Annotated in this window: 207 protein-coding genes, 4 tRNA genes and 2 pseudogenes (1 of these 213 running past the window's edge); 94 read left to right on the forward strand and 119 right to left on the reverse strand. The window is 69.0% G+C overall.

Annotated elements, in window-relative coordinates; genetic code table 11:
- A partial coding sequence (locus tag AC1DB1_RS13620) for a P-loop nucleotide/nucleoside kinase family protein (RefSeq protein WP_477201165.1) occupies positions 1 to 308 on the forward strand: 308 nt, incomplete at its 5' end.
- A gap of 70 nt (positions 309 to 378) precedes the next feature.
- On the opposite strand, the gene AC1DB1_RS13625 is transcribed toward AC1DB1_RS13620, so the two are convergent.
- Entirely contained in the window at positions 379 to 678 is a 300-nt protein-coding gene (locus tag AC1DB1_RS13625; protein WP_477201166.1) for a Dabb family protein, read from the reverse strand.
- Positions 679 to 850: 172 nt separating this feature from the next.
- Here AC1DB1_RS13625 and AC1DB1_RS13630 point away from each other — a divergent pair, with 172 nt between their 5' ends.
- A complete protein-coding gene (locus AC1DB1_RS13630) occupies positions 851 to 1,318 on the forward strand; it encodes a hypothetical protein (protein WP_477201167.1) in 468 nt (155 codons plus the stop codon).
- 163 nt (positions 1,319 to 1,481) lie between these two features.
- On the opposite strand, the gene AC1DB1_RS13635 is transcribed toward AC1DB1_RS13630, so the two are convergent.
- The gene (locus tag AC1DB1_RS13635; RefSeq protein ID WP_477201168.1) at positions 1,482 to 2,021 is read right to left on the reverse strand and encodes a TetR/AcrR family transcriptional regulator; all 540 of its coding nucleotides are present in this window, start codon (positions 2,019 to 2,021) and stop codon (positions 1,482 to 1,484) included.
- A gap of 156 nt (positions 2,022 to 2,177) precedes the next feature.
- Between AC1DB1_RS13635 and AC1DB1_RS13640 the strand changes: the two genes are divergently transcribed.
- The 3 genes from AC1DB1_RS13640 (at position 2,178) to AC1DB1_RS13650 (ending at position 3,728) form a co-directional block, all read left to right on the forward strand.
- Complete coding sequence (locus AC1DB1_RS13640; RefSeq protein WP_477201169.1) at positions 2,178 to 2,621, forward strand: DUF1048 domain-containing protein; 444 nt, start codon at positions 2,178 to 2,180, stop codon at positions 2,619 to 2,621.
- 132 nt (positions 2,622 to 2,753) lie between these two features.
- Complete coding sequence (gene aqpZ / locus AC1DB1_RS13645; RefSeq protein WP_477201170.1) at positions 2,754 to 3,563, forward strand: aquaporin Z; 810 nt, start codon at positions 2,754 to 2,756, stop codon at positions 3,561 to 3,563.
- 9 nt (positions 3,564 to 3,572) lie between these two features.
- The gene (locus AC1DB1_RS13650; RefSeq protein ID WP_477201171.1) at positions 3,573 to 3,728 is read left to right on the forward strand and encodes a hypothetical protein; all 156 of its coding nucleotides are present in this window, start codon (positions 3,573 to 3,575) and stop codon (positions 3,726 to 3,728) included.
- A gap of 37 nt (positions 3,729 to 3,765) precedes the next feature.
- On the opposite strand, the gene AC1DB1_RS13655 is transcribed toward AC1DB1_RS13650, so the two are convergent.
- The 5 genes and pseudogenes from AC1DB1_RS13655 to AC1DB1_RS13675 all read right to left on the reverse strand — a co-directional run bounded on the left by AC1DB1_RS13655 (position 3,766) and on the right by AC1DB1_RS13675 (position 6,262).
- Positions 3,766 to 3,867 carry an aldehyde dehydrogenase family protein gene (locus AC1DB1_RS13655; protein WP_477201172.1) on the reverse strand — a complete coding sequence of 34 codons (102 nt, stop codon included), beginning with the start codon at positions 3,865 to 3,867 and terminating at the stop codon, positions 3,766 to 3,768.
- A gap of 20 nt (positions 3,868 to 3,887) precedes the next feature.
- Positions 3,888 to 4,145: pseudogene (locus tag AC1DB1_RS13660) on the reverse strand (aldehyde dehydrogenase family protein); the annotation flags it as partial.
- On the reverse strand, positions 4,040 to 4,597 hold the full coding sequence (locus tag AC1DB1_RS13665) for an RNA 2'-phosphotransferase (RefSeq protein WP_477201173.1): 558 nt from the start codon (positions 4,595 to 4,597) through the stop codon (positions 4,040 to 4,042). The pseudogene AC1DB1_RS13660 and the gene AC1DB1_RS13665, both read right to left, overlap by 106 nt.
- Positions 4,587 to 4,994, reverse strand: coding sequence for a hypothetical protein (locus AC1DB1_RS13670; RefSeq protein WP_477201174.1), 408 nt, complete (start codon positions 4,992 to 4,994; stop codon positions 4,587 to 4,589). Before AC1DB1_RS13670 ends, AC1DB1_RS13665 begins: the two co-directional genes overlap by 11 nt.
- 8 nt (positions 4,995 to 5,002) lie before the next feature.
- On the reverse strand, positions 5,003 to 6,262 hold the full coding sequence (locus tag AC1DB1_RS13675; RefSeq protein WP_477201175.1) for a glycoside hydrolase family 76 protein: 1,260 nt from the start codon (positions 6,260 to 6,262) through the stop codon (positions 5,003 to 5,005).
- Between the two features lie 210 nt (positions 6,263 to 6,472).
- On the opposite strand from AC1DB1_RS13675, the gene AC1DB1_RS13680 reads away from it, so the two are divergent.
- The 6 genes from AC1DB1_RS13680 to AC1DB1_RS13705 are packed head-to-tail and all read left to right on the forward strand — an operon-like array spanning position 6,473 to position 13,288.
- Positions 6,473 to 7,780, forward strand: coding sequence for a glycoside hydrolase family 125 protein (locus tag AC1DB1_RS13680; protein WP_477201176.1), 1,308 nt, complete (start codon positions 6,473 to 6,475; stop codon positions 7,778 to 7,780).
- On the forward strand, positions 7,777 to 8,772 hold the full coding sequence (locus tag AC1DB1_RS13685) for a carbohydrate ABC transporter permease (RefSeq protein ID WP_477201177.1): 996 nt from the start codon (positions 7,777 to 7,779) through the stop codon (positions 8,770 to 8,772). Before AC1DB1_RS13680 ends, AC1DB1_RS13685 begins: the two co-directional genes overlap by 4 nt.
- Entirely contained in the window at positions 8,769 to 9,704 is a 936-nt protein-coding gene (locus AC1DB1_RS13690; RefSeq protein WP_477201178.1) for a carbohydrate ABC transporter permease, read from the forward strand. Before AC1DB1_RS13685 ends, AC1DB1_RS13690 begins: the two co-directional genes overlap by 4 nt.
- 55 nt (positions 9,705 to 9,759) lie before the next feature.
- Positions 9,760 to 11,016, forward strand: coding sequence for an ABC transporter substrate-binding protein (locus tag AC1DB1_RS13695; RefSeq protein ID WP_477201179.1), 1,257 nt, complete (start codon positions 9,760 to 9,762; stop codon positions 11,014 to 11,016).
- A gap of 43 nt (positions 11,017 to 11,059) precedes the next feature.
- On the forward strand, positions 11,060 to 12,127 hold the full coding sequence (locus AC1DB1_RS13700; protein ID WP_477201180.1) for a glycoside hydrolase family 76 protein: 1,068 nt from the start codon (positions 11,060 to 11,062) through the stop codon (positions 12,125 to 12,127).
- Between the two features lie 27 nt (positions 12,128 to 12,154).
- Complete coding sequence (locus AC1DB1_RS13705; protein ID WP_477201181.1) at positions 12,155 to 13,288, forward strand: GntR family transcriptional regulator; 1,134 nt, start codon at positions 12,155 to 12,157, stop codon at positions 13,286 to 13,288.
- A gap of 117 nt (positions 13,289 to 13,405) precedes the next feature.
- Here the strand turns inward: AC1DB1_RS13705 and AC1DB1_RS13710 are convergent, their stop codons facing one another.
- Positions 13,406 to 13,894, reverse strand: a complete 489-nt coding sequence (locus tag AC1DB1_RS13710; RefSeq protein ID WP_477201182.1) for a winged helix-turn-helix transcriptional regulator — start codon at positions 13,892 to 13,894, stop codon at positions 13,406 to 13,408.
- Between the two features lie 109 nt (positions 13,895 to 14,003).
- Between AC1DB1_RS13710 and AC1DB1_RS13715 the strand changes: the two genes are divergently transcribed.
- Together AC1DB1_RS13715 and AC1DB1_RS13720 are read left to right on the forward strand one after the other, a co-directional pair.
- Entirely contained in the window at positions 14,004 to 14,603 is a 600-nt protein-coding gene (locus AC1DB1_RS13715) for a dihydrofolate reductase family protein (RefSeq protein ID WP_477201183.1), read from the forward strand.
- 68 nt (positions 14,604 to 14,671) lie between these two features.
- A complete protein-coding gene (locus tag AC1DB1_RS13720) occupies positions 14,672 to 15,085 on the forward strand; it encodes a 2Fe-2S iron-sulfur cluster-binding protein (protein ID WP_477201184.1) in 414 nt (137 codons plus the stop codon).
- A 515-nt stretch (positions 15,086 to 15,600) separates the two neighbouring features.
- On the opposite strand, the gene AC1DB1_RS13725 is transcribed toward AC1DB1_RS13720, so the two are convergent.
- On the reverse strand, positions 15,601 to 16,149 hold the full coding sequence (locus AC1DB1_RS13725; RefSeq protein ID WP_477201185.1) for a hypothetical protein: 549 nt from the start codon (positions 16,147 to 16,149) through the stop codon (positions 15,601 to 15,603).
- Positions 16,150 to 16,223: 74 nt separating this feature from the next.
- On the reverse strand, positions 16,224 to 17,132 hold the full coding sequence (locus AC1DB1_RS13730; protein WP_477201186.1) for a helix-turn-helix transcriptional regulator: 909 nt from the start codon (positions 17,130 to 17,132) through the stop codon (positions 16,224 to 16,226).
- A gap of 188 nt (positions 17,133 to 17,320) precedes the next feature.
- Here AC1DB1_RS13730 and AC1DB1_RS13735 point away from each other — a divergent pair, with 188 nt between their 5' ends.
- Positions 17,321 to 18,700, forward strand: coding sequence for an MFS transporter (locus AC1DB1_RS13735; RefSeq protein WP_477201380.1), 1,380 nt, complete (start codon positions 17,321 to 17,323; stop codon positions 18,698 to 18,700).
- Between the two features lie 243 nt (positions 18,701 to 18,943).
- On the opposite strand, the gene AC1DB1_RS13740 is transcribed toward AC1DB1_RS13735, so the two are convergent.
- The gene (locus AC1DB1_RS13740; RefSeq protein WP_477201187.1) at positions 18,944 to 19,393 is read right to left on the reverse strand and encodes a MarR family winged helix-turn-helix transcriptional regulator; all 450 of its coding nucleotides are present in this window, start codon (positions 19,391 to 19,393) and stop codon (positions 18,944 to 18,946) included.
- Between the two features lie 76 nt (positions 19,394 to 19,469).
- Between AC1DB1_RS13740 and AC1DB1_RS13745 the strand changes: the two genes are divergently transcribed.
- Both AC1DB1_RS13745 and AC1DB1_RS13750 read left to right on the forward strand, forming a co-directional pair.
- Positions 19,470 to 20,354, forward strand: a complete 885-nt coding sequence (locus tag AC1DB1_RS13745; RefSeq protein WP_477201188.1) for an NAD(P)H-binding protein — start codon at positions 19,470 to 19,472, stop codon at positions 20,352 to 20,354.
- Between the two features lie 193 nt (positions 20,355 to 20,547).
- Positions 20,548 to 21,129 (forward strand): GNAT family N-acetyltransferase, encoded by a 582-nt coding sequence (locus tag AC1DB1_RS13750; RefSeq protein ID WP_477201189.1) that lies wholly within the window; start codon positions 20,548 to 20,550, stop codon positions 21,127 to 21,129.
- Between the two features lie 170 nt (positions 21,130 to 21,299).
- Here AC1DB1_RS13750 and AC1DB1_RS13755 read toward each other — a convergent pair.
- Positions 21,300 to 21,389, reverse strand: a tRNA-Ser gene (locus AC1DB1_RS13755).
- Positions 21,390 to 21,494: 105 nt separating this feature from the next.
- Here AC1DB1_RS13755 and AC1DB1_RS13760 point away from each other — a divergent pair.
- The gene (locus AC1DB1_RS13760; protein WP_477201190.1) at positions 21,495 to 22,358 is read left to right on the forward strand and encodes an SGNH/GDSL hydrolase family protein; all 864 of its coding nucleotides are present in this window, start codon (positions 21,495 to 21,497) and stop codon (positions 22,356 to 22,358) included.
- Here the strand turns inward: AC1DB1_RS13760 and AC1DB1_RS13765 are convergent.
- On the reverse strand, positions 22,348 to 23,274 hold the full coding sequence (locus AC1DB1_RS13765; protein WP_477201191.1) for an alpha/beta fold hydrolase: 927 nt from the start codon (positions 23,272 to 23,274) through the stop codon (positions 22,348 to 22,350). The genes AC1DB1_RS13760 and AC1DB1_RS13765 overlap by 11 nt on opposite strands.
- Before the next feature lie 141 nt (positions 23,275 to 23,415).
- Between AC1DB1_RS13765 and radA the strand changes: the two genes are divergently transcribed.
- Positions 23,416 to 24,783 (forward strand): DNA repair protein RadA, encoded by a 1,368-nt coding sequence (radA, locus tag AC1DB1_RS13770; protein ID WP_477201192.1) that lies wholly within the window; start codon positions 23,416 to 23,418, stop codon positions 24,781 to 24,783.
- A gap of 150 nt (positions 24,784 to 24,933) precedes the next feature.
- Here radA and AC1DB1_RS13775 read toward each other — a convergent pair whose 3' ends face one another.
- From AC1DB1_RS13775 to AC1DB1_RS13790, 4 genes are all read right to left on the reverse strand, one after another.
- Positions 24,934 to 25,566, reverse strand: coding sequence for a hypothetical protein (locus AC1DB1_RS13775; RefSeq protein ID WP_477201193.1), 633 nt, complete (start codon positions 25,564 to 25,566; stop codon positions 24,934 to 24,936).
- Positions 25,567 to 25,612: 46 nt separating this feature from the next.
- Complete coding sequence (locus AC1DB1_RS13780; RefSeq protein ID WP_477201381.1) at positions 25,613 to 26,119, reverse strand: amino-acid N-acetyltransferase; 507 nt, start codon at positions 26,117 to 26,119, stop codon at positions 25,613 to 25,615.
- Between the two features lie 254 nt (positions 26,120 to 26,373).
- Entirely contained in the window at positions 26,374 to 28,899 is a 2,526-nt protein-coding gene (locus AC1DB1_RS13785) for an ATP-dependent Clp protease ATP-binding subunit (RefSeq protein WP_271176008.1), read from the reverse strand.
- Between the two features lie 117 nt (positions 28,900 to 29,016).
- Positions 29,017 to 29,466, reverse strand: a complete 450-nt coding sequence (locus AC1DB1_RS13790; protein ID WP_477201194.1) for a hypothetical protein — start codon at positions 29,464 to 29,466, stop codon at positions 29,017 to 29,019.
- A 58-nt stretch (positions 29,467 to 29,524) separates the two neighbouring features.
- Between AC1DB1_RS13790 and AC1DB1_RS13795 the strand changes: the two genes are divergently transcribed.
- Positions 29,525 to 30,505: a pirin family protein gene (locus AC1DB1_RS13795; protein WP_477201195.1), complete on the forward strand. Its 981-nt coding sequence runs from the start codon at positions 29,525 to 29,527 to the stop codon at positions 30,503 to 30,505.
- Positions 30,506 to 30,529: 24 nt separating this feature from the next.
- On the opposite strand, the gene cls is transcribed toward AC1DB1_RS13795, so the two are convergent.
- A complete protein-coding gene (cls, locus tag AC1DB1_RS13800; protein ID WP_477201196.1) occupies positions 30,530 to 31,993 on the reverse strand; it encodes a cardiolipin synthase in 1,464 nt (487 codons plus the stop codon).
- 102 nt (positions 31,994 to 32,095) lie between these two features.
- Positions 32,096 to 32,269 carry a hypothetical protein gene (locus tag AC1DB1_RS13805; protein ID WP_271176012.1) on the reverse strand — a complete coding sequence of 58 codons (174 nt, stop codon included), beginning with the start codon at positions 32,267 to 32,269 and terminating at the stop codon, positions 32,096 to 32,098.
- 109 nt (positions 32,270 to 32,378) lie between these two features.
- On the opposite strand from AC1DB1_RS13805, the gene AC1DB1_RS13810 reads away from it, so the two are divergent.
- On the forward strand, positions 32,379 to 33,194 hold the full coding sequence (locus AC1DB1_RS13810; protein WP_477201197.1) for a cytochrome c oxidase assembly protein: 816 nt from the start codon (positions 32,379 to 32,381) through the stop codon (positions 33,192 to 33,194).
- Positions 33,195 to 33,242: 48 nt separating this feature from the next.
- On the opposite strand, the gene lysS is transcribed toward AC1DB1_RS13810, so the two are convergent.
- The 13 genes from lysS to tilS all read right to left on the reverse strand — a co-directional run bounded on the left by lysS (position 33,243) and on the right by tilS (position 45,419).
- Entirely contained in the window at positions 33,243 to 34,757 is a 1,515-nt protein-coding gene (gene lysS / locus AC1DB1_RS13815) for a lysine--tRNA ligase (RefSeq protein ID WP_477201198.1), read from the reverse strand.
- A 33-nt stretch (positions 34,758 to 34,790) separates the two neighbouring features.
- Positions 34,791 to 35,666 (reverse strand): pantoate--beta-alanine ligase, encoded by an 876-nt coding sequence (gene panC / locus AC1DB1_RS13820; RefSeq protein ID WP_271176015.1) that lies wholly within the window; start codon positions 35,664 to 35,666, stop codon positions 34,791 to 34,793.
- Positions 35,667 to 35,727: 61 nt separating this feature from the next.
- Positions 35,728 to 36,582: a DUF2520 domain-containing protein gene (locus AC1DB1_RS13825; RefSeq protein WP_271176016.1), complete on the reverse strand. Its 855-nt coding sequence runs from the start codon at positions 36,580 to 36,582 to the stop codon at positions 35,728 to 35,730.
- Positions 36,582 to 38,405, reverse strand: coding sequence for a PH domain-containing protein (locus AC1DB1_RS13830; protein ID WP_477201199.1), 1,824 nt, complete (start codon positions 38,403 to 38,405; stop codon positions 36,582 to 36,584). Before AC1DB1_RS13830 ends, AC1DB1_RS13825 begins: the two co-directional genes overlap by 1 nt.
- Complete coding sequence (locus AC1DB1_RS13835; RefSeq protein WP_271176018.1) at positions 38,402 to 38,887, reverse strand: PH domain-containing protein; 486 nt, start codon at positions 38,885 to 38,887, stop codon at positions 38,402 to 38,404. The genes AC1DB1_RS13830 and AC1DB1_RS13835 overlap by 4 nt, the downstream gene beginning before the upstream one ends.
- Complete coding sequence (locus AC1DB1_RS13840) at positions 38,871 to 39,350, reverse strand: DUF3180 domain-containing protein (RefSeq protein WP_477201200.1); 480 nt, start codon at positions 39,348 to 39,350, stop codon at positions 38,871 to 38,873. The genes AC1DB1_RS13835 and AC1DB1_RS13840 overlap by 17 nt, the downstream gene beginning before the upstream one ends.
- Complete coding sequence (gene folK / locus AC1DB1_RS13845) at positions 39,347 to 39,895, reverse strand: 2-amino-4-hydroxy-6-hydroxymethyldihydropteridine diphosphokinase (RefSeq protein WP_477201201.1); 549 nt, start codon at positions 39,893 to 39,895, stop codon at positions 39,347 to 39,349. The genes AC1DB1_RS13840 and folK overlap by 4 nt, the downstream gene beginning before the upstream one ends.
- A complete protein-coding gene (gene folB / locus AC1DB1_RS13850; RefSeq protein ID WP_477201202.1) occupies positions 39,892 to 40,278 on the reverse strand; it encodes a dihydroneopterin aldolase in 387 nt (128 codons plus the stop codon). The genes folK and folB overlap by 4 nt, the downstream gene beginning before the upstream one ends.
- On the reverse strand, positions 40,271 to 41,074 hold the full coding sequence (gene folP, locus AC1DB1_RS13855; protein WP_271176022.1) for a dihydropteroate synthase: 804 nt from the start codon (positions 41,072 to 41,074) through the stop codon (positions 40,271 to 40,273). The genes folB and folP overlap by 8 nt, the downstream gene beginning before the upstream one ends.
- Positions 41,071 to 41,646, reverse strand: coding sequence for a GTP cyclohydrolase I FolE (gene folE / locus AC1DB1_RS13860; protein ID WP_271176023.1), 576 nt, complete (start codon positions 41,644 to 41,646; stop codon positions 41,071 to 41,073). The genes folP and folE overlap by 4 nt, the downstream gene beginning before the upstream one ends.
- Positions 41,647 to 41,659: 13 nt before the next feature.
- Positions 41,660 to 43,666, reverse strand: coding sequence for an ATP-dependent zinc metalloprotease FtsH (ftsH, locus tag AC1DB1_RS13865; protein WP_271176024.1), 2,007 nt, complete (start codon positions 43,664 to 43,666; stop codon positions 41,660 to 41,662).
- Positions 43,667 to 43,774: 108 nt separating this feature from the next.
- Entirely contained in the window at positions 43,775 to 44,326 is a 552-nt protein-coding gene (hpt, locus tag AC1DB1_RS13870) for a hypoxanthine phosphoribosyltransferase (protein ID WP_271176025.1), read from the reverse strand.
- A gap of 16 nt (positions 44,327 to 44,342) precedes the next feature.
- Positions 44,343 to 45,419: a tRNA lysidine(34) synthetase TilS gene (tilS, locus tag AC1DB1_RS13875; RefSeq protein WP_477201203.1), complete on the reverse strand. Its 1,077-nt coding sequence runs from the start codon at positions 45,417 to 45,419 to the stop codon at positions 44,343 to 44,345.
- Positions 45,420 to 45,524: 105 nt separating this feature from the next.
- Here tilS and ppa point away from each other — a divergent pair, with 105 nt between their 5' ends.
- A complete protein-coding gene (gene ppa / locus AC1DB1_RS13880) occupies positions 45,525 to 46,016 on the forward strand; it encodes an inorganic diphosphatase (protein ID WP_271176027.1) in 492 nt (163 codons plus the stop codon).
- 76 nt (positions 46,017 to 46,092) lie between these two features.
- Here ppa and AC1DB1_RS13885 read toward each other — a convergent pair whose 3' ends face one another.
- Positions 46,093 to 47,448 carry a C40 family peptidase gene (locus AC1DB1_RS13885; protein ID WP_477201204.1) on the reverse strand — a complete coding sequence of 452 codons (1,356 nt, stop codon included), beginning with the start codon at positions 47,446 to 47,448 and terminating at the stop codon, positions 46,093 to 46,095.
- The gene (locus tag AC1DB1_RS13890) at positions 47,441 to 48,724 is read right to left on the reverse strand and encodes a peptidoglycan DD-metalloendopeptidase family protein (protein WP_477201205.1); all 1,284 of its coding nucleotides are present in this window, start codon (positions 48,722 to 48,724) and stop codon (positions 47,441 to 47,443) included. The genes AC1DB1_RS13885 and AC1DB1_RS13890 overlap by 8 nt, the downstream gene beginning before the upstream one ends.
- Before the next feature lie 372 nt (positions 48,725 to 49,096).
- On the opposite strand from AC1DB1_RS13890, the gene AC1DB1_RS13895 reads away from it, so the two are divergent.
- The 5 genes from AC1DB1_RS13895 (at position 49,097) to AC1DB1_RS13915 (ending at position 50,583) form a co-directional block, all read left to right on the forward strand.
- Positions 49,097 to 49,169: transfer RNA gene (locus tag AC1DB1_RS13895), tRNA-Glu, on the forward strand.
- 35 nt (positions 49,170 to 49,204) lie between these two features.
- Positions 49,205 to 49,281, forward strand: a tRNA-Asp gene (locus tag AC1DB1_RS13900).
- A gap of 92 nt (positions 49,282 to 49,373) precedes the next feature.
- Positions 49,374 to 49,446, forward strand: a tRNA-Phe gene (locus tag AC1DB1_RS13905).
- A gap of 164 nt (positions 49,447 to 49,610) precedes the next feature.
- Complete coding sequence (locus AC1DB1_RS13910; protein ID WP_477201206.1) at positions 49,611 to 50,135, forward strand: hypothetical protein; 525 nt, start codon at positions 49,611 to 49,613, stop codon at positions 50,133 to 50,135.
- An 85-nt stretch (positions 50,136 to 50,220) separates the two neighbouring features.
- Complete coding sequence (locus AC1DB1_RS13915; RefSeq protein ID WP_477201207.1) at positions 50,221 to 50,583, forward strand: cupin domain-containing protein; 363 nt, start codon at positions 50,221 to 50,223, stop codon at positions 50,581 to 50,583.
- Between the two features lie 55 nt (positions 50,584 to 50,638).
- Here AC1DB1_RS13915 and AC1DB1_RS13920 read toward each other — a convergent pair whose 3' ends face one another.
- The 3 genes from AC1DB1_RS13920 to AC1DB1_RS13930 form a co-directional block, all read right to left on the reverse strand.
- Positions 50,639 to 51,082, reverse strand: a complete 444-nt coding sequence (locus AC1DB1_RS13920; protein WP_477201208.1) for a YdeI/OmpD-associated family protein — start codon at positions 51,080 to 51,082, stop codon at positions 50,639 to 50,641.
- Between the two features lie 26 nt (positions 51,083 to 51,108).
- Positions 51,109 to 51,345: a hypothetical protein gene (locus AC1DB1_RS13925; RefSeq protein ID WP_477201209.1), complete on the reverse strand. Its 237-nt coding sequence runs from the start codon at positions 51,343 to 51,345 to the stop codon at positions 51,109 to 51,111.
- 117 nt (positions 51,346 to 51,462) lie between these two features.
- On the reverse strand, positions 51,463 to 51,927 hold the full coding sequence (locus AC1DB1_RS13930) for a carboxymuconolactone decarboxylase family protein (RefSeq protein ID WP_477201210.1): 465 nt from the start codon (positions 51,925 to 51,927) through the stop codon (positions 51,463 to 51,465).
- Between the two features lie 140 nt (positions 51,928 to 52,067).
- On the opposite strand from AC1DB1_RS13930, the gene AC1DB1_RS13935 reads away from it, so the two are divergent.
- Positions 52,068 to 53,000 carry a LysR family transcriptional regulator gene (locus AC1DB1_RS13935; RefSeq protein WP_477201211.1) on the forward strand — a complete coding sequence of 311 codons (933 nt, stop codon included), beginning with the start codon at positions 52,068 to 52,070 and terminating at the stop codon, positions 52,998 to 53,000.
- 93 nt (positions 53,001 to 53,093) lie between these two features.
- Here the strand turns inward: AC1DB1_RS13935 and AC1DB1_RS13940 are convergent, their stop codons facing one another.
- The 4 genes from AC1DB1_RS13940 to AC1DB1_RS13955 form a co-directional block, all read right to left on the reverse strand.
- Positions 53,094 to 53,435, reverse strand: a complete 342-nt coding sequence (locus AC1DB1_RS13940) for a hypothetical protein (RefSeq protein WP_477201212.1) — start codon at positions 53,433 to 53,435, stop codon at positions 53,094 to 53,096.
- 128 nt (positions 53,436 to 53,563) lie between these two features.
- The gene (locus AC1DB1_RS13945) at positions 53,564 to 53,875 is read right to left on the reverse strand and encodes a putative quinol monooxygenase (RefSeq protein WP_271176052.1); all 312 of its coding nucleotides are present in this window, start codon (positions 53,873 to 53,875) and stop codon (positions 53,564 to 53,566) included.
- 132 nt (positions 53,876 to 54,007) lie between these two features.
- The gene (locus AC1DB1_RS13950; RefSeq protein WP_477201213.1) at positions 54,008 to 54,673 is read right to left on the reverse strand and encodes a TMEM175 family protein; all 666 of its coding nucleotides are present in this window, start codon (positions 54,671 to 54,673) and stop codon (positions 54,008 to 54,010) included.
- 62 nt (positions 54,674 to 54,735) lie between these two features.
- The gene (locus tag AC1DB1_RS13955) at positions 54,736 to 55,224 is read right to left on the reverse strand and encodes a hypothetical protein (RefSeq protein WP_477201214.1); all 489 of its coding nucleotides are present in this window, start codon (positions 55,222 to 55,224) and stop codon (positions 54,736 to 54,738) included.
- 252 nt (positions 55,225 to 55,476) lie between these two features.
- On the opposite strand from AC1DB1_RS13955, the gene AC1DB1_RS13960 reads away from it, so the two are divergent.
- A complete protein-coding gene (locus AC1DB1_RS13960; RefSeq protein WP_271176055.1) occupies positions 55,477 to 56,208 on the forward strand; it encodes an alpha/beta hydrolase in 732 nt (243 codons plus the stop codon).
- 26 nt (positions 56,209 to 56,234) lie between these two features.
- Here the strand turns inward: AC1DB1_RS13960 and AC1DB1_RS13965 are convergent, their stop codons facing one another.
- Entirely contained in the window at positions 56,235 to 56,651 is a 417-nt protein-coding gene (locus tag AC1DB1_RS13965) for a GNAT family N-acetyltransferase (protein ID WP_271176056.1), read from the reverse strand.
- A 334-nt stretch (positions 56,652 to 56,985) separates the two neighbouring features.
- On the opposite strand from AC1DB1_RS13965, the gene AC1DB1_RS13970 reads away from it, so the two are divergent.
- The 3 genes from AC1DB1_RS13970 to AC1DB1_RS13980 all read left to right on the forward strand — a co-directional run bounded on the left by AC1DB1_RS13970 (position 56,986) and on the right by AC1DB1_RS13980 (position 59,059).
- On the forward strand, positions 56,986 to 57,678 hold the full coding sequence (locus AC1DB1_RS13970; protein ID WP_477201215.1) for a hypothetical protein: 693 nt from the start codon (positions 56,986 to 56,988) through the stop codon (positions 57,676 to 57,678).
- A 101-nt stretch (positions 57,679 to 57,779) separates the two neighbouring features.
- Entirely contained in the window at positions 57,780 to 58,430 is a 651-nt protein-coding gene (locus AC1DB1_RS13975) for a VOC family protein (protein ID WP_477201216.1), read from the forward strand.
- A gap of 197 nt (positions 58,431 to 58,627) precedes the next feature.
- Entirely contained in the window at positions 58,628 to 59,059 is a 432-nt protein-coding gene (locus tag AC1DB1_RS13980; protein ID WP_477201217.1) for an alpha/beta fold hydrolase, read from the forward strand.
- Here the strand turns inward: AC1DB1_RS13980 and AC1DB1_RS13985 are convergent.
- Complete coding sequence (locus AC1DB1_RS13985) at positions 59,046 to 59,501, reverse strand: VOC family protein (RefSeq protein ID WP_477201218.1); 456 nt, start codon at positions 59,499 to 59,501, stop codon at positions 59,046 to 59,048. The genes AC1DB1_RS13980 and AC1DB1_RS13985 overlap by 14 nt on opposite strands.
- 58 nt (positions 59,502 to 59,559) lie before the next feature.
- Positions 59,560 to 59,955: a nuclear transport factor 2 family protein gene (locus AC1DB1_RS13990; protein ID WP_271176061.1), complete on the reverse strand. Its 396-nt coding sequence runs from the start codon at positions 59,953 to 59,955 to the stop codon at positions 59,560 to 59,562.
- A gap of 318 nt (positions 59,956 to 60,273) precedes the next feature.
- On the opposite strand from AC1DB1_RS13990, the gene AC1DB1_RS13995 reads away from it, so the two are divergent.
- The 3 genes from AC1DB1_RS13995 to AC1DB1_RS14005 all read left to right on the forward strand — a co-directional run bounded on the left by AC1DB1_RS13995 (position 60,274) and on the right by AC1DB1_RS14005 (position 62,556).
- Complete coding sequence (locus AC1DB1_RS13995) at positions 60,274 to 61,347, forward strand: acyltransferase family protein (protein ID WP_477201219.1); 1,074 nt, start codon at positions 60,274 to 60,276, stop codon at positions 61,345 to 61,347.
- An 85-nt stretch (positions 61,348 to 61,432) separates the two neighbouring features.
- On the forward strand, positions 61,433 to 61,693 hold the full coding sequence (locus AC1DB1_RS14000; RefSeq protein ID WP_271176063.1) for a LapA family protein: 261 nt from the start codon (positions 61,433 to 61,435) through the stop codon (positions 61,691 to 61,693).
- A 62-nt stretch (positions 61,694 to 61,755) separates the two neighbouring features.
- On the forward strand, positions 61,756 to 62,556 hold the full coding sequence (locus tag AC1DB1_RS14005; protein ID WP_271176064.1) for a PP2C family protein-serine/threonine phosphatase: 801 nt from the start codon (positions 61,756 to 61,758) through the stop codon (positions 62,554 to 62,556).
- 21 nt (positions 62,557 to 62,577) lie between these two features.
- On the opposite strand, the gene AC1DB1_RS14010 is transcribed toward AC1DB1_RS14005, so the two are convergent.
- Positions 62,578 to 62,730 carry a hypothetical protein gene (locus AC1DB1_RS14010; protein WP_271176065.1) on the reverse strand — a complete coding sequence of 51 codons (153 nt, stop codon included), beginning with the start codon at positions 62,728 to 62,730 and terminating at the stop codon, positions 62,578 to 62,580.
- 138 nt (positions 62,731 to 62,868) lie between these two features.
- Between AC1DB1_RS14010 and mgrA the strand changes: the two genes are divergently transcribed.
- Positions 62,869 to 63,906: an L-glyceraldehyde 3-phosphate reductase gene (mgrA, locus tag AC1DB1_RS14015; RefSeq protein WP_477201220.1), complete on the forward strand. Its 1,038-nt coding sequence runs from the start codon at positions 62,869 to 62,871 to the stop codon at positions 63,904 to 63,906.
- 242 nt (positions 63,907 to 64,148) lie between these two features.
- Here the strand turns inward: mgrA and AC1DB1_RS14020 are convergent, their stop codons facing one another.
- A complete protein-coding gene (locus tag AC1DB1_RS14020) occupies positions 64,149 to 64,895 on the reverse strand; it encodes an SOS response-associated peptidase (RefSeq protein WP_477201221.1) in 747 nt (248 codons plus the stop codon).
- A 456-nt stretch (positions 64,896 to 65,351) separates the two neighbouring features.
- On the opposite strand from AC1DB1_RS14020, the gene AC1DB1_RS14025 reads away from it, so the two are divergent.
- The 4 genes from AC1DB1_RS14025 (at position 65,352) to AC1DB1_RS14040 (ending at position 75,719) form a co-directional block, all read left to right on the forward strand.
- Positions 65,352 to 67,910 (forward strand): helix-turn-helix transcriptional regulator, encoded by a 2,559-nt coding sequence (locus AC1DB1_RS14025; RefSeq protein WP_477201222.1) that lies wholly within the window; start codon positions 65,352 to 65,354, stop codon positions 67,908 to 67,910.
- 489 nt (positions 67,911 to 68,399) lie between these two features.
- A complete protein-coding gene (locus tag AC1DB1_RS14030) occupies positions 68,400 to 69,941 on the forward strand; it encodes a sugar transferase (protein WP_477201223.1) in 1,542 nt (513 codons plus the stop codon).
- Between the two features lie 122 nt (positions 69,942 to 70,063).
- Positions 70,064 to 74,548 carry a PKD domain-containing protein gene (locus tag AC1DB1_RS14035; protein WP_477201224.1) on the forward strand — a complete coding sequence of 1,495 codons (4,485 nt, stop codon included), beginning with the start codon at positions 70,064 to 70,066 and terminating at the stop codon, positions 74,546 to 74,548.
- Positions 74,549 to 74,558: 10 nt separating this feature from the next.
- Positions 74,559 to 75,719, forward strand: coding sequence for a glycosyltransferase family 4 protein (locus AC1DB1_RS14040; RefSeq protein ID WP_477201225.1), 1,161 nt, complete (start codon positions 74,559 to 74,561; stop codon positions 75,717 to 75,719).
- Positions 75,720 to 75,827: 108 nt separating this feature from the next.
- Here AC1DB1_RS14040 and AC1DB1_RS14045 read toward each other — a convergent pair whose 3' ends face one another.
- The 7 genes from AC1DB1_RS14045 to AC1DB1_RS14075 all read right to left on the reverse strand — a co-directional run bounded on the left by AC1DB1_RS14045 (position 75,828) and on the right by AC1DB1_RS14075 (position 83,415).
- A complete protein-coding gene (locus AC1DB1_RS14045) occupies positions 75,828 to 77,540 on the reverse strand; it encodes a tyrosine-protein kinase domain-containing protein (protein ID WP_477201226.1) in 1,713 nt (570 codons plus the stop codon).
- A 70-nt stretch (positions 77,541 to 77,610) separates the two neighbouring features.
- A complete protein-coding gene (locus tag AC1DB1_RS14050; RefSeq protein ID WP_477201227.1) occupies positions 77,611 to 78,960 on the reverse strand; it encodes a hypothetical protein in 1,350 nt (449 codons plus the stop codon).
- A gap of 33 nt (positions 78,961 to 78,993) precedes the next feature.
- Positions 78,994 to 79,686 carry a hypothetical protein gene (locus AC1DB1_RS14055; RefSeq protein ID WP_477201228.1) on the reverse strand — a complete coding sequence of 231 codons (693 nt, stop codon included), beginning with the start codon at positions 79,684 to 79,686 and terminating at the stop codon, positions 78,994 to 78,996.
- Positions 79,686 to 80,489, reverse strand: coding sequence for a CDP-alcohol phosphatidyltransferase family protein (locus tag AC1DB1_RS14060; protein ID WP_477201229.1), 804 nt, complete (start codon positions 80,487 to 80,489; stop codon positions 79,686 to 79,688). The genes AC1DB1_RS14055 and AC1DB1_RS14060 overlap by 1 nt, the downstream gene beginning before the upstream one ends.
- Positions 80,486 to 81,739: a DUF1972 domain-containing protein gene (locus tag AC1DB1_RS14065; RefSeq protein ID WP_477201230.1), complete on the reverse strand. Its 1,254-nt coding sequence runs from the start codon at positions 81,737 to 81,739 to the stop codon at positions 80,486 to 80,488. Before AC1DB1_RS14065 ends, AC1DB1_RS14060 begins: the two co-directional genes overlap by 4 nt.
- Positions 81,740 to 81,916: 177 nt before the next feature.
- Positions 81,917 to 82,438 (reverse strand): acyltransferase, encoded by a 522-nt coding sequence (locus AC1DB1_RS14070; RefSeq protein ID WP_477201231.1) that lies wholly within the window; start codon positions 82,436 to 82,438, stop codon positions 81,917 to 81,919.
- Positions 82,435 to 83,415 carry a glycosyltransferase family 2 protein gene (locus AC1DB1_RS14075; protein WP_477201232.1) on the reverse strand — a complete coding sequence of 327 codons (981 nt, stop codon included), beginning with the start codon at positions 83,413 to 83,415 and terminating at the stop codon, positions 82,435 to 82,437. Before AC1DB1_RS14075 ends, AC1DB1_RS14070 begins: the two co-directional genes overlap by 4 nt.
- Before the next feature lie 51 nt (positions 83,416 to 83,466).
- Here AC1DB1_RS14075 and AC1DB1_RS14080 point away from each other — a divergent pair, with 51 nt between their 5' ends.
- Positions 83,467 to 84,414 (forward strand): glycosyltransferase family 2 protein, encoded by a 948-nt coding sequence (locus AC1DB1_RS14080; RefSeq protein WP_477201233.1) that lies wholly within the window; start codon positions 83,467 to 83,469, stop codon positions 84,412 to 84,414.
- Positions 84,411 to 85,133 carry a polysaccharide deacetylase family protein gene (locus AC1DB1_RS14085; protein WP_477201234.1) on the forward strand — a complete coding sequence of 241 codons (723 nt, stop codon included), beginning with the start codon at positions 84,411 to 84,413 and terminating at the stop codon, positions 85,131 to 85,133. Before AC1DB1_RS14080 ends, AC1DB1_RS14085 begins: the two co-directional genes overlap by 4 nt.
- Before the next feature lie 55 nt (positions 85,134 to 85,188).
- On the opposite strand, the gene AC1DB1_RS14090 is transcribed toward AC1DB1_RS14085, so the two are convergent.
- The gene (locus AC1DB1_RS14090; protein ID WP_477201235.1) at positions 85,189 to 86,226 is read right to left on the reverse strand and encodes a glycosyltransferase; all 1,038 of its coding nucleotides are present in this window, start codon (positions 86,224 to 86,226) and stop codon (positions 85,189 to 85,191) included.
- Between the two features lie 194 nt (positions 86,227 to 86,420).
- Here AC1DB1_RS14090 and AC1DB1_RS14095 point away from each other — a divergent pair, with 194 nt between their 5' ends.
- From AC1DB1_RS14095 to AC1DB1_RS14105, 3 genes are read left to right on the forward strand one after another with little or no spacing between them, the layout of a single operon-like run.
- Complete coding sequence (locus AC1DB1_RS14095; protein WP_477201236.1) at positions 86,421 to 87,497, forward strand: polysaccharide pyruvyl transferase family protein; 1,077 nt, start codon at positions 86,421 to 86,423, stop codon at positions 87,495 to 87,497.
- Positions 87,494 to 88,831: a Coenzyme F420 hydrogenase/dehydrogenase, beta subunit C-terminal domain gene (locus tag AC1DB1_RS14100; RefSeq protein WP_477201237.1), complete on the forward strand. Its 1,338-nt coding sequence runs from the start codon at positions 87,494 to 87,496 to the stop codon at positions 88,829 to 88,831. The genes AC1DB1_RS14095 and AC1DB1_RS14100 overlap by 4 nt, the downstream gene beginning before the upstream one ends.
- Complete coding sequence (locus AC1DB1_RS14105) at positions 88,828 to 90,543, forward strand: lipopolysaccharide biosynthesis protein (RefSeq protein ID WP_477201238.1); 1,716 nt, start codon at positions 88,828 to 88,830, stop codon at positions 90,541 to 90,543. Before AC1DB1_RS14100 ends, AC1DB1_RS14105 begins: the two co-directional genes overlap by 4 nt.
- A gap of 107 nt (positions 90,544 to 90,650) precedes the next feature.
- On the opposite strand, the gene AC1DB1_RS14110 is transcribed toward AC1DB1_RS14105, so the two are convergent.
- Positions 90,651 to 93,314 carry a right-handed parallel beta-helix repeat-containing protein gene (locus tag AC1DB1_RS14110; RefSeq protein ID WP_477201239.1) on the reverse strand — a complete coding sequence of 888 codons (2,664 nt, stop codon included), beginning with the start codon at positions 93,312 to 93,314 and terminating at the stop codon, positions 90,651 to 90,653.
- Between the two features lie 347 nt (positions 93,315 to 93,661).
- Here AC1DB1_RS14110 and AC1DB1_RS14115 point away from each other — a divergent pair, with 347 nt between their 5' ends.
- The gene (locus AC1DB1_RS14115; RefSeq protein ID WP_477201240.1) at positions 93,662 to 94,252 is read left to right on the forward strand and encodes an arsenate reductase/protein-tyrosine-phosphatase family protein; all 591 of its coding nucleotides are present in this window, start codon (positions 93,662 to 93,664) and stop codon (positions 94,250 to 94,252) included.
- Between the two features lie 94 nt (positions 94,253 to 94,346).
- Positions 94,347 to 94,805, forward strand: a complete 459-nt coding sequence (locus AC1DB1_RS14120; protein WP_271176087.1) for an FAD synthase family protein — start codon at positions 94,347 to 94,349, stop codon at positions 94,803 to 94,805.
- Between the two features lie 97 nt (positions 94,806 to 94,902).
- Here the strand turns inward: AC1DB1_RS14120 and AC1DB1_RS14125 are convergent, their stop codons facing one another.
- From AC1DB1_RS14125 to ypfJ, 3 genes are read right to left on the reverse strand one after another with little or no spacing between them, the layout of a single operon-like run.
- Positions 94,903 to 96,096, reverse strand: coding sequence for an amidohydrolase (locus AC1DB1_RS14125; protein WP_477201241.1), 1,194 nt, complete (start codon positions 96,094 to 96,096; stop codon positions 94,903 to 94,905).
- Between the two features lie 9 nt (positions 96,097 to 96,105).
- Positions 96,106 to 97,059, reverse strand: a complete 954-nt coding sequence (gene pip, locus AC1DB1_RS14130) for a prolyl aminopeptidase (protein WP_477201242.1) — start codon at positions 97,057 to 97,059, stop codon at positions 96,106 to 96,108.
- Positions 97,060 to 97,092: 33 nt separating this feature from the next.
- Positions 97,093 to 97,980, reverse strand: coding sequence for a KPN_02809 family neutral zinc metallopeptidase (ypfJ, locus tag AC1DB1_RS14135; RefSeq protein ID WP_271176090.1), 888 nt, complete (start codon positions 97,978 to 97,980; stop codon positions 97,093 to 97,095).
- A gap of 108 nt (positions 97,981 to 98,088) precedes the next feature.
- On the opposite strand from ypfJ, the gene AC1DB1_RS14140 reads away from it, so the two are divergent.
- The gene (locus AC1DB1_RS14140) at positions 98,089 to 99,090 is read left to right on the forward strand and encodes a malate dehydrogenase (RefSeq protein WP_477201243.1); all 1,002 of its coding nucleotides are present in this window, start codon (positions 98,089 to 98,091) and stop codon (positions 99,088 to 99,090) included.
- 74 nt (positions 99,091 to 99,164) lie between these two features.
- Here the strand turns inward: AC1DB1_RS14140 and AC1DB1_RS14145 are convergent, their stop codons facing one another.
- Positions 99,165 to 101,288 (reverse strand): acyl-CoA dehydrogenase family protein, encoded by a 2,124-nt coding sequence (locus AC1DB1_RS14145; protein WP_477201244.1) that lies wholly within the window; start codon positions 101,286 to 101,288, stop codon positions 99,165 to 99,167.
- 180 nt (positions 101,289 to 101,468) lie between these two features.
- On the opposite strand from AC1DB1_RS14145, the gene AC1DB1_RS14150 reads away from it, so the two are divergent.
- From AC1DB1_RS14150 to AC1DB1_RS14165, 4 genes are read left to right on the forward strand one after another with little or no spacing between them, the layout of a single operon-like run.
- A complete protein-coding gene (locus AC1DB1_RS14150; protein WP_271176093.1) occupies positions 101,469 to 101,798 on the forward strand; it encodes an ArsR/SmtB family transcription factor in 330 nt (109 codons plus the stop codon).
- On the forward strand, positions 101,795 to 102,208 hold the full coding sequence (locus AC1DB1_RS14155; RefSeq protein WP_477201245.1) for an SRPBCC family protein: 414 nt from the start codon (positions 101,795 to 101,797) through the stop codon (positions 102,206 to 102,208). The genes AC1DB1_RS14150 and AC1DB1_RS14155 overlap by 4 nt, the downstream gene beginning before the upstream one ends.
- A gap of 31 nt (positions 102,209 to 102,239) precedes the next feature.
- Positions 102,240 to 102,779: a helix-turn-helix domain-containing protein gene (locus AC1DB1_RS14160; protein WP_477201246.1), complete on the forward strand. Its 540-nt coding sequence runs from the start codon at positions 102,240 to 102,242 to the stop codon at positions 102,777 to 102,779.
- Entirely contained in the window at positions 102,776 to 104,005 is a 1,230-nt protein-coding gene (locus AC1DB1_RS14165; RefSeq protein WP_477201247.1) for an MFS transporter, read from the forward strand. Before AC1DB1_RS14160 ends, AC1DB1_RS14165 begins: the two co-directional genes overlap by 4 nt.
- Before the next feature lie 103 nt (positions 104,006 to 104,108).
- Here the strand turns inward: AC1DB1_RS14165 and AC1DB1_RS14170 are convergent, their stop codons facing one another.
- The gene (locus tag AC1DB1_RS14170) at positions 104,109 to 104,576 is read right to left on the reverse strand and encodes a DapH/DapD/GlmU-related protein (protein WP_477201248.1); all 468 of its coding nucleotides are present in this window, start codon (positions 104,574 to 104,576) and stop codon (positions 104,109 to 104,111) included.
- Between the two features lie 149 nt (positions 104,577 to 104,725).
- On the opposite strand from AC1DB1_RS14170, the gene AC1DB1_RS14175 reads away from it, so the two are divergent.
- A complete protein-coding gene (locus AC1DB1_RS14175) occupies positions 104,726 to 105,328 on the forward strand; it encodes a YdeI/OmpD-associated family protein (protein WP_477201249.1) in 603 nt (200 codons plus the stop codon).
- Between the two features lie 64 nt (positions 105,329 to 105,392).
- On the opposite strand, the gene AC1DB1_RS14180 is transcribed toward AC1DB1_RS14175, so the two are convergent.
- Both AC1DB1_RS14180 and AC1DB1_RS14185 read right to left on the reverse strand, forming a co-directional pair.
- Positions 105,393 to 107,216, reverse strand: a complete 1,824-nt coding sequence (locus tag AC1DB1_RS14180; RefSeq protein WP_477201250.1) for a glycoside hydrolase family 3 protein — start codon at positions 107,214 to 107,216, stop codon at positions 105,393 to 105,395.
- Between the two features lie 2 nt (positions 107,217 to 107,218).
- Positions 107,219 to 108,517 carry an MFS transporter gene (locus AC1DB1_RS14185; protein WP_477201251.1) on the reverse strand — a complete coding sequence of 433 codons (1,299 nt, stop codon included), beginning with the start codon at positions 108,515 to 108,517 and terminating at the stop codon, positions 107,219 to 107,221.
- 106 nt (positions 108,518 to 108,623) lie between these two features.
- On the opposite strand from AC1DB1_RS14185, the gene AC1DB1_RS14190 reads away from it, so the two are divergent.
- Positions 108,624 to 109,955 carry a TetR/AcrR family transcriptional regulator gene (locus tag AC1DB1_RS14190; RefSeq protein WP_477201252.1) on the forward strand — a complete coding sequence of 444 codons (1,332 nt, stop codon included), beginning with the start codon at positions 108,624 to 108,626 and terminating at the stop codon, positions 109,953 to 109,955.
- Positions 109,956 to 110,051: 96 nt separating this feature from the next.
- Here AC1DB1_RS14190 and recQ read toward each other — a convergent pair whose 3' ends face one another.
- The 3 genes from recQ to AC1DB1_RS14205 form a co-directional block, all read right to left on the reverse strand.
- Positions 110,052 to 112,073, reverse strand: coding sequence for a DNA helicase RecQ (recQ, locus tag AC1DB1_RS14195; RefSeq protein ID WP_271176102.1), 2,022 nt, complete (start codon positions 112,071 to 112,073; stop codon positions 110,052 to 110,054).
- 197 nt (positions 112,074 to 112,270) lie between these two features.
- Complete coding sequence (locus AC1DB1_RS14200) at positions 112,271 to 112,858, reverse strand: PIN domain-containing protein (RefSeq protein ID WP_477201253.1); 588 nt, start codon at positions 112,856 to 112,858, stop codon at positions 112,271 to 112,273.
- Between the two features lie 302 nt (positions 112,859 to 113,160).
- Positions 113,161 to 117,159, reverse strand: coding sequence for an ExeM/NucH family extracellular endonuclease (locus AC1DB1_RS14205; RefSeq protein WP_477201254.1), 3,999 nt, complete (start codon positions 117,157 to 117,159; stop codon positions 113,161 to 113,163).
- Between the two features lie 258 nt (positions 117,160 to 117,417).
- Here AC1DB1_RS14205 and AC1DB1_RS14210 point away from each other — a divergent pair, with 258 nt between their 5' ends.
- The 8 genes and pseudogenes from AC1DB1_RS14210 to AC1DB1_RS14245 all read left to right on the forward strand — a co-directional run bounded on the left by AC1DB1_RS14210 (position 117,418) and on the right by AC1DB1_RS14245 (position 125,104).
- Complete coding sequence (locus AC1DB1_RS14210) at positions 117,418 to 118,560, forward strand: threonine aldolase family protein (protein WP_477201382.1); 1,143 nt, start codon at positions 117,418 to 117,420, stop codon at positions 118,558 to 118,560.
- Between the two features lie 73 nt (positions 118,561 to 118,633).
- Entirely contained in the window at positions 118,634 to 119,200 is a 567-nt protein-coding gene (locus AC1DB1_RS14215; protein ID WP_477201255.1) for a dihydrofolate reductase family protein, read from the forward strand.
- Complete coding sequence (locus AC1DB1_RS14220) at positions 119,197 to 120,060, forward strand: EamA family transporter (RefSeq protein ID WP_477201256.1); 864 nt, start codon at positions 119,197 to 119,199, stop codon at positions 120,058 to 120,060. The genes AC1DB1_RS14215 and AC1DB1_RS14220 overlap by 4 nt, the downstream gene beginning before the upstream one ends.
- Positions 120,061 to 120,193: 133 nt before the next feature.
- Positions 120,194 to 120,817 carry an ECF transporter S component gene (locus AC1DB1_RS14225; RefSeq protein ID WP_271176108.1) on the forward strand — a complete coding sequence of 208 codons (624 nt, stop codon included), beginning with the start codon at positions 120,194 to 120,196 and terminating at the stop codon, positions 120,815 to 120,817.
- Positions 120,814 to 122,556 carry an ABC transporter ATP-binding protein gene (locus AC1DB1_RS14230; RefSeq protein ID WP_477201257.1) on the forward strand — a complete coding sequence of 581 codons (1,743 nt, stop codon included), beginning with the start codon at positions 120,814 to 120,816 and terminating at the stop codon, positions 122,554 to 122,556. The genes AC1DB1_RS14225 and AC1DB1_RS14230 overlap by 4 nt, the downstream gene beginning before the upstream one ends.
- Complete coding sequence (locus AC1DB1_RS14235) at positions 122,553 to 123,365, forward strand: energy-coupling factor transporter transmembrane component T family protein (protein WP_477201258.1); 813 nt, start codon at positions 122,553 to 122,555, stop codon at positions 123,363 to 123,365. The genes AC1DB1_RS14230 and AC1DB1_RS14235 overlap by 4 nt, the downstream gene beginning before the upstream one ends.
- Positions 123,362 to 124,179: pseudogene (locus AC1DB1_RS14240) on the forward strand (siderophore-interacting protein). Before AC1DB1_RS14235 ends, AC1DB1_RS14240 begins: the two are co-directional and overlap by 4 nt.
- 82 nt (positions 124,180 to 124,261) lie before the next feature.
- Positions 124,262 to 125,104 (forward strand): helix-turn-helix transcriptional regulator, encoded by an 843-nt coding sequence (locus AC1DB1_RS14245; protein ID WP_477201259.1) that lies wholly within the window; start codon positions 124,262 to 124,264, stop codon positions 125,102 to 125,104.
- A gap of 113 nt (positions 125,105 to 125,217) precedes the next feature.
- Here the strand turns inward: AC1DB1_RS14245 and AC1DB1_RS14250 are convergent, their stop codons facing one another.
- From AC1DB1_RS14250 to AC1DB1_RS14300, 11 genes are all read right to left on the reverse strand, one after another.
- The gene (locus AC1DB1_RS14250) at positions 125,218 to 125,979 is read right to left on the reverse strand and encodes an SDR family NAD(P)-dependent oxidoreductase (protein WP_477201260.1); all 762 of its coding nucleotides are present in this window, start codon (positions 125,977 to 125,979) and stop codon (positions 125,218 to 125,220) included.
- A gap of 238 nt (positions 125,980 to 126,217) precedes the next feature.
- Entirely contained in the window at positions 126,218 to 126,688 is a 471-nt protein-coding gene (locus AC1DB1_RS14255; RefSeq protein WP_271176117.1) for a MarR family winged helix-turn-helix transcriptional regulator, read from the reverse strand.
- A 15-nt stretch (positions 126,689 to 126,703) separates the two neighbouring features.
- Positions 126,704 to 128,455, reverse strand: coding sequence for an MFS transporter (locus AC1DB1_RS14260; RefSeq protein WP_477201261.1), 1,752 nt, complete (start codon positions 128,453 to 128,455; stop codon positions 126,704 to 126,706).
- A gap of 124 nt (positions 128,456 to 128,579) precedes the next feature.
- Entirely contained in the window at positions 128,580 to 130,013 is a 1,434-nt protein-coding gene (locus AC1DB1_RS14265) for a GAF domain-containing serine/threonine-protein kinase (protein ID WP_271176119.1), read from the reverse strand.
- Positions 130,014 to 130,179: 166 nt separating this feature from the next.
- A complete protein-coding gene (locus AC1DB1_RS14270) occupies positions 130,180 to 130,548 on the reverse strand; it encodes a VOC family protein (RefSeq protein WP_477201262.1) in 369 nt (122 codons plus the stop codon).
- Positions 130,549 to 130,685: 137 nt separating this feature from the next.
- Positions 130,686 to 131,480 (reverse strand): thioesterase family protein, encoded by a 795-nt coding sequence (locus AC1DB1_RS14275; protein WP_477201263.1) that lies wholly within the window; start codon positions 131,478 to 131,480, stop codon positions 130,686 to 130,688.
- A gap of 134 nt (positions 131,481 to 131,614) precedes the next feature.
- Positions 131,615 to 132,373, reverse strand: a complete 759-nt coding sequence (locus AC1DB1_RS14280) for an SDR family NAD(P)-dependent oxidoreductase (RefSeq protein ID WP_271176122.1) — start codon at positions 132,371 to 132,373, stop codon at positions 131,615 to 131,617.
- Entirely contained in the window at positions 132,364 to 133,542 is a 1,179-nt protein-coding gene (locus AC1DB1_RS14285; protein WP_477201264.1) for an ATP-NAD kinase family protein, read from the reverse strand. The genes AC1DB1_RS14280 and AC1DB1_RS14285 overlap by 10 nt, the downstream gene beginning before the upstream one ends.
- The gene (gene gcvPB / locus AC1DB1_RS14290; protein WP_477201265.1) at positions 133,543 to 135,198 is read right to left on the reverse strand and encodes an aminomethyl-transferring glycine dehydrogenase subunit GcvPB; all 1,656 of its coding nucleotides are present in this window, start codon (positions 135,196 to 135,198) and stop codon (positions 133,543 to 133,545) included. It abuts the gene before it with no gap.
- Positions 135,195 to 136,607: an aminomethyl-transferring glycine dehydrogenase subunit GcvPA gene (gcvPA, locus tag AC1DB1_RS14295; protein ID WP_477201266.1), complete on the reverse strand. Its 1,413-nt coding sequence runs from the start codon at positions 136,605 to 136,607 to the stop codon at positions 135,195 to 135,197. The genes gcvPB and gcvPA overlap by 4 nt, the downstream gene beginning before the upstream one ends.
- A 54-nt stretch (positions 136,608 to 136,661) precedes the next feature.
- On the reverse strand, positions 136,662 to 138,716 hold the full coding sequence (locus AC1DB1_RS14300) for a beta-galactosidase (RefSeq protein ID WP_477201267.1): 2,055 nt from the start codon (positions 138,714 to 138,716) through the stop codon (positions 136,662 to 136,664).
- A 176-nt stretch (positions 138,717 to 138,892) separates the two neighbouring features.
- On the opposite strand from AC1DB1_RS14300, the gene AC1DB1_RS14305 reads away from it, so the two are divergent.
- Entirely contained in the window at positions 138,893 to 139,570 is a 678-nt protein-coding gene (locus AC1DB1_RS14305) for a GntR family transcriptional regulator (protein ID WP_271176127.1), read from the forward strand.
- A 349-nt stretch (positions 139,571 to 139,919) separates the two neighbouring features.
- Here AC1DB1_RS14305 and AC1DB1_RS14310 read toward each other — a convergent pair whose 3' ends face one another.
- The 9 genes from AC1DB1_RS14310 to AC1DB1_RS14350 form a co-directional block, all read right to left on the reverse strand.
- Complete coding sequence (locus AC1DB1_RS14310) at positions 139,920 to 141,674, reverse strand: amylo-alpha-1,6-glucosidase (RefSeq protein WP_477201268.1); 1,755 nt, start codon at positions 141,672 to 141,674, stop codon at positions 139,920 to 139,922.
- A gap of 17 nt (positions 141,675 to 141,691) precedes the next feature.
- Entirely contained in the window at positions 141,692 to 142,603 is a 912-nt protein-coding gene (locus AC1DB1_RS14315; RefSeq protein WP_271176129.1) for a carbohydrate ABC transporter permease, read from the reverse strand.
- The gene (locus tag AC1DB1_RS14320; RefSeq protein WP_271176130.1) at positions 142,600 to 143,580 is read right to left on the reverse strand and encodes a carbohydrate ABC transporter permease; all 981 of its coding nucleotides are present in this window, start codon (positions 143,578 to 143,580) and stop codon (positions 142,600 to 142,602) included. Before AC1DB1_RS14320 ends, AC1DB1_RS14315 begins: the two co-directional genes overlap by 4 nt.
- Positions 143,581 to 143,593: 13 nt before the next feature.
- Positions 143,594 to 144,892: an ABC transporter substrate-binding protein gene (locus AC1DB1_RS14325; RefSeq protein ID WP_271176131.1), complete on the reverse strand. Its 1,299-nt coding sequence runs from the start codon at positions 144,890 to 144,892 to the stop codon at positions 143,594 to 143,596.
- A 218-nt stretch (positions 144,893 to 145,110) separates the two neighbouring features.
- Positions 145,111 to 146,262 carry a Gfo/Idh/MocA family protein gene (locus AC1DB1_RS14330; RefSeq protein WP_477201269.1) on the reverse strand — a complete coding sequence of 384 codons (1,152 nt, stop codon included), beginning with the start codon at positions 146,260 to 146,262 and terminating at the stop codon, positions 145,111 to 145,113.
- 105 nt (positions 146,263 to 146,367) lie between these two features.
- Entirely contained in the window at positions 146,368 to 148,005 is a 1,638-nt protein-coding gene (locus tag AC1DB1_RS14335) for a fucose isomerase (protein WP_477201270.1), read from the reverse strand.
- Positions 148,006 to 148,037: 32 nt separating this feature from the next.
- Positions 148,038 to 150,578, reverse strand: coding sequence for a GH116 family glycosyl hydrolase (locus AC1DB1_RS14340; protein WP_477201271.1), 2,541 nt, complete (start codon positions 150,576 to 150,578; stop codon positions 148,038 to 148,040).
- Positions 150,579 to 150,727: 149 nt separating this feature from the next.
- Complete coding sequence (locus AC1DB1_RS14345) at positions 150,728 to 152,236, reverse strand: FGGY-family carbohydrate kinase (protein ID WP_477201272.1); 1,509 nt, start codon at positions 152,234 to 152,236, stop codon at positions 150,728 to 150,730.
- Between the two features lie 66 nt (positions 152,237 to 152,302).
- Positions 152,303 to 153,283, reverse strand: coding sequence for a LacI family DNA-binding transcriptional regulator (locus tag AC1DB1_RS14350; protein ID WP_477201273.1), 981 nt, complete (start codon positions 153,281 to 153,283; stop codon positions 152,303 to 152,305).
- A gap of 183 nt (positions 153,284 to 153,466) precedes the next feature.
- Here AC1DB1_RS14350 and AC1DB1_RS14355 point away from each other — a divergent pair, with 183 nt between their 5' ends.
- Positions 153,467 to 154,588: a glycoside hydrolase family 172 protein gene (locus AC1DB1_RS14355; RefSeq protein WP_477201274.1), complete on the forward strand. Its 1,122-nt coding sequence runs from the start codon at positions 153,467 to 153,469 to the stop codon at positions 154,586 to 154,588.
- A 58-nt stretch (positions 154,589 to 154,646) separates the two neighbouring features.
- A complete protein-coding gene (locus AC1DB1_RS14360) occupies positions 154,647 to 155,114 on the forward strand; it encodes a hypothetical protein (protein WP_477201275.1) in 468 nt (155 codons plus the stop codon).
- A gap of 25 nt (positions 155,115 to 155,139) precedes the next feature.
- Here AC1DB1_RS14360 and AC1DB1_RS14365 read toward each other — a convergent pair whose 3' ends face one another.
- The 5 genes from AC1DB1_RS14365 to AC1DB1_RS14385 all read right to left on the reverse strand — a co-directional run bounded on the left by AC1DB1_RS14365 (position 155,140) and on the right by AC1DB1_RS14385 (position 161,014).
- Entirely contained in the window at positions 155,140 to 156,579 is a 1,440-nt protein-coding gene (locus AC1DB1_RS14365) for a mannitol dehydrogenase family protein (RefSeq protein WP_477201276.1), read from the reverse strand.
- Positions 156,576 to 157,397 (reverse strand): carbohydrate ABC transporter permease, encoded by an 822-nt coding sequence (locus AC1DB1_RS14370; protein ID WP_271176140.1) that lies wholly within the window; start codon positions 157,395 to 157,397, stop codon positions 156,576 to 156,578. The genes AC1DB1_RS14365 and AC1DB1_RS14370 overlap by 4 nt, the downstream gene beginning before the upstream one ends.
- A gap of 13 nt (positions 157,398 to 157,410) precedes the next feature.
- Positions 157,411 to 158,406: a carbohydrate ABC transporter permease gene (locus tag AC1DB1_RS14375; RefSeq protein ID WP_271176141.1), complete on the reverse strand. Its 996-nt coding sequence runs from the start codon at positions 158,404 to 158,406 to the stop codon at positions 157,411 to 157,413.
- Between the two features lie 70 nt (positions 158,407 to 158,476).
- On the reverse strand, positions 158,477 to 159,817 hold the full coding sequence (locus AC1DB1_RS14380; RefSeq protein WP_477201277.1) for an ABC transporter substrate-binding protein: 1,341 nt from the start codon (positions 159,815 to 159,817) through the stop codon (positions 158,477 to 158,479).
- A gap of 48 nt (positions 159,818 to 159,865) precedes the next feature.
- Positions 159,866 to 161,014, reverse strand: a complete 1,149-nt coding sequence (locus AC1DB1_RS14385; RefSeq protein WP_477201278.1) for a DUF4185 domain-containing protein — start codon at positions 161,012 to 161,014, stop codon at positions 159,866 to 159,868.
- A gap of 193 nt (positions 161,015 to 161,207) precedes the next feature.
- On the opposite strand from AC1DB1_RS14385, the gene AC1DB1_RS14390 reads away from it, so the two are divergent.
- Entirely contained in the window at positions 161,208 to 162,182 is a 975-nt protein-coding gene (locus AC1DB1_RS14390; RefSeq protein WP_477201279.1) for a hypothetical protein, read from the forward strand.
- Positions 162,183 to 162,289: 107 nt separating this feature from the next.
- On the opposite strand, the gene AC1DB1_RS14395 is transcribed toward AC1DB1_RS14390, so the two are convergent.
- Positions 162,290 to 162,787, reverse strand: a complete 498-nt coding sequence (locus AC1DB1_RS14395; protein ID WP_477201280.1) for a hypothetical protein — start codon at positions 162,785 to 162,787, stop codon at positions 162,290 to 162,292.
- 108 nt (positions 162,788 to 162,895) lie between these two features.
- The gene (locus AC1DB1_RS14400) at positions 162,896 to 163,381 is read right to left on the reverse strand and encodes a MarR family winged helix-turn-helix transcriptional regulator (protein ID WP_477201281.1); all 486 of its coding nucleotides are present in this window, start codon (positions 163,379 to 163,381) and stop codon (positions 162,896 to 162,898) included.
- Positions 163,382 to 163,461: 80 nt separating this feature from the next.
- On the opposite strand from AC1DB1_RS14400, the gene AC1DB1_RS14405 reads away from it, so the two are divergent.
- The 5 genes from AC1DB1_RS14405 to AC1DB1_RS14425 are packed head-to-tail and all read left to right on the forward strand — an operon-like array spanning position 163,462 to position 166,223.
- Positions 163,462 to 164,097, forward strand: a complete 636-nt coding sequence (locus AC1DB1_RS14405; RefSeq protein ID WP_477201282.1) for an NAD(P)-dependent oxidoreductase — start codon at positions 163,462 to 163,464, stop codon at positions 164,095 to 164,097.
- 22 nt (positions 164,098 to 164,119) lie between these two features.
- Positions 164,120 to 164,479: a DoxX family protein gene (locus AC1DB1_RS14410; RefSeq protein WP_477201283.1), complete on the forward strand. Its 360-nt coding sequence runs from the start codon at positions 164,120 to 164,122 to the stop codon at positions 164,477 to 164,479.
- 44 nt (positions 164,480 to 164,523) lie between these two features.
- The gene (locus AC1DB1_RS14415; RefSeq protein ID WP_271176149.1) at positions 164,524 to 164,736 is read left to right on the forward strand and encodes a three-helix bundle dimerization domain-containing protein; all 213 of its coding nucleotides are present in this window, start codon (positions 164,524 to 164,526) and stop codon (positions 164,734 to 164,736) included.
- Positions 164,733 to 165,272 (forward strand): AAA family ATPase, encoded by a 540-nt coding sequence (locus tag AC1DB1_RS14420; protein ID WP_477201284.1) that lies wholly within the window; start codon positions 164,733 to 164,735, stop codon positions 165,270 to 165,272. Before AC1DB1_RS14415 ends, AC1DB1_RS14420 begins: the two co-directional genes overlap by 4 nt.
- Before the next feature lie 39 nt (positions 165,273 to 165,311).
- Entirely contained in the window at positions 165,312 to 166,223 is a 912-nt protein-coding gene (locus AC1DB1_RS14425; protein WP_477201285.1) for an alpha/beta hydrolase family protein, read from the forward strand.
- Positions 166,224 to 166,286: 63 nt separating this feature from the next.
- Here AC1DB1_RS14425 and AC1DB1_RS14430 read toward each other — a convergent pair whose 3' ends face one another.
- Positions 166,287 to 166,484 (reverse strand): multidrug transporter, encoded by a 198-nt coding sequence (locus AC1DB1_RS14430; RefSeq protein ID WP_271176152.1) that lies wholly within the window; start codon positions 166,482 to 166,484, stop codon positions 166,287 to 166,289.
- 165 nt (positions 166,485 to 166,649) lie between these two features.
- Here AC1DB1_RS14430 and AC1DB1_RS14435 point away from each other — a divergent pair, with 165 nt between their 5' ends.
- From AC1DB1_RS14435 to AC1DB1_RS14450, 4 genes are all read left to right on the forward strand, one after another.
- The gene (locus AC1DB1_RS14435) at positions 166,650 to 166,997 is read left to right on the forward strand and encodes a hypothetical protein (protein ID WP_477201286.1); all 348 of its coding nucleotides are present in this window, start codon (positions 166,650 to 166,652) and stop codon (positions 166,995 to 166,997) included.
- Positions 166,994 to 169,351, forward strand: a complete 2,358-nt coding sequence (treY, locus tag AC1DB1_RS14440) for a malto-oligosyltrehalose synthase (protein ID WP_477201287.1) — start codon at positions 166,994 to 166,996, stop codon at positions 169,349 to 169,351. The genes AC1DB1_RS14435 and treY overlap by 4 nt, the downstream gene beginning before the upstream one ends.
- The gene (treZ, locus tag AC1DB1_RS14445) at positions 169,348 to 171,087 is read left to right on the forward strand and encodes a malto-oligosyltrehalose trehalohydrolase (RefSeq protein ID WP_477201288.1); all 1,740 of its coding nucleotides are present in this window, start codon (positions 169,348 to 169,350) and stop codon (positions 171,085 to 171,087) included. Before treY ends, treZ begins: the two co-directional genes overlap by 4 nt.
- Positions 171,088 to 171,304: 217 nt before the next feature.
- Complete coding sequence (locus AC1DB1_RS14450; RefSeq protein ID WP_477201289.1) at positions 171,305 to 172,186, forward strand: hypothetical protein; 882 nt, start codon at positions 171,305 to 171,307, stop codon at positions 172,184 to 172,186.
- A 64-nt stretch (positions 172,187 to 172,250) separates the two neighbouring features.
- On the opposite strand, the gene AC1DB1_RS14455 is transcribed toward AC1DB1_RS14450, so the two are convergent.
- Positions 172,251 to 172,703 carry a hypothetical protein gene (locus AC1DB1_RS14455; RefSeq protein WP_477201290.1) on the reverse strand — a complete coding sequence of 151 codons (453 nt, stop codon included), beginning with the start codon at positions 172,701 to 172,703 and terminating at the stop codon, positions 172,251 to 172,253.
- Between the two features lie 131 nt (positions 172,704 to 172,834).
- Between AC1DB1_RS14455 and AC1DB1_RS14460 the strand changes: the two genes are divergently transcribed.
- The 3 genes from AC1DB1_RS14460 to AC1DB1_RS14470 all read left to right on the forward strand — a co-directional run bounded on the left by AC1DB1_RS14460 (position 172,835) and on the right by AC1DB1_RS14470 (position 176,082).
- On the forward strand, positions 172,835 to 173,056 hold the full coding sequence (locus AC1DB1_RS14460) for a hypothetical protein (protein WP_271176158.1): 222 nt from the start codon (positions 172,835 to 172,837) through the stop codon (positions 173,054 to 173,056).
- Positions 173,050 to 175,089 carry a glycogen debranching protein GlgX gene (gene glgX, locus AC1DB1_RS14465; protein ID WP_477201291.1) on the forward strand — a complete coding sequence of 680 codons (2,040 nt, stop codon included), beginning with the start codon at positions 173,050 to 173,052 and terminating at the stop codon, positions 175,087 to 175,089. Before AC1DB1_RS14460 ends, glgX begins: the two co-directional genes overlap by 7 nt.
- Before the next feature lie 69 nt (positions 175,090 to 175,158).
- A complete protein-coding gene (locus AC1DB1_RS14470; protein WP_477201292.1) occupies positions 175,159 to 176,082 on the forward strand; it encodes an aminoglycoside phosphotransferase family protein in 924 nt (307 codons plus the stop codon).
- A gap of 98 nt (positions 176,083 to 176,180) precedes the next feature.
- On the opposite strand, the gene AC1DB1_RS14475 is transcribed toward AC1DB1_RS14470, so the two are convergent.
- From AC1DB1_RS14475 to AC1DB1_RS14490, 4 genes are all read right to left on the reverse strand, one after another.
- On the reverse strand, positions 176,181 to 177,038 hold the full coding sequence (locus AC1DB1_RS14475; protein ID WP_477201293.1) for a patatin-like phospholipase family protein: 858 nt from the start codon (positions 177,036 to 177,038) through the stop codon (positions 176,181 to 176,183).
- Between the two features lie 69 nt (positions 177,039 to 177,107).
- Entirely contained in the window at positions 177,108 to 177,629 is a 522-nt protein-coding gene (locus AC1DB1_RS14480) for a hypothetical protein (protein ID WP_477201294.1), read from the reverse strand.
- Between the two features lie 164 nt (positions 177,630 to 177,793).
- The gene (locus AC1DB1_RS14485) at positions 177,794 to 180,001 is read right to left on the reverse strand and encodes a DEAD/DEAH box helicase (protein ID WP_477201295.1); all 2,208 of its coding nucleotides are present in this window, start codon (positions 179,999 to 180,001) and stop codon (positions 177,794 to 177,796) included.
- A gap of 200 nt (positions 180,002 to 180,201) precedes the next feature.
- Positions 180,202 to 181,341, reverse strand: coding sequence for a low temperature requirement protein A (locus tag AC1DB1_RS14490; RefSeq protein ID WP_477201296.1), 1,140 nt, complete (start codon positions 181,339 to 181,341; stop codon positions 180,202 to 180,204).
- An 86-nt stretch (positions 181,342 to 181,427) separates the two neighbouring features.
- Here AC1DB1_RS14490 and AC1DB1_RS14495 point away from each other — a divergent pair, with 86 nt between their 5' ends.
- The 5 genes from AC1DB1_RS14495 (at position 181,428) to AC1DB1_RS14515 (ending at position 185,555) form a co-directional block, all read left to right on the forward strand.
- Complete coding sequence (locus tag AC1DB1_RS14495; protein WP_477201297.1) at positions 181,428 to 182,975, forward strand: phytoene desaturase family protein; 1,548 nt, start codon at positions 181,428 to 181,430, stop codon at positions 182,973 to 182,975.
- Between the two features lie 2 nt (positions 182,976 to 182,977).
- Complete coding sequence (locus tag AC1DB1_RS14500; RefSeq protein WP_271176166.1) at positions 182,978 to 183,418, forward strand: SRPBCC family protein; 441 nt, start codon at positions 182,978 to 182,980, stop codon at positions 183,416 to 183,418.
- A gap of 32 nt (positions 183,419 to 183,450) precedes the next feature.
- A complete protein-coding gene (locus tag AC1DB1_RS14505; RefSeq protein WP_477201298.1) occupies positions 183,451 to 183,723 on the forward strand; it encodes a DUF2277 domain-containing protein in 273 nt (90 codons plus the stop codon).
- A gap of 177 nt (positions 183,724 to 183,900) precedes the next feature.
- Complete coding sequence (locus tag AC1DB1_RS14510; protein ID WP_477201299.1) at positions 183,901 to 184,374, forward strand: GNAT family N-acetyltransferase; 474 nt, start codon at positions 183,901 to 183,903, stop codon at positions 184,372 to 184,374.
- Positions 184,375 to 184,430: 56 nt separating this feature from the next.
- Positions 184,431 to 185,555: a S1C family serine protease gene (locus AC1DB1_RS14515; protein ID WP_477201300.1), complete on the forward strand. Its 1,125-nt coding sequence runs from the start codon at positions 184,431 to 184,433 to the stop codon at positions 185,553 to 185,555.
- Between the two features lie 24 nt (positions 185,556 to 185,579).
- Here AC1DB1_RS14515 and AC1DB1_RS14520 read toward each other — a convergent pair whose 3' ends face one another.
- Complete coding sequence (locus AC1DB1_RS14520; RefSeq protein ID WP_477201301.1) at positions 185,580 to 186,338, reverse strand: IclR family transcriptional regulator; 759 nt, start codon at positions 186,336 to 186,338, stop codon at positions 185,580 to 185,582.
- Positions 186,339 to 186,519: 181 nt separating this feature from the next.
- Here AC1DB1_RS14520 and hutH point away from each other — a divergent pair, with 181 nt between their 5' ends.
- The 3 genes from hutH to hutI all read left to right on the forward strand — a co-directional run bounded on the left by hutH (position 186,520) and on the right by hutI (position 191,091).
- A complete protein-coding gene (hutH, locus tag AC1DB1_RS14525) occupies positions 186,520 to 188,085 on the forward strand; it encodes a histidine ammonia-lyase (RefSeq protein ID WP_477201302.1) in 1,566 nt (521 codons plus the stop codon).
- A 142-nt stretch (positions 188,086 to 188,227) separates the two neighbouring features.
- A complete protein-coding gene (gene hutU / locus AC1DB1_RS14530; RefSeq protein ID WP_477201303.1) occupies positions 188,228 to 189,883 on the forward strand; it encodes a urocanate hydratase in 1,656 nt (551 codons plus the stop codon).
- A 2-nt stretch (positions 189,884 to 189,885) separates the two neighbouring features.
- On the forward strand, positions 189,886 to 191,091 hold the full coding sequence (gene hutI, locus AC1DB1_RS14535; RefSeq protein ID WP_477201304.1) for an imidazolonepropionase: 1,206 nt from the start codon (positions 189,886 to 189,888) through the stop codon (positions 191,089 to 191,091).
- 6 nt (positions 191,092 to 191,097) lie between these two features.
- On the opposite strand, the gene AC1DB1_RS14540 is transcribed toward hutI, so the two are convergent.
- Complete coding sequence (locus tag AC1DB1_RS14540; RefSeq protein ID WP_477201305.1) at positions 191,098 to 192,033, reverse strand: arginase family protein; 936 nt, start codon at positions 192,031 to 192,033, stop codon at positions 191,098 to 191,100.
- A 164-nt stretch (positions 192,034 to 192,197) separates the two neighbouring features.
- Between AC1DB1_RS14540 and AC1DB1_RS14545 the strand changes: the two genes are divergently transcribed.
- On the forward strand, positions 192,198 to 192,587 hold the full coding sequence (locus tag AC1DB1_RS14545) for a hypothetical protein (protein ID WP_477201306.1): 390 nt from the start codon (positions 192,198 to 192,200) through the stop codon (positions 192,585 to 192,587).
- A gap of 35 nt (positions 192,588 to 192,622) precedes the next feature.
- Here the strand turns inward: AC1DB1_RS14545 and AC1DB1_RS14550 are convergent, their stop codons facing one another.
- The 3 genes from AC1DB1_RS14550 to yczR form a co-directional block, all read right to left on the reverse strand.
- Complete coding sequence (locus AC1DB1_RS14550) at positions 192,623 to 195,934, reverse strand: efflux RND transporter permease subunit (RefSeq protein ID WP_477201307.1); 3,312 nt, start codon at positions 195,932 to 195,934, stop codon at positions 192,623 to 192,625.
- 185 nt (positions 195,935 to 196,119) lie between these two features.
- Positions 196,120 to 197,031: a hypothetical protein gene (locus AC1DB1_RS14555; RefSeq protein WP_477201308.1), complete on the reverse strand. Its 912-nt coding sequence runs from the start codon at positions 197,029 to 197,031 to the stop codon at positions 196,120 to 196,122.
- Between the two features lie 168 nt (positions 197,032 to 197,199).
- Positions 197,200 to 198,726, reverse strand: coding sequence for a MocR-like transcription factor YczR (gene yczR, locus AC1DB1_RS14560; RefSeq protein ID WP_477201309.1), 1,527 nt, complete (start codon positions 198,724 to 198,726; stop codon positions 197,200 to 197,202).
- Positions 198,727 to 198,787: 61 nt separating this feature from the next.
- Between yczR and yczE the strand changes: the two genes are divergently transcribed.
- Positions 198,788 to 199,714, forward strand: coding sequence for a membrane protein YczE (gene yczE / locus AC1DB1_RS14565; protein ID WP_477201310.1), 927 nt, complete (start codon positions 198,788 to 198,790; stop codon positions 199,712 to 199,714).
- Positions 199,715 to 199,879: 165 nt separating this feature from the next.
- Here yczE and AC1DB1_RS14570 read toward each other — a convergent pair whose 3' ends face one another.
- The 7 genes from AC1DB1_RS14570 to AC1DB1_RS14600 all read right to left on the reverse strand — a co-directional run bounded on the left by AC1DB1_RS14570 (position 199,880) and on the right by AC1DB1_RS14600 (position 207,538).
- Positions 199,880 to 200,638, reverse strand: coding sequence for a MerR family transcriptional regulator (locus AC1DB1_RS14570; RefSeq protein WP_477201311.1), 759 nt, complete (start codon positions 200,636 to 200,638; stop codon positions 199,880 to 199,882).
- Between the two features lie 96 nt (positions 200,639 to 200,734).
- Positions 200,735 to 201,535, reverse strand: a complete 801-nt coding sequence (locus AC1DB1_RS14575) for an SDR family NAD(P)-dependent oxidoreductase (protein ID WP_477201312.1) — start codon at positions 201,533 to 201,535, stop codon at positions 200,735 to 200,737.
- Positions 201,536 to 201,570: 35 nt separating this feature from the next.
- Positions 201,571 to 203,754, reverse strand: coding sequence for an APC family permease (locus AC1DB1_RS14580; protein ID WP_271175861.1), 2,184 nt, complete (start codon positions 203,752 to 203,754; stop codon positions 201,571 to 201,573).
- A 259-nt stretch (positions 203,755 to 204,013) separates the two neighbouring features.
- On the reverse strand, positions 204,014 to 204,646 hold the full coding sequence (locus tag AC1DB1_RS14585; RefSeq protein ID WP_477201313.1) for a PadR family transcriptional regulator: 633 nt from the start codon (positions 204,644 to 204,646) through the stop codon (positions 204,014 to 204,016).
- Entirely contained in the window at positions 204,643 to 205,509 is an 867-nt protein-coding gene (locus AC1DB1_RS14590) for a DUF4097 family beta strand repeat-containing protein (RefSeq protein ID WP_477201314.1), read from the reverse strand. Before AC1DB1_RS14590 ends, AC1DB1_RS14585 begins: the two co-directional genes overlap by 4 nt.
- Before the next feature lie 328 nt (positions 205,510 to 205,837).
- Positions 205,838 to 206,434 carry an antibiotic biosynthesis monooxygenase gene (locus tag AC1DB1_RS14595; RefSeq protein ID WP_271175776.1) on the reverse strand — a complete coding sequence of 199 codons (597 nt, stop codon included), beginning with the start codon at positions 206,432 to 206,434 and terminating at the stop codon, positions 205,838 to 205,840.
- Positions 206,435 to 206,488: 54 nt separating this feature from the next.
- Positions 206,489 to 207,538: a LacI family DNA-binding transcriptional regulator gene (locus tag AC1DB1_RS14600; protein ID WP_477201315.1), complete on the reverse strand. Its 1,050-nt coding sequence runs from the start codon at positions 207,536 to 207,538 to the stop codon at positions 206,489 to 206,491.
- Between the two features lie 484 nt (positions 207,539 to 208,022).
- Here AC1DB1_RS14600 and AC1DB1_RS14605 point away from each other — a divergent pair, with 484 nt between their 5' ends.
- The 6 genes from AC1DB1_RS14605 to AC1DB1_RS14630 all read left to right on the forward strand — a co-directional run bounded on the left by AC1DB1_RS14605 (position 208,023) and on the right by AC1DB1_RS14630 (position 215,125).
- Positions 208,023 to 209,273: a sugar ABC transporter substrate-binding protein gene (locus AC1DB1_RS14605; RefSeq protein WP_271175862.1), complete on the forward strand. Its 1,251-nt coding sequence runs from the start codon at positions 208,023 to 208,025 to the stop codon at positions 209,271 to 209,273.
- A gap of 18 nt (positions 209,274 to 209,291) precedes the next feature.
- Positions 209,292 to 210,470: a carbohydrate ABC transporter permease gene (locus AC1DB1_RS14610; RefSeq protein ID WP_271175778.1), complete on the forward strand. Its 1,179-nt coding sequence runs from the start codon at positions 209,292 to 209,294 to the stop codon at positions 210,468 to 210,470.
- Complete coding sequence (locus AC1DB1_RS14615) at positions 210,467 to 211,384, forward strand: carbohydrate ABC transporter permease (protein WP_477201316.1); 918 nt, start codon at positions 210,467 to 210,469, stop codon at positions 211,382 to 211,384. The genes AC1DB1_RS14610 and AC1DB1_RS14615 overlap by 4 nt, the downstream gene beginning before the upstream one ends.
- On the forward strand, positions 211,381 to 212,160 hold the full coding sequence (locus AC1DB1_RS14620; RefSeq protein ID WP_477201317.1) for a Type 1 glutamine amidotransferase-like domain-containing protein: 780 nt from the start codon (positions 211,381 to 211,383) through the stop codon (positions 212,158 to 212,160). Before AC1DB1_RS14615 ends, AC1DB1_RS14620 begins: the two co-directional genes overlap by 4 nt.
- Before the next feature lie 8 nt (positions 212,161 to 212,168).
- On the forward strand, positions 212,169 to 214,190 hold the full coding sequence (locus tag AC1DB1_RS14625) for a glycogen debranching N-terminal domain-containing protein (protein ID WP_477201318.1): 2,022 nt from the start codon (positions 212,169 to 212,171) through the stop codon (positions 214,188 to 214,190).
- A 74-nt stretch (positions 214,191 to 214,264) separates the two neighbouring features.
- Positions 214,265 to 215,125 (forward strand): alpha/beta fold hydrolase, encoded by an 861-nt coding sequence (locus AC1DB1_RS14630; protein ID WP_477201319.1) that lies wholly within the window; start codon positions 214,265 to 214,267, stop codon positions 215,123 to 215,125.
- Positions 215,126 to 215,155: 30 nt separating this feature from the next.
- Here AC1DB1_RS14630 and AC1DB1_RS14635 read toward each other — a convergent pair whose 3' ends face one another.
- Positions 215,156 to 216,229 carry an NAD(P)-binding domain-containing protein gene (locus AC1DB1_RS14635; RefSeq protein ID WP_477201320.1) on the reverse strand — a complete coding sequence of 358 codons (1,074 nt, stop codon included), beginning with the start codon at positions 216,227 to 216,229 and terminating at the stop codon, positions 215,156 to 215,158.
- Between the two features lie 146 nt (positions 216,230 to 216,375).
- Here AC1DB1_RS14635 and AC1DB1_RS14640 point away from each other — a divergent pair, with 146 nt between their 5' ends.
- Positions 216,376 to 216,582 (forward strand): DUF3073 domain-containing protein, encoded by a 207-nt coding sequence (locus AC1DB1_RS14640; RefSeq protein ID WP_271175784.1) that lies wholly within the window; start codon positions 216,376 to 216,378, stop codon positions 216,580 to 216,582.
- A gap of 10 nt (positions 216,583 to 216,592) precedes the next feature.
- Here the strand turns inward: AC1DB1_RS14640 and AC1DB1_RS14645 are convergent, their stop codons facing one another.
- From AC1DB1_RS14645 to purF, 8 genes are all read right to left on the reverse strand, one after another.
- The gene (locus AC1DB1_RS14645) at positions 216,593 to 217,207 is read right to left on the reverse strand and encodes a response regulator transcription factor (RefSeq protein ID WP_271175785.1); all 615 of its coding nucleotides are present in this window, start codon (positions 217,205 to 217,207) and stop codon (positions 216,593 to 216,595) included.
- Positions 217,204 to 218,391, reverse strand: a complete 1,188-nt coding sequence (locus AC1DB1_RS14650) for a sensor histidine kinase (protein WP_477201321.1) — start codon at positions 218,389 to 218,391, stop codon at positions 217,204 to 217,206. Before AC1DB1_RS14650 ends, AC1DB1_RS14645 begins: the two co-directional genes overlap by 4 nt.
- Positions 218,392 to 218,450: 59 nt before the next feature.
- Positions 218,451 to 219,194: an ABC transporter permease gene (locus AC1DB1_RS14655; RefSeq protein WP_271175787.1), complete on the reverse strand. Its 744-nt coding sequence runs from the start codon at positions 219,192 to 219,194 to the stop codon at positions 218,451 to 218,453.
- Positions 219,191 to 220,210, reverse strand: coding sequence for an ABC transporter ATP-binding protein (locus tag AC1DB1_RS14660; RefSeq protein WP_477201322.1), 1,020 nt, complete (start codon positions 220,208 to 220,210; stop codon positions 219,191 to 219,193). The genes AC1DB1_RS14655 and AC1DB1_RS14660 overlap by 4 nt, the downstream gene beginning before the upstream one ends.
- A gap of 155 nt (positions 220,211 to 220,365) precedes the next feature.
- Positions 220,366 to 221,724, reverse strand: coding sequence for a Calx-beta domain-containing protein (locus tag AC1DB1_RS14665; RefSeq protein ID WP_477201323.1), 1,359 nt, complete (start codon positions 221,722 to 221,724; stop codon positions 220,366 to 220,368).
- 75 nt (positions 221,725 to 221,799) lie between these two features.
- Positions 221,800 to 224,004 (reverse strand): TPM domain-containing protein, encoded by a 2,205-nt coding sequence (locus AC1DB1_RS14670; protein WP_477201324.1) that lies wholly within the window; start codon positions 224,002 to 224,004, stop codon positions 221,800 to 221,802.
- A gap of 111 nt (positions 224,005 to 224,115) precedes the next feature.
- Positions 224,116 to 225,237 (reverse strand): phosphoribosylformylglycinamidine cyclo-ligase, encoded by a 1,122-nt coding sequence (gene purM, locus AC1DB1_RS14675; RefSeq protein ID WP_271175791.1) that lies wholly within the window; start codon positions 225,235 to 225,237, stop codon positions 224,116 to 224,118.
- Between the two features lie 30 nt (positions 225,238 to 225,267).
- Positions 225,268 to 225,425 carry the 3' end of an amidophosphoribosyltransferase gene (gene purF / locus AC1DB1_RS14680; RefSeq protein WP_271175792.1) on the reverse strand. 1,426 nt of this gene lie beyond the right edge of the window, so 158 of the gene's 1,584 nt are visible here — the last part of the coding sequence; the start codon falls outside the window, past its right edge; the stop codon is at positions 225,268 to 225,270.

Below are 225,425 nucleotides of genomic sequence, written 5' to 3' on the forward strand. Positions count from 1 at the left end.
GCCTGGACCGTCTCTGGGCACAGCTTGTCGAGCGCGGACTGAGCGTCATCCTCGAAGACGGGACGTGGCAGCGCGACGAGCGCGATGAGATCCGCCGCATCGCCGAGCGGCTCGGCGCCGGCACCGAGCTGCACTACTTCGATGTCCCGCTCGAGGAACTCTGGCGTCGCCTCGAAACCCGCAACGCCAATCCGCCCTACGGCACTGTTCCGATCACGCGGGAACTACTCGAGGATTCCCGGCTGCGGTTCCAACGACCCGATCAGGCCGAGTTCTCGCTCTTCGACCAGTTTGTCGTGCACCACTGAGGGCGTTTGACGGCCGGCCCGAGCTCGCCATCTAGGGTTTCCGGCAGCCTGACGATCGCATGGGTTGCTGTCAGTCCTCGATGTCGAACACGGCTATGCGTGACGAGGTCCGTTGCAGGGCCTCGGCCAGTGGCATGTGGGCGGGGTGGGTCAGGTACACGTCTCGCGAAAGGGCATCTGCGAAGACGATGACCAGCCCGTAGTCGTACCCGGCCTCGAGGTTCTCCGGACTCATGCTCGGGCCGTCGACGACGCTGCGGATGCCCGGAATGCTGCTCTCCAGCGTTTGAGTGTAGGTGCGGATCCAGTCGATCTCGGCTGGATCCACCTGGTCGTTCCACTGCACCAGTACAACGTGGGTGACGGTCACACCTGGGTCCTCTCGTCCGGCTGAATGGGCGACGCTCGAGTCCCCTTCAGTCTGGTGAGCCATGTTAGCGGCACGCGTGACGCATCGGCTCGTCGTGGCGCGACCCATGATTGCGGGGGTTGGGTCCATCGAATCGCGCCTTTAGCCTGTGATCAGGGCGCAAGGGGGAAGCATGCGACGGCAGCGGCGATCGGCTGGCCTCGTTGCGGCCTGCGCGGCACTCGTGGTGCTGACCGCGTGTTCGGCCGGGCCACAGATCGAACGCGAGCGGCGCGGCAACCTCAACTCTGCGATCAAAGAGTTCGACCCGGCGTCGATCTCGACGATGTCCTGCAACGTGGCGGGCGGATCGATCGAGTTTCAGAGAGGATTCACGCGGCTCATCGTCCTCAATGGCGCGGATTCCTGGGATGTTGTCGTCGATCGTTTCAGCAAGCTCAGCTACGAGGGACCGGTGAACCCGCCTGGCCTGTCGCTCGCACGGAAGGACGGCATCATCGTCGACGGCCGGCGCATTGACGCGCCCGACGATCAGCCGGATCTCGTTCCGTGGCTCATTGCGAAAGGCTGCACGATTCCTGCCGAGGGCGCTGTCATGCTGAGCTTTGAAGAACGCGCTGTTCCTATCGGCGGCAACTAGCGCGGGGACGTTCCAAGGACTCCTCGAACTGGCGATTGAATGGGCGACGCTCGACACCCTTTCAGTGCGAATGCTGATGGTGCATCACGCGTGACGCGTCGCTTCTACGTGTTGCGACCCACGTTAAATCAGCGGTCCCGCGGGTGGCACCAGTGCGGCCTTCTCAGCGGGCAGGACCGGCGGTGCGGAGGGCGGCGATCACATGGTCGACCCGGACGCGGATCTCTTCCTCGTCCGGCATACCGAAATGGAACGCTAGGCGGTGGTAGATGGGGCCGTAAAAGAGGTCCAAGGCAACGCCGAGGTCGGCGTGCGCGGGCAGATCTCCCGCGTGTTGAGCGCGGCGCAATCGTTCCTCGAATCCCTCGATCCGTGGGCGCATCTGATCGCGCAGGGCCCGTGCAAGCGCGGGCTCGCGCTGCGCCTCTGCGATGACCGCGGCGAGAGGAGAGGTCTCCTGCGGGGTGAGCATTGCGACGACAGAGTTGAGCTGGGCGCACATGTCGCGGGCCAGGTCTCCGGTGTCTTCGTACGTCACGAGCGTTGTCGCCGAGTCGGCCACGGCGTCCAAGAGCACAGCGCCCTTCGACGGCCACCAGCGGTAGATGGTCTTCTTACTGACCCCGGCGCGCTCAGCGATCGCCTCAATGGTGAGCTGAGCGAAACCGTTGTCGCGGCACACGGCCAACGCGGCATCGAGCACCGCAAGGCGCGCGCGTTCGCTCCGCCGGGCCGGATCAGGTGTACTCGCCATCCTCGCAATCTACACGCTACGTGTCGTGTTGCGTCTCCAGGACACGAACTGCTACCTTACAACAACACGACACGTTCCGTGTCGTCTGCTCGATTGCAACGACTCGTGCGCGAGGAACTCACAGGAGGATCAGCAATGAGATTGGCGACATTGAAGGGCGCCTCGGTGTCCGACCCATCGCAGGAGACGCGCCCGAACGACGGGTACGTGATTCGCAAGCTTCGGCTGAGCCCGGATCACCGCGCGGCAGTCGACGCGGTTGAGCGCTACCTCGTCCACCGCGGGGCGTTCACTGTTGCGGAGCCCCTCGAGCGACTGCTGAACGACCTCGTCGACCTCTTCGAGCAGAGTGCGTGGAACAACGTTCCGATCCGGGAGATCGTAGGCGAGGATCCCGTCGAATTCGCCGAGCAACTTCTCGCCAACTATGCCGACGGGCAGTCGATCGCGGAGGAGCGAAACAGACTGTCGGCGACCATCGACGAGATCATTGCCGGGGTCCTGGTCCGATCGCGACACGATCTCCGTAGCCCGGATGCCCTGCCTTAGGTCCGTCGACTGAGCCAGCCCACAGCATAAGGGCGAGCTCACTTTCTCGCGCTGTGCGGCCCGCGAGGTGAAGCCTCTTCGGTATATTGACACCAACCTTCGCTGTCTATCTCGTCAGTTCAGGAGTGGAAAATGTCTGAATCAGTTTCCGATGCCACAGTTTCGCCCCAACCGGTCGCGCCGGTCGCACCCTCGTTGTTCTCCCGGCTCGCTGCAGAAGTGGCGGGCACCTTCGTCCTGGTCTTCGGAGTGGTCGGCACGGCGCTTTACGCAGCCGGCTTCGCCGACGGCGAAGGCGGCCTCAACGTGGGTTTCTTGGGGGTCGCACTAGCGCTCGGATTGAGTGTCGTCGTCGGCGCTTACGCGTTCGGCCCGGTGTCGGGTGGACATTTCAACCCGGCGGTGACGCTCGGTCTGGCCGTTGGCGGACGGTTCGCGTGGCGCGACGTGATCGGTTACATTCTTGCCCAGATCGTCGGCGGGGCCCTGGCGACGACCCTGCTGGTCGCGATCGCCGCCGGAGGTCCGGATGGGTTCCTCGACAAGGCGATGAGCGGCGGGTTCGCTTCTACCGGCTGGGGGGAGCTTTCGCCGGGCGGCTTCCCACTGTTGTCCGCGCTGTTGGTCGAGATCATCACCACGGCCGTTTTCGTCTACGTGATCCTCGGCGTGACGAGCACCCGCGCCGCTGACGGATTCGCGCCGCTCGCCATCGGTTTGACTCTGACCATGCTCGCCTTGATCGCGATCCCTGTGTCCAACGCGTCGTTCAATCCGGCGCGCTCGATCGCGACCGCAATCTATGGTGGCCCGACCGCACTCGCCCAAGTATGGCTGTCGATTGTGGCGCCGATCGTCGGGGCATTGATCGCCGGCTCCACGTTCAAGCTCCTGTTCGATCGCTCGCGTCCTCAGCGGGATCTGTCCTCCGCCGCACGGTAGGGAGCGCACATGCGGACGTCGACTTTCATATTCGAGGCAAAGGCGTACGACGACGACTTCCATCATTTGAACGACGAGATCGCCCAGCGCGCGCGTGCCATTCCAGGATTCCTGGGCGAAGAGGGCTGGACCAATGAGGCGACGGGCTTACATTCCGAGGTCTAGAGTCCTCGACGGATTAAACGTTGGCGTTCATGCGGATCTAACTTGAATTGAAGAAGGCCCCGAAGGCAGCGGCCTCCGCGGCGTAGTCGAGATCAGCGTCGTCCAGAACGGCCATGCGCGCGCTGCCGCCCAGTTCCATGATGCCGGCGTCTCTGAGGTCTTTATACCTACTTCGGTTGAGCCCGTGGACGAAACCAACCGAAGTGTCGCGTGCGCCGCCATTGCCGTTCCGATGAGCTCGCCGCTGCCGACGGTCACGCTCATCACCCCAGCGGGCAGTCCCGCTTCCTCGAGGTCTGTCGACCAGCTATTCAGACCCGCCCACTCCCGGAGGCTCTTTGGATGTACGCGGCTGGTACGGGATCCGATATCCACACATGTGCTTCCCGCCGCTGAAAGCGAATTCCGTGCGCCCACGCGGCCTTTGCCTCAACCACTAACAACACGGGCTCCCCGCCGTGTCTGGCTGCAACTGTGGTAGCAGTGTCGCGGTCGTCCGAATGATGGACGAATTGGCGCCGCATGGGCTTCAAACCGTCTCGAAGGATGCCTTCGACGCTCGAGCTGGCGGTGCCGTGAAACAGAAAAGCCGGGGGTTCCTCCGGTGTCAGCCGAACGTGAAAAGTCGCCGAGTGACCGTACGCGGCTCTGATGCGGCTACCGTCGATTTCATGGCGCTTCTTCGACGCCTGTTCGACCACCCGGCGAAGTCGAATTTCGTCGACATCCTGATAACCCATGGATTCGAGAGCGCGCACGAGAGCATCCACGTCGACCCACCCATCGACTCCCATCTCAAGGGCGTAATCGTTCGGGGCATGACGCAACGCGCGCGAGATCTCCCGACTTATCTCAGCGTCAGTCGCCAAAGGTGCGTTCCTCGTACGACCACGACTCCGCGGCGAACTCATAGCACCCATCGTCCGGAATATAGATTAAGAAGTGATTGAGGTCGAGGTGGCTCGCGAGCTTCCCGTCCAGTAGCCCGGCGATCCAATCCGAATTCTCGACCTCCGTGAGGAGGCCATAGCTCTCATTTACTTGAAACGCCTTCGCGACGGGTTCTGCCGTGAACTGAATACCTCGCGCCCACTCGAAACGGAAAACCCCGAGGTACTCGCCACCTGCTCGCCGATATGTCACACGGAGCTCCACGTCGGGCCCCGTTCTCACGAGACTTGGCACACCGGCCGTGTCATCAAAGTCGCCGGGCACGTCAAACAGAAAACGCTTCCTTATGCCACGCGCGCTTTCAGGCGAGGACATTCACTCTCCTACCGCTCCACGCACATTTCCAAAGAGACTCCTCGAATATACATCGCGTTCGAGCTCTCGTTCCCGACTCCCGACTGGTCGACGTTCTCCGCCTCGTAGACCCCCGATCCTTCGACGATCGCCGACGAGCCGTCCGGGACCGCCTGCTGGGCGATGGCCGCCGTCGCTCCCGCGGCGAGGCTCTGCACGGCGGCTGTTCCGAGCGCGGGAGTCGGCGCCGTCCAGTCGCCGCCGCCGATGCCGGACGCGTTCACGTGCTGCACGGCCTGAGAGGCGTTCGCCGTGAGGACAGACTCGTACTCCGTCTGCCCGGCCTCGTCGATGAGGGCCCGGATGTTTCGGGTCAGGATCGCCTTGAACCCGGCCGTGTCGTCCGAGCCCTCGTTGCGGAAGGTACCGGAATCGGTGAGGTTGGCGATCGCCCAGTCGACCGCCGCTGTCGCCTTGCTCAGGTATGCGGCGTCGTGGGTGACGAGATACATCTGGAGCGCGGCACCGGCATAGTCGCCCTGGTTGTACGTCCAGTCGTAGTCGGTGTACGTCCCCGTGCCCGACACGTGGTCGCGGAGGTGCCCGTTGCGGTCGAAGTTCGTGTCCAGCCAGGTGAACAGCCGGTTAGCGGTGTCGAGGTAGCTCTGCGTGCCCGTCGCCGCGTAGAGCCGCAGCGCCGTGTAGATCGCCGTCCCGTTCGTGGCGACGTTCTTCTCATTCTTCGACCCGTCGCCGACGTCGACGTTCTTCCACCAGATGCCGCCGCCGTATTTCGTGTCCTCGTAGCCGGAGACATACGAGAACAACGTCTCGGCCTCGGTGAGGTAACGGCTCTCGCCGGTGAGCTCGTAGGCGCGGATGCTTCCCCGTGCCCACCATCCGATGTCGTCGTTCCAGTCGTTGTCGGTCGGGGTCGGATACGCGGCCTGGAACCCGTCGAAGACGTCGTCGATCATCGCGCGGGATGCGGAGTCGTGGGTCCGCTCGTAGCGGTCCATCACCATCTCCCAGAGCTGGGCTTCCCACCAGTAGTCCGTGTATACGCCGCCGTCGGGTCCGACGGCATGCTCGCTGTGCGCGACGTGATCGCTATATGTGTAGAAGTAGTTCTTCGACGCGTCCCAGTACTGGCTGACGAAGGACTGGTACGCGTCATCGGCCTGGGACGTGGTGAGTGCGGCCGCGGGTTGGGCCACCACCGCAGTCGCCAGGGTGGCGACTGCGGCGACGGCCGCCAGTCCGCCTCGGATGCGTGTGCGCGTGGTCATGCGAACTCCTGTCGGATGGGCCGAGCGCGGAGTCGGGTTGCTCGACGGTGAGTCGGATCGGAACCGATCCATGTGGACTCTACGAAGGCTTTGGCAGCCCCGTCAACCATTAATTCGAGATTAGTTCTATTAACCATATTGATTCGGTTTCGAACATGTGAATATGATGACTACCGCACTCGAATCACCCCCAGAGCAATGGAGCCCCACATGCGACACGTCCGTGCCGAGACCGTCGACCGCGTCACCCGCGAGGTGCGCGAGCGCATCGGCCCCGCCGTGGCGGAGGTCTTCGAGCGGTGCTTCGTCGACACGCTGGAGTCGGCCGTCGGGACGGCGCCCGACGGGACCGCGTTCGTGGTCACGGGAGACATCCCCGCAATGTGGCTGCGTGACTCGACGGCTCAGCTGGCCCCGTATCTGCACTTCCTGGCCGACGACGACCTGCTCGCCGACACCGTCGCTGCCGTGTCGCGCCGGCAGTTGGCGTGCATCCTGCTCGACCCGTACGCCAATGCATTCAACCGATTCGACAACGGCAACGGCCACAGCGACGACCTCACCGAGCAGAGCGGCTGGGTCTGGGAGCGCAAGTACGAGATCGACTCGCTCTGCTACCCCCTGCAGCTCGCGCACGACCTCTGGCGCGCCACGGGCCGCACCGACCACCTCGGTGAATTCGCGGCCGCTCTCACGGCGGCGATCCGCGTGATCCGCACCGAGCAGGACCACGAGGCCGCGTCCCCGTACCGGTTTCAGCGCACCGACTGCCCGCCCTCCGACACTCTCGTGCGCGACGGTCGCGGTTCCCTCGTCGCCCCCAACGGCCTCAGCTGGAGCGCGTTCCGTCCGAGCGACGACGCGTGCGAGCTCGGCTACAACATCCCCGGAAACGCTTTCGCGGTCGTCGCGCTGACGATGGCCGCCGAGCTCGCGCGTGACGTGCTCGACGAGCCCGGCCTCGCGGCCGAGGCCGAGGATCTCGCCGAGCGCATCGACGACACGATCCGTTCGGAGGCGATCGTCACCGACGCCACCGGCAGAGCGATACTCGCGTACGAGATCGATGGTCTCGGCGCGGATGTGCGCATGGACGACTCGAACGTGCCGAGCCTGCTCTCCCTCCCGATCGTCGGATGGTGCGCCGCAGACGATCCGCTGTACCTTGCGACCCGCGCGTTCGTGCTGAGCGACCAGAATCCGTACTTCGCGCGGGGCACCGCGGCGACCGGTCTCGGCAGCCCGCACACGCCGCCGGACACGATCTGGCCGATCGGCCTGGCTATCCAGGGCCTCACGGCGCTGACCACAGACGAGAAGCGGGACGTGCTCGACACCCTGCTGCGCACGGATGCCGGAACCGGCTTCATGCACGAGTCGTTCCACAAGGACGATCCGACGGTCTTCACCCGAGAGTGGTTCTCCTGGGCGAACGCGATGTTCTGCGAACTGGTGCTCGACGTCGCCGGGCTGCGCACCCTCATCCGTCAACCGCAGCCGGTCGGAGCGGACCGGTGAGCGCCCTGCTGCACGCGCCGGAGGCAGCGGTGGTCTCACAACCGGAACGGGTCGGCGGGGGCATACCCGGCGGCGGTCCGGCCCGGCGGGGCAAGCGCCGCAGCGGGCGGGGCGTATCCGGAACGGCCCGGCAGCAGACCATCAACGCGTGGGTCTTCCTCGCGATCCCGATCGTGCTGTTCGTGGCGTTCCTCGCGATCCCGATCGTGACCGCCCTGGTGCTGAGCTTCAGCGACTACTCCGTGCTCGGTTCGCTCTCGTGGACCGGGATCGACAACTACGTGCAACTCGTCAACGACCCTTTCTTCTGGATCGCGCTGCGGAACACGGCCTTCTACACCGTGCTCTACGTGCCGCTCGGTCTCGTGGTCGCTCTCGCCACCGCACTGCTGCTCAACCGCAGCACACGAGCCGCCCGAATCTTCCGCACCCTGTTCTACATCCCCGTGGTGTCGTCCACCGTCGCGACGGCGTCGATCTGGTTCTGGCTTCTGAACCCGCAGTACGGAATCTTCAACGTCGTCCTCTCCTGGTTCGGAATCGACGGCCCGGCCTGGCTCTACGACTCGAAGTGGGCGATGCTCGCCATCGTCATGATGAGCGTGTGGGCCGGGTTCGGCGCGAACATGATCATCTTCCTCGGCGGGCTGCAGGGTGTATCGCCCGATCTGCACGAGGCCGCGCGGCTCGACGGCGCCAACGCCTGGCAGGCGTTCTGGCACGTCACCCTCCCCGGCATCTCCCGCACCACGCTGCTGGTGACGACGCTGCTCATCATCGGGGCGTTCCAGGTGTTCGACCAGGCGTACGTGCTCACCAAGGGCGGTCCGGGCAACTCGACGCTGACCCTCGTCTACCTGATCTACAACGAGGGCTTCGGCGCGCTGAAGATGGGCTACGCGTCCGCGATCTCGTTCGTGCTGTTCCTGATCATCCTCGTGTTCTCCATCGTCAATGCGCGGATCTCGAATCCGAAGGGAGCCCGCGCATGAGCGCATCCGTCTCGACCGCCGCCTCCTCCGGCTCGCGGGTCGCCGCCACTGCTGCCCGGCGCAAGCGGTCGCCGCGGCGGATCGCCGGCCGCATCGTCTGGTACATCGCCGTCGTGCTCGTCAGCATCGTCACGGTGATGCCGCTGATCTGGACCATCTCGACCTCGCTGAAGCCCGCGGGGGAGATCCTGTCGGGGTACCTCAACCTCATCCCCAGCGCTCCGACGATCGGCAACTACGTCGCCGTCTTCTCGCAGACGCCGTTCGCCCGCTACATGTTCAACTCGTTCCTGCTCGCGTTCATCGGAACGGCGACGAACCTGTTCTTCGGCGGCCTCGCCGGATACGCGCTCGCCAAGTTCCGCTTCCGCGGCCGTCGGGTGGTGTTCAGCATGTTCCTCGGGTCGATGATGATCCCCACGATCGTCACGATGATCCCGACGTTCCTGGTGCTGCGCTACTTCCCGCTCGCGGGAGGCAACGACCTCTTCGGGCAGGGCGGCGTCGGCTTCATCAACACGTACTGGGCGATCATCATCCCGTTCGCCGCCGGTCCGTTCGCCGTGTTCTTCATGAAGCAGGTGTTCGAGGCGCTGCCGGACGAGCTCGGGGAGGCCGCCCGCATCGACGGCGCGAGCGAGTTCCGCATCTTCCGCCAGGTCTACCTGCCGATGGCGACGGCGGGGCTCGCGGTCCTGGGCGTGCTGACGTTCCAGGCGGGCTGGAACAGCTTTCTCTGGCCGCTCATCGTCCTCAGCGATCCGAGCCTCCTCACGGTCCAGGTGGGACTGTCGTCGTTCGTCAGCGACCACCAGACCGACTACGGACCCCTCATGGCCGGGACCATCGTCTCCACCGTTCCCGTGCTCATCGTCTTCGTCTTCGCCCAACGCTGGATCGTGCAGGGCGTCGCACACACGGCGAGCAAATGATCTCCACCCACACCACTGTTATCCGCATCGCAACCACCCAACGAAAGAGAAATCGATGAAGATCTCCCGTCGCGGCGCCGCAGCCGCAACCCTGGCGCTCGTCGCCGCCCTGGGCTTGAGCGCCTGCTCGGCCGGAGCCGGTTCATCCGCATCCGGCGGCACCAAGGACGTCACCTTCTGGGGCTCCTGGAGCTCCGCCGAGCAGGTCGCCCAGATCAACAAGCAGGTCGCAGCGTTCAACAACGACCAGAGCCAGTACAAGGTCACCTACGCGGCTCAGAACCTGGTGGAGCAGAAGCTCCTCACCGGTGAGGCGAGCGGCCAGGTTCCGGATGTCGTGCTCTGGGATCGCGGTCAGACATCGCTCTACGTGTCGAAGGGCGCGCTGCAGAGCATCGACGACCTCGTGGAGAAGGACAGCGTCGACCTCGACCAGTTCTACTCCGAGCCGACCGCGGAGATGACAGTCGACAAGAAGGTCTACGGCCTCCCGATCCTGGTCGACAACCGTTCGCTGTTCTACAACAAGAAGATCCTCGACAAGGCCGGCGTGAGCGTGCCGACCACCTGGGACGAGCTCAAGAACGTCGCTCAGAAGGTCACCACGGTCGAGGGCGGGAAGACCACCGTCGCCGGGTTCATGCTCGACGACCCCGGACTGTTCAACATGTGGCTGCAGCAGGCGGGCGGCACGATGCTGAACAAGGACGAGTCGAAGACGAACTTCAACAACGAGAAGGGTCTCGAGGTGCTCGACTTCTGGAAGTCGCTGCAGCAGGAGAAGGTCTTCCAGCAGGGCTTCGGCGCCGGCACCGACCCGTTCGCAGCGAACAAGGCGGCGATGAAGTACGACGGACCGTGGGACATCTCCACCTACAACGGAGTCGACGGGCTCGACTACGGGGTCGCCGAGCCTCTCGCCGGTCCCGACGGCGACAAGGGTGCCGTCACCGGCGGCTTCGGTCTCGTGGTGCCGAAGGGCGCCAAGAACGTCGACGGTGCCTGGGCGTTCATGAAGTGGTGGGCGACGCAGCCCGCCAACGGGGTGTCGTTCGGCAAGATCGCCGGATGGGTCCCCGCGAACAAGGAGGCCGCGAGCAACGAGTTCTTCACCGCCGACCCGCACTACGCCGCCATCGTCAAGGCGCTCTCCTACGCGAAGATCCGTCCGACCGTCGCCGGCTACTCGGATGTGGAGGGCAAGGCGCTCATCCCCGCGCTCCAGAAGTTCATGTCCGGCGAGCTGAGCGCGAAGGACGCACTCGCTCAGGCGCAGGAGCAGGGCGACCAGATCCTCGCCCAGAACCGCTGACGCCCGGCGCACCGCCGACGACAACCCATCGAGAACGGACACCATGACCACCGACAGCCTCTGGTCCGCCCGGGCGGACATCGCCCAGCACAGCCTCACCCACTTCTACGGAACGGCGGAACCGCAGTTCTTGAACAACTCGTACCCCGACGCCCCCGGAGGGAACGAGACGTTCAACTACTGGTGGCTCGCGCACGTGATCGAGGCGAGGCTCGACGCGTACGAACGCACGGGCGACCAGGGCTGGCTCGATGCGGCGGTCGCCGCGTACCGGAACATCATCGACCGCAACGGGTCGCTCTTCAACGACTACTTCGACGACATGCTCTGGTACGCGATCGCCATCGTTCGCCTCGCGGATGCGACGGGCGACTCGGGGTACCTCGCCGACGCCGTCGCGATCTGGGAGCACGTGCGCGCGTTCGGCTGGAACGACACGTTGGGGCAGAGCCTTGCCTGGCGCAAGCAACAGCTCTACTACAAGAACACCCCTGCCAACGGCCCGTTCGCCATCGTCTCCTGCCGGCTCGCGGAGCGCGCCGGCGACGCCCGCTACCTCCCCGTGGCGCTTGCCGCGTTCGACTGGATCGAACGCACCCTCGTCGACCCGTCGAACGGGTTCGTCGAAGACGGCATCAACCGCGAGGAGAACGGGCGCATCGACACCCAGTGGCGGTTCACCTACAACCAGGGCCTCTACATCGGTGCGGCGGTCGAGCTCTACCACCGCACCGGGGACTCCTCCTACCTGGACCGCGCGGCGCGCACGGCGGTGACCGCGATCGACGAGCTCAGCACCGACGGCGTGTTCCGTGCCGAGGGTGATGGCGGCGACGAGGGGCTGTTCAAGGGGATCTTCTACCGGTATGCGGAGCTGCTCCTCCGAGAGCTGCCGGACGACTCCGACCAGGCGGCGCGCATCCGCGGGCTCATCGAGACGAGCACGGATGCGCTCGTCGCAACGAGCCTGGACGGCGACCTCCTCCTCGCCGGGAACGACTGGAGCGTCGCACCGAGCGGGCCGATCGCGTACTCGACCGAGCTCAGCGCGATCCTGGCGCTCGAGGTGCGCGCGCGGGTCGAGACGCGGGTTCCGGCGGCCCGGTCCTGATTCCATATATTCATATAGCCTGAGCGTATGCGTGACTCCCTCTACCAGCAGGTCTACGACCGGATCCGGGAGCAGATACGCAACCACGACTACCCGGTCGGCGAGCGGCTCCCCTCCGAGGCGGAGCTGCTCGCCGAGCACGAGGTCAGCACGATCACGCTCAAGCGCGCGCTCGACCTGCTGCGGGACGAGGGCTACATCGACCGCAAGCCTCGGCGCGGGACCTTCGTCGTCAGCGACGTTCCCACCACGGGGGCGAGCGAGACCCCCAAGCCGCTGATCGGCTGCATCGTCACCAACTTCGACGATACGTTCGGGTCGCACATCATCGGCGCCCTACTCGACACCGAGACGCCGGCGAACGTGGTGCTCAAACGCAGCCTCGGCGATCCCGTCGTGGAGGAGCGGCTGATCCGGGAACTCGTGGCGAGCGGTGTGCAGGGGCTCATCCTGGAGCCGAGCTCATCGGAGTTCGCGCCGCCGGCGATCTTCGAACTGATCATGCGGGCCTTCCCGCTCGCGATCCTCGACCGGGTGTTCGAAGGCGTGCCGGTGTCCAGCGTCTGCTCCGACAACGTCGGCGCGGCCAAGACGGCCGCCGAGTACCTGATCACCCTCGGGCACACCAGGCTCGGCCTGGTGACCTCGTCGAGCAAGGTCTCCGCGGCAGAGGACCGCCGAGAGGGGTTCGTACACGCCCACGCCGCCGCGCACATCCCCCACCGCCCCGAGGCCGAGTACCGGCTCATGGAGTCGACGGTGCCCGGCAGCGACGTGCCGGCGGAACAGGACGTGGCCGCCCTGCGGGTGTTCCTCTCCGAGCACCCGGAGCTCACCGCATTCGTGGCGACCGAGCACAACATCGCCGTGCTGCTGCGGGCAGCGCTGGAGCAGGAGGGGCGAACGGTGCCCGGGGATGCGTCGATCGTGTCCTTCGATCAGCCCGACACCTTCTACGCGCCCGCCTCGTTCCACTTCAGCAGCATCCGTCAGCAGCAGGCGGCGATGGGCGCGGAGGCCCTGCGACTCGTTGTCGATCAGCTCGCCGGGCCCGTCCCCGTGCAGAAGGTGTCATTGACCACCGAGCTGGTGCTCGGGGAGTCGACCGCCCCCCGGCGGGATCGGACGACCGCTTTTGTGAAAGCGCGAGCCACTGGTTGATTTGTTCTCGTGGGCTTGGCGCCGAGCTCCAGCTCGAGCTCGTACCGGAGGTAGCGGCTGCGTCGTGACGGCGCTTCGACTTCTCGACGTTCCCTGATCGGCGTGAGGCTCCGCTCGTCAGGAGTGGGCGAGCTCTGCCTCGAACGCGGCACGGAGTTCGTCGAAGGCCGAGGGCACCCCGGCCGGCCGGGGGATGCCCAGGTGCTGCTCGCGCAGCTCATCCATGAACCTGTCCCAAAACTCGGGGCCGCCCTGCTCGAGCAACTCAGCACGCACGGACAGCTCCCGACTGGCAGGCAGATGGCGCACGCCCCAAGCGCCGAGGTGCGCCAGCACCGGGACGAGCTGAATCGCCGGCTCGGTGAGACTGTAGATGACCTTCTGCTTGTGGCTGGGATCGGGTGCCCTGGAGATCATGCCGAGGTCGACGAGCCGCTGCAGCCGGTCGGCGAGAATGTTGGATGCGATGCCCTCGTCGGAGTTCGCGAGCAGCTCGTTGAAGTGCCGCCGGTTCCCGAACATCATGTCCCGGATGACGATGAGCGACCACTTGTCGCCGAACACCTCCAGTGAAAGGTTGATCGGACAGCCGGATCGGTGCTCCATGCCTGCCTCCCAGTCGTGTGAACCGCGCGTAGAAACCACTTGCAGTCTACAACTGGTTGAGCTACTTTGAGAACCAATTGCAGATCACAACTAGTTAGGGAGTCACATCATGGGCAAGGTGTACAGCGATCTCGGGGTCACGGCCGACGGCTTCGCGACGGGGTTGAATCAGACGGAGGAGAAGCCCTTCGGCGATATCGATGAGAACTGGCTGCACGGCTGGATGTTCCAAGAGGACGGCGAGAACAAGGCGGAGGTCGACGCGATCGCCGACGCCGGCGCGTTCATCATGGGCCGCAACATGTTCGGCCCGGTCCGGGGGGAATGGGATCGCGAGTGGCGTGGCTGGTGGGGTCCGAACCCGCCGTTCCACGGCCCGGTGTTCGTGCTCACCCACTACGCTCACGACCCCATCGAGATGGAGGGCGGGACGACGTTCCACTTCGTCACCGACGGCATCCATCCGGCCCTGGAGCTGGCGCGCGCCGCGGCGGGCGCCAGGGACATCGAGGTTGTCGGAGGCCCGAGCACGGTCAACGCCCACCTGACCGCAGGGCTCGTCGATGAGCTGCGGCTCCACGTGACGCCGTTTATCCTCGGCGCCGGCGTGCGCGTGTTCGACGGCGTACCTCCGCAGCAGCTCGAGCTGATCTCGGTGCGACAGGCGTCACGCGTGACGCACATGACCTACGGGCCGGCTCGCCGCTAGATCTACGCGGCACTGGCCTGGGATTCGAAGATGTCCACGTTCTCCGCATCGACATCGACGACGTGTGGATGCATCTGCCCGCCGGTGGACGCGTCTACGCCTGCGGTCCGGAGGAGCTCCTCCTGGCGGTCGAGGAGTCGGCGCGCCGGGCCGGCCGTTCGGACAGCGTGGTGGTCGAGCGGTTCGCGCCCCGTGCGGTCTCGACGCTCCCGGATCGACCGTTCGACGTCGAACTCCGCCGCAGCGGGACCACGGTGCGTGTGGCCGCGGGAGAGTCCACGCTGGACGCGGTCAACCGCGCGGGCGCCAATGTGTTGTCGACGTGCCGCGAGGGCACGTGCGGCACCTGCGAGGTGCGCGTGCTGGCGGGAATCCCGGAACATCGCGACTCCGTGCTCGGGCTGGAGGAGCGGTTGGCCGGAGACACCATGATGACCTGCGTGTCGCGGTGCGTCGGGGAGCGACTGGTGCTCGACCTCTAGTCCGAGCGTTGAGAACGGGCAAAGACACAGCGGAATGTCTGTCAGCTTGTGTGAAGTCCTGAATCACCTTGACACTGGCGAGCGCGATAGCCTCCGCAATCGGCCCGGCGCGACCGACAGCACGAAATTCCACACCAACGCCAACAATGCGCCGGCGGCCGCGACCACGCACATCGTGGCGGGGCCCGCGAAGAGAAGTGCCCCGCCGAGGGCGTTGCCGCTGGCGATGCCGCTGTACAGGGCTGATGCGTTTGCGCCGATGGGCATAGGGCCTCGCCGTCGGGGCGTCGCTGGGTGCAGCGCTCGGCAACATGGGTGTCGGCCTTGCCCTGGGGACAGGCGTGGGCGCCGTCTCCGCGGCGGTGTCGCCGTCCTTGCGGTCCGACGGACATTCACTGGCAACTCCTCACAGGAACCTCCGTCCGGCGACGCGTAGCTTACGAAGGGATCTACTCGGCCTCATCGACGCTCAGGGTCGTCGTCTCGGCACGTGATCTCGCAGCCGGGTAGTCGGTTCAGGTCCGATCGGTCGCGTTCTCCAATGCCTTCCGTGGCCAGACCGTGTAGCTGACCGCCCAGAGGATGTCGATTCCGAGCACGAGGCCGAGGATCGGAATGAATGCCTGGAGGGCCTGCGAACGATGCGGGTCATCGACCAGGAGGGTGAGCCCGCCGAGTATCGCCACCGCGATAGCCGCGGCGATGGCGGTCCTGACCACGTCCAGCCAGCACTTCGCGGTGTACTCGCTGCCGTCGAGCCGGACCGGCGCGGGCCCTCCAGCGAAGCGATGGGTGAAGCGAACGTCCGCCCATGCGACCATGCTCTTTCCATACGCGATCGACACTCCGATATAGATGGCTGCCAGCCCGTGGTGCCACGACGCCACGCCGCCCCCTACCAGATCCGTGGCTACAAGTCCCAGGAGTACCACGTCGATCAGCGGCGCGGCGATGAGCAGCCCTGCCCCGACGCGCGGGCGTCGCAACAGGTACCGGGCGGTCAATCCCGCAAGGATCGCCACCCAGAACGCGATCTCGCACGCGATGATGGCGATCAGAATCACGTTGGGCTCCTTCAGTGTGTCAGTCGGTACTCGACGACCGATGCGAGTCCCACTCGCATAATGCCGGCCGACCGCTAGAAGCTCGAGGGCACCGCAGCAGACCCGCGCTGGTCCCTGCCGGCGGGCGTGGCCGGCTCGTCGAGCCCTCGAGCCAGGAGCTGTACGGCCTGTTCGGCAGCCGATCCGGGCTCGGCGGTGAACATGAGCAGGCGGTGCATCGAGTCGTCGGGCGAGGTGAGGACCTCGAAGGCGAGTTCGAAGTCGCCGACATCGGGGTGGTGGAAGAGCTTGACGCCCGAGACGCAGGCCGCGACGGGATGCTTGGCCCACAGCTTGCCGAACTCCGGGCTCTTCAGGCTCAACTCACCTACCAGCGCGGTGAGTTCCGCGTCATCCGGATTCTTGGCAGCGAGAACACGCAACGACGACACCGCCCTTTCCGCTTCCTCTTGCCAGCGCCCGTAGAGCTCACGTGTGTGGCCGTCGAGGAAGATCATTCGGGTCGTGTTGGGCCGGTCCTGCTGACGCGTCGGACTGTCGATGTCGAGATGCCCGGCGACGAGGCGGTGACCCAGCGTGTTCCAGCCGAGAACCTCACTGCGTCTGCCGATGATCACGGCAGGCGTGTTCGGCAGGGACTGGATCAGCCGCAACGTGCCCGGCCTGGCATGATCCGGCCTCACCGCCGGCTTGCGCCGCCCCGCCGGTTGCGGTCGTGCCAGATCGAAAAGGTGCGCGCGCTCATCCGCCGTCAGGTTCAGCGCCCGGGCGATGGAGTCGATCACCGACTCGGAGGCGTTGACGCTCAGCCCTTGCTCGAGACGCGTGTAGTAGGTGGAGCTCACTCCGGCGAGCATCGCGAGTTCCTCCCGACGCAGCCCCGGCACCCGACGGATGCCGTAGCCCACCAACCCGACGTCCTCGGGCTGCAGTGCACCACGTCGCAGGCGGAGAAATTCTCCCAGCTCACTCAGGCTCGTCATCCCACCATTCTGCTGTCTCTCGCCTCATGGTGCCTGTCCCTGTCAGTGCTAGGCACGAGCGGGTGTGGTTGGGAAGTCCGCGCAGCGGCATCGTTGCCCACGTCATCACAGAAAGAAGGCACCGCATGACCACCACCGGAACCTCAGCCGCCGTCTCCGAAAGGCAGAAGGGAGGCAACCCGCCTGCCATGACCGGACGACAGCGGGTCGCTCTGACCGTGCTGCTCACCGCGAGCTTCACGCTCGCGGTCGACTTCTCGATCCTGAACGTCGCCCTCCCGACCATCGGCGCCGACGTCGGCTTCGCGATCGAGAATCTTCAGTGGATCGCCACCGCGTTCGCTCTCTGCTCCGCCGGGTTCACCCTCTTGATGGGCCGCGTCGCCGACCTCGCCGGGCGACGCCGGATGTTCGTGATCGGCATGGCCCTGCTCGGCATCGGTTCACTCGCCGGCGGCTTGGCCACGACGCCGGAACTGCTCCTGATCGCCCGCGTGGCACAGGGTTTCGCCACGGCCATCGTCGTGCCCTCAGCGCTCGCGCTTCTCCTGGGCGCCTTCCCGGAGGGGCGAGCACGGGACAAAGCACTGGGACTGAACGGCTCGCTCATGGCCGCCGGCTTCACGACTGGAGCCATCCTCGGCGGACTGCTCACCGACCTGCTCTCGTGGCGCTGGGCCTTTCTCATCAACGTGCCCATCGCCATAGGAGTGCTGATCGTCGCGCCCATCGTGCTCCGAGAAAGTCGTACGGCTGAGCGCACGAAGCTCGACGTTCCGGGGGCGATCACCGTGACACTAGGGCTGCTCGCCCTCGTCTTCGGGCTCACCTCAGCGGCGGAAGGCTCGTGGACCGACCCGAGCACACTGCTGTCCTTCGCGGCAGCGATCGTACTGTTCGCCTCGTTCGTGCTGGTCGAACGCAAAGCGACATTCCCCCTCGTGCCGCTGGGAATCCTCGCTCGCTCGAACGTCTCCTGGGGCAACGTGTCCGGGCTTCTCGCCTTCGCGACGGAGACCTCGCTCGTCTTCCTGCTCACCCTGTACCTGCAGAAAGTGCTCGGCTACTCACCGCTCGCGGCAGGCCTCACCTTCGCGGTGCTCGGCGCCGGGACCGTGATCGGCGGTCTGCTCGGTCCCAAGGTGATCGCGCGGGTTGGCAGCAAGGCAGCGATCGTCGGCGGCTTCCTCGTGCAGGGCCTCGCGACGCTGCCGCTCGTGCTGTTGTCAGAGCAGCCGGGATCCATCTGGCTGCTGCTCGCAGCGACCTTCGTCGGCGGCATTGCGAACCTGGTGGTCATCGTCGGGTTCATGGTCACCGCCACCTCCGGCCTGGGCAGGAATGAGCAAGGGCTCGTCACCGGACTCACCACGATGAGCCAGCAGGTAGGCATCACCCTGGGAACTCCCATCATGAGCGCGGTCATCACCGCCGTCGTCGTGGGCAGCAGCGCGCCGCTCACGGAATCGGTCCTCGCGGGAGTATCGGCCGCCATCTGGGTCAATGGCGGGCTCTGCATCGCCGCGGCTATCGCTGTGGCGTTGTTCCTCCGTCGACGCTCCCAGTAGCCACAACCCGTCCCGCGAGCGAGTGCATCGGAATGTCCGGTGCACTCGCGCACGAGTCGGAGACGGATCACAGGCCCTGCGTGCGACGCACTCCTTCTTCTCCTCCGCGGACGGAGTGCCGGGGCCGTTGCCGGAACCCTTCTCGATCGAGCCGAACGATATCGAGCCGAGCGCGAAGCATCGACATGATGGCAAGCTTCGGTTTCCGGACGTCCAAGCACAGGTCAGCGAGTCCGCCCACATTTAGACCGAGCGGTCCGCCTCGTCCGCGTGCATCCGCAGTGCGGTCGCGGAGTCATAGACCTTCCGCAACAGGGCCAGCAGTTGCGCCCTTTCGGTATTGGTAAGGCGCGCCAAGAGTTCGGCTTCGAGCGCCCCGCGTCCGAGTTCAACCGGCTGTTGCAGTTCTCTGCCGGCGTCAGTGAGCCACAGTCGCACAAGTCGACTGTCATGGTCGTCGCGAACACGCACGATCAGGCCCGCGGCGACCATCCGGTTCGCCATCTTCACGATCGCTGGGGTGCTGACGTGGGCGCCGCGGGCAAGCTCGCGCGGCGTTTGACCATCCGTTTCCCAGAGCGCGGCCAGCAGATGATCCTGACCGAGATAAAGCCCGTGACGCTGGAGCATGGCGTCAGCCAGTGCGCGCACTGATTTATTAGTCGCACCGTGCAGGTCCAAAAAGTCGGTCATGCTCCCATCCTTCCAAGAAGATTGACCTCGTATCGTTTACCGGTTAGTTTAATGCCATTGACCGGTTAACGATTGGATGCCCATGCTACTCATAACTGGTGCCACCGGAAACGTCGGCACCGCGCTTATCCGGGAACTCGAGAGCAAGTCGATTCCCTCGCGCGTCCTGGTCCGAGACCCACGCCGAGCAGAGCACCTTCCCGCATCGGTCGAGCGCGTCGCCGGCGACCTGGACGACGCTGAGTCTCTCGCCGATGCGTTCGACGGGATCGACGCGGTCTTCCTCCTGACGCCGGGGATCGGCGTCTCCATGGCCCGAAACGCCCTGAGCGCGGCCTCCCGAGCTGGGGTCCGGCACGTCGTATTGCTGTCCTCCACGAATGTGGTCGGGGACCCTGTGCCGGCGATGGGCAGGTGGCATCACGAGCGGGAGGTCCTGGTGCGCGAGTCGAGGATCCCCTGGACGATTCTTCGCCCCAACGGCTTCATGAGCAACGCGCTCGAATGGGTGCCGACTATCGCAGCAGACCGTTATGTGCTCGACGCGACCGGCCCGGGACGGCATGCCGTCATCGACCCGGCAGACGTCGCCGCCGTTGCCGCGGCGACGCTGACCAGCCCCGGTCACGAGGGTGCCACCTACACGCTGACCGGACCAGAATCCCTCACCACCGCAGACCAGGTCCGCATCCTCAGCGGCACGTTGGGGATGCCCATTGCTCTTCGGGAAGTGAGAACCGCCGACGAGGCCGTGCGCTCACGCTTCCCGAACGGCGCGCCCGAGCCGCTTGCGGCTGCGGTTGTCGAAGCGTGGCAGCTCATGCGTGCAGACACCGTTGGCCAACGAACTGACACGGTGGAACGCTTGGTGAAGCGACCACCGCGCTCGTTCCGCCAATGGTGCGAATCGAACGCTGCCACTATCTCGGCAGCACTGACCGCCAAGCCCTCGCGGGTCTGAATGCTGCAGCGCGCGGGGAGCACGGCGTCCGTGTGGTTCGAGGCGTCGGTGTTGGTCGAGGCGTCGGTGTTGGTCGACCGTGAGCTGTTGATGAATGTCGCCTACAGGCTGCCCCGCTCCGTCTCTGAGGCCGACCGCTGACGGATCGGTACCGGACGGACTGAGACCACCGGACACGTGACAGCATTGCGGAATGAACGAGGCACCCCTGATCCTTCCTGCTCTTGACGGCAAGCGGGTCCACCTTCGAGACTGGCGACCCTCAGACGCCTCAGTTGTTCAAGAGGCATCGCGCGACCCCCTCATCCCCTTCATCACCACTGTTCCTCAAACCGCCGACGAGGCAGAAGCCCTCGCCTTCATCGACCGACAGAACAATCGGATGCGAACACGAGCGGGCTACGCTTTCGCCGTCACAGACGACGACGATCACGCGGTAGGCCACATCGGCCTCTTCTTCACCAAAGGGTTCAGCGGACGTGCCAGCGTCGGCTACTGGATCGAGGCCTCTCAGCGGCGACAGGGATACGCCATCGATGCATTGACCACCCTGACCGCCTGGGCAGTTCACCTCGACACCCTCGACCGGATCGAGCTTTATGTCGAGCCATGGAATCGCGGCTCATGGCGGACAGCCGAAGAGGCCGGATATGAACGCGAAGGACTCCTGCGCGCGTGGCAGCGAGTGAAAAATCAACCGCGCGACATGTACATGTACTCCCAGCTCACAGCCCAAGGAACTGCCGCACGAAGGGACGCCCTCGTTTCTCATTAGCCGACGCCACGGCGACACGCACGCAGCGCAACGGCAGGGACTCTGACGAAGCCAACGAGACCCACCTGAGGGGCGTTTCAGATGTAGTCAAAATGCAGGCAAACCGCCCAGCGGCGACATGCAAAACGCCCCGGATCCCAGTGTTTACAAGGGATCGCGGGGCGTTTTCGTGGCGGTACCGGTGGGATTTGAACCCACGGTGGGCTTTCACCCACACAACTTTTCGAGAGTTGCACCTTCGGCCGCTCGGACACGGTACCGCCGACTACTGTACGCGATCCGGGCATCCGGGCGCCAATCGAGCGGGGCGCCGGAGGCTGCGAATCCCCTCGGAACGGTGCGCGCGCAAGAGTACAGTTTCGAGGATGGTGACGAAGAAGACGGTGGTGCTCGCGGGCACCGGGATCTCGTCGGTCGCAGTCGGTCTCGCCGCCTGGGCTCGGGTGCGCAAGGCGCAGGCGAAGCTGGCCGCGAACAAGACACGGCTCAACGAGACGCTGCCGGTCCACTCCGCGTGGTGGCGCGACTACGCGAAGACAGAGGGCGACCTCCTCTACGTCGCGATCGGCGACAGCGCTGCTCAGGGCATCGGCGCATCCGCCCCCAAGAACAGCTACGTGGGCGTCATCGCCGATCACGTGCACGCCGTCACCGGGCGCTCCGTGCAGGTCGCCAATCTGAGCGTGTCCGGCGCGACGGTTGCGCTCGCGGTCGCCGACCAGCTGCCGCGGTTCTCGCCGTACTCCCCCGACCTCGTGACGGTCGCGATCGGCGCGAACGACATCGCCGCGTTCGATCCCGAACTCTTCTCGACCGGCATCCGCACGGTGTTCGCCGCGCTGCCGGATGACGCGATCGTCGCCGACCTGCCCTACTTCTTCTTCCCGTGGAACGAGAAGAAGGTCGCCGTCGCCAACCGGATCCTGCGGGAGGCCGCCGCGGAGCGCGGGCTCACCGTCGTCCCGCTGCACGAGTCGATGCGCCGTCAGGGACTGCGCGGGATCTTCACCCAGTTCGCCGAAGACCTGTTCCACCCCAACGACCACGGCTACCGCGTGTGGGCGTCGGCGTTCCTCCCCGCGGCGACGACGCTCGTCAAGAAGCGGTTCCCGCGGCAGTCGACGGGCGCCACCACGCAGGCGACGGTTCCCGAGACGCAAAGCGATGCGCAGTCCGGCTCACAGGCCGACTCGCAGCCGGACGCCGCCTCCGATCCCGCTAGCGTCTGACCGTGCCCGGCGCAACGTGCGCCAGCACGTCGCCCCACGCCGGGAACACCACCATGTGGCCCACGCCCGGCGTCATCTGCACCCGGGCATCCGGCAGCGCGCGCTGATACCAGGTCGCGTGCGCGTTGCCGGCCAGCGGGTCGCCCTGACCGTTGACGATCAGTGTCTTCGCCGCGACATCCGAGAACTCGAACCCCCACGGACGCGCCGTGTAGCTCAGGATGTCGGCCGCGACGCCGCCCGCCCCCTGCCGGAAGGCGTCCCTCAGCATCATCCCGAGCCGATCGCGCGCACCGGGGCGCGCCAGCGCGGCCGCGTCGACCGGCGACTCGCCCAGCATCTCCAACGGGACGTCGCCCACCTCGTCGGGGGAGGCGACCGCCTCCGCCTGGCTCGCGAGCATCTCGGTGAGCTGGCTCAGTGCCGCATCCGGTGTCAGCGTCGCGAGGTGATCGGACAGCTGCTGCAGCGGCGGATCGATCCACGGCACCTCCTCGTTCGGCGCCGGGGTCGCGATGATGGCGACGCGATCGACGACATCCGGATGCCGCGCAGCGAGCGCGAGCGCGACCCGTCCACCGGCCGACCAGCCCACCACCCCGACGGTCTTCGGGCGGTTGACGCCGATCTCGGATTCGTCCCGGTTCATCTCGCGCAGATACTCGGCGATGTCGTCGGCCGACTGCGCGATGCTCGGCCAGTGCCCAGGCGGCAGTGGGTCGCTGGACCCGTAGCCGGGCCGGTCGAAGGCCAGCATGTGCACGTTGCGGGTCGCCGTCACCGTCGGGTCGGGGTCGAAGACCGACGAGCCGGGCGCCGGGTGGCAGAACACCACGATCTTCTCGGCGATGGGATCGCCCTTGGTGGTGACGCCGATGGTGCGGCCGGACGGCAGGGTGAAGGTCAGATTCGCCATGCCGCCCATTGTGCTCCTCCGCGCTCGTCTCGCCCAGGTGTCTCCCCAAAGGCGCGAACGCGTGCGACTTCGCACAGGCCGGTCGGCCTCGGGCCGGATGACGGTGGTCCGCCGTACAGTTGACCCGATCGAGGAGGTAGCGTGGCGCGAGCCCAACTCAACTACCGCTGCACGGAGTGCGGCTGGACCACCGCGAAGTGGGTGGGGCGTTGCGGCGAATGCCAGGAGTGGGGCACCGTCACCGAGACGGCGGCTCCGACCGGAGTGCTCCGGGCGTTGAAGCCCGTCTCGATCGATGCCGCGCGAGCCGCCCGGTCGATCACCGCCATCGACGCCGACAACGACACCGCGACCCACTGGCCGAGCGGCATCGCCGAGTTCGACCGCGTGCTTGGTGGCGGCATCGTCCCCGGTGCGGCCATCCTGTTGAGCGGCGAGCCGGGGGTCGGCAAGTCCACGCTGCTGCTCGAGGTCGCCTCGCGCGCGGCCCGCGCCCGCTCGCGCGTGCTCTACGTGAGCGCCGAGGAGTCGGTGAGCCAGGTCCGGATGCGCGCCCAGCGCACCGGCGCCCTCCACGACCACCTCTACCTCGCCTCCGAGACCGACCTGGCGACGATCGTCGGCCAGATCGACGCGGTCGACCCGCAGCTGGTCATCGTCGACTCGGTGCAGACCGTTTCGAGCTCCAACGGCGAGGGTCTCGCCGGCGGCCCCAGCCAGGTGCGCGAGGTCGCGAGCACTCTCATCCGGGTCGCCAAAGACCGCAACCTTCCGCTCGTGCTGGTCGGGCACGTCACGAAAGACGGCTCGATCGCCGGTCCCCGCCTCCTCGAGCACCTCGTCGACGTCGTCTGCCAGTTCGAAGGTGACCGCCAGACCGCGCTCCGCTTCGTGCGTGCGCTCAAGAACCGCTTCGGGCCGACGGATGAGGTGGGCTGCTTCGAGATGACCGGTGACGGCATCGCCGAGGTCGCCGATCCGAGCGGACTCTTCCTCAGCCGCAGCACGACGCCGGTCTCGGGCACGTGCGTGACGGTCGCGATGGAGGGCCGCCGGCCGCTCCCGGTCGAGGTGCAGGCGCTGATCGTCAAGAGCTCGGCGCCCAACCCGCGCCGCGTGACCAACGGCGTCGACGCATCCCGGGTGGCCATGCTGCTTGCGGTGCTCGAACGGCGCGCGAACTTCACCTTCGGCGACAAAGACGTGTACGTCTCGACGGTGGGTGGCGTGCGGCTCACCGAGCCCGGCGCCGACCTGGCCATCGCGCTCGCGATCGCGTCGGCTTCGAACGAGAAGCCGATCCCGCACACGCTCGTCGCCTTCGGCGAGATCAGCCTGGCCGGGGAGATCCGCCCCGTCAGCAGCGGCAAGCAGCGCACGGCCGAGGCCGCGCGCCTCGGATTCGTCACGCGCGTCGACGCCGAGAGCCAGAGCATCCGGGAGGCGCTGCGCGTCGCCTTCACCGTCGGCGCGACGACTCGTGAGCGGGAGCTCGACGCGGCGTTCTGACGTGGGGCGGGAGCCGTCGCTGCTGTCCCGTCCACTCCCGTAACTCCGGAACTACGAGCGCGAACCGGCCCTGACATCCGGAGTTATGCCCACCCGCGCGGCGCGTCGCACCGACCTTCCGGAGTTATGGGCCCGCCTCGGACGCGGCAGCTAGTTCAGTGAGAACTGCTTCGTCGTGTCCGAGATGATCCCCGCCACCGACGTCTGCAGGTGGTACGAGGCACCACCGGCCGGCACCTGATCGCGCGTCGCCTGGCAGGTCTTCGGGTCGGACCGCGTCCGGTCCCAGGTGATCGGCGTCTGCGAGGAGATCGTCTTGCCCGGCTGCAGCAGCACTTCGGCATCGACCTTGGACGTCTGGCAGTCCGTCGACTTCCAGTAGACCTCGGACCCGCTGGTGATGGTGAAGACCTGCTTCGACGTGCCGGCGTCGATCTTGCACGACGTCGTTCCGTGGTTGGTGATCGAGACGGCCAGCTTGGGGTTCTGTCCGGCCGCGTACGCGTTCAGGTCCGTGATCGCCTGAACAGTGATGTTCGCGGCCGTGCACGGCTGACCGTTGGCCGTCGTCTCGGTCGTCGGGATGCTCGTGGGGTTCGTCGCGGCCTTCGGTGTGGTCGACGTCGTCGGCACAGCCGCCGGCGTGCCGCTGGACGATCCCGGACGCACGACGATGAGGATGATGACGACGATCACGGCCAGCAGGCCCAGGGCGACCAGCAGCCGGCGTCGCCAATACACTTTGCTCGGCTGGGGGCCGACCGGGTGCTTGAACGTCGACATGCCTGCAGGATAGCCGCGCTTCGGCGTATTTCCGCGGCAAAACGCGCTAGAGCTGCTTCAACATCCTGGTGTTTCCAAGCGTGTTCGGCTTCACGCGTGCGAGATCGAGGAATTCGGCGACACCTTCGTCGTGCGAGCGCACCAGTTCCGCGTACACCGCCGGGTCGACGGTCTCGTCGCCCATGTCCACGAAGCCGTTGCGCTCGAAGAAGCCGACCTCGAACGTCAGGCAGAACAGCCTGCTCAGCCCGAGCTCGCGCGCGTCCTCCTCGAGACGGCCGAGGAGTGCCCGGCCGATGCCCTTGCCGAGCCAGTCGTCGGACACCGCCAGCGTGCGCACCTCCGCGAGGTCGCTCCACATCACGTGCAGCGCGCCGCATCCGATGAGCTCGCCGTCATCCGTCTCGGCGACCCGGAACTCCTGCACCGACTCGTAGAAGACGACCTGCTCTTTGCCGAGCAGGATACGGCGCTGCACGAGCGGCTCCACCAGCTCCCGGATGCGCGTGACGTCGCTGGTGCGCGCGCGGCGGATGCGGAAACCAGTGCTCACGAGACTCACCCGTCCAGCCTAGTGACCTGCCGCCCGGCGCGTCCGGGCGCGTCCCGTCCCATCCGCCACCGTGCCCTGGCAACGAGGGGTCGCAACACGCCGTGTCGCAGATTCCGTAACGGCGTGTTGCGACCCCTCATTACCGCACAGGCGCGCGGCGGGAGCGGCGCGCCCCGCGAGCATGCCCCGCAGCACGCGAAAGCGGGGCCGCCTCCGAAGAGGCGGCCCCGCTCGTCGTACGACTCGAGCGCCGGCTAGTCGCTCGACGCGGCCAGGTCGGGCGTTGCCGGGCCGGTGCCGAGGGCGGCCGTGGCGTTGATGCCCGCGCCGACCGGCTCCTTGCGCGACTCGGTGGTGAACACGAACTCGCCGTCCTTGAAGTCGACGTGCACGTGGTCGCCCGCGTTCAGCTCGCCGTGCAGGATGCGCTCGCTCAGGCGGTCCTCGATCTCGTGCTGCACCGCGCGGCGCAGCGGACGAGCTCCGAGCGTCGGGTCGAACCCGACCTCGATGAGGCGCTCCTTGGCGGCCTGCTCCAGCGTGATGGTCATGTCACGGTCGAGCAGTCGAGCCGACAGGCGCTTGATGAACAGGTCGACGATCTGCAGCAGCTCGGGCTTCGACAGCTGCGGGAAGACGATGATCTCGTCGACACGGTTGAGGAACTCCGGCTTGAAGTTCTTCTTCAGCTCTTCGTAGACCTTGCCGCGCATCCGGTCGTAACCGGTCTGCGGGTCGCCCTCGATCTGGAAGCCGACGGGGCCGCCGGAGATGTCCTTCGTACCGAGGTTGGTGGTCATGATGATCACGGTGTTCTTGAAGTCGACCACGCGACCCTGGCCATCCGTCAGGCGTCCCTCCTCCAGAATCTGGAGCAGCGAGTTGAAGATGTCCGGGTGCGCCTTCTCGATCTCGTCGAACAGCACCACGCTGAACGGCTTGCGGCGCACCTTCTCGGTGAGCTGGCCGCCCTCTTCGAAGCCGACGAATCCGGGAGGGGCACCGAACAGTCGCGAGACCGTGTGCTTCTCGCCGTACTCCGACATGTCGAGGGAGATCATGGCCGACTCGTCGTCGAACAGGAACTCGGCGAGCGCCTTGGCCAGCTCGGTCTTACCGACGCCGGTGGGGCCGGCGAAGATGAACGAACCGGAGGGGCGCTTCGGGTCCTTCAGACCGGCACGCGTGCGGCGGATGGTCTTGGAGAGCGCCGAGATGGCCTCCTCCTGACCGATGACGCGCTGGTGCAGTGCCTTCTCCATGAAGACGAGTCGAGCCGACTCCTCCTCGGTGAGCTTGAACACCGGGATGCCCGTGGCCTGAGCCAGCACCTCGGCGATGAGACCCTCATCGACCTCGGCCGTGGTCTTCACGTCACCGGAACGCCACTGCTTCTCGAGGCGCAGGCGCTCTCCGAGGAGGTTCTTCTCCTCGTCGCGCAGCGATGCGGCCTTCTCGAAGTCCTGGTCTTCGATCGCGGCTTCCTTCTGCGAACGAACGGCGGCGATCTTGTCGTCGAACTCGCGCAGCTCCGGCGGGGCCGACAGGATCGACAGACGCAGGCGGGCGCCGGCCTCGTCGATCAGGTCGATGGCCTTGTCGGGCAGGAAGCGGTCCTGGATGTACCGGTCGGCGAGGTTGGCCGCCGAGACGATGGCGCCGTCGGTGATGGACACCTTGTGGTGCGCCTCGTAACGGTCGCGCAGCCCCTTGAGGATGTTGATCGTGTGCGGCAGCGACGGCTCGTTCACCTGGATCGGCTGGAAGCGGCGCTCGAGAGCGGCATCCTTCTCGAAGTGCTTGCGGTACTCGTCGAGCGTGGTCGCGCCGATGGTCTGCAGCTCACCACGGGCGAGCAGCGGCTTCAGGATGCTGGCCGCGTCGATTGCGCCCTCAGCGGCACCGGCACCCACCAGGGTGTGGATCTCGTCGATGAACGTGATGATGTCGCCGCGGGTGCGGATCTCCTTGGTGACCTTCTTCAGGCGCTCCTCGAAGTCACCGCGGTAGCGGGAGCCGGCGATGAGCGAACCGAGGTCGAGCGTGTAGAGCTGCTTGTCCTTCAGCGTCTCCGGAACGTCGCCGCGCACGATCGCCTGGGCGAGGCCCTCGACGACGGCGGTCTTGCCGACGCCGGGCTCGCCGATCAGCACGGGGTTGTTCTTGGAGCGTCGGGACAGGATCTGCATGACCCGCTCGATCTCCTTCTCGCGCCCGATCACGGGGTCGAGCTTGTTGTCCCGCGCCGCCTGCGTGAGGTTGCGGCCGAACTGGTCGAGGATCTGGCTGCCTGCCTGCGCGGTGGCCTGATCGTTGCCTCCGACCTGGACCTGCTCCTTGCCCTGGTATCCGCTCAGGAGCTGGATGACCTGCTGGCGCACGCGGTTGAGGTCGGCGCCGAGCTTCACGAGCACCTGGGCGGCGACGCCCTCGCCCTCGCGGATCAGGCCGAGCAGGATGTGCTCCGTGCCGATGTAGTTGTGGCCGAGCTGCAGGGCCTCGCGAAGCGAGAGCTCCAGCACCTTCTTGGCGCGCGGCGTGAAGGGGATGTGGCCGGTCGGCTGCTGCTGACCCTGGCCGATGATGTCTTGAACCTGCTCGCGCACGGCATCGAGGGAGATGCCGAGCGACTCGAGCGCCTTGGCCGCGACACCCTCACCCTCATGGATCAGCCCGAGCAGGATGTGCTCAGTGCCGATGTAGTTGTGGTTGAGCATCTTGGCTTCTTCTTGTGCCAAGACGACGACGCGGCGGGCTCTATCGGTGAATCTCTCGAACATGTCTACTCCTCCGGTGCCGTTGCAGGGTTGGCATCGATACAAAGAGAGTAACCACCGATGCGCGCCGATACTGCCCCTGTTCGCCGTGGGCGTGACGAGATCAGCGGATGCGCAGGATCAGCCGGGCAGGCCGGGCAACGTCAGCGTGGAGTCCGGCAGCTTCACCGTCACATCCGAGGTGGTGGTGATGCCGCTCGGGGTGCGGAACACGGTCGTGTAGGGGACGTAGTCGCGGGTGCACACCCCGCCCGGCGCCGGGGCGAGGGTCGCCTTCAGCTGGTTGCTCGCGACGGCCGACACCGACGCGATCTTCGGCGGGCAGCTCGAGCTGCCGTAGAGCGTGATGGCGAACTGCTGGCCGTTCTTCATCCACACGGCGTAGGCGGCGCCTCCCGCACTGCTGGCCGGCGCCTCGACGCCTTTCGGCTCGCCCGCGTACTGGTCGATCGGCTTGTTCGACGCGGTCGAGCATCCGGCCAGCGCGAGCGAGACGAGCAGCACTCCCGCGGCCGCGAACGGCAGACGGACCCGGGCGGCGGAACGGGCGGGGGCGGGAGTCGAGATCACGGGACCCATTCTAGAAAGCCAGGCCACCGGGTGCCTGAGTGCGACTTAGGATGCTCGTGTGAGCAACCTGGAGCGCGACCCGGCGGAACTGCTCGTCGACGGCGGAACGCTGACGACCGAGTCGCCTGTGGAGATCCTCGAACCGCGCGATGTGCCGCTCGGCGGCCCCCGCGCCATGAACGTTCGCCGCACGCTCCCACAGCGACGGCGCTCGCTGATCGGCGGCTGGTGCTTCATCGATCACTATGGCCCCGACGACGTGTCGGCGACCGGCGGGATGCGCGTCCCACCGCATCCGCACACCGGGCTGCAGACGGTGAGCTGGCTCTTCGAGGGCGAGATCGAGCATCGCGACAGCGTGGGAACGCACGAACTCGTGCGACCGGGCGAGCTCAACCTGATGACGGCCGGCCGCGGCATCAGCCACTCGGAGGTGTCGACGCCGGGCACCGCGCGGCTGCACGGCGTGCAGCTGTGGGTGGCGCTCCCGGCGGCGACGCGCGATGTCGCTCCGTTCTTCGAGCATCATGTGCCGCTGGCGACGCGACTCGGCGCGGCCGAGGTGCGCGCCTTCGTCGGCGCGCTCGCCGGCAGCGGGACGGATGCGTCGATGTTCAGCCCGCTGCTGGGTGCGCAGCTGACGGTCCCGGCCGGATCGACGGTGGAGGTGCCCCTCGACGGATCGTTCGAGCACGGCATCCTGGTCGATGCCGGCGCCGTGACGGTCGCGGGTGTCGATGTGCCGGTCAACCACCTCGCCTACCTGTGCCCCGGACGGTCGTCGGTCGAGCTGACCGTCGGCGACACGGATGCCCGGCTCATCCTGCTCGGCGGCGAACCGCTGGGCGAGCAGATCGTGATGTGGTGGAACTTCATCGGCCGCAGTCACGACGACATCGTGCAGTATCGCGCGCAGTGGCAGGCCGACGTGATCGCCGGCGACGATCCGGCCGGCCGGTTCGGCGAGGTGACCGGCTACGACGGGTCGCCCCTCCCGGCGCCCGAGCTGCCGACGGTGCGACTCAAGCCGCGCGGCTGACGCCTCCCGTCGAGGGCAGGTGCCCTACTGTAGGGCGGACGTGAGGCGCGCGAGGTTGTCGAGCACGGTCGAGCGCAGTGGCTGCTTCATCCACTCGTCGAGCGTGAGCTCCTTGCTGTCGCGGCGGTAACCGTCTTCGACCGCGCGCATCTCGTCGACGAACGAGCGCCCGCGCACCATCAGCGAGACCTCCATGTTCAGCTGGAACGAGCGCATGTCCATGTTGCTCGAGCCGATCACCGCCACGTCGTCGTCGATCGTGAAGTGCTTCGCGTGCAGGATGTACGGCTTCTTGTACATCCAGATCCGCACGCCGGCGCGCAGCAGGGCCTCGTAGTACGACCGCTGCGCGTGGTACACGAGCGCCTGGTCGCCGATCTCCGACACGAACAGGTCGACCTTGATGCCGCGCTGCACGGCGGTCGTGATCGCCATCAGCATCGACTCGTCGGGCACGAAGTACGGCGACGTGATGACGATGCGCTCCTGCGCGTAATAGAGCAGCGCGAGGAACAGCCGCAGGTTGTTCTCGCCACGGAATCCGGGACCGCTCGGCACCACCTGGGCGTCGAGGGAGTCCGTCGTCAGTTCGGCGGTGATCGGCTCCGTCTCGCGGCGCAGGAGTTCGTCGGTCTCGCTGTACCAGTCGGTGATGAAGATCGCGTTGAGACCGGCGACGATCGGGCCCTCGAGCCGAACGATCAGCTCTTTCCACTTCAGGCCGCGACGGATGTTCGACTTCTTGTTGTAGCTGCGGTCGATCACATTCTGCGAGCCCATGAATCCGACGGCGCCGTCGACGATGAGCAGCTTGCGGTGGTTGCGCAGGTCGGGGCGCTGGTACTTGCCCTTGAACGGCTGCACCGGGAGCATGAGCTGCCACTTGGCGCCTATATCGGTGAGACGCTTGATCGTGTGCTTGTAGTCACGCGTGCGCAGCGAGGCGATGTGGTCGAGCAGCACACGCACGGTGACGCCCCGCTTGACCGCCGCCTCCAGCGCATCGAAGAACGGCTTGGTGGTCTGGTCGCAGGTCAGGATGTAGAACTCGACGTGCACGTACTTGCGCGCCTTGTTCACTTCGTCCGTCATCGCGTCGAGCGAGCCCTGGTAGTCGCCGTTGAGCGTTGCGCTGTTGCCGCCGACGAGCGGCATCGCCCCGAGGTTGCGATTCAGCTCGACGACCGACTCGAGCCAGGGCGGCCACGGGTGGTCGCGGCTGACCCGCTCGATACCCTCCGTGCTGTCGATGATGAAGCGGTTGATCTCGTCCTGCTTGGTCCGCCGGCTCTTCGGGAGCTTGTAGCTGCCGATCAGCAGGAAGAACAGCACGCCGAGGTACGGGATCAGGAAGATGGCGAGCAGCCAAGCCGTGGCCGAGGTCGGCTTGCGGTTGCGGGGAACGATGATGACGGCGATGACGCGGATCACGAAGTCGACGAGCAGGGCCAAGCCCACGATCAACGTCGGGAGGAGTCCAGCGTCCATCGGCGCGAGTCCCCTCTGTCAGCCATTCCGAACGATGTGGCTCACGCCAGGCGCGAACCACACATCGCTACCGTAGCGAAATCGCGGCGCGAACGTGCGCAGCTACGGCTTCTGCGGCAGGCCGCGGCGTGCGCGCTCTTCGGCCTCGAGGCGCGAATACGCCTTGCGCTCGGTGCGGTCGGCTCGAATGATCGCGCGCATGATCACCCAGAAGAGCAGCCCGACGAGAACGGTCGGTGCGAGTGACCACACGATGCCAGCGACGACGTCATTCATAACCTGATAATGGTAACGCCCCCAGCTGTGAACGGAGTTCATCACGCCCCCCATCCAGACCTTCCTGACGACCTGGAGCTTCGACCCCGTCGCCTTCGCCGCGATCATCGTGTCCGGCGGCCTCTATCTGGCGGGCATCCTGTCACTGAGACGGCGGGGCCACCGATGGCCGCTGCGGCCGACCATCCTGTTCTTCGCGCTGGGCCTCGGTTCGTACGCGTGGATCTCGTTCGGCTTCCTCGGTGCATACAGCAGCGAGCTGCGCTGGGCGTTCACGACCCGCATCGCCCTGCTCCTGTTCGCCGTGCCTGGCCTCATCAGCCTCGGCCTGCCGATCGCCCTCGCGCGCACCGCCCTGAGCGGGCGGCCACGGCGGTTCGCAGATTCGGTTCTCGGCTCCCGCCTCGTCCGCCTGTTCGGCAACGCCATCTTCGCGCCGTTGTTCGCCTGCGCCGTCTTCCTCGTCTTCCTGACGCCCGCCGCGGCGATCCTGCGCGACAGCCCGTGGTCGGAATGGACGATCACCCTGATAGCACCGCTGGCGGGCATCCTGATGGTGCTGCCGATCGCGGCGCACTCGGTGATCCGAACCGGGTTCTTCATCACGATCGAGTTCCTGCTCGCCTTCGTCGAGATGCTGCTCGACGCGGTGCCAGGGCTCCTCCTGCGGCTCAACGACGGCATCCTCGATCACGCTCCCGCGATCATCGGACGGCTGCCGATCTGGTTCCCGACGGCACAGCACGACCAGCACCTCTCGGGCGACTTCCTGTGGTTCATCGCCGAGATCGCCGACGTTCCCGTGCTGATCTTCCTCTTCGTGCGCTGGATGCGCAGCGATCACCGCGAGAGCAGGAAGATGGACGAGCTCACCGACGAGCAGATGGAGGAGCTGACCCGGGCGCACCTGCGCCAGCACCACTGAAGCCGGTTACTCGGGCCCGGTTGATCGGGGCCGGTTACGTGAGGCCGGTTACTTGACCAGCGGGAACAGGATCGTCTCGCGGATGCCCAGACCGGTCAGCGCCATCAGCAGCCGGTCGATGCCCATGCCCATGCCGCCCGAGGGCGGCATGCCGAACTCGAGCGCCCGCAGGAATTCCTCGTCGAGGCGCATGGCCTCGCCGTCGCCGGCCGCGGCGAGCTTGGCCTGCTCGACGAAGCGCTCGCGCTGGACGACCGGGTCGACGAGCTCCGAGTATCCGGTCGCCAGTTCGAAGCCGCGCACGTAGAGGTCCCACTTCTCCACGACACCCTCGCGGGAGCGGTGGGCGCGCACGAGCGGGCTCGTGTCCACCGGGAAGTCGAGCACGAACGTCGGCCGCACCAGGTTCCCCTTGACGAAGTGCTCCCACAGCTCCTCGACGTACTTGCCGGGCAGCGGATGCTCGATCTCGATGCCCTCCTGGGCCGCGATCTCGCGCAGTCGCGCCATCGGGGTCTCGGGCGTGATCGGCTCGCCGACGGCATCCGACAGGCTGTCGTACATCCGGATGCGGTCCCATTCGCCGCCCAGGTCGTATTCGGTGCCGTCCGCCCAGGTGACGACGTGCGAGCCGCTGATGGCCTTGGCCGCGTTCTGGATGAGCGTCTGGGTCAGGTCGGCGATCGAGTTGTAGTCGCCGTACGCCTGGTAGGCCTCGAGCATGGCGAACTCCGGCGAGTGCGTGGAGTCCGCGCCCTCGTTGCGGAAGTTGCGGTTGATCTCGAAGACGTGGTCGATGCCGCCGACGACGGCGCGCTTGAGGTACAGCTCCGGCGCGATCCGCAGGAACAGGTCGGTGTCGAAGGCATTGGAATGCGTGACGAACGGACGCGCCGACGCACCGCCGTGCATGGTCTGCAGCATCGGGGTCTCGACCTCGACGAAGTCGCGCTCGGCGAAGGTGCGACGCAGGCTGGCGACGGCCTTGGCGCGGTTGAGCACGTTTGCACGCGCCTGTTCGCGGGCGATCAGGTCGAGGTAGCGGTTTCGCACGCGCGTCTCTTCGCTGAGCTCGTTGTGCAGGTTCGGCAGCGGCAGGATCGCCTTGGCGGCGATGGCCCACTCCGCCACCATGATCGAGAGCTCACCGCGGCGGCTCGAGATGACCTCGCCGGACGCGAACACGTGGTCGCCGAGGTCGACGAGCTCCTTCCAGGAGTCGAGCGACTCCTGCCCGACGGCCGCGAGCGACACCATCACCTGGATGCGCGTGCCGTCGCCCGACTGCAGCACCGCGAAGCAGAGCTTGCCGGTGTTGCGCAGGAACACGACGCGCCCGGCCACACCGACGACCTCGCCCGACGTCTCGTCGGCCGCCAGGTGCCCCCACTTCTCACGCACCGCCGGGATGGTCGTCGTCACCGGCACAGAGACCGGGTACGCGCCGCCGGCCGGCGTCGCCGCCTCGTCGATCAGACGCTCGCGCTTGGCCAGGCGAACCGCCTTCTGCTCGCTGATCTCGTCATCAGTGAGTTCAGGCTCGGTGGTCTGCGCGTCGCTCATGTGCGTCTTTCGTTCAGGGAGGCTGGTGGCGGATCAGGGGATGCTGATGCGTTCGTTGTCGATGAGCCTGGTGGTTCCGAAGCGGGCGGCGACGAGCACGACGGCGGGGCCGTGGTGACCGGCGTCGACGGCGAGGAAGGTCTCCGGATCGACGACAACGAGATAGTCCAGCTTAACGGCTGGCTCCGCGTCGATGCGCGCCTGGGCGGCGGCGGCCACGGCGTCGGCGCCCTGTGCGGCGGCGGCCTCAGCGGCGGCGAGCGCCTGCGACAGCACGACGGCGGCGGCCCGGTCGTCGGCGCCCAGGTAGCGGTTGCGGCTCGAGAGCGCGAGACCGTCGGCCTCGCGCACGGTGTCGACGACGGCGATCGTGACCGGGAGGTTCAGGTCGCGCACCATACGGCCGACGAGGTGCACCTGCTGGGCATCCTTCTGCCCGAACACGGCGACGTCGGGCGCGACGATGTTGAGCAGTTTCGCGACGACGGTGAGCATCCCGTCGAAGTGCCCCGGGCGCACAGCGCCCTCGTAGAGTGCCGCGACGGGGCCGGCGGCGACGCGGGTCTCCGACGGGCCGTACGGGTACATCTCGTCCACCGACGGCGCGAAGACGATGTCGGCGAGTCCGTCGAGGGCGGCGACGTCGGCGTCGAGGGTGCGGGGGTAGCGGTCAAGATCCTCACCGGCGCTGAACTGGAGCGGGTTGACGAAGATCGAGACGACGACGATGCCTCCGAGGTCGCGCGCACGTGAGACGAGCTGAAGATGGCCGTCGTGCAGGGCGCCCATGGTCGGCACGAACACCACACGCGAGGCGGGGGCGTCGGAGCTGCCCTCGCGCACGGCGGACTCACGGGCCGACGCGAGCGTCGAGCGCAGTTCGGCGATGGTGGAAACGACCTGAGGCATCTGCTCCCCTACGATCGCCGCACCCCAGCGGGGCGCTCACGAAGACGACCGGACATCCAGGCTACTCGTCGTCGTCGCGCCCGTCGTCGCGCCCGAGGTCGCGCCCGTCCTCGCGCCCGAGGTTTCCGCCCGTACCGTCATCGCCGTCGTCATCGCCGTCGTCGAACGGCAGCCCGAACGCTCCGAGTCCGCCGCGCGAGCCGTCGAGCACGCTCCCCACGTCGAGCATGCCGGCCGGCGTCGCATGCGTGAGGGCGTTGTCGACGGCCGAACGCACCAGCGAGCTGAGGAAGCCACCGGCGTTCTCCACGCCGATCCCGCGCAGGATGCCCGTCGATTGCTCCACGATGGCGCGCGAGAACGAGGTCGCGGTCGCGATGGCCTCGGCGTAAGCGGCCCGGTCGGCCTCCGCGATCACCACGGGTTCGCCGCCCATCTCGACGACGAGCGCCTGGGCGATCGGCAGCACCGGGCCCGGCGCGGTGACGGCGAAATAGCTCTCTGCGAGTCGGGCGAGGTCGAGGCTGGTGCCGGTGAACTCGAGCGCCGGATGCACGGCCAGTGGGATCGCGCCCGCAGCGGCCGCCGGGGCCAGCACGCCGACGCCGAACCCCGGAGCCGTGTGCAGCACGATCTGCCCGGGCTGCCAGGTTCCCGTCGCGGCGAGGCCCGCGACCAGCGCAGGCAGCTCGTCGTCGGGCACCGCGATGATGACGAGTTCGCTGCGCTCGACGATCGTCGGCACGTCCAGGATCGGCACGGCGGGCAGCAGCGCTCCCGCCCGCTCCCTGCTGGCCTGGGAAACGGCCGAGATGCCGACCACCGCGTGACCGGCGCCGGCGAGGGCGGCTCCCAGGATGGGGCCGACGCGCCCTGCTCCGATGATGCCGAGTCCGAGGCGTCCTGATCGCTCCATCAGCCGAGTTCCTCTCCGGTGGGAGTGCCGCTGGGAGTGCCGCTGGGAGTGCCGCTGGGAGTGCCGCTGGGAGTGCCGCTGGGAGTGCCGCCGGGGGTTGCGGTGGTGGTGCCGGCGTTCGCGCCGGGGTCGACCGCGGGCCGCGGACGGGACGGCGGGAACGCTCCCCAGCGATGGCTGCGGTCGCTCTGCGCCGAGGTGATCGCCGTTGCGGCGACCTGGTCGAAGAGCACGACGCTCTGCTCGCGGTCGATGGCGGGCAGCCGGGGCCGCACCGGGCCCGAGACCGTGTGCAGCCGGGTGGACGCGAGGGCGAGCATCCGGTCGATCGGGCCCTGGTAGAGCTCGAGGCTCTGCAGGCGGGCGAGCGGCACGATGGCGAGGCTGCGCCAGACCACCCCCCGCCGCAGCAGGAGCACGCCGCCGATCATGCTGTAGCCGGTGCGCTGCCAGGAGAACGGGCGGATCCACGCCGCCCGCTTCGGGCTGCCGACGAAATCGTCGCGACCGCGTGAGGTCATGCCGGCCGCGATGATCGCGCGGTGCTCCTCGATGGCGAACTCGGGGAGGACGAGCGCGAGCACCCGTTCGACGTCCCTGGCGTCGCCGACCGGCAGCATCGTCGTGTTGGGCTGACCGGCGGCACCCTTCTCGCGCGAGTGGCCGGCGGTGTCGATCCGGATCTGCCACCAGCCGAACGGGCGCCAGAGCAGGGGTTGCATGACCTCGACGGCGTGGATGCGGCCGGGCGGGAGCGTCTCGTTGCTGGTGCTCAGGAGCCCGAAACCGAGCCGCACCCCGTCGGGCGTGCCCGCGATGGAGTACCGGAGGGACTTGGTGAACCGGTTGATGTAGAAGCTCGCCGAGCCGATCAGGCCGGGCAGCACGACGAACAGCAGCCAGACCCGACCGGTCGACGCACCGACGACGAGCAGCGCGACGACGATCAGCAGGAACACGGTGAATCCGCTCAGCAGCAGCGAGCCGAACAACCGCAACGGCGGGATCTTCACGACGGACTGCGGAGGCGCGGCGTTCGGGTCGAGTTCGGGCGCCATGAACTCGTTCACCCGGCGGTTGACGAGGTCGGAGACGCCGGCGGTGCGCGCCGCCGGTGCGGGGACGACCGGCTGGCCGTTCGCGTCGAACAGCGCGATGGCCGGCCCTGCCGGGGGCGGCGTGGGCGTGCCGCCGGCAGCCGTGCCGCCGGCAGCTGCGCCGTCGACGGCCGCACCGTCGACACCGCCCGCCGCTTCGGAGCGCTCGGCCTCCCGCACGCCCGAGGCCAGCCGCAGTACGTCACCGCGCAGCCCGTCGGCGAGGGGCGATCCGAGGTACGAGAGCTGCACGTTCGCGTCGTGCCCGGCCACCGAGATGTCCAGCTTCGCCGCACCGAAGATGCGCGCCAGGAACGGCCGGACCACGTTGATGCCCTGGATGCGATCCAGCCGCGCCTTGCGCTGGGTGCGGAACAGGATCCCGCTGCGCACCTCGACCGCGTCTCCGGTGATGCGGAAACTGTGCATCCGCCACGACAGGTAGAAGCCGCCGATGCACAGGGTCAGCACGACGACGAGGGCGAGCAGCGCCCAGCCCTCCCAGCCGCGGTTGTAGATCTCGTCGAGCGGGTCGCCGCCGACGTCCGGGCCGCCGACGAAGAAGGTGACGATGCGCTCGCGCAGGTTCGACAGCACGTAGCCGAGCACCGCGATGAACACGATGCCGCCGCGCAGCAACGGCGTGGCCGGATGCAGGCGGTGCCACTCCCCGTCGGTGAACCGCTCGGCGGCCTTCTCGGCGGGGCTGAGCTGGGCGCCGGTCACAGCCCGGCCCGTCTGCTCTCCGCGAGTTCGACGAGGCGGTCGCGCAGCTCTGCGGCCACCGGTTCGGGCAGCCCCGGGATGACGACGCCGGTCGACGCCGCGGCCGTCACGAACTTGAGGTCGGCCAGCCCGAGCAGGCGCCCGACCGGTCCGCGGTTGATGTCGATGAGCTGCATGCGGCCGTACGGCACCGAGACGAAGCGCTGGAACATGATGCCGCGGCGGAACAGCAGATCGTCTTCGCGGGTGCGGTATCCGATCGACCGCGCACGCCGTGGCGCGATGATCAGGGCGATGATGCTGATCACGACGACGGCCGCGAGCAGGATCCAGCCCGCATTCCAGCCTGCGACGAGCCAGAGGAAGACCGACACCGCGCTGGCGATCAGTCCGGAGATCACCGTGCTGACGATGACCACGACGACGTACTTGGGCGACACCCGGTTCCACTCCCCGACGGAGAGATCAAGGCGATTTTGCATGGGCGTTCTCCGGATCGTCGTCGTTGTCTTCCGGGGGGAGTGTGCACATGTGCTCGGCCACGAGACCGGCGGCGAGCAGTACGGCGGCGCCGACGGTGGTCGCGACGGCCAGCCACACGGCGGAACCGCCGGGGATCACGGCGCGGCTCAGCAGGAACACCAGCACACCCGCGCCCGCGCCGGTCAGGAGGGCGCCGCTCAGGCTGCACGCCTTCGCGAGCACGACGATGCGCATGGCCTGGAACGGGTCGATGCGACGGGAGGTGCGCCCGTGGGTCGCCCGTCGGATCGGGATGGCGAAGGCCACCACGATGATCGCGATGACGACGAGGGTGATCGGCAGGCTCAGCGGCGGGATGAAGACGGCGACTCCGGCGCCGGCGGCCGCGAGCTCGATCAGGAAGCCGATCACCGCCCCGGCGACGCCGAGGCCGATGAGGGACGTCGCCCTGGTGCGTCTCATCGGGCGGTCCCCTTCGTTTGGTACGGGGTCACGACGTCGGTGGAGCCGGCCGCGAGGTCGGCGACGCGTCCGTGACCGGTGAGCACCGCATCCGGATCGATCGCGAGCCACGGAACGAGCACGAAGCCGCGCCCGGCCGCGCGCGGATGCGGCAGGGTGAGACGTTCGTCGTCGGCGGTGCGGCCGTCGTAGTCGACGATGTCGATGTCGATCGTGCGATCACCCCAGCGCTCCTGGCGAACCCGCCCCAACTCGTCTTCGACCGCATTGACCGTGTCGAGCAGCGCGTGCGGGTCGAGCGTGGTGTGGAGGCGGGCGACGGCGTTCAGGTACGCGGGTGCGTCGTGGTCCACTCCGGTGAGCTTGAGGGCCGGCGTCTCGTAGAGCGGCGACACGGCGTCGATCCGGATGCCCGGGGTCGTCTCGAGCGTCGCGAGCGCGGCGCGCAGAGTCGCCTCGCGGTCGCCCAGGTTCGCGCCGAAGGCGAGCACGGCGGGAACCGCCGGACGCAGCCGCTGCGGCTTGGGACGCACGGCGGCGGTCACGAGCGCTCCCTCCGGATGCGCACGGCGACATCGCCGAACGGCACCTCGATGGGCGCATCGGGCTTGTGCACGGTCACCTCGACCGCCAGCACCGGCGGGTGGCCGAGCACGACGGCGGCGACGCGTTCGGCGACCGTCTCGATGAGGTCGACGGGATCACGGCGCACGGCCTCGGCCACCTCCACCGCGAGCTCGCCGTAGTGCACGGTGTTCGCGACGTCGTCGCTCGCTGCCGCGGGCGAGAGGTCGAGGTGCGCCGTCAGGTCGATCACGAAGTCCTGGCCGTTCTCCCGCTCGAAGTCGTAGACGCCGTGGTTGGCGCGCACGCGCAGACCGGTGAGGATGATCGCGTCGGATCCCCCGGACGAAGCTGGCCTAGTCATCTCTTCCAGCTTGCCATGCCCTGACCACATCCAGCGCGATGCGCGTCGAGGGCACGTCGTGCACGCGCACGGCCCAGACGCCCGCCTCTGCCGCGAGCGCGCTGATGACGGCCGTCGGGGCATCCCGCTCGCTCGCCGGGGCGCCGTCGGGCAGCAGCGCGCCGAGGAACCGCTTGCGCGACGCCCCGATCAGCACCGGATAGCCCAGGGTCTCGAACGCGGCCAGGTCACCGAGGACCTGCCAGTTGTGCTCGCCGGTCTTGGAGAAGCCGAGGCCGGGGTCGACGATGAGCTTCGACGGGTCGACGCCGCGCTGCACGAGGTCGGTCAGCCGCGCCGACAGCTCCGACCGCACCTCCGACACCGTGTCGGTGTAGCGCGCGAGCGTGTCCATCGAGTCGCTCTGGCCGCGCCAGTGCATCACGACGTACTGCAGGTCGGTGTCGAGCACCGCTTGAGGCATGTCCGGATCCGCCAGGCCGCCCGACACATCGTTGATGATCGCGGCGCCGGCGTCGGCCGCCGCGCGTGCCGTCGACGCGTTCATGGTGTCGACGCTGACGGTGATGCCGCGCTCGGCCAGAGCTCGGATCACCGGGATGACACGCGTGCGCTCCTCGGCCGGGTCGACCCGCACGGCGCCCGGACGCGTCGACTCGCCACCGACGTCGATGATGTCGGCGCCCTGGGCGACGAGCTGGTGCGCGTGATCGATCGCCGCGTCGGCCTCGAACCACAGGCCGCCGTCGCTGAACGAGTCCGGCGTCACGTTGAGGACGCCCATGATGAGCGTCACGCGACGCCACGTCCGATCAGCGCGATCAGCTCGGCGCGGGCGGCCGGCTCGGTGAACGCCCCGCGCGAGGCGATGGTCACGGTCGTGCTGTCCGTCTGCCGCGCGCCGCGGGTCGTCACGCAGGTGTGCGCGGCATCGAGGACGACGAGCACTCCACGCGCGTCGAGACCGCTCTCGATCACGTCGGCGATCTGCTCGGTCAGGCGCTCCTGCACCTGGGGCCGTGCGGCCAGTGTGTCGATGACGCGCGGGATGCGGCCCAGTCCGACGACGCGCTCGCCCGGCAGGTAGGCGACGTGCGCCACACCGAGGAACGGGAGCAGGTGGTGTTCGCACACCGACCGGAACCGGATGTCGCGCAGCAGCACCGTCTCGGCATCCGGGCCCTCGAGCGGTACCGGCTCGCCGAGGTCCTCCAGCGGGTCGGCGCCGATGCCCGAGAAGAACTCCTCGTAGGCGTCGGCCACCCGCTGCGGGGTGGTTTCGAGCCCCGGACGCGCAGGATCCTCGCCGATGGCGGCGAGGATCTCGGCGACGGCCGCCTCGATGCGCGGACGATCGAAACCGGTCATGCGCGCGCCGGCTCTATGCCGTGGCCGGTCGCGGCTTGCGTACGGGGGCGCGCTTGGGCTTCGACGGCGGCTCCGAGTCGATCCCGCCGTCGACGGCACCCGAATCGATGGGGGCCTTCGCCTTGGGGAACTCGATCGGCGGAACGTCCGAGAGGGGACGCTTGTCGCTCGAGAGCCACTGCGGGCGCTCGGGCAGCTGCACGATGTCCTTGAAGATCTCGGCGATCTGGTTGTGGTCGAGCGTCTCGTGCTCGAGGAGCGCAGCCGCGAGCCGGTCGAGGATCGCCCGGTTCTCGTTGATGACCTCCCACGCCTCGTCGTGCGCCTTCTCGATGAGGGCGCGCACCTCGGCGTCGACCCGCTCGGCGATGCGCTCGGAGTAGTCGCGCTGGTGACCCATGTCGCGGCCGAGGAACATCTCGCCGTTGGCCTGACCCAGCTTGACCGAGCCGATGTCGGCGCTCATGCCGTACTCGGTGACCATCTTGCGGGCGATCGAGGTCGCCTTCTCGATGTCGTTCGAGGCGCCCGTGGTGGGGTCGTGGAAGATGATCTCCTCCGCGACGCGTCCGCCCATGGCGTAGGCCAGCTGGTCGAGCAGCTCGTTGCGCGAGACCGAGTAGCGGTCTTCGATCGGCATCACCATGGTGTAGCCGAGGGCACGGCCGCGGGGAAGGATCGTGATCTTCGTCACCGGGTCGGTGTGGCGCATCGCGGCGGCGGCGAGGGCGTGGCCACCCTCGTGGTAGGCCGTGATGAGCTTCTCCTGGTCGCGCATCACTCGGGTGCGCTTCTGGGGGCCGGCAATGACGCGGTCGACGGCCTCGTCGAGGGCGCGGTTGTCGATCAGCTGCGCGTTGGAGCGCGCGGTCAGCAGGGCCGCCTCGTTCAGCACGTTCGCCAGGTCGGCGCCGGTGAAGCCGGGCGTCTTGCGAGCCAGCACTTCGAGGTCGACGGATGCGGCGAGCGGCTTGCCGCGCCCGTGCACCTCGAGGATCTTCTTGCGGCCGAGCATGTCGGGAGCATCCACGCCGATCTGACGGTCGAAACGACCGGGGCGCAGCAGCGCGGGGTCGAGGATGTCGGGACGGTTCGTGGCCGCGATCAGGATGACGTTGGTCTTCGGGTCGAAGCCGTCCATCTCGACCAGCAGCTGGTTGAGCGTCTGCTCGCGCTCGTCGTGCCCGCCGCCGAGTCCGGCGCCGCGGTGACGGCCGACCGCGTCGATCTCGTCGACGAAGATGATGGCAGGAGCGTTCTCCTTGGCCTGCTGGAACAGGTCGCGCACACGGCTCGCACCGACACCGACGAACATCTCGACGAAGTCCGAACCGGAGATGGAGTAGAACGGGACGCCGGCCTCGCCTGCGACAGCGCGGGCGAGCAGGGTCTTACCCGTTCCGGGAGGGCCGTACAGGAGCACGCCCTTGGGGATGCGGGCGCCGACGGCCTGGAACTTCGCCGGCTCCTTGAGGAAGTCCTTGATCTCCTCGAGCTCTTCGATCGCCTCGTCCGAACCGGCGACGTCATCGAACGTCACCTTCGGGCTCTCCTTGGTCACGAGCTTGGCGCGCGACTTGCCGAACTGCATGACCTTGTTGCCGCCGCCCTGCATGCCGGAGAGCATGATCCAGAAGAACACGCCGATCAGCAGCACCGGGATGAGGAAGCCGAGCGCCGACAGCAGCCAGTTGGGCTGGGGCACCTCGTCGTCGTATCCCTTGGGCAGGTTCGCGTTGTCGACGGCCTCGACCACATCGGTGCCACGAGGGGTCACGTAATAGAACTGGACCTGGCTGCCCAGTGTCTTGTCAGGCTGCAGCAGCGTCAGGTCGACGCGGTTCTCACCGTCGACGATCTTCGCGCTCGCGACCTTGTCGTCTTTGAGGAGCTCGAGACCCTTCTGGGTCGACACCCCCTTGAAACCCGACATCGTGATCAGACTCGAGCCGATCCACACGGCGATGATGGCCAGCACGATGTAGAGAATCGGCCCGCGGAAGATCTTCTTGGCGTTCATGGTGCAGCCAGAGTACCGCCCCGCCGCTGTGCACCGCCTGCGTGTTCGCTCTCGGCGCGCTTAGCGTCGCCGAGTGCCCGCGGGACTCGCGGTAGACAGGCTGTGCGGCTAGCTGTAGACCGCAGGAGCGAGGATGCCGACGCCCCTCAGGTTGCGGTACTTCTCCGCGTAGTCGAGGCCGTACCCGACGACGAACTGGTTCGGGATCTCGAAGCCGACGTACTTGACGTCGATGTCGACGCGCGCCGCCTCCGGCTTGCGCAGCAGCGTGCAGATCTCAATGGACTCCGGACCGCGCGAACGCAGGTTGGCGAGCAGCCACGACAGCGTGAGTCCCGAGTCGATGATGTCTTCGACGATCAGCACGGTCTTGCCGCTGAGATCGGTGTCGAGGTCTTTGAGGATGCGCACCACGCCGCTCGACGCGGTGCCGGAGCCGTAGGAACTCACCGCCATCCAGTCCATCGTGATCGGCAGCTTGAGCTCGCGCGCGAGGTCGGCCATGACCATGACCGCGCCCTTCAGCACGCCGATCAGCAGCACATCCTTGCCGGCGTAGTCGCGCTCGATCTCGCGGCACAGCTCGGCGAGGCGAGAGCGGATCTGCTCCTCGGTGATGAGAATCTCGGTCAGGTCGTCGTTAACGTCCGTGAACTCCATGAGGGCGGTGCGGTCCTTAGGTCTGTGAAGAAAAAATGAGCAGCCCGTTCTGCCTGACAACTCTAACGCCTGGCAGGCTGAGTGCTTTCTGGCCGTGCCAGTCGGTGATCAGCTCCGCGACGGCGAGGGTGTGCGTGCGGCTGAGCGACACCCCGAACTCCGACGAGACGACCAGCCGGATGATCCGCTGACGCAGCGCCGGGGGGTCCGCCGACAGGCCGCGCACGTCCAGGGCGACGTGGCCGTCGTCGGTCTGCGTCACGAGCTCGAGCGCCCACTCGAGCGCGAGCCCGTCGAGCGCCTCGTTGTCTTCGCGGAGCTGCTCGGCCGTGCGGGCGAGCGCCTCCGCGACCCCCGGCCCGAGCTCCCGCTCCAGCACCGGCAGCACGGATGCCCGAACGCGCACCCGCGCGTACGACGGGTCGTCGTTGTGCGGATCGTCCCAGAACAGCAGCCCGCTCTCGGCGCAGAACGCCCTCGTCGTCTCGCGCCGGATGCCGAGCAGCGGGCGCAGCAGCCGGCCGGTGTCAGGCAGCATCCCCTGAAGACTGGTGGGGCCCGAGCCGCGGGCGAGGCCGAGCAGCACCGTCTCGGCCTGATCGTCGAGGGTGTGGGCGAGCACGATGCGCGCCGCCCCGGCCGCGGCGAGCGCCCGGTCGAAGGCCTCGTGGCGTGCGCTGCGGGCGGCGGCCTCCGGGCCCGTCGCCTCGTCGTCGACGCGCACGGTCTCCACGAGCACCGGGTCGAGGCCGAGCTGCTCCGCCTGGGCGGCCGCCGCAGCAGCCACGTCGGCCGAGCCCGCCTGCAGGCCGTGGTCGACGATCACGGCGCCGGCGCGATACCCGGCTCGAGGCGCCTCGAAGGCGGTCGCCGCCGCCAGAGCGAGGGAGTCGGCCCCTCCGCTGAGGCCGACCAGCACGAGGGCGCCGGGTGCGAGCGGCTGCGGCCGCGCCGGGCCGTGGTCGTCATGCGGGTCCGGTGTCGGGAGGGCGGCGGCCGCGGCGAGCGCCTCGCGCACGGCACGGCGCACATCCGCGATCGCGGGAGTGAGCCGTGGCCGGCGCGAGGGGTCCGGGGAGCCGTCTGCGTGCATCCCGTAACGCTATTGCACGAGCCTGTGGTCGCTCACGGGCGGATCCGGCCGGCAGCGCGTCGCTGTATCGTGATTGCAGACTTTCAAACGAGGAGAGAGCTAGGCATGGCCGAATACGACGTCATCATCGAAATCCCCAAGGGCAGCCGCAACAAGTACGAGGTCGATCACAAGACCGGTCGCGTGTACCTGGACCGCGTGCTCTTCACGAGCTTCGTGTACCCCACCGACTACGGATTCTTCGAGAACACCCTGGGCCTCGACGGCGACCCCGTCGATGTGCTCGTGCTGCTCGAGTACCCGCTCTTCCCGGGCGTTGGCGTGAAGGTCCGTCCCGTCGGCGTGCTCAACATGAGCGACGAGGCCGGCAGCGATGCCAAGGTCATCGCGGTGCCATACAAGGACCCGCGCTGGAAGCACATCCAGGATGTCAACGACATCCCCGAGGAGACCCGCAACGAGATCCAGCACTTCTTCGAGCGCTACAAAGACCTCGAGCCCGGCAAGTGGGTCAAGGTCGACGCCTGGGGCGACGCCGCCGAGGCGGAGGCGATCGTCGAGGCCGGCTTCAAGAAGCTCGCCGAAGAGGGCCACTGACCCGCTGCGCGACTGAGACAGGGGAAAGGCTCCCGACCATCCGGTCGGGAGCCTTTCTCGTTGCTCGCTGAGGTCGTCAGGCGGAGGGGCGCGCCACCTGGTACCAGGGGGAACCCCACACCGACTGCACCTTGACCACGTCGCCTTCGGTCGGAGCGGCGATCATCATGCCGCCGCCGATGTAGATGCCGACATGGTAGAAACTGCCAGGCCCACTGCCCCAGAAGATGAGGTCGCCAGCCTGGCGCTGGCTCGACGAGACGATCTGGCCGCGGCTCGCCGCCGTGTACCACTGGTCGTTCACCGAGTGGCCGCCGATGTAGATGCCCGCATACGCGTAGGCCTTCATCGTGAGGCCGGAGCAGTCGAACGAACCCGGACCCTCGCCGCCGAACACATACGGCTTGCCGAGCTGGGCTCGTGCGTAGGCGATCGCGGTATCGACCGCGTTGCCGTTCGGCGGAGCGACGACGCCGCCCCCACCGCCTCCGGAGGTGTTCCCACCACCGGAGTTGCCGCCTGAGATGCCGCCGGAATTGCCGCCGCCCGAGTTGCCGCCGCCGTTGTTGTTGTGCTGGGCCTCCTCTTCGGCCTTGCGGCGGGCCTCCTCCTCGGCGGCCTTGCGTGCGGCCTCGGCCGCCGCGGCTTGAGCGGCCTTGACGCGCTCGCCCTGAAGATAGGCCGCCTCGGTCTGGGTGGAGGTGTTCTTCAGCGTTGCCAGCTGCGCCACCAATTCGGTCGACTTCTGCTGCTGAGTCGCCAGCGCCGCCTGAGCCGCACTCTGCGCAGCCTGCGCGGCCGCGAGGGCGTCCGACGCCTTCTTCGAGAGCGACTCGCGCGCGGTCTGCGCGACCTTGGCCTGCTGCGTGAGCGACTCGGCCGCGTTCTTGTCCTTGGTCGCCTGGGCGTAGACATCCTGCGACTGCGCGGTGAGCTTGCTCATCGTCCCCAGCTGGTAGAGCAGCTGGTCGGCCTCGGTTCCCGAGCCGCCCCCCTTGAGCATCAGGTCGACGGAGACGTCCCCGGCGCCGGACTTGGCGAGGTGTGACGCGAGCAGGCCGGCGCGCATCTGCGACGTCTTCGCCTTGGCCGCGGCTTCCTCCGCCTGCTTCTGCAGGCCACTCGCCTTGGCCGTCGCCTTCTCGAGCGCGATCTTCGCCTGGAAGTACGCCTCGGCGGCCTTCTCCGACTCGACGCGCGCTGCGTCCACACTGGACTGCAGTCCCGAGATCAACGTGGTGATGTTGGCGACCATTGCCTGCTGGTTGGCGACGTTCGCCTTCGCCTGCTGCACCTCGTTCCACGACGGGTAGTCGTCGGCGAACGCCGGCGGGGTGATCACACCGATGGATGCGGTGACGACGCCCATCACGCCGGCGCCGATGGCGATGCCGGGGCGGACCCGCGAATTCTTGTCGTTCTGGCTAGCCAAGTGGCGCCTGCCTTTCCCTCATGAACGGGATGCCGTCGATCTTCGTACCGTTGATGCGCACCTCGAAGTGGAGGTGGCAGCCGGTGGAGGCTCCCGTTGTTCCGACATGGGCGATCGGCTGACCGGCACCCACGTTCTGGCCGACCCCGACCATGATGCCGCCGTCGCGGATGTGCGCGTAGCCGGTCTCGACACCGTTTCCGTTGTTGACCAGCACGAAGTTTCCGTAGCTGCCATTGGGTCCCGCGTATTCGACGGTGCCCGCTGCGGCGGCGTAGATGGGGGCATTGCAATAGGCGCCGATGTCGATGCCCATGTGCCAGGTGCTGCCGACGCCGCCGGGCGAAACACGCGGCCCGAAGCCGTCCGTGATCGAGCCCGCCGCGGGAACGGCCCAGCCCTGCGGTCCGACGTATCCGCCTGGCAGCCCGCCCGAGCCGGCGGCCGCCGCGCGGCGCGCGGCCTCAGCGACGCCCTTCTGGTAGCCGGCGACGGTTTTGGCCGTCTTGTCGCGGAAGAACGCGAGCTGCGCGTTCATGACGATGATCTGCTTCTGCTGCGCTGCGAGAGATGTCTCAGCGGCCTTCGCCGCGGCAGCGGCCGCGGCGAGTGCCTGCTGTGCCAGCACGCGGAGCCTCTCGCGCTCGGCCTTGGCCACCTTGGCCTGGTCGCCGAGTGCCTTCGCCGTGTTCTGGGACGACTTGGCGTCCGCATAGACCTTGTTCGACTGCTCGACGAGTTTCGACATGCTGCCGAGGTCGGCGAGGAGCTTGTCGGGACTCGTGGCCGAAGCACCGTTCCCGCTCAGGAAGAGGTTGGCGGTGAGATTGCGCCCTCCGCTGCGGTAGAGCTGGGCGGCCAGCTTGCCCGCCTGCAGGCTGGCGGCATCCGCCTTGGCCTTGCTCTCGTCGGCCTGTTTCTGGATCGCGGCGAGCTTGATGTTCTGGTCATCGAGTTTGGCTTGGGCGGCCTCGAGTTCTTTGCCTCGTTTGACGGCTTCGGCCTTCGTCTGCGCCACCTCGACTTTGAGCTGGGCGATGTAGGCGTTGATCTTGCTGACCTGTGCAGCGGCCGCAGACTGGTTCGCCTTGGCCTTCTGCACGTCCGACCAGCTGGGGTAGTCGGCGTAGGCCGGAGCGGCGACCGATCCGACGATCGCGACCATGCCGACGATGGCGGCCGCGAGCGCAGCGGTGAAGCGCCCGGGGCGCGCGCTCAGACCCCCGTGCTGGCGAGCCGGCCGGGGGTTGTGCGAGACCGTATCTATGCGTTTCATCGTTTCCTCGAACCCGTAGCTCGTGTGCGGCTTCAGTCACATGAGTCACACGGGTCCCGTTGTCAACGTGTGCAACTTTAGCAACACGACCCTCAGAAGCCCAGGGTCGGTGGGCTCGGAGGGTCGACGGAAGACGGGGGACGACGCGCGGCTGCACGGACGACCCGGCGGCCGTCGAGTGCGAATGTAACGCGACACGAGCGCTTAATCGTGGCGATTCGCGGCTGGTCGCGGTCTCGTCCGGAATCCGGTTTCGCACGCGCAACGCCCTGACCCGCCCGGGATTCCGGCTCGATTGGAAATTGCCGCCGGGATTCCGTATGCTTATGCGTCGGTGGTCATGCGGATCGCGGAAGCGGCCCGAGGCTGTCCGGCCCCATCGTTTAGTGGCCTAGGACGCCGCCCTTTCACGGCGGTAGCACGGGTTCGAATCCCGTTGGGGTCACTGGCAACACATATAATCGAATAGCTTCACATCGAGGCCCTGTAGCGCAGTTGGTTAGCGTGCCGCCCTGTCACGGCGGAGGTCGCGGGTTCAAGTCCCGTCAGGGTCGCCACGGCGAGAAGCCCTTCCGAAAGCGGTTCACCGCTTGGAGAAGGGCTTCCGTCTAGAGGCCGACACAGTTTCGCTCGAGACTGACCCGGCTTCGGCTCTGTAGCTCAGTTGGTAGAGCGTTCGACTGAAAATCGAAAGGTCACCGGATCGATGCCGGTCGGAGCCACTGGAACCCTCGCCTAGCTTCTACATGGCGGGGGTTTCTTGTTTCTAACAGTCGGTCACCCCGCATAAACCCCGCACATTCAAATCAGGCCGTCGAGCCGTTGATCCATGACCACGAACCTCGTTGCGACGGAGACCATCGGTGATCCTGGATAGCCTTGAAACGTGAAGCCCACCGACGGAACCGAGACGACGCCCCTCCGTCTTCAGGTCGGAGGCCTGACCCGCGCCGAGCTCCGAGCGGCGCTCCGTTCGGGCGGCGTCCTGCTCAACGCGTACGCCGAGACCCTGCTGGATCACGCGATCTTCGACTTACGAGACCGAGAAGAGATCAGCGTCGTTCAGTGCGCGCTGGCCGATCTGCATCTGAGCACCGGCGCGACTCTCCCCGAGGTGTTCTCCGCGGCACAGTCCCACGGGTTCGAGCTGGCGCCGCCCGACACCGGCCCCTACCTACGGCTCGCGATGGCATTCCAGGCGAACGCTCCGGATTCCGTGCTGTCGGCCGGCACGTCCCCCGCGGGCGCTCTCACGGTCGCTTCGGCACCACTGACTGACGACGCGAGTTTCCCTAAAGGGTTCTACCTGCGGGTCATTGAGGGAGAACAGTGGCTGCGCGGCTTCCGCTGCGAAGACGAGTACCGATTCTCGCCCGACGACAGGTTTGCGTTTCAGGTGCCCGGCCGCTGAGCGGTCTCACGATGCGGCCACCTACGAGCCGCCGGCGATGTCAGGCGCAGCCCACCCCGTCGGGGCCCTTTGAAAGAATAGGTCCATGATCGAATCGACCAACAGCCAGTCCGCAGACCATTACACCTGGGGCGAGGTCTCGGACGGTTGGCGACTCGTCGACGAACCAGGCCTCTCGGTCATCGAGGAGCGCGTTCCACCAGGGGCAGGCGAAGAATGGCACGTTCACCAGACCGCCGCACAGTTCTTCTACCTGCTCGAAGGATCGGCGCGGATGAACACCCGTGACGGCGCGGTCGATCTCGAACCGCGCAATGGCGTCCAGGTGCCGCCCGGCATACCGCACCAGCTCGTGAATCCCGGGACAGCGGACGCTCGATTCCTCGTGATCAGCGCTCCAAACACCCGCGGGGACCGTCGCGCTGCATCTGACGGCACCACCCCATAGCAAGCACGGCCCTTCGGCTACGACCCACCTCGTCGTCGGGTCTCGCTCGCGTCCGCTATCCGCGGAGGGTTTCTACGAGCTTGACGATGCGTCGGGCGCGCGTCTCCGAGGTCTTCGCCTGGTCGATCAGGCGAATCTGGTGCTTTCGTTGGCTGGTGGTGAGCGCGTCGAACCGAGCCTGAGCGGAGGGTTCGGCCTGCAGCGCGTCCGTGACGTCGGTCGGCGTTTCGTCGAGTTCGGGCGATTCGTCCACCTCGACGTCGATCACGACCTCGTCGCCGACCTCGGTGGCCGTCGCTGCGCGGTTGGCGTTGCTGAAGCCGATGAGGTGGCGCCCTCGCATGATGGCGAGTCGAGTGTGCCAGGTGTGACCGTTGATTGTCACGGTGATGCGTGGGCGCTTGGCTCCGCTGGCGTGCTCGAGGTGCTCGACAACCGTGGACGGCACCACCAACCCGCGCATCGGCTCGTTCGGTTCGACGACAGAGTTGAATTTCATGGTGCTCCTCCTTCGATCAGGGTGACCTAGCGTTCGTCCAGGATCTCTCCGTCGATGATCGTGTGGTCCGTGGTCAAGGACAGCGTGGCACCGACCAACGGGAAGTCCGCCGCGGCCTCCGCCGCAATCTGCATGTCCTCGGCGGAGTCCCAGCGCCAGATGTCGAGGTAAGAGCCGTCTTCCAGCCGGATCAGCGTCGCGGCGGCGAAAGCCGGGTTTGCCGAGCGGATGCCGTTGATCAGGTTCGTGCGGTGCTCGAGCATCGCGGCCAAGTTGCCGGTCTCGACCGTGTATCGGTGAGTTCGTACGGTAGTCATCGTGGTGCCTTTCGTCTTTGGTCGTGCGGGAGTGGTCGTTGCTGGTCGTTGCTCGGGACCGGCTCAGTTCCAGGAACCGCCGGCGAGTTGACGCGTGGTCGCGTTGAGCCGGTTGAACAGGTTCGTCGTCGCGATGTAGAGGACGAGGGCGGCCAGTTGCCGCTCGTCGAAGAAGCTCGCCGCCTCGTCCCACACCTCGTCCGAAACGGCGTCCGACCGGTCTGCCAGCCGGGTGGCGCTCTCCGCCAGAGCGAGCGCGGCGCGCTCCTCGTCGGTGAAGTACGGCATCTCGCGCCAGGCCACCACCGCGTGCAGGCGCTCGTCGGTTTCGCCTGCCTGCTTCGCGCTCTTCACGCCGGAATCCACGCACGGGCTGCATCCGTTGATCTGGCTGACCCGCAGATGCACGAGCTCGAGCGTCGAGTGCGCCAGGTCGGTCTGCCGGGCGGCTTTCATCAGCCCGAAGATCGCCCCCGAAGCGCCGTCGAGGACAGCGACCGGGTTGGACATCCGGGGTGCAGTGGTCATGGTCGAAGTCATTTCATTTCTCCTTGCCTGGGTGGCTGTTCGGTATGTCTGAAAGCCTCGTGGACCAGCAGATTCCGAACAATGTCCGGTCACGAAAGGAGCATTGCGCCCGGAGTTAACGATCGAGGAGAATGACGCGGGTGGAGCTGCGTGATATCGAGATCTTCCTGACCCTCGCCGAGGAACTGCATTTCGGTCGCACGGCCGAGAAGCTGTACATCTCAGCGCCCCGGGTGAGTCAGTCGATCGCTCAGCAGGAGAAGCGGATCGGCGCTCCACTGTTCGAGCGCACCAGCCGCAAAGTGACCTTGACACCGCTCGGCGTCCAGCTGCGCGACGACCTCGAAGCGGGCTACCGACGCATCCTCAAAGGCGTCGAGGATGCCCGGAACACCGCGCACCGTGGTCCGGACACCCTGACGTTCGGCGTGATGGGCCCGATGTGGCAGGATTTGGCGCCGATGACGGCCGTCTTCCGAAGCCGCTTCCCGCAGGTCGACTTCCGCCTCCGCGAAATCCGCATCGACGACCCGTTCACACCGATCCGGAACGGCGACGTCGACGTCGCGCTCCTCTGGTTACCGGTCGAAGAGCCCGACCTTCACGTCGGGCCGACGGCTTTCACCGAGCCGATCGTGCTGATGGTCGGACCTGCTCACGAACTCGCCGGCCGCGCCTCCGTTTCTCTCGCCGAACTCGCCGCCTACGACATCCTCCCGTCCGGACTGCCGGTCCCGGACTACTGGGAGGCGGCCGTTTTTCCAACGGCACGGCGGGTCACCGAGGGCGACGTGCCGACACCCTCTCGCGAGGAGGTGCTGTGGTCCATCACCAACGACAGCGAGTCGGTGGCGTTCGCCTGCGGCCAGGGGCTCAAGTACTACGACCGGGGCACCGCCGTGTACATCCCGATCGACGAAACGCCGACGCTGAGTTGGGGGATGGTCCATCGCACCGGCCAGATCGGCCGCTGGGCTCGCGAACTCGTCGGCATCGCCACGGAACTCGGCCCGATCGATCTCGAATTCGAGTTCGACCCGGGACGACTGCACCGCCTCCATCTGGCCGGGTGAGAACCGCGCGAAGCCTCGCCAGCTGAGGGCCCGCACACGGCGATCATGCCGAGCCCCTCGCCGATGGCCCGACCCCGCCCCGAGCCGGCCGGATCAGCTCGACCGCAGCAGCCGCGCCAGCGCCAGCCCGGCCGCTGACACCAGCGGAGCCGCGGCGATGACCAGCGCGACCGGATTCGGGCGGAACGTCGGCCCATGGGGACCGCCGATGTAGGCGCCGATCGGTATCGTGTAGCCGCCGCCACCGCCGCCGCTTCCCTCGCCGCGCGTGGCGCCATCCGGATCGTCACCAGACCCCTCGCCGCCTCCGAAGCCGAAGACGACGATCGCGACGGGGAGGATGTCGTGTCCGTCGAGCGTGGTCTTCTCGCCGTACGCGAGCCGCGCACCCCAGGAGGGCACGGAGTCAGCCAGTCTCTCGATGAGGTTCGTCATGGAACGACGGTACGCGCGTCCGAGGCCCGCGACCAGAGGCAGTGCCCATCGGCGCCGACGGGGCTCGGATTCAACTCCGGGAGCCATGCGGCGCCGAAGCCCTGTCGTGTGAGCTCCCAGCGCTGGGCTCAGTCGCCTTTTTCGTGCTTGACGGCGAGCAGGTCGATGGTGTTGAGCTCAGGGTCCTTCGCCAGCAGGTTCGGACCCACCTCGCCGAGCGCCTTGGGGATGGCGCCGTTCAGGTGCGCTTGCCGCGCATCCTCGTCGGCGAACGTGTCGAAGATGCCGAAATGCGTATCGTCGATCTGGAAGGCGTACCAGGTGCGGGTCCCCGGTTCGAGGTCGACCAGGGCTTTACCTCCGATCAGGAATTCCTTCAGGTCTCCTGCTTTGTCGGGCTTCGCTTCGAGTAGTGCCAGTACACCGAGCTTCAGTTCCATGGGTTTCTCCCTAGCGGGTCGCGACGCCCCGTCATGCGAATTCCGGAGGCGTCAGCGCGGACGGTACCCCTCGACCGGACGGTCTACTATTTGCCGCCGGCACATCGGCAGCCCAGACCGATCCGCGAGTCGTCAACCATCCTCGTCGGACTTCTTCCTCCCGAAGCGGCGGAGGAAGGCCGGCCTCTGGTCGAATCCGTGACTGGTGAGGCCGTAGAAGACCGGCAGGATGACGAAGATCACCGACGCGACGAGCGGGTGGATGAGGAAACCCAACGCTCCCGCCGCCAGGTACAGCACGACCCCGGCAAATGCCCGCGGGCGCTCGCGGGCGAAGTACGAATCGTCCACATGCTCCTCGGTGAGCTCGGGATGCCGCGCCAGGTGCGAGAAGAACACCAGCCAGGCGAGGCACAGCGCGGCCCCGACGATCGCGTACAGCGCGACGGCGACCCGCTCGTCCGTCAGATTGCCCGTCTTGGCCCTGTCGATGATCACAGCTGTCGGCCAAGGCAACAGCGCCAGTGTCGCGAGGATCCCCAAGTTCGCCCATTGCAGGCCGACGTCCATTTCCCGGACCCGGTTGAAGGCGGCCTTGTGGTTCATCCAGATCACAGCCAGGTAGATGTAGGAGGCCGCGTATGCGAGATACGTCGGCCACTGACCCAGCAGCCCGGCCAGCAGGTCGCCGGGAGGGGTCTTCGGCGGCGTGAGCTCGAGCACCAAGAGCGTGATGACGATCGCGATGACGGCGTCGCTGAACGCCTCCGCACGGCGGGTGTCCGTACGCGTCGCCATACTTCGACTATTGGACAAGTAACGGCCCTCCTCCCTGGGTGCAGCACGTGCTCCACGGGGCCTCAGGCACCCGACTGTACGCCGGTCGGCGCGGCTGTCTCCCCTGTCATCGAGGCGTCACGCGTCGGCGTCCGGTCTCGTTTCCCGATCATCGCCACGCCGAACACCAACAGGCCGAAGGCGAGAGAGGCGAGTTGCAGCAGGAACGGCGCACCGATGCGGCTGTCCCCTCCGTCCGCGGCCACGAGGGCAGTCAGAACGTCCACGAGCCACTGAACGCTCGCTGCCGCAGCCACGAGGGCGAGCACTCCGAACCCGAGAGCACCGTAGATGCGCCGCACGTCGTGGCTCGCCACAAGCACCACCACCGCGATGACAGCGCACACGAGTGCCGGGACCAGGGAAAGCCAGAACGCCGTGATCGAACTCTGGAACTCATCGGCACGACCTCCGCCGATCCAGTGCACGGGCACGGTCGCGGGCACACCTCCCCACGACAACTTCGCAGCGATCAGTACGACCGCCGGCACCCACGTCAACGCCGTTGCCATCGCATACCCGACGCGGATTCCCATCCCCCTGCTCACCGTTCCCCTGCCTCCTCGCGAGACCGACAGTCGTCGTCGTGACAAACTTATCCACCGAGGGGGCGATGAACTTGCTAGCCTTCTCGGTGGCCGTACAACTGAGCGAGGAGGTGATACCCATGAACGTATCGACGTGGGTGCTCCTTCTTGAGGTCACGGTCGGGCGATAGGTCGTCCGGGAGCGCCATTCAAGCGCATTTCCCGAAAGGCACGACCATGCAATTCACCTCTGAACCGCGTCTCAACGACGGCGTCGTAGAACGCGACTTCCTTCTCGGTGAGATTCCGGGCATCCTCTGGACGCCCGAACCCACCTCCACGCCCGCCCCGCTGATCCTGCTCGGACACCCCGGTGGACTGGCCAGGATGCGGCCGCGGTTGGCCGCCCGAGCTCGGCTCGCCGCGGCAGACGGTTTCGCCGCAGCCACCATCGAGCTCCCCGGCGCCGGCGATCGGCCCAAGCTGACCGCCGTCGACGCAGCCCGTGCCGACCTGCGCCGGGCACTCGAAGCAGGCGAGCGGGTCGACGACGACATCATCGACCGGCTCGTGCTGCCACTGGTCGAACAGGCGGTCCCGGAGTGGCGGGCTGCACTGGATGGTCTCCTCTCGCTGCCGGAGATCGAGGGGCCGGTCGGCTACTCGGGCGGGGTGATCTCCATCGGCGTCCGGCTGGCAACCGTTGAGCCGCGCATCACCGCAGCGGGGTTGTTCGCCGGGAGCTTCATACCTCGCGCCATCCTCGAGGAGGCCCGCCTCGTCACGATTCCGCTGCATGTTCTGCTGCAATGGGACGACGAGGGGAACGACCGGCAGGCGGCCCTGGAACTGTTCGACGCATTCGGTTCTCCGGAGAAGAGCTTGCATGCGAACATGGGCGGCCACACCGGGGTCCCGGCATACGCGGGTGAAGACGCGGCCGCGTTTTTCACGCGGCACCTGGGATAGCGACATGACCCGGCGTGGTCGGCACCTCACCGGAGCTTGAGGAGCCCTCCGTTCGTCGGCATGAAACCGCACGCGTCGAAGTAGAAGGTCTTCAGATGATCTTCGAAGTCGACATGGAGCCATTCGCAGCCGGCCTCGACGGAATGCTCACGTGCGATCTCGATCAGCCGAACTCCGATGCGTTGCCGTCGGACACGTGCCGCAACAGCGGTGTCTTCCACGAAGGCGTGCGTCGATCCATCCCAGATGATGTTGACGAATCCGACGAGGCCGGCGTCGTCGCGGGCGGTGACCCACCCGAGGCTCAGGCGACCGAGTTGGTCGTTCCAGTCGTCCTCGGACGGTTCATGGCCGAATGCTTCGGCGTGCAGCGCATTGATCTCCTCGTCGGCGAATGGTCCTCGCCACTCGAATCGGGTGGGGTCGAGATCTGTCTTCAACATGATGGTGTGGCTCCTTGGACGGAGGCCACGCGTTCGTGGCCTCTAACGAGTGCGGTCGGAACGGCGAGACACAACCATCAGCCGCTCCTTCCTGCGCTTGGCAACGAGTCGATCACCACGGTGACGCGAGCGTAGCACCCGGCCCGCGGTGCGTTGATCAGCAATCCGGCAGTGCAGCCGCACACATTGGTAGGGTCAAGCCATGATTCGTCGGGGGGTTGGTCGCGTCACCGCGGCCGTGGTCGCAGCATGCGTCGTGGGGCTGATGTCGGGATGCGCGCTGCTCGCTCCTCCGACCCGAACGACCCCGCGATCAGAAACGACGTCGCGAGCCGTGCCGATCGCGCAGCCGCTCCCGAACCTTCTCGTCGCCGGCCAGACGATCGGCACGGGCGAACTTCGTGTCATCGAGCATGAGCCGCTCTCGGATCCCGTTGCCGAGCATCCGCTGACGGGGGCCGTGCGCATCGTGGTCAGGCCGGACCGAGGCATCGAAGTGCGCATCCGCCCGGACGACCCGGCTCACGCCAGCCTGACCGGAATCGATCTGATGATGACCGGCAAGCGGCACGACGGCCTCCCGGGGAACATTCAAGACGAGGACCGTTTCGCCCTGATCTCGGATGCGAGCACCACGGCGTCGGATGGCGAACTCGTCATGCCTCTGCGCGTCGACCTCGCCTCATTCGGCGACCCGACGTTCCTGCACTCGATCGAGGAGACTCCCGCCGGAGACGCGCGGGTGATCGCAGCCGCGGCGATCACGTGGACGCTTCCCTCAGCGTTCCCGGGCCTGAAGGCCGTCGACAGCGGCTCCACGACGAACGCCCGCGGACGGACGGTCAGCGACAACGGAACGCTCGCCTATTACATCCCGAGCCCCTATGACACGATCTACCAGGTGACCCGGCGCTTCGGCCTCACCGAGACCCAGCTGCTCTGGCTGAACCCTGAACTGCTCGCGAACACTCCCGACCCCGAGTTGAAGAGCGGAATCGGCGTCAACCTCGACCCGGGCCGCCGCTGACCACCTCCAGCCACACATCAGAAGTTGGCGCTTGAGCCGGTGCGATCTGCGGATTAGGTTTGCCACGCGGGGCGCTCGCCTCGGGATGGCGGGGTGGGTCGATGCCTGAGTGGATCAGTTCCCGGCGGTTTCATGACGAGCCGGGCACGAGCGGCTGGCACGTTTTGTACGGCGGTGCGCAGACCGTGTACCCCACTGGGTCGTTCGCAACCGGCGTGGAGTTCATCCGCCGCATCGCAGCTGTGACCGCAGAAGTGGGCCGCGAGCCCGACATCGACCTCCGGCCGGAGGCAGTCGTCGTGCGCACTGCGGCAACGCCGGGCGGACGACTGGATATCGTCGATGCTGACCTCGTGCGGCGCATCTCGGCCATTGCCCAGGAACTGGGGCTCGAACCCGATCCGTCCCGGCTGCACACGATCCAGATCGCGATCGCCGAGGCAGAAGGTGTGCATACCGGCGACTTCTGGGTCGCCGCCCTCGGATACGAGGCGGTCGGCGGACTTCTCGTGGACCCGCTGCGGCGGGGGCCGCGGATGTGGTTCGACGAGATCAGCACGCCGGGTCGGGGCAGGACGCACATCGACGTGGCCGTCCCGAACGACCGGGCGGAAGCCCGGGTCGCCGCCGTCCAGGCTGCTGGCGGACGCCTGGCCGATGGCTCGAACGCCCCCGCATGGTGGACCCTGGCCTCGGCCGACAACCACGGCATCGATATCGCCGCGTGGGGCGACGTCGACGACGACGCGTGACCCAGGTGCTCCTCGTCCATGGTGGCCTCTGGGACGACATGGATGCGAACCGGTTCTGGAAGCGATCGGGAGTCGTCGACGGCTTGCGGGGCCGCGGATTCACCGTCATCGCACCCGACCGCGCACCGCGCGCGCCCAGCTGGGAAGCCGAGTCGACGCACCTGCAGTCCTGGCTTCCGAGCGAAGGGGCGACCGTCGTGGCCGGCTCGAACGGCTGTTCGGCGGCCCTCCGGTTAGCTCTCTCCGAACCTGACCGCGTTCATCGGTTGCTGCTGGCGTGGCCGGCGACGCCGCGGGACGAGCGCGAGCGACTTCTCGGGCAGGGCGCGCCACCGGACGTCGCAGACGCACTGCTTCGCGGCGAGACTGTACGTGGCGTGACCGATGAGGAGATAGCCGCGTTGCGCATCCCCGTGGCGGTGCTTCCGTCGGTCCCCGAGAATCCGGCACATCAGCGCACCACCGTCGATCGCCTGCTTCAGCTCCTGCCCGCGCCTCAGGAACTGCCTGGTTGTCCGGAGCCACCCCACCCGCTCTTCGCGACGCACGTCGAGGAGTTCGTGAACTCGGTGACCCGTTTCGTCGACGACCGAGAGGAGCCGGGGCGTTTGGCCGTCAGTTCTTTTTGAGCTCTTCGGTCTTCTTGAGCTCTTCGGCGAACATCACGATGATGCCGCTCGGACCGCGCACGTACGACAGCTTGTAGATGTCCTCGTAGGTGGCCACTCCGCGAAGCGGGAAGCAGCCGTGCTTCGCCGCGATCTCGAGGGCGTCGTCGATGTCGTCGACGGAGAAGGCGACGCGGTGCATGCCGATCTCGTTGGGGAGGGTGGGTTCCGTCTCGATGGCCTCGGGATGGATGTACTCGAAGAGCTCGAGGCGGCCGTTGCCGTCTGGCGTCTGGAGCATGGCGATGTTCGCGTGGTTTCCATCGAGGCCAACCGCGGTTTCCGTCCACTCGCCGCTGACCGTGTCGCGGCCGAGGACGCTCAGGCCGAGGTCGGTGAAGAAGGAGATCGCTGCTTCGAGGTCGCGAACTGCGATGCCGACGTTCTCAAGTTTGATGTTCACGCGCTGCATCCTACCGAGAGTCGCTCACGAGGGGCCGGGTCGAGAAGTCGGTCGGGACCTACGCGCGCTCGATCGTGCGGCCCGGCATCGCCTCGGCGAGCGCGATGCGCGATTCGGGCGCGCCGAAGGTACTGGCGAAGTACTGCGTCTCGTGCGCGACGGCGCCGTCGGCGAACTCCATCACCGAAACCGAATAGCTCGGCGCACCGTCGTAGGTGATGATGACTTCGCTCACCCAGAGGTCACCGCTGCCGACGATCCGCAGCACGCTGAACCGCCGATCGGCCGGATGGCCGCCCCGCTGCGCCGCGATGGTCGACCGGCCGCGGTAACGCTCACCCGATTGCGGATAGTCGAGGATCGCGTCCTCCGCATAGATCGCGTGCTCGATGTCGGTGTCGCCGGCTTCCGATGCCCGCCAGTGTTCTTCGACCGCCGCTCTGATCGCATCCATGGCGCCAGTCTCCTCCGTGACCGAGACCCGAGCGACCTCGTGCACAGCCGGGACCGATTCAGATGGGGAGAACCGGCCCCGGAAGACGGCGCTGATTCCCGACACAACGACGCCCGACTGCATGGGGAGCAGGCGATCGACCCGGAGCGCCCGCTTCCTCATCGAACGTTAGGCGCCCCACTCAGCGCGACAACACGTCTGTCCTCCGCTGCGCGCCGGCACCCTTCGACCCCCAGGTGATGGCCTGGCTTCTACGTGCTCCGCGACCGCCGAATGGGGGTGAGCCAAGGACGGGCATGGAGAGTAACCTTGCGCTTTATGAGTATCTCTCAGATTCGGGGGACGATCGAGGAGACGTTCGAACCCAAGCGCAACGCACTCAATGCTGTACGGCTGGCGCTTGCGCTGAGTGTCATCGTCTGGCACTCCTTCCCGCTCACCGGAACGCCGTCGCCCTCGCACCCGGTCACGCAGCTGCTCGGCGAGACCGGGGTCGACGGGTTCTTCGCGATCTCCGGCTTCCTGATCGTCTCCAGCTGGATCCGCCGGCCCGCCTGGTGGCCATATCTGAAGGCCCGCTTCCTGCGCATCCTTCCCGCGTTCTGGGCCTGCCTCATCCTGACCGCGCTCGTCATCGCGCCCATCGGAATCCTGCTCGCGGGCAACGGCTTCCCCGACGGATACGCGGCGAGCGCGATCGGCTACGTCCTTCACAACGCGGGGCTGGAGATGACGCAGTACGGCATCGCGGGCACCCCGGCCGGCGTGCCGTATCCGGATGTCTGGAACGGCTCGCTGTGGACGCTCTACTGGGAGTTCCTCTGCTACCTGGTCGTGCTCGCCCTCGGCCTCGCCAACCTCTTCCGCTTCAAGATCGTGGTCCCGGCGCTCTTCGTGCTCTGCCTCGCCGGTCTCATCGTGACGACGACGGGACTGAGCCACAACGTCGATCTCACGAACGGCTCCCGGTTCGGCCTGACGTTCGCCGCCGGTGCCCTCATCTACCAGTGGCGCACGGTCATCCCTGCACGATGGTGGCTGGTCGGCGTGGCCGCCGTCATCGTCGCCGTGTCGTCCCTCCTCCCTGACTACCGGGTCGTCGCCGCGCTGCCGATCGCCTACGGCGTCATCACCGTCGGCACTCTGGTGAAGGCCCGAGCCTTCCGGCTGCGCAACGATGTGTCGTACGGCACGTACATCTACGCGTTCCCGGTGCAGCAGGTTCTGGCCTCGGCCGGCCTGTCCGCACTCGGGGTCCCGGTGTTCGCGGCGATCGCCATCCCGCTGACCCTCCTGCTCGCCACGGCCAGCTGGTTCGTCGTCGAGAAGCCGGCGATGCGCCTGAAGGGTGCACGCGTCGTCACGCCGCCGCCCGTGGTGCTCGCCGAATAGCCCGCTCTAGCGCCGCGGCGTCCGCAGCCGCAATACTGAGCCGCATCGGGTTCCAACGGCTGGACCCGCAGCGAGAGGACCGCGGATGACCGCTCACCAATCCGACACGACCGAAAACGGCTTCGTACGGTACCTCAAGCGCAAATGGCTGGCCATCCTGCTCGTGGTCCTGCTGCTGATCGTCGCCATCCAGAACGGTGTCGGCAACGACCAGGCCACCATCTTCCTGCTGTGGACGCAGCTCACGATCCCGACCTGGCTGCTCGTGCTCGTCGTCTTCCTGATCGGAGGGATCGTCGGCTGGGTGTTCGCGCGCAACCGCGCGGCACGGCGCGCTCGACGCTGATCGCAGCAGATCACCGCACACCGGCCACTCGGACTCCGGATGTACCGGTAGATTCGACATTCATGTTCGCTTTCACCACGGGCCTGCGCTCGACGAGCGGCGAGTACCGCGACGACAATCAGGATTCGCTGTACGCGTCGGCCCTCTCGGCATTCGTTGCCGACGGCGTCGGCGGCCATGCCGGTGGCGATGTCGCTTCATCCGCCGTCACGATCCGAATCGCGGCAACGCTCGACGCCACCCACGGCCTGGTGCGCTCCGACGACCGCCTGCGCGAGCTGGTCGCGATCGCGAACGCTGAGCTCGCGACGCGGTCGAGACGCGACCCGGCGCTCGCCGGACTCGCCACGACCTTCACCGGGATCTTCAGCGACGGCGCCGTCATCCGGATCGCTCACCTCGGCGACTCACGGGCGTATCGGCTGCGTGCGGGCGAGCTGACGCAGATGACCCGCGACGACTCGCTGGTGCAGGAACTCGTCGAGAGCGGCCGTCTCACCAGCGAGCAGGCCAAGGTGCACCCGTACCGCTCCGTCGTGATGGAGGTGCTCACGGGCGATCCGGAGGACGGCCGGGCGCTGCACCTCGCGACGGACGCGCCCCAGGTCGGTGACCGCTGGCTCCTGACGAGCGACGGCCTGACCGACTACGTGCCGCTGGAGCTCGTGCGGGAATGCCTGGGCTCCGACGCCCATCCGCAGGATGTCGCCGATCTCCTGGTCGAGACCGCGGTGGCGCTTCAGGCGCACGACAACATCTCGGTGGTGGTGGCGGACGTCATGGAGGCGGAGGCCGAGCCCCCGTACCTGCCCGCCTTCGCAGGCGCGGCGGCGCTCGATCCCGCCTCGGCGGGGGAGCTCTAGCGGCTCAGCGGTCGGCCCGGCTCAGCGCCCGGCCCGGCGCAGCGCTCCGACGATGGCGGTGATCACGAAGAGCACGAGAGCGATGATGGCCAGCCAGAGCAGGCCCTTGACGGCGAACCCGACGAAGGCGAGAACCGCCCAGAGGACCAGCAGGATGATGACGATGGCGACCATCCCCCGACGCAACTCCGCCCGGCGGCTCCGGTCAACCGGCTACGCCAACTCCCGGCAGCCAATTCAGAGGAATCGCACCTGAATCGCATCGCGCTCTGTTGTTGGACAGAATCCCGCCCGGGTACGAGGGTTTAACCCATGGCCTACGTACCCGACCCCTCCCGCTACGACCACATGCAGTATCGCCGCACCGGCCGCAGCGGACTCGACCTCCCCGCGCTCTCGCTGGGGCTCTGGCACAACTTCGGCGACGACCGTCCCTTTGAGACGCAGCGCGCGACCGTGCTGCGTGCCTTCGATCTCGGGATCACCCACTTCGATCTCGCCAACAACTACGGACCGCCCTACGGCTCGGCCGAGGTGAACTTCGGGCGCATCGTGCGCGACGACCTGCGGCCGTTCCGCGACGAGATCGTCGTGTCGTCGAAGGCAGGATGGGACATGTGGCCCGGTCCGTACGGGCAGGGCGGAGGCGGACGCAAGTACATGCTGGCGAGCCTCGACCAGTCGCTCGACCGTCTGGGACTCGACTACGTCGACATCTTCTACTCGCACCGCCCGGACCCCTCCACGCCGCTCGAAGAGACGATGCAGGCCCTCGACACGGCTGTGCGCTCCGGCAAGGCCCTCTACGTCGGCATCTCCTCGTACGGCGCGGACGACGCACGCCGCGCGGCGGAGATCCTGCGCGACCTCGGCACACCCCTGCTCATCCATCAGCCGTCGTACTCGATGCTCAACCGCTGGATCGAGAAGGAGGGCCTGCTCGACACCGCAGACGAAGAGGGCTTCGGTGTGATCGGCTTCACCGCGCTCGCGCAGGGGATGCTCACCGACAAGTACCTCGGTGGCATCCCCGAGGGATCGCGCGCCGCGCAGGGCAGTTCCCTCGACGCCGACTGGCTGACGGACGACGCGCTGGGACACATCCGGGCGCTCAACGACATCGCGGCGGCGCGGGGCCAGTCCCTTGCGCAGCTCGCTCTGGCCTGGGCGCTCCGCGACGAGCGGGTCACCTCGCTGGTGATCGGCGCGAGCAGCGTGAAGCAGCTCGAGCAGAACGTCGGGGCCCTCGACAACCTGCAGTTCAGCGACGCCGAGCTCGCCGCCATCGACGAGCACGCCATCGACGCGGGCGTCGACCTCTGGGCGGGAGCGCGGCGCGGGGAACTCTAGCCGGGTACCACCGGCACGTCGGGCTGTCACTCCCCTTGTCGGCACCCGGGGCCGCTCGTACGGTGCAGAACAGCGCACCGGATGCGGCGCCCGGGGAGCCGTTCTTCACCGGCGGCGGGCGTCTTCCCAGTGCGCGTGGGGCGAGCCCCGGGTGGAACGGCGCTGCACCGATCCACCCGGGGCTCAGTCATGCATCGTGCCGCCTGGCGCGGCGCTGAACCGCGAGGCGCGGTGCTCAGCCGCTAGCCGCGGTGCTCAGTGCCGCCCTGGTCGGCGTCGTCCTGCTCGAGCGGCTGGATGAGCTCCGGTCCGTCCCCGCTGACCGGCCCGACACGGTCGAACTGCAGGTCAGCCGCGACCGGGAGGGCGGCGCGCACAGCCTCGTCGACGAGCGCCTGGTCGCCGACGACGGTCGGATCGACCCAGTGGTCCCAGAGTTCGCGAGGGAGCGGCACGGGGTTGCGGTCGTGGATGTGCTCGAGCGTCTGAACCGCGTCGGACGTGAGGATCGTCGCGGTCAGGTGCCACCGCGCCGGGTCGTCACGGTCGAGCGCCGGATCGGCCCACCAGGCGTACAGGCCGGCGAAACCGAGGAGCTCCCCCTCGGGAGCGTGGATGAAGTACGGGGTCTTCTTCTTGGTGGCCGGATCGGTCTGCCACTCGTAGTAGCCGATCGCCGGCACGATCGCACGGCGTGAGGCCACTGACGCCTTGAACATCGGCTTCTCGGCGGCGGTCTCGGCGCGCGCGTTGAACGTGGGGACCTTGGTCTTCAGCTCTTTCGACCACGACGGCACGAGCGACCAGCGGGCGAGTTCGACGCGGCGCACCGAGGGCGCGTCTTTCTTCTTGCTCTCGAGGAAGATCGGTATCTGATCCGTCGGCGAGATGTTCCAGCTCGGCCGCCAGTCGCGGAAGTCTCCGCCCTCGGCGACGAACTCCTGGATCATGTCGTCGGTCTCTTTGTCCATCGCGAACCGTCCACACATGACGTCAGCCTACGGCCGGCCACCGACAGGCGGGACCCCCGACAGAGGCGTCCGTCTGGGGGAGGCGAACGAGCGCGCAGAGACGCGTAGAGAGCGAGCGCCAGCACGCAGCGCAGTCGTCCTCCCACGCACCCGTAGATTTTCCGCGCGTGAACCACGGGGGCGCTGGGCTACGTTCGCAGTGCGCCGGACGAGCTGGGTACTCGGATCGCGTGCGCCGCCTCAGTGCGGCGGCTGCCTGGCTGCTCGGGTACGCCGGCAGCTCCGGGGCTGGTTCTGTCCATGAGAGCCAGCCCCGGGCCCATCGAACGGGCGACATCACCCCTTCACATCAACGGACGAAATGAGCGAAAAGTGATCCCGGAGTTTGCCTTGCGGAGCCAGGGAACGAGCGAGGATCATATCCTGCGACGGCCTGCCGGAGGGGAGCGAGGTTTGTTCGCGCGTGACAGCGAGGTGACGAGAATCTTCCGGCTGGCGACGGAGGGGACGAGCGTCGAGATCGTCGGCCCTCGCTGGTCGGGTCGCACGGAGATCCTGCGGCGTGTGCGTCAGCTCTACGATCAGGCCGGTCTCACCGCAATCGTGGTCCGGGGCGTCGGCGACCGGCTGCCACTGGAGGCTATCCGGGCAGCCCTTCCACTCCAGCCCCAGGGCAACACCGTTGCGCCGGCCGCCTCCCCGTCCGCTCTCGTCGCCCGCTTCGCCGCCGTGAAGCCGTCGGCGATCCTGATCGACGACGGCGACCAGCTCGACGACGCGTCCTGGGTGGTGATCGAGCAGGTGCACAAGTCGCTCGGCACGGCGGTGCTCGGCGGAACTCTGCAGCGTCCCTCGAAGGGACCGGGCGACCACGCACTCATCCGCTTCGCACATCCGGTGGTCAGGGTCTCCCTTTCGGAGCTCAGCCTGGAGACGGTGCACGACCTTCTCGAAGACCACCTCGGCGGCGCCGTCGCGCCTTCGCTGAGCGGACGCATCCACACCAAGTCCGCTGGCATCCCGGGGTTCGCGATCGCGATCGCGGATGCTGCCCTCGGCGAGGGGCACATCCGCAAGCACGGCGCGGTCTGGATCGATGGGCCCGACCTCTGGTCGTCCGACCTCAACGGTGCGTTCGAGGCGCTGCTCCTCTCCTACGACGTCGAGGTGCGCGAGGCCGTCGAGACGCTCGCGCTGGCCGGCGCCGTCGACCTTCTCACGGCGCGCGCCCTCATCGGGCAGCCCATGATCGAGACGCTCGAGCAGAACGCCCTGGTACGCGTCTTCTCCACGCAGCGGCAGACCCTCATCGCCGTGAGCCCGCCCGGGCTGGGCGACTACTTCAGCCATCGCCCGCTCTCCGCGCACCGCCTGCGCATCGTCGAGAAGATCACCGAGACGCTGGCCGTGCAGTCCCCGGCCGCCGCCCCCTCCGTGGAACTGCATCTGAACATCGCACCCGAGCCGCGCGGACGCTTCCTGCGCGCGCCCCTCGAGCTGCCGCTCGTGGCGAGGATGTTCACCGAGTCGTACAAGATCGAGTCGGCGGCCGCCCACCACGAGTGGGAGGCGACGCGGTCGGTGGCGAGCGCCATCCGAGTGCTCAACTACCACCTCACCGGCGCTCACGACGCTGCGCTCGTCGACCAGGTGCTCTGCGACACGGATCTCGGCCAGGCGACCGACCGCGAGGAGCTGACGTTCCGCTATCTGCACTCGCGCTGGATCCTCTCGCATGGCGGATCGGCAGACACCGCGAAGGCGGCCCTGCGCACCGATCGCGAGCAGTTCGCACACACCGCCGCCCTCGACGCGCTCCTCTACGCCATCGGGATGGAACTCGACGAGCTCTCCTCCGACTACGAGAGCACGCTCGCGCCGCTTGCTGAAGCGCCGGGCACCGATGGAGACATCGCGCGACTGGTGCTCGCCTACGGGCACATCCTGTCGAGCAGGGCGGCCGAGGCGCTTCCACTGCTCGAGCAACGCCCGGCCGACACCGACCGGATGCTCGCCGCACAGTACGACGTCGCCAAGGGCCTCGCCTTCTACGGCTGCGGCCGCTTGGCCGACGCGGCGGAGTGGGCTGCGTCGCACGTCGAGAAGGGCATCGCCGACATCGAGCGCATGTCCCTTGCCGGTCACAGCTATGTCGCCGTGATCGCCCTCGCCTCACTCGGACGGTTCGACGAGACGATGGATGCCGCGCGCGTCGTGCTGAGCGCGAGCGTCACCGGGGCATCCCTCCTGTTCCCCACCGATCGCGCCACCATGTACACACTCGCCATCGTCGCGATGCGCATGGGACGCAACACCGCGGCCGAGGGTCTGCTGGAGCGCGCCGACACGCTCGACCAGCGAGGCGACGCCGTCCCCTTCGGCAACAAGGGAGTGACCACAGCGGCCGCCACCTCGGCCAACGGGGACCGCCCGAAGGCGGCCGCCACCTACCTCGCGACGGCCGACGCACTGGCGGCGCGCGGCTACCGGCTCGCGGCCGATGGGGCGACGATGCTCTCGCTCATCGCGGAGTTCGATCCCGCGGTGGCGGAGACGTTCCGCCCACGCGCCGAGGTCATCGGCGGCCGGCTCTACGCCGCATACCTCGACGGGCGGCTGGCCAGCATGCAGGCCGACCCCGACGGCCTGGTGCGCGCGGCCAGGATGCTCCGCGCCGAGCACGCCGGCGACGAGGCGCTGCGCTTCTTCACACAGGCGATCACGATCTACCGCGACAGCGGCGACGAGGCGCACTCCGCCGAGATCCGGGCCGAAGTGCGCTCGCTGCTCGCCGGCGACGACTCGATGGGCTCCTGGAGCGGCTCCCGCTCGGCGGCGAACGTCGGCCTCACGTCCCGCGAGGCCGAGATCGTGCAGTATGTGGCGAGCGGCCTGGGCAACAGCGACATCGCCGACCGCTTCGGCATCAGCATCCGCACCGTCGAGACACACTTGCGCAACATCCGGAAGAAAACGGGCGTGGTCCAGCGCGAGGACATCGCCGGATTCGGATTCGACGGCACGCGTCGCTGACGGGCAGCCGCAGTATCTGCGCCCCTCGGGTGGCCCTGCCAGGGCGGCCCGAGGGGCTTTTCGCGCGCCCTGCGACCCTGTTGGAGCGCGCGAATGATAAGTTGAGGAATAATCACCCCCCAACAGGGCTCACGTTCGGCGTCAAAAACGATGTAATCTCACTTTTGTGAATAGGTGAGAAACAATCACTTTCAGTTCGCTGAACACCTCGGTCGGTCTCACGAGTGGTTCTCGCCGGTTCACGCACCCGAATCGCACCACCAACCCGACACGCAGGGAACAACCCGTGAACCCGCATCCGCCGCGTCGAGCGACCCGATCGCTCAACCCCCTTGATGACAAGAGGGCCGCTCGGCGCGCACGGTGCCACGGCACATCCCTCACGGACGGAGCCGGCGGCGGTGAAGCCGTTCGAGACCACGGCTTTCCCCCAGCCGTCGTCGGCTCTTCGGTCGGATCGACCATCACCAGCGCGGGGAGGGCGCTTCGATGACCGTCATCAAACCGCGGATCGCCCTGGTCGGGCGCCCCGAAATCGGAACCCGGCCCGTCACATCCGAACGAACGTGGGCCCGGCAATACCGAGCCCGCCTCTTCGTGACGGACACGGCGATCATTCTCCTGTCCACGATCGGCGCGATGTTCCTGCGCTTCGGCTTCGACGAAGCCGGCGCGAGCTTCGCCGGCTTCCGCACCGACTACTTCACGCTCTCGGTGCTCATCGCCGCGACCTGGATGTTCACCCTGTCCGTCTATCACACGCGTGACTCGCACGTGATCGGCATCGGCGTCGTCGAGTACCGGCGCGTCGTGAGCGCGACAGCGATCACCTTCGGACTGCTGGCGATCGTGTTCCTGGTCGCGAAGGTCGACATCGCACGCGGGTACTTCGTGCTGGCCCTCCCGGTCGGCGTGCTCGGCGTGCTGTTCTCGCGGTGGATGTGGCGGCAGTGGCTCATCCGGCAGCGGATGTTCGACCACTACCTCTCCCGCGCGCTCGTGGTGGGCGGGTTCGACGACGTGGACTACGTCGTGCGACAGATCCACCAGAAGTCCGGGGCGGCCTACAACGTCGTCGGCGCCGCCCTCGACGCGGCGCCGCACGGCGCTCACGCGCGCAAGGGTGCGGTGCTCCCGGCATCCGGCGGCGGCAGCAGCACGGTCGCCTCACCGGAACGCGAGGTGCCGGTCGTCTCCGATCTCAGCGGCGTCGCTGAGGCCGCGGCGCGACTCGGCGCCGACACGGTCATCGTGGCCGGGCAGGCACTGACGGGCGGCGACTTCGTGCGCAACCTCGCCTGGCAGCTCGAGGGCACCGCGACCGAGCTGGTGCTCGCGTCGCGACTCACCGACGTCGCCGGGCCGCGCATCCACTTCCGCCCCGTCGAGGGCCTCCCCCTCATCCACGTGGAGATCCCGCAGTTCGAGGGCGGCAAGCACGTGCTCAAGCGCGCGTTCGACTTCTGCGTCTCGGGGCTCGCCCTGCTCGTGCTGTCCCCGCTCTTTCTGCTGATCGCCGCGATCATCAAACTCGACGACCGCGGCCCGGCGCTGTTCAGCCAGGAGCGAGTCGGGCGCAACGGCGAGACCTTCCGGATGTACAAATTCCGTTCGATGGTCGTCGACGCGGAGGCTCGCCTGGCGACCCTCAAGGCGAACGACGACGGCAATGGCGTGCTCTTCAAGATGAAGAACGACCCCCGCGTGACGCGTATCGGCCATGTGCTGCGCAAGTACTCACTCGACGAGCTGCCTCAGCTCTTCAATGTCTTCCTCGGCGATATGAGCCTCGTCGGGCCGCGGCCTCCGCTGCCCGCCGAAGTCGAGGGATATGAGAACCACGTCCACCGTCGCCTGTACATCAAACCGGGGCTCACCGGAATGTGGCAGGTGAACGGCCGCTCGGATCTCTCCTGGGAAGAGAGCGTCCGACTCGACCTCTACTACGTCGAGAACTGGTCGCTCACGGGCGACCTCGTGATCATGTGGCGCACCGTCAAGGTGCTCACCCATCCCGTGGGGGCGTACTGATGCTCCCCCGCCTCACCCGACAGAGACAGGGACGTCTCACCAGCAGTCACCTGCTCGACCAGCACGAACAGCTTGACCCGAATAACAACCCCCACCCGACCAACACAGACACCGAGGTTGTCATGAGCTCACACCCCCGCCCCCGCGCTCGCTCGCTGGGCATTCTGACCTCCGTCATCACGGCGGTCGGCCTCGTCTTCGGAGGCCTCGCACTCGCATCGCCGGCCGCTGCGGATACGGCCCCGCCCGACCCGACGAATCCGGCGTCTCCACCGACCGTCAGCGCTGACGCACTTCCGACGACGCAGATCGACGGTGTCGCGTGGGCGCAGGTCGTGGTCGGCAACACCGTCTACGTCGCCGGCAAGTTCACCACCGCCCGCCCCGCAGGAGCGGCGGCCGGAGTGAACACCACCCCGCGCAGCAACCTGCTCGCCTACGACATCACCACCGGCAACCTGATCTCCAGCTTCAACGTCCCCCTCAACGCGCAAGCACTGGCGATCACCGCCTCACCCGACGGATCCCGCATCTACGTCGGCGGCGACTTCACCACCGCAGGCGGCAACCCCTACTACCGGATCGTCGCCATCAGCACCGCCACCGGCCAGGTCATCCCCTCCTTCCGCCCCATCATGGAAAGCCAGGTCCGCGCACTCGCCGCCACCAACACCGCCCTCTACGCCGGCGGCACCTTCTCCACGACCAACGGGGTCTCGACTCCGTACATCGCGAAGATCAACGCGTCGAACGGCTCGACCAACACGACGTGGGCAGGCAGTGCCGACTACGTCGTCGACGCGCTGGCGGTCAGCCCGGACGGCACCAAGGTCTACTCCGGCGGCCGGTTCCAGCACGTGAACGGCGCCAACAATGCGTACGGCCTCGCCATGTACGACGGCACCAGCGGCGCATTCACTCCGTTCGGCGCCAACTCGGTCGTCCGGGATGCAGGGACCCAGGCCGGTATCACCGCTCTCGTCGCCACTGCTGACAGCGTCTACGGCTCGGGTTACGTCTTCGGTGCCGGCGGCAACCTCGAAGGCAGCTTCCGCGCCGACGCGAACACCGGCAACCTCATCTGGATGGAGGACTGCCACGGCGACACGTACTCGATCTTCCCGATGAACAGCGCGCTCTATGCAGCCGGCCACCCGCACTACTGCGGCAACGTCGGCGGGTTCCCGCAGACCAACCCGTGGACCTACCACCACACGATCGCGTTCTCGAACGCGGCGACGGGAACCCTGACGAACAACGGTGACGGTGCGTACGCGAACTTCACCGGTCAGCCGGCGCCGACCCTGCTCAACTGGTACCCGCAGTACGTCACGGGCTCCTACACGGGCCAGGGCCAGGCGGCCTGGAGCATCTCCGGCAACGGCAACTACCTCGCCGTCGGCGGCGAGTTCCCGTACGTCAACGGAGTCGCCCAGTACGGACTCACCCGCTACGCGGTGAACTCGGTCGTGAAGAGCAAGGTCGCGCCGAACGTCAACACGCCGCTCGTTCCGAACGCCGCGTCGTTCACCGCCGGCCAGGCCCGCGTCTCGTGGACCGCGACCTACGACCAGGACAACGTCAAGCTGAGCTACAAGCTCGTGCGCGACGGCAACCTGGCCAACCCCGTCTACCAGGTCGACCAGATCTCGAACTTCTGGACGCGTCCCGCCATGGGATTCATCGACAAGAACCTGGTGCCGGGCAGCACGCACTCGTATCGGCTCTATGTGACCGATCCGGATGGCAACCAGGTGTCGCGGCTCGGCAATACGGTCACGATCAGTGCCACGAACTCCGGCGGGGCGTACTCCGACTCGGTCACGGGCGCCGGTGCTTCGTCGTACTGGCCGCTGGATGAGGCCAGCGGGGCCGCCGGGTTCGACCACGTCGCATTCAACGACCTGCAGCTGCAGGCCGGTGTGACCCGGGGTGCAGCCGGACCGATCAGCGGCACGACCGCCTCGATCTTCAACGGCACGTCCACCGGCTTCGCTGTGACGCCCACCGCGATCGATGGACCGAACACCTTCACCGCGGAAGCCTGGATCAACACCACCACCACCAGTGGCGGCAAGATCATCGGCTTCGGCAACTCGAACACCGGTGACTCGTCCGGGTACGACCGCCACGTCTTCATGGACAACAGCGGAAAGATCTGGTTCGGCGTGTATCCGGGAGGTGTGCAGACGCTCAACAGCTCCGGCACCTACAACGACGGGCAGTGGCACCAGATCGTGGCCTCGCTCGGCGCCAACGGCATGCGGCTGTACATCGACGGCAAGCTGGTCGGAAGTCGCACCGATGTCACCACCGGTCAGGACTACGCAGGCTACTGGCGGGTCGGGGGTGACAACCTGGGCGGCTGGCCGAACCAGCCGAGCAGCAACTACTTCGGCGGCAGCATCGGCCAGGTCGCGATCTTCCCGACGGTCCTCACACCCACCCAGGTCGTGAACCAGTACGTCGCATCCGGTCGCCCGTCCCCGCTCGCGCCGGCTCCGGCCGACGCCTACGGCGCCGCGGTCTACAACGCGAACCCGGACCTGTTCTGGCGACTCGACGAGACCAGCGGCTCGGTCGCGAAGAGTGCTGACGCCTACGGGAACAACGGCACCTACTCGGGCAACGCGACGACGAAGAACCAGTCGGGCGTGCTCCCGGGCAGCACCGACAACGCCGTCCGTTTCAACACCAGCAACAACGGTGCCAACGGCAGCCTGGTGACCTCGAACCAGCAGGTCAGCAATCCGACGACCTACTCCGAGGAGATCTGGTTCAAGACGTCGACGACGAGGGGCGGCAAGCTCATCGGGTTCGGCGACCAGCAGACGGGACTGTCGAGCAACTACGACCGGCACGTCTACATGCAGGACGACGGGCACATCGTGTTCGGCGTCTGGACAGGGCAGACGAACACGATCACCTCGCCGACAGCGCTGAACGACAACCAGTGGCACTACGCGGTCGCGACCCAGGGCGCCGACGGCATGAACCTTTATGTCGACGGAGCACTGGTGGGCACCAACCCGCAGACGCAGGCGCAGGCCTACAGCGGGTACTGGCGCATCGGCGGTGACAACACCTGGGGTTCGACGGGACCGTACTTCGCCGGAACTCTCGACGAGGCCGCCGTCTACTCCAGCGTGCTGAGTGCTCAGGATGTGGCGAACCACTACGCGCTCGCCACGAGCGGGACGCTGCCGAACCAGGCACCGACCGCATCGTTCACCAACACGCAGGACGGCCTCACGGTGAACGTGGACGGCTCGGCCTCGACCGACCCGGACGGCACGATCGCCTCGTACGCCTGGGACTTCGGTGACGGAGACACGGCCACCACGCCGACCGCCAGCCACACCTACGCGCAGGGCGGCAGCTACACCGTGAAGCTCACGGTGACGGACAACGCGGGTGCGACGAACACGAAGACCGTGGCTGTGACGGTGACGGCTCCGCCGCCGAACCAGGCTCCGGTCGCCGCGTTCACGTCGACGGTCTCGAACCTGAGCGTCGCGTTCGACGGCTCCGGATCCGCGGACTCCGACGGCTCGGTCGCCGGCTACGCCTGGGACTTCGGTGACGGCACGACCGGCACGGGAGCCACCCCGACGCACGCCTACGGTACGGCGGACACCTTCACGGTGACGCTGACGGTGACGGACGACAAGGGACTCGCGAGCACACCGGTGCAGCACCAGGTGACCACGGTCGCCGTGCCGAACCAGGCGCCGACGGCATCCTTCACCGCCACACCGAACGGCCTGGCCGTCTCGGTGAACGGTGGAGCGTCGAGCGACCCCGACGGATCGGTGGCCTCCTACGCGTGGACCTTCGGTGACGGAGGGACCGCGACCGGATCGACGGCATCGCACACCTACGCAGCCGGCGGCTCGTACACGATCACCCTCACCGTGACCGACAACCAGGGCCTCGCGTCCTCGCCGGCCACCAAGTCGGTGACCGTGACGGCACCGCCGCCCGCGGCGATCGCCTCCGACACGTTCGCACGGACATCGGCCAGCGGCTGGGGTTCGGCCGACCTCGGCGGCGCGTGGACGGGAGCCGGTGCAGCTTCGGCCTACACCGTCGGCTCGGGCACGGCGTCGATCGTGGGCGCGGCCGGCTCGACCAAGACCGAGCTGCTGAGCGGGATCTCGAGCACGAACACCGACACGACGGTGCAGTTCAGCACCGACAGGACGGCGACGGGCGGCGGGATCTACGTCTCGGCGATCGGACGGTCGAACGGCACCATCGAGTACAGCGCTCGGATCTGGGAACAGGCCAGCGGTGCGATGCAGCTGCAGCTGCTCCAGGGAGGGACGGCGATGCAGTTGGTGAACCTCACCGGCCTCACCTACACCCCTGGTCAGCAGTACCAGGTGCGGCTGCAGGTGTTCGGTACCTCACCGACCACCATCCGCGCTAGGGTCTGGAAGGTCGGCACCACCGAGCCGACCACCTGGCAGGCCAGCGTGACCGACTCGACAGCGGCTCTCCAGGTCGCCGGTTCCGTCGGGCTCCGCGCCTACCTCTCCGGCACCGCGACCGACACCCCGCTGACCACGAAGTTCGACAACTTCGTCGTCAGCCCGGCTCAGTAGAGAACATCGGATGACCACTCCCAGCCGTCGGCGATCCACTGCGACCGTCCTCGTTGCCCACCCCAGCGCGGAGCTCTACGGCTCCGACCGGGTGATGCTCGAGAGCGTCAGCGCACTGGTCGACGACGGCTGGGACGTGGTCGTCGCCGTTCCCACCGACGGCCCCCTCCTCGCTGCGCTCCGCGAACGGGGCGCCCGCGTGGAGATCTGTCCCAGCCCGGTGCTCCGCAAGAGCGTTCTGCGGCCGGCCGGGATGCTGCGCTTCCTGCGCACGACCGCCGGCGGTGTGCGCCACGGGTCGGCGCTCATCCGGCGGGAACGTCCGTCATTGGTGTACGTCAACACCATCACGATCCCCCTCTGGGCGGCCCTGGCCCGGGTCCACCGCACGCCTGCCCTGACGCACGTGCACGAGGGAGAGGCATCCGCGTCGCCTCTGATGCGCCGCATCCTCGCCCTCCCCCTCTTCCTCTCGTCGACGCTCGTTGCGAACAGCCGGTTCAGTGTCGGTGTCCTCGAGCAGTCCTTCCGGCGGCTCGCCCGCCGCGCCGAGGTCGTGTACAACGCCGTACCCGGCCCGGCGCGGCATCAGCCGGTGCGCCGCGATCTGAACGGCGCCGTGCGCGTCACCTATGTCGGCCGGCTGTCGCCCCGCAAGGGTGTCGACGTCGCGATCGACGCCCTGGTCGAGCTGCGCTCCCGGGGCGTCGAGGCCGACCTCGACCTGGTCGGCTCGGTCTTCCCCGGCTACGAATGGTACGAGAAGGAGCTGCGCGACCAGGTGGCGGCGGCCGATCTCGGCTCCAACGTCACTTTCCACGGGTTCGTCCCGTCGGTGTGGGAGCTCGTCGGGTCCGGCGATGTCGTCGTGGTGCCGTCGCGGGTGGACGAGCCGTTCGGCAACACTGCGGTCGAGGCGATCCTCGCCGGGCGTCCCGTCATCGCGAGTGCGACCAGCGGGCTGCTGGAGGCGACGGCCGGGTACAGCACGGCGACCACCGTCGCTCCGGGGAACGCAGGCGCTCTCGCCGACGCGCTTGAGGACACGATCGAGGCGTGGGCCGAGCGCGCCGACGCCATGTGGGCGGACACGCGAGCGGCCGAGGAGCGGCACAGCGTCGCCACCTACCGGCGGCGGATCGCCGAGATCGTCCGCCGGCACGCGCGCTGACCGCGCAGGCGACCGGGCGGCAACCACCGCGCGACACCGACGGCACCGGATGCTCCAGCATCGCCGACGGCGACGGCTACTCCGGCAACGCCGACGGCGCCTGGTCGATCAGCGGTCGCGCTTGCTCGGCCGCTCGGGGATCGTGTCGCGCCGCGCCGCCGAAGCCCGGGCCGGCTCGTAGGCATCTTCGTCGTCGAGCGCGGGATCGCCGAGATCGTCTTCGAACTCCTCGTCGAGCGGGGAGTCGTCTGCTTCGGGGAACTCCAGCTCGAGCGCTGCCAGGTCGACGGTACCGGCCGACGCGCTCCGCGCCGGGTCCGCGTCCGCTGACGCAGAACTCGACACCTCGGATTCCGATCCGGCCGTCCGTGGCTCCCCTCCACCGCCGGCGTGGGGACCGACAGCGGGCAGAATACCCGCGCTGGGCTGGGCTGCGGCGCCGCGCCGCGTGAAGATCCGCCGCCATCCCGACCGGGGCGCCTCACCGGCGTGGTGGTAGTAGGCGTACTTGTCGCGAGCGGGAGCGGTGCGGTTCAGCACTACGCCGAGAACGTTCACGCCCGACTTCTCGAGGGAGTCCATCGTCTGGGCGAGCTGTGGGCGGTGCACCCGTGTCTTGTCCACCACGATGATCGCGCCGTCGACCAGTCGCGCGAGGATACCGGCGTCGGCGACGGCCACCATCGGCGCCGTGTCGAACACGACGGCGTCGTACGACCCGACGAGCTCGTCCACCAGTTCCGCCATCATCCGCGACGAGAGCAGCTCGCTCGGGTTGGGCGGGATCGGCCCGCTCGTCAGGATGTCCAGGCCGGTCGATCCCCAGGTCTGGATGACATCCTCGGCCGACGCCCGGCCGACCAGCACCGACGTCAGGCCCGCTGCACCCGGCAGCCCGGTGTATCCGGCCACCATCGGGCGACGCAGGTCGGCGTCGACGAGGAGCACACGGCGTCCGCTCTCCGCGAGCGCGAGGGCGAGGTTGAGTGCGATGGTCGACTTGCCCTCGCCGGGGATCGACGACGTGACCACGAGGCCGAGCGAATCGGAGTCGACGGTCACGAATTCGAGGTTCGATCGCAGCTGACGATAGTTCTCGGCGGCCGTCGAGAGACTGTCGCGCAGAACGACCGGACCGACCGCCTTGCGCTTCTCGCGCTCGACCGTGCCGAGCAGCGGAGCGCCGGTGACGGACGTCGCGATGGCCGCCGACCGGACACGCGTGTCGAGCAGCTCGCGCAGCACGATGATCAGCGAGCCGAGGAGGAGGCCGAGCACGAGGCCGGCGACGAGGTTCAGCCGTGTGTTGGGGGACGACGGAGCGGAGGGCACGGCCGCCTGCTGGATGACGCGCACGGCGACGGTGGTGTCACCGGCCGCGCTCTTCGGCGCGATCTGCTCCACCTTGTCGCTGAGGCTCGTCGCGACGGCGTTGGCGATCTTCGCCGCGACTGCCGGGTCCTGATTCGCGACGGCGATCTCGAGGATCACCGTGTTCTGGGGCGTGCTGACGCCGATCGAGTCGGCGAGATCCGTGGCGGTCGTCGACAGGTTGAGGTCGTCGATCACCGGGTCGAGCACCAGCGGCGACTCGACGAGCTGCGCGAACGACAGCATCTGGTTCTGCGTGTACGTCGATCCCTGATTGAGGTCGTTCGCAGTGCCGCCGAAGTTGAGCGAGAAGTACAGGCTCGACGTGGCGGTGTACACGGGCGTCGCGATCTGGGAGAGCCCCCAGCCGCCGATGGCGCCGATGATGGTCGAGATCACGACGATGTACCAATAGCGGCGGAACGCGGCTAGGTACTGGTGCTGGCTCATTGCGGTGCCTCTCACATGGTCGGTAGTGGGGCGAAGCGGTAGGACGTGGCGTGAGCGTGCTGGTGGCATTCTAGGCTCCCCGTTCGTTCACGCTCGCCGCGAGTACCCGCGGCGGTCGTCTGTGGGCGATGGTGGCATCCTCGCCCGCGTCAGCGCCCCCGCGCTGCGCGAGCTGCGTCGAGGCGGCGAGGCCGACGGCGAACCAGAGGAACACCGAGTACTGCGTGATCAGCGCCACGGTCGCGAGCGCCGGGATCTGCGCCACGACCGCGATCGTCGCGGGCGTCGCACGCCGGATCACCACGAGCACGATGCCGACGGCGAGTGCGACGACGATCATCCCCAAGGCGATCAACCCGCTCGAGAGCCCGGTCAGGATGAGCTGACTGTCGATCGAGCGGAAGTTGCCGAAGTACACCTGGCCTGTCGAATCGCGGCGCGCGGAATCGGCGACGCCGACGATGTTCATGCTGCCGAGGAGCGAGAGGAGGTCGCTGCGGTAGGCCGCGCTGCCTGCCGCCTCCGCCCCCGCGTCGTCGAACACGGTGGTCACCAGGGGGAAGAGCACAGCGGAGACGATGGCGATGCAGGTGGTGAGGATGATCCGGCTGCGCCGCGAGATCGCGTCACGCATGAAGACGATCGACAGCACGAGCCCGAGCAGCGCCCCGATCATGCCGACGCGGCTGAAGGTGAGGACGGTCGCGAAGAGCATCAGCAGCACCATCGCTCCGCGCAGCAGGAGGGGGAAGCGCGCCGCGAGGGTGAGCGGGATCGCGATCGCGAGGCTCGAACCGAGCGCGATCGAGTGGCCGAACGCCCCTTCCGCGCGCAGGATGCCCCCGCGTTCCTGCAGGGTCCCCCAGATCGAGAACATCGAATTGTTCACGCGGATCAGTACGAAAGGATTCCATCCGGCGAAGAACTCGATGACGACGAACACGCTCACGACGCTGAAGGCGATGGCGATCGCGCCGTAGATCCAGCGCGGGTCGACGCGCAGCGGCGCGAGCCGGCCGAGCACGTAGCCGATGATGAAGTACGTCACGAGGGAGAACGCGAATCCGATGGCGATGGTCGGGCTCTCCGCCAGCAGGGAGGTCAGCCCGAACACCACGAGCATCAGCACCAGCCCGTCGAGCAGGCTGAACCGGAACGAGTGGATGGGCAGCAGCGCCACGATGATGAGGAGCGCCGCCGCCGAGGCGGCCGGCAGGTAGTAGTTGCCGTTGAAGCCGATCCCCAGGCCCACCCAGACCGGCACGAAGCAGAGCACCACGATCCACACCGCGACCGCGAGCTTCGGCGAGCGCCGCAGCACGAAGAACGCCGCCACCCCGGCGATCAGGCTCGCCGCTGCGACCAGGGTGCGGTCGAGCGTCGGGCCGCTGATCGCGGCGTGGGCGATGGTGACGAACATCGGGTGAGTGGGCCCTTCCTCGAGCGGTCTGGGTTACTTGAAGACGGTGACCGGCGTGCCGGCGGAGTCGGTCATCGTGATGACGGCCGACGCCCGCTGGTCGGCGGGCACCGAGTAGAGGTAGACGCCTTTCGCCGTGGCGCCGGCGGCGAGGGTGCCGAGGAGCGGCTTCGCGCCGTCGCTCAGGGCGACGGCCGGCGTCGCCTTCGAGCCGTAGTAGCCGTTCACAGCGACCTGGCCGAGCGAGACATCCTTGCCCGTCGAGTTGGTCAGGGTGACCGTCACCTTGATCGCCGGTCCGGCGGTCTCGCCCGCGCGGATCGCCTTGGCCTGGGTGGCGTCGATCGAGACCACGGTCGCGGTGAGTCCGCCGCTGAGCTTCGCTGCTTCCTTCGCGGGCACGACGTCGGCGACGGGGGCGCCGTACCGGGGGTCGACCGTCGGCTTGGCGGACGCCTTGCCGGTCGAGTGGGACGGGGCAGGGGTCGGGGTCGGGGTCGGCGGCGGGGGCGAGTTCGGGTCGGGCGTCGGGAGGGCTCCCGCCGGGAGGTTCTGGTCATTGCCGGCGTTCGTGCTCGGCGTGCTGCGCGTGCTCGCGACGACGAACACGGTGACGATTATCGCCACGACGGCGACAGCGACGACGATGAGGGCGATGATCCTCCCCCGGGGCATCGTGGACCGGCCGTCGTGCGCGGACGGGGTTGGGGGTTCGACCTTCGTCATCAGAGGTCTCCTTTCTGAGTGGTCGCGGAGGTGTCGGGACTCCACGACCGGAGCTCGCGGAACCACTTGGCCGCCGCGAGAAGAAGGAAGAGGGTCGTGGCTGCCGCGATCAGCGTGTAGACCACGACGAACACGGGGACGGCCCCCAAGAGCACGAAGGAGAGGCAGAGGACGCCGTAGTCCATCGGCAGCACGGCCAGCGCGCGCATCCAGGACGGGCGCCCCGGCTGTTCGGTCGCGAGCGGGACGCTGCCTGCGGTGCGCCGGCGAAGCTGTTCGGTGAGGATCATGCCGAAGAACAGCACGGCCGAGACGATCGCGAACGCGATCGGCACGAGCAGCCAGAGCGTCGGCACGACATCGAAGCGGTAGAAGCCGATCGCGAGCGCCAGCGGCATGGCCGAGACCTTCGTCGCGTCGACCATGTGGTCGAGCCATTCGCCGGCCGGGCTGCTCGTGCCCTGCAACCGGGACACCTGGCCGTCGGCCGAATCGAAGGCGTAGCCGATCAGCAGCAGTACGGCGACAGCGATCCCCTGCCCCCACGAGGGCGGGAGGACGATCAGCAGGGCGATCGCCACGAACGTCCACACCGCGCTGATGGCGGTGACGGCGTTCGGCGAGAGACCCGCGCGATACGCCCAGGCGGCGAGATAGCGGCCGATACGGCGGTTCACGAAGCGCGAGTACGCGGGCGCCGAACGGGCGGCCGGCTTCTGCGCGGCCGTCAGGCGGCGCACGACGTCGATGTACCGTTCGCGCGTCGCGCCGGAGCTCTCGGCGGCGATCCCGTCACTGGTCATGGCGCACTCACCTCCTCGTTTCCGGAGGCGGTACTCTGCGCGGAGCCGCGGAAGGCGGTGCCGGCGGTCGCGACCGCGGTCCGGCGGCCTTCGCGGCCGGTGCGCTGGGCGAGCAGCGGCCGCTTCGCTCGACGGAGTTCGCCGTTCGCCAGTCGCAGGCACATCCCCTCGTAGGCGTCGGCCACCGCATCCCAGTCGTAGTCGTCGGCGCGCTCGCTCGCGAGCCGGCCGCGTTCGGCGACGTCGGCGGGCGACGCCTCCGCCGCCTCCAGCGCACGCGCGACGTCGGCGGCATCGGAGAAGTACACGCCCGAGCGCCCGAGCACTTCGCGATTGAACGACACGTCGTACGCGATCGTCGCTGTGCCGGCTCCCAGGGCACGGAGCAGGGACGGGTTGGTCCCCCCGACCGAGTGGCCGTGGAGGTAGGTGTAGGCGCCCGCGTAGAGCTGGTCGAGCAGCCGCTGGTCCCACACGCCGCCGAGGAACGACACGCGATCGTCGGCCAGGCCGTGCACGCGACGCGTGTAGTCGTCGGCGTACGGCGCGGAGCCGACGACGACGAGTGGCCTGCGTGCTCCGCTGCGGCGATAGCCGTCGACGATGACGTCGACGTGATTCTCCGCCTCGAACCGCGCGACCACGAGGTGGTACCCGTCCGGTTGCAGATCCAGGTCGCCGAGGAGATCCGATTCGCGGTCGACCCGGGGTGCGCCGTAGGCGATCAACTCGGTGTCGGCGGCGAACTCGTCGCGGTAGTAGTCGGCGATGCCCTGCGCGTCGGCGATGAGCGCATCCGACCACCTGACCGCCAGCGACTCCGCGTTGCGGTAGTAGGCCTGGCCTCCTCGTCCCCACTTCGCGCGGCGCCACTCGAGCCCGTCGACGTGGGTGGCCACCGGGATGCGGGCGGCTCGGATCAGGGGGAGGTACGGCGAGTTCGCGGCGTTGAAGACGATGGCCGCGTCGGTGCGATTGCGCAGGAGGTGGGCCACGGAGAGGCCCGTGTGGCTGAGCGTCTCGAGCGAGCGACGACGCATCGCACCGCGGTGCACCAGCCGCATGCCTCGGAACGTCTCGGGGCGGTCGGCCTCGTTGTCGAGGGAGCGGCAGTAGACGACTACGTCGTGGCCGCGCTCCGCGAGCCTCGCCCCGACCTCCTCGACGCACGTCTCGAAGCCGCCGTACCGCGCGGGAACTCCGCGCGTGCCGACCAATGCGATGCTGAGGTAGTCACCCCCATTGCCCATGGCCCGTCTCGCTCTCGATCGCTGATGGAACAGCGAAACGACCGCGGTGTTGTCTGCTTCTCACGAGACCTGTGAGAAGAACGCTTGATGATCGCACCAGGGTCGGGTCGCTGTTGCTGTCACGAGTCTAATGCGAGGTTTTCTCATTTGTCGTCCCCTCATCCGGGGGTGGTGCCGTCAGGTCCAGTCGGCGGACTCCCCGACGGGCGCCGCCGGATTGCCGGCGACGATGACCCCCGGCGGCACCGAGCGGGTGACCACGGAGCCCGCCGCCACGACGGCCCCGTCGCCGAGCGAGACGCCCTTCAGGATGAGCGCGCCGGTTCCGATCAGCACGTGCTCGCCGATCACGATCGGAGCGGTGTGCTGCCGCACCGTGCCGTCGGGCGCGGTGATGCGGTGGAAGTCGGTGTCGAGGATCTGGGCGTCCCACGAGACCTGCGTTCCGGCCCCGAGGGTCACACCCGACTCCACGTTCACGATGCTGCGGGCGCCGATCGCGCTGCCGCGTGCCAGCCGCAGCGTCGCGCCGGCGCCGACCCAGACGCGTGCCCCCTTGCGAACGGCGCATCCGCGCTCGAGCGCGTAGACGCCCGGACCGCCGAGCCGGACGCCCGACCCGATTCGCGCTCCCGGATGCCCGCGGACCACACCGCGGGCGAGCTCGGTGTAGCGACGAAGCCGACCGCGGAGAGTCATGAGGCATTCCTAGCAGAGTCGGGTTCGGCAGGGGCCGCACCGCCGGAGCGGGCCGCGAGCTCGTCGCGAACGAGCCGGCGACCGTCTCGGAGCGCTCGCAGCGCCGCCGAGAACGGCCGCAGCGAGTGCAGGAACTGGCGGCGGCCGCCCTGGAGCAGGATCTCCCAGGCCACCGCGTTCGCGGTGCGCTGCCAGGCGAGCAGGTCGTCCGTCGACAGATTGCGGGCCGCGAACAGCAGACGGTTGCGGATGTTGAAGTAGTAGTACCCGTTCGACTTCGCCGGCGAGGCGTGCGCCTCACCGGTCTGCTGGGTGCCGCCCTCGGCGTGCACGCACACGGCGTCGTCGAGCACGGCCAGCTCGCCGCCGGATGCCAGCACGCGGTGCGAGAGGTCGACATCCTCCCAGTACAGGAAGTAGTCGTCGGCGAATCCCCCGACCCGATCCCAGAGCTCGGCGGAGACCGCCAGACACGCGCCGCTCAGCCAGGGCTCGGCACGCCGGGCCGCCGGCTGCGGGCGTTTCGCGGCGGAGCTCATCCGGCCATCGACGAGCGAGACGTCCGCTCCCGCGAACCACGTGGAGCCGTCGGGGCGCAGCACGCGCGGAGACACCAGCGTGAGGCGGTGCGCGGCGACCGCGGCGAACAGCCGCTCGGCGTCGACGGGCTCGATCACGGCATCCGGATTCAGCAGGAGGAACCGCTGCGCGCCGCGTTCGGCGGCGTGGGCGACCCCCGCGTTCACACCGAGCCCGAATCCGAGATTGGTGTCGGGGAGCACCGTCTCCCACCCCTCGGCGTGCGCGATCCTGGTCAGTTCGCCACGCTCGTCGGGTGTGCTCGCGTTGTCCACCACGACGACGATGAGACCGTCGGCTGCCCGGGAGAGCCTGGTCAGGTTCTGCTCGAGCAGCGCGGCGGACGCGTAGTTCACCACGACGACGGCGCAGCCCGCGAAGGGCGCGTGCTCTGGCATAGACTTCCGCTCTGACGATCGAGGGGGTGCACTGTGCAACCGGATGAGCCGGTGAGAGTGACCATAGCCGTGCCGACGTTCCATCGTCCAGCCGAGCTCGCCACTCTGCTCCCGATGCTGCTCGCGCACGCCGACAGCGCCGCGCGGCTGCGTGGCCCCGCCTTCACCGCCGACGTGCTGGTCGTCGACAACGATCCGCAGGGAAGCGGTCGCGACGCGGCGGTGGCGATCGGCGACCCGCGCATCCGCTCCGTCGTCGAACCGCACCCGGGGATCTCGGCCGTGCGCAACCGCGCGCTCGACGAGGCGGCCGGCTCCCGGCTGCTCGCGTTCATCGATGACGACGAGCACCCCCACGACGGCTGGCTCGAGCACCTCCTCGCCACCTGGGTCGCGGCGGACGAGCCCGCCGCGGTGGCCGGGCGCGTCGTCGCCTCGTTCGCGGGGCCGCTCGACCCCTGGCTCGAAGCCGGCGCCTTCTACGTCCGGCGGAGCATGCCGACCGGCAGCAGCATCGACGTCGCCGCCGCCGGCAATCTGCTGCTCGACCTCGATCAGGTGCGGGCCGCCGGCGTGCGGTTCGCCGACGACCTCGGCCTCAGCGGAGGCGAGGACACCCTGTTCAGCCGCCAACTCCACGCCGCGGGGAGGCGCATGGTCTGGTGCGACGAGTCCGCGATCACCGACCTGGTGCCGCTCGACCGGATGACGCGCCGCTGGGTGCTCAAACGCGCCTGGAGCCACGGGAATTCGGCGAGCGTGCTGCGCATCCGGCTCTCCGGAGGAGGACTCAAGGCCGTCACCGCACGGATCACGAGCGTGGTCGGCGGAGCGGTGCGCATCGTCGCGGGCGCGCTGCGCTGGGCGTTCGGGATGATCACCCGTTCGCTTCGCCATCAGGCTCGCGGCGCGCGTGCCATCTGGCGGGGCGGCGGCATGGTCTCCGGCGCCGCCGGCGTCGTCTACCAGGAGTACGCCAGAAAGGACGTGACCGCGTGAGCGCGAGAAGCACCGTCGCCGGAGCCGTTCGCCGGGCCACGGCGTTCGCCGGGACCGTCATGGAGGTTCGCACCGACGCGCCCGAGTTCGTGCTGACCTACGACGACGGCCCCATCGCCGGCACCACCGACCGCCTGCTCGACGTGCTGGCGGAACGGGGAGCGACGGCGACGTTCTTCGTGCTCCTCACCCGCGTGCGCGCCGACCCCGGACTGCTTGCCTCCGTGGTGGATGCCGGCCACGAGGTCGCCCTGCACGGCGTCGACCACCGCGATCTCACGACGCTGCCGCTCGACGAGGTCGGCCGCAACCTGAGCGACGGGCGGCGCGAGCTCGAAGACCGCACGGGTCGTCCCGTGCGCTGGTTCCGGCCGCCCTACGGACACCAGACGTACCGGGTGTGGAGGCGCATCCACGCCGAGGGGCTGACGCCGGTGCTCTGGGGACCGACGACGGGCGACTCCCGACGCGGCGTCACGCAGGCCGACCGCGTCGCCTCTGCCCTGTCGGGCGCTCGGCCGGGCGCCATCCTGCTCGCCCACGACGGGTATGCGGATGCGACCGACCGCGTCGACGACGGTCCGGCACCCGAGGTCGACCGGGTCGAGCTGCTCTCGCTCGTCCTCGACGGGTTCGCCGAGCGCGGCCTGCGTGCGCGTTCCCTCGGCGACGCCCTGGTCGCCGGGACTCCGCGGCTGGAGGGCCGCTTCACGCGCTGACGCTGTGGGCCGCACCCGGCGCCGCACGTTCGGCCTCCGCAGACGGCCCGCGCGTTCAGCGGCGGCGTAGCAGCGCGATCGCCCTGCGGTAGGCGGCGACGTGCGCGCGACCGGCGTCGTCCCATTCGCGGCGCGAGAGGTCAGGGCGCTCACCCTGGGGGATGTCCTCCGCAGCGGCGAGCGCCGCCTCGAGGTGTGCTCCCGTCAGGTCGCCGTCGTACCGGCTCACCCAGCGCTCGCCCACCTCGGCGGCGAGCATCCGGTTGACGTCGTTGTCGGGCACGAGCACCGGCCGGTCGAGGGACAGAGCCGACAGCGCGCCGCCCGAGTTGTGCATCTCGCGGTAGGGCAGCACGACGAGCTCGGCCGCGGTCACCGAAGAGACCAGCTCGGCGTCGCTGAGGAACGCGAAGTGCAGGGCGATCCGCGGGTCGTCGGCGGCGAGTGCGCGCAGTTGCGCCACGAGGTCGTCGCTCGACGGCTTGCCACCGACGGTGAGCGTCGCGTCCGCCGACCCCACGCTCCGGAACGCGGCGAGCAGCGCGTCGACGCCCTTGTAGCGGCGGATCAGCCCGACGTACGCCAGTCGCTCCGGCACACGCGGCGACCGCTCGAAGGGCTGGTACCACCCGCGGTAGTGACCGTGCACGATGGTCTCGAACGGCGCGCCCTCCGGCAGCGGAGTGAGCGGGTTGAGCCGGATGCGCAGCGTGGTGCGCCGGTCGATCACCCGGAGCAGCCAGCGCTCCCGCCGCGAGATCCCGTCGGGCAGGTCGAGGTTGTGCACCGTGCGCACGATCGGGGTGCGCGTGACGGCGAGCTTGCCGACGAGCAGCAGGGTCAGCGCCTGACGCACCAGCTTCTTCAACGGGCTGTGCCCCGAGACGAGGATCTCGGGCCAGTGGACGTGGAAGACGTCGAAACGCCGCGTGAGCGCATTGCGCCAGCTGAAGGTGCGCAGCTCGACACCAGGGAGCTCCTTGATGCTGTCCCGCAGCATCACGAGGTAGGGATTGGTCGTGGGCCGGGGCTCGGGGAACGACTGCTGCACGATCAAACCGGCCATCGCCTCCCCCTCGTCGTCGCGCTCCATCTTGCCCCGCCTGCGGCGGCGAGGCGAGGCCCCTGCTCCTCACGCGCCCTGAAGTGGGGGCGCAGTGCGGTGACCACCCGGCTAAGATACATGAGTAAGTCTCAACAAGAGGCACCCGTACGACGGAGGCCGGGCTCGGCGCGTGAGGGACGCGCCCCGCGCAGCCGTCGACCCGACCGCGGAAGTGTTGCCACATGCGAGTTCTCGTTCTCTGGGCCGATGACGCGTCGCCCAATCTCGGCGTGCGCGCCCTGGGGTCCGGTACGGCCGAGCTCGTGAGACGTGTGTGGCCGGATGCCGAGGTCACCTTCCAGAACTACGGACGGCGCGTGCCCCAACTGCCGATCGGCCGCGTGCGCTCGCTCGTCAAGGAGCGCGTGCTCGGTCGGGCGGGAATGCAGAAGTGGCTCGCCGGTTTCGACCTCGTGATCGACACCCGCTCCGGAGACAGCTTCGCCGACATCTACGGCACCCGTCGGCTGGTCGTCATGTCGACCGTCGCCGAGTTCGCCACGCAGGCCGGCGTCCCCGTCGTGCTCGGCCCGCAGACCATCGGCCCCTTCGACAGTCGATCCGGGCGTGCGATCGGCCGGCACTCGCTGCGCCGGTCCGCCCTGGTGATGGCGCGCGACTCGGCCAGCGCCGGCCAGGCGGGGGAGCTCGGGCGGGCGCCCGACGTCCTCACGACCGACGTCGTCTTCGCGCTCCCCCGGCCCGACGTCCCCCGCACCCGCGACGTCGTCTTCAACATCTCCGGCCTGCTCTGGTACGCGAATCCTCACGTCGACTCGGTGGCATACCGCGACACGGTCACCCGGCTCTACCGGTCTCTCGCGGCGGACGACCGCAGGGTGACCCTGCTGGCTCACGTGCTGGACTCCGACAACCCCGACTCGGACATCGCGGCGATCCGGGAATTCTCCTCCACGGTCGCTCCCGACGCGGAGATCGTCTTCCCGACCGGGCTCGACGACGTGCGCGAGACGGTCGCGTCGGCAGAGGTCGTCATCGGATCCCGCATGCATGCCTGCCTCAACGCGCTGTCCGTCGGAACGCCGGCGATCCCGCTCGCCTATTCGCGCAAGTTCTCTCCCCTCCTCAACGACCTCGGCTGGACCCACACGGTGGATCTCCGCACCAGCGACGATCCGGTGACCGCCGCGCTCGAGGAGCTCGCCTCCCCGACGCTTCGCGCAGACGCCGCGGCCCTGGTCGAGCGCGCACACGCCACGCTCGCGGTGGCCGAGGACGCGCTCCGGGAGGTCGCATGACCACCGGGATCGAGCAGTCGGCGGCACTGAGCCCTGCGGCCGCGCAACTCGACGCGGCGATCGCGCGGGTCGTCGCCTCCGGCAACTGCTCGGGATGCGGGGCCTGCGCCCTGCTCGACCCGGGCCTGGAGATGCGGATGTCCCCCGACGGCTTCCTCCGGCCGACCCGCGTCTCGCCTGCTCCGGCCGACGCCACCGTCGCGGCCGACCTCGCTGACGCGGCCGACGTCGGCGATGTCGCCCAGGTGGCCGACGTCGCCGACGACGCCGTGCGCCGTTTCGACGCGGCGTGTCCCGGCGTGACCGTGTCGGCGGCACGGCCGCCCGGTTCGACGCGTCACCCGACCATGGGGCCGGTGGTCCGCGCCTGGAAGGCCTGGGCGACCGACTCGGACATCCGGCATCGGGGATCCAGCGGCGGCGCGCTCACGGCGATCGCCGCCTGGCTGCTCGAGACCGGGCAGGCGGCCCGGATGGTCGGCGCGACGGCGGACAGCAGCGAGCCCCGCCGCACCGTCAGCGTCACCATCATGTCCCGCGCCGACGCCGTCGCCGCGGCGGGCTCCCGGTACGCCCCCACCGCGAATGCGGCTCAGCCCGCTGCTCTGCAGAACGGCTCGGTGTTCGTCGGCAAGCCCTGCGAGGCATCGGCCATACGCTCCCTGGTCGGCTCCCGTCCCGCGGCCGCGGCCGCGGAAGCAGGCGGCGACCCGGTCATCCTGTCGTTCTTCTGCGCCGGCACGCCCAGCCAGCATGCGACGGATGCGCTGGTGTCGTCGCTCGGCGTCGGCGCTGACGAGCCGCTGGCCGACCTCTGGTATCGCGGGCGGGGGTGGCCCGGCCGGTTCACCGCGGTGCGGCGCGACGGCGCCTCCGTCGACGCCAGCTATGACGAGTCGTGGGGCTCGACGCTCGGGCCCTCCGTGCAATGGCGCTGCAAGATCTGCGCCGACGGAGTGGGCGAGAGCGCCGACATCACGGCCGCCGACTTCTGGCGCGCCGATGCCCACGGGTATCCCGTGTTCGCCGAGGGGGCCGGCCGCAGCGCGCTGATCGCCCGCACCGAACGCGGCTACGAGATCGTGCTGCAGGCCGTCGAGGCAGGGGTGATCTCGGTCACTCCGATGGACATCGACGATCTCGCAGCAGTTCAGCCCCTGCAGACCACGCGCAGGAGCACCCTCGCCGGCCGGCTGGTCGGTTCGCGCCTCGCCGGCGGACCGGTTCCGTCGTTCCGCGGGTTCGGTCTGCTCGTGCTCGCCGTCGGACGCCTGCGCGAGACCGTGAGGATGGCACGGGGAACCTACCAGCGCCGCAAGCGGGCGGCGCCGTGACCGACCGGCGCTCGGTTCGGGCCGGCCGTCACCGCGCCGGTGAATCGGCGTCCGCTCTTGCCGAGTCGGACGCCTCGCCGGTGACCCCGCCGATCGATCCAGAGACCATCGGCGACGCCGCCGACTTCGCCGGAGCGACACCCGCCGAAGAGGTCTCGACCGAGTTCGCCGAGCTCTCCTCAGCCGCGCTCGCGGCGGACGGCCCCGCGGTCGACTCGAGCGGCGGCGGCACCGGCGGCACCGGCGGCACCGGGCCGGTCGCACCGAGGCTCGGGACCCAGGCGGCGCGCGGCGCTGCCGTGACCCTCGCCGCCCAGGGCGGCAAGGTGCTCGTCCAGGTCGTCTCGGTGGTGGTGCTGGCCCGCCTCCTCAGCCCGCACGAATACGGTCTCATCGCGATGGTCCTCGCGATCATCGGCATCGGCGAGCTGTTCCGCGACTTCGGCCTGTCGTCGGCCGCGATCCAGGCGACCACCCTCAGCCGCGGACAGCGCGACAACCTGTTCTGGGTGAACGCGGCCATCGGCCTGGTGCTCTCCGTCCTCGTCTTCTTCGGCGCCGGGCTGATCGCCGCAGCGTTCGGTCAGCCGGAGCTGGTGCCGATCTCCCACGCGCTCTCCCTCACGTTCCTCATCAACGGCCTGGGCACGCAGTACCGTGCCGATCTCGTGCGCCGCCTGAAGTTCTCCTCGGTCGCCGCCGCCGACATCATCGCGCCGGCCGTTGCACTCGCGGTGGCGATCGGCGGTGCGCTGCTCGGCTGGGGCTACTGGGCGCTGGTGGCGCAGCAGCTCGGCCAAGCACTGGTTCTGCTGATCGTGCTCGTCACCGCCGCCGGATGGCTCCCCCGGCTCCCGCGCCGGGGCGAGCCGATCGGCGCCTTCCTCGCGTTCGGGTGGAACATGCTCGCGTCGCAGCTGGTGAGCTACATCAGCAACAACGTGGACAACATACTGGTGGGCGTCCGGTTCGGGCCTGCCTCGCTCGGTCTGTACAGCCGGGCGTTCCAACTGCTGATGACGCCGCTGAACCAGGTGCGCATCCCGCTCACCACGGTGGCCCTGCCGGTGTTCTCGCGCTTGAAAGACGAGCGCGAGCGCTTCGCCGACTGGCTCTGCCGCGGGCAGCTCGCTCTGGGCTACACGATCGTGGCCGGGCTCGCGCTGGTCGCCGGAGCGGCGGAGCCGGTGACCGAACTCCTCCTCGGGCAGCAATGGCTCGACGCGGCCCCCATCCTGCGTCTCTTCGCCATCGCGGGCATCTTCCAGATCCTCGCCTTCGTCGGCTACTGGGTCTACGTGGCGCGCGCCCTCACCGGCGACCTGTTGCGCTACTCGCTGGTGAGCGCGGCGATCAAGATCGTCTGCATCGCGATCGGGTCGTTCGGCGGGGTGCTCGGGATCGCCATCGCCTACGCCATCGCCCCGGCGATCTCGTGGCCGATCTCACTGTGGTGGCTCTCGCGACGCACGAGCATCCCGACCGCACGGCTGTACGCGGGCGCCGGACGGGTGCTCGCACTCGCCGCCCTCGCCGCGGGAGCAGCCGGAGGATCCGCCTGGCTCTCCGGAGAACTGCCTGCGGTCGTGCAAGTGGTGGCCGCCGCCCTCGGCTGCGCCGCCGTGTACGCGCTCGCGGCTCTCGTCATCCCCGTGGTGCGGCGCGACCTCGCGGGAGTGCTCGCGGCCGCACGCATGGTCCGCCGGCACTGACCGTGCCGCCCGCAACGAGGCCGGAACGCCGGGAACGACGAAGACCGGGAGGCACCGCCTGAGCGGCGACCTCCCGGTCTTGGTGCGCTAGGTGCGCTGGGTACGTGCTACTTCGTCGACCAGGCGCCGAGCTGGCGGACGCCGGCCGGCTTGCCCGTGAGGGCGGCCGTGGCAGCGGTCACCGGCTGGGCGATCGTCGCAGCAGCGGCACCGATCGTCGGGACGAGCTGGGTGATGCCGCTCAGCACATCCGAACCATCGACGGCGCGGGACGAGCGGTCCTGACCGGTCGCCGCGGTGAACTCGGCGAGCGAGTTGTACACGGCGGGGTTGCCGGCGCCGCGCGACCAGATCACGGCCCAGGTGGGAAGCGACGCGCTGGAACGCTGGTAGACGTTCCCGTTCATCGTGATCCCCATCTGCGCGGCCGAGTGCTCGTGGCTGTAGTCCTCGACGGCCAGCACGGCGTTGCCCGCGCTCTTCGCCATGACGTTGTTGACGACGCTGACGTTGCCTGTGATCCAGGTCATCGTCGGGTCGGGCAGCGACTGCCGCGGGTCGTGACCTGCGGTGGAGAGCTGGCTGGCGCGGCGGGTGCCCTGAACGATGTTGATGTCGCGGGCATTGCCGGTGATCGTGTTGTTGTGGATCTGCACACCGTTGGTGTCGCTGACCAGGACGCCCACGATGCCGTTGTTGGCGATCACGTTGTTCGCGATGGCGAACTTGGCCGAGATCTCGGCGATCACGGCGTTACCCGAGTTGCCGATGACGTCGTTGTTGGCGACGCTCGCGTTGTACACCGACTCGTCGAACCACAGCGCGTTGCCCGCGTTGGCGAGGAAGTTGCTGTTGACGACACTCACGTTGCGCGAGCGGGCGACCTTGAGTCCGCCCGACACGGGAGCGCGGTTGAAGTGCTCGGTGTTGTTGTTCGCGGCCAGCATTCCGGAGACCTTGAGGCCGTCGGCGTAGGTCGCGGTGGCACCGAGCAGGCCGTTGCGGGCGACGGTGACGTTGGTGACGGTGTTGTTCACAGCGCCGATCGCGAGGCCGGTGGTGGAGTTGTCGGTGATCGACAGGTTCTCCAGCGTCGCGCCGGCGGCGTAGACCTGCAGCGCGCCCATGTCGGGAACCGACGGAGCGTAGCGGCGCACGCCGAAGCCGCGCAGCGTGCTGCCGTCACCGAGAACGGTGAACGCCTTGACGGTGTCGCTCGACTGCACCTGCTTGCCGGTCGGGTTGGACCCGATGACGAGCTGCTTGGCGGCGGTGTCGACGAAGAACGTTCCCGCCTTGACCGCTGAACGCGAGCCGACCTGGTTGAGGGCGGTCCCATCGATCCAGATCTGGTCGGGGTGAGCGGCCATCGGGTAGGCGGGGTTCACGAACGCCCAGCCGTCCTCGGTGCCGTCGGGGGCACCGCGGGTGTAGGTGGGGCTGTCGTCGAAGTCGACGTTCCAGCCGCCGGCGACCCAGGTCGAACCGGACTGGGTCCAGTTGCTGACGGTGCGGCTGCCGTCGAACCAGACGGCTTCCTTCGGGAAGGCCTGGATCGTCAGCTTCTTGCCACGAGGAATCAGGATGGTCTCGTGGTAGGTGCCGGCGCGGAGCACGATGGTCGATCCGCTCGGAGCGGCGTCGACGGCGTGCTGCACGGTCTTCCACGGAGTCGACTGCGTGCTGCGGGCGACGGCGTCAGAACCGGCGGGGGCGACGAAGTACGCTCCGCTCGGCACGGCGTAACTGGTGGTTCCGACGGCCGCGGAACCGGTCGCGGCGCGAGCCGTCGACTGGTCGATGGTGGCGTCGCCACCCGTCTGCGGGGTGGTCGGCTGCGTCGGCTGGGTGGGCTGCGTCGGCTGCGCCGGCTCGGTCGGCTGCGCCGGAGTCGTCGGCGGGGCGGTCGGAGTGGCCGGCGGCGTGGGAGTCGTCGTCGGCGGGGTGACCGGCTGCGTCGGCTTCCCGGGCTGCACGGCCTTCAGCGAGTAGGCCGAGACGTTGTCGAACGAGACACGCGTAGCCGCGCTGCTGCTCGAGACGTAGGTCCACAGGCCGACGGCACCGGAGCCGACGAGCTTCTTCGCGCTCGAATCGCTCGCGGTGAGCTGCCAGTCGGGCATGGTCTTCGTCGAGAGCCAGGCGCGGGCGCTGGTCGTGACGGTGTCGGTGCCGGTGACCCGGAAGTCGACGGAGATCTTCTGCCCGGGCGTGACGCCCTGAGTGATCAGCTTCTCGCCACCGAGGACGGTCTGATCGGCAGTCGATCCGTTGACGCGGGAGATGGAGAGCAGAGCGTTCGCGCGGGAGTCCACGCGCACGGTCGCCTGGTAATAGGAGCCCTTCGCCGACCGGAGCTGGACGCCGGCGTACACGCCGTATCCGGAGGTCGGGATGGAGGGGACGCTGATGACGGTCGACGCGTCGGCATCCGTGGCCGTGGCCGACGGAAGGGATGCGCTGAGCGATGCGCCCGGGCGGGGGACGGCGGCGACGCCGGTCGCACCGTCGGCCGAGAAGGCCTGGGCGCTGTTGACCGTGTATGCGCCGCCGACGGGGGCGACGCCCCAGCCGTTCTTCTGCACGCGGTTCAACGTGTCGGAGACGATCTGCTTGTCGTTCTGATACGTGACCGGTGCAGCATTCGCGGCAAGGGCGGGAAGGCCGAACGCAGCGATCGCCGCGGCGGTGACGCCGGCGGTGATGCCGAATCCGATTCGGCGGTTGTTTTTTGTTGGGGGTGTGAGGCGGTGAGCGGGCTGACGGACCATAAGGGAGTGTCTGTCCAATGCTTTCGTCGTTGAGGGGGCGGAACAGTAGGTGAGACCAACGACTACTGAATTTCTGCAGGCGACGCTATCAGAGAGCGCGACCATATTGCCAACGTAACTCTCCAGCTTAGCGCTGGGAACACCTTGCGCCTATAACGATTTACCCCCCTTTCGGGTGAGCATCCGGCGGCGAAAACCCCTGTTCACGCGCCGAACGGCGAGCTGTTCGGACGCGACAAGTATTCAGGATGCCGCGTCGTGTGCGCTAGGTTCCGCACACCCCCCTTCCCAGGGCCCTTCCAGCTTCGGCAGGACCTCGCGGCGCGGACGTCCAGCACAATGGGGACATGTCATCCGACCCGTTTCGCATTCTCGCCGTGTGCACCGGCAACATCTGCCGATCCCCCGCGACCGAGTTGCTGCTGGCGGCCGGCCTCTCCGATGACCCGCGATTCGACGTGAGCTCGGCCGGCACCCACGCCATGGCCGGCTGGCCGATCTCCCCGCCGATGGACGAGCTGCTGGCCGATCTCGGCATCCCGAGCGACCGCTTCACCGCCCGGCAGGCGACCCGGTCGCTGCTCGCCGGATCCGACCTCATCCTCACCGCGACGCGCGAGCACCGCGAGTGGGTCGTCGGCGAGCAGCCGCGCGCCCTCCGGCGGGTGTTCACCCTGACCGAGTTCGCCGACGCCGTGCGCGATCACGGCGACACGAGCGGCACGCGCGGCATGTCAGCCGCGGAGCTCGTCGCGTGGGCGGCGGCGAACCGCCCGAGCGCGCGCATCGCCGACCTCGGATCCGTCACCCGGCGCGGATATCTGGAGGGCGACATCCTCGATCCGTACGGGCGGGGACGCGCCGCGTATCACGCGTCTCTCGCCCAGATCGAGCCCCTGACCGCGTCGATCGGGAGGGCGTTGCGCGCGTCACGATGAACTCCGGGTGACCGGCGGGCGAATCATGAGTGACAAATACTCATTTACGGGCCAGAATAGGTGAGCAAACCTCAACCCGTTAAAGGAGTAGCCCGTGACCCGACGCGTCGGCTATGCAGCGGGGGCGTTCGATCTGTTCCACATCGGACACCTCAACATCTTGAAACACGCCAAGAGCGAGTGCGACTACCTGATCGCCGGTGTCGTCTCCGACGAGATGCTCCGGCTGACGAAAGGGATCGAACCCGTCATCCCGCTCGCCGAGCGGCTGGAGATCGTCTCGCACATCTCGTTCGTCGACGAGGCGGTCGCCGAGACCGTCCCCGACAAGCTCGACACCTGGCGCGAACTGCGATTCGACGTCTTCTTCAAGGGCGATGACTGGCGCGGCACCGAGAAGGGGCTGCGCCTGGAGCGCGAGTTCGCCGAGGTCGGCGTCGAGGTCGTGTATTTCCCGTACACGATGAGCACGTCGAGCACGACCCTTCGCCGCGCACTCGACGCGCTCAGCGCGTCCGCTGCTCCCGAGCGCCTCGAGGCCGCGGCGCACTGACCGTCTGTACGCAATTGAGTCCTGTACGCAATCGAGTCCGAAGTTGCTGCCCCCGACACGCCGGACTGGGGTGCAAGAAGTTCGGACTCGATTGTAGTCAGGCGGGGAACTCGACCCCGCCGACCAGCACGAGCGCACGCGGTGGCGCCGCTACGAGCGCCTCAGGGACGTTCTGCGCGTCGACCAGCACGATGTCTGCGGGCGCGCCGACCACCAGGTCGTGAACGGGCCTGCCGACGAAGCCGGCGGCGTCGCTCGTCGCGAGGCGCACGGCCGCGGTCAGCTCGTCGTCGCGGCGGGCGCCGCTGAGCTGCGCCAGCCGCGTCGCCAGGCGCAGGAGGTCGCCGTCGCCGTACGGACCCCAGAGATCGCGGATGCCGTCCGTTCCCAGCCCGACCGGGATGCCCGCCTCCCGGAGCGCTCCGAGCGGCAGCCGGGGCGCATTGATCGGCGCGACGGTCGTGAGCGAGACGCCCGCCTCGCGCATCCCGTCGATCAGCTGCTGCTGCCATGCAGCGGAGAGCTCGCCGATCGCGAAGCCGTGAGCCACGTTGACGCGGCCGGCGAGTCCCGTCGCACGGGTGCGCTCGATGATGAGCTCGTACTCGAACGCCCCGAGCTCCCCGCCGTCGTGCAGGTGGATGTCGATCCCCACGCCGCGCCGGTCGGCGATGTCGAACAGGGCGTCGAGCTGGCCGACGGGGTCACGGTCGATCGATGCGGGATCGAGGCCGCCGATGTGCTCGGCTCCCTCGGCGGCCGCCCGGTCGAGCAGGTCGAGCACGCCGGGACGCCGCAGCACGCCGTCCTGGGGGAACGCCACGATCTCGAGCGCGACCGGGACGCCGAGCGACGCGACGGCCTCGCGCACGATCCGGATGCCGTCGAGCCCGACGCCGAGGTCCACGTCGACGTGCGAGCGGAAGGCCGTCGTCCCCTGCGCCACCAGGGCGCGTAGCAGGGCCGACGTGCTGGCCACGCTCGGGATGCCCAGCTCGTCGCGGTGGGCGCGCTCGTGCGCGATGCGCCCCTGCGTGGTCGCCTCGCCGCCGTACGGCACCCACGGCCGGCCCCACCAGCTCTTGTCGAGGTGCGCGTGCGCGTTGACGAACCCGGGGAGCGCCAGCATTCCGTCGCCCTCGATGAACTGCGTGCCGGGGTCGCCCGAGAAGGTCTCCGCGGCCGCATAGTCGGTCTCGACCGCATCGACCGCGACGATGCGGCCATCGGCGATCCTCAGATCGGAGGCGGCGCCGCCCCACGGGCGCACGTTGCGGAGGACCGTCTGCATCGGCGTCACCTACGCGAACCGGTCGGTCGCCTCGATGAGCGCGTCCAGGATGCCCGGCTCGTCGAAGGCGTGACCCGCATCGGGGATCATCCGGAACTCGGCCTCCGGCCACGCCCGGTGCAGGTCCCAGGCGGTCATCGGCGGCGTGCACGCGTCGTAGCGGCCCTGCACGATGACGGCGGGGATGCCGCGGAGCTTCTCCGCGTCGCGGATGAGCTGCCCCTCCTCCCACCAGCCGCCGTGCATGAAGTAGTGGTTCTCGATGCGCGCGAAGGCGACCGCGTACTTCTCCTCGGTGAACGACTCCACGACATCCGGACGCGGGAGCAGCGTGATCGTCGACGACTCCCAGCGCGACCAGGCGACAGCGGCCGGACCGTGCACCGCGGGATCCGGATCGTTCAGCAGCCTGCTGTACGCCCGGATGAGGTGCCCGCGCTCGGCCTCGGGGACCGGCTCGAGGAACCCTTCCCAGAGGTCGGGGAAGAGCGCGGCGGCGCCGCCCTCGTAGAACCACTCGAGCTCGACGCGACGCAGCGTGAAGATGCCGCGCAGCACCAGCTCGGTCACGCGATCCGGATGCGTCTCGGCGTACACGAGCGCGAGCGAGCTCCCCCACGAGCCGCCGAAGACCATCCACCGCTCGACCCCGAGGTGCTCCCGCAGCTTCTCGATGTCGGCGACGAGGTGCCACGTGGTGTTGGTGCTCAGGTCGGCATCCGGGTCGCTGGCGTGGGGCAGGCTTCGCCCGCAGTTGCGCTGGTCGAAGAGCACGATGCGGTACTTCTGCGGGTCGAAGGCCCGGCGCTGGTTGGGTGTGGTGCCGCCGCCGGGACCGCCGTGCAGGAACACGACGGGCTTGCCGTCGGGGTTGCCGCTCGTCTCCCAGTAGATCTGCTGGCCGTCACCGACGTCGAGCAGGCCGGAGGCGTACGGTTCGATGTCCGGATAGAACGTTCGCATCCCTCGACACTACGGCCGGCGCTCCCCGCACGGCTAGAGCGATGCTGCCGGCACCGAGAACGTGTCGCACGCCTTCGCGCCGGAGCCGAAGCCCCGCGTGAACCACGCCTGCCGCTGGGCGCTCGAGCCGTGGGTCCAGGTGTCCTGCCGCACCTGTCCGCCGGATGCGCTCTGGATGCGGTCGTCCCCGACGGCCGACGCCGCGTTCAGCGCATCCGCGATCTGCGCTTTCGTGATCGGCTGCAGGAAGCGCACCCCGTTCGGGCTGGTGGTGCTGGAGGCGGCCGCCGCCCAGGCGCCCGCGAAGCAGTCGGCCTGCAGCTCGAGCCGCACGCTGTCGGACGCCGCACCGGTGGCCTTGCTCGGGTGGTCGGTCATGATGCCGCCGATGTTCTGGATGTGATGCCCCCACTCGTGCGCGACCACGTACATCTCGGCCAGCGGACCACCGCTCGCTCCGAACTGGCTGCGCAACTGGTCGTAGAAGGCCGTGTCGACGTAGATGGTCTCGTCGGGCGGGCAGTAGAACGGGCCCGTCGAGCTGGAGGCCGCGCCGCATCCGGTCGTCGTCGACCCGGTGAACAACTCGAACCCGGGCGAATGGTACGCACCGCCGAGCGCCGGCATCTCCGAAGTCCAGTACGTCTCCAGCGAAGCCGCGGCGCCCTTCATCCGGCAGTCGATGTTCGCGTTCGCGTCGGCGCCGGTCAAGCAGGTCTCGAGCTGGTCGCCCGTGCCGATCTGCTGGGTCTGGCCCTGCGTGCCACCGCCGGCGAGTTGGGTGAGGTCGACTCCGAGCAACTGGGAGACGAGGAAGATCAGCACCGCTCCGACGCCGACACCTCCCGCCGCGATCCCGGCGGTGCGCCCGCGTCGTCTGACTTTGCCGCCGCTGATGTCGGCGTTCGGATCGAACGTCATGCACGCCACCGTAGTCTCACAGCGGAGCATCCGGAACGGGGCCGGAGTCACGAAAGACGCACGGAATCCGCCCGAGGATGAACGGATGCCGCGGCATAGGCTGACGCTATGAACGCCGCCACGGAATCCACTCGAACGCCCGTCACCGTGACCGTCACCGGTGCGGGCGGCCAGATCGGCTACGCCCTGCTCTTCCGCGCCGCCTCCGGCCAGCTCCTCGGGCACGACGTCCCGGTGAACCTGCGTCTCCTGGAGATACCGCAGGGCCGTGCCGCGGCCGAGGGGACGGCCCTCGAACTGCAGGACGGCGCGTTTCCGCTCGTCTCCTCGATCACCGTGACCGAGGATGCGACGGCCGCCTTCGACGGCGTGAACATCGCCCTGCTCGTCGGCGCCCGGCCGCGCGGGCCAGGTATGGAGCGGTCCGATTTGCTCGAGGCGAACGGTGCGATCTTCGGACCGCAGGGGGCCGCGATCAACGCGGGCGCGGCATCCGATGTGCGGGTTCTCGTGGTCGGGAACCCGGCCAACACCAACGCGCTGATCGCGAGTGCGCACGCTCCGGATGTGCCGGCCGAGCGGTTCACCGCGATGACCCGGCTCGATCACAACCGCGCCGTCGCGCAGCTCGCGGCCAAGCTCGGCGTGCCCGTCTCGGCAATCGACGGACTGATCGTCTGGGGCAACCACTCGGCGAGCCAGTATCCCGACATCTCGCACGCCACGGTGCACGGTCGCCCGGTGACCGACCTCGTCGACGAGGACTGGCTGGCGCACGAGTTCATCCCCCGCGTGGCCAAGCGCGGCGCCGAGATCATCGAGGTGCGCGGCTCGTCGAGCGCGGCCTCGGCGGCGAGCGCCGCCATCGACCACGTGCACGACTGGGTCAACGGCACCGGAGAGCGCTGGACGTCGGCCGGTGTGGTGTCCGACGGCTCGTACGGGGTCCCCGAGGGGCTCGTCTCCTCGTTCCCGGTGCGGTCGGCCGGCGGCGCCTGGGAGGTCGTGCAGGGCCTCGACATCGACGCGTTCTCGCGCGCCCGCATCGACGCGTCGGTCGCGGAACTCGTCGAGGAGCGCGACGCCGTGCGCGCCCTCGGCCTGATCTAGGCGGGCGACGACGAAGGGTCCCGACGCGCCGGCTCACCGGAATGGTGACGGCGTGCCGGGACCCCTCGATCGCGCTAGCGCTTCTTGGTCTTGAGGGACTTCTCGTCGACGGGCGCGGTGCCGTTCGCGCGCTGCTCGGCGTAGTACGCGCGGGCCTCCGACTGACGCTCGGCCTCGGCACCCGTGGCGATCTTCGCGCGCACCAGCTCCGGGCCGTAGCCGAAGGCGTCGACCAGGTCGACAGCGTGCGGCCGGATGCGCGTGATCAGCCGGTCGATGTAGGCGGTCACCGCCTGAGCGCGCTGCGGCGACAGGCGACCGTGGATGAGGTACCAGGCCGCGTGCTTCTCGATCAGCCCGAAGCCGAACAGGTCGCGCAGCCAGGTGAGCACCTGGCGCGTACCGGCGTCCGTCGTGTTCTCGAGCGCATCGGTGAACGCCTCCCACTGCAGCAGCTCGGCGTGCGCCCTGGCGGCCTCGATGAGTTCGTTCTGCTGCGAGTTGAAGAGGTCGGCCGCGGCCTTCTTGCTCAGCTTGGAGGCCGAACGGAGCCGGCCGCCGATCTCGCCGATCATGGTCGCGACACGGTCGGTGAGCAGCTCGCGCTGCGTGCTCGGCTCCTGCAGCCAGTTGACCGCACGGGCGGTCGAGCCGAAGTCCTTGACTGTCTGGGCCACGCTGCGCAGGCCGGTTCCGTGGTAGGCCTTGCCCGCCGCCTGCGTGACGACGTAGCGGGCGAGCGCTCCCGCATCCGCCTTGGCGAACTTGCGGCTGAAGTCGGTCAGCAGGCGCTTGGCGACGAGCTGCAGCAGCACGTTGTTGTCGCCCTCGAACGTCACGTAGACGTCGAGGTCGGAGCGCAGCGAGGTGAGCCGGTTCTCGGTGAGGAAGCCGGCGCCGCCGCAGGCCTCGCGGGCCTCCTGCAGCGTGTCCAGCGCGTGCCAGGTCGAGAGGGGCTTCAACGCCGCGGCGATCGTCTCGAGATCCTGACGATCGGCGTCCGTGTCGGTGCGGCCGCTGAAGACGTCGTCGAACTTGTGCAGGAAGACCTCGTGCGCGAACCCGGCCGCGTAGGTCGTCGCGAGAAGCGGGAAGAGCCGGCGCTGGTGGCGCTGGTAGTCGAGGATGACCTCCTCGTCGGAGTCGCTGCCCGCGGTGAACTGACGGCGCTCGCTGCCGTACGTGATCGCGATCTTGAGGCCGATCTTCGCCGCGTTCACGGCGGAGCCGTCGAGCGACACACGACCCTGCACGAGGGTGCCGAGCATCGTGAAGAAGCGGCGTCCCGGGCTGTCGATCGACGAGCTGTAGGTGCCGTCCTCCGCCACGTCGCCGTACTTGTTGAGCAGGTCGGTGCGGGGGATGCGCACGCCGGTGAAGTGCAGCCGGCCGTTGTCGATGCCGTTCAGGCCGCCCTTGAGGCCGTCGTCCTCTCCGCCGATGCCCGGCAGGAACGCGCCGTCGGCATCGCGGATCGGCACGTAGAAGGCGTGCACGCCGTGGTTCACGCCCTTGGTGATGAGCTGCGCGAACACCGTGGCGGCGATGCCGTCCTTGGCAGCGTTGCCGAGGTAGTCCTTCCACGCCCCGCGGAACGGGGTGTCGATGACGAACTCCTGCGTCTCCGGGTCGTAGGTGGCGGTGGTCGCGACGCTCGCGACGTCCGAGCCGTGGCCGGTCTCCGTCATCGCGAAGGCGCCGGGCACGTCGAGCGACATGATGCCGGGCAGGTACTTCTTGTGGTGGTACTCCGTGCCGAGCTGCATGACGGCGGCGCCGAACAGGCCCCACTGCACACCCGACTTGATCTGCAGCGACGGGTCGGCTGCGACGAGCTCCTCGAAGCCGGCGATGTTGCCGCCGTTGTCCTCACCCCCACCGACGCTCTTCGGGAAGGCGCGGTGCACCTGGCCGTCCTCGACGAGCAGTTTGAGCTGCTCGAACGTGCGGGCCCGCTGGTCGGCGAGACTCAGTCCCTCCACCTTCTGCAGCTCGGGCCGGCTCGACAGGGCACGCGACGCGAGCCGGATGTCGGCCCAGTCGCCCAGCAGTTGGCGGCCGAGCGCCTCGACATCGACCTTCGGGGCCGGGCCGGCCGGTGCGGTGGTCGGCGTGGTGGCCTTCGGGCCCGCGGCGGATGCGGCGGACGTTGTGGACGTAGTGGACGACGGCGTGGTGCGCGCGGCGGTATCAACCATGAGCGTTCCTCTTCGATCTCGCGGGGGACCTCGTTACGCTACGTCCGCTCGCTGCGAACGCGAAGCCGTCGGTGTCCGGCCTACAAATCGCGATCGGCTGCGCCGCGGGCCGACTGTGGAATGCTCCAATTCGAGCACAGCCGGTTGTGCCCCTGTCCACAATCCGCAATACTTAACCATATGGTTGAGCTTTTGCAGCGGGACGTGGATGCGATCTTCCGCGCCCTTGCCGACCAGACCCGGCGCGACATCGTCGAGCGGCTGCGCGGCGGCGAGGCGACAGTCACCGCGCTGGCGCGACCGCATCCGATGAGCTTGGCCGCCTTCGTCAAGCACCTGGGGGTGCTGGAATCGGCCGGCCTGCTGACCAGCGACAAGCGGGGTCGCGAGCGCTGGTGCCGCCTGACTCCGGAGGCGCTCCGACCCGCCGAGCAATGGATGCGCACCTACGGCGAGTTCTGGAACGACCGCCTCGACGCGCTCGAGAACCATCTGGAGGAGAACCCGTGACCAGCATCGAACTCACTCGCACCCTCGCAGTCGATCGCGAGCGCGTCTGGCGCGCGTTCACCGAGGCCGACGACTTCGTGTCGTGGTTCTGGCCGCCGCGCTTCGAGAGCACGGGACGGATCGACGCCACGGTCGGCGGCGCCTGGAGCATCGCGTCCACGGTGACCGGGATGGGCGTCTCGGGCGTCTTCGCTGCGGTCGACGAGCCGGAGCGCCTGGTCTTCACCTGGAGGTGGGACGGCGACGACGAGGAGACGCTCGTCACGATCACCCTGCTGCCGGCGGCTGACGGAGGGACGCGGCTCACCGTGCTGCACGAGCGGTTCACAGACGACGAAGAGGCCCGGTCGCACGCCGAGGGATGGTCCGACTGTCTCGATCGGCTCGACTACCTCCAAACAACTGTTTGACAGTTGATGGCTCATCGGCCACACTGAGTCCGTGACCGACGACCGGAACGACCTGCGCGACCAGCGCGAGCTGCGGGATCTGCGCGTGCTCGCGCATCCGCTGCGCCTGCGGCTGCTGTCGCTGCTGGGCGGCGACGCCTACAGTGCCGCGGAGGCGGCCCGCGAGCTCGACGACAGCCAGGCGAACATCAGCTACCACCTGCGACGGCTGCACGAAGCGGGGCTGGTCTCCGTGGCCGAAGAGGTCGCCATCCGGGGCGGGCGGGCGAAGCGCTACCGGCACGACCCGACCAGCGCCGAGAGCATCGGGTCGGGTGACGGCGGTGTGGCGGCGCTCATGGGCGCGATGGCCGCGGAACTGGTGCGACGCGCAGCACTGTACGAGCAGGGCGGCGTCATCGCGTTCACGGATGCCGAGTTCTGGGTGGAGCCCGAGGCGTCGCGGGCGGCGGAGGAACTCGTCCGCGCTGCCGGTGTGCTGCTCGCCGACGCGGCACGGCCCGCGGGCTCCCCCGGCGCCGTTCCGGTCAGCGCGACACTCGCCTACTTCCAGTTGACGGCGGCACGATGACCGCCAGAACCGGCGAGCGCGAGTCCTACCTCGACGTCCTGCGGCTGCCGCACGCGCTGCGACTGATGGGGTCCGCGCTGCTCGGCCGCCTCAGCTACGCGACCGTCGGGCTCTCGCTCCTGCTGAGCGTGCAGGCCGCGAGCGGATCGTTCGCGGTCGCCGGCGCAGCGACCGGCGCGTTCGGCATCGTCAATGTGCTCGCCTCGCCGTGGCGGGCTCGAGCGGTAGACCATTTCGGACCGACGCGCGCGCTGATCGTGATGGCCGTCGTGTTCAGCGCCGTGCTGACGGCCACCGGCTTCGCGTGCCTCGCGAACGCACCGGATGCCGCGCTGGTCGCCCTGTCGGCGGCCGTCGGCCTCTTCGCCCCTCCGCTCGGGTCGACCATGCGCGTGATCTGGTCGACGCTCGCACCGAACCAGCGCATCCTGACCCGCGCCTACAGCCTGGACGCGGTCAGCGAGGAGGTCGTGTTCACGACCGGACCGCTCCTGGTCGGGCTGCTGGTGCTAGTGGCGAGCCCCGTCGTCGCGCTGTTCACGACGGCCGTGGTCGCCCTGGTCGGCACGGTGCTGTTCGCAACCGCGCCCGCCGTTCGCGCGCGCGGCCCGATGCGGGAGCCCCGGCAGGCGCATCAGCGGCCTCTGCGGCAGCGCGGGTTCGCGATCGTGCTGATCGCCCTCGTGGGCATCGGAGTCGTGCTCGGCACGGTCGAGACCGCGGTGCCCGCCTTCACGACGGAACATGCGTCGGCGGCGGTCGCGGGCATCCTGCTCGCGGTGATGTCGGCGGGCAGCGGCGTTGCCGGCCTCCTCTACGGACGTCGGTCGTGGGGGTCGTCGCTCGCGGCGCGGCTCATCGGGCTGAGCACGGCGCTCGCGATCGTCAGCGGGCTGGCGGCGTTCGCACCGACGACGGTGGTGCTCGGCGTGATCCTGCTGGGGGTCGGGGTGTTCCTCGCGCCGTCGATGATCACGGGCTATCTCCTTGCAGACGCGCTGACCGAGGAGAGCGTGCGCACGGAGGCGTCGACCTGGATCAACACGGCGGTGAACGCCGGTGCCGCGGTGGGCGCCGCACTGGCGGGGGTGCTGGTCGACCGCACGACGACATCGGTGGCGTTCGCGGTCGGAGCGGGTATCGCCGTGGCCGCCACGATCGTGGCGGGGACGCGCATCCGGATGCTGCGGGAGGCGTCGACGGCGGAGCGGCCGGCTAGCGCGTAGGGCACGTGGCAGCGCGTGGCCGCTCGTGGCCGCTCGTGGCCGCTGCCGGATGACAGCAGAAAGGCCCTCCCCGTGGGGAGGGCCTTCGCTGCGATCGGCTCGATTACGCCGCGCGGCGGGACGAGTCGCGCTCAGCGCGGCGGGCAGGACGCACCGGGGCGGCCAGCGCCGCCCGGGCCGCCGCAGCACCGCGGAGCTCGATGACCGTGCCCGACGCGATCTTCGCGTCGCGCTCGATGCGTGCACCGTTGCCGATCATCGCCTCGCGGCCGAGCTTCGCGTTGCTGCCGACACGCACTCCGCTGCCGATCCGCGTCCCGGGGCCGACGTGCACGTTCGCACCGATGAAGGTGCGGTCGCCCACGGTCGCACCCTGGTCGATCCAGCTGCCTGCTCCGACATACGCGTCGAGCCCGACGCGGGCGTCGGCTTCCACGTAGGCGGTCGCGTCGATGTAGGCGGACTCCGCGACGCGCGCAGTGGGTGCCACGAGTCCTCGCCCGTTCGCGTGCCTCTTGTACTTGATTACGGCGCCGGTCTCGTCCTCGAGTTCTTCAATCATCCTTGCCATCGCTGTCCTCCTTCGAGATCGTCGCAAAGCGGTTCATTTGGATAACGAGTAAGAGGGAAACAAAATTCCCTGGCTGCCTCGCAGAACGCGCACTGTACACCGTCGTATTCGTACCAGAACCCCGGTGCGGATCGGTGCACAATCGGTGTATGGAAGAACGCGAGATCCACTACTTCACCGACGCAGCGGAGTTCCGCGCCTGGCTCGCCGGACATCACGATTCGTCGACAGGGATCCGGCTCGCGGTCGCGAAGAAGGGCTCCGGTCACTCGAGCCCGTCGTACGCCGAGGCCGTCGATGTCGCGCTGTGCTTCGGCTGGATCGACGGGCGGCGCAACTCGCTGGACGACACGCACTTTCTGCAGCTGTTCACGCCGCGCACGCAGCGCAGTATCTGGTCGCAGCGCAACCGCGACCTCGTGGCGGCGCTCATCGCATCCGGCGACATGACGGAGGCAGGGATGCGCGAGGTGGAGCGCGCCAAGGCGGACGGGCGATGGGACGCCGCCTACCAGCGGGTCTCGGACAAGACGCTGCCCGATGACCTGGCGGAAGCCATCGCGGCGAACCCGGAGGCGGCGGCGTTCTTCGAGACCCTGACGAGCCAGAACCGCTTCGCCCTGATCTTCCGTGTCTCGAACGTCAAGCGCGCGGAGACCCGCGCCCGCCGTATCGCCGACTTCGTCGAGATGCTCGCCGCGCACGAGACCGTCTACCCGCAGGGCCCCGGCCCCGCCGGCCCTTCTCGTTGAAGGGCGGCGAACGCACCGTAACTCGCGGTCTCAGATGCGTTCGCCGCCCCTCGACGAGAGCTGGTCAGTAGCGCAGGCCGTGACCGAACCGGAAGAGCGGGTCAGCGGTGTCGAACGGCACATCGGGCCGGTTCGCACGCACGGCGTCCATCGACGACGGCAGCTCCATCGGCAGGTTGCCCTGCGGCTCTGCATCGCCGAACAGCACGTCGAGCAACGCCCGCGGGCTGGCGCCGAAGTCGCCGAGCAGGGCAGCGACCTCGCCGGCGAACGGGGTCAGGATGGCCGGGCGGTCGAGGAAGACCTCGACGACCGTCGGCACGGCGCGGGCGATCGCGAGCACCTCGTCCACGGCCTCCTGCGGGAAGTCCAGCGATCCGGCGTGGAAGAAGTTCTCGAACATGGTCGCCCGCTGCTCGAAGGGTGCGTGCAGGCGCACCAGCGCGACCTCCGCCTCCTCGGGCGTCGCCACGACGGTCGCGTACGCGGCCACCGCCTCCGGATCGAACCCGCGGACGAACACGCGGATGCCCCGGCTGAGCGGCAGCACCGGAGCCTCCGCGCCCTCGAGCGTGTGGTTCGCGAGCAGCGTCACCGCGGCCCGCTGAGCGGCCTCCCCCGCGGCCACGAATCCGTCGTTGCCCACGATCGCCGACGCGCGCTCGACATCGACGAACGGGGCGTCGAACAGCCCGAGCACGAACTTCTCACGGAGCAGGCGCCGCGCCGATACGTCGATGCGCTCCTCCGAGACCTCGCCGCTGCATACCAGGTCGACGAGCAGCTCCGGGATGGCTTCGCCGCCGAACTGGTCGGCGCCGGCATTCAGCACCTTCAGCATCCGCTCGCGCGTCGAGAGGTGCTCGACGCCCCATGCGCGTGCCGGGAACGGCTGGCCGCCGAGTTCCGCATCGCTGAGGAGTCCCCAGTCGGTGCAGACGATGCCGTCGAAGCCGTAGCGCTCGCGCAGTAGGCCCGTGATGATCGACTTGTTGAAGCCGAAGCCGACCTCCTCGTACTCGGTGCCGACGGGCATCCCGTAGTAGGGCATGATCTGGCTGGTGCCGGCCGCGAACGCCGCCTCGAACGGCTTGAGGTGCAATTCGAACTGGCCGCCCGGGTAGACCTGCTCGCGCCCATAGGCGAAGTGCGGGTCTTCCCCGTCTTTCTGCGGACCACCGCCCGGGAAGTGCTTGGTCATCGTCGCGACCGAGTCCGCGCCGAGCACGTCGCCCTGGAATCCCCGGATGTACGCTGCTCCGAGTCGCGAGGTGAGTTCCGGGTCCTCGCCGAAGGTCGCCATCTGGCGGGCCCAGCGCGGCTCGGTCGCCAGGTCGATCTGCGGGTGCAGCGCGACCCGGATGCCGACGGCCGTGTACTCCTGACGCGCGATGTCGCCGAACGTCTCGACCACCTCTTCCGAACCGATCGCGCCGAGACCCATCGTTTCGGGCCACTGCGAGAACGGCCCGGCGAGCATCGCGGCTCCCGGGTTCTCGCTGAACGAGTGGCGCGGGTCGGTGGAGAGCGTGACCGGGATGCCCAGACGCGTGCTCGCCGCCAGCTCCTGCAGCCGGTTGTGCCACTCGGCCATCTCCGCCGCGGTCTGCGCCGCACCGAACACGTTGTAGTGGGTCATGTGGCGCCGCTCGACCATCTCGACGGTCGGCGGGATTCCGAACATCGGGTTGGCCCCGGCGATCTCGCCGCCTTCACCGATCGTGATCATGGTCTGGAAGAACAGGCCGGCCTTCTCGTCCAGAGTCATCTGGCCGAGCAGGTTCTCGACGCGCTCCTCGACGGGCAGCGACGGATCGCGATACGTCGGATCGACCGGATCGGCCTCGGAATCGCCCTCAGCCGTCGGGGTTTCTTGGATGTTGGTCATGACTACTTCACTCCTTTGATTCGGTAGACGAGCATTGCGCCGGCCAGTGCGACGAGAGCGCCGAAGAGGTACCAGGTCGGGTAGCCTCCGAGCGGCGTCAAGGCGCCGAGCGCGATGATGGCGGGTGCGATCGCGGGTGCGATCGACTGGGGAAGAGCGTTCGCGATGTTGAGAACGCCCAGGTCTTTGGCCGTGTCGGCCGGGTTGGGCAGCACCTGCGTCGCGAGTGCGAGGTCGACCGAGAAGAACGAGCCGGCGCCCAAGCCGATGATGCCCTGCGCGAGCAGCACGAACGGCACGCTCGGCGCGAGCGCGAGCATGACGAGGCCGACGACCATGATCAGTCCCGCGATCGCCACGAACGGGCGACGCTTGCCGATGCGATCGGAGAGGATGCCCCCGATGGGGCTCGACACGGCCATGAAGACGGTGGAGATCGCGTTGGCGGCCAGGATCGTGGCAACAGTCGCCTGCTCGTCGAGGTGGAAGCGGTCGCCGAGGTAGAAAGGCAGGAACGTCGCGACCCCGGCATAGCCGAACATGACGAAGAACTTGGTCAGCCAGGTCCAACCGAAGTCGCGATGCTTCCGCGGATTGAAGACGAAGGATCCGAAGAACTCACGGAGTCCGAAGCGCTCGGCCGGCGTGATGTCCAGTCGCCTGTCCTTCAGGAAGAGGGCGAAGAGCACGGCCAGCACGACGCAGAGCGCACCGGGCACGATGAAGCGGGCGAGATCGGCCGAGAACAGGTTGACGAGGAACGAGCCGCCGAGGATCGCCAGCGGGGTGGTGATCCCGACGATTCCGGAGACCTTGCCCCGCCGCGCCTCCGGCACCTGATCGGGAAGAGTGGCGTTCGCGGCGGCGAGCACCGCGTTGAGGGCCGCCTGCGCGATGCACCAGCCGACGAGCACGATCGCGACCGAGTCGGCGACGGCGATGAGTGCGAGCGCCAGGAAGCCGACGACCGAGCCGCCGACGACCCACGGCCTACGCATCCCGAAGCGGGAGGTGGTGCGATCCGACAGCCGCCCGGCCAGCGGATTGGCGATGAGTGCGAACAGGGCACCGACGCCGAGCACCAGGCCGAGCGCGTTGGTGGCCTCCGTCGCGTTCGCAGTGATGTGCTGCAGTTTGAAGGCCATCGACACCATCACGGGCGTCAGCACGGCGACGAAGACCCCGAAGTTGGCCAGCGCGAGAGTCGGGACGAAAGATCGAGGTTCTCGTCGACCGTTCGTGGACGGCTCTATGGCGTCACGGGGTGGCAGGGTCGGCTCGAGTTCGGACGGCAGTGTCATCGGACGGTTCCTTCGGTTCTTTCGCGAGCCACCATTGGCTCGGAGGTAGTGTACGTCACAAATTCGACCGTTTGGCAACAATTGCTGTCACAGGTATCCTCGGACCGTGAGCGCTGCGGTTCGGGACGCGGCGGAGACGTCATCTCCGCGCCGGTATGCGCGCGGACGCGCCCGACGCGTAGAGATTCTGGACGCCGCTGCTGCCCTCTTCGCCGACGTGGGGTTCGGCGCCGTCTCTCTTCGGGAGATCGCCGCGCGGGTGGGGATCTCACACCAGGGGCTCCTCCGACACTTCGCCTCGAAAGACGAGGTACTGGTCGCGTTGCTCGATCGGTACGAGACAGAGAATGCGGAGTGGATCGAGGGCTGGCTCGACGCGCACACGGGCTCGGGCTCGGGCTCGGGTGAGAATCGCGAGGCCCTTTTCATCGCACTGGCCGACCGAAACGACGGGATCCCGGGGTACGTCGAACTCTTCACCGCGCTTGCCGGCGAGGCGACCAGCGCGGAGCATCCGGCCCATGAACGGTTCGCCGCTCGCTATGCGCAGCTCCGTGAGTTGAGCGTCGCGCAGTTCAGCTCGCCCGTCGTCGCGGGCCTCGCCGCGCGCGAAATCGAGACTGTCGACGAAGCGGTCCGTCTGGCTGCGGCGTGGGACGGCCTTCAGTTGCAGTCGTTGTACGAGCCTGACAGCGTGCGGGTAAGCGACCATCTGCGCGCACATTTCGCCTGGCTGGTCGGCGACGGCTCCGCTGCGACCGCTCCTGGCTCAGGCGGCAAATCGACCCCCGGCCTGCCGGCAACATCCTCTGCAGCGTCGGCGTGGCCTGCAGATCAGACCGGTGACGAACCGGATGCTTCAGCCGGTTACGCGAGCGGACGCGCACGACGCGACCGGATCGTGGACGACGCGATGGACCTCTTCTCGCGGGGCGGGTTCACGGCAACGAGCGTGCAGGACGTCGCGGACCGGGTCGGGATCACCAAGTCGGCCCTGCTGTACCACTTCCGGTCGAAGGACGAACTCCTGCTGGCCGTGCTGCAGCGCAGGGATCGGCTCGGGCTTGCGCAGGTGCCAGCGGGCACGGTGACCGCATCCCGGCGGCTCGAGCTCGTGGTCGAGGGGGCGCGGCACAACACCGCGACGCCGGGACTCGTCGAGCTGTACTGCGTGCTCGCGGGCGAGTCGACCAACCCCGGGCATCCGGGGCACGACTTCTTCCGTGAGCGGTTCCGGGGGACGCGTGCGTTCTTCGCGGCGACCTTCACGGAGCTCATCGCGTCGGGCGAACTGCCGGAGTCCCTCGACGCCGACCGGGAGGCCGCCTGGCTGCTGGCCTTGTGGGACGGCCTGCAGTTCCAGTGGCTCTACGACCGGGGGTCGGTGGACATCGCCGAGCAGCTCAGTCTCCACCTGGCAGCGGTCCGCACGCGCTGATACCCGCCGTGCGCTCCGTTGAGGGGTGGCGAAAGCAGCCTCTGTCGGCGTGTTTATGCGAGTTTGCCGCCCCTCAACGAAAGAGAAAGAGATGGGTCAGGCGGCGGCCACGACGCCGAGGAGGGCCTCGCCGTAGGCGTCGCGCTTCTTGGCGCCGATGCCCGTGATGCCGTCGAGGTCGCTGAGCGTTCCGGGCCGGGCCGACGCGATCGCACGCAGGGTGGCGTCGCCGAACACGATGTACGCGGGGACCCCCTGCGAGCGCGCCGCTTCGGACCGCCACGCTCGCAGCGCTTCGAACAGCGGCTGATCGGCGGGCGCGAGGTCGGCCGCGGCCGACGCGGACCGCGACGAACGCGACGCGCGCTCGGGACGCTCCGGCTCGCGGCGCAGCGTGACCACGCGCTCACCGGCGAGCACGGCTGCACTTTCGGGCGTGATCGCGAGCACCCCGTACTCGCCCTCCGGTTTGAGCAGCTCCTGGGCGATGACCTGGCGCACCACGCCGCGCCACTGGCTCTCGCTGATATCGGCTCCGATGCCCCAGGTGGCGAGCGCGTCGTGTCCGTACTGCTCGACGCGCGGAGTGCGCTTGCCGCGCAGGATATCGATGAGATGCCCGGCACCGAAGCGCTGATTGCGCTCCCGCTGCAGCCGCACCACGGTCGAGAGCAGCTTCTGCGCCGGCACGGTGCCGTCCCAGCTCTCGGGCGGAGACAGACAGGTGTCGCAGTTGCCGCACGGCTCTGCGCGCTGCCCGAAGTAGTTGAGGAGATTCACCCGGCGGCACTGGACCGTCTCGCAGAGCGCGAGCATCGCGTCCAGGTGCTGTGTCATACGGCGGCGGTGCGCCAGATCGCCTGGTGAGTCGTCGATCATGCGGCGCTGCTGAACGACGTCGTTGAGCCCATAGGCAAGCCAGGCCGTCGACGGCAGACCGTCGCGACCGGCGCGACCCGTCTCCTGGTAGTACCCCTCGACCGACTTGGGCAGATCGATGTGCGCCACGAAGCGCACGTCGGGCTTGTCGATGCCCATTCCGAACGCGATGGTCGCGACGACGATGACACCGTCCTCGCGCAGGAACCGTGACTGCGTCGCCGCGCGCGTGGCCGCATCGAGACCGGCGTGGTACGGCAGAGCGTTCAGGCCCCGTGCCCGGAGGAACTCGGCCGTGCGCTCGACGGTGTTGCGCGAGAGGCCGTAGACGATGCCCGCGTCATCGGGATGCTCGGTCGAGATGAAGTCGTGCAGCTGCTTGCGCACCTCCGACTTGGGCACGATGCGGTACTGGATGTTCGGCCGGTCGAAGTCGGCGACGAACTGCGCCGCACCCTCGAGCTGCAACCGCGTGGTGATCTCGCGATGCGTCGCCTCGGTCGCCGTCGCCGTCAGGGCGATGCGGGGCACGTCGGGCCAGCGATCGGCCAGCTCCGACAGCGCGAGGTAGTCGGGGCGGAAGTCGTGGCCCCATTGGGACACGCAGTGCGCCTCGTCGATGGCGAACAACGCGATGGTGCCGCGGGCGAGGAACCGCTTGGTCGCCTCGGACGACAGGCGCTCGGGCGCGACGTACAGGATGTCGAGCTCGCCTTCGAGATAGGCGCGCTCGACCCGAGACCGCTCTGCCGAATCTTGCGTGGAGTTGAGGAACGCGGCGCGCACGCCGACCGCCGTCAGCGCATCCACCTGATCTTGCATGAGCGCGATGAGCGGCGAGACGACGACACCGGTGCCCTCGCGCACCAGCGACGGGATCTGGTAGCAGAGGCTCTTTCCGCCGCCCGTGGGCATGAGCACGACCGCGTCGCCGCCGCCCACGAGCTGGTCGATGATCTCCGCCTGCTGGCCGCGGAAGTCGGAGTAGCCGAACACCGTGTGAAGCGCCTCCGCCGGGCTGGCGAACCGGGGCGCTGCGGCGCGGACGACGGGCACGGCGGCAGCGGGCCGCGCCGCGCGAGCGGCCGGGACGGCACCACCGGGCGCAGCGGAGTCGCCGAAATCGACGGCGCCACCGAGGTACGGGTCGTCGGGGAGGTCGGGAAACGGCGGTTCGTCATCGGGCGGCGGCGCATCGCGCTCGTCGGGCTCCCAAGGCAGTTCCGCGTTCCAGCTCATCCCTCGATCGTAACGATCACGACCGACCCTCAGCGGCGCGTCCCCGAACTGTGCAGAACACCGTCAGCCTGACGGCTGTGCAGTTCGGACTCGGTACCGAATGCTACTGAGAAGGGTCGGAAAGGAGCCTGAACCTGATCCGGCTCGTGTAATCTGACATCACCAACCCGCTCCTCCACGTGAGGGCGGGTCTTTTTTTACCATCCCGCGGGCTTTCGATACTTTCCGACGGGATCCGCCAGCTGGCTCCTGCGAAAATCACCCACCTCGAGTCGCTTCCACCAGTGCCGCCCTGCTCCTTCGACCGGGGTCCCCTTGAGCGCGCCCGCCGTCGGGTTCGTCGACGGATTGACGGTGCCGACGGGGACCCGTTGGCGGGCGAGACGCAGAGGAAGCTCGAGGTCGGAGTCGTTCGAGATGACGATGGCCGCGTCGACCCCGCCGCTCAACACGTCGAAAAGCAGGTGAGACGCGACGTTCACGTCGGATCCCTTCTCTTCCCGTTTCCGCACGGTGGCCAGAATGATCGGATCGGCCGTGGCCTTGTCCCTGCCTCGACGAAGAGGGAGCTTCGAATCCCAGCTCTCGCCCGCGTCGACGTACAGGCTCGGACCGTAGGCTCCGCCGGGTTCCCTCACCAGCGGTGCTTCCTTCGCCCAAGAGACATAGCGACCCTCTGAGATCACATCGACCGCACCCGACTCGAGCAGCGCGCGAAGGTAGATGTTCTGGTCTGTGCTCGCACTGGGGCTGTCGATGGCGTCGACCCGTGCGGTGCAGCACACGATTCGATGCAGAGTCGACCCCGACCATGCCGCGTAGGGCCTCACCAGCTCGCGAACGTCCAACCATCGCCAACCCGGAGTCGACGTCCCGCAATGACTCCGCGCTCCGTAGTACAGGTTGTAGCCGTCGATGTATACCCCGATCCGCATGCCGTCACCCTAGCCACGCGGCCGCCCCACGTAGGCGCGATCGTCCGCGTTCGGTAGGGATCGAGTGGCGAACATGGGCGCACGGAACGAGGGGCCCGGACCATCCCCCGGCCCGGGCCCCCTCGCGTCATCGCACCGCTACGACGGCGGCGCTACCAGAGCAGCACCGGGAACGGCAGCGACGTCGACGACTTCACCGTGTCCGATCCGCCGTAGACCGCCGTCAGCAGGTGAACGCCCGCCTTCAGCTTGGGCAGCGTGACCGTCGCCTTGCCGCCGTCGCCCGGCTTCAGCGTGATCGTGGCGATCGCCTTCGAGCCGTCGAAGACCACCACGGATCCGGTGGCTTCGACGCCCTTGGCGGCCTTCACGTTCACCGTGTAGCGCAGCGCCGTGTTGTGGCTGCCCAGCACCGTGTTCGCCCAGCCGAGGGTGAGGCTCGAGACCTTGACCGGCGGGGTCACCGCGGCCACCTCGATCGGAACGCTCACCTTCGTGTCGGTCCCGGGAACCGCGATCGTCAGGGACTGCGTCCCGGAGCTCCCGGACGGGATCGTGATCGACGCGGTCGCCCTGCCGACCTCGTCGGTGGTGTCCACGATGGCCGGGTCGATGCTCGCGGTGCCGACCACGGCATCCCCGATCGACAGCGACACCGAACCGGGCTGGGTGGCGGTGTCGCTGAACAGCAGCGACGACAGCCCGACCGAGACCGTCTCACCCGGCCGGTAGGCCGATCCGGATGCCGGAGCCGCGAGCTTCACGCCCACCGCACGCTGCGCCGTGTCGGGCGAGGCGGTGGGGTTCGCCGAGAAGTAGTCGACCATCGACTGCAGGTCGATCTTGCCCGAGTCCTTCTTGTTCGTACCGGCGCCCAGAGTGGTGAAGTTGTCACCGCCCGACGAGAGGAACGAGTTCACGACCACCGTGTGGGTGTCCGCGTCCGTCACCTCGGTTCCGTTCAGGAACACGTGCGTGATGCGCGAGCCGGCTGCGGCCGACGGGTCGTAGGTGTACGTCAGACCCTTCGAGACGCCGAGCTTGAGGAACGGGCGACTGGCGGCGGCCGGCTGCCACTGCTCCTCGAGCACCTGCTTGAGCTGTGCTCCGGTGAGCGTCTCCGTGACCAGGGTGTTCGCGAACGGCTGCACCGACGCGGCTTCCTGGTAAGTGACGTTGCCGTCCGGGTCGCCCGCCCCGCTCGAGGCGAACTTCAGGTCGGCGCGGAGGCCGCCCGGGTTCATCAGCGCGATCTCAGCGCCGGCGTCTTTCGCCGCCCAGAGCTGCACATCGGCCACGAAGTTGCCGAGCGTCGACTCGCCGCCGCGGTTCTCCGAGCCGTCGGTCTGGCGTGCACGGTTGAAGTCGCCGGTGATCTTTCCCACCGAAACCGAACCGAGCTGCTTGGCGACGGCCACCGCATCCGCGACGATCGCCGCGACGGCGGGGTCGGCCGGATAGAGCGGCTTGCCCGCGGCGTCGTTCAGCGGGAGGAGCTCGCTCGAGAACGAGGCGATCTTCTTCGTCTGCGGGTCGATGCTCAGCGCGATGTGGCCGAGCTTCTCGCCGTACTGCCCCGCCTGGATCACCGGACGCGTGCGGTCGGTGCCCGGAATCGCCACCTCGTGCGTGTACGCCTGGTGCGTGTGAGCCGACACGATCGCGTCGATGTCCGCGTTGGCGCCGGTGACGATCTTTCCGAAGGCCGAGTCGTTGGTGGAGTCGGCGAGCGCCGGAGTGGCCGCCCCCTCGTGCACCAGCAGAACGGTTACGTCCGCCTCGCCGTTGGACGGGTCACCGTCGCGCAGCTGCGTGGCAACGGCGTTCACCGAAGCGGTCACATCGCGCACGTCGACTCCGGCGATGCCGGCAGGGGTGACCAGGGATGGCAGCTCGTTCGTGACGGCTCCGATGAAACCGATCCGGATGCCGTCGACCGTCTTCACCGCGTACTGGTCGAACGTGGGCGTGTTCGTGCCCTTGTTGAAGACGTTCGCCGCCAGGTACGGGAACTTCGCGGCTGGGATGACCCGGCCCGTGATGTCCGCGACGCCCTGATCGAACTCGTGGTTGCCGAGCGCGCTCACGTCGAGCTTCATCGCGTTGAGGGCGTCGAGGGTCGGCTTGTCCTTCTGGATGAACGAGGTGAAGGTCGAGGCGCCGATGTTGTCGCCGCCCGACACGAACAGCGTGTTCGGGTTCTTCGCCCGGAACTGGTTCACCGCGCCCGCCAGCACGGCAGCGCCTCCGGATGCCCCGCTCGCCTCGAGACGACCGTGGAAGTCGTTGATGGTGAGCAGATCGACCGCGACCGGAGCATCCTTCTCGGTGATCCCGACCTTGATCGGGTTGTGGTCGCTCGCCCGGAACGGGTTTCCTGCCTCGGCCACGCCGAACGCGTAACCGCGGTCGGACCACTCCGGAGCGTTGATGTCCCACACCCCGGCGCCGGCGACGCTGGCCGCGAGCTCGGGAGTCGCGAGAGCGTGGTCGAGCGAGCCGACCTCACCGTTGAAGCTGTAGGTGTAGTGGCCCTTCGCCTTGGCCGAGACGAGGTCGACGAGTCCGGCCGACGTGAAGACGTCGATCGGGTCTTCCTTCGTGTAGGCGTTGAAGTCACCGAGGAGCAGCACGTTCTTGCTGCCGCTCGACTGCTCCAGCTGCCCGACGAGACCGAGCACGCTCTTGGCCTGCGCGACGCGGTCGGCGTTGAACTGGCCCTGCCCGTCGGCCGGTTCGGTGCCGTCGCCGCTCTTGGACTTGAGGTGGTTCACGACGACCGTGAGCGTCTTGGCGCCCGCCTTGAACGTCTGCGCGATCGGCTCGCGGGCGTTGCCCCACACCGACTCGTCGATGACGGTCGTGCTGTCTCCCACGCGGCTGACCGCTGCCTTCTTGTAGATGATGGCCGTGGTGATCACGTCGGTGGTGTCGACGGCGCCCGCGAGCGCTGCCGGTGTCGGCACGTAGGCCCAGACGTCCGAGCCGGCGGCCGCGTTGAGACCGGAGACCAGGTCGGCGAGGGCGGAGTCGACGGGCTTGCCGAAGTGGATCGAGTTCTCGATCTCCTCCAGCGTCACGATGTTGGCTCCGAGCGCGTTGATCGCAGCGACCTCTTTGGACTTCTGCAGCTGGAACTGCTCCGCCGTCTTCGCGCCGCGGGCGAGCGCGTTCTCGCTCTGCAGCGTGGTGAAGTAGTTCTCGACGTTGAAGGAGGCGACCGCGAAGTCGCCGCCGACGGTCGGGGCGGCGTCCGGGCGCGGGTTGGTCGACTCGAAGGTCGGCTTGGCGGCGGCCGGGCTCGCGTCGTTGATCGGCGTGGTCGGCTGCAGGCGCCAGTCGTCGAAGCCGTAGTTCAGCACGTACGGCTTCGCCGGGAAGTCCACGGTGTCGCCGTTGCGCACCACCGTGTTCTTGGTGAAGTAGGGCTGGTCGCCGGGGTGGTCCTTGTTCGAGATCTGGATGTTGTAGCCGTCGTCGAGCAGGATGCGGTCGGCCAGGTTGGCCTTCGCGATCGCGTCGGCCGCGGCTCCCGGCCGCTCGGTCTCCGTGCTCTTCACCAACGGGGCGTCGCCGGCCGACAGCCAGAGCGTGCCGTAGTTGTAGAGCTGGTGGCTCGATGCGACCTTGTATGTGCCGGTCGGCTCGACGAGCATGCTCTCGAACTGTTCACGGTCGGTACCGCGAACGGTGTCGGGCAACGGCGTCGCTGCCGGGACTCCCACGCCGGCGGTCACGAGTTCGACCGCACCCGCGGCCGACGCCGTGATCTGGGTCTGCCCGAAGTATTCGCTCACCTTTCCGGTGACGGTCACCAGGTCGCCGATGGCGACTCCGGGATTGGCCGTGTTGAGGAACACGAACACGCCGTCGGAGACCCCGGGGGTCGCATCCGTCGCTCCGCCGCTGCCCTGCGTCTGGATGAAGATGCCCTTGTATCCGCCGACGCGGTGGTCCGCCGTGACGACGCCCTGCACTGTGACCGTCGAGCCGTTCAGGGGGCTGACGTCGCCGGTTCCCTGCACCTCGGCGATCGTGTTGGTCGGCGTCGCGGCGAGCGCGGGCGACGCCGTGATGGCGCCGAACCCGAGCGCAGCGGCCGTCGCGATGGCGAGGCCTGCCGCGAGGCGGCGGCGGCGCGGTGCGGCCACGGCCGCCTCCCGCGTTCCGCCCGGAGGCGTGGATGTAGTGGAGCGTTGCAGCATTGTCGGAAATCCCCTTCACGAATCAATGTGTGGGCGGCACGCGGAAAACCGGGGGGCGCGCCGTTGCGCCTGCCCGGCATGGCCCCCTTTCGGGGGCGCACGGGTGAAACTATAGGTCTACCTCCGACGGGCACGCCAGGGCGTCTCGAAAATGTCGTGTGCTCTTAAGTTGGTGGACACCTGGGGCGTATCGTGACGCTCGTGATGGACGCCGACGCCGACCGGGATGCCTCGAGTGAGCAGTCGCCGCGACAGCGCCTGTGGAACGCGTCTCGCACAGCGACAAGGCTGCTCTCCAACGAGCGTCCCTTCACCGTGACCGAGCGCCTCGCTGCTCTCGCCGCATCGCCGAACGCGTCCACCGTCGAACCGGTGGACACCTACGGCGGTGGCATCGTGGAGCGACTGGAGAGCCGGGTGGCAGGGCTCCTGGGCAAGCCGGCCGCGCTGTGGTTCCCGTCCGGGACCATGGCCCAGCAGGCGATGCTGCGCGTGTGGGCAGCGCGAGCCGGCACGTCCAGGGTCGCCGTGCATCCGCTGCATCACACCCAGGTCAACGAAGAAGGGGCGTTCAGCACTCTGGGCGGCCTCGAGCCGGTGCTCCTCACGACCGACCCGCGACAGCCGACCGCCGACGACCTCGCCGAGGCGCCGGGACCGCTTGCGGCCGCTGTCGTCGAGCTTCCGATGCAGGAGCTCGGCTACGTCCTCCCCGCCTGGGAGGAGTACGAACGTTTCGCCGCCGTCGCCCGTGAGCGGGCCGTTCCCCTACACGTCGACGGCGCTCGGCTCTGGGAGTCCCAGCACCACTCCGCACGATCCGCCGCAGAGATCGCGGCACTGGCGTCATCGGTCTACGTGTCGATGTACAAGGGGGTCGGCGGCCTCTCGGGCGCGCTGGTGGCGAGCGACGCCGACGCCGTCGAGGAGGCGCGCGTCTGGCGGACGCGCTATGGCGGCGACCTCTTCCAGCAGTTCCCTGCGATCGTCGCGGCGCTCGACGGGCTCGATGGCCGCCTCGACCGGATGCCCGTGTGGGCTCGGCAGGCTGCCGTGATCGCCGAGGGGCTCTCGTTACTGCCGCAGCTCACCGTGACACCGGACCCGCCGCACATCTGCGAGTTCTGGGTGTACGCCGACCTGCCCGCCGACGCGCTCAACCGTGCCGTACTCGAGCACCTCGAGGCGGTGGGCGAACGATGGGTGCACGACTGGTGGCCGGACGACGACGGGCGGTCGGTCGCCGAGGTCACGGTGCGCGATGCGGCACTGAGCTGGACCGCCGAGGACGTCGAACGGGCCGGCCGCAGTGTCCTGCAGCGGGCGGCAGACCTCAGCGCTCCCTGACGCATCCGGCCCATCGCGGCACGCAGACAGGATCGCCCGTACCCGCAGCCGCCCACGCTGCTACGCTCAGCGCATGCGTCGCTTGATCGTCACGGAGTTCATGACGCTCGACGGAGTCGTCGAGGCGCCCGGCGGCGAGCCCACGCATCCGCACTCCGGCTGGACCATGCCGTTCAGCACTCCCGAGCTCCGCGAGTTCAAGCTGCGGGAGGTGCTCGAGGCCGAGTCCCTACTGCTCGGCCGCAAGACGTACGAGCAGTTCGTCGAGGCGTGGCCGGAACGCGAGGGCACGTTCGCCGACAAGATGAACCGGATGCCCAAGCACGTCGTCACCGCGTCGATGGAACCGCTCGGCTGGAACGCGACGCGCGTCGAAGGCGATGTGCGGGCGGCGATCGGCGACCTCAAGGCGGGCGACGGCGGCCCGATGCTCGTCGCCGGCAGCGCCACGCTGGCGAAATCCCTGCTGGTCTGGGGACTGGTCGACGAACTCCGCCTTCTCGTCTACCCCGTGATCGTCGGCGGCGGGCTCCGGATGTTCCCCGACGACCGGGCCAAGGCCGAGCTCCGGCTCGCCCAGCTCGAGGAGTTCGACAGCGGCGCGGTGCTGCACCGCTACCTCTTCAACCGCACCGCATGATCACCGCGGTTCTCGGGCTCCTCGGAGCCCTGGTGTACGGGTCTGCCGACTTTCTGGGCGGCCTGGCGTCCCGGCGCATCAGTCCCCTGCGGGTGACCGCGATCGGCGCCGTGACCGGGCTGGCGGCACTGCTGGTGGCGCTGCCGTTCTTCGGGGGCGTCTGGTCGGCCGCCGCCATCGGCTGGGGCGTTCTCTCGGGCGTGACCGGCGCGATCGCCATCTCGCTGCTCTACGCCTGCCTCGCGATCGGGCCGATGAGCATCCTGTCACCGCTGACCGCGCTTATCTCGGCCATCGTTCCGACCACCTGGGGCCTGCTCGGCGGCGAGACTTTCGAGCCGATCGGATATGTGGCGATCGGGATCGCCCTGATCGCCGTCGTGCTCGTGGGTTTCGTGCCGGAGAAGGGCGCGGTGCGGCCGAGCCTGCGCGGCATCCTGATGGCGATCGGGTCGGGCGCGATGATCGGCGCGTTCCTCATCATCATCGATCAGACGCCCGACGACTCGGGGCTGGTGCCGCTGGTGTTCAACCGCGGCGTCAACGGGGCGATCATGTTCGCCGTCGTCGGCGTGCTCGCGTTCGTCGCGCGGAGGCGCGGCACTACGAGCCAGACTCCCGGATGGCGTCCCGGGCTGATGCTCGCAGTGGCATGCGGCCTCGTCGACACGGCGGCGAACATCCTGCTGCTGGTGGGCATCCGCCTGGGCGATCTGACCGTCATGTCGGTGCTCACGGCGCTCTACCCGGCGGGCACGATCCTGCTCGCGGCCATCGTGCTCAAAGAGCGCGTCGCGCCGGTGCAGTGGGTCGGCCTCGCGCTGGCCGTCTCGGCCGCGGGAATGCTCGCCATCGCGTAGCCCGGGCGGATCCGCGTCCATAGCGGGCGTGCCGGCTGTGCAGAGACCGCAGATCCCCGCATCCGCTTGTAAGGGTTACCTAACCTCGCCTACGCTGAGGTGGTAACGCCCGTCGTCCGACGCGAAAAGGCCCATGAAGAACACCAGCACCCGCCTCCTGCTCACCTGCGCCGCCATCGGGGTGGCAGGCGGCATCGTGTTCTCGATCAGCGCTTACGTCTCCGGCACCCTGGCGGCTGCCGCCCCGATGTTCTACGGCGCGGTCATCGGCGTGTACTTCCTGCCGGGAGTGATCGCCCAGGCTCTGCTGCGGCGCGGCGGCGTCGCCCTCATCACTTCGGTCATCGCCGGGCTGGTCTCGGTGCCGTTCCAGCCGATCGGTTTCGCCGCCGTGATGGCCGCCGGGTCGATCGGCCTGCTGCAGGAGATCCCGTTCGCGATCACGCGCTACCGCTACTGGCGCGCCTGGCTGTTCTACGTCGCCGTCACGATCGCAGGACTCATCTTCGGCATCGGTGTCTACCTCGCGCAGGGGGCGGAGCAGAGCCAGCCCTGGGTGCAGGTCCTGCACATCGGGCTGTTCGTGCTGAGCCCGGTCTTCTTCACCTGGGTGGGCCGCGCCGTCGCCGCCGGACTCGACCGCACCGGAGCCGGGCGTGGCCTGCAGCTGCCGATCGTGCGTACACGGCAGCCCCGCAGCACCGACTCGGATGCCCCCACCAACGCCGACTCCGGCGCGGGCACCTCCACCCGTTGACCACCCCCACCGATCGGCCGCCGGCGCTCGCGGCCCGCGGTGTGCGCATCCGCCACGAGGGCGGCGTGCACTGGACCCCGGATGGCGTGAGCTTCGAGCTCGCCGCGGGCGAGGTGCTGCTGGTCCTCGGACCGAGCGGCTGCGGAAAATCGACACTGGCGCTGGCGCTCAACGGCCTGGTGCCGCACGCGGTTCCGGCGACGATGGAGGGCAGCGTGGTGGTCGGCGGCGTCGCGACGGCGGATGCGCGGGTCGCCGAGCTCGCGCAGCGGGTCGGAATGGTCTTCCAGGACCCCGACGCCCAGCTGGTGACGGCGACGGTGCTCGACGAGGTGTGCTTCGGCCCCGAGAACCTGCTGGTCGAAGCGGCGGAGGTGACGGCGCGGGCCGAACTCGCTCTGCGTGCGGTCGGCCTGTGGGAACGTCGCGGTGACAACCCCGACATCCTGTCCGGCGGCGCGAAGCAGCGACTCGCGATCGCCTGCGCTCTTGCGCTCGACGTTCCCGTACTCGTTCTCGACGAACCGACCGCCAACCTGGATCCGGCCGGCGTCGAGGAGGTCTACGACGTGCTGCGCTCGCTCGTCGCGGACGGCCGTCACAGCATCGTGCTGGTGGAGCACAACCTCGATGCCGCGATCGAGCTGGTCGACACGGTCGCCGTGCTCGACGGCGCCGGACGGCTCGTGACGGTCGGTCCAGCCCAGACCGTGCTGCGAGAGCGTGCGCAGGAGCTCCTCGCGCTCGGTGTCTGGCTGCCCGCCGCCACCCTCGCCGCCCTGCGGCTGCGCGACGCCGGCGTCGTGATCGATCCGCTGCCGCTCACCCCGGTCGAGCTCACCGACGCGCTCGACCGTCTCGACACGCTGCCCGCGCTGCCTGCGCTGCCCTCACTGCCCGCGCTGCCGAGCACGCCGGAGCCCCCACCGCCTCCGGCCGTGCGCGTGCGGAACCTGACCCTGACACGGGGCCGGAGGACCGTGCTCCACGACGTCTCCCTCGACATCGCGAGCGGCGACTTCGTGGCGATCGTCGGAGCGAACGGCGCCGGCAAGACCACGCTCGTGCAGGCGATCGCAGGTGTCATCCGCCCGCCGCGGGGCACGATCGAGGTGGGCGGCCTCGACCCGGCTCGAGCGCGGGCGGCCGACCTCGGCGAAGCCGTCGGCTTCGTCTTCCAGAACCCCGAGCATCAGTTCGTGGCCGACACCGTCACCGACGAGCTCGCCTTCGGGCTGCGCCGACGTCGCGTTCCCGCGACGCAGATCGACGACCGCGTGAACCGGATGCTCGCGACCCTCGACCTCTCGGGCGTCGGCGACGCGCACCCGTTCCTCCTGTCGGGCGGGCAGAAGCGACGACTCTCCGTCGGCACCGCCCTCATCGCCGGGGCACCCGTGCTGGTGCTCGATGAGCCCACCTTCGGTCAGGATCGCGCCAGGGCGACCGAGCTGCTCGGGATGCTCGCCGCGCTGAACTCCGCCGGCACGACCGTCATCATCGTCACCCACGACCTGCAGCTCGTCGCCGAGTTCGCCAGCCACGTCGCCGTGCTCGCCGACGGCCGGTTGCGCAGCTTCGGCCGGACGTCCGCGTTGCTCGCGGACGCCCCGCTGCTGGAGAGCACCGGGCTGCGCGTCCCGCCGCTGGCGCGCACGTTCTCCGCGCTGCGCGCGCATCCGCAGTGGCGCTCGATCACACGCCTCGCCGACCTGCCGGGCGCGGCGGTGTCGGCATGAGCCTCCTCAGCGCCGACCCGTACGGCGCCGCGCCGATCGCGCCCGCGCATTTCCTGCACCACCTGAACCCGCTCGCCAAGGTGGCCGCCGTGCTCCCGGCGATGGCGGTGCTGCTGTTCACCCGAGATGTCGTGACTCCCCTGCTGTTCGTCGTGCTCGGAGTGGTGGTCATCCTGATCGGCGCGCGCCTGCGGGCGGGCATCGTGATCGGCCTGCTGGTCGTGCTCCCGGCGCTCATCCTGCTGATGGCCCTCAGCTTCGGCTTCTGGACCGATGCGTCGCGTCTCGCCGACCAGCGCATCCTGTTCATGATCGGCGACTTCGCGTACACCGCCGGTGCCTTCGCGGTCGGGCTGGCCACGTCGCTCCGCCTCGGCTCGCTGGTGGTCCTCGCCCTGATCGGCGGCCTCACCACGACCGGTCCCGACCTCGCCCGCTCGCTCGTGCAGCAGCTGCGCGTTCCCTACCGCATCGGCTACACCGCGATCGCCGCCTACCGGTTCATCCCGCGGTTCGGCACGGAACTCGCGCTCATCCGGCAAGCGCAGCGCGTGCGCGGTGTCGCCGGCGGTCGCGGACCGTTCGCGGCCGCGAGCCGGGCGTTCGCCGCGGTGGTGCCGCTGCTCGCGTCGTCCATCCGGCACGCGGAGCGTATGTCGCTGGCGATGGAGTCGCGCGCGTTCGGCGCGCATCCGACCCGCACGGAGCGGTACCCGACGTTCTGGCGCGTGCGCGACACCGTCTTCGTAGTGCTCTTCTGGGTCGTGTCGGCGGGCATCTTCGCGCTCGGGGCGGCGGTGAACGCATGAGCCGCCAGCAACCGGACGCCATCCTGCCGCGGGTGCAGAAGCTCCTGCGCCTCCGGGTCGTGCGCAGCGAGCGGGTCAGTGCCGACTTCGTGCGCGTCACGCTGGGCGGCGACGACCTCGCGCACTTCGAGGCGATGGGCCGCGACCAGTGGTTCCGGCTGTTCCTGCCGCAGGACGCGGAGCGGGAACCGACGCTGCCATCGGCCGCGGACGCCCGCTGGTGGCCCGAGGTGCTGCGCATCCCGGAGCACGAACGCCCGTACGTGCGCAACTACACCGTGCTCGCGTTCCGTCCCGACGACCGCGAGCTCGACGTCGACTTCGTCATCCACGAGTCACCGGGAGGGCCGGCCAGCGGCGAGCACCCGAGCAGCACGGCGCCGAGCATGTCGCCGTACGGCGTGGCGTCCGAGTGGGCGCTCGGGGCGAGGCCCGGGCATCCGGTCGGTCTGCTCGATCAGGGCGTCACGTGGAATCCTCCGCGCGGCACCCGGCACGTGCTCATCGCCTCCGACGAGACCGGACTGCCCGCCATCGTCGGCATCGCGCGCGAGCTGCCGCCCGACATCACCGGCACTATCGTGATCGAACTCGGCTCCGACGCCGATCGGCGCGTGCTCGACGTACCGCCGGGGGTGGAGGTGCGCTGGCTCAGCCGGGAGGGCACGGATGCCGTGCCCGGAACGCTCGCACTGGCGGCGTCTACGCCTGGGTCGTCGGTGAGCAGGCGCTCGTGACGGGCCTGCGGCGAGCGCTGGTCGCGCGCGGCGTGCCGAAGTCGTGCATCACGTTCTGCGGATACTGGCGCATCTGACCTCCCTCGGGTCAGGTGATTTCAGGGACAGGGGGATCACCGCTCCCTTGTACGCTGCCGCAACCCTGGCGAGACTGGAGAGATGGATCGAGCACAGCTGGCGGATTTCCTGCGCACCCGGCGCGAGGCGCTGCAGCCCGAGGACGTCGGCCTGACCCGCGGGCCCCGGCGCCGCACCTCCGGCCTGCGCCGTGAGGAGGTCGCGGCGCTCAGCGGCATGTCCGCCGACTACTACACGCGACTCGAGCAGGAGCGCGGCCCGCAGCCGTCGCAGCAGATGGTCGCCGCGATCGCTCGCGGACTGCATCTGACCAGCGACGAGCGGGGTCACCTCTTCCGTCTGGCCGGGCACAACGCGCCGGCCAGGGCACTGCGCAGCGACCATGTCAGCCCCGGGATGCTGCGCATCCTCGACCGCCTGCAGGACACGCCCGCGCAGGTCATGTCCGGCCTCGGCGAGACGCTGCTGCAGACCCCGCCGGCCGTCGCGCTCCTCGGCGACGAGACCCGGCACACCGGCATGGCCAGGAGCATGGTCTACCGCTGGTTCACCGATCCGGATGCGCGCGCGATCTACCCGGAAGACGACCACCCCATGCACGCCCGGCTCTTCACGGCCGACCTGCGCGCCGCCTATTCGAAGGAGGGCAGCGGGGGTCGTGCCGAGGCGATCGTGAACGCCTTGCTGGCCGAGACCGACGACTTCGCGCCCGTCTGGAACGAGCACCGGATCGGGCTGCGCCGACCGCCGTCGAAGCGCATCCTGAACCCGGAGGTCGGGATGATCGAGCTCGACTGCCAGGTGCTTCAGGACCCGGATCAGGGTCAGGCGCTCCTCGTCTTCACGGCCAAGCCCGGCAGTCCCGACGCCGACAAGCTCCAGCTGCTCTCGGTGATCGGCCGCCAGCGCCTCGCCGCCCACTGAATCTGTCTGGGGTGCGCCGCGCTACCCTCCCAGCCGCCTCGCGCGGGCGTTGAGGTAATCGCGCTCCGGCAGGTGCGCGCGAACCGAGGCGACGGTCGGCGAGGGAGAAGGGCCTAGAGCAGCGTGCCGCCCGAGGCCTCGATGCGCTGGCCGGTGACCCAGCTCATCCCGTCACCGAGCAGCGCCGCCGTCACCGGGCCGATGTCCTCGGCCTCGCCGACGCGGCCGAGCGCGGTCTGGCTTCCCATCGCGGTGCGCATCTCTGCGTCGTCGCGCACGCGGCCGCCGCCGAAGTCCGTCGCCACAGGCCCGGGTGCGACCGCGTTCACCGTGATGCCGCGCGCCCCGAGCTGCTTGGCGAGGTAGCGGGTCAGCACCTCCACCGCGCCCTTGACCGACGCGTAGATGCTGTACGGGCCGATGCCGACGAAGCGGGTGAGACCGGTCGAGGTCAGGATGACGCGGCCGTTGTCGGCGAGGAGCGGCTCGAGCTCCTGGGTGAGGAAATAGACGCCCTTGAAGTGCACGTCGACCATCTGGTCGAAGGCGGCCTCGTCGGTCTGGCCGAGCGGGGTGAGCGCCGCGCTGCCGGCGTTGTTCACGAGGTAGTCGAAGGTGTCGCGCTGCCAGGTGGCGGCCAGCACCTCTCTCAGCTGTGTCGCGAACGGGGGGAACTCGACGACGCGGGAGGTGTCGAGCTGCAGTGCGACGGCCGTGCGACCGAGCGCGCGGACCTCGTCTACGACGGCGGCCGCCTCCTCGGCGTGCGAGCGGTACGTGATGATGACGTCGATGCCGTTCTCGGCGACGGCGAGGGCGGTAGCGCGGCCGAGGCCTCGGTTGCCGCCGGTCATGAGTGCGATGCGCGCAGTCATGGGGTCCTTCCCTGCGGGCGGCTGTCGCAGTGCGCGACGCGGAACCGTCCGTCGGCTTCCAGCGTGCGCCGGATGGCCGACGGCATTCAGGCCGCGTTCATCCGGGGACCGCCGATCCGTGGTTGCGACGGCGGACATCCTCGAGCGGATCGAGTTGCGGCGAAACGCCGTCGGCGCGGTCGCTCAACCGCACATTCGACGCAACTCGCCGCCACGCCACGCAACGGCGCGCAGCGCGTCAGGCGTCGGCGTTGAGCAGCGCCGCCGCCTCGAGCGCGGGCAGCGCCTGGCGCAGCAGCTCGGCCTGCTCGGGCGTGAGCTCGTCCAGGATGGCGTGCACCGCGCGGGCGCGATCCGAACGGGCGCGGAGCAGCAGCTCGATGCCGGCCTCGGTTCCGGAGACGAAGAACGAACGGCCGTCATCCGGATCTTGTTCGCGCTTCACCAGGCCACGGGCCTCGAGGTCGGAGACGACACGCGTGGTGGTCGGGGCCGCGACGACCTCGATCGCGGAGATCTCGCTGGGCCGCAGCGGTCCCCGGCGCACGATCGTCGAAAGAGCGGACAGCTGGCCGTGGCTCAGGTCGCCGGTCGACGAACGCAGCCGGCGATTGAACCGGCCGACGGCGAGGGCCAGACGCCCGGCGAGGTCGTCATCCTCCGAGAGGGTCGGACCGGTCGGGGCCTGGCGCCCGTCGCCCGTCACCATTGACGTTCCTGAGAGCTACGCGCGAGCCGCACCGACTTCCTCGCCTTCCGATTCCGCGATCGCCCGCTCGGCGACCTTCTCCTCATGAACATACTTGCCTCCGCCTGCGAATGAGGCGATAGCGCCGATGATCGACATGATGGCGGCAGCGGTGAAGACCACGACGAGACCGTCGTGGAAGGGCCCGGAGATCAGCTGGGGGAAGAACTCCTTGCCGGTGAGGGTCGCCGCATTGGCGTGGGTGAGGTTCGCGAGCACGCCCGTGGGTTCGAGCAGACTCTGGATCGGGTTGTACCCGAGGAAGGCCGCGAACAGGCTGCCGACCGGCGGGGTGTTGCCGATGCCGGCGGCCACACTGGCGGGCACCCCGTGCGCGGACAGGCCGTTGGTCAACGCCGACGGGAGGGCGACCGATAGACCGGCGATCATCAGCGAGAAGAAGATGCCGATCGAGAGCGAGCTTCCGGCGTTCAGGGCGACGCCCGCCATCCCGGATGCCGACCCGCGTTCGTTGGCCGGCACGCTGTTCATGATCGACGTGCGGTTCGGCGAGGAGAAGAGGCCGGAGCCGATTCCGTTGAGCCCCGTGAGCACCGCGAACTGCCAGTACTCGAAGTTCACCGGGATGAACAGCAGCCCGACGAATGTCGCGGCGACCAGCAGAAGGCCGGTGGTCGCGAACGCCCGGGAGCCGAAGCGGTCGGAGAGAGCGCCCGAGATCGGGCCCGCGATGAGGAAGCCGATCGTGATCGGGAGCATGTAGATGCCGGCCCAGAGCGGCGTCTGCTCGTAGCTGTAGCCGTGCAGCGGCAGCCAGATCCCCTGCAACCAGATGATCAGCATGAACTGCAGACCACCACGCCCGATGGCCGCCAGGAAGCCGGCGAAGATCCCCGACGAGAACGACCGGATGCGGAACAAGTGCATATCGAACATCGGAGACTTCACCCGCAGTTCGATGAACACGAACGCGACGAGCAGGAGGATGCCGCCGATGATCGCGCCGAGCACCCACGGGTTGCCCCAGCCCTGCGAACTGCCGCCATAGGGCTGGATGCCGTACGTGATCCCGGTGAGGAGGGCGATGAGGCCGACGGCGAACGTCGCGTTGCCCAGCCAGTCGATGCGTCCGGGGTTCTTCTGGCCCACCTCGTGCAGCGACTTGTACGACCAGATCGTTCCGATGATGCCGAACGGCACGGACACGAAGAACACCGCGCGCCAGTCGATCTCAGCGAGGACGCCGCCGATGATCAGACCGAGGAAGCTGCCGGCGATGGCCGCGACCTGGTTGAGACCGAGGGCGAAGCCGCGCTTGTTGGCGGGGAACGCGTCGGTGAGGATGGCGGTCGAGTTGGCGAACAGCATGGCGCCGCCGATGCCCTGCACGAAGCGCCAGGCGATCAGCCACATGGCGGCAGGGCCTCCGGTGAACGGGTCGAGGCAGAGCGCGATGGCGGCGACGGTGAAGACGACGAACCCGAGGTTGTAGATCTTGACGCGCCCGTACTGGTCGCCCATCCGGCCGAACATCACGACGAGCACGGCGGTCACGAGCATGTAGCCCATGAGCATCCAGAGAAGGTAGCTGACGTTGCCCGGCTCCAGCGGGTTCAGCTTGATGCCCGTGAAGATGGCGGGCAGGGAGATGATGACGATCGACGAGTTGATCGTCGCCATGAGCATCCCGAGGGTGGTGTTGCTGAGCGCCACCCATTTGTAGTGCGGGTGGTCTTTGTCGAACATGCCGGAGCGGGTGCGGGCCAAGGGAGTGCGTCCTTCTGAATTCACGTCGGTAGCGATAGTTGCTTTATATGCATTAACTATATAACCGCGACGAGATTCCGAAAAGCGGCCAGACGAGCCTGACGAGCGCGGTCGTCAGCCAGGGTCAGGCGTTCAGCGGGGTCTCCCGCAGCACGAGTGCCGCCGGCACGGGGGTCGGGATGTTCCCGCTGCTGTCTCCCGCCTTGCGCATGCCTTCGCGGCGGAGCTCGAGCTGGGCGACGATGATCGCAGCGAGATCCTCCAGGTTCGCGATGTCCGACGGCGAAGCCGTTCCCGGCTCGAAATCCAGCACCGACAGGGTTCCGATGGTCTGTCCGTCCTCGCGTTTCAGGGGCACCCCCACGTAGAAGCGCACCGCGAGCGGACCCTCGACCAATGGGCTCCCCTGGGCCCGAGGATCGTTGCGCGCGTCTTCGACGATCACGGGCTCCTCCTGGGGCACGGTCGCTTTGGACAGGTCGACCTCGCGGGCGATGCGCGCGACGTCGGCTCCATAGTGCGACGTGAACCAGGTGCGGTCGTGGTCGACGACGCTGACGATCGAGATCGGTGCTGAGAGCATCCGGGCCGCCATGGCCGTCGCGCGGTAGAGGGCCTCGGTCGGGAGGGTGTCGAGAGCGTCCGGCGCGGGAACCTCGAGCGCCGGCCTGCCTCCGACCGGGAAGAGGGTCTCCGCCTCCTTGTGCCGACCGCTCTCGGCGATGACGATCTGCTTCAGCGCCGAGACGAGCTCGCGTGCCTCCGGCCGAGCTGCCGGGTCGCGGCTCGTCATCGCGGTGAGGAGCTCGCGCCAGCGGGTCGGCAGCTCGTCGGGGATGTGCGGGTCGCGGGACAGGCGCGCGACGGCGGATTCCACCATCCCTCCCGGGAACTCCTTCTTCAGCGTGAAGCATTCGAGGAGCACGAGCCCGAGCGAGTAGATGTCGGTGGCGGCCGTGACCGGGGCGCCGCTCGCCTGCTCGGGGCTCAGGTAGGCGGCCGTTCCGGTGGTCTGACCCTCGGCCGTCATCCGTTCGATGTCGTCGAACAGGGCGATGCCGAAGTCGGTCAGCTTCGCACGCGCACGTGACGAGCCGTTGCCGTAGTCGACGAGCAGGATGTTCGAGGGCTTGATGTCCCTGTGGATGACGCGGCGTGCGTGCACGTAATCCAGCACCTCGGCCATGTCGTAGCCGATCTCCGCGATGTGCCGACCCGAGATAGGCGCTTCGAAGAGACGGGTCTGCAGATTGCTGCCATGCACGAAAGGCATGACGATGAAGCGCCGGGTCCGGCCTCCCGCGTCGCGAGCCACCCCGGCGTCGATCATCGGGACCAGACCGTGATGGTCGAGACCGGCGAGGACCTGGAGCTCGCCCTCCTGGTGACCGGAGTCTCCGACGGCCGCGTGATAGAGCTTGACCGCCACCGGGCGCCCCAGCGTCTCGTCGTACGCGCGGTAGACGGTCGCCATTCCGCCACGCCCGACGACCGAATCGAACCGGTATCGCTCTGCGAATACCTGGGAGACGACATCGTCGTCAGCGGCGGCAGCCATAGTCACCTATCTCTCTCCCGTCAGTGTCGCCGATTCAGGCGCAATCTCCAAGCTCAGAATCGGGGGTTGACCGGGAGATCTGCATGGTGCATAGGCAGACCACCGCTCGCCATCCGTGTACGCAGGGAATCGTCCCGCGCATGCGTCGGCGGTGAGAGCGGCGACGTCAGTCGTTGGGCTTGATCAGGCAGAACGGATGCCCGGCCGGGTCGCGGTAGACACGGAACGTCGGATGCTCCGACCCCGCACTCGTCGCGCCGAGCGCCAGCACCGCGGCCTCGGCCGTCTCGAAGTCGGTGTCGATTCTGACGTCGATGTGCATCTGCTGCGGCACGGCCTGGCTCGGCCACTGGGGCGGGTTGTATTCCGCGACCTGCTGGAAGGCGACGATGGGTCGCCTTCCGCCCTCCTCCACGATCTCGGCCCAGTCCTCGTCGTACCCGACGATCTCCAGGCCGAGGAGCTGCGAATAGAAGCGGGCGAGAGCGCGAGGATCCGGGCAGTCGATGATGATTGACTCGAAGGTTCCGATCATGGCCTGCACGATAGGCCCAGCCTCCGACACGCGCCAGTGCCGCACCTTTTCGTCGGGGACGGTTTTCGTTGAGGGGCGGCGAACGCACCCAAAACGGCGGTTTTAGGTGCGTTCGCCGCCCTTCAACGAGAGGAACCTCAGGGGAGGGGGCGGAGCGTGAGGGATTGCTGGGCGTAGCCGACCGGTCCGCTCCGATCGTGCAGCACGGTGGCGGTCACGCCCTGGCCGGTCGGGCCGAACGTGACGGTGGTGTCCATTCCCACCCAGCGTCCCTCTGGCTGCCGGTGCAGGTGGATCGTGAGATCGACGTTGGGGAACATCCACTCCTGCGGTGGCCGCCGCACGGCGACGCCGTTCGCCGTGTCGATCAGCGTGAGCCACGACGTGAGGGCGCCGACGTCCTCGCCGGCGACGAGCGCGGTCTCCGTTGAGAGCCACACCTGTCCACGACCCGGATGCGCAGGGCCGGCCGCACGCACATCCACCGACGCGACGTAGCCGCCGGGCCACACGGACGTCAGCGGCACGGAGGGCAGATCATCCGGAGGCGGGAGCCGGTCGTCGGAGCCACCGGCAACGCTCGCGGTGTCGAACGCCGCGAGGTACCAGGCCCGCGCCCGCACGGCCGCTCGACCCGCGATCACCGCGGTGGCCTCGATGAGCCGGATCGTGCGCCCGGGCCGGATGGTCTCGACCGAGATTTCGCACTCTTCCGCGGCGAGGAAGCCGAGGATGTCGAAGCTGATCCTGCTGAGTTGCAGACCGTCGCCGTGATGCTCGGCGACGTACTGCTCGATGGCGTGCACGATGAGACCGCCCAGCGGGCTGAAGTGGATCTCCGCGTCTCCCCACGCTCCTCCGGCGTGCGGCGTGGGATGGAAGCGTGCGGGGCCGACGCGCTCGAAGTAGGCGCCCGGATGGGTGATCGTCATGAGTCCTCCTGCATCGAACCTACGCGACGTGTGCGCGCATCCGGATACGTCGGCAGGTCCTTTCGTTGAGGGGTGGCAAACGCAGGATCCACCGGCGTGTTTAGGCGCATTTGCCGCCCCTCAACGAGAAGCACTCAGGCGATGCCGCCGCCGTCGACGACGAGGGCGGAGCCCGTGACGTAGGACGACTCGTCGCTGGCGAGCCAGACGACGGCGGCCGCGATCTCGCCGGGCTCGCCCATGCGCTGCAGCGGGCGGTCGGCGGCCTCCGCGAGGAACGATCCGGCCTCCTGCCCGAGCTGACGCGCCTCGTCGCGGAGCATCCCGGTGTTCACGTCACCCGGGTTCACCGAGTTGACCCGGATGCCCTGGGGTCCGTGATCGATCGCGAGGGCACGCGTCATGTTCACGACCGCACCCTTCGACGCGCAGTACGAGATCGCCTGCCCTCCGCCTTTCAGACCCCAGCCGGATCCGGTGTTCACGATGGAGCCGCCGCCGTTCGCCGCCATGACGGGGACGACGTGCTTGCACATCAGGAAGATGCCCTTCACGTTCACCCCGAAGACGCGATCCCATTCCTCAGCTGTCGTTTCGACCGCCGTCGTGCGGCGGATGATGCCGGCGTTGTTGAAGACCACGTCGACCCCGCCGAACGCGGCGACCGTGTCGGCGACGACGCGCTCGATGTCCGCCTCGTTCGACACGTCAGCGGTAAGGGCGATCGCGGTGCCGCCCGCTGCGCGGATCTCGTCGGCGACCCCTTCTGCGGCGCCAGGCGCCACGTCGACGACGGCGACGCGGGCCCCCTCTGCGGCGAAGGCGAGGGAGGTGGCGCGGCCGATGCCTCCCGCTCCTCCGGTGACGATGGCGGACTTGTCGGCTAGACGCATGGATGCGCTCCTTCGGTGGTGGCCGCACTGGCGGCACTGACAGGGTAGATGCTCGACGACGCCGAGCCGGTGATCACCCGGAGGTGGCCGGCGAGGCGGGCGTCGATGGCGGGGTCACCGGTGTCGACCAGCAGCGGCCGTCCGGCGAGATCGATGAGTTTCTGCTCCGTCGCCACGACGAGCAGGGGGTCCGGGCCGAGAGCCGCGACGACGTCGGACGAGAGCTGCTGGTTGCCGCGGCCGAGCAGGAACCCCTGGCCGCCGATCACCGTGACCACGGCCTTGGCCGGATGGCCGGCGACGGCGTCGAGCGCCTGTGACTCGGAGACGTCGCGGGCGACGAGCCGCCTGTCTTGCACGACATCCACCCCCAGCGGCGTGCCCGGGATGCCCAGCTCACGCGACACGGCGGCGAGCGTGCCGCCGGGTCCGAGCAGGTAGCGGACGCCGGGCTGCATGGAGGAGACCGCTCCCGCCGCAGCGGAGCGCACGGCGGCCGCCTCGCTCGTCGGCGTCGGCGCCTTGCGCGCCTGGGTGCGGCCGGACGACGCAGGCACCTGCACGAGCGCGAACAGCCGCGGGTCGGGGCGCCCGGCGCGCAGGAGCGTCTCGTCGAGGTCGAGGATCTCGGCCTCGCGCGTCGGCAGCCCTCCGGCGGTCTGCCACTCGGCCGCCAGCGCTCCGGCCGCGATCGGCGCCACCGCGAAGCAGCCGGAATACATCTTCACTCCGGCCGGGATCCCGAGCAGGGCGACGTCGTGACTCAGGCCGCTCGCGGCATCCCGCGCGGTGCCGTCGCCACCGGCGAAGAGCACCAGACGGGCACCCTCGGCCGCGAATGCCGCGACAGCGCGCATCGTGTCGTCGCCGGTGGTCGCTTCGGGCGCGGCCGGCGCGTAGACCACGCGTGGTCGAAGTCCGGATGCGCGCACCACGTCCTCGCCCATCATGCCGGCCGCGGTCAGCACCTCGAGCTCCGGACGCACGGCTGCGAGCGCCGCGAGGGCCACTGCGGCACGGTCGGTCGCCCTCGCGTGGGCGCCCCGCGCATACGCCTCGCGCTGCACGGCCTCGCCGTCGCTGCCGACGAGCCCGACGGGCCCGCCGACACCGGCGACGGGGTTCACGACCACCCCGATCGCCGGGTGCAGCTGACGGACGGTGGACATCTAGGCCGCTGCCTCCTCGGCCGAACCGCTCGAACCGGACGAACCGGCGGCACCGGCGGCGGGCGCACCCACGCCCTCCGCGCCGGCGGCCCCGGCGCCGAAGTACTTGCGCTGGTACGCACGCCAGGTCACCGCCCAGCGCTCGGGGTCGTCCAGGTCGTCGTGGTGCGTGTGGTGCACGGTCTGGTTGTGGGGTGCCGTGCGCACGACCTCCGGCGTCTCGCGGGCCTCGCGGGCGACCTCGGCCAGCACCGCCGCGTACTCGTCGAGCTCGGCCATCGAGTACGACTCGGTCGGTTCGAGCGTGAACGGCTGAGGAACGATGTACGGGTGGTGGCTCGTCCAGTAGTGCATCCCGAAGTCGGAGGCGCGCACGCCGATCTCCTCGGAGCTGATGCCGGTCTCCTCGTAGAGCTCCTGCCAGGAGTAGCGCACCTGTTCGATGCGGCGTCGCCCGTTCGCGTAGGGAGCGCTCGCCCCCGGGATCTCGAGGATGCGCTTCATCAGATAGTTGTTGTTCAGCACGGCGGTCTCGGCGACGGCGCGCAGTCCGTCGGCTCCGAGCGCGGCGATCCAGGCGTAGGTGCGCACGATGTTCGGGATGACCCCGTAGAACGGTGCAACGGAGCCGATGGACTGCGGCCGGTCCCCATCCAGCACGTAGCGGTCGCCGACACGTTCGACGACGGGTCCGGGCAGGAATGGCGCCAGCGCCTCGGAGACCGCGTTCGCGCCCGAGCCGGGTCCGCCGCAGCCGTGCGGTGTGCCGAACGTCTTGTGCAGGTTGAAGTGGCAGACATCGAATCCGGCGTCGCGGGCACGGGTGACGCCGAGGATGCCGTTGGCGTTCGCCTGGTCGTACGACGCGAGTGCGCCGACCTCGTGCGCCAGTTCCACCCATTCACGGATGCGCGGGTTGTAGATGCCCGTGTCCTCGGGGTTGGTGACCATGATGGCGGCCGTGCGCGGCGAGAGCGCCGCCCGCAGGGCATCCAGATCAGGGTAGCCGTCCGCATCCGGGTGGATGGTGATGACTTTGTAGCCCGCTGCCTTCGCGGCCGCCGCGTTCGACGGGTGGGAGAAGATCGTCGTGATCACCTCGTCGCGCTGCTCGGCCTCGCCGCGTGACGCGTGGTAGGCGCGGATCATCGAGATGTTCGCCCAGATCGCCTCCGAACCCCCGCTGGTCTGCAGCGATACGCGGCTCATGCCGGAGATCTCGGCGAGCATGCGCTCGGTCCTCCAGATGATCTCGAGCACGCCCTGCGCGCTCGCCTGGTCTTGCAGCGGGTGCAGTTCGGTGAGGTCCGGGGTGCGGATGATCGCCTCGTTGACCTTGGGCGCGTACTTCATGGTGCAGGTGCCCTGCCCGACGTCGACGTTGAGGTCGGCGCCGAGGTTCTCCTGGCTGAGGCGCAGGTAGTGCTTGAGCACGCGCATCTGGCCGATCTCCGGCAGCGCAGGCGGGGTTGCGCGGCGCAGCGAGGCGGGAAGTGCGCCGAGCACATCGCCGACGGCCTCGCGCACTCCTTCTTCCGTACGGGAGACGAGCACGCCGCGCTCACCGGGAGCGTGCAGCTCGAAGACGATCGGCTCGTCCCAGCGCGCCTGGTGGAAACGCCGCAGCGCCGGCTTGGGGGCGATGGGGAGGCTCATGCGTTCTGCTCCTGGTTCTGTGCGGGCTGCTGTGCGGATGCTGCCTCGGCGAGCGCCGCGCCGAGCACGGCTGCGAGGTCGTCGATGTCGTTCTGGGTGTTCTGCTCGGTGACGCACACCAGCAGGCGCCCGTCGTCGAGGGCGAGCCCGGGCTCGAATCCGGATGCGCGTCCGGCCGCCACCAGTGCGAGTGCGGTGAGCGGGGCATCCGTCACATCGAGGACGAACTCGCGGAAGTGCGCCGCGCCGTCGGCGAGCACGACGCCCGGCAGCGCGGTGAGCACGCGCGCCGCGTACGCGGTGCGAGAGAGGACGGTCTCGCCCAGCTCGGCCATCCCCTGCGGCCCCATGAGGGCGAGGTAGACGCCGGCCGCGATGCCCCAGAGAGCTGCTGCGGTGCCCACCCATTCCTTACCCTCTTCGCGGAGCGCGAACGAGGTGCGGTCGTAGGCGACATCGCCGAACCCGTACTCGCCCGGCACGTCCGTGGAGGCGAGACCGAACAGGCGCGACGGCATCTCCATGACGAACCGCGGGTCGTCGTGAACGGCGATGAAGCCGGCGTGCGCGCCGCCGAACCAGGGGTGCAGGCCGAGCGACTGGATGTCTCCGTGCACGATGTCGGCGCCGAGGTCGGCGGGCGGGGTGAGCACTCCCAGCCCGATCGGGTCGGTGCCGACGATCACGATGGCGCCGACCGCGTGCGCGGCCCGGGAGAGCTCGGCGAGGGCCGTCTCGAGAGCGCCGGTGTAGCTGGGGGTCTCGACCCAGATGGCCGCGACGGTCTCGTCGAGCATCCCGGTCGCCGTGGAGACGTCGGCGACGCCGTCGAGCGTCGGCACCAGCACGAGGTCGATGCTCGGCGCGATGAAGTCGCGCACCTTGGAGAGCTTGTCGGGGTGGGCGTCGCTCACCAGCAGCACCGTGCGGCGGCCGGTGATGCGGCCGGCCATCGCCAGCGACGTCGCGGCGGCCTGGTAGCCGTCGTAGGTGGGCACGTTGACGACGTCCTGGTTGAGCAGTTCGCCCATCAGCGACTGGTACTGGAAGAGCGCCTGGAACCGGCCGTGGTCCTCGTACGGCTCCCCCGCGTACGCGGTGAGGAACTCGCTGCGGTTGATGACCTCGTCGACGACCGCGGGGACCGCGTGCTGATAGGTGCCGGCACCGAGGAAGAGGCGGCCGGGCTCCACCGCGCGGTTGCGGCGCAGCAGGCCGCCGACGTGACGCACCAGATCCTGCTCTGCGACGAGCGGCTCCGGGAGGTCGAGCGGCCGCGCGAGGCGCAGGTCGGCGGGGACATCGGCGTAGAACTCCTCGACGGACTCCGCCCCGACCGCGTCGAGCATCGCCTGACGGGACTCGGGTGCGGTGTTCGGCACGTACGGGTGGACGAAGGGTTGGGTCATGGTGGCCTCGCGGTCGCTAGCGGATGGGTCGGTGGGTCGGACGGGGCGGCGGGGTCAGTCGCCGGTCGTCCTGGAAGGGGCGGGGTGCTGCACCACGGCCACGCCGAACGGCCCGAGCGGCAGCCCGTCGGCGGCGTCGGCGCCGGTGAGCAGGTCGCGGCCGCCGGGGATGGGCGGCGCGGTGCGGTCATCCCGCCCGTGGTTGAGAACGAAGGTGTAATCGGTGACGCCGTCGGTGCGCGTGACCACCTCGAGCGCGGTGTCGGCTTCGCGGGCGAGCTCGGGGGCCACGTGCACCCCGGCCGCTGCGAACACCTGGGCGAGCACGGCGCGCATCCCGTCGGCGTCGAGGCCGGCGCCCAGGTACCAGGCCGCTCCCGCACCGGATGCGCGTCGAGTCACGGCCGCGCGCCCGGCCAGGTCGCCGTCGGCGTAGGTCGCGAGCACGTCGGTGCCGTCGGCGACCTCGAGCCATTCGCTCCACATGCGAACGCCGTGGCGTTCGCCGCCGAGCTCGATCGCGCCGTTCTGCCCGTCGGCCAGCGGCCACCATTCGTCGACCTCGACACCGAGCAGGCCGCGCAGCGGGCCGGGCGCTCCCCCGGGATGCACCTGCTCGCGGTGGTCGACCACGCCGGAGAACGGCCCGACCACCAGCTGGCCGCCGGCGGCGACGAAGGCGGCCAGCGCATCCGCCTGCTCGGGGGTCGTGGCGTAGAGGTTGGGGACCAGCAGCACGCGGTGGTCGCCGAACGGACCGGCCGCGCGCGCCACATCGACCGGCTGGCCGAGCGCGAACGCCGCCGCGTGCCAGGCCCGTGCCTCCTTCAGCCAGTCGAGGCGGAGCGACGGCAGCGAGTCCGGCGCGGTCACGCCCCACCAGGAGTCCCAGTCGGCGACGAGGGCGACGGATGCCCGCACGCGGGTGTCCTTGATCGCGGCGAGCGCCTTCAGCTCGGCTCCGAGGGCTGCGGTCTCCTGGAAGCTGCGGCTGCGCTCGCCACGGTGACCGAGCATCGCGGAATGGAACTTCTCCGGGCCGAAACGCGCCTGCCGCCACTGGAAGAACATGACGCCGTCGGAGCCGTGGGCGAGGGCCTGCATGCTGCCGAGCCGCATCTGGCCGGGTGCCTTCGGCACGTTCACGTCGCGCCAGCTGACCGCGCTCGGCGCCTGCTCGAGCAGCAGCCACGGCCGTCCGTCCTTCAGAGAGCGCATGAGGCCGTAGTTGAGGGCGGCGCCGATGTGGGCATCCGGATCGGCGGGGTCGGGGTATGCGTCGTCCGTGACGAGATCCTCGGCGTCGGCGAAGTCCCAGTAGTCCAGCTCGCGGAACAGGCTCATGAAGTTCGTGGTGACGGCGATGTCGGGGGTGACCTCGCGCAGCACGTCGATCTCGGCCTCGAAGAGTTCGAGCAGGGCGTCGGACGAGAACCGCTCGAAGTCGACGAGTTCGGCCGGGTTGATCGGACCGGTGGCGGTGCGCGGCGGCTCGATCTGCTCGAAGTCGAGGTAGTTCTGGCCCCAGCAGCTCGTGCCCCAAGCCTCGTTGAGCCCGTCGATGGAGCCGTACCGGTCGCGCAGCCAGCGGCGGAAGTGCCGCGCCGACTCCGGGCACCAGCAGCGCGAGACGTGATCGCCGTATTCGTTCGAGACATGCCACAGCGCGAGCGCCGGATGCTCGCCGTAGCGTTCTGCGAGCGCCCGGGTCAGACGCAGAGCGGCCTCCCGGAAAACCGGCGAGCTCGGGCAGTACGACTGCCGGGAGCCGAACTCGAGCCGCACGCCGTCGGCGTTCCACGGCAGCACCTCGGGGTTCGCTCGCACCAGCCACGCGGGAGGCGTGGCCGTGGCGGTCGCCAGGTCGATCCTGATCCCGTGCTCCCAGAGGAGGTCGATCACGCGGTCGAGCCCGGCGAAGTCGTACTCGCCCGGTCGCGGCTCGAGCAACGGCCACGAGAAGACAGGAAGAGTGACGATGTTGACGCCGGCCTCGACCATGAGTCGCGCATCCTCGAGCCAGACGCTCTCCGGCCACTGGTCCGGGTTGTAGTCGGCTCCGTAGGCGAGGGCGTCGAGGCGGATGCTCCGCGGCGAGGTGGTCGTCACTGGTCTCCTTGCGATGGTGCTGGTCGAGCGGATGGTGCGGGTGATGCCGAGCGGACCCGGCGCGTTGCTTTACATCGGTCAATCGTCGACTGTATTCTGTATACAGTAACGCTAAAGCGATTCCGGTGAAGGGTCAACCCCTAAGCTGGCGACGCCGGCAGGCCGCGGGGCCACGCATGAACGTCCAGGAGGTCACAGTGATCGAGCGCAAGAACCTGCGGTCGCAGGTGCGCGAAGAACTCATCGCGAGAATGCGCGCCGGCGACGTGCGACCCGGCGAGAGCATCAACGAGGTGCAGCTCGCCGCCGAGCTCGGCGTGAGCCGCACTCCCCTCCGCGAGGCTCTGATCGCCCTTGAGAGCGAAGGCCAGATCGAGAGCGAGAACGGCAAGGGCTTCCGTTTCGTGCCGCTCAGCGCGCGCGAGTTCGAGGAGCTCTGCCCGATCATCGTCACCCTCGAGAGCCTGGCGCTCGACCTGAGCCCCCGCGACGAACTCGCCCGCCTGGGCGAGCAGCTCGCCGCCCTCGCCGCCGAGTTCAACGACGACGTCGCCGAGCACGCCCTCGTCAACCGCCGCGACGACGAGTGGCACAACCTCATGCTCAGCGCCTGCCCCAACAAGCGCCTCCTCGACGAGATCGCCGGCGTGCGCCGCGCCATCCACCGGTACGAGTCGCTGCTCGTCTCCGACGACGTCATGGTGGAACGCAGTGCGAAGGAGCACGCCGACATCGCGCGCCACCTGGTCGCGGGCGACCTGCCCGCCGCGAAGGCCGCGCTCGACGCCAACTGGACCAACGGGATGCGCCGCCTGCTCGCCGACGCCGGCATCTCGTGGGAGCGCCTGGGCTGAGCCGGCCGGCCGGCCCGGCCCGGTCCTACGTGTGAGCCCCGAGGTCCTCTGTGAGCACGGGTCCGCTGCCCGATGTCGTTTCGTTCGCCCTCTATCAGTCGCACGCGGGAGTGCGCACCGACTACGCGGAGCCGTTCGCCGGGCGAGTGATTGAAATCACGGCTTAAAGAGAAGCGGCCCCCGGGTGCCGTAGCAATCAAATCGGGGGCCAGAACGACTGTCCGTCTCCAGAGGGTCGTCCCTTGCTCTGCCTTCGATTATTTCACATTCTGGGGTTCGGTCGCAGCGCTGCACAGACAACTCTCACGGAAGGGCTTCACCCCGAGCCCCGAATCGCGGGGGCCGGGCGTCAGCCCGAGGCGCGCACCGCGAGGTCGATGTAGAGGGCGGCCGACCAGCCGAACGACGTCGTGGCCGTGCGTGCCTTCTCGCCCGTGAGCGGATTGAAGTACTCGTGCGGTCCGCCCCCATGCTGCACGAGCGCCAGCGTCGCCTCGACGAGCTCGCGAGAGCGGTCGGCGTAGCCGGAGACAGCGAGACCTTCGGCGATGAGCGCGTTGACGTTGACCCAGACGGGGCCACGCCACATCCGCTCGGCCGAGAACTCGGCATCCCGTGCCGCGACCGTCGGAACCGCCCACGGCGTCGCGAACCGGTCCGGGTCGTCGAGGGCCTCCAGCATCCTGGACACGATGCGACCGGGCAGGCGTCCGGTCAGCAGGGGAAGCAGGCTCACGGCCGTCTCGGCGGCCAGCGGGTGGCCGGCGCCGCGCGAGCGGAAGAACCCGGCGTCGTCGTCCCACATGTCTTCCAGCAGCGCCAGCGTGCGCTCGGCCCGGCGCGCGTGACGCTCGGCGGCCGCGGCATCACCGATGGAGCGGGCGTGGGAGGCGAGCAGGTCGTCCTGCAGGATCAGGTAGCCGGCGAGATCCGGCGACGCCACAGGCAGCTCGCCGTCGAAGACCGGGCTGTCATCGAGACCGGACGAATACGGATGCCCGTACTCCGGCATCCCGTCGCCGTCGAGGTCGGAGTGGGCGAACCACCACTCCTGGCTGCGGGCGACGGTCTGCCAGGCATCGTCGAACCATTCCGGATCGTCGATCAGCCCCTCGAGCCCACGAAGCGCCCAGGCCGCGAGCGGCGGCTTGGTGAGCGGGATGGGCGCGCTCGGGTCGGCGATCGCCGAGCCGGCCCGGCGCAGGTTGTCCCTGTCACCCGGCGGCAGGTCGTCGCTCGACGCGAGCACGCCCTCGTCGTGCACCACGTCGGGCAGCTGCCCGTCGGGCGTCGGGAAGCCGAACGCCAGGGCGAGCTGCTCGCGGGCGAGCTCGGGGTCGCCGTGGCGCAGCCCCGCTGCGATGAAGTAGGCGTCCCATTGCCACAGGCCGACGTAGCCGATCTTCGACGGCACGACGGCGCGCGCGTCGCCGCGGCCGGGCAGGGTGACGATGTTCGCGCCCAGCACCCACCAGCAGAACGCGGTGAGGTCGGCGAGATCCGGCCGCACCGACGGCGTGCGCTCGAACCAGTCGTGCCAGACGCGGGTGGTCGCGGCGAGCGCGGCGCTGTGCGAAGCGGCAGCAGCGGGCGCGCCGGGCGTCGCGAGGGCGATCCGCACGTGCGCGTCCTCGCCCGCCAGGGAGAGCCGCACGACCGTGCCGCCATCCGGTGCATCGCGCAGCAGCACGTCGTCGGCGCCGGAGGTCCGCCATCCGGCGACGGGCGCCGAGGGGAGCGCCGGCGTCCACGCACCGGACTCGAGTGCCGGATGCTCCGCGGAGCCCGGCACCGTCAGTTCGATCGTCCATCGTCCGTCACCGCCGATGCTGAGAGCATCCGGACCGTCGAAGGTCAGCGAGACTCCCCCGGCGAACGCGATGCGCTCCGGACGCACGTCGACGAGCCCCGCCAGGCGACCATCCGCCCCGAAGACCCGCAGCTCCCGCACGACGACGCAGTCGTCGAGGCGCCGCTCGTACTCGGCCAGTCGCACGGTCACTCCGCCGTCAGCGCGCTGTACCAGGATGCGCGACCCGGGCAGCGTGAACGGTGCGTTCTCGAGGTCGAGGAACCGCGCGGCCCGATCGGCTGCGCTGAGCACTTCGGGCTCCGCCGCGGTCACCGGCCACCCAGCCCCGACGCCGCCATGCTGTTCAGGATGCGGCGCTGACCGATGACGAACGCGATCAGCATCGGGATGGTCGCCACCGCCGACGCCGCCATGATGAGGCCGTAGTTGATCGACCCGAACTGCCCGCGGAAGCTCTGCAGCAGCAGCGGCACGGTGAAGAGGTCCTGGCTGTTCAGCAGCACGAGCGGCAGCAGGAAGTTGTTCCAGGTGCCGAGCGCGACGATGATCGCCAACGCGCCGAGGCCAGGGCGGAGGTTCGGGAGGATGATGCTCCAGAAGATGCGCCAGCGTCCGGCGCCGTCGACCAGCGCCGCCTCTTCGAGCTCCTTCGGGAGCGAGAGGACGAACTGGCGCATCAGGAAGACCGCGAACGGGTTGGCCAGCGCGGCCGGGATGATCAGCGACAGGTGCGAGTCCACCCAGCCGAGCTTCGCCATCAGGAAGTAGAAGGGGATGAGCGTGACCTGGATCGGGATCATCTGCGTCGCCAGGAACACGACGAAGAGCACGCGGTTGCCGCGGAACGGGATGCGCGCGAAGCCGTAGCCGGCCATCGCCGCGGTGACCAGCGTGCCGATGACCACGAGCACGGCTATGTAGATGCTGTTGAAGTACGCCTGGGCGAACGGGGCGTCGTTCCAGGCGTCCACGTAGTTCTGCAGCGTGAACGGCTGGGGCAGGAAGCTGAGCGGGTCGTTCAGGAGCTGCGGCAGCGTCTTGAACGAGGTGATGAGCATCCAGATGAACGGGAAGACCATCGCGAGTCCGGCGAGCGCCAGAACGATATGGAGCGCGGTCTTTCGTGCACGGCTGCCCGCGAGGCCCTCCCGTGCGGCGCGAGGTGCGGGGGCAGTAGGGCGTGTCTCCGCGGGAGGAGCGGTTCTGACGGCGGTGGTCATGCTGCACCATCCTCGTAGTGGACGAACTTCTTCTGCGCGGTGAACTGGATGCCCGTGATCACGAGGGTGATGAGCAGCAGGATGACGGACGCGGCGCTCGCCGGTCCGAACTGGAACTTGCCGAAGCCGAGATCGTAGATGTGGTAGACGATCGTGCGCGTGGCGTTGTCCGGTCCCGCATCCGCGGTCAGGATGAAGACGGTGTCGAACGTCTGCAGCGAGCTGATGAACGCGATGACCGACGAGAAGAACATGATCGGCGAGAGCAGCGGCAGCCGCACCCGGAAGAACAGCGTCAGCGCACCGGCGCCGTCGATGCGCGCCGCCTCGATGACCGAGGGCGAGATGTTCTGCAGCCCGGCCAGGAAGATGATGACGTTGAGGCCGAGCGACGACCACACCGACACGATGCACACGGCGATGAGCGCCAGGTGCGGGTCGCCGAGCCAGTCGGGCGGCGGAACGTGGAAGACGCTCGAGATGAAGCCGCTGAGCACGCCGTCCTTGCGGAACAGCTGCTGCCAGATCATGGCGACCGCGACCGACGAGGTGACGACGGGCGCGAAGAAGAGGATCAAGTAGAGCGTCTTGGTCTTGAGCCGCTCGAGGGCGACCGCGATGATGACGGCCAGCCCGAGGCCGACCGGCACCGTGATGAGCGCGATCAGCAGGGTGTTGATGATGGCCCGCCCGAAGAGCGGGTCGGAGAGCTCGGTGCGGAAATTGTCGAACCCGACCCAGCTGAGCGCGTTGAGGCCGTCCCACTGCGCGAAGGCGAGCACGATGCTCGCCGCGAACGGCAGCAGCACGAACAGCGCCATTCCGATCAGCTGCGGCCCCACGAAGACGTAGCCCCAGCGCCGGTCGCGCCGCCGCCAGGCGGACTCCTCTCGGAGCCCGCCCGGCGCCGTGCCCGCCGGTCCTGGCATCGCCGCCCGCTCGGGGGCGTCGGCCACTGAACCTCGGATTGCACTCACGTGTCGATCCCTACTACTTGCTCGTCTTGTCCTGGATCATCTTCGCGACCTCGTCGAGCGTCGCCTGCGTCGAGGCCTTGCCCTGGTAGAGCGCGAGCATCTTGTCGCTGATGTCGCTCGACAGGCCGGAGACGGATGCTTCGGTCGCGTAGTCCTCGAAGCCGATGTCGCGCATGTCGAGCAGCGTCTGCGCGTGCTCCGGGTAGCCGTCGAGAACGACCTTGTCGGCGCCCTTGATCGACGGGACCGCGTTGCCGCCCCCGGTGAGCCGCTTCGTCTGGCCCTCGGCCGAGAGGAAGTTGGTCCAGAACTCGAACGCGGCGTCCTTGTTCTTGGTCTTCGCGTTGATGGCGAGGTAGCTCACGGCCGTTCCGGTCGGAGCGGCCTTGCCGTCGGGCGTCGGCCACGGCGCGACGTCGTAGTCCTGCGGGTCGCCGGCGGACTTGACGGTGCCGATCGTGTAGCGGCCCTGGATGAAGAAGCCGGCCTTGTGCGTCACGAAGATGCTGTCGGCGCCCGCGCCCTGCGGAAGGGTGTCGGCGACGACGAAGGTGCCGTTCTGGAAGTTCTTGGCCAGCACGTCCATTGCCGCGACGCTGGTCGGGTCGGTGTTGGCGACGAACTTCCCGGAGTCGTCGAACGCCTTGCCGCCCTGCGACGAGATCCAGCTGTAGTGGGTCGACCAGTAGTTCCAGAACATGGAACCGGTCAGACCGGCCTTCTTCAGCTTCTTGTTCATGTCGAGGTATGCCTCGGTCGTCCACTTGCCCTCCGCGGCGAGCGTCGCGGGGTCGTCGGTCACGCCGGCCTTCTTCAGCGCCGCCTTGTCGTACCAGAGGGCATCCGGGTTGGAGTCGTTCGGGGCGGCGTAGATCTCGTCGCCCTTCTTCGTGGCTCCGAAGAGGCCCTGGGCGAAGTCCTCGGGCTTGGTCTTGCTGGCGCTCGAGTTCATCAGCGAGGTGAGCGGCAGCAGCGCGTTCGAGTTCACGAACTGGCCGATCTTGTCGTCGCCGATGTAAAACACATCCGGAGCCGTGCCCGACACGAGCTGCGCGAGGAGCTTCGTGTGGTAGTCGCCGTAGTCGGCGACCGGCTGCAGCACCACCTTGATGTCCGGGTGGTCCTTCATGAACTGGTTGTCGAAGTCCTTGTACCGGGCGATCTCCTCCGGAGTGCCCCAGGTGGACCAGACGACCGTCTTGGTGCCCGAACCCCCCGATCCGGATCCTGAACACGCGGCCATGCTGAGTGCAACCGCGACAGCCGCCCCCACGGCCACCAGCCTTCTCATCTTCGAGTCGACGCGAGACATGCCTACCTCATTCCTTGAAGTGTCTCTTGCATTTCGGGGGCCACGATGCCGGGGCCGCTCCTGGTCTGTATTCTGTATACAGTAGGCAGACGCGTTATGCAAGCAATGAATGAGGCTGCGGTTCTAGGGGATCACACTTCATCGAGGGGCGGCAAACGCAGCCAAAACCGCGGTTTTGGCTGCGTTCGCCGCCCCTCAACGAAATACGGAACGGACGGTCAGCGCCGGCCGTAGGCGGGGACGGCGACCTCGGCGCCGCTGGCGAGGGCGGACTGGTGCGCACAGATGCCCGGGGCAGTCCAGGCGGCCGAGCGGTAGGCGTCGATCAGCGGGGGCCGGCCCTCGACGATGCTCGATACGAATTCGTGCACGAGGAACGGGTGCGACCCTCCATGATGCGCCTCCACCCGAGCCGGCGACGGCATCCCCGGCAGCAGCACGTCGGTCGGGCGAACGAAGGCCTGCAGCGCCTCGGGCAGCCGCTCGGGCGCATCGCGCGGCTCGAGAGAACGCACCTCGACACGGTTGCCGCGCTCACCGGATGCGGGCGGCAGCATGTCGTACGCCGTCATCGGCCCGACGTTGTCGATCGGCCACTCCACGCCGAGGCGCTCCCCGTAGAGCGAGAAGCCCTCCACGTAGCTGCGCGCCGTCTGGAAGAACGACATCGTGACGTCGGCGAGCACGTCGCTGTCGCGCAAGGTGAACTGCCCGACCTCGGTCGGGAACGGATTGTCGAAGCCCCCTCCCGCGTTCGCCGGCGCGAGTCGTCCCGCTCCCCGCGCACTTACGGAGGCGACAGTAGTGCCGAGCAGCGACAGGATGGGCGAGAGCGCATGCGTGACGTAGTGCATCGGCGGGAACCCCTGCCAGTACAGGGGGAAGCCCTCGAGGTTCTGGATGTGGAACCCGCGGTAGAGCGTCAGGTCGCCGAAGGCCCCGGCCCTCAGCAGCTCGTCGACGGCGATGTACTCGCGGCCGAACACCGTGGTCTCCATCATCATGTAGTTGCGGCCGCTGCGTTCGGTCGCCGCGATGATGCGGTCGAGATCCTCCAGCGTCGTCGCCATCGGCACGGCGCACGCCACGTGCTTGCCCGCGTCGAGAGCCGCGACCACCATGTCGGCATGCAGGAACACCGGCGCGAGGATGTGGACGGCATCGATCGCCGGATCGGTGAGCGCGTCGGAGAGGTCTGCGTACCCGGGGGCGAGACCGAACTCGTGGGCGACAGCCGCACGGCGCGCCGCGTCCGGCTCGACCAGGATCACGTCTGCCACGGCGGGGTGACTGCGGTAGATCGGCACGAAGTCGCGCCCGAACCCGAGGCCGACGACGGCGACGGTGAGAGGACTCGATCCACCATTCATGCGACCCTCCCGTGCCAAGCAAAAACCTTCCGTTGAGGGGTGGCAAAGTCGGCCTGCAGCGGCGTGTTTAGGCCGATTCGCCGCCCCTCAACGGAGTGGGTTGGGTCAGACGGCGACGTCGCCGCAGAGGTGCACGATCACGCCGAGCTCGTTGAAGAGCGCGGCCTTGGCGAGGAGCGCGCGGTCGGCTCCGTCGGCATCCGGTGCATAGGCGACCTGCGCGTGGTTCGCCTTATGCCGGGCCATGAGCTGGTCGCGGCTCACCCCGTCGAGCACGGCGTGCATGATCGGCCACTGCGGGTCGGTCGCATCGAGCCGGCGCTGCGTCTCCTCAGCCGGCAGCTCCACGACGTGGCCGCGGCCGAGGTCGACGTGCAGCACGCCGTCCATGATGAACACGCGCGACCAGACGATCTCGCCCGGCTTGGAGACTCCGCTCAGCGTCCCGCCGCCGAGCGGGAAGAACATCGGCGGCTGACGCATGCTGTAGCTCTTGTCGTAACCACCGTTGTGCGAGGCCGGCACCGATCCCGAGATCTCGAAGACCCACACGAACTCGCCGCCGTACTCCTCGCCCCACCGGATGTCGTGCAGCGTGTTGGCGGGGTCGAAGCCCATCGCGTTCCAGACGCGGTTCGTCACCAGCGCGTCGACGGCTACGCCCTCGTCGACCTCGTTGAAGTGCGGAAGAGCCTGGCCTGCGTAGAGCTCGCGCGAACCGTCGCGGCTGAACACAGGCGGGCGCTCGACGTTGTTGAGCAGGCCCTCGGCCAGATCGCTGGCGGGCACCGTGTCCTTCAGCCCCTGCTGGTACTGGATGCCGACGGCGTCCAGGCCGAAATCGTCGCTGATGCGCAGAGCTGCGATGTACATCTTGAACTGGCTGCACACCTGGTCCTCGGTCAGCTCTGTCGCCTCGTCGGTGCCGAAGTGGAACGTGAACCCGCGCTCGTCGAGCCAACGACGCACCTGCTGGGCTTCCTCATCGCTGACCTTCTTCATCTCGGCCACGAGCGCACTCTGGGAGAGTCGCTCCTTGTAGATCCCGAGCGGGTTGAGCAGCTCATCGTCGATGATCGCGTTGTACATGCCCATGCAGCCCTCGTCGAACACGCCGACGATGGCCTTCTCATCGGTGAGCTGGCGAGCGAGGGCGACGCCGAGTTCCACCTCGGGTGCCTCAGAGTCGAGCGCCGGTAGATCGCGCACGTGCGACTGATCATGCTCGATCGTTCCGGTCTCGAGCCAGGTGCGCAGTCCATCGCGCGCCCATTCGTCAGTGAAGTCGGGACTCCACAGCGCCGAGTAGTCGACACCGGCTTTGGTCATGCTTCCGGTGAGGTTGAGCAGACCGACCAGCCCGGGGAAGTCGCCGGCCCAGTTCGCCACGACCAGGATCGGGCCCTGGTGCGTGCGCAGACCCGCGAGCACATGGTGGCTGTACTGCCACACGGCGTCGACGACCACGAGCGGCGCCGTCGACGGGATGCCTTTGAACACCTCGATGCCCGCACGCTGGCTGTCGATGAAGCCGTGGTTCTTGACCGGATCGAACGCGTGCCCGCGCTCCACCGACCAGCCGAGGTCGCCGATCGCGGCCGCGAAGTCGCGCTCGAGCTGCTCCTGGGTCGGCCAGCACTTGACGTTCGCGCTCGGGCGCAGGTCGCCGCTCGCCACGGTGTAGACGGTTCGCGGCCGCGCCTCCGGCCGGGTGAGCGGCTGAGGCAGGGTGTACGTGGTCATGTGGTGATTCCTCCGATGGTGTGGTGAAACGGTCAAAGACGATCGGGCGCTGCGAGGGCGACGATGTCCCCCGCCCGCGCAGAGACGCTGTGGGCGAGGGAGATCCCGCCATCCGGATGCTCGAAGCGCACTTCGTCGAGATCAAGGCGGCCGCCGAGCAGGTGCAGCCGGACGCCCGACACGTCCGACAGCACCTCTCCCCAGCCCGAGCCCGTGGTGAAGATCATGCGAAGCTCACCGTTGCGGATGGCCGCGGCGTGCGGCGCGAAGGCGAGGCGACGCTCCGAGGCGTGATAGTCGACGCCGGTGAGGGCGAGCACTAGTCCCCAGCTCGCGAGCGAGCGAGCGTAGTGGTTGCCGCACTCGACCTCGTTCCAGGGATTGCGGCGGTGGCCGTCGTGACGGTCGCGGACCGCGCGCACGATCTCGAGCCCCTCGTCGGCGAGGCCCTCGTAGACGAGGTGTGTTGCCACCTGGTACTCGATGCCCGACCACACTTCGTCCGAGTACACGAACGGGATGCGCGGCCGGCCGCCACGCGGCCACGAGCACAGCAGCAGCCCCGCCTCGTCGTTCAGCGCGTAGGTGCGCTGCACGCTGACGTGAGCGGTGAGGTCGGCGCGGAAGTTGTGCTCGTGGATCGCCTTCACCGCGCTGCGCACATGGTCAGCCGGGAGTACGTGCCCCAGTCCTGCGACGTGCGCCAGCAGCTGTCCGAAGACCTGATCGCTGAGGCACCCGGTGCCGTACTGATACCGGCGGGCGTCGAGGCCGTCGAGACGCTGCTCGTAGTACTCGCCGTTGAATAGCAGCGCGTCCATGCGCTCGGCTCCGCGCGCCGCCGCGTCGCGGTAGCGTTCGGCGATGGCTGTATCGCCCACGTGCGCCGCCATCGCCGATGCGGCGGTCAGCGCCGCGAAGAACATCGAGTTGGCCAGGGAGTTCGCCCCGTAGAACTCGATGTCGTAGGTGTTGTGCTGCTTGCTGTCGAGAACGCCGTCGCCGTCGGAGTCCCACTCCAAAAAAGCGAAGTCGACCGCCCGCACGACCGCCGGCCAGACGTCGGCGAGGAACGTGTCGTCGCCGCTGAACCGCCATTCGCGATACACGCGCACGACAGCGCCGAGCTGACCGTCGACCGCGGGGTGGAAGTCCCACGGCGCATTGCCGAACACGCTGTTCGCGCGGAAGTTCATGCGGCCGTCGTCACGCGTCTCGTGCAGGAACTCCGTGCGCCTGGCACTTCGCTCGAGCTCCGGGAACAGATGGGCGAGCGTCTGAGCGTAGTTCCAGACGTGCGTGCAGGTCCCCTCGCAACTGCCGAAATGGTCGAAGCTGCCCTCCCAGGCGGCGAACACGCCGCCCTCGAGGCGGAAGCAGGTCGTGCTGCGCGCCGCGACGAGGGTGGACATCGTTGCGTCGACGACCTCCGGAGGAAGCGTGCCGTCGTACATCGCCCGATGGAACTCGCGGGTGGCGGACTCGAGTTCGGGCAGGTTGTCGGCGAGATGACGCGCCGCCGCCCACGCGTCGGCGAACGCCGTCGTGTAGTGATTGCGCACGATCTGGGCGTCATTGCCGTTGTCGAGGTTGATGTTGCCGTGCCATGCTCGGCGACGGTTCGGGAAGCTCCACGACAGCTGGAACTCGAAGTCGCGACTCTCGCCCGCTTCGATCCGATGCACGATGCCGAGCGAGCCCACGCGGAGCTTGGTGAACCAGTCGGGGTACGGCGGCTCGTCGATGCTGAATGCCGTCTCCCGCTCCAGCAGACCGTCTGCGCTGAGGTCGTCCCAGAAGACCTGCACGCCGTCCTGCCAGAAACCGGAGAGCCACTGCGGTTTCACGGTCACCGACTCGTCGGTGGTGGTCAGTGCCGCCGTGCCGAACCTCGGGTCGTCGGCCGGGAGGTCCGTGCCGAAGCGGAGTCCGCGCAACCGGCCGTCGTCGGTGAACTCCACCGTGGGCTCTCCGGCGTACTCGGGGAAGTGGAAGACGTTGCGGCCGGTGATCCCGATCGGGTTGGCGAGGGAACCGACGACGGTCACGTCGACCGGTGCGGTGGTCGGATTCGTCACCGTGTAACGCAGCACGGCGCCCGGGATGCCGGAAGCGTCGGCGTCGAGGGGGACCAGAGGCGTGAACGCCGTGAGCGCGACCTGCACCGGGAGGTCGTCGTCGTCGAAGTCGATGGTGAGCAGCGGGTACTCGCCGCGCATCCGGCTTCCGGCAAGACGCGGGAGCCCGGCGAGTCGCCCGGCGTCGTAGCCCTGGTCGCCTTCGTGCGGGCCGGGAAGTCGTGCCTCCAGGATCCGCGTGACCGGCTCGCGCGCGGCCGCCGAACCGGATGCATCGGCGGCCGCCGCCCGGATCGCGAAGCACGTGAAAGGCAGCGTGGCGCCCTTGTCGGGTTGATTCGCGAGCTCCCAGTCGCGCAGGTCGCCGCGGGATCCGATGGACACGTTTCCGGTGCCGATCCCACCGAGGGGGAAGGCGGCGACGGTGGCCGTGGGCCCCAGCTCGCGGCCGGCGCGGATGACCGCCGTCGCCCCGCTGCTCGTGCTCGTCGCCATCGACGCTCCTCGTATCATCTTCGTTTCGAAAGAGGTGAAATCGGTTTCAAGTATGTCGGCTATTTTGGATCATTGCAAGCCCATGGACCAGTCGAATACACGCCTGGGATTGCTGAAATCGATACAGCAGATCAGGTGGCCGCGCTCGCTCAGACGGCGACGGACTCCCGAGCACTTCTCTCCTGCCACGCGGCGAGGGCGTGCGCGACCGACGCCGTGGCCGGATACAGCGCGCGGTACAGGGCGTACAGCTCGTCGTACTGGCGCACGATCTCCGCGCGCGGCTCGCGCTCCTCGACGACGGGGTTCCACGCGCCGATGTCGGCGGGGCCCACCGCGGCGGCCGCGAGGAAGGCGGCGCCGAGGCTCGCGCCCACGACCAGGGCCGGGATGGCCTGCCGGCGACCGGTCACATCCGACACGATCTGCGTCCAGAGGGTCCCCTGCGCACCGCCACCGACCGCGACGATCCGGTCGATGCGGCCGCCCGCCTGCTCCATCACCTCGATGTTGTGCCGCACGCCGAACGCGGTCGCCTCGAGGGCGGCCCGGTACAGATCGCCCCGGGTGTGGCTGAGCGTGAGGCCGGCGACGACGCCCCGGGCATCCGGATCCGGGATCGGTGTGCGTTCCCCCGCGAAGTACGGGAGCATCACGATCCCGTTGGCCCCGGGAGCAGAGGCCTCGGCCTGCGCGATCAGCTCGGGGTAGCCGGGAGAGCCGAAGAGGTCGCGCAGCCAGGCCGTGATCGCACCGGACGTCGCCATGCCACCGGCGAGATTGTGCGTACCAGGGAGCGCGCCCACTGTTCCCCAGAGGGTCGGCGAGGTGACAGGCTCGGGCACGGTGTTCACCAGGAACATCGTGGTGCCATACATCAGCATCAGGTCGCCGTCGTTCTGCGCGCCGACGCTGAGCGCTTCCGACCATGCGTCGATCGTGCCCGCGATGACCGGAGCGCCGACGGGGAGCCCGGTCTCGGCGGCCGCAGCGGCGGTGACCCTGCCGGCGATCTCCCCCGGCCACACCAGCGGCGGCAGTTCGATCGACGGGGCGACGAGCGAGGCCCAGGGCCGGTACCAGTCCTGCGTGGCGGCGTCGTGCATGGGCGTGCACTGGCTGGCCGAGTGATGATCGAGGTAGTAGGCGCCGGTGAGCCGAAAGCCCAGCCACGAGCTCGGCATGAACAGGCGTCGGGCGGCGGCGGCGACCTCCGGCTCGTTCTCAGTCAGCCACGCGAGCTTGGGGCCGACGGCCTGCGTGGAAAGCGAGGAACCGCAGCGCTCGCGAATCGCGTCTGCGCCGCCGAGCTCGTCGGTGAGACGCTCGATCTGGTCGGTGGCACGCGCATCTATCCCATAGAGGATCGCGGGGCGAAGCGGAGTGTCGTTGGCGTCGGTCACCAGCACGCACGGCCCCATGCCGCTCACGCCGACCGAGACGACCTCGGCATCGCGGCCGTTCGCCAGAAGCTCGCGGACGATGCCGACGAATTCGCTCCACCAGATCTCGGCTTCCATCTCGACGTGACCGGGGAACGGTCGCTCGACGCGGTGCTCACGGGTGGCGGTGGCGATGACGTCTCCCTCGACCCCCACGAGCACGCCCTTGCTGCTCGAGGTTCCGATGTCGACGCCGACGACGGCGGCTCTGCTCATGGCAGTACCCTCGCAGAAATCGATTTCATCGTCAAGCGGCGACGAACGCCCGGACGAGGTGGCGGGTCAGGCGCGCGAGCCGGATCCGACCTCGTTGCGCAGCACGATGGTGCGCGCCGGCTGGTCGTCGCCGTTGATGCGGTCGAGCAGCAGCTTGGCCGCGGTGACGCCGAGATGGCGCGCAGGCAGATGCACGACGGTGATCTCCTTGGGGGCGAATCCCGCGAATGGCAGGTCACCGAAGACGGCCATTCCGACGGCCGGCGGAACGGCGCCGCGCTCGGCGAGCACCTGCAGGGCGCCGACGCTCATCAGGTTGTTCGTGATGAACACGGCATCCGGAGGCTCGGGGAGGTCGAGGAGCTCGCGCATCGCGGCCTCGCCACCGGCGACGCGGTAATCGGAGTACTTGAGGTAGTCGTCGGTCGCCGGCATCCCCGCGGCCTGCACCACTTCGCGCCAGCCGTCGGCGCGCTGCTGGGCCGTCTCGACATCGCTCGGACCGGTGATGCACGCGATGCGCTTGTAGCCCTGCTCGACCAGCTCGCTCGTGGCCGCGTGGCCGCCGGCGCTGTTGTCGACCATGACGGCGTCGATGTCGAAGCCGTGCGGTCCGCGGTCGACAGCGACGATGGGGCGCTTTCGTTCGATCAGCTTGCTGAGGTCGCTGTGGTCGCCGGCCGCGGCGAGGATGACGCCGGCCATGTTGTCGCTGATGGCGATGTCGAGGTAGCGGGCCTCCTTCTCGGCGTTCTCGTCGGTGTTGCAGAGAACGACGGAGTACCCGGCGGCCTGCGCGACGTCTTCGACACCGCGGGCGAGCGACGTGAAGAACGGGTTCTCGATGTCGGGGATCACCAGGGCGATCACCTCGGAGTGCTGACGCCGCAGAGTGCGGGCCGTGCGGCTCGGAGTGAACGAGAGCTCCTCGGCAGCCTTGCGCACGAGCTTCGACTTCTCCGGGGAGACGTTCATCCCGTTGAAAACGCGTGAAACCGTCGCGGGTGAAACGCCGGCCAAGGCGGCCACCTCGTAGATCGTCGGCATCCCATCTCCATCGTCGTCGACCGGGTTTCCCCGGAGTCCATGGTGCACCGAGCGCGCACTCCCCGGCGGTTGACACTCGTGCTGCCTCGACTCTACAGTGATGAAATCGATTGCACCAGGGTGGCCTCTCCGGGGCGCCCTGGGCCGCCATCCGCCATGCACAACGACGTACAGGAGACCTCCGTGACCAACGCCGACCTGAGCACCATCTCCCGCCTGCGGAGCGTGCAGACCCGGTCGATCAGCCCCGAGAACTTCGACGGATCCGTCGGAGGCGGTGGCCGCGCAACAGAAGGGACCGGGGCGGAGTCCGCGCGTGACCTCGGACCGGGCTGGAAGATCTCGCCGAGCGTCGACATCAAGGCGGGCGAGACCTTCGAGCTCGCGTCGATCCCCGGCGCCGGCAAGATCACCCACATCTGGATCACCACCCACAAGGACAACTGGCGCACGCTGCTGTTCCGCGCGTACTGGGACGGCGCGGAGGAACCGGCGATCGAGGTGCCCTACGGAGACTTCTTCTGCAACGGCTGGGGCGAGTTCGCCCAGGTCAGCTCTCAGCCCATCGCGGCCAACCCCAATGGCGGCTTCAACTCCTACTGGCCGATGCCGTTCCAGGACGGCGCGCGCCTGACGATCGAGAACCTCTCGGTCGTCGACGTGCGCGTCTACTACCAGGTCACCTACGAGATCGGCGGCGACTACAGCGGCGACGGCTACCTGCACGCGCAGTGGCGGCGCAGCAACCCCCTCGAGGACCGCACGCCCCACACCATCCTCGAGGGCATCGAGGGCCAGGGGCAGTACGTCGGCACGTACATCGCGTGGGGCGTCAACAGCAACGGCTGGTGGGGCGAGGGCGAGATCAAGTTCTACCTCGACAGCGACGACGAGTACCCCACGATCTGCGGAACCGGCACCGAGGACTACTTCGGCGGCGCGTGGAACTTCGACATCCCGGGGCAGGGCTACACGGCCTTCTCGACCCCGTACCTCGGCATGCCGCAGGTCATCCGCCCCGACGGCCTCTACCTCAGCCAGCAACGGTTCGGGATGTACCGCTGGCACCTGCTCGACCCCATCCACTTCTCCGAGAAGCTGCGGGTGGACATCCAGGCACTCGGCTGGCGCTCCGGATGGCGGTACCTTCCGTTGCGCGACGACATCGCCTCGACCGCGCTGTTCTACCTGGACCGCCCCACCGCGCGTCGGCCGAAGACGCCGTCGGCCGACGACCTGGAGGTGCACTTGGGCCGTGAGGCTGTGCCGGACATCGGCGCGCAGCCCCCGCGCGATCCCGCGTAGCGGCCAGCCCGGCGACGCGACCCTCCCCTCGTCGATCGACTGCTCGTAGAGTGGGCGCATGGTGTCTCTCATCGGCAGCGAAGCCCTGATGCCCAACCCCGCGCTGAAGCCGTTCGAGGCGGTGATCGGCGAGTGGGAGACCTCGGGGAGCCACCCGTATCTTCCCGGCCGGCCTCTGCACGGGCGCTGTTCGTTCGCCTGGCACGAGGGCGGCGCGTTCGTGATCATGCACACCGAGGTCGATGCGCCCGAGATCCCCAGCGGCGTCGCCGTCTTCGGCAGCGACGACGAGCACGGACCGCTCACGATGCTCTACTTCGACGAGCGCGGCGTCTCGCGCAGGTACGACGCCACGATCACCGATCGGCTGCTCAGCTGGGAGCGGCTCGACCCGACTTTCTCGCAACGCGTCACCCTGACGTTCGTGCCCGACGGCACCCGGATGACCGGCAGAGGCGAGATGTCGCGCGACGGCGCGCCGTGGGAGGGCGACCTCGCCCTCGACTACGTCCGAGTGACCCCGTAGCCCGAATCGTGGGCGGGGCGGGTCTTCAGGCGAGGGACTCGAGCGTGGCCTGTGCGCCGGACTGTATGAGCAGGTCGAGCGCGGCGGTGTACTCCGTGACGAAACGCTCGTCGTCGATGAGATCGCCGAACAGCGAGCGATCGGTGAGGAACGCCGTAGGGTCCTCGCGCTGACGTGCGGCCTTCGCCATGACGCTGTCGCGCACCCGGTCGACCACGTCGAACGTCTCGCCGTTCTCACCCGTACCCTCTGCGTAGCGCGCCCAGCTCGCGACGATCGCCGCCGAGAGCCGCACCGGACCGCCGGCTGCGAGCTCCTCGCGCACCACCGGCAGCAGCCACTTCGGGATGCGGTCCGACGACTCCGCGCACAACCGCGCCAGCGTGTCCAGCACGTACTCGTTCGAGAAGCGCTCGATCAGCGTCCGCTTGTACTCGTCCAGATCCACTCCGGGCACCGGACGCAGCGTCGGCGTCGCCTCCTCGTCCATGTAGCGCAGGAGGAACCGCGCGATCAACGGGTCCCGTGCGGCCTCGTGCGCGTAGGTGTATCCGCTCAGCCGCCCGAAGTAGCACATGCCCTGGTGGCTGGCGTTGAGCAGCCGCAGCTTCATCAGCTCGTACGGCTCCACGTCGTCCACGAGCTGTACTCCCGCCTCGTCGTACGGCGGCCGCCCGAGCGGGAAGGCGTCTTCGAGCACCCACTGGAAGAAGGGCTCAGCGACGACGGGCCAAGCGTCCTCGACGCCGAACTCGGCCGCGATCTCCGTGCGGTCCTGGTCGGTGGTCACGGGAGTGATCCGGTCGACCATCGAGTTCGGAAAGGAGACGTTCTCTGCGATCCACGCGCCCAGGTCCGCATCCTTCTGACGTGCGAACTCGGTGAAGACCCGCTGGGCCACGTGGCCGTTGCCTTGGATGTTGTCGCAGGACATCACCGTGAAGGGCGGGATCCCGCGGTCGCGACGGCGCCGTAGTGCCTCGGTCACGAGCCCGAACACGGTGCGCGGCACGGCATCCGGCTTCAGATCCGCAGCGACGTCGGTCGTCGTCAGATCGAACGCCCCCGAGACCTGATCGATGTTGTAGCCGCCCTCGGTGATCGTCAGCGAGACGATGCGCACGCCCGGATCCGCCATCCGCTCGATCGCGGCGTCGGGGTCGTCCGGCGCGTAGAGGTAGTCGACGATGGAGCCGATCTGGCGGGCCTCGCGGGCGCCATCCGGATGCTTGAGCACGAGCGTGTACAGCCCGTCCTGCGCGTGCAGCACATCACGCATCCGCTGGTCGGCGGGCAGCACCCCGATGCCGCAGATCGCCCAATCGTGGGCGAGTCCGCGGTTCATGAGCGTGTCGAGCACCATGGCCTGATGGGCGCGGTGGAAGCCGCCGACACCGAAGTGCACGATTCCGACGGTCAGGTCGCTGCGGTCGTACGACGGGCGAGCAACGGGCGCGGTGCTCATTTGATCCCCGAGATCCGCACGCCGTTGACGATGAATCGCTGGAAGATCAGCAGCAGCACGATGGTGGGCAGCGCCGCGAGCGTCGAGCCGGCCATCAGCAGCCCCCAGTCGTTGCCGCGGTCGGAGCGGAAGTTGCCGAGGAACTGCATGATCTGGGTCAGGTTCGGGTCGGTGATCGTCAGGATGGGCCACACGTACGCGTTCCAGTACGCGAGGTACGAGGCGATGCCCATCACCACGAACGGCGCGGCCGACTGGGGAAGGAACACGCGCAGGAAGATCTGCCAGCGCGTGGCACCGTCGATCAGCGCCGCCTCTTCGACGGCGACCGGGAAGCCGAGGTAGAACTGCCGGATGAAGAACATCTGCGCCGCCGAGGCCGCGCCGGGGATGATCAGCACGGCCAGCGTGTTCAGCATTCCGAGGGCCGAGACCACCATGAACGAGGTGAGCAGGATGGCCATCATCGGGATGAACATCGGCATGATGCAGTACACCCACCAGAACCGCTTGCCGCGGAAGTCCAGCCGGGCGAAGGCGTAGGCGGCGAGGGAGTTGATGACCAGACTCAGGGCGGTGAAGATCAGCGCGCCGACGAAGGTGACGACCATCGCCCGGGAGAACTCCGGGTCCTGGAGGATCTTGACGTAGTTGTCGAAGCGCCAGACGTCGGGGAAGAACTGGAACGGCGAGCGCAGCACCTCGGTCTTGCCCTTGAAGCCGGCGATCGCCATCCAGGCGAGGGGGAACAGCACGCTGACGCTGATCAGGACGATGAGCACAGCGGACACGGTCCGCTGGGGGACACTCTTCTTCATCGGGGGTCTTTCCTTATCCGTCGACGGCTTTGTCGGAGTTGATGAGTCGGAACACGACGATCGAGATCGCGCCGAGCACGACGAACAGCAGCAGTGAGGCGGTCAGCGAGAAGCTGGTCGCGTAGGGCGTGAGGTCGCGGAAGCTGTTGAAGATGAACAGGTTCGGGGTCGTGGTCGCATCGACCGGACCGCCTCCGGTCATGATGAGCGGCAGGTCGAGCATCTGGATCGCCAGCGTGAAGCCGGTCACGATCAGGTACAGGAACACGTTCTTCAGCAGCGGGATCGTGATGTAGAAGGTCTTCTGGAAGAAGCCGGCCCCATCGAGCTGCGCGGACTCGTAGTAGCTGTCCGGGATGTCGAGCAGGCCGGCGAGCAGGATGAGCGTCGTCACGCCGAAACCGAGCCAGATGCCCGGGATGGCGATCGCAGGCAGAGCCGTGGTGGGGTCATTGAGCCAGGCGACCGGACCGGCGTTCAGCAGGCTGAGCAGCCAGTTGGCGACGCCCTGGTCCTGGTAGATGAAGACGAAGAGCACCGAAGCCACCACGGTCGAGACGACCGCGGGCAGGTAGACGGTGGTCTTCATGAAGCTCGCCGCCTTCTTGCTCAGCGTCTTGATGAAGCTGGCGAGCAGCAGGGCGATCACGAGGCCGGTGGGGACGACGAGCACGGCGTAGTAGAGGCCGACCCCGATCGACTTCCAGAACTTAGGGCTCTCCAGCACGTACTGGTAGAACTGCAGCCCGACGAACTCCGGGTCTTTGTAGAAGCTGATCTTGAACGTGCTCAGGTACACCGAGTAGATGAGCGGCCAGATGACGAAGATGCCGAGAAGGATGACCATCGGAGCGATCATCAGGTAGGCGGTCTTGTTGTCCTGCAGATGTTTCGCGACGGGCGGGTTGGCCGCCCGCCGGCGGGCGCGCCGGTTGCCGGGCTCCGGGGCGATCGCCTCGGCTTCGACGGGAGGCAGCTGCACCTCGCCTGCTGGGTTGAGAACGGACACGGTGGTCTCCTCGACTGGGTGGTGCCCGGGGGTCGCTGCTGCGGCCCCCGGGCACCGGGGATGGTTCGGTTTACTGCTTCGGCGCGGTTCCCGCGAGGGACTGCTTCTGGATCACATCGTTGATGGCGTCGTCGGCCGTCTTCATGGACGTCGGCACATCGGCGCTACCCTTCATAGCCGATTCGATGCCCGTTCCGAAGGCCAGCGAGATGTCCCACGGGTAGCCGGGCTCCTGCTTGCCGTTCGGTACGACCTGCTCGGAGATGATCTTCATGAACGGGTCGCTCGACGCTTCGGGATTGGACGCAAGCGCCTCGTCCACCGACGTGCGCACGGTGTACTTCGAGAAGCCGCTCGTCTTGAAGAAGTCGGCCATGATCTCGGGGTCGCCCGCCAGCAGGTAGTTGATGAAGTCGGCCGCCTGCTGCTTGGCCTTCGACTTCGCGTCGACGGTCAGCGTCCAGCCTCCGAGGGTCGCGGTCGTCTTGTTCGACGAGCCGTCCATCGAGGGGAATGGCGCGACGGCCGTCTTGGCGACCATGTCCTTGAAGTCGTTCTTCAGCTGACCGACGGCCCACGAGCCGTCCGCCATCATCGCGACCTCGCCCTGACCGTAGGGGGTGGCGTCCGCGTAGCCGACCTTCGGCTGCTGCGGCATGTAGCCGCCCTTGTAGAGGGCCTTGTAGAAGTCGGCGAGCTTGCCGAAGCAGGGCTCGGTCGCCTGCGCCTTCGACCAGTCGTCGTTGATCGGCAGGTGACCGCAGGCGCTGTACTGCAGACCCCAGCTCGACCAGCCGAGGTCGGCGGCGACAGAGGCGATGGTCATACCCTTCACCTTGCCGTTGGTCAGCTTCTTCGCCCACTCGAGCAGTTCGGACCAGGTCTTCGGCGGGCTCGCCGGGTCGAGTCCGGCCGCCTTGGCGAGGTCGGTGCGGTAGTAGAGCACGGTCGAGGGCTCGACGAGCATCGGATACGCGTAGTGCTTGCCGTCGCTCGAGACGAAGCTCTTGACGTTGTCCTTGATGTCGCTGAACGCCTTGGCCGGCATCAGGTCGTCGAGCTGCGCGAACTGTCCGTTCACGACGCCGGCGGCGATGTTGCCGTAGTTGGTGGTCGCGACATCCGGCGACTTGCCCGCGGCCTGCGCGGCCTTCAGCTTCTGCGGCCAGGTGTCGGCGGGGACGACCTGGTAGTCGATCTTCACCTTGTCCTGCGATGCGTTGTACTTGTCGACGTATTTCTTGAACCACGCCTGCTGGTAGTCCTCGAACTTCTGCTGCCAGAACGTGACGACGGTCTTGCCGTTCTCTGTCTTGGCCCCGCCGCCCGCGCCGGAGCAGCCGGCGAGAACGAGGCCCGCGGCGAGGGTCGCCGCGACAGTGAGCAGTAGCCTGCTGCGCCTCTTGTGCATGTGTTCCTCCTCTTGATGCGGCTCGTCTTCGAGCCGACGTGTGTGGGCCTAGCCCTGTCTGACCAGGTCGGCCTTGTACCAATAGACGTTGTAGGGATCCCAGACGGAGAGCGTGAAGTAGATCGTGCGCCCGCCGTTCTCGGTGTACTGCGGGAGCATGTACGGCGAGTACAGCCCGGGCACGTCGGACGAGGAGACGAGCGTGTGCTTGTCACCCCACGGCCCCCAGGGCGTCGCGCCCTCCCGGATGGCGGTGCCGTCGCCCCCTCCGTCGGTGTAGGTCATGATCCAGCGGGACAGGTAGTCGTTCCAGACCACCGACAGCTCCCCGACCGTGTCGTCGACGATCGTCGTCGCTGCGGCGATGTCCGCGCTCCAACGCGGGGCGCCGTTCGAGGCGGTGCCGCTGAAGTAGCGGTAGGCCGACTGCTTCTCGACGTCCTTCTCCGGCACCTTCATGAGCTGCACGCCGCCGAAGCGTCCGTGCGTGACGCCCCAGAAGTACAGGTCGCCATCCAGTTTCGACACGCTCACCTGCACGAAGTTGCTGTCTCCCGCCCAGCGGGGCGCGGCGAGCTTGGTCCAGGTGCGCCCGTCGTCGGTCGACTTTGCGAAGCCCGCGTAGTTGGTCTCCCACTCACCCGGCTCACCCCAGTGCTTCACCGACATGTAGTCGAGGTACATCGCTCCGTTCGCCTCGAAACCGTAGGTCGGGATCGTCGTCATCTCGGTGCCGTCGACCTTCTTCGAGTCGATCAGCTCCGTGGCCCAGCCGAGGTCGTCGGAGATGTAGCCGTCGAACCGGATGCCGTCGGTCGGGTCGGTATCGGTCGTGTAAGCGAGGGCGTTGGAGCGCCATTCGGTGCCTCCGCCGCCGGTGAGACCGTCTTCGCGCTGGCCGAAGGTGTCGCCGAAGACGAACCAGGTCTTGCCGCCGGCCTGGAACATCGACCCGAGGTCTTGTCCGGCGATTTCGTAGCGGGCGGTCTTGTTGAGAGAATCGTGGCCGGTGAGCTGGGCGACCCGCTTCACGTTCGTCACTCCCGACAACACGAACGGCTTCTTCTCCGTGCTGAGCATGGCGGCGGATGAGCTCGAGCATCCCGCGAAAGCGACGGCTGCGAGAGCGGCGACGGATGCGATGGCCACCCCACGCACCAGGGGTGCGCGGCGGGTTCGCGGTCGCGTCAGCGTCATGCCGTTCCTCTCCCTTGAGCGTCGATGGATATCAGTGAACCTTAAGAAATCGGTTTCGTCAAGCGTCGACTCAGATCACCAGCATGCCGCCTGCTTCTCAATGATTTCTTGAGCGAAACCGATTTCAAATTCTCAACCGCCCGGCTAGGGTAGTGGACGACCAGATCTCGCTTGACGCACAAGGATGTCCGCAATGAGTTCGACCGAATCGCTCCCTTCCATCCCTTCCGACCCGGCGGCGCCGGTCGTCGACGCAGGCTGGCTGCGGCCCGTCCCGGATGCGCCGGCGGAACCTCGCTGGGGTCACCCCGACGGCATCCAGCTCGGACTCCATCCCCTCGGTGGTCCGCGCGGTCTGTTGCGCATCTACATGCCGTATCTCGGGCATGCGCGCGATCGGCTGCTCAACTTCATCGCGGTCGAGCCGATCGTGACCGGCGAGGCCGAGCGCGGGTATTCGGAGCTCGAGCCGAGCCGGCTGGACGCGGCACAGGGCAAGCGCTTCTGGAGCGCGGACTCGCTCGACGACACAACTCCCCGGGAGCCGTCCTCACCGGCGCGCGGTGTCGTGGACACCGTCTACGGCGTCGAGCGCCTCACGGTCTACGTGATCAGTGAACGCTTCGACAACGGGGCGAGCGTCGCCGTGCGGGTGCGCTTCCGTGCGGACCGGCCGCACGAGCTGAGCGTCGCCGCCATCCGTCTGCCGGATTCCGCGGACCTCGACTTCTGCGTGCTGACAGCGACCATGGGCAATTTCGCACGCCTCCGGCGCGTGCGGCTCGTCGACCGCACGGTGACACCGGCACTGCTCTGGCCCGGCTTCGAGGGCGTGCACTTCACCGAGCATGCGGCGTTCGGCGTGGCCGAGCTGCCGCGCAATGTAGCGGGCGAGGTAGAGGTGTCGGCGACGACCGACGAAGACGACCCGGTGTCGGCGGTGTACGCCGATGACGTCGCCGAGCACTGGAAGTACGTGGGACTCCGCGCCGTTCAGACCTGGACCGCGGCCGACCCCGACCCTGCGCTGCAGGTGCTGGTCAACGCGCGCCGGGCGTACTGGGCGAGTACGTCGACGATCCCGGGCGGCGCGGCGTTCGAGAACTTCGAGCTGAAGGAGCCCTTCTGCCAGGAGCGCGAGCTGCGCTTCCGCGTCGACCCCGCCTGAGCGGCCCCGCACTTCGTTGAGGGGCGGCTAACGCAGCCTAAACACGCCGGTGGTCGACGGATTCGCCACCCTTCAACGGAAGGGGCCCGACGAAAGAGGCGCAGACCTCAGGGCGACGGGAGCGGGGACGGGGACGGCAATGGCGTCGGCGTCAGGGTCGTGTACGGCGGCAGGTCTCCCGCGAGCACCGGGACCTGCAGGTCGACGGCCGCGTCGCCGGTCGTGAATCCGACGTTCGCGAGCGAGCCCGGGATGGACGTCAGCTCGGTGAAGTAGACGAGTGTGCCGTCCGCGGTGCCGAGCTGCTTGGTCTCCGCCGGACCGAGAGAGATCGTCTGCTGGTTCTGGCTGTCGCTCCCGTACGCGATCTTCACGTTCTCGCTCGACGAGCCCTGGTTGATCAGGGTCACGACCAGGTTTCCGACCTTCTGCGAGTCGGCGACAATCACGGCGTTGCCGATGAAGACAGGCCCCACGTTTCCGCTGACGCCGTCGCTCGCCTCCTTGATGTAGAGGGTTTCCTGCGGAGCGAACAGGTCGCATCCGGTCATCGACACCAGGATCGCCGCCGCGATCGACACCGCGAGTCCCGCTCGTGCTCTCATCCGCCTCACCTGACTCCTGTCGCGTCGGCCGGGTGGCCGTCGCGCACGAGTCAACACCGCGTCCCCCGCCTGCGCGTCACCCTTTTGGAGTGATCCGGCCGCAGGCGATCAGCCCGCGAGCCCCGGATGCACGCCCGCGGCGACCCCCTGCTCAACGGTGATCCGGCGCAGCAGCGCCACGAGGACCTCCCGCTCCGACTCGCTCAGCCCGACGGTCAGCTGCTCCTCCAGCGCGTCGGCCGCGGCGGTCGCTTCGCCGAGCACTGCGTGTGCGGCATCGGTGAGCCGGATGGCGTACGCCCGACGATCGCTCGGATGCGCTCCCCGCTGCACGAGACCGCGCTCCTCGAGCGAGTCGATCAGCGAGACCATGACGTTGCGGTGGATACCGAGGGCCTCCGAGAGCTGCTGCTGCGAGAGTTCGACCCCGATGTCGGCGTCCCGCAGGCGGGTGAGCACCCCGAACTGCGCCGGCCGGATGCCCAGCGGCGCCAGCCGTTCCGCGAACTGCTGCGCCGTGTACGCGCCCAGCTGACTGAGCAGGAAGGCGGCGCGCGTGTCGAGGGCGGCCAGGGCATCCGTGTCGTCGGTCATGTGCCGAGCATATCGGCACTTGCGTAGATAATCACTTTGAGTGACAATATGAAAACCATATTAATTGAGAGGCGGTCGCCATGAGGGTGACGGTATTCGGAGCGAGCGGCGGCATCGGCCGCGAACTGGTGACGCAGGCGATCGGCCGCGGAGACGAGGTCACGGCCGTGATCCGGCGCTCGTCGGCAGCAGACCTTCCGGCGGAGGCCGAGATCGTGCGCGTGGACGCGTTCGACGATCCCGCCGCTCTCGTACCCGCACTCGACGGGCGCGATGCGGTGCTCTCGGGCATCGGTCCGCGCGGACGCAACGACGGGCCCGTCGCCGCCCCGATCACCGCCGTCATCGTCGAGGCGATGAAGCAGGCCGGCGTGCCGCGCATCGTCGCCGTGAGCGCCGCCCCGGTCGGGCCGCCGCCCGAGCACGACGCGTTCGTGAACAAACGGGTGCTCATGCCGCTCATCGGCTCGATCCTCAAGCCGGTGTACGACGACCTCGACCAGATGGAGCAGGTGCTCCGCGCCAGCGGGCTCGACTGGACCGTCGTGCGACCGCCCAAGCTGACCGCGAAGCCCGCCACCGGCGCCTACCGCACGGTCGTCGGGGCGAACATCGGGCGGGCGTTCTCCGTCTCCCGCGCCGACGTCGCGAGCGCCATGCTCGACGCCCTCGGCGACCCGGCAACGGTGGGCCAGCCCGTCGGCATCGCGAACTGACACGCGCGAAGGAGGAGCGATCGTGTCCCTGCTCTCGGTCATCGTCGTGTGGATGGCGATCGTCGCCAACGGCTTCTCCGGTGTCGCGGCCCTGGTGCACTTCAAGCCGATCCTGCCCGGCATGGCCGCCGCGGGCGTCCCGGTCTCGTGGCTCACCTTCCCGATCGGCACCCTGAAGACGCTCGGCGCGATCGGGCTCCTGGTCGGGATGCTCGCCGCTCCGGTCATCGCCGTCGCTGCGGCCGCCGGTCTGGTCGTGTTCTTCGTCTGCGCGCTCTACACCCACGTGCTGGCGCACGACCTGTCCGCGCAGTTCGGGCTCGCCACCGCGCTGCTCGTGCTGAATTCGGCGACGCTCTGGGCGACACTGACCTGGCTCTAACGCGCTCCCAGCTTTCTGCAATCTTGCTACGCCAGCCTTCGACCATGGCCGGAAAGAAGTCTGAGCGCGATGCGATCGACGACGTTGTGAAGCGTCTCCAGGAGAAGTACCCGAACATGACCGACGAGCACGTCGCCGAGATCGTCGAGGACACGTACCAGACGTTCCAGCATGCCAAGCTGCGCGACTACATCGCCGTGCTCGTCGAACACGGCGCCAAGTCCACGCTGAAGCAGGAAAAGCGCGCGAGCGCGTGACGGAGGCGGCCCCGTCCGTCCTGTTCCTCAACGGAACCGTCGGCGTCGGCAAGACGACGGTCGCGGATGCCGTGGGCGCGCTGCTCGCCGAGCGCGGCATCCCGCATGCGGTGATCGACCTCGACGCGCTGCGCCGGGGCTGGCCATCACCGGAGGGCGACCGGTTCAACAACGCCATCGAACTGACGAATCTGCGCTCGGTCGCGGCGAACTACCGGGCTGCGGGAGCGCAGGTGCTCGTCCTCGCCGGCGTGCTGGAGGAGGCCGCCGCGATCGACGACTACCGGGATGCCCTCGGCGGCGTCACGCCGACGATCATCCGGCTGACGGTGGACCCGCGGGAAGGGGAGCGGCGCCTGCGGGCGCGGCACCGCGCCGACGGCGACCGCGCCGGCGACGAGCTGAGCTGGCACCTGGCCCGGCACGGCGAGCTGGACGGCGTGCTCGACGCGGCCGCGATCCCCGGCCCGGTGATCGACACGACCGCGCGAGACGCACGAGCCATAGCCCTCGAGGTGCTGCAGACGGCAGGATGAGTGCATGAGCACCCCGCCGCGGACGATCGGGACGATCCGATGAGCGCGCGCGAGCTCACGGCCATCGCCACCGACGGTGTCACGCTGGCCGGCTCGCTCTGGCTGCCGGACGAGCGTCCGCCGCGTGCACTCGTTCTCATGCAGCCGGGATCGGGACCGTCCGATCGCGACAACGATGTGCTGTTCCCGCCCATCCGCGAGGCCCTGCTGGCCGTCGGGATCGCGGTGACCTCCTTCGACAAGCGCGGGGTCGGCGCATCCGGCGGCTCGTGGCTCACGGCGGACATCGAGCGGCAGGCAGGCGACCTGACCGCCGCGCTCTCGGTGGCGCGCGGCGAGCTCCCGGGAATACCGGCCGGCCTCTTCGGCCACAGCCAGGGTGGCTGGGTGGTGCTGGCCGCCGCGGCGCCGTCACACGCCGAGTTCGTCATCACCAACTCGGGGCCCGGCGTGACGCCGCGCACCCAGGAGGCCTTCGCGACGCGCGGGCATCTCGCCGCTCTCGGTCTCGAACTCGAGCGCGAGGTCGAGGCGGCCGCGACGTTCGACGAGCTCGCGTTCACCCTGTCGGACGGGACGCCGTTCGCCGAGGCGTCCGAGTGGATGGCGGATCCGTCACGTCGCCGCGCGCTCGACGATCTGGCCGCGGCGAACGCCTTCGTGCCGACGACGCGCGAGCTGTGGGACTTCGCTGCGACGATCGTCAACTTCGATCCGGCGGACGCGCTGCGGGGCATCCGGGTGCCGTTGCTGGGGCTGTTCGGCGGCGCCGATGACATCGTTCCGGTCGACGAGAGCGCCGACCGGTTCGCCGAGCTCGTGCCTCCGGAGTTCCTGAGTCTCGCGGTGCTCGCCGGCGGAGATCACCGCCTGCAGCTCCCGGGCACCGAGACCTTCGTTCCGGGCTACCTCGACGCGCTGATCTCGTTCGTGCTGACGCACACGCACTGACCCTTTTCGTTGAAGGGCGGCTAACGCAGCCAAAACGGCGGTTTTGGCTGCGTTAGCCGCCCTTCAACGAGATGAATCCGGGTCGGCGCCGGGGCGAACCGCGGCGTCGTCGCGGATGTCGATGCGCGTGATGCCGTCGCCCCGGTCGGTGACGTCGATGCGCGGATCGGCGTCGTCGTCGGACGCCTTGGGCGCCGTCGTGAGCTGATCCTCCCGCGCGGCCTCGTGCTCTGCCCTGTCGTCGTCCGCAGGTTCACCCATCGTGGTCTCCGTTCCGCCCAGCGTGGGGGCATCCGCGACCGTGTGACGGCCGGTGCACCGAGCAATCCATGTCGCGTCGTCCCTGTCAACCCCCTGCGCCCGTCTTGGCGTCCCGTCGGCGACCCCGTATAACTCAGAGAAGGGGAAACCAGAGCAAGGAATGGGATGACCGCACACACAGCTGAGATACCTCGGCTCGCCGGCGGTCCGGTCGAGACCGGGCGCGCGCAGTCGGGTGACTTCACCGCGCCCTGCGCGCCCGGGCTCGGCCACGGGCTCTGGGTCATGATCGAGCCGGGACTCTGGGTCGGCAATGCCGGCGGTAGCTACATCGGCATGGTCGAGCGCTCACCGCACGGCTTCGTCGCCAGCGACGGACGCGGCACGTTCGTCGGGCACTTCGCTCTGCTCGCCGACGCGAAGGCCGCACTCGCGCGTCGCTTCGGGGCCGCAGACGCCCCGCGCTGCACCGAACCGGTCGCCATCGGCCACGACGGGCGGCCGCCGGCGTGAACGAGCGACCTCCGCACGACCTGCCGGCCAGCACGTACCGTCTGCAGATCTCGGCGGACTTCACCCTGCACGACGCATTGCGCGTTCTGCCCTACCTGCAGCGCCTCGGCGTGGACTGGGTCTACCTCTCGCCGCTGCTCGAGGCAGAGCCCGGATCGGCGCACGGCTACGACGTGATCGACCACTCCCGCGTCGACCCGGCGCGGGGCGGCCCCGAGGCGCTGGCCGCTCTGGCCGATGCCGCGCACGCCCTCGGCATGGGCATCCTGGTCGACATCGTGCCGAATCACATGGGGATCGAGACGCCACGACGCAACGCGTGGTGGTGGGACGTGCTGACGCACGGACGGGCATCCGGATTCGCGGACTACTTCGACATCGACTGGGCCGCGGGCGGCGACCGGGTGCGCCTCCCCGTGCTCGGTGACGGGGCCGACGAACTGGATGCGCTGCGCATCGACGACGGCGAGCTCGCCTACTACGACCACCGCTTCCCGATCGCGGAGGGCACCGGCGACGGCAGTCCGCGTGAGGTACACGACCGCCAGCACTACGAGCTCGTCTCGTGGCGGCGCGCCGACCACGAACTCAACTACCGGCGCTTCTTCGCGGTGAACAGCCTGGCCGGCCTGCGCGTGGAGTGGCCGGAGGTGTTCGACGCGTCGCACGCCGAGATCGGCCGCTGGCTCGCCGACGACCTGGCCGACGGGTTGCGCGTCGATCATCCGGACGGCCTCGCCGACCCCGGCGAGTACCTGCGGCGGCTCGCCGACCTGGCCGACGGTCGCCCGGTGTGGGTCGAGAAGATCCTCGAAGGCGACGAGCGGATGCCCGCCGAGTGGCCGGTCGCCGGCACCACCGGCTACGAGGTGCTCGCCGACATCGACCGGGTGTTCGTCGACCCGCGCGGCGAGGATCCGCTCACGCTGCTGGCGATCGACCTGGACGACCGGTTCGAGTCGGGCGACTGGGATGTTCTGGTGCGGCGCCGCAAGCGCGCGGTGGCCGACGGCATCCTGAACTCCGAGATTCGGCGGTTGGCGCGCGAGGTCGCCGGCGACGCGGCCGGCGACGCGGCCGGCGACGCGGGCGACGGCACAGACGGCCGCTCTGAGGACCCGGACGTCGTCGATGCCCTGGCCGAGCTCGCGTCGGCGCTGCCGGTCTACCGTTCGTACCTCCCGTACGGCGCCGAGCACCTGGATCACGCCGCTCGCGCGGCCGCCGAGTCGCGCCCCGACCTCGCCGAGACCATCGCCGCGCTGGCCGTCACGCTCGCCGACCCCGCGCATCCGGCCGCCGTGCGCTTCCAGCAGACCACCGGCATGATCATGGCGAAGGGCGTCGAGGACAACGCGTACTACCGCTACACGCGGCTCACCTCCCTCACCGAGGTCGGCGCCGATCCCGCGCAGTTCGCGCTCGCGCCGTCCGCGTTCCATGCCCGTCAAGCCGACCGGATGGCTCGGCTCCCCCACACGATGACCACCCTGACCACGCACGATACGAAGCGCAGCGAAGACACCCGCGCGCGCATTGCCGTGCTCGCCGAGGTGCCCTCCAGCTGGGAACGGTTCATCGCGGACGTCCGCGGTCGCGTCTCGGTCGGCGACGGTTCACTGGAGAACCTGGTCTGGCAAGCGGTGGTCGGCGCCTGGCCGGCGTCGCGCGAGCGTCTGCACGAGTACGCACTGAAGGCGGCCCGCGAGGCGGGCGCGTCGACCGCGTGGACCGACGGCGACGAGCAGTTCGAGGCCGCACTGCTCGGCCTCGTCGACGCCGCCTTCGACGACCCCGCCGTGAACGCGGAGGTCGCAGACTTCGTGGCGGCGGTCCAATCCCCGGGTGCCTCGAACGGGCTCGGCGCCAAACTGCTGCAGCTGCTCTCCCCTGGCGTGCCGGATGTCTACCAGGGCTCCGAGCGCTGGGAGCGCTCGCTCGTCGACCCCGACAACCGGCGCCCCGTCGACTTCGAGGCGGCGAGCGAACTGCTCGAGCGCCTCGACACCGGATGGCTGCCGCCGGTCGACGAGTCGGGCGCGGCGAAACTCCTGGTCACGTCGCGGGCGTTGAGGGTGCGCCGCGAGCATCCGGAGCTGTTGACGGACTACCGGCCGGTCGAGGCGACCGGCGAGCGCGCCGAGCATCTGATCGGCTTCGACAGGGGCGGCGCGATCGCGCTCGCCACGCGGCTTCCGGTGACCCTGGAGGTCGCAGGCGGCTGGGGCGACACGACGATCGACCTCGGCGAGCGCGAACTCGTGGACGAGTTCACCGGCAGGCGGTACTCCGGCGGGACCGCCGTGGCCGAGCTGTTCGCGGTGTACCCGGTCGCGCTGCTGGTGACGCGATGAGCGGCGACTTCCCCGTGTGGGCGTTTCCCGTGTGGGCGCCGAACGCCACGACCGTGAGCCTGGTCGCCGCAGGCTCCGAGCATCCGCTCGTCGCGCAGCCCGGCGGCTGGTGGGCGCTGCCCGACGGCGAGAGTCCGGCATCCGATCAGGAGGCGGTCGACTACGGCTACCTCGTCGACGGCGCCGGGCCGTACCCCGACCCGCGCTCGCTCCGGCAACCGGACGGGGTGCACGCCCTGAGCCGCACCTGGAGCCCCGACGACTTCGCCTGGAGCGACTCCGCGTGGCCGGGCCGCAGCCTGACGGGCGCGGTCATCTACGAACTGCACGTCGGCACCTTCACACCCGAGGGCACGCTCGACGCCGCCATCGAGCGGCTCCCGCACCTCTCCGCACTCGGCGTCGAAGCCGTCGAACTGCTCCCGGTGAACGCGTTCAACGGCACGCACGGCTGGGGCTACGACGGCGTGCTCTGGTACACCGTGCACGAACCGTACGGCGGGCCGGATGCGTACCAGCGCTTCGTCGACGCCTGTCACGCCCGCGGTCTCGCGGTCATCCAGGATGTCGTGTACAACCACCTCGGCCCGAGCGGGAACTACCTCCCGGTCTACGGGCCCTACCTCAGCGAAGCGGCGGCCGGGCCGTGGGGCGATGCGGTGAATCTCGACGGTGCGCAGTCCGACGAGGTGCGCCGCTACATCCTCGACAACGCCCTGTTCTGGCTCCGCGACATGCACGTCGACGGCCTGCGCCTCGACGCCGTGCACGCCCTGCACGACAGCCGGGCCTTGCCGTTGCTCGAAGAACTGTCGGCGGAGGTCTCCCGGCTGGCCGACGAGACCCGACGTCCCGCGACTCTGATCGCCGAGAGCGACCTCAACGATCCGAAACTGATCCGGCCGCGCGCCGAGCACGGGTTCGGGCTCGACGCGCAGTGGGACGACGACGTGCACCACGCCCTGCACGTCAACCTCACGGGGGAGACGACCGGCTACTACGCCGACTTCGAAGGTCTCGACTCGCTCGCGAAGGTGTTCGAGCACGGCTGGTTCCACGACGGCACGTGGTCGAGCTTCCGCGAGCGCCACCACGGGCGCCCGCTCGATGCCGGCACGCCGTTCACCCGGCTCGTCGCGTTCTCGCAGGACCACGACCAGATCGGCAACCGGGCGACCGGCGACCGTCTCACCGCCACGCTCGACCCCGGCGGTCTCGCGGTCGCGGCGGCCATCACGCTGCTCGGGCCGTTCACCCCGATGCTCTTCATGGGCGAGGAGTGGGGAGCGACCACGCCGTGGCAATTCTTCACGTCGCATCCGGAACCGGAGCTCGGCGAAGCGACGGCGCGCGGACGGATCGCCGAGTTCGCCAGGATGGGCTGGGACCCCGAGCTCGTGCCCGACCCCCAAGACCCGGCCACGTTCGAGCGCTCACGCCTCGACTGGAGCGAGCTCGAGCATCCGGAGCACGCGAAGCTGCTCGCTCTCTACCGCGACCTCATCGCACTCCGGTCGACGGTGGATGCGGCGGAGCCGGCCACCGACGTCGTGGCGGATGCGGCATCCGGGCTGTTCACGTTCCGTCGCGGCGGGCTGCTGGTCGTCGCCGGGTTCGGCAGCGGACACCGCGAGCTGCGGGTGACGGAGAGCGAGTTCTGCGTCGCGTTCGGCTCGATCGGCTTCGAGGGCGGCACCCTGATGCTCAACGGGCCCGGCGTCGCCGTGCTGCGCTGACGCTCGCCCGCCCGCGCGCCCACCCGCGCGCACGCGCCCGCGCACGCGCGCCCACGCGCAACCCCGCAGATCGAGTCGGGGATTAAGCACGCCCCTGGACGAATACGCGTGCTTAATCCCCGACTCGATTGAGTGTGTGGATGAGGCGGCCGGCGGATCGACGAACTCGCGACATTGTGGGATGCGTAACTCACCTCGTCTCCCCTCAGAGCTCTCCGTGAAAGGCTTCCGCTTCGCCGAAGCACGCGACGCCGGCGTGGCGCGCAGACGCCTCTACAACGACGACCTCCAGCGCCCCTTCCATGGCGCGCGCACGCTCGGCATCGACCTGTCGGATCACATCGCGCTGTGCCGGGCCGCGTCCGCAGTGCTGCCGTCCGCCTCGTACTTCAGCCACCGCAGCGCGGCCGTGCTCCACGCCATGCCGCTCCGCTTGTCGAGCCGGCCGGAGATCGTCGAGGTCAGCGTCTTCGAGCCTGCGCATCCGCCGCAGCTGCGCGGGATACGCGCACATCGGCTCAGCGTCTCCGGCCAGCGGGTGTCGCAGGCGCACGGGCTCCCGGTGATCGCACCGGCGGACACGTGGGCTCAGCTCGGCGCGGCCCTCTCCGTCGAGGATCTGGTGGCCGTCGGGGACTTTCTCATCACCGGAGAGGAGCCGTACTCGGGACGACCTCCGAAGGAGTCTCGTGAGTCGCTCGTCGCGGCGGCCGATCGCCACGGAGGGCGCCGAGGGGTTCGCCGGCTGCGCGAGGCGCTCGAGAAGATCCGCTACGGATCGATGTCACCGCAGGAGAGCAGGCTGCGACTGACCCTCGAGGCCGCCGAACTCCCCTCGCCGGAGCTCAACCATCCGGTCTTCGACACCAGCGGCGCGTTGCTCGCGCTCATCGACCTCGCGTATCCCGATCGCGGCGTCGCCATCGAGTACCTCGGTGATCATCACCGCACGAGCCGCGATGTCTACCGCAAGGACATCGCTCGACGGGAGATGCTCGTCGATCGCGGCTGGTTCGTCATCTTCGTCACCGCCGCGGACGCGCCGGCCGACGTCGTTCGTCGCGTCCGGCGGGCCCGCCTTCGATCGAGTCGGGGATAAGTATCGCGAAATCGCCGTACGACGTGATTAATCCCCGACTCGCGCCCCAGGGAAAGACCGGGGGTCAGTCGATGAGGGGTGGGTCGGTGACGGTGACGGGGACGCCGAGCTCCCGATCGTCGTCGTCCCGCTGCAGCCGCACCGCGAAAGCCGGATCAGCGCCGAGGCCGTCGAAGGCGTCGGGCGGGAACGCGGCCGTGAGCACGCGCTCCGAGATGTGCTCGGTCCCGACGCTCACGACCGTGCGGTCCTCGTCGTCGGCCACGAACAGCTCGGAGGGCTGCGGGTGGTTGAGCGTCACCCCGACCAGACGCGTCGACCCATCGCGCGATGTCGCCTCGACCGTGATGGTCGCGCCCGACTCGTGCGGCAGCTCGCCGGAAAGATGGAAATGCACCCACACGTTGTCGACGCGGTGCACGACCTCGACGCTGTCGACCAGGATGTCCTCGCCCGTCATGCCGTCTCCGCTCGTCGTCAGGTGCCGGATGCCAAGCCAGTGTCCAGTGCCGTGCATCCAAGGTTCCGTCGGTGCGCGTCGCGCTCTCGCACTCCAGCCGTAACCGAGTCTCCACCCGATGTCAACGGCTGGTCACCCGGCCCACTCGCTCGTTAGCCTAGCTAAGCACGAAGGACGAGGACTAGGTGATGACGGCAGCGGTGTACCAGACGGATGGCGGAGCATGGACGGTCGAGAAAGGCGCTGACGGCATCTACCGCGTCGACGCCGGCAACGGCATCCGGGGCTACATCGAGCAGGTCGGCAGCGTGTGGGTGACGCTGAAGGGACCGCGCCTCGACCGGTCCGTCGAGGTCGGCCAGTCGCGCACCCTCGAGTCCGCCGCATCGCTTCTCCGGCCGCCGTGCTGAGCCGCAGCACGTCCTTCCCGTACCCGCTCGGCGTCACCCTCGTGGAGGGCGGGGCCAACGTCGCGATCTACAGCGAGCGCGCGGACAGCATCGAGGTCAGCGTCTTCGCCGACGACGGCACCGAGACGCGTACGCCGCTGCTCAGCCGCACCGGGCACGTCTTCCACGGGCTGGTCGAGGGCATGGGCCCCGGCGCCCGCTACGGGCTGCGCGTCGACGGTCCGTGGGATCCGGATGAGGGCCTGCGCTTCAACGTGAACAAGGTGCTGCTCGACCCGCACGCCACCGCGGTGAGCGGCGCGTACGACTGGGGTCAGGCCGTCTTCGGTCACGACCTCGACGAACCGACCACCCGCGACGACACGGATGGCGCCGGCCACGTGATGCTCGGCGTCGTCACCGATCCTGGCACCTTCGACTGGGGCGACGACCGTGCGCCGCGCACGCGCCTCTCCGAGACGATCATCTACGAGACGCACGTCAAGGGCTTCACGATGCGGCATCCGGGGGTGCCGGAGGAGTTGCGCGGCACCTACGCCGGGCTCGCGCATCCGGCCGCGATCGAGAGCCTCACCTCGCTCGGAGTGACGGCCGTCGAACTGATGCCCGTGCACCAGTTCGCTCAGGATTCGCACCTCGAGGAGAAGGGGCTGCGCAACTACTGGGGCTACAACACGCTCGGCTTCTTCGCCCCGCACAACGAGTACTCCTCGGCCGGGGATCTCGGCGGTCAGGTCGACGAGTTCAAGAACCTCGTGAAGTCGCTGCATGCGGCCGGCATCGAGGTCATCCTCGACGTCGTATACAACCACACGGCCGAGGGAAACGATCTCGGGCCGACGCTGTCGCTCAAGGGCATCGACAACGAGTCGTACTACCGGCTCGTCGAAGACGACAAGGCCCACTACTTCGACACGACCGGCACGGGCAACAGTGTGAACGTGAGCCACCCGGCGGCCCTCGGGCTGATCATGGACTCGCTCCGCTACTGGGTGACCGAGATGCACGTCGACGGATTCCGGTTCGACCTGGCGACGACCCTCACCCGCCAGGGCGGCGACGCGAGCCTGCACAGCGCGTTCCTCACTCTGATCCAGCAGGACCCGACGCTCGCACCGGTGAAGTTGATCGCCGAGCCGTGGGACACGGCCGGCTACCAGGTCGGCGGCTTCCCCGCCGACTGGTCGGAGTGGAACGGGAAGTTCCGCGACGACGTGCGCGACTTCTGGCGGGGGACCGAGGGGATGCTCGCGACGCTCTCGCAGCGCGTCCTCGGCAGCCCGGACGTCTACGAGGAGTCCCGCCGCTCGCCGCTGTCGAGCGTCAACTTCGTCACAGCGCACGACGGCTTCACCCTCGCCGATCTCACGAGCTACGACGAGAAGCACAACGACGCGAACGGCGAAGACAACGCGGATGGCGAGTCGGACAACCGCTCCAGCAACAACGGCGCCGAGGGCCCGACCGACGACCCCGAGATCCTCGCCCGCCGCACGCGGCAGCGCAAGAACTTCCTGGCGACGCTCCTGCTCTCGGCCGGCGTTCCGATGATCCTCGGCGGCGACGAGATGGGCCGCACGCAGCAGGGCAACAACAACGCCTACGCGCAGGACAACGAGATCTCCTGGTTCGACTGGGACGCCGCCGACAGCGAGCTGCGGTCGTTCACTGAGACGCTCATCCGGTTGCGCCGCGCGGAGCCCGCTCTGCGCCCGGACTGGTACCGGCACTCCCCCGAGGTGGGCGGGCCGCTGACGGTGCAGATCGTGCGCGCCGACGGCGCCGACTTCGAGGACGACGACTGGGACGACCCCGACGCCAAGGCGATCACCTTCGTACTGATGCACGAGGGCAGCGACGCCTTCGCTCTGCTGCTCAACGCTGCGGACAACGGGGTGGACTTCACGCTGCCGGATGCCCCGCTCGGGCCCTGGGCGCTGGAGCTGTCGAGCGATCCCGAGCTTGCCCTCGGCGATTCGGCTGCGCTGACGCTCGCCGGCTCGTCGTTCGCACTGCTGCGCTCGGCGCACTGAGGGCCGTCCGACGCGGCCCCCGTCGCGACTGGGGCCGCCCCGGTCGCGGCCCGGTTGATATGGTCGGGTGTGCTCACGCCCGAAGCTGACATCCCTGTCGACGCCGCGCTCGTCGCCGCACTCATCGCTGCCCAGCATCCGGATCTGGCTGGCCCGCTGAGCCTGGTCGCCGACGGCTGGGACAACGTGATCTACCGGCTCGGCGACGACCTCGCGGTGCGCGTTCCGCGCCGGACGGTCGCTGCGCAGCTCATCGCGAACGAGCAGGCGTGGCTGCCGGCGTTGGCCGGCCGGCTGCCCGTCGCGGTGCCGGTTCCGGTGCGGGTCGGTGTGCCGAGCGACGCGTTCCCGTGGGCGTGGAGCATCGTCCGCTGGCTCGACGGGGTCGACGGCGCCGACGTGTCGGGCGCTCAGCGGGATCCTCTCGCGGAGCCGCTCGCCGAGTTCGTGGCGGCACTGCACATCCCGGCGCCGGTCGGTTCGTCGGCGACCGACCTGCTGCCGCTGCCCGTTCCGCACAATCCGGTGCGCGGCGTTCCGCTCGCCACGCGCGAGGAACCGGTGCGCGAACGGATCGGCAGGCTCGCCGACCGGCACGACGTCGCGCCGCTCGTCGCCGTGTGGGAGCGCGCGGTCGCCGCGCCGCTCTGGGACGGCCCGCCGATCTGGCTGCACGGCGACCTGCACCCGGGCAACCTGCTGCTGAGCAGTGCGGAGCCCCGCCGCCTCGCCGCCGTGATCGACTTCGGCGACCTGACCGCCGGCGATCCGGCCACCGACCTGGCGACCGCCTGGCTGACCTTCGAACCGGATGCGCGAGCGCGGTTCCGCACACGCCTCCAGCAACTCGCGCCGGTCGACGACGACACGTGGACGCGCGCCGCGGGCTGGGCGGTCGCCATGGGCACGGCGCTGGCCGCCCACTCGGACGACAACCCCCGGATGGCCGCGCTCGGCCGTCACGCACTCGCCCAGCTGGCGCACCCCGCCTGACCCGCCCTCCGCCCGCCCCGCCCCGCTTTTCGTTGAGGGGCGGCTAAGTCAGGTAAACACGCCGTGCAAGCCTGCGTTTGCCGCCCCTCAACGCAAGGTCAGGCGGCGAAGAGGGCAGCGGCGACCGCGGGGGCGGCGGCGCGGCCGACGGCGAAGCCCGCCTCGGCCGACGGGCGCCGCGTCTCCGGATCGAGCGGGTTGGCGCCGAACGCCGCGACGGACGCCTCGTCCGCGTAGACGACCGTGACGGGCGCCGGAGCGACCGCTTCGAGCTCCGCCTCCGGGAACTGTCCGAACCCGACAGCGCCCGGGACGACCGGCGCGATCACGAGCACCCACTCGGAGCCGGCGGCCAGGTCGGTGTTCGCGAGGGAGCGCATCCCGCCGTCGATGTAGCGCCTTTCGCCGATCGTGACGGGCGGCCACACGCCGGGCACGGCGCAGCTCGCTGCGACGGCCGACGCGAGCGAGACATCCGAGTCGGCGTCGAACACCCGCAGCTCGCCGCTCTCCGCGTCGATTGCCGTGATGCGCAGCTGCCGCTCCGGCCAGTCCTCGTGCGGGAGCCGGGCTTCGATGGACACCATCCGCTCGTCCTCGCTGACGGTGTCGGTGTCGAGCGCGAGCCGACCGATGCGCCGGCGGATGTCCTCGGGAGCGGCATCCGGATCGGCGATCGCCATGAACCGCTCCATGAGTGCGACCAGGTCGACCCGGGGATCGAACTCCGCCGTCTCGTCCGCCAGCTGCGCCGCGTACAGTTCGCTGACGGGGGCGCCGCTGGCGAGCTGCGTCGCGACGGCCGACCCGGCGGACGTGCCGACGAATCCCACCTCCGGAGCGAGGAGGCATTCCGCGAGCTCGGGGTCCGCATCCGCGAGGCCGGCCACGACGCCGAGTTCCCACGCGATGCCTGCCACTCCGCCACCGGCGAAGACGATCGTTCCATTGGTCATGGAGCACACGCTACCCCCGGAGGGTAGTGGGACCCCGAAGGTGACCGCCCGAATTCGTACGGCGCGGCCTCACGCCAGCAGGTGGGCCACCGGCTCACAGTTCTCCCGGATGCTCTGACCCGGGATGATCGGCTGCAACCGGTGGTTGAGGTAGACCACGATGCTCTGCAGCCCCTCATCTTCGGTGTCGAGCACGTAGGCGCCGTAGAACCAGTCCGAGCCGAGCAGGGTCAGCGCCCAGCCGAGCAGCTGGCACGGCGTCGGCCCGTCCGCGTTCGCCAGCGCGTAGAGCTGCACCGCGACCGTCGGGATCGGACCCCGCAGGTGCCTCAGACTCATAGCGGACGCACTCGCGCCCGGGCATGGGACGAATGACGACGCGCGCAGATCGACGACCTCGGCGAGCCTCGAGGTGTCGTGCAGCTTGTCGATCACCCGCTCCCGCAAGGCGTCGTGCACGGCATCCGGATCGCGCGGGCAGTCCCGCGCCATCCGTTCTGCGGCGTCCTCGATCAGCGCACCGCCGATCAGTCCGCCACCGCTGCCTCCACCGCTGCCGGAGCCGGCACGGCCGAGTTCGTCGATCGTCATGGGTCCTCCTCGCTCAGGTGCCCCTCGATCCATACTTCTACACGCTGTAGAAATTCGGAAATCGGGATGCCGCAGCCGAACCGGGGGCCCAGGGATGAACGAAGAGCCGCACCGGACATTGTCCGATGCGGCTCTTGCGCGGATGCTCGCGGAAGCGGCGGCTGTTACGCCCCGGCCTGCGCGAGATCGGTGATCAGCTGGTCGCCGGGGATCGCGGGCACGAACTCGGCCTCGATCTCGGCGCGGCCCAGCAGGTCGCTCATACGACGCTGACGCTGACGCGGGATGAGCGTGACGACCGTGCCCTGCTTGCCGGCGCGGCCCGTACGGCCCGAGCGGTGCAGGTAGGTCTTGTACTCATCCGGAGCGTCGGCCTGGATGACCAGGTCGATGTCGTCGACGTGGATGCCACGGGCGGCGACGTCAGTCGCCACCAGCACGTTCACGCGACCGCTGGTCAGCTGCGCCAGGTTGCGCGTGCGGCGCGACTGGTTGAGGTCGCCGTGCAGGCTGACGGCCGGGATACCGGCGTCGTCGAGCTGGTCGGCGAGCATCTCGGCGAAGGCGCGGGTGCGGGCGAAGACCAGGGTCTTGCCCTCGCGGTCGGCGAGCTGCTCGATGATGGCACCCTTGTCGCGGTGCTCGACCACGAGCACGCGGTGGTCGATCGTCGACGAGGCCTGGTCTTCACCGGCGACCTCGTGAACGGACGGCTCGGGGAGGAACTCCTTGACGAGCTGGGCGACACCCTTGTCGAGAGTGGCCGAGAAGAGCAGCTTCTGGCCGCCGTCGGCGGTCTCGCGCAGGATGCGCTGCACCGGCTCGAGGAAGCCCAGGTCGCACATGTGGTCGGCCTCGTCGAGGACGGTGATGACGACCTCGCTCAGGTCGAGGCGACCCTGCTCGATGAGGTCCTCGATGCGTCCGGGGGTGCCGATCACGATGTCGACACCGCGCTGGAGCGCGCCGACCTGGCGGGCCTGGGGCACGCCTCCGTAGATCTGGGTGGTGAAGAGGCCGACACTGCGGGCGATCGGCTGAACGGTGCGGTCGATCTGCAGCGCGAGCTCGCGGGTCGGCGCCAGGATGAGGGCGCGCGGCTTGCGGCCCATCTGACGCTTTCCGCCGGCCTTGCCCTGCTCCGCCCAGATCGTCATCAGACGCTCGACCAGCGGGGCGCCGAACGCGATCGTCTTGCCCGAGCCGGTGCGGCCGCGACCGAGCACGTCCTTGCCTGCGAGCACATCCGGGATGGTCGCAGCCTGGATCGGGAACGGAGTCGCAGCACCGAGCTCGGCGAGGGCGCGGGAGATGTTGCCGCCGATGCCGAGGTCGCCGAAGGTCACGCCGTCGACGTCGGCCGCCTGGATGGCTTCGGCCTCGAGGCGCTCGAGCACGACGTCGTCGTGCGCGGTGAACGCCGGCTTCTCTTCGCGGCTCGGGTAGAACTTCGAGTCGTAGTCGCGGCGGGGAGCGCGGTCGTTGTCGAAGTCACGGCGCGGGGCGCGGTCGCTGCCGAAGTCCTTGCGGGGTGCGCGGTCGCCACGGTCATCGCGGCGGGGAGCGCGGTCGTCGAACGAACGCTGCGGACGGTCGGAGCCGTACTCGCGACGCGGAGCGCGGTCGCCACGGTCATCACGACGCGGTGCGCGGTCGTCGAACGAACGACGCGGACGGTCGTTGTCGAAGTCGCGGCGCGGGGCGCGGTCGCCACCGAAGTCGCGCTGCGGACGGTCGGAGCCGTACTCGCGACGCGGGGCACGGTCGCCACGGTCATCGCGGCGCGGGGCCCGGTCGTTGTCGAAGTCCTTTCGCGGGGCACGGTCATCACGACGCGGGGCGCGATCGCTGTCGAACGAACGACGCGGACGGTCGTTGTCGAAGTCGCGACGCGGGGCGCGGTCACCGTCGAACGAGCGACGGGGAGCGCGGTCGTTGTCGAAGTCGCGACGGGGCGCGCGGTCGTCACGACGCGGGGCACGGTCGTCGAACGAACGACGCGGACGGTCGTTGTCGAAGTCGCGGCGCGGGGCGCGCTCGTCGGAGGAGCGGGCGCCACGGTCACTACGGTCGCTGCGCTCGCCCGTACGGCCGGCGCGGTCGTCGTTGGCCGGCCAGGTGCGGCGGGCGTCCTTGCCGCGGGGCTCCCAGTTCGGGCGCTCCGAGCGTCCGGCGGAGGCGCCGGTCTGGGCGTCGCGGCTGCCGTAGGTGGCGCGGCCGCGGGCGGCGCGCTCGTCGGCGTTCCAGCGCTGCTTCTTGGGCGCCTCTTCTGCGGGACGGTATCCGCGGTGGCCTGCGCTGCGGCTGCCGGCCTTCGGGCCGCCCTTGCGGGCGCCGGGTGCGGAGTTGCCGTGTTTCTTGAATCCGGGCATGACTGTTTCTTCCTGGGTTGTTCTCGTGTGCATAACGGAGCGCGCGATGAGATCTCGCGCTTCGGGGAGAACCCGGGCAGTCTTTGGCCGGGGCCGTTCACATACTTGTGATCATTCGCCCGCCGATCGGCGGCGAAACCGGCCCACCTGACTTACAAACCCATCCGCACAGAAAAGCGCGGTGTCAAGAGCCGACTTATCTACGATACAGGATCGATGCTGGGAATGGTCGGTGATTTCGCACGCGCGGCTTCGCCGGCGATCACGACCACCAGCACGATCAGCAGCGCGAGGAGCTGCCACACCGACGCGACCGCGAGCCCGATCAGTCCGGTCGCCGCGCAGACCAGCGCAGCCAGATAGCGGATCAGTGCCGGTCCCAGGGCGAGCTCCTGCCGGTAGCGGGCGTCCCCCACCAGGTACAGCGCCACGCCGAACGCCAGCAGCCACGCACCGGCCGCCGGCGCGACGGCGAAGACGTCCCCGGTCACGAAGCGGACGCCGGCCGCCAGCAGCACCAGGCCGAGGATCATCACGTAGTGATCGAGTGCGAACGCGGTGAGCGCGAGTGTGGAGCGACGCCGACTGGACGCCTCGGTCATCCGGAGCCCTGCGCGCTCGTCGCCACCGGCGAAGTAGCACCACCACAGGGCCGCCACGATGGCGACCGACAACACGGTGCCCACGATCATCTGCGCGCCGAACTCGTGATGCCCGGCACCGACGCCGACGGACACGATGGATTCGCCGAACGCGATGATCATCAGCAGTCCGTGCCGCTCGACGAAGTGCGAGGCGCCCAGATCGAACCCGGTCGGGCCGCTCGTGAACGAGGTCGAGACCATCACGACGAGCGCGACGGCGAACAGGATCCAGTCGGCCGGACCGGTCACGAAGCCGGCGATGATGAGTAGGACGGCGCCGGCCGCGTTGAACGGGATCACGCGCAGCATCGACCGCGCGGAACCCGACCGCCCCAGGGACGCGAAGAGCCCGAAGTGGATCAGCACCACCGCGAGGTAGGTGAAGCCGAACAGGATGCCCCCGTCGCCGAAGGCATCCGGGATGGCGACGGCCATGAGGAGGAACGACACCATCGCCGCGACCAGCCCGATACGCAGCACCGTACTGTCGGCGGGCGCCTGGTTGGTGAGCCAGGCGAACGCGTCGTACATCCACCACACGACCGCCAGGATGAGCGCAGCCTGACCAACGCTGCTCCAACTCGGATGCTCGACCACGATCTCCGTCACCTGCGTGATCGTGAACACGAAGACGAGGTCGAAGAGCAGTTCGACCGTCGATACCCGTTCCGCGGCCTGCGTGAGCCGATTCGCCATGACGGAAGGGTACTGGGACTGGCAAACGGCCGTCGATGCCGCCGCCACCCTGGGCCGCGTGCGACCGACGGGGTATACAGGGAGACATGAACACCGAACCCGACGCGATCGTGATCGGATCGGGCCCCAACGGGCTCGCCGCCGCCGTGACCCTCGCGCGGGCCGGGCTCTCCGTGCAGGTCTACGAGCGCAACGCGACCGTGGGCGGCGGGATGCGCACCGAGGCCATCACCCTCCCCGGCTTCGTGCACGACATCTGCTCGGCCGTGCATCCGCTCGCCTTCGCGTCCGGCTTCTTCCGGCGGTTCGGGCTCGACAAGCGCGTGGAGTTCGCCGTGCCGACCGCCTCGTACGGGCATCCACTCGACGGGGGCCGCGCCGCGATCGCGTACCACGACCTCGAGCGCACCGCGGAGTCGCTCGGCGCCGACGGCCCCGCCTGGCGCGCCCTGCTCGGACCGCTCGTGCGCAAGGCCGACGAGGTCGCGCAGTTCACCGGTTCGCAGCTCTTCCAGGTGCCGCGGCATCCGATCACCGCTGCACAGTTCGGGTTGGCGCTGCTCAGCCAGGGCGGTCCGTGGTGGGACGCGCCCTTCCGCGGCGAGGAGGCCGGCGCCCTGCTGACCGGCGTCTTCGCGCACGCGACCGTCGAGCTCCCCAGCCTCGCCGGAGCAGCCGCCGGCCTCACACTCGCCACCTACGCGCACGCCCGCGGCTGGCCGGTGCCGATCGGCGGCAGTCAGGCGATCGCCGACGCCATGGTCGCCGACATCGAAGCGCATGGCGGAGACGTCGTGACCGGCGTCGAGATCGAGAGTCTCGGCGAGTTGCCGTCCGCCCGCGTGGTCCTGTTCGACACCGGGATGGAGGCCGCTGCCCGGCTCGGGGAGGACCGCCTGCCGGCGCACTATCTGCGCCGCGTCTCCACGTTCCGCAACGGGAACGGGGTCTCCAAGGCCGACTTCGCGCTCTCGGGACCGGTGCCGTGGAGCAATCCGGAGCTCATGGAGTCGCCGACCGTGCACCTCGGCGGGACCCGGGCCGCGATCGCGCATTCGGAGAGCGAGGTGGCTGCCGGACGCCACAGCACCGACCCGTATGTTCTGGTGTCGCAGCCGTCGATCGTCGACCCGACCAGGGCCCCCGCCGGCCAGCACGTGCTCTGGGCGTACACGCACGTTCCGCGAGGGTCGACCGTGGACCAGAAGGAGGCGATCATCCGGCAGATCGAGCGTTTCGCCCCCGGTTTCCGCGACCTCATCATCGGGTCCGCCTCCCGCACCGCGGCCGAGATGGAGCGCTACAACCCCAACTACGTCGGCGGAGACATCTCTGCGGGAGCGCCGACGCTGAAGCAGCTGATCGCGCGGCCGGTCGTGTCGACCGAGCCGTGGCGGATGCCCGGGCGTGGTCTCTACCTCGCGTCGGCGGCGGCGGCTCCCGGCCCCGGCGTGCACGGGCTCTCCGGCTACTACGCCGCCAGGAGCGCTCTGCGCCACGAATTCGGGGTCACCGAGATGCCGCCACTCGGTCCGGATGCCGCGTCCGGGACGCTCCCGGAGCAGCCCCTGGTGCCGATGCCGGAAGATGTCGCCGCGCTGAGCCTGCGCGACGACGGACTGCCGGAGCAGTAGTCGTGTCCGTCAACGTCAAGCGATTCGCCTGCACCCCCGACGAGGTGTTCGCCGTGCTCGCCGACCCGTGGGTGTATCCGACCTGGGTCGTCGGAGCGTCGCGCCTGCGCGCGGCCGACCCCGCCTATCCGGAGCCCGGCACGAAACTGCATCACTCGATCGGGGTCTGGCCGCTCGTGCTGAACGACGAGACGGAGGTGCTGGAGTGGGACCCTCCGCGCCGGATGGTGCTCACCGCGAAGACGCGTCCGCCCGGCGAGGAGCGCGTGATCATCGAGGCGAAGCCCCGCGGGGACGGCTGCGTGGTGCGGATGGAGGAGTTCCCGAGCGCGGGACCGGTCCGGCTCATCCCGACGTGGCTCGCCGACCTCGCGCTGCGCATCCGCAACGCCGAGACGCTGCGAAGGCTGGAGTACGTGGCAATCGGTCGCGCCGGGCGGTAGTGCTCGTGCGGCGTCGGGCGTACCCTCTTCGCATGTGCCGGAACATCCACACTCTCCACAATTTCGAGCCAGCCGCCAGCAGTGACGAGGTGCACGCCGCGGCCCTGCAGTACGTGCGCAAGATCAGCGGCACGACGAAGCCGTCGAAGGCCAACGCTGAGGCGTTCGATCGGGCCGTCGCCGAGATCGCGCACCTCACGCAGCACCTCCTCGACGACCTGGTGACGACCGCCCCGCCGAAGAACCGCGACGAGGAGGCGGCCAAGTTGAAGGAGCGCTCGGCCCGCCGCTTCGCCGCCGCCTGACCGCTGCTGGCCGGCTCGCGCCGTCGCTCCTCTTCGTTGAGGGGTGGCAAACGCAGGCTCAGTCGGCGTGTTTAGGCCGATTTGCCGCCCCTCAACGGAAAGCGCGAGCTGGCGAGGGCGGCTGGCGAGGGCGGCTCGCGTAATCTGCGGGAAATGCGGGGGCGGTAGCGTTTCGGCATGCCCATCACCGTGACCGTCGAGCCGCCGCGCGCATCCGGTGTCGAGGCGCTGCTGCAGCTCAGTGACGACTACGCCTTCTCGCTCTATCCCGCGGAGAGCTGCTACCTGCTCGACGTGTCGGAGCTCGAGAAGCCCGGCGTCACCGTCTTCGTCGGCCGCGATGCCGGCGGACGAGCGCTCGGGATCGCGGCACTCGTCGTCAAGAGTGACGGCGCCGCCGAACTGAAGCGGATGTTCGTGCACGAGGACTCGCGTGGCCAGGGACTCGCCTCCACCCTGCTCACAGCGGTCGAGCAGGCGGCGAGCGCGAACGGCGTCACGCTCCTCCAGCTCGAGACCGGACCGCTGCAGCACGCGGCGATCGCGCTGTACGAGCGCCGCGAGTACGCGCGCATCCCGAACTTCGGGGACTACGTGGGCGATCCCTACTCGGTCTGCTACGCGAAGACCCTCACGCCGCAACTCGTCTAGCGCGCATCCTCACCGTGCCGCTAGCCTGACGGCAGGCATCGGAGAGGGGTCCCGCGGTGGCACAGGAGAGCGACGCGAACGCGCAGTCCGGCGACGGTGACGCGGCGAACCAGCCGCCCGCCGACCGCACCACCAACCTCCGTGGCTGGCTCATCGCGGGCATCGCGACGGCCGCCGCGCTCATCCTGATCGCGGGCGGCTTCATCGCCGGAACGGTCACCACCCTCGCACTCGGCGGCCAGCGCGGCTCGTGCGACGCCGCCTCGGTGGCCGACCGGGTGCTGCCGACCATCGTGACGATCGTCGTCGAGACCCGTAACGGCTCCAGCAACGGCAGCGGCGAGATCATCACCAGCGACGGCTACATCCTCACCAACAACCACGTGATCTCCTCCGCCGCCACCTCGGGAACCGTCTCCGCGCGGTTCAGCGACGGTCACGAGCTGCGCGCCCGCATCGTCGGGCGGGATCCGAAGACAGACCTCGCTGTGATCAAGGTCACCAGCCCGGATGCCCTCCCGGTGATCGACGAAGGCGACTCCGGTTCCCTGTCCGTCGGCCAGCCGGTGGTCGCGCTCGGCGCCCCGCTCGGGCTCTCGAGCACCGTGACCGCCGGCATCGTGAGCGCACTCGGACGCACCGTCCCGGTGCCGAGCGACGACGACCGCAACGCGATCCTGGTCGGCGCGATCCAGACGGACGCGTCCATCAACCCGGGCAACTCGGGCGGCGCGCTCGTCGACTGCAACGGTCGCCTCGTCGGTATCAACACGGCGATCGCGACCGTGCCCGGCTCCGGCGGACAGACCAGCACGGGCAGCGTCGGCATCGGATTCGCCGTCCCGCAGTCGGTCGCGGTTCCGCTCGCGCACCAACTCATCGAGCACGGCGAGGTCTCCTATCCGAACGTCGGCGCCGACGTCATCCCGATCCCGCACGCGGTCGCGGTGCGCTACGGCGTGGCCGACGGACTGTTCGTGCAGGGGGTCGTGCCGGGTGGGCCTGCGGACGACGCCGGGATCCATCCGGGCGACGTGATCACCGCGGTGAACGGTCAACGGGCGGTCAACCTCGACGTGCTCACGCACATCCAGCTCACCAGCAATGCGGGCGACACGGTGAGGGTCGACTTCCTCCGCAACGGCCGCTCGCACACCACGACGGTGACGCTGGCGGACTAGCGGTGCGTCGGCTGGGCGCCCACCTCAACTGCCCCGGATGCGCCGCGACAGTTCGGCGGCGGCCTCTGCGATCCGTGCCGCGAGGCCCGGCCACTCCTCGCGCGAAAGGTTCTCGCGCGGAAACGTGATCGCGATCCCCGCGGCCGGCCACCCCGCGTGGTCGCGCACCGACACGGCGACCGACGCGAACCCCGGCGTCACCTCGCCGTCCTCCGTGGCGTAGCCGGTCTCCCGCACCGCAGCGACGACACGTTTGAGCTCGGCATAGCTGTGCGGTCCGGCGCCGGTGCGGTCTTCGAAGGCGCCCGCATCCGGATACAGGGCGCGCAGCTGTCCGGCCGGCAGGGTCGCGAGGAGGGCGCGCCCGCTCGCCGTGAGGTGGCTCGGGAGCCGCACGCCCACATCCGTGACCAGCCGGGGCCGGCGCGGAGCGCGTTCTTCGGCAATGTAGACGACGTCGCGACCGTGCAGCACGGCGACGTGGCCGGATTCCCCGATCGCGTCGACGAGGCCGGCCAGGATCGGGCGACCGAGCCGGGTGAGCGGCTCCTGCCGCGAGAACGCGGAGCTGAGCTCGTAGGTGGCGACCCCGAGCCCGTAGCGCTTGGCCTCGGGGAAGTGCAGGACGAAGCCGTGCTCAAGCAGCACCGTGAGCAGGTGGTACACGCTCGAGCGCGGCAGCTCCAGCGCGTGTGCGATGGACGCGGCGGGCATCGGTCCGCGCTGCGCCCCCAGGTACTCGAGGATGCGCAGGGTGTTCTCCGCCGCCGGCACCTTGCTCACGCGCCTTCCCTCTCTCCCGGCTCACCGCCGCCGCCATCGAGTCCGGGCGAAATCTCGCGAATCGGACCCCGACGCGGGATTTCTCCCGTACTCGACCGCGGAAGCTCCGGCGTCTGGGATCCCGGACACGGATGAGTCTAGGCGGGGTCCGCGCGCGAGCGCGAGCGTGTGTGATGGTGGCATGCTCCTCACGAAGACCCGCATCACCGTCGGCGCACGACCCCTCACCGTCGACGAGGTCGTCGCCGTCGCCCGCCACGACGCCCCCGTCGACCTCGAACGCGAGTCGCTCGACGCGGTCGAGGCATCCCGCGCCATCGTCGACGCCCTCGCCGACGACACCGAACCGCACTACGGCATCTCGACCGGATTCGGCGCGCTCGCGACCACGTACATCCCGGCCGACCGCCGCGCCCAGCTCCAGGCGAGCCTCGTGCGCTCGCACGCCGCCGGCAGCGGGCCCGAGGTCGAGCGCGAGGTCGTGCGCGCACTCATGCTGCTGCGCCTGTCCACCCTGATGACCGGACGCACCGGCGTGCAGCGTGCGACCGTCGAGACGTACGCGGCGCTGCTCAACGCCGGAATCACCCCGATCGTGCGCGAGTACGGCTCGCTCGGCTGCTCTGGCGACCTCGCCCCGCTCGCCCACTGCGCCCTCGCGGCCATGGGCGAGGGCCAGGTGCGCGTCGGTGCCGCGTCCGACGGCGCCGGCACGGTCGCAGACGCCGCCGACGCGCTGGCTGCTGCGGGCATCCGGCCCGTCGTGCTCGCGGAGAAGGAGGGGCTCGCCCTCATCAACGGCACCGACGGGATGCTCGGAATGCTCTCCCTCGCCATCCACGATCTGGGCGCCCTCCTGCGCACCGCAGATGTCGCGGCGGCGATGAGCGTCGAGGCGTTGCTCGGCACCGACGCCGTGTTCGCCGACGACCTGCAGCGCCTCCGCCCGCAGCACGGCCAGGCGCTCGCGGCGGCGAACATCCGCAGGATGCTCGCCGGTTCCCCGATCGTCGCGAGCCACAAGGGGCCGGAGTGCACGCGCGTGCAAGACGCATACTCGCTCCGCTGCGCGCCGCAGGTGCACGGTGCCGCCCGCGACACGCTCGGGCACGCAACGCTCGTGGCCGAACGCGAGCTCGCGTCCGCCGTCGACAACCCGGTGCTCACGCTCGACGGCCGCGTGGAATCGAACGGCAACTTCCACGGCGCCCCCGTCGCCTACGCGCTCGACTTCCTCGCGATCGTGGTGGCCGATGTCGCCAGCATGTCGGAGCGGCGCACCGACCGCTTCCTCGATCCCGCCCGCAACCAGGGGCTCACGCCCTTCCTGGCGCACGAGGTCGGTGTCGACTCCGGCCTGATGATCGCGCAGTACACGGCGGCGGGCATCGTGTCCGAGCTCAAGCGACTGGCCGCTCCGGCCTCGGTCGACTCGATCCCGTCGTCGGCGATGCAGGAGGACCACGTCTCGATGGGGTGGGCCGCCGCGCGCAAGCTGCGCCGGTCGCTCGACGGGCTGGGGCGCGTACTCGCGATCGAAGTCATGACCGCTGCGCGCGGGGCAGACCTCCGTGCGCCGCTGAAGCCGGGCGCCTCGACCGGAGCGGTCATCGGCGCCGTACGCGAGGTCGTCGAGGGCCCGGGCGCCGACCGGTACCTCTCCCCCGAGATCGAGGCCGTGGTCGCGCTCGTTCAGTCGGGCCGCGTGCTCGACGCCGCCGAGTCGGTCGCCGGCCCGCTCGCCTAGCCGCTCCGCTTCGTCCCCGCACGCCACCCACCGCCCGCCGCCCGCCGCAGAAGCAATCGAGTCCGAACTTGTTTCGGCCTCACCCGGCGAGTCGGGGCAACAACTTCAGACTCGATCACCACGACAACCGAAGGAGACTCCGATGGATGGAGCCAGAGAGGTCCGCGCGGCACGCGGGACCGAACTCACCGCCAAGAGCTGGCAGACCGAGGCACCGCTGCGGATGCTCATGAACAACCTCGATCCCGACGTGGCCGAGCGACCGGATGACCTGGTCGTCTACGGCGGCACCGGTCGCGCGGCACGGAGCTGGGAGGCGTTCGACGCGATCGTGCGCACACTGCGTGACCTCGAGTCTGACGAGACGCTGCTCGTGCAGTCGGGCAAGCCGGTCGGCGTCTTCCGCACGAACGAGTGGGCGCCGCGCGTGCTCATCGCCAACTCGAACCTCGTGGGCGACTGGGCGACGTGGCCCGAGTTCCGCCGGCTCGAGTCCCTCGGCCTCACCATGTACGGGCAGATGACGGCCGGATCGTGGATCTACATCGGTACGCAGGGCATCCTGCAGGGCACGTACGAGACCTTCGCGGCCGTCGCGGCGAAGCGGTTCGGCGGCACGCTCGCCGGCACGCTCACCCTCACCGGTGGCGCGGGCGGCATGGGGGGAGCGCAGCCGCTCGCCGTGACGATGAACGAGGGCGCCGTGCTGATCGTCGATGTCGACGAGACGCGCCTCCAGCGCCGCATCGACCACGGCTACCTCGACGAGCTGGCCACCGACCTCGACGACGCCGTCGAGCGCGTGCTCGCCGCCCGCGCCGAGCGCCGCCCGCTCTCCGTCGGGCTCGTCGGCAATGCGGCGACCGTCTTCCCCGAGCTGCTGAGCCGCGGCGTCCCGATCGACATCGTCACCGACCAGACGAGTGCGCACGACCCGCTCAACTATCTTCCCGAGGGCGTCACGGTCGCCGAATGGCACGACCGCGCCGCCGCCGATCCGGAGGCCTTCACCCTCGCCGCGCGCGCTTCGATGGCCAAGCACGTCGAGGCGATGGTCGGATTCCAGGATGCCGGCGCCGAGGTCTTCGACTACGGCAACTCACTGCGCGCGGAAGCCAAGCTCGGCGGGTACGAGAGGGCCTTCGACTTCCCCGGTTTCGTCCCCGCGTACATCCGGCCGCTGTTCGCGGAGGGCAAGGGGCCGTTCCGCTGGGCGGCGCTCTCGGGCGATCCGGCCGACATCGCCGCGACCGACCGGGCGATCCTCGAGCTGTTCCCCGACGACGAGCACCTGCGCCGCTGGATCACCCAGGCGGGCGAGAAGGTGCACTTCGAGGGTCTCCCCGCGCGCATCTGCTGGCTCGGCTACAAGGAACGCCACCTCGCCGGCCTGCGCTTCAACGAGATGGTCGCCAGCGGAGAGCTCAGCGCGCCCATCGTGATCGGGCGCGATCACCTGGACTCCGGATCGGTCGCCTCGCCGTACCGGGAGACCGAGTCGATGGCCGACGGCTCCGACGCGATCGCCGACTGGCCGCTGCTGAACGCCCTGCTGAACACGGCATCCGGCGCGACCTGGGTGTCGATCCACCACGGCGGCGGGGTTGGTATCGGCCGCTCCATCCACGCCGGCCAGGTGATCGTCGCCGACGGAACACCGCTCGCCGCCGAGAAGATCGAGCGCGTGCTCATCAACGATCCGGGCACGGGCGTGATGCGCCACGTGGACGCGGGTTACGAGCGCGCGGCCGAGGTCGCCCGTGAGCGCGGCCTGCGCATCCCGATGCAGGAGGGCTGACGATGCCCGCCGGGGGTTCGACGCTGTTCACCGGGATCGCTGAGCTCGTCACCAACGATCCGGTGCGATCCGGCCTTCTGGGGATCGTGCCGGATGCCGCACTGCTCGTGCACGACGGCCTCGTCGTCTGGGCGGGGTCGGCCGACGAAGCCCCCGGCGTGCTGGACCGGAACGCGACCGGCGGTGACGCCGTCGAGACGGTCGACCTCGGTGGGGCGGCCGTCATCCCCGGCTTCGTCGACTCCCACACCCACCTCGTCTTCGGCGGTGACCGGGCCGCCGAGTTCGAGGCGCGGATGTCCGGAACGGCGTATTCCGCCGGCGGCATACGCAGCACGGTCGCCGCCACCCGTGCCGCCTCCGACGGCGAGCTGGCCGCGCGCCTCGACGGTTTCGTCGCCGAGCTCCACGGGCAGGGAACCACGACGTTCGAGATCAAGAGCGGCTACGGCCTGACGGTCGCGGACGAGGCCCGGCTGCTCGAGCTCGCGAGCCGGGTCACTGACGAGACGACCTTTCTCGGCGCGCACGTCGTTCCGGCGGAGTTCGCCGACGATCCCGAGAGCTACGTCAAGCTGGTCTCCGGCCCGATGCTGGATGCGTGCGCGCCGCATGCCCGCTGGATCGACGCGTTCTGCGAGACCGGAGCCTTCACGGTCGAGCAGTCCCGCCGAATCCTCCGGGCGGGTGCCGAGAGGGGGCTCGGCGTTCGGCTGCACGCGAGCCAACTCGCACCGGGCGACGGAGTAGCGCTCGCGATCGAACTCGACGCGGCGAGCGTCGACCACTGCACGTACCTCACCGACACCGACGTCGCCGCACTCGCCAGCTCCCGCACGGTCGCCACGTTGCTGCCCGGCGTCGAGTTCTCCACCCGGCAGCCGTACCCGGATGCCCGGCGACTGATCGACGCCGGCGTCACCGTCGCGCTGGCCAGCGACTGCAACCCGGGGTCGTCGTTCACCTCATCGATGGCGTTCTGCATCGCCGTCGCGGTGCGCGACATGCGCATGACGCCGGCTGAGGCATTGTGGGCGGCCACCGCCGGCGGCGCGGCCGCGCTTCGGCGCACCGATGTCGGAAACCTGGCCGCCGGCAGCCGTGCCGACTTCGTGGCCCTGCGTGCGCCGAGCTTCGTGCACCTCGCGTACCGTCCGGGCGTGCCGCTGGTCGACGGCGTCTGGAAGGACGGCGCCCGCCTGAGCTGAGCGGGCTCAGCGGCTCGCGAGTCCCGCCGCCACCTCGAGCACCAGCAGGGCCGCCAGACGCACCGTGCGTCCGTCGGGCGCATCCGCCGTCGCATCCACCTCGGCGATGTCGACCGACCGCACCGATTCCCACGAGCCGGCTAATCTGGCGGCCGCCCGCAGTTCCCAGGCGGCGAGTCCCCCGGGAATCGAAGCCGGGCATCCGGGCGCGACGGACCGGTCGCAAACGTCGACGTCCAAATCGACGTGCACCGGTCCGCCCGCGCCTCCCGCGATCTCCAGCGCCTCCGCCATGACGTCGTCCATCGGGCGGCGGTGGAGCTCATCGCGATGGATGATCGTGATCCCGTACTCCTCGGCCCGCGCCGCGTAGGCGTGCGAGTTTGCGAAGTCGGCGATACCGATCTGCACCACCCGGCGGCCGTCGAGCCCGGCTTCGATGAGTCGGCGCACCGGCGAACCGTTGGAGACACCGTCGCGCAGATCGTGGTGCGCGTCGAGGGTCACGAGCCCGGCCGTCTCCAGATCGTCGCCCCACGACCCGAGTGCGGCCGGAACCGTGAGGGCGTTGTCGCCGCCCACCGCCACGGTCACGGATGCGCGCTCCACCGCATCCGCCATCGCCGCGATCGCCCGGCCCTCGCCTTCGGGACCGTCCGGATCGAGCACATCGCCGGCGTCGGCGAACAGGAGGTCTTCGAGCTCCCGCGGACGAGGGCCGGGCGCTGAGCGGTCGAGCGATAGGAAGGGGGCGTAGTAGCGGAGCGCCGCTCGCACGGCTGCCGGCGTCTCACCGGCGCCGGTCGCCGACAGCGAGGTGCGGAAGGTCGGTATGCCCAGCAGAGTGAGGTCGATGCGCTCGCCCGGTTCGAGCTCGTCGGGTAACGGCCAGTCGCCGCTGCGCGGCCAGAGGGGGTCGACGGACAAGGGTCGCGGGCTCATAGTGCGACGCTACCAACGCGCGTCGGTGCCGGGAACTGCCGGGTCGCATCCGTGTCTGGGATCACGGACGTGGGCCGTCGACGGCCGGCCGCTGCATCGGCGGCTGCGCTCGGCGGCTGCGGTCGACTGCTGCGGTCGAGCCTCCACGCGCCTAGGATCGCCGCATGGACTCCGCCGCGAACGCTCCCGCCGATTCACCCGCCGACGCCTCGGCTGCCGCAGACGCCTCAGCCGACGCGGCGGCCGAGTTCGCCGCGATCGCCCACGAACTCGCGGGGAGCGGTGCGGTCACCGGACGCATGTTCGGGCATCCGGCGCTCAAGCTCAACGGCAAGGTGTTCGCCTGCGAGTTCTACGGAGCGATGGCCTTCCGGCTCGGCCGGGAGACGTCGGTGCATGCCGAGGCACTCCTGCTCACGGGCGCTCTACTGTTCGACCCTTCGCGACGCGATCAACCGTTCAAGGACTGGGTCGAGGTGCCCGCAGCCGCGAGCGACCAGTGGCCGATGCTCGCGCAGGCGTCGCTCGACCACCTCGTGAACGAGTCCGCCTGACGCGTCGCGCGCGATCCGGTCAGCTCCGGCTCCGGTCAGCTCCGGCTCGGCTCCGCCACGACCTCGGGTGCGCCCGGCGCACCGCCGTCACCGTCGCCCGCCGCGGCAGCCTTCGCCGCACGCTTGGCCGCGCGGCGCTCCTTCGCGCCCTCGACCAGGTTGTAGAGCGTCGGGAGCACGATGAGCGTGAGCAGCGTCGACGAGATCAGTCCGCCGATCACCACGATCGCCAGCGGCTGCGAGATGAAGCCGCCGTGGCCGGTGAGGCCGATCGCCATCGGGAACAGCGCGGCGATGGTCGCGAGCGCCGTCATCAGGATGGGGCGCAGACGACGTGACGCACCGTGTGTCACCGCCTCGGACACCGTCATACCTCGACGCCGGTACTGGTTGACGAGGTCGATCAGCACGATCGCGTTGGTGACCACGATGCCGATCAGCATCAGCACGCCGATGAGCGATGCGACACCGAGCGGGATGCCCGAGATCACCTGGAGCGCGATCGCACCGGTGGCCGCGAACGGCACGGAGACCAGCAGCAGCAGCGGCTGGCGGAGCGACCGGAACGTCGCCACCATCACGATGTAGACGATCAGGATGGCCGCGAGCAGCGCGATCCCGAGCTGCGAGAAGGCGTCGGACTGGCTCGAGGAGACGCCGCCGATCTTCGCCGTCGAGCCCGAGGGCAGCTCGGCCTTCTTCAGCGCCGCCGTCACATCGGCGTTGGCCGTGCCGAGGTTGTCGGTGCCCGGCGTCGCCGTCACCGTCGCGGTGCGGAGCCCGCGCTGCGTGGTGACCGTCGAGGGTCCGTTGGTCTGGGTCACGCTGGCGAGTGTGCTGAGGGCCACCGGACCAGTCGCCGTCGGCACCGAGAGAGCGGCGAGCTGCGCGACGGTGGTCGGCGGGTTGTCGCTCTGCAGGTAGATCTTCAGCGAGCTGTTGTCGATCGCGATCGATCCCGCCTGGGTCGGCTGCATCGCCTGCGAGACGATCGTGCCGACGGCGACCTCGCTGAGGCCGGCGGCGGCCGCCTTCGTGCGGTCGACGTTCACGGCGACGTACGGCAGTGACGCGCTGAGGTTGTCACTCGTCTGCTTGATGGAGTCGAGCGACTTCATCTGCTCGACCACCGAATCCGTCGCCGTCTGCAGGTCGGCGTTGCTGGTGGCTGTGATGTCGATCTCGATGTCGTTGGACGCACCGAAACCGCTCGAGGTCGACACCGTGATGTCGCCCTGGTCCTTGATCGCGCCGAGCTCGGACTCGACCGTGTTCTGCAGCTTCTCCTGATCGGCATTGGGATCGGTCGTCACCGAGAACGTGATCGCGCCGCCGCCGCCCGAGAACGCGTCGCGCAGTGAACTGCCGCTCGACCCGATCGACAGCTGCACCGTCTTCACACCCGACGTGTCGAGCAGCTTCTGCTCGACCACCTTGGCCGCGGTGTCCTGCGCCTCGAGGCTGGTACCCGGAGGCAGCTGCTGCGACACCGTGAGCGTGTTCTGTCCGGTCGAACCGAGGAAGTTGGTCTTCATCAGCGGGGTCAGCGCGAAGGTTCCGATGAGCACCAGCACGGCGATCAGCACGGTCGAGACCGAGTGCTTCAGCGTCCAGTGGATGATCGGCAGATAGCCCTTCTGCAGGCGCGACGGATGCTCGAGCTCGTCCTCGCCGGCAGCGGCGGCCTCGTCGATCGAGAGGTGCGCGGCCGCGGAGTCCTCCTGGCCGCCCTCGTGCTTGCGGGCCTTCGGCGGCCGCAGGAACCAGTACGCGAGCACGGGCACGATGGTCAGGGCGACCAGCAGCGACGAGAGCAGGGCGATCGTCACGGTGAGGGCGAACGGGCGGAACAGCTCACCCGTCACGTCGCCGACGAAGGCCAGCGGCAGGAACACCGCGACCGTCGTGATCGTGGACGCGGTGATCGCACCCGCGACCTCCCTCACGGCCTTGACGACCGTCGTGGCTCGATCCACGCCGGCCACGAGCTGGCGCTTGATGTTCTCGATGACGACGATCGAGTCGTCGACGACACGGCCGATCGCGATCGTGAGCGCGCCGAGCGTGATGATGTTGAGCGTGTAGCCGGTGGTCTGCATCACGATGAACGTGATCAGCACGCTGGTCGGGATCGAGATCGCGGTGACCAGGGTCGCGCGGATCGAGAGCAGGAACACCAGGATCACGATCACGGCGAAGAGGAGGCCGAGCAGTCCCTCTTCGGTGAGCGAATTGATCGACTGCGTGATGAACGGTGCCTGATCGAAGACGACAGTGATCGTGGCGCCGCTGCCGAGCTTGGTCTGCAGGTCGGGGATGAGGTCGTTGACGGCGTGGGAGACCTCGACGGTGTTGGCCGACGGGAGCTTGGTGACGGCGATGGTGAGCGCCGGCTTGCCGTCGACGCGCGAGATCGAGGTCACGGGGTCATCGGTCTTCGTCACGGTGGCGACGTCGCCGATCGTCTTCGGGGCGGGCGGCGCGGCCGGGACGGTGGCGGCTGCACCTGCGCCGGCTGCTGCGCCTGCGCCGGCTGCGGCACCCGCGCCCGCCGCTGCGCCGGCGCCCGCGCCCGCGCCTGCTCCTGCGCCAGCAGACGCCGACGCCGACCCGATCAGCGGGAGCTTCGTGATGTCGTCGATCGACGTGAGCTGCTTGCCCGACTGCACGGAGAGTGTCTTGCCGTTCTCGGTGATCGAGCCGCCGGGAACCAGCACGCCGTTCTGCTGGAGCGCGTCCTTGATCGACGAGGTGCTGAGGCCTGCCGCCGCGAGCTTCGCGGCATCCGGAACGATGGTGATCCGCTGGCCGACCTCGCCGACCAGCTGGGCGTCGTTGACACCGTCCACGTCTTTGATGTCGGGGAGCGCGAGCTTGGTGATGCTGTCGCCGAGGGTGCGCTGATCCTGATCGCTGGTGACCGCGAGCTGGATGACCGGCAGATCGTCGATGCTCCCCGAGATCACCTGCGGGTCGACGCCATCCGGAAGCGTGGACTTGATGCGGTTGATCGCCTGGTCGAGCTTCTGCTCAGCGGTCGCGAGGTCGGTGCCGTAGGTGAACTTCGCCGTGATCAGCGACTGGTTCGTGCTGCTGACCGCCGAGGTGCTGTCGAGGTTCGGCACGCCCTGCACCGCGGTCTCGATCGGCGTGCTGACGTCGTTGTTCACGACCTCGGGCGAAGCGCCGGGGTACGACGAGATGATCGCGAGCTGCGGGAACTGGATCGACGGCGCGAGCTCCTGCTTGAGGTTGGTGAGCGCAAGGCCGCCGAAGATGGCTGCGACGATGGTCACCAGCGCGATGAGTGCGCGGTTCTTCATGCTGAGAACGGCGAGAAAATGCACAGACGTACCCTTTGCGAGATCCGGATGCTGAGAGCGCGACCCCTTCGCCGCCTCGAAAGTATCTCATTGCACCCTGTGCAAAATCCTCATGCCCTGGTACGACTTCGCCGCCCGCGCCTACTCCCCCCGGCGCAGCGCGTTCGTCGTTTGCCACTTGATGCGGCGCCACAGCCTGATGCGCCGCATCAACTGGCAAACGATGACCAGCCGGCGCGGACCAGGATGCGCGTGACGAGCTTCGCGGTTTCGGGGACGAGGTCGGCGGCACCGAGCCTGATCACCGTCTCGCCGAGGTCTTGCAGCGCCATCGTGCGAGCGAAGTCCCGGCGCCATTGCGCGCGATCGCTGCGGTGGTGATCCCCTTCGTATTCGATGACGACCCGGAACTCCGGGAATCGCAGATCGGGACGCGCTACGAACGCACCGTTCGCGTCGTAGAGCGGGACATTCACGTCGAGCCTCGGCAGTCCGGCCTGCACGAGCATCACGCGCAACGCGGACTCCTGCGGCGACTCGGATCGCTCGTGCAGGAGTGGGATGGCCGCGGCGCTCGTCACGGCGCCTGGTCGACCGCGCAGCGTCGACGCACGACGGGCGAGATCGGAGATCGACGCACGACGCAACCTCCAGTGGATGATCGCGTCCCCGAGAGCAACCGATTCCGCCACGGACAGCCGCGACGCCAGGTCCCGCCACGTGCGCGTCGCACTCGTCACCCTCCACCCACGGATGGACACCACGTCTCCATCGCAGAACCGCACCTGATGCCCGACCACACCCGAGATCCGCGGGGCCCTGACCGGACGCGGAACCGACACGTGGAGCGGGCCGTCGGCGAGCACGCGCGGAATCGGCAACCCGTGAAGAAGAGCCGCCGTCGCGTGGCTGAACACCCCGCCCTCCGGCATCCGGATCTGGAGCGCCTCGCACCGAGTGAGAATCGTGACCGGCCGATCGGCGGGTTCCCGCACACCGCGAAAAGGGGTGCGGAGGTCGTCCGATCGAAGACGCCAGACGGAGATGGAGCGGTCGACCGCCTGCTCGAACGAGAACGCACGATCGCCGAATCCGCGGGGAAGGGGATCCCGACGACGCATCCATCGACTCTGCCTCGAAACACATTCACATGGTGCGTGTTATCCACAGCCCGTCGTTTGCCAGACGATGCGTTCCAGGACCCTCCTGCGCCGCATCGAGTGGCAAACGACGGCCGGCCGCGGCGGCGGGGGCCGAGGCGGCGGCCGCGGCGGCCGCGGCGGCCGCGGCTAGACGACGTCGGCGAGGGCGACCGGGTCGGCGTATGGCACGGGGCCGCGCAGCGAGCCCGCCCAGGCGCGCGCGAGGGCCGCCACGGCGCGCCCCGTCTCCTCCTCGCTGTACGTGATCGGGATGCGCAGAAAGCGCTCGAAGGCGCCGTCCAGGCCGAAGCGCGGGCCGGCGGCCAGCAGCAGCCCGTGGTTGCGCGCGCCGAGGGCGAGCGCGGAACTGACCGGGGCGCCGATCCCGACCCACGCCGCGAGGCCGCCGTGCAGGTCGGGCACGATCCAGTCGGGGAAGGTCTCGGCGAGCATCCGGCGCACGGTGTCCCTGCCGGAACGCAGCTGGACGCGCCGCTCCTCCATGATCGCGGGGAAGTCCGGCAGCATCCGTGCGACGACGAGCTGCTCGATCATGGGCGTTCCGAGATCGGTCGACGGCTTGGCGGCGATCAGCTTGCGCACCACAGAGCGGTCGGCCCTGATCCAGCCGATCCGGAGGCCGCCCCAGAGGCTCTTGGAGGCGGAGCCGATCAGCAGCAGCGGCGCGTCGCCCGCCCGTCGCGTGCGGAACGACGCGATCGACGGGAACTCGCCCATCCGGTCGATATCGAGGTCGCCGGTCGTCTCGTCACCGACCACGATCGTGCCCTGCGCGGCGGCCGCGGCGACCACCCGCGCGCGTGTCTCCGGCGACATGGATGCGCCGGTCGGGTTGTGGAAGTCGGGGATCAGGTAGGCGAGGGCCGGGTTGGCGCGCTGGATGGTCTGCTCGATCGCCTCGATGTCCCAGCCGTCCGCCTCGCCCGAACCACCCGCGGCGCCCGAAACGGCAACCGGATGCGGCCCCGCCGGCCCCGCCGGCCCCGCCGACCCCGGCGGCGTCACCGTGATCGGCACCAGCCGCGCCCCGGCCAGCCGCAGGGACTCCGTCGCATGCGGGTAGGTCGGCATCTCGATGAGAGCCCGGTCGCCGCGCCCGAGGAAGGTGCGCGCGATCAGCGCGATCGCCTGCTGCGCGCCGACCGTCACGAGGATCTCCTCCGGGTCGGTCGGCAATCCGCGTAACCGGTACCGTTCCGCGATCGCCTCGCGCAGGTGCGGAAGCCCCACGGGGTCGTAGCCCGAGCTCGGCAGGAAGTGCGGCAGCTCCTCCGCGGCGGCGCGGGCGGCGGCGGGCAGCGCGGTCGCCGCGGGGAGCGCCGCCTTGGTGAAGTCGAGCATCCCGTCGCCGCCGATCGGCGCGCCCTGCACGAGCACCGGTCCCGGCAGCCTGGTCACGCTGCCCGAGCCCCGGATGCTGTCGACGAATCCGGCGTCGCGCAGCTCGCGATACGCCGCGGTGACCGTGGTGCGGCTCAGCTCGAGGCGGCCGGCGAGGTCCCGCTCGGCGGGCAGGCGGGTGTCGATCGGCACGCGTCCGTCGAGCACGAGCAACCGAATGCGGTCGGCCAGCGCCTGGTAGTGCGCACCGTTTCCGCGCCATTCGCCGAGCAGGGTCTCCAGGGAGCGGGCGGTGAGCTGGGCATCCGGCATAAGGCCACCTTAAGCTAATTGGCATCTTGATCAAAGGCCAATTCTGAAATTGGATAGGAGAGTGAATCCCGCACTCCTCCTCACCCGCCGCGTCGTGCAGCTCCTGCTCGGACTGTTCCTCTACGGAATCGCGATCGCGATGATGGTGCGCGCCGGCATCGGCGTCTCGCCGTGGGACGTGCTCGCTCAGGGGCTGTCGATCAAGACCGGGTGGGAATTCGGGCTGATCACGAACGTCGTGGGGCTGGTCGTGCTGCTGTTCTGGATCCCGCTGCGCCAGCGCCCCGGACTCGGCACCGTGCTGAACGTGCTGCTCGTCGGCCCGTCCGCGCAGCTGGGGCTGTGGCTCATCCCGCAGCAGAGCGAGCTCTGGGGCGAGGTGCTGCTCTTCACCGGCGGGCTGCTGCTGCTCGCCGTCGCCACCGGGCTCTACATCGGGCCGCGCCTGGGGCCCGGCCCGCGTGACGGGTTGATGACCGGCCTGCACGCCCGAACCGGATGGCCGATCTGGGCCGTCCGCACCGGCATCGAGGTGACCGTGCTGATCGTCGGCTGGTTCCTCGGAGGCAACGTCGGCGTCGGCACGCTCGCCTTCGCACTCCTGGTCGGGCCGCTCTGCAGTCTGACCCTCCCCTTCTTCGCGATCCGGCTCCCGCATGACGCTGCAGCGGATGCGGCGGAGCGCGAACTCGAGGGCACGGCCGAGCAGGCGGCGGCTCTCGACGAGCAGGATGCCGAGCGCTTCGACGTGCGCGACGGCATCCTGCTCGAATCCGACTCCGGGTCCCGGATGCGCGCCGATCGCGCCGCATGGGGCAACGTCATCCGCGAGCACCAGCCCGACCGCGGGCCGGCCGAGCGCCGCGCGCGTTCGGAACGCGACGGCGACACCGTCTCCCCGCGCCGGGCGGCGGCGACTGTGGCCGCCTACTGGCTCGACGACCGCCTCACCCGCCGCGCGAGCCGCGTGCGCCGCGCCGGCGCCTGAGCGCAGCGCCGCGCCGCGCCGCGCCGCGCCGCACGAAGCCTCACGCACAGCGCCAACGCAATCGAGTCCGAAGTTGTTCATACGAATCGCGCGATTTCGACGCAACAACTTCGGACTCGATTGCGGTTGGGGTCGGCGGGCGGGCTCGGCTGAGCGCGCGCAACCCTAGAGGTTGCGGTCCGCGTAGACGCGGAGCGCGTCGCGGACGAACTCCGCACCGGCCTGGCCGCCGTAGTTCGCGCCGAAGCGCGGATCGGCGACGTACATCTCGCCGAGGCCGACGAGGTAGCCCCTGGTCGGGCCGTTCGCGTCGCTTCCCGGGGTGCCCGGAATGGCCGCGAGCCAGTCGAAGTGCCGCTGGGCGAGCGCCTGCGCGGCCTCGCCGTCGGGTGCCGCACCGCTGGTCGCGGCGGCGATCCAGTCGGCCGCGAGTCGCTTCTGCAGCTCCTGCCATTCCTTCTTCTCCGCCGGTGACTTGCTGCGCCACCACGCGTCCGAGCGCGCGTACGCCTCCTTGCCCCAGCGCTCCTCGACCTCATCCTTGTACTGGGTGTGGTCGAAGCCGTCGAGCATGTCTTCTGCCATGATCTCTTCACCTCCCTCCATGGCGTGGATGGTCGATTCGACCGACGCGATCTGCCGCGCCAGCCGCTCCCGCTCGTCACGCAACCACGTGAGGTGGTTACGCAGTGCGGGAGCCGCATCCGTCTGGTTCTCGAGGACCTCGGCGACGGCCGGGAGGCCGAGCCCGAGGTCGCGGAGCAGCAGGATGCGCTGCAACCGCACGAGAGCGCCCCGGTCGTAGTACCGGTAGCCGTTGGCGCCGATGCGACTGGGCGGGAGCAGGCCGATGTCATCGTAGTGACGCAGCGTCCTGCTGGTCGTTCCGGCCAGCCGTGCGATGTCCTGGATGGACCAGTCCATCGTCGCCTCCTCTCTCGTGGTCGTGATTCCCACGGTAGAGGTTGACGCTACGTCAAGGTCAAGCGCGCAGCTCGATGCGCGCGGCGCGAGCCCCGCTCAGCGCGCCGTCCAGCCTCCGTCGATCGCGAGCGTCTGCCCCGTGATCAGCGAAGCCGCCGGCGAGCACAGGAACGCCACCGCACCCGAGACCTCGCGCGGGACGCCGATGCGATGCAGCGCGGCGATCCGCTCGATCGTGTCGGCCTTGAACGCCGGATCGGAGAGCGCCTCGCTGGTGCCGTCCGTCTCGATGAACGTCGGCGCGACCGCGTTGACCCGGATGCCGTACTCGCCCCACTCGACGGCGAGGCAGCGCGTCATGTGCACGAGCGCCGCCTTGCTGATGCAGTACGACGCCTCGTCGGGGAGCGCCACCAGGCCGGCCTGCGACGCAATGTTCACGATGGCGCCGCCGCCGGACTCGCGCATCAGCCGCGCCGCGGCCTGCGAGAGGAAGAACGGCGCCCGGGTGTTCAGGGCCCACACGCGATCGAAGTGCTCCTCGGTGACGTCGATCGCCGGCTCGCTGATGCCGCCGCCCGCATTGTTCACGAGGATGTCGAGCCGCCCGAACGCCGCGGCGGCCTCCCGGATGGCGTGGATGCTGCCGTCGAGGTCGAGCACGTCCATCCGGAGTGCCAGCACGCGCACCCCGAACGCCTCGAGCTCGGCGACCAGGCCGCCGTCGTTGCCGGGGTCGCGCATCCCGAGAGCGACATCGGCGCCCGCGCGGGCGAGCTCGACGGCGATCGCACGCCCCAGCCCGCGGGTTGCACCCGTTACCAGGGAGGTCGATCCGGCGAGGCTGAACGGCGACTCCGCCCGTGCCTCGCGTTCGTGGACGGTATCGGTCGTCATTTGCTGCTCCCTCGCGATGTCCGGATGGCGTGCACTCAGCGCTTGGCGCGCGCCGGAACCTTCTTCGTCTCCGTCGGCGGCTTCTCACCGGGCATCGGCGAGCCGCCGGTGCCCGACGGCGACGCCGGGGTCTGGCCTGCGTTCACCGGCGTTCCGGTGACCACCGGGATGACCGCGGGACCGGTGGCGGAGCCGGCACCACGTGCACCGTGACCGTGCGTGTGACCCGTCGTCTTCGACGCCGGCTCGAGCGGTCGGCGCGCGACCGGCCGCACCGGCTCGCCGCGGCGGTCCTGACCAGGCAGTGGGCGGGAACGCCGGCCGTAGATGAGCGACGACGAGTCGAGCAGCCAGGGCACGAGCGCGACGGTCACACCGTGGCACAGCATCAGCTGCTGACGGATGCGGTGGGCGCGGTGGTTGTGCAGCAGCGACTCCCACCAGTGGCCGACGATGTACTGCGGCAGGTACACCGTGACGACCTCAGAGCCGTGCTCCTCGCGGCGGTGCTTCAGGTACTTGATCAGCGGGATGCCGAAGTCGCGGTACGGCGACTCGATGATCGTCAGCGGCACATGGATGTTCTGCTCGATCCACTGCTTCTGCAAGTGCTCCGTCGACTCGTCGTCGATGGACACGTGCACGGCCTCGATGGAGTCGTGCCTGGCCGCGATCGCATAGTCGAGCGCCTTCAGCGCCGGCTTCTGCATCTTGCCGACGAGCACGATGGCGTGGTCGCCGCGGCTGCCGAAGGTGGTGACCGGGTCGACCTCGATCTCCTTCTCCACGTCGCGGTAGTAGCGGTTCACGCCGAGCATGAGCAGCCACAGGATCGGCATGAAGATGAAGACCAGGTAGGCGCCATGGGTGAACTTGGTGATCGTCACGACGATCAGTACGACCGCGGTGAGGAACGCGCCGAAGGCGTTGATGCAGAGGCTGCGCACGATGCTCGAGCGCTCGCCCGACGGCACATTTCCGGATCGCAGCAGGCTGATCCAGTGCTTGACCATGCCGGACTGGCCCAGCGTGAACGACACGAACACGCCGATGATGTAGAGCTGGATGAGCTGGGTCAGGTTCGCGCGGTACACGAGCAGCAGCACGGTGGCGGCGAGCGCCAGCACGATCATCCCGTTCGAGTAGACGAGGCGGTCGCCGCGCGTGTTCAGGGACTTGGGCGCGTACGAGTCGCGTGCCAGCACGGAGCCGAGCAGCGGGAATCCGTTGAAGGCCGTGTTGGCCGCGAGGAGCAGCACGACGGCGGTCGCCGCCTGCACCACGAAGAACAGGATCGAGTTGTTGCCGAAGGTCGCGGCGGCGATCTGCGCGATGAGGCTGCGCTGCGGCGACGTGGCGCACTCGGCCCAGCCCTGCAGGTCGCACGGGTTCTCGGCGTAGTGCACGCCGCTGATGAGGGCGACCGCTGTGAGGCCGGCGAACAGCACGATCGCGATGCCGCCCATCAGGCCCAGTGTCTTGCGCGCGTTCTTGACCTTGGGTGTGCGGAATGCCGGCACGCCGTTGGCGACCGCTTCGACACCGGTCAGCGCACTACAGCCGCTCGAGAAGGCACGCAGCAGCAACAGGATCATCGCCGCCTGCCCGAGGTTCGCCGCGTTCACGCTGTACTGCGCCGACTCGGCGACCGGCGCGTCCCCGAACGCGGTGCGGATCAGCGCGGTGACGATCATCAGGAAGATCGAACCGATGAAGAGATAGGTCGGGATGGCGAACGCCTTGCTCGACTCGCGCACGCCGCGCAGATTGACCGCGGCGATCACGATGACGAAGAGCACGGCGAGCTCGACGCGCCAGTCGCCGAGGAAGGGGAGCGCGGAGATGATGTTGTCGACACCGGACGCGACCGACACGGCCACGGTCAGCACGTAATCGACCAGCAGAGCGGACGCGACGACGAGGCCGGCCTTCTCGCCGAGGTTCTTGTGGGCGACCTCGTAGTCGCCACCGCCGGAGGGGTACGCCTTCACCAGCTGCCGGTAAGAGAGGACCACCGTCACCAGCAGTACGACGACCGCCGCGGCCACCCAGGGCGCGAAGGTCAGGAACGCGAGCCCGCCGAGCAGCAGGATCATCAGCAGTTCCTGCGGCGCGTACGCCACAGACGAAAGTGCGTCGCTGGCGAAAATGGGTAGGGCGAGGTGCTTCGGGAGTAGCTGTCCTTCGAGTTTTTCACTCGGAAGCGGGTCGCCGATCAACCACCGCTTCGGGGATCTCCCCTCATTTGTCACGAGGGTCGAGACTACTCGCTGCCAATCCACTGTCAAGTCGGCGCGTCGCCCGCCCCGAACGTTGCAGCTCTGTAATAGATAGGAGCCGATGTCGCGCGCCGCGTCCTGGCGCGGTGCACAGCGCAAGCGCGCCCGACCCTGAGAGTCGGACGCGCTTTTGCCGTATGTTGCTGAGACCCCGTTCTGGGGGCGCTTTTCGGTGCCTCACCAGCGTTTCAGTGATCGTTCAGCGGTTGTTCAGCGCCTCCAGGATGCTCGTGCGCACTCGGGCCAGTTCGAACTTGAGCTGCGGCACCACGTCGGCGGGCAGCGACCCCCTGGCAGCCTGCGACCGGATGTCGGTGCGGAGCTGCTGGCGGAAGTCGTTGAGCACCGCCTCGGCCTCGCGCATCGACGCCGTCGCCGCCTGGCGAGTGTCGCGGAACTCCTGCCGGAACTCCTGGTGGGCGTCGCCGCTGACACCGCCGCCGCGCCGCGCCTCGCGTGCGGCCGACGCCAGGTCGGCCTTCAGGCTGCGCATGGCCTCGTTCACGCCGGCCCGCACCTCGTCGGCCAGACGGCGCACCGAGTCGGTGACCTCGTCTTCGATGGCGTCGAGTTCGTGTTCACGATCCGCGAGCTCGGCGCGGCCGGCTTCGGTGATGGCGTAAACGGTCTTGCGCCCCTCCGTCGCCTTCGTGACGAGGCCCTCCTCCTCGAGCTTGGCCAGCCTCGGATAGATGGTGCCGGCGCTCGGACTGTAGGTTCCGCCGAAGCGGTCGCTCAGCGCCTGGATCAGCTCGTACCCGTGCTTCGGCGACTCGGCGAGCAGGCTCAGCAGGTAGAGACGGAGGCTGCCGTGGGCGAAGACCGGGGTCATGCCGACGCTCCCTGGCCGTCGTCGTTCTGCGCTCCCGCGCCCTGGGCAGCGGAGGCGGCCGCGCTGCTGCGCAGCACGGAGACGCCGCCGGAGACGGAGTTGACGTTCACGTCGGCCCACGATCCATCGAGGGAGCCGGCCGTGCCGGTGTAGGTGCGGCCGGGCATCCAGTTGATGAAGACGTTGTCGAGCTGGATCTTGCCGGAGACGGTGTTCACGTGGAAGCGGGCGCCGACGGCGTCGGGCATCCGGATGGTCACGTCGCCCGAGACGGTGTTCGTCGAGATGGAGTCGGGCGTTCCGCTGATGTCGACCAGCACGTCCGCCGACACCCCGTCGACGCTGAACCGAGGGATGTCACCGGTGGCGATGACGTCGCCGGAGACCGTGTGGGCCGAGATCCGGCCGGTGTGGTTGCGCACCGAGAGCTCACCGCTGACGCTGTTGAGCTCGAGGTCGCCGGTGAGTCCATCGACCACGAGGTCGCCCGAGACCGTGCTCAGCTTGGCGTTGGTACGAAGGCCGGAGACGAGGGCGTCCGCGGAGACGATGCCGAACTTGAGGGCGACGTCGCGCGGCACGAGCACGCTGACATCGGCCTTGGCGTTGCTGCGCATCGACTTGAAGACCTCGATGAAGTTGTCCCAGCGGAGCTGCGGGTGGTCGATCTCGAGTCGATCGCCTTCGACGGTGATCTTGAGGTCACGCCCTGAGACCGAGTGGACTTCGATGCGCGCGCCGGGCTCGTCATGCCCGATGATGTCGATCTGACCGCCGATGAATCCGACCTTGAGCTGGCGTACCAGCTCGACGTCGATGATCTTGCTGTCGCCCGGCTCGATCAGCCATTTGTCCTGTGCCATTGGTGTGCTCCTGGTTGCCTGTTGCGGTGCCGCGCTGGGCGACCCTCGATGATTCGATTTCGGGATTCGCGATATATCGCGTTGTTGACAAGATCAAGATATATCGCGTATGCCGGGCATGCAACCCCCACACGCCCATCCCGCCCCTTTTTCAGGGTCGCCTCAGGGTTCCCCCCGACCGCCGGCCCCCTCGGCCCGTCGGTCGCTTCCGTTGAGGGGTGGCGAATGCGTCTAAACACGCCGGAGGAGCCCCGATTTGCCACCCCTCAACGAAATGAGGATGCGCGGCGGTCGGCGAAACGGGATGCGCGGCGCGACGCTAGTGGAACTAGCGGCGGCCGCGGGGGCGCTGCAGCCAGGGCTGCAGCATCCGGGTGACGAAGGGGAGCAGCAGGTAGGTCATCGTCGGCGTCAGGCACAGCGTGGTGATCAGCACCGTCGCCAGCGGCCAGAGCTGGTGCCAGCCCGGGACCAGGTACACCGTGAGGTAGGTGAACGCCAGCGACAGCGGGAAGAAGCCGAGCCAGATCGTGACGGCCTGCTTCCAGCGGGGCGGCGGAGCAGCCACGCCCGGCTGGGGAGCGTCGAACCATCCCTCGATGCCCGTGCGGCGTTCGACGCGGGCGACCTCGACGAGTTCGCGGCCGTCGTAGAGCCAGCCGGCGCGATCCTCGGAGGCCTCCCAGGCCTCGAGCGTTGCGGCATCGGCGAAGCGGTAGAGCATGTGCCACTCGTCGGAGTCGTGGCGGGCCCGCACCCAGCCGGAGCCGAGGAAGCCGTCGTAGCTGTTGGCGAGGTTGACGCCCGCCTGAACCCAGTGCGTGACTTCGGGCAGGCGCGACTCATCGACGCGACGGGTGATGGATACGGTGACGGGGAGGCGGTGCGCTCGTGGCGCGTCCTCGAGAGTCTCTTGTGGAGGCATGCATCAATTGTCGCCGATCGGGATTACCGGCAGATTTCGCGGGGCGGGCGACCGTCAGCGGGCCGCCGCGATCACCGACGGACCTTCGCGCACGACCAGCCGCGGCGCAACCAGACGGTGGCGGGGATCGGTCACCTCGGTGCCCGGCCTCACGCGGCCGCCATGCGCGCCCGTGAGCAGCTCGAGCACACCGGCCGCCACCTCGTCGAGCGGCTGCTCGACGCTCGAGAATCCGATGGACGCCGCAACTGGTGTGTTGTCGTAGCCGACGACCGGGATGCGCCCTCCCGCGGCCATCAGCGCACCGAGCGCCAGCGAGTCGCTCACGCACACCACGGCGTCGACCGTGCCGGCGGCCTTCTCGAGGCGGCGCATCGCGTCCGCTCCGTCGTTCACGCCGTCTTCGGCCGCCACCTCGAGGGTGCGCAGCTCCGCGTCGCCGAGACCGCTGCCCTCCCGCATGGCTTCGAGCCAGCCGCGGCGGCGGTCATCACCCGTGCCCGACCCGGTCGGCCAGCCGATGAAGCCGACCCGTCGTGCGCCGGTCGTCAGCAGATGCGTCGTCGCCTCCCGCAGGCCGTGGCATCCGTCGACGTCGACCCAGAGGTGCTCCGGGTCGGCCATGTCGTCGATCCCCCATGGACGTCCGAACGTGACGAACGACTGCCCGTGCTCGATCAGCCACTCCGTACGCGGGTCGCCGTGGAACGTGGACGTCAGCACGAAGGCGTCCACGTCGGCGCCCTCGCTGAGGCGCTGGAACTGCGCGATCTCGTCTTCGGGTCCTGTGGCCGTGAAGAGGAGCATCCGGAGGTTCTTGCGGTCGGCCTGCTCGGTGAGCGCGTGCAGGAACCGGTCGAGGATGCTGCCCGAGATGCCGTCGGTGGTGATCGGATCGAGCCGGATGCCGATGGTCGAGCTCTTCTGCGTGCGCAGCCGGCGGGCCGAGGCGTGCGGGCGGTAGCCGAGGTGCGTGATGGCGTGCTGCACGCGCTCACGGGTCTCCGGCCGCACCACATCGGGCGCGTTGAGTACGTTGGAGACGGTCTGCCGTGAGACGCCGGCGGCGTCGGCGACATCGCTGATCGTCGGCTGGGCTCCCATGCGCCTCCCTCCGCGGTTTCCGCCCATCGTCCGGGCCATCCTGCACCGCTCGCGCTCCGGCGGGCGGCTTTGATCGTTCAAAGCTGAGTAGAACGATACATCCGGCACCGCTTGACACCTTCCGAAAAGCGTGACTATGGTGGCAGCGCCCCAATTTGATCGTTCAAAAGCACCGTAGCACTGGCTGATTTGATCGATCAAACCCCGTACCGCGACCAGAGGAGGTCTGATGCACGCCACGCGCGCAGCGTCCCTCCCCGCCCGGTCCTCCGCCCCCGAGAGCAGCCCGTCCCCCCGGCTCCTCGGCGGCACCGGCACCCCCCGCGGCAGCGGCACGCCCACCGGCACCGGCACGCCCTCCGGCAGCGGCACCCCCACCGGCAGCGGCACGCCCACCGGCAACGGCAGCGCCCTCCCGACCTCGTCGACCCACCCCCTCGTGCGCCCGCTCACCCGGCGCACTCACACCAAGGAGAGAACAACAATGCAACGAAGCACCCATCGCTGGTTCGCGGGAGGCGCCGTCGCCGTCGCCGCTGCGCTCGCCCTCACCGCCTGCGGCTCCGGATTCAGCGGAAGCAGCAGCGACTCCACCGGCAAGCTCACCTCGTCGAGCAAGGCCCTCACGGTCATGATCGGCTCCAGCGGCGATGCCGAGACCGCGGCGGTCAAGTCGGCCGTCTCCGACTGGGCGTCGAGCTCGGGCACCAAGGCGTCCGTCGTCGCCGCCAGCGACCTCAACCAGCAGCTCTCCCAGGGGTTCGCAGCGAAGAAGCCCGCCGACGTCTTCTACCTGTCGACGGATGCGCTGGCCGGCTACGCGTCCAACGGCTCGCTGCTCGCGTACGGTGACCAGCTCACCAACAAAGACGACTTCTACCCCAGCCTCGTGAAGTCCTTCACCTACGACGGCAAGTTCTACTGCGCGCCCAAGGACTTCTCGACGCTGCAGCTCGTCGTGAACACCGACCTGTGGAAGGCCGCCGGACTCACCGACGCCGACTACCCCAAGACCTGGGCCGACCTCGAGTCCGTCTCGAAGAAGCTCACCACCGCCAAGACGGTCGGTCTCGGCATCTCGGGTGAGTACGCCCGCATCGGCTCGTTCATGACCCAGGCCGGCGGCAACCTGATGAACGACGACAGCACCAAGGCCACGGCGAACAGCGACGCCAACGTGCAGGCGCTCACCGAGGTCAAGAAGATGCTCAACGACGGCGACCTCAAGTACGCCAAGGACCTCGGCGCCGGATGGGGCGGCGAGGCGTTCGGCAAGGGTCTGGCCGCGATGACCATCGAAGGCAACTGGATCACCGGTGCCATGCAGGCGGACTACCCCAACATCAAGTACAAGGTCGTCGAGCTCCCCAAGGGCCCGGCCGGCAACGGCACGCTGCAGTTCACCAACTGCTGGGGTATCGCAGCAGACAGCCCCAACCAGGCCGCCGCGCTCAAGCTGGTCGAGAAGCTGACCAGCAAAGACGACCAGCTCGCCTTCTCGAAGGCGTTCGGCCCGATGCCGTCGATCAAGTCGGCTGCTGACGACTGGAAGTCGGCCAACCCGGCGCTCGTCCCGTTCCTGACCGCCGCCGACTACGCCAAGGGCGTGCCGACCGCGAAGGGCTCGGCCGACGTCGTGACCGACCTCAACAGCAAGCTCGAGACGTTGAAGACGGGTGACCCGAAGGCGATCCTGGACACGACGCAGAAGAACCTCGAAGCGCTCCTCAAGTAAGGAACGGTCACCGCAACCATGTCGAAAACCACGAGTCGGTCTCGTCGCTCCGGAATCCGGCGCGGCGAGGCCGCCTCGGGGTGGTTGTTCACCGCCCCGGTCATCATCCTGCTCGGCGTCTTCCTCCTCATCCCCGTGCTCATGGCGCTCTGGGTGAGCTTCTCCGACTGGGGCGGCCGGGGCAGCCCCTTCTCCTCCGACGTCGACTTCGTCGGGCTGAAGAACTACCAGACCCTCCTCGCCGGCGGCGGGCTCGCCGAGCAGGACTTCGGCTTGTCGCTGAAGAACAACGCCTGGTACGTCGTGCTGGTCGTCCCGATCCAGACCGCGGTGGCCCTCGGCCTCGCCGTCATGGTGAACCGCGCGATCCTCCGCGGGCGCGGCTTCTTCCGCACCGCCTTCTACTTCCCGTCGGTCACAAGCTCGGTCGCCATCACGGTGCTCTGGCTGTTCCTGTTCGGCGCGACCGGCGCCGTCAACGAGGTGCTCTCCTGGTTGGGCATCAACGGACCCAACTGGTTCAACGACCCCGACGGCATCTTCCACAACTTCCTCGAGATCTTCGGGGTCACCTCCGGGCCGGCTGCACTGACGCAGAACACCTTCCTCGGGGTCTCGTGGTGGGACTGGCTGGGCGGCCCGTCCGTCGCGATGAGCGCCTTCGTGCTGCTGGCCGTCTTCACCACCGGCGGAACCTTCATGCTGCTCTTCATCGCCGCCCTGCAGAACCTCGGCGGCGACATCACCGAGGCAGCGATGATGGACGGCGCCAACGGCTGGCAGCGCTTCTGGCGCATCACGCTTCCGCAGCTGCGCCCGACCCTCTTCACGGTGCTGACACTCGGTCTCATCGGCTGCTGGCAGGTGTTCGACCAGATCTACACGGGCACCAAGGGCGCACCGAGTAAAACGACCCTCACGCCGGCCTACCTGTCGTACACGACGGCCTTCACCAACCAGGAGTGGGGCCAGGGCGCCGCGATCGCGTTCATCCTGTTCGTGATCATCGTGGTCTTCACACTGTTCCAGCGCTGGGCGCTGCGTGAGCGCCCGGTCTCCAAGCGCCGGATGCGCCGCTACGGCATCCCGACCGACGGCGGCTCCCGTGGCGGCCGCGGCGGCGACGGTCCGGGAATGAAGGTCGCTGCAGGCGTCGCCACCGAACAGGCACTCAACGGACGAGGGACGATCGGATGACCATCGCAGCCAAGCCGGCGGATGCCCGCGCCACGAGCGACCCGGCCCTGACCTACCGCGGCGGCCCGCAGAAGCGCCAGCGCTCCACCGGCACGGTCGTGGCGACGTCGATCACCTACGCGATCCTCATCGTCATCGCGATCGTCTACATCATGCCGTTCCTGATCCAGATCGCGACCTCCTTCAAGACCGACGCGGATGCGACGGCGAACCCGGTCTCGCTCATCCCGCAGACCTGGACCACCGCCGCGTACACCAAGCTGTTCCTCAACTCGGACTTCCCGACCTGGTTCAAGAACTCCGTCATCGTGACCATCGTCGTCACGCTCGGCCGCGTGTTCTTCAACTCCCTCGCCGGTTACGCCCTCGCGCGCCTCCACTTCCGCGGGCGCGGCGTCATCTTCGCCGCCCTGGTCGCCGTGATGTCGGTGCCGATGGTGACCCTGCTCATCCCGAAGTTCCTGGTGATCAACCAGCTCGGCATCTACGACTCCTACGCCGGCATGATCATCCCGTTGCTCACGGATGCGGCGGGGGTCTTCATCATGAAGAACTTCTTCGAGTCGATCCCGCCGAGTGTCGAGGAGCAGGCGCGCATCGACGGCGCCGGCACCTTCCGCGTGTTCTGGTCGATCGTGCTGCCGATGGCGCGCCCGGCCCTCATCACCATCGTGATCCTGTCGTTCCAGGGCTCGTGGAACGAGCTGGCGCACTTCATCATCTCGACGCAGGACCCGGCCCTCACCACCCTGACCAAGGGTGTCGCCGGTCTCGCGAGCGGACAGCTCAGCCAGGGGAACCAGTACCCAATCAAGCTGGCCGCGGCCGCGATCATGACGATCCCGGTGGCCGTGCTCTTCTTCATCTTCCAGCGCCGCATCATGAACTCGAGCGAGGGGGCGGTGAAGGAGTGACCGCCGCACGACCGACCATCGTGGCCACCTGCGGCGGCCTGAATCCGGGCTCCTGGACCGACGCCGTCTACGGTCCGCTCCTGCTGCACGCGATCGAGCTGGCGCACGTCGAAGGGCGTGCTCCCCGTGTGGCGCACCTCAACACCGCCGGCGGCGACCAGCGCTCGATCGAAGGCACGGAACTCGAAGCCGCGCGTGCGGCCGGCGTGGACGCGTCGCACATCCGGTTCTTCCCGCACCCGAACATCGAGCACCTGCGCGAGCACGTGCTGCGTCAGGACGTGATCTGGGTGAGCGGCGGCAGCCTGGTGAACCTCCTCGCCGTCTGGCGGGCGCACGGTCTCGACGCGATCCTCGCGGAGGCGTGGCGCGCCGGCGTCGTGCTGGCCGGAGGCTCCGCCGGCGCGCTCTGCTGGCACAGCGGCGGCACGACCGCATCGTTCGGCCCGCAGATCAGCGCCGTCGCAGACGGACTGCGACTGCTGCCCGGCTCGCTGGGCGTGCACTACGACTCCGACCCGAACCGCCGCATCGCACATCAGGCCGCCATCGCCGCGGGCACGATCCCCTCGGGCTATGCCCTCGACGAAGGGGTCGGGCTCGTCTTCGAAGACGCGAGCCTCGTCGATGTCGTGGCCGAGCGCGCCGGACAGTACGCCTGGCGCGTCGACGCGGCCGACGGCGTCGTCGACGAGACGCGGGTCACGCCCCGCCTCCTGGCCGACGCAGCCCCTTCCCCATCCCCCACCGACCAGCCCAGCTACCAGGAGGCGTGAACGCCACGATGACCACCCCGCTCCAACCCCTGCTCCACGACAGCGTGGTGGTGCTCACCGCTCCCAGCCAGGCCTGGTCGACGGCTGACGGAACCGTCGACGGACACGGCATCCACGGGTTCTACCACTCGGACGTGCGCGTGCTCGACGGCATCGAGCTGACCGTCGGCGGCCGCCGCACCGAGCACATCGCCACCGCGACGCCGGATGCCGCCACCGCGGTCTTCACGTCGCTCGCGCGGGCGATCGACGACGCCTCCGCCGACCCGCGCGTGCGCATCGACCGCCGCCGCGAGGTGCGCGCCGGCCGGATCACCGAGACCATCGTGCTGCGCAACGCGCTGGGCACCGCCATCCGCACCCAGGTCGGGATCGCGCTCCGCGCCGACTTCACGCCGATGCAATCCGTCAAGGCGGGACTCACCGGCAGCGAGCATCCGGTGCGCGCCGTCGCCGGGCCGGATGGCGTCACCTTCACGTCGGGCGCGGTGACCGCCACGCTCACGGCCTCCGACGCCGGGGTGACCGTCGGCGACGCGGATGCGACGCTGAGCTGGTCCGTCGAGGTGGCAGCGCATTCGTCTGCGACCCTCGTCTGGCAGCTCGAGGTCGACGACCCGTCGGCGGTCGTCGCCGGCGCCGCGCCATCGCCGGCCTGGAAAGCGGTCAGCGCCTCCACGGGCGACTCCCGCCTCGCGGCCTGGCTGCAGCAGGCGCTCGGCGACCTGCAGGGTCTCCGGATGTCGACCACCCAGCGGCCCGACGACGTCTTCCTCGCCGCCGGAGCTCCCTGGTTCTTCACCCTCTTCGGCCGCGACTCCATCTGGGCGGCCCGGATGCTGCTGCCGCTCGGCACCGACATCGCTGCGTCGACTCTGCGCATCCTGGCCGCGCTGCAGGGCACGAAGGTCGTGAACGAGACGGCCGAGCAGCCCGGCAAGATCATGCACGAGCTGCGCCCCGCCGCCCTCACGATCCCTGGCGAGGGCGTGGTGCTGCCTCCGCTCTATTACGGCACAGTCGACGCGACCGCGCTCTGGGTCGTGCTGCTGCACGACGCTTGGAAGTGGGGCATGCCCGCGTCCGAGGTCGAGGCCATGCTGCCGAATCTCGAAGCAGCCCTCGCCTGGATGCGCGACTATGGGGACAGCGACGGCGACGGCTTCCTCGAATACGTCGACACGACGGGGCACGGCCTGGCGAACCAGGGCTGGAAGGACTCGGGCGACTCGATCCAGTGGCGCGACGGCACGCTCGCGGACGGCCCGATCGCGCTCTGCGAGGTGCAGGCGTACGCCTACGAGGCCGCTGTCGGCGGCGCGGCGCTGCTCGAGGCGTTCGGTCGCCCGGGAGCCGACGAGTGGCGCGCATGGGCCGCCGGCATGAAGGAGCGGTTCGCGGCGTCGTTCTGGATCGCCGACCCGGCCGGCCCGTATCCGGCGATCGCCCTCGACGCCTCGAAGCGCAAGGTCGACACGGTCACCAGCAACCTCGGGCACCTGCTCGGAACGGGCATCCTGGACGATGAGCACGCGGCGCTGGTCGCGCAGCGCCTGGTCTCGCCGCAGCTCGACTCCGGCTACGGTCTGCGCACGATGTCCAGCGACTCCGCCGGATTCTGGCCGCTCAGCTACCACGGCGGCTCGGTCTGGGCGCACGACACGGCGATCGCGATCACCGGGCTGGCGCGGGACGGGTTCGGCGCGGAGGCCGAGCAACTGGCCGACGGGCTGCTGCGCGCGGCCGAGGGCTTCCACTACCGGATGCCGGAGCTGCACTCGGGTGATTCGACGTCGGACACGGCGTCGCCCATCCCGTACCCTGCCGCGTGCCGCCCGCAGGCCTGGTCGGCCGCGGCAGCGGTCGCGGTGCTCACGGCGCGCCTCGGTCTCGTCGGCGATGCGCAAGCAGGCACACTGACGGTCGACCCCATCCCCGGCGTCGGCACGATCGAGGTCGAGGGGCTGCGGTTCGGCGGCGAGGTCGTGAACCTCGCTGTCGACGAGGACGGCGTGGTCACGCGCAGCTGAACCGGGTTCGTCGTATGTGGCGGCTCCGGGATTCCGGGTTGGCGGAGCGCGACGGACAGGCGGATGCTGGGGCGATGTTCGAGGGATTCGAGGTCGCCGACATCGGCGTGGGGGACGCGGTCATCCACGTGCGGCACGGGGGCGATGGCCCGCCCGTGCTGCTGCTGCACGGGCATCCGCGTACGGGTTCGACGTGGCACCGCGTCGCTCCCGCCCTCGTCGAGCAGGGTTACTCCGTCGTCGTCCCCGACCTCCGCGGTTACGGCGCCTCCCTCGGGCCCGAGCCGACGCCCGGCCACACGGCCCACTCCAAGCGCGCGATGGCCGGCGACCTGCGCACCCTGATGCACCGGCTCGGCCACGAGCGGTTCGCCGTCGTCGGGCACGACCGCGGCAGCTACGTGGCCCTGCGGCTCGCGCTCGACCATCGGGAGTCGCTGGAGCGGGTCGCGCTGCTCGACTGCTTGCCGATCGTCGAGCACCTCGAGCGCATCACGCCGGAGTTCGCGACCGCCTGGTGGCACTGGTTCTTCTTCGCCCAGCCCGCGACGCCGGAGCGCGTCATCCTGGCGGATCCCGACAGCTGGTACCACGGTGATCCCGACCGGATGGGGCAGGAGAACTACGACGAGTGGCGGGCGGCCGTCAACAGACCCCAGGTCGTGCGCGCCATGCTCGAGGACTATCGCGCGGGACTCACGGTCGATCGCGCCGCCGAGGAGGCCGACCGTGCCGCGGGCAGGAAGGTCGGGACACCGCTGCTGGTGCTGTGGTCGCTCGACGACGACCTGGAGGACCTGTTCGGCGACCCGCTCCCGATCTGGCGCGACTGGGCGACGGATGTGCGGGGACGCGGCATCCGGTCGGGTCACCACATGGCAGAGGATGCTCCGGTCGAGCTCACCGATGCGCTGGTGGCGTTCCTGCGCGAGTGATCAAGCGACGACGAACGGCGCCGGACGGCGCTAGAGCTGCGCCATGATCTGGCGGGCGATCACGCGGCCCGCGCGATTCGCGCCGATCGTGCTGGCCTGCGGGCCATACCCGGCCAGGAATATCCGCGGGTCCTGCCACGAGGCGCCGGAGGCGACCGTCAGCCCTCCGGACTTCTCGCGCAGCCTGAGCGGTGCGAGGTGGCGCAGCTCGGGGCGGAAGCCCGTCGCCCAGATGATCGCGTCGGCCTCGGTGAACGAGCCGTCGGGCCAGCGCACGCCGTCCTCCTCGATCGCCGTGAACATCGGCCGTTCCACCAGCACCCCGCGCTCGATGCCGGCCGCGATGCGCCGGGTCTTCGGCACGCCGGTGCCGCTGACGATCGACGGGAGCGCCGCTCCGGCGCGAGCCGCCGCATCCTGCGCCGCCACCGCGGCGACACCGCCCTCGATCGTGAGCTCCGACTCGTCTTTGAACTCCACCGGACGTCGCGCGGCCCAGGTGACGCGTGCGGCGACGTTCTCGAGTTCGAGGAGGAAGCCGATCGCAGAGGTGCCGCCGCCGACCACGACGACCGACTGCCCGGCGAACTCCTCGGCGGAGAGATAGGAGGAGGTGTGCACATGCCTGCCCCTGAATGTGTTCATCCCCGGGTAGTACGGCACGAACGGGGCGCCCCAGGTGCCGGTCGCGTTGACGACCATCCGGGCCCCCGTCTCGCCGCGGGTGTGCTCCACGATCAGGTCGGCCCCGCGGTCGAAGATGCTCGTGACGGTGGCGGGGCGCTGCACGTCGAGGCCGAAGTGCTCTTCATACCGCCGGTAGTATCCGGCCACGATGTCGCGCGCGGGCAGCGAGCGATCGGCCGTCTCGAAGCTCAAGCCGAGCTCGGACATTCCCGGAAGATCATTCACGTGGTGGGCGCTGCCGAGCTTGAGGGCGTCCCAGCGATGCTGCCAGGCGCCACCCGTCGACGGACCCCTGTCGTAGATGATGAAATCGGCGCCGGGAGTGAGTTCGAACCGCCGCAGGTAGTACGCGACAGCGAGGCCCGCCTGGCCTGCTCCGACGATCACCACCTGGGTGTCGGTCCTCGTCGTGGTCACGCGCTCATCCCATCACTTCTCGCTGTGCGTGAACCCGGGGTTCCCCAGGCACCACATGCTAAACTAGCCCCTAGTTTTCATTGTTCCTGTTCGGATTCCCGGGTGGCTCATTGCCCACCCGGCCTGGCACCGTAAGGGGGTCACGCATGGGGCGCGGCCGTCAAAAGGCAAAGCACACCAAAATCGCGCGCGAGCTGAAGTCGTTCAGCCCTGATGTGAACTACGACGCGCTCGAACGGGAGCTCACCGGACATTCTCATCACGACGACCAGTACGCTGCGTGGGCCGACTACGAGCCCGAGGGCTATAAAGGCGACACGTACGAAGACGAAGACCAGCCGAAGCGCGCGTAGCGCTCGCTGATCACAGCCAGCCTTTCTCTGCGGCGACCCCCGCCGCCTCCGAGCGATTGCGCGCGCCCGTCTTGCCGATCGCGCTCGAGAGGTGGTTGCGCACCGTCCCCTCGCTGAGGTGCAGCGAGTGCGCGATATCGGTGATCGTCCCTCCGCGCCCGGCGACCACGAGGACCTCCGTCTCGCGCGGCGTGAGCGGGGAGCTGCCCGAGGCGAGCGACTCCGCGGCGAGCGTCGGATCCACGACGCGCAGCCCCGCGGCGACCCTCCGCACGGCGTCGGCGAGCCGGTCCGACGGCGTGTCCTTGACCACGAATCCGGATGCTCCCGCCTCCATCGCCCGTCGCAGGTAGCCCGGCCGGCCGAACGTCGTGACGATGAGCGATCGGCACGACGGCACCGCCGCGCGCAGAGCGGCCGCCGCCTGGATGCCGTCGAGTCCCGGCATCTCCACGTCGAGCAGCGCGACGTCCGCGGCCGAGGCGCGGGCGGCATCCACCACGTCGTCGCCCCGGCCGACCTGCGCGACCACCTCGAGGTCCGGCTCCAGGTCGAGCAGCGCAGCGAGCGCGCCGCGCACCAGCGCCTGATCGTCGGCCAGCAGCAGCCGGATGGTCTCCGTCACGCCTTTCCCTTCCGTACGGTCAGCCGAACGCCCCCGCGATCGCTCGGCCCCACCAGCACGCGCGCGCCCACCTCGCGGGCACGCGCCGTCAGTCCGTCGAGCCCGCTGCCGGAGACGGCGGCCACGAGCGGCGCCCGCTCTGCTCCGACGGCGCCGACCGCGGCCATCCCGTGCCCGTCGTCGTCGATCTCGAGGCTGTCGGCGGTCACCGTGACCCAGCAGTTGCGGGCCCCCGAATGCCGGATGACGTTGGTCACCCCTTCGCGGAGCACCCAGCCGAACAGCTCGCGCAGCCCCTGGTCGACGGAGTCGCCGTTGCGGGGCAGGTGGGCGGCGATGTCGGCGGCGGCGAGCCCGGCCTGCGCCGCCGCGAGCTCGGTCGAGAGGCTCATCTCGCGGTAGCCGGCCACCGCGCCGCGCAGATCGGCGAGCGCCGCACGGGAGAGACGCTCGATGTCCGCGAGCTCCGCCTCCGCGCGCGCCGGGTCGATGGGCACCAGCCGCCGGGCGAGCTCCGACTTGACCGTCACCACCGTCAGCGAGTGCCCCAGCACGTCATGCATGTCGCGGGAGAACCGGGCGCGCTCCTCGACGACCGCCAGCCTGGCCACTTCGACCTGCGCGGCGCGCAGCTCCCGCACGGTCGACAACTGCCGGTTGAGGCCGAACATCATCGAGGCGACCGAGAAGGTCACGATCGCCGAGAAGGCGGCGGAATCGCTGAATCCGGTGACGATCCCATAGGCGATCGGGGGCAGCACCAGCACCAGCGTCGCCACGGCCATCAGGGCGAACTCGTCGAAGACGGCGCCCGCGGCAACGGCCACCAGTGCCGAGAGCCAGAACGCGGTGCTCCCCATCAGGAAGAAGAACACCAGCGATCCGGCCCAGAGCAGCACGACGGCCAGGATGCGCGTGCGCCGGGGTGCGCCCCAGCACAGCGGCGCCATCACGATGAACGCCGCGTAGAACACGAGCAGCAGCACACTGGTGACGATCTTCATGGCCGGCGAGACCGCCGAGCTCCACACCGCGATGAACGTCAGCACCTGGTACAGCAGGCCGAACGACGCTCCGATGTACCATCCTCTGGCCTGCGGGTTGAGAATCCTCGCGCGGGCGGTCTCCCAGCGGCTCTCCAGAACCGAGGGCCGCCGAGGCTGCTCGGTGGCGACCACATCCATGGCTTCAACTGTAGACCGCCGGGCGGAGGCGGACGGGGCGCGCATCGGTGGCGATCCGGTCAGCTGCGGGCCGCATCCCGGCGGTAGCGCCACACGATGAACAGCCCGAGCACGAGCGTCCAGCCGAGCAGCACCACGGCCGGGGTGAGGATGTCGCCGCTCACGTGGGCGCCCATCTGCCCGATGCGATTCAGCCAGTACGACGGCACCACCTGCGCCACGTCCGCCACCCAGGCCGGGAAGATTTGCAGCGGGATCCAGAGTCCGCCGAGCACCGCCATCCCCATGAACACCGCCATGAAGAGCGGCTGGGCGTACTCCGGCTTGGCGAACTGACCGATCAGGATGCCGATCAACGCGAACGGGATGACACCGCACCACAGCCCGAGGCCGGCCATCAGCCAGTTCATGAACGGCAGGTCCGAGTGGTACAGGATGCCCGAGACGCTGAAGATCACCAGGATCGACACCAGGCCCATCAGCATGGCGGTGATGAGCTTCGACAGCAGGTAGCCGGTCCCGCTCAGCGGGGTGATGCGCAGCTGACGGTTCCAGCCGATCGACCGTTCGGTGACGATGTTGAAGGCCTGCGAGAGCGCCGCCATCATCCCGCCGTAGCCGGCCACCTGGATGGTCGTGACGACGATCCACGGCAGCTTGGTCACGCTGTCGAACTGCCCGTTGCCACCGAAGGTGCCGCCGAACGCGAACAGCATCACGAGGGGGACGGCGAGCGTGAAGATCATCGCTCTGGCGTTCTTGATCTGGCGCAGGGACTCGAGTCCGAGGTAGGCGATGCTCATCGCGTGGCTCCGTTCGCAAGGGTGGTCTCCGGGGCCGCGGTGGTCGCGGGGGCCAGGGTGTCGTCGGGGGCAGCGGCGAGTGCCGCCGTCTGGTCGTCCGAGGTTGCCAGAGCGGCGGATCCCTCGGTGAGCGCGAGAAACGCGTCGTCCATGGTGTGGGCGGTCACCTCGATGTCGTGGATGTCGTCGTGCGTCGCGAGCAGTGACCGGAGGGTGGCATCCGAATCGTCGCTGACGATCGTGAACTGGTCGCCGCGGTGATCGAGCGAACGCACCCCCTGCAGGCGAAGCAGGGACTCCTCGACGGCAGCCGACCAGGCGAACTCGGCGCTCGCCCGGATACGGCGCCCCGAGACGACGGCCTTGACCTCGTTCGGGGTGCCGTCGGCGACGATCCGCCCCTTGCTGAGCATCACGATCCGGTCGGCGTAGGCGTCGGCCTCGTCGAGGTAGTGCGTGGCGAACACCACGGTGCGCCCCTCGTCGGTGAACTCCCGCATCGACTGCCAGAACGTGCGGCGGGCCTCCACGTCCATCGCGGCGGTCGGCTCGTCGAGGAACAGCAGGTCGGGGTTGGAGACCACGGCGACCGCGAAGCGGGCCCGCTGCATCTGGCCGCCCGAGAGCTTGCTCACCTTCTGGCGCGCGATCTCGGTGCAGCGCGCGCGCTCGAGCGCCTCGGCGACGCTCAGCGGATGCCGGTGTGCCGAGGCGACGAGCGCGACGGACTGCGCGACGGTCAGAGTGGGCAACAGGGCGCCGCCCTGGAGCATCGCCCCCACCCGTCCGGCCTCGATGGCGGAACGCGGCTGCTCCCCGAAGAGCGCGGCGGTGCCGGCCGTCGGATGCGCGAGCCCGAGCGCAAGGTCGATGGTCGTGGACTTGCCGGCGCCGTTGGGGCCGAGCAGGGCGACGACCTCGCCGGGCTGGATGGTGAGGCTCACCCCGTTGACGGCCTGCAGCGAGCCGAAGGACTTCCGCAGGTCGGTGAGCTGGATGGCAGGTGTCTGATTCACCTTCTCAGCGTGCCCGGATGCGCCGCCCGGCACTCAGAGCGTCCGTCAGGTTTCCGGGGTGACATTTGTCATGGCCGGGCCGCCTGGGAGGATCGTGCCTTTTCGCACGACGCGCCCGGTGGGTCGTGCGAATGCGCACGGTTCGAACGGTGGCGCTAGGTCGCGGCGTTGCGCGAGCCGCCGAACCGCACGAGGCCGACGACGCCGAGGATGCCGCCCGCCGTGAGCAGCGCGGCACCGAGCATCAGGATGAAGTCGTTGCCGACGTTCGCGGCCGGCGCGCTGCCCGTCGGGTCGGCTGCCGGCAGCACGGAGTCGTGGCCCGTTCCCGAACCGCCGACGGATGCGCCCGGAAGGGTCGCCGACGGCGCGGTCGCAGCGGCGACGCCGGGGAGCGACACCGTCGCGCCCGCCGTCGCCACGTCCGTCGTCGCCCGCTGCAGCAGTACGAAGAACGAAGCAGCCGGTGCTCCGGCGGGGCGCGTCGCCAGGGGGACGGTGACGGTCGCGGAGCGCTGCCCGTCCGCCAGCGTCGCGGTCACGCGGGTCGCCGTATACTCCTTTCCGGCGCGAGCCGTCCCGTCTGCGGTGACGACGTCGACGGAGGCGGTGCCGGCGGCGCTCGCCCGGTTCACGGTGATCGTCGCGCGACGTGCATCCGAAGCGACCGGCGCAGCCGAGACCGACAATGGGCCCGCCGCCCCGGTCACGGTGAGGTCGCCGGCGGCGTGCGATGGACGCAGGTCAGAGCCCGCGGGCGGCACGAACGTCGCCTCGATGGTGTGGTTTCCAGCCGTCGGCGCAGCGAGCTCGGTGCGCGTGATCCCCTGCTCGTCGACCTCCACCTCGACCGCACGGCCGGCATCGACACGGAACTCGACGTGTCCGGTCGATGGTGCGCTCAGCTGCATCCGGGAGACCGCGGCCGTCACGCTGACGAGCCCGCCGGGGGCGACCGTCGACGGTGCTGACAGGGCGACGGTGGTGACCGTCGAGCACGCGGGCGCCGAGCCGTCGAGGAGTGCGCTCGCGCCGCCGAGCTGCCAGGTCGCGGGCGGCGCTCCCGCGTCCAGCGTCAGTGACCACACGCCGTGATGCTCGCCGGGGGCGAAGGTCTCCGGCTGGCCGCGGTCGGCGACGCCCGGCACGAGCGCGTTCGTGGTTCCGCCGGCGGTCAGCTTCACGGGCGAGGTGGCTGTGCTGCGGTAGCCGAGGATCAGCGTCCGTGCGGTGAACGGGTCACCACCGGTGCCGACCGCGCCGTCGATCGCGGCGTCGGCGCGGCAGTCGACGAAGGGCGTCACCGGCGGGGCGGAGGTCGGCGACGCGCTCGGAGTGGTCACGGGCGCGGTAGTCGCGGGAGCTGGCGAAGATGCGGACGACGAGGACGGCGAGCTCGGCATGGCCGCCGCAGCGACCGCCTGACCGAGGATCGACACGCCGGACACGGCGAGGACGATGCTCGCACCGGCGATCCCGAAGGCCGCGCGGAGGCTGGCGTTCGGACGTGTCACAGCGGCAACTCTAGCCGCTGGGGGCCGACGGGCGCGTCTACCCGTTAGGGTGACGCGCCGCGCGGCCCGCGCTGGTCAGAAGGAGCCGCCTCCGCCGTCGCCGCCACCGCCTCCGTCGCCGCCGAAGAAGCCGCCGCCGCCGATGTCGCCTCCGCCACCGAAGCCGCCGGAGAAGAAACCGCCACCACCGGCGTCTCCGCCGCTGGCGTCACCTCCGCCACCACCGCCACCCCAGTCGCCGCCACCGCCGCCGCCGAAGAAGCCGCCACCACCGCCACCGCCCCGCAGCACGGAGTCGATCAGGATGCCGCCGAGCACGGCACCGAAGATGCCGCTGCCGTTGCCACCACCGCCACCGCGGCCGTAGCCGCCACGGCCGCCGAACATCCCGCCCGCCCCCGACGAGAATCCGTTCACGTCCGAGTCGGCGAGCTGGATGGCCTCCGCCGCGAGCTGGTCGGCGCGCTGGGCATTCGGGAGCGCAGCGCCCGGATCGCTCGTCGCGGTGGACTGCGCGAGCGCCAGCAGGCGCGACGCCTCGGCGAGACGTGTCCGCGCCTCCGCGCCGACGGCGCCCCTGCGAGCCGCGATGAAGTCGGTGGCGGCCGCGATGCGGCTCTGAGCCGAGGCGAGCGTCTGCCCCAGCGAGGCGGCCGCGCGCTGGTCCTGCGCCTGCTTCGTGCGCACCGCGTTCAGCACGCCGTCGATCTCCCGGTTGGCGAGTTCGAGCTTCTGCAGCAGCTCTCGCGGATTCACCTGCGGCCCTCTCAAGCGGGACTGCACATCGGTGACGGCACTCTGAGCGGTGCCCTGAGCGGTCATGATGGCACCGCTCGGGTCGCCCGCCGCCGCGAGCGCCCTGGCATCCGCGATGTCGCGCTGCAGGTCGGCGACGAGTTCGTCCACCCGGGCGCGCGCCGCTGCCAGATCGGTGCCGACGCGGTCGACCGCGTCGAGAAGGAGCCCGGACTGACTGATCGCCGCTTCGGCCGCGCGCACGCTCACCGCGGCCTGGCTCGTGGACCCGCCCGCGGCCTTCGCCTCCGCGTCGGCGAGCGCCGTCTCCGCGAACGTCAGCCGCTCCTCGGCCTGGGTCGCGTTGTCGCGCACGGTGGCCAGCGGAGCATCCGAATAGTCGGAGGTGAGGCGCGCCAGCGTCGTGCGGGTCTGGCCGAGGCGCACCCGCACGGCGGCGATGCCGGAACGCAGCGCCGACACCCGGCCGGGGATGTCGGCGGCGAGCGATCGCAGCTCGGCGAACGCCGCGGCCTGCTCGTCGAGGAGCTTGCTCGCCTCCGCCGACCCGTGGATGATCGCGCTGTTCCAGTCCCGGCGCTCCTGGTCGGTGTCGGGAACGGCGTCGTCGAGCTTCTGCTTGAGGCCGAAGGCGTCCTTCAGCTTCGCCTTGGCCGCCTCGAGAGCCACGGCGAACGGCCGGGCGGCCTCCTCACCGTATTGGGCGACCGCGAAGTCGAGTTCCTGAGCACTCGACTGCAGCGCGTCATCCGTGCGGACGAGCGCGCTGCCCGCACGGCGCTCGAGCTCGTCGAGCGGGAGCGTCTGCAGCTCGTCGACCGGCGGCGGTGGCGGGGCGGCTGCCCGTGCGGCCTCGGCCTCGGCCTTCCGTCGCCGCCCCGCGCGCATGAAGACCAGCACGATCACGCCGACGATGACGAGCAGGATGACGACCAGTGCGATCCCGAGACCGGTGAGGAACCCCGACGATCCGGACGATCCGTCCCCGGCCGTCCCTCCGGTGCCGGACCCCCCGGAGCCGTTGTCGCTCCCGCCGCCGTTCGTCGCCAGCGCGTCGCTGATGCCGGATGCCGCAGCGACGCCGGCGCCCGCCCAGTCGTCGGCCTTCAGCTTCGGCTCGATCTGGTTCTTCTCGATGCTCGTCAGCTGTGCGTTGTCGAGCGGTCCCGCGGTGTCACCCGAGAAGTAGTAGTACCGGCTCTCGATCGCGACGGAGAGCAGGTAGTCGTTCGACGTCAGGTGGTTCTGCTCCGCGGTCGTGAGCGCCCAGGAACGGGCATCCGATGGCGAGGTGAACGTGTCGACGTAGACGACGTACAGGTTGACGCCGTGCTGGTCGGCCAGAGCCTTCGCAGCGTTCTCGACCGCGGACGTGTCGCCCTTCAGTGCGCCCGCGTCGTCGACGACATGCGTCGATCCGAAGGTCACCGGCGACTGCGCGTACGCGGCAGTCGCTCCCCCGATGGCCGCGATGGCCAGGCCCGCCGCAATGACAACCGCGACGATCGCCTTTCGTATGTGCATCGTTCCGCCACCCTCAGCTGGTCCGTCAGGCTCTCATTGTAAGGAGCGCGACGGGCTGGATGAGGGAGAGGAGGTCAGTTCACAGAGAGCGGCAGCAGTTCCCGGCCGGCGTCAGGAGGCGTACGACCCGATGAGCCGCACGGCGCCGCCGTCGACCCCCTTCGCGCCCTGCTCGAACCCGGCGAGGTCGCGGGACGACAGCGAGACCGTGCCGACGCTCCATGCGGGGATTCCGTCGGCGGCGATGGCCGCGATCACGCCGGCGGCCGCTTCGGGAGCGACGACGGCGAACATCCCGATGCCGAGGTTCCAGGTCCCCTCGCTCGACTCGAGCGTCGAACCGGCCAGGTCGCTCAGAACCCGGAACACCGGGCTCGGCGACCAGGAGCCGCGATCGACCTCGACCCATGAGCCGACCGGGAGCACGCGCGCGAGGTTGGCTGCGATGCCGCCACCGGTCACGTGGCTGAGGGAGTGGATGGCGCCGCCGAGCGACGGATCGCCGAGCACATTGAGCAGGGGTGTCGTGTAGAGGCGGGTCGGCTCGAGCAGCGTCTCGCCCACCTGGCCGCCGAAGTCGTCGAGCCGGTCGGTGAACGCGATGTCGTTCTTCGCCAGGATGTGGCGCACGAGCGAGAAGCCGTTCGAGTGCAGGCCCGAGGAGGCGAGGGCGATGACGACATCACCGTCGCGCACGCGGTCGGCGCCGAGCACCGCATCCGCCTCGACGGCTCCGACCGCCGCGCCGGCCACGTCGTAGTCATCGGGACCGAGGAGCCCGGGGTGCTCGGCGGTCTCGCCGCCGACGAGCGCCGTGCCGGTCGCCTCGCACGCACGGGCGATGCCGGCGACGATGTCGGCGATGCGGTTGGGCACGACCTTGCCGCACGCGATGTAGTCGGTCATGAACAGCGGCTTGGCGCCCACCACGACGATGTCGTCGACGACCATCCCGACCAGGTCCTGGCCGATCGTGTCGTGCTTGTCGATGGCCTGGGCGATCGCGACCTTGGTGCCGACGCCGTCGGTACTGGTGGCGAGCAGCGGGCGCTCGAAGGACTTCAGGAACGAGACGTCGAACAGGCCGGCGAATCCACCGACCCCGCCGAGCACCTCGGCGCCGTGGGTGCGGGAGACGGCCGATTTCATCAGCTCGACGGCGAGGTCGCCGGCAGCCGTGTCGACACCGGCCTCGGCATAGGAGGCGGAGGAGGATGCGTGCTGTTCGGTCACCGGTTAAGAGTACCGGGCGCGGCGAGCGCGCTACTCCGCGCGGCCTGCGTCCCCGAAGCCGGCTTGACCCTGCACCAGCACTTCGAACTCCGAATCCGGCCCTGGGTCGCATCCGTCGGCCGCGGCGACACCCTCGGCCGGCGATTCCGCGCCACCCGGGCGCTCGAGCAGATTCTTGCCCAGGTGAT

The sequence above is a fragment of the Leifsonia sp. 10N434 genome (assembly GCF_056394405.1).

Excerpts from the sequence above, each read along its gene's own strand:
- AC1DB1_RS14585 (WP_477201313.1), bottom strand. The coding sequence starts at position 204,646 with ATGACCCCGGTCTTCGCCCACGGCAGCCTCCGTCTCTACCTGCTGAGC.
- AC1DB1_RS13710 (WP_477201182.1), bottom strand. The coding sequence starts at position 13,894 with ATGGAGCACCGATCCGGCTGTCCGATCAACCTTTCACTGGAGGTGTTC.
- AC1DB1_RS14330 (WP_477201269.1), bottom strand. The coding sequence starts at position 146,262 with ATGAATGGTGGATCGAGTCCTCTCACCGTCGCCGTCGTCGGCCTCGGG.
- AC1DB1_RS13920 (WP_477201208.1), bottom strand. The coding sequence starts at position 51,082 with ATGAAATTCAACTCTGTCGTCGAACCGAACGAGCCGATGCGCGGGTTG.
- AC1DB1_RS14115 (WP_477201240.1), top strand. The coding sequence starts at position 93,662 with ATGTCATCCGACCCGTTTCGCATTCTCGCCGTGTGCACCGGCAACATC.
- AC1DB1_RS14610 (WP_271175778.1), top strand. The coding sequence starts at position 209,292 with ATGTCGAAAACCACGAGTCGGTCTCGTCGCTCCGGAATCCGGCGCGGC.
- AC1DB1_RS14125 (WP_477201241.1), bottom strand. The coding sequence starts at position 96,096 with ATGCAGACGGTCCTCCGCAACGTGCGCCCGTGGGGCGGCGCCGCCTCC.
- AC1DB1_RS14215 (WP_477201255.1), top strand. The coding sequence starts at position 118,634 with ATGCGTCGCTTGATCGTCACGGAGTTCATGACGCTCGACGGAGTCGTC.
- AC1DB1_RS14010 (WP_271176065.1), bottom strand. The coding sequence starts at position 62,730 with ATGGTCGCCATCGTCATCATCCTGCTGGTCCTCTGGGCGGTTCTCGCC.
- AC1DB1_RS13940 (WP_477201212.1), bottom strand. The coding sequence starts at position 53,435 with ATGACGAACCTCATCGAGAGACTGGCTGACTCCGTGCCCTCCTGGGGT.
- AC1DB1_RS14510 (WP_477201299.1), top strand. The coding sequence starts at position 183,901 with ATGCCCATCACCGTGACCGTCGAGCCGCCGCGCGCATCCGGTGTCGAG.
- AC1DB1_RS13950 (WP_477201213.1), bottom strand. The coding sequence starts at position 54,673 with ATGGCGACGCGTACGGACACCCGCCGTGCGGAGGCGTTCAGCGACGCC.
- AC1DB1_RS14110 (WP_477201239.1), bottom strand. The coding sequence starts at position 93,314 with ATGGTCCGTCAGCCCGCTCACCGCCTCACACCCCCAACAAAAAACAAC.
- AC1DB1_RS14055 (WP_477201228.1), bottom strand. The coding sequence starts at position 79,686 with ATGACGAAGGTCGAACCCCCAACCCCGTCCGCGCACGACGGCCGGTCC.
- AC1DB1_RS14600 (WP_477201315.1), bottom strand. The coding sequence starts at position 207,538 with ATGGGAGCCCAGCCGACGATCAGCGATGTCGCCGACGCCGCCGGCGTC.
- AC1DB1_RS14640 (WP_271175784.1), top strand. The coding sequence starts at position 216,376 with ATGGGGCGCGGCCGTCAAAAGGCAAAGCACACCAAAATCGCGCGCGAG.
- hutH (WP_477201302.1), top strand. The coding sequence starts at position 186,520 with ATGCTCCTCACGAAGACCCGCATCACCGTCGGCGCACGACCCCTCACC.
- AC1DB1_RS14415 (WP_271176149.1), top strand. The coding sequence starts at position 164,524 with ATGGCCGGAAAGAAGTCTGAGCGCGATGCGATCGACGACGTTGTGAAG.
- AC1DB1_RS13990 (WP_271176061.1), bottom strand. The coding sequence starts at position 59,955 with ATGGATGCGATCAGAGCGGCGGTCGAAGAACACTGGCGGGCATCGGAA.
- AC1DB1_RS14435 (WP_477201286.1), top strand. The coding sequence starts at position 166,650 with ATGACCGCACACACAGCTGAGATACCTCGGCTCGCCGGCGGTCCGGTC.
- lysS (WP_477201198.1), bottom strand. The coding sequence starts at position 34,757 with ATGAGCGACGCGCAGACCACCGAGCCTGAACTCACTGATGACGAGATC.
- AC1DB1_RS13670 (WP_477201174.1), bottom strand. The coding sequence starts at position 4,994 with ATGTCCTCGCCTGAAAGCGCGCGTGGCATAAGGAAGCGTTTTCTGTTT.
- AC1DB1_RS14335 (WP_477201270.1), bottom strand. The coding sequence starts at position 148,005 with ATGACCACGTACACCCTGCCTCAGCCGCTCACCCGGCCGGAGGCGCGG.
- AC1DB1_RS14045 (WP_477201226.1), bottom strand. The coding sequence starts at position 77,540 with ATGAGCCAGCACCAGTACCTAGCCGCGTTCCGCCGCTATTGGTACATC.
- AC1DB1_RS14225 (WP_271176108.1), top strand. The coding sequence starts at position 120,194 with ATGAAGAACACCAGCACCCGCCTCCTGCTCACCTGCGCCGCCATCGGG.
- AC1DB1_RS14035 (WP_477201224.1), top strand. The coding sequence starts at position 70,064 with ATGAGCTCACACCCCCGCCCCCGCGCTCGCTCGCTGGGCATTCTGACC.
- AC1DB1_RS13745 (WP_477201188.1), top strand. The coding sequence starts at position 19,470 with ATGCCCATGCTACTCATAACTGGTGCCACCGGAAACGTCGGCACCGCG.
- AC1DB1_RS13890 (WP_477201205.1), bottom strand. The coding sequence starts at position 48,724 with ATGAAACGCATAGATACGGTCTCGCACAACCCCCGGCCGGCTCGCCAG.
- AC1DB1_RS14270 (WP_477201262.1), bottom strand. The coding sequence starts at position 130,548 with ATGATCGGAACCTTCGAGTCAATCATCATCGACTGCCCGGATCCTCGC.
- AC1DB1_RS14425 (WP_477201285.1), top strand. The coding sequence starts at position 165,312 with ATGAGCGCGCGCGAGCTCACGGCCATCGCCACCGACGGTGTCACGCTG.
- AC1DB1_RS13930 (WP_477201210.1), bottom strand. The coding sequence starts at position 51,927 with ATGACCACTGCACCCCGGATGTCCAACCCGGTCGCTGTCCTCGACGGC.
- tilS (WP_477201203.1), bottom strand. The coding sequence starts at position 45,419 with ATGCACGCAGACGGCTCCCCGGACCCCTCGCGCCGGCCACGGCTCACT.
- AC1DB1_RS13785 (WP_271176008.1), bottom strand. The coding sequence starts at position 28,899 with ATGTTCGAGAGATTCACCGATAGAGCCCGCCGCGTCGTCGTCTTGGCA.
- AC1DB1_RS14390 (WP_477201279.1), top strand. The coding sequence starts at position 161,208 with ATGAGTTCGACCGAATCGCTCCCTTCCATCCCTTCCGACCCGGCGGCG.
- AC1DB1_RS13805 (WP_271176012.1), bottom strand. The coding sequence starts at position 32,269 with ATGAATGACGTCGTCGCTGGCATCGTGTGGTCACTCGCACCGACCGTT.
- AC1DB1_RS14210 (WP_477201382.1), top strand. The coding sequence starts at position 117,418 with ATGGACGCCGACGCCGACCGGGATGCCTCGAGTGAGCAGTCGCCGCGA.
- AC1DB1_RS13765 (WP_477201191.1), bottom strand. The coding sequence starts at position 23,274 with ATGGCGAATCTGACCTTCACCCTGCCGTCCGGCCGCACCATCGGCGTC.
- AC1DB1_RS14275 (WP_477201263.1), bottom strand. The coding sequence starts at position 131,480 with ATGACGATCACCCATCCGGGCGCCTACTTCGAGCGCGTCGGCCCCGCA.
- AC1DB1_RS14315 (WP_271176129.1), bottom strand. The coding sequence starts at position 142,603 with ATGACCACCGCCGTCAGAACCGCTCCTCCCGCGGAGACACGCCCTACT.
- AC1DB1_RS14430 (WP_271176152.1), bottom strand. The coding sequence starts at position 166,484 with ATGGGTGAACCTGCGGACGACGACAGGGCAGAGCACGAGGCCGCGCGG.
- AC1DB1_RS14670 (WP_477201324.1), bottom strand. The coding sequence starts at position 224,004 with ATGCACATACGAAAGGCGATCGTCGCGGTTGTCATTGCGGCGGGCCTG.
- yczR (WP_477201309.1), bottom strand. The coding sequence starts at position 198,726 with ATGCCGGATGCCCAGCTCACCGCCCGCTCCCTGGAGACCCTGCTCGGC.
- AC1DB1_RS13675 (WP_477201175.1), bottom strand. The coding sequence starts at position 6,262 with ATGACCACGCGCACACGCATCCGAGGCGGACTGGCGGCCGTCGCCGCA.
- AC1DB1_RS13945 (WP_271176052.1), bottom strand. The coding sequence starts at position 53,875 with ATGGAACTGAAGCTCGGTGTACTGGCACTACTCGAAGCGAAGCCCGAC.
- gcvPB (WP_477201265.1), bottom strand. The coding sequence starts at position 135,198 with ATGAGCCTCCCCATCGCCCCCAAGCCGGCGCTGCGGCGTTTCCACCAG.
- AC1DB1_RS14570 (WP_477201311.1), bottom strand. The coding sequence starts at position 200,638 with ATGGACTGGTCCATCCAGGACATCGCACGGCTGGCCGGAACGACCAGC.
- AC1DB1_RS14040 (WP_477201225.1), top strand. The coding sequence starts at position 74,559 with ATGACCACTCCCAGCCGTCGGCGATCCACTGCGACCGTCCTCGTTGCC.
- AC1DB1_RS14095 (WP_477201236.1), top strand. The coding sequence starts at position 86,421 with ATGCGAGTTCTCGTTCTCTGGGCCGATGACGCGTCGCCCAATCTCGGC.
- AC1DB1_RS14460 (WP_271176158.1), top strand. The coding sequence starts at position 172,835 with ATGACGGCAGCGGTGTACCAGACGGATGGCGGAGCATGGACGGTCGAG.
- AC1DB1_RS14395 (WP_477201280.1), bottom strand. The coding sequence starts at position 162,787 with ATGAGAGCACGAGCGGGACTCGCGGTGTCGATCGCGGCGGCGATCCTG.
- AC1DB1_RS14370 (WP_271176140.1), bottom strand. The coding sequence starts at position 157,397 with ATGAAGAAGAGTGTCCCCCAGCGGACCGTGTCCGCTGTGCTCATCGTC.
- gcvPA (WP_477201266.1), bottom strand. The coding sequence starts at position 136,607 with ATGACCCAACCCTTCGTCCACCCGTACGTGCCGAACACCGCACCCGAG.
- AC1DB1_RS14405 (WP_477201282.1), top strand. The coding sequence starts at position 163,462 with ATGAGGGTGACGGTATTCGGAGCGAGCGGCGGCATCGGCCGCGAACTG.
- AC1DB1_RS14075 (WP_477201232.1), bottom strand. The coding sequence starts at position 83,415 with ATGCCAGAGCACGCGCCCTTCGCGGGCTGCGCCGTCGTCGTGGTGAAC.
- AC1DB1_RS14590 (WP_477201314.1), bottom strand. The coding sequence starts at position 205,509 with ATGGCACAGGACAAATGGCTGATCGAGCCGGGCGACAGCAAGATCATC.
- pip (WP_477201242.1), bottom strand. The coding sequence starts at position 97,059 with ATGCGAACGTTCTATCCGGACATCGAACCGTACGCCTCCGGCCTGCTC.
- AC1DB1_RS13915 (WP_477201207.1), top strand. The coding sequence starts at position 50,221 with ATGATCGAATCGACCAACAGCCAGTCCGCAGACCATTACACCTGGGGC.
- ftsH (WP_271176024.1), bottom strand. The coding sequence starts at position 43,666 with ATGAACGCCAAGAAGATCTTCCGCGGGCCGATTCTCTACATCGTGCTG.
- panC (WP_271176015.1), bottom strand. The coding sequence starts at position 35,666 with ATGCCTCAGGTCGTTTCCACCATCGCCGAACTGCGCTCGACGCTCGCG.
- AC1DB1_RS14630 (WP_477201319.1), top strand. The coding sequence starts at position 214,265 with ATGTTCGAGGGATTCGAGGTCGCCGACATCGGCGTGGGGGACGCGGTC.
- hutI (WP_477201304.1), top strand. The coding sequence starts at position 189,886 with ATGCCCGCCGGGGGTTCGACGCTGTTCACCGGGATCGCTGAGCTCGTC.
- AC1DB1_RS13680 (WP_477201176.1), top strand. The coding sequence starts at position 6,473 with ATGCGACACGTCCGTGCCGAGACCGTCGACCGCGTCACCCGCGAGGTG.
- AC1DB1_RS14505 (WP_477201298.1), top strand. The coding sequence starts at position 183,451 with ATGTGCCGGAACATCCACACTCTCCACAATTTCGAGCCAGCCGCCAGC.
- folE (WP_271176023.1), bottom strand. The coding sequence starts at position 41,646 with ATGACCGGTTTCGATCGTCCGCGCATCGAGGCGGCCGTCGCCGAGATC.
- AC1DB1_RS14350 (WP_477201273.1), bottom strand. The coding sequence starts at position 153,283 with ATGCCGACGATCTACGAGGTGGCCGCCTTGGCCGGCGTTTCACCCGCG.
- AC1DB1_RS14345 (WP_477201272.1), bottom strand. The coding sequence starts at position 152,236 with ATGAGCAGAGCCGCCGTCGTCGGCGTCGACATCGGAACCTCGAGCAGC.
- AC1DB1_RS14255 (WP_271176117.1), bottom strand. The coding sequence starts at position 126,688 with ATGGTGACGGGCGACGGGCGCCAGGCCCCGACCGGTCCGACCCTCTCG.
- AC1DB1_RS13655 (WP_477201172.1), bottom strand. The coding sequence starts at position 3,867 with ATGGAACTGGGCGGCAGCGCGCGCATGGCCGTTCTGGACGACGCTGAT.
- AC1DB1_RS13700 (WP_477201180.1), top strand. The coding sequence starts at position 11,060 with ATGACCACCGACAGCCTCTGGTCCGCCCGGGCGGACATCGCCCAGCAC.
- AC1DB1_RS14245 (WP_477201259.1), top strand. The coding sequence starts at position 124,262 with ATGGATCGAGCACAGCTGGCGGATTTCCTGCGCACCCGGCGCGAGGCG.
- AC1DB1_RS14265 (WP_271176119.1), bottom strand. The coding sequence starts at position 130,013 with ATGGCTGCCGCCGCTGACGACGATGTCGTCTCCCAGGTATTCGCAGAG.
- AC1DB1_RS14090 (WP_477201235.1), bottom strand. The coding sequence starts at position 86,226 with ATGGAGCGCGACGACGAGGGGGAGGCGATGGCCGGTTTGATCGTGCAG.
- AC1DB1_RS14175 (WP_477201249.1), top strand. The coding sequence starts at position 104,726 with ATGGAAGAACGCGAGATCCACTACTTCACCGACGCAGCGGAGTTCCGC.
- AC1DB1_RS14495 (WP_477201297.1), top strand. The coding sequence starts at position 181,428 with ATGAACACCGAACCCGACGCGATCGTGATCGGATCGGGCCCCAACGGG.
- AC1DB1_RS14555 (WP_477201308.1), bottom strand. The coding sequence starts at position 197,031 with ATGCGTCGTCGGGATCCCCTTCCCCGCGGATTCGGCGATCGTGCGTTC.
- AC1DB1_RS13835 (WP_271176018.1), bottom strand. The coding sequence starts at position 38,887 with ATGCAAAATCGCCTTGATCTCTCCGTCGGGGAGTGGAACCGGGTGTCG.
- AC1DB1_RS14285 (WP_477201264.1), bottom strand. The coding sequence starts at position 133,542 with ATGTCCACCGTCCGTCAGCTGCACCCGGCGATCGGGGTGGTCGTGAAC.
- AC1DB1_RS14235 (WP_477201258.1), top strand. The coding sequence starts at position 122,553 with ATGAGCCTCCTCAGCGCCGACCCGTACGGCGCCGCGCCGATCGCGCCC.
- AC1DB1_RS14455 (WP_477201290.1), bottom strand. The coding sequence starts at position 172,703 with ATGCACGGCACTGGACACTGGCTTGGCATCCGGCACCTGACGACGAGC.
- AC1DB1_RS13705 (WP_477201181.1), top strand. The coding sequence starts at position 12,155 with ATGCGTGACTCCCTCTACCAGCAGGTCTACGACCGGATCCGGGAGCAG.
- AC1DB1_RS14150 (WP_271176093.1), top strand. The coding sequence starts at position 101,469 with ATGGTTGAGCTTTTGCAGCGGGACGTGGATGCGATCTTCCGCGCCCTT.
- folB (WP_477201202.1), bottom strand. The coding sequence starts at position 40,278 with ATGACTAGGCCAGCTTCGTCCGGGGGATCCGACGCGATCATCCTCACC.
- AC1DB1_RS13775 (WP_477201193.1), bottom strand. The coding sequence starts at position 25,566 with ATGTCGACGTTCAAGCACCCGGTCGGCCCCCAGCCGAGCAAAGTGTAT.
- AC1DB1_RS14625 (WP_477201318.1), top strand. The coding sequence starts at position 212,169 with ATGACCACCCCGCTCCAACCCCTGCTCCACGACAGCGTGGTGGTGCTC.
- AC1DB1_RS14325 (WP_271176131.1), bottom strand. The coding sequence starts at position 144,892 with ATGTCTCGCGTCGACTCGAAGATGAGAAGGCTGGTGGCCGTGGGGGCG.
- AC1DB1_RS14050 (WP_477201227.1), bottom strand. The coding sequence starts at position 78,960 with ATGTTCGTCACCATCGCCCACGCCGCGATCAGCGGCCCGACGCTCGAC.
- treZ (WP_477201288.1), top strand. The coding sequence starts at position 169,348 with ATGAGCGGCGACTTCCCCGTGTGGGCGTTTCCCGTGTGGGCGCCGAAC.
- mgrA (WP_477201220.1), top strand. The coding sequence starts at position 62,869 with ATGGCCTACGTACCCGACCCCTCCCGCTACGACCACATGCAGTATCGC.
- AC1DB1_RS13995 (WP_477201219.1), top strand. The coding sequence starts at position 60,274 with ATGAGTATCTCTCAGATTCGGGGGACGATCGAGGAGACGTTCGAACCC.
- AC1DB1_RS13965 (WP_271176056.1), bottom strand. The coding sequence starts at position 56,651 with ATGTTGAAGACAGATCTCGACCCCACCCGATTCGAGTGGCGAGGACCA.
- AC1DB1_RS13825 (WP_271176016.1), bottom strand. The coding sequence starts at position 36,582 with ATGGAGCGATCAGGACGCCTCGGACTCGGCATCATCGGAGCAGGGCGC.
- AC1DB1_RS14480 (WP_477201294.1), bottom strand. The coding sequence starts at position 177,629 with ATGACGATCGACGAACTCGGCCGTGCCGGCTCCGGCAGCGGTGGAGGC.
- AC1DB1_RS14280 (WP_271176122.1), bottom strand. The coding sequence starts at position 132,373 with ATGCGTCTAGCCGACAAGTCCGCCATCGTCACCGGAGGAGCGGGAGGC.
- AC1DB1_RS14170 (WP_477201248.1), bottom strand. The coding sequence starts at position 104,576 with ATGGCAAGGATGATTGAAGAACTCGAGGACGAGACCGGCGCCGTAATC.
- AC1DB1_RS13960 (WP_271176055.1), top strand. The coding sequence starts at position 55,477 with ATGCAATTCACCTCTGAACCGCGTCTCAACGACGGCGTCGTAGAACGC.
- AC1DB1_RS14545 (WP_477201306.1), top strand. The coding sequence starts at position 192,198 with ATGGACTCCGCCGCGAACGCTCCCGCCGATTCACCCGCCGACGCCTCG.
- AC1DB1_RS14365 (WP_477201276.1), bottom strand. The coding sequence starts at position 156,579 with ATGAGCACCGCGCCCGTTGCTCGCCCGTCGTACGACCGCAGCGACCTG.
- AC1DB1_RS14020 (WP_477201221.1), bottom strand. The coding sequence starts at position 64,895 with ATGTGTGGACGGTTCGCGATGGACAAAGAGACCGACGACATGATCCAG.
- AC1DB1_RS13840 (WP_477201200.1), bottom strand. The coding sequence starts at position 39,350 with ATGAGACGCACCAGGGCGACGTCCCTCATCGGCCTCGGCGTCGCCGGG.
- AC1DB1_RS13925 (WP_477201209.1), bottom strand. The coding sequence starts at position 51,345 with ATGCTCGAGCACCGCACGAACCTGATCAACGGCATCCGCTCGGCAAAC.
- AC1DB1_RS13760 (WP_477201190.1), top strand. The coding sequence starts at position 21,495 with ATGGTGACGAAGAAGACGGTGGTGCTCGCGGGCACCGGGATCTCGTCG.
- AC1DB1_RS14185 (WP_477201251.1), bottom strand. The coding sequence starts at position 108,517 with ATGACACTGCCGTCCGAACTCGAGCCGACCCTGCCACCCCGTGACGCC.
- cls (WP_477201196.1), bottom strand. The coding sequence starts at position 31,993 with ATGGACGCTGGACTCCTCCCGACGTTGATCGTGGGCTTGGCCCTGCTC.
- AC1DB1_RS13720 (WP_477201184.1), top strand. The coding sequence starts at position 14,672 with ATGCATCTGCCCGCCGGTGGACGCGTCTACGCCTGCGGTCCGGAGGAG.
- AC1DB1_RS14385 (WP_477201278.1), bottom strand. The coding sequence starts at position 161,014 with ATGACGCTGACGCGACCGCGAACCCGCCGCGCACCCCTGGTGCGTGGG.
- AC1DB1_RS14615 (WP_477201316.1), top strand. The coding sequence starts at position 210,467 with ATGACCATCGCAGCCAAGCCGGCGGATGCCCGCGCCACGAGCGACCCG.
- ppa (WP_271176027.1), top strand. The coding sequence starts at position 45,525 with ATGGCCGAATACGACGTCATCATCGAAATCCCCAAGGGCAGCCGCAAC.
- AC1DB1_RS14220 (WP_477201256.1), top strand. The coding sequence starts at position 119,197 with ATGATCACCGCGGTTCTCGGGCTCCTCGGAGCCCTGGTGTACGGGTCT.
- AC1DB1_RS14145 (WP_477201244.1), bottom strand. The coding sequence starts at position 101,288 with ATGGTTGATACCGCCGCGCGCACCACGCCGTCGTCCACTACGTCCACA.
- AC1DB1_RS14655 (WP_271175787.1), bottom strand. The coding sequence starts at position 219,194 with ATGAGCATCGCCTACCTCGGACTCGAGTCCCTGCGCCAGATCAAGAAC.
- AC1DB1_RS13695 (WP_477201179.1), top strand. The coding sequence starts at position 9,760 with ATGAAGATCTCCCGTCGCGGCGCCGCAGCCGCAACCCTGGCGCTCGTC.
- AC1DB1_RS14605 (WP_271175862.1), top strand. The coding sequence starts at position 208,023 with ATGCAACGAAGCACCCATCGCTGGTTCGCGGGAGGCGCCGTCGCCGTC.
- AC1DB1_RS14305 (WP_271176127.1), top strand. The coding sequence starts at position 138,893 with ATGAACGTCCAGGAGGTCACAGTGATCGAGCGCAAGAACCTGCGGTCG.
- AC1DB1_RS14070 (WP_477201231.1), bottom strand. The coding sequence starts at position 82,438 with ATGACTCTCCGCGGTCGGCTTCGTCGCTACACCGAGCTCGCCCGCGGT.
- hutU (WP_477201303.1), top strand. The coding sequence starts at position 188,228 with ATGGATGGAGCCAGAGAGGTCCGCGCGGCACGCGGGACCGAACTCACC.
- AC1DB1_RS13690 (WP_477201178.1), top strand. The coding sequence starts at position 8,769 with ATGAGCGCATCCGTCTCGACCGCCGCCTCCTCCGGCTCGCGGGTCGCC.
- AC1DB1_RS14575 (WP_477201312.1), bottom strand. The coding sequence starts at position 201,535 with ATGACGACCGATACCGTCCACGAACGCGAGGCACGGGCGGAGTCGCCG.
- AC1DB1_RS14485 (WP_477201295.1), bottom strand. The coding sequence starts at position 180,001 with ATGCCCGGATTCAAGAAACACGGCAACTCCGCACCCGGCGCCCGCAAG.
- AC1DB1_RS13715 (WP_477201183.1), top strand. The coding sequence starts at position 14,004 with ATGGGCAAGGTGTACAGCGATCTCGGGGTCACGGCCGACGGCTTCGCG.
- ypfJ (WP_271176090.1), bottom strand. The coding sequence starts at position 97,980 with ATGACGTTCGATCCGAACGCCGACATCAGCGGCGGCAAAGTCAGACGA.
- recQ (WP_271176102.1), bottom strand. The coding sequence starts at position 112,073 with ATGAGCTGGAACGCGGAACTGCCTTGGGAGCCCGACGAGCGCGATGCG.
- AC1DB1_RS14400 (WP_477201281.1), bottom strand. The coding sequence starts at position 163,381 with ATGACCGACGACACGGATGCCCTGGCCGCCCTCGACACGCGCGCCGCC.
- AC1DB1_RS14060 (WP_477201229.1), bottom strand. The coding sequence starts at position 80,489 with ATGACCAGTGACGGGATCGCCGCCGAGAGCTCCGGCGCGACGCGCGAA.
- AC1DB1_RS14595 (WP_271175776.1), bottom strand. The coding sequence starts at position 206,434 with ATGCCTCCACAAGAGACTCTCGAGGACGCGCCACGAGCGCACCGCCTC.
- AC1DB1_RS14165 (WP_477201247.1), top strand. The coding sequence starts at position 102,776 with ATGACCGCCAGAACCGGCGAGCGCGAGTCCTACCTCGACGTCCTGCGG.
- AC1DB1_RS14650 (WP_477201321.1), bottom strand. The coding sequence starts at position 218,391 with ATGGATGTGGTCGCCACCGAGCAGCCTCGGCGGCCCTCGGTTCTGGAG.
- AC1DB1_RS13650 (WP_477201171.1), top strand. The coding sequence starts at position 3,573 with ATGCGGACGTCGACTTTCATATTCGAGGCAAAGGCGTACGACGACGAC.
- AC1DB1_RS13975 (WP_477201216.1), top strand. The coding sequence starts at position 57,780 with ATGCCTGAGTGGATCAGTTCCCGGCGGTTTCATGACGAGCCGGGCACG.
- AC1DB1_RS13955 (WP_477201214.1), bottom strand. The coding sequence starts at position 55,224 with ATGGCAACGGCGTTGACGTGGGTGCCGGCGGTCGTACTGATCGCTGCG.
- AC1DB1_RS14475 (WP_477201293.1), bottom strand. The coding sequence starts at position 177,038 with ATGACCAATGGAACGATCGTCTTCGCCGGTGGCGGAGTGGCAGGCATC.
- AC1DB1_RS14140 (WP_477201243.1), top strand. The coding sequence starts at position 98,089 with ATGAACGCCGCCACGGAATCCACTCGAACGCCCGTCACCGTGACCGTC.
- AC1DB1_RS14490 (WP_477201296.1), bottom strand. The coding sequence starts at position 181,341 with ATGGCGAATCGGCTCACGCAGGCCGCGGAACGGGTATCGACGGTCGAA.
- AC1DB1_RS14540 (WP_477201305.1), bottom strand. The coding sequence starts at position 192,033 with ATGAGCCCGCGACCCTTGTCCGTCGACCCCCTCTGGCCGCGCAGCGGC.
- AC1DB1_RS13630 (WP_477201167.1), top strand. The coding sequence starts at position 851 with ATGCGACGGCAGCGGCGATCGGCTGGCCTCGTTGCGGCCTGCGCGGCA.
- AC1DB1_RS14065 (WP_477201230.1), bottom strand. The coding sequence starts at position 81,739 with ATGGGCAATGGGGGTGACTACCTCAGCATCGCATTGGTCGGCACGCGC.
- hpt (WP_271176025.1), bottom strand. The coding sequence starts at position 44,326 with ATGGAGTTCACGGACGTTAACGACGACCTGACCGAGATTCTCATCACC.
- AC1DB1_RS14380 (WP_477201277.1), bottom strand. The coding sequence starts at position 159,817 with ATGCACAAGAGGCGCAGCAGGCTACTGCTCACTGTCGCGGCGACCCTC.
- AC1DB1_RS13730 (WP_477201186.1), bottom strand. The coding sequence starts at position 17,132 with ATGACGAGCCTGAGTGAGCTGGGAGAATTTCTCCGCCTGCGACGTGGT.
- AC1DB1_RS14005 (WP_271176064.1), top strand. The coding sequence starts at position 61,756 with ATGTTCGCTTTCACCACGGGCCTGCGCTCGACGAGCGGCGAGTACCGC.
- AC1DB1_RS14030 (WP_477201223.1), top strand. The coding sequence starts at position 68,400 with ATGACCGTCATCAAACCGCGGATCGCCCTGGTCGGGCGCCCCGAAATC.
- AC1DB1_RS13740 (WP_477201187.1), bottom strand. The coding sequence starts at position 19,393 with ATGACCGACTTTTTGGACCTGCACGGTGCGACTAATAAATCAGTGCGC.
- aqpZ (WP_477201170.1), top strand. The coding sequence starts at position 2,754 with ATGTCTGAATCAGTTTCCGATGCCACAGTTTCGCCCCAACCGGTCGCG.
- AC1DB1_RS14100 (WP_477201237.1), top strand. The coding sequence starts at position 87,494 with ATGACCACCGGGATCGAGCAGTCGGCGGCACTGAGCCCTGCGGCCGCG.
- AC1DB1_RS14250 (WP_477201260.1), bottom strand. The coding sequence starts at position 125,979 with ATGACTGCGCGCATCGCACTCATGACCGGCGGCAACCGAGGCCTCGGC.
- AC1DB1_RS13750 (WP_477201189.1), top strand. The coding sequence starts at position 20,548 with ATGAACGAGGCACCCCTGATCCTTCCTGCTCTTGACGGCAAGCGGGTC.
- AC1DB1_RS14180 (WP_477201250.1), bottom strand. The coding sequence starts at position 107,216 with ATGACCAACATCCAAGAAACCCCGACGGCTGAGGGCGATTCCGAGGCC.
- AC1DB1_RS14360 (WP_477201275.1), top strand. The coding sequence starts at position 154,647 with ATGGTGTCTCTCATCGGCAGCGAAGCCCTGATGCCCAACCCCGCGCTG.
- AC1DB1_RS14340 (WP_477201271.1), bottom strand. The coding sequence starts at position 150,578 with ATGGCGACGAGCACGAGCAGCGGGGCGACGGCGGTCATCCGCGCCGGC.
- AC1DB1_RS13735 (WP_477201380.1), top strand. The coding sequence starts at position 17,321 with ATGACCGGACGACAGCGGGTCGCTCTGACCGTGCTGCTCACCGCGAGC.
- AC1DB1_RS14000 (WP_271176063.1), top strand. The coding sequence starts at position 61,433 with ATGACCGCTCACCAATCCGACACGACCGAAAACGGCTTCGTACGGTAC.